Origin of the sequence: Streptomyces sp. NPDC006923, from assembly GCF_040635655.1 — a bacterium.
In the GTDB taxonomy this organism is placed as follows: Bacteria; Actinomycetota; Actinomycetes; order Streptomycetales; family Streptomycetaceae; genus Streptomyces.
Genome location: NZ_JBEYIF010000003.1, coordinates 378,115 through 581,965 on the forward strand (window position 1 = coordinate 378,115; position 203,851 = coordinate 581,965).

173 protein-coding genes and 2 pseudogenes are annotated in these 203,851 nt (G+C 71.4%); 102 read left to right on the forward strand and 73 right to left on the reverse strand.

Annotated elements, in window-relative coordinates; all coding sequences use genetic code 11:
- Window positions 1-158 precede the first annotated feature (158 nt).
- Entirely contained in the window at window positions 159-800 is a 642-nt protein-coding gene (locus tag ABZ707_RS07635) for a phospholipase (protein WP_360169378.1), read from the forward strand.
- Window positions 801-875: 75 nt separating this feature from the next.
- Entirely contained in the window at window positions 876-1,580 is a 705-nt protein-coding gene (locus ABZ707_RS07640) for a dienelactone hydrolase family protein (protein ID WP_360169381.1), read from the forward strand.
- A 114-nt stretch (window positions 1,581-1,694) separates the two neighbouring features.
- On the opposite strand, the gene ABZ707_RS07645 is transcribed toward ABZ707_RS07640, so the two are convergent.
- Both ABZ707_RS07645 and ABZ707_RS07650 read right to left on the reverse strand, forming a co-directional pair.
- Complete coding sequence (locus ABZ707_RS07645; protein WP_360169384.1) at window positions 1,695-1,871, reverse strand: hypothetical protein; 177 nt, start codon at window positions 1,869-1,871, stop codon at window positions 1,695-1,697.
- A gap of 167 nt (window positions 1,872-2,038) precedes the next feature.
- Window positions 2,039-2,833 (reverse strand): UbiA family prenyltransferase, encoded by a 795-nt coding sequence (locus ABZ707_RS07650; RefSeq protein WP_360169901.1) that lies wholly within the window; start codon window positions 2,831-2,833, stop codon window positions 2,039-2,041.
- A 254-nt stretch (window positions 2,834-3,087) separates the two neighbouring features.
- On the opposite strand from ABZ707_RS07650, the gene ABZ707_RS07655 reads away from it, so the two are divergent.
- The 3 genes from ABZ707_RS07655 to ABZ707_RS07665 are packed head-to-tail and all read left to right on the forward strand — an operon-like array spanning window position 3,088 to window position 5,697.
- Window positions 3,088-4,140, forward strand: coding sequence for a 3-oxoacyl-[acyl-carrier-protein] synthase III C-terminal domain-containing protein (locus ABZ707_RS07655; protein WP_360169387.1), 1,053 nt, complete (start codon window positions 3,088-3,090; stop codon window positions 4,138-4,140).
- Window positions 4,141-4,156: 16 nt separating this feature from the next.
- A complete protein-coding gene (locus tag ABZ707_RS07660) occupies window positions 4,157-4,684 on the forward strand; it encodes an isoprenylcysteine carboxyl methyltransferase family protein (RefSeq protein ID WP_360169390.1) in 528 nt (175 codons plus the stop codon).
- Window positions 4,681-5,697 carry an NAD(P)/FAD-dependent oxidoreductase gene (locus ABZ707_RS07665; protein WP_360169393.1) on the forward strand — a complete coding sequence of 339 codons (1,017 nt, stop codon included), beginning with the start codon at window positions 4,681-4,683 and terminating at the stop codon, window positions 5,695-5,697. The genes ABZ707_RS07660 and ABZ707_RS07665 overlap by 4 nt, the downstream gene beginning before the upstream one ends.
- A 25-nt stretch (window positions 5,698-5,722) precedes the next feature.
- Here the strand turns inward: ABZ707_RS07665 and ABZ707_RS07670 are convergent, their stop codons facing one another.
- Window positions 5,723-6,976: a DUF4032 domain-containing protein gene (locus ABZ707_RS07670; RefSeq protein ID WP_360169396.1), complete on the reverse strand. Its 1,254-nt coding sequence runs from the start codon at window positions 6,974-6,976 to the stop codon at window positions 5,723-5,725.
- A 205-nt stretch (window positions 6,977-7,181) separates the two neighbouring features.
- Here ABZ707_RS07670 and ABZ707_RS07675 point away from each other — a divergent pair, with 205 nt between their 5' ends.
- Both ABZ707_RS07675 and ABZ707_RS07680 read left to right on the forward strand, forming a co-directional pair.
- On the forward strand, window positions 7,182-8,663 hold the full coding sequence (locus tag ABZ707_RS07675) for an MFS transporter (protein ID WP_360169399.1): 1,482 nt from the start codon (window positions 7,182-7,184) through the stop codon (window positions 8,661-8,663).
- Window positions 8,660-9,259 carry a TetR family transcriptional regulator gene (locus ABZ707_RS07680; protein WP_360169402.1) on the forward strand — a complete coding sequence of 200 codons (600 nt, stop codon included), beginning with the start codon at window positions 8,660-8,662 and terminating at the stop codon, window positions 9,257-9,259. Before ABZ707_RS07675 ends, ABZ707_RS07680 begins: the two co-directional genes overlap by 4 nt.
- 31 nt (window positions 9,260-9,290) lie before the next feature.
- Here the strand turns inward: ABZ707_RS07680 and ABZ707_RS07685 are convergent, their stop codons facing one another.
- Window positions 9,291-11,033: a TIGR03767 family metallophosphoesterase gene (locus tag ABZ707_RS07685; RefSeq protein WP_360169405.1), complete on the reverse strand. Its 1,743-nt coding sequence runs from the start codon at window positions 11,031-11,033 to the stop codon at window positions 9,291-9,293.
- Between the two features lie 406 nt (window positions 11,034-11,439).
- On the opposite strand from ABZ707_RS07685, the gene ABZ707_RS07690 reads away from it, so the two are divergent.
- The 5 genes from ABZ707_RS07690 to ABZ707_RS07710 are packed head-to-tail and all read left to right on the forward strand — an operon-like array spanning window position 11,440 to window position 17,795.
- Entirely contained in the window at window positions 11,440-12,843 is a 1,404-nt protein-coding gene (locus tag ABZ707_RS07690; protein ID WP_360169408.1) for an aldehyde dehydrogenase family protein, read from the forward strand.
- The gene (locus ABZ707_RS07695; protein ID WP_360169411.1) at window positions 12,840-14,360 is read left to right on the forward strand and encodes a sugar ABC transporter ATP-binding protein; all 1,521 of its coding nucleotides are present in this window, start codon (window positions 12,840-12,842) and stop codon (window positions 14,358-14,360) included. Before ABZ707_RS07690 ends, ABZ707_RS07695 begins: the two co-directional genes overlap by 4 nt.
- A complete protein-coding gene (locus tag ABZ707_RS07700) occupies window positions 14,357-15,403 on the forward strand; it encodes an ABC transporter permease (protein ID WP_360169414.1) in 1,047 nt (348 codons plus the stop codon). Before ABZ707_RS07695 ends, ABZ707_RS07700 begins: the two co-directional genes overlap by 4 nt.
- A 2-nt stretch (window positions 15,404-15,405) precedes the next feature.
- Window positions 15,406-16,362: a substrate-binding domain-containing protein gene (locus ABZ707_RS07705; RefSeq protein WP_360169417.1), complete on the forward strand. Its 957-nt coding sequence runs from the start codon at window positions 15,406-15,408 to the stop codon at window positions 16,360-16,362.
- 14 nt (window positions 16,363-16,376) lie between these two features.
- Window positions 16,377-17,795, forward strand: coding sequence for a mucin-5B (locus tag ABZ707_RS07710; RefSeq protein ID WP_360169420.1), 1,419 nt, complete (start codon window positions 16,377-16,379; stop codon window positions 17,793-17,795).
- A 300-nt stretch (window positions 17,796-18,095) separates the two neighbouring features.
- On the opposite strand, the gene ABZ707_RS07715 is transcribed toward ABZ707_RS07710, so the two are convergent.
- Genes ABZ707_RS07715 through ABZ707_RS07725 form a run of 3 tightly spaced genes read right to left on the reverse strand, consistent with a single transcriptional unit; the run spans window position 18,096 to window position 22,371 of the window.
- Complete coding sequence (locus ABZ707_RS07715) at window positions 18,096-19,433, reverse strand: FAD-dependent oxidoreductase (protein WP_360169423.1); 1,338 nt, start codon at window positions 19,431-19,433, stop codon at window positions 18,096-18,098.
- The gene (locus tag ABZ707_RS07720; RefSeq protein WP_360169426.1) at window positions 19,430-20,863 is read right to left on the reverse strand and encodes an FAD-dependent oxidoreductase; all 1,434 of its coding nucleotides are present in this window, start codon (window positions 20,861-20,863) and stop codon (window positions 19,430-19,432) included. Before ABZ707_RS07720 ends, ABZ707_RS07715 begins: the two co-directional genes overlap by 4 nt.
- Window positions 20,860-22,371, reverse strand: a complete 1,512-nt coding sequence (locus ABZ707_RS07725; RefSeq protein WP_360169429.1) for an FGGY family carbohydrate kinase — start codon at window positions 22,369-22,371, stop codon at window positions 20,860-20,862. The genes ABZ707_RS07720 and ABZ707_RS07725 overlap by 4 nt, the downstream gene beginning before the upstream one ends.
- Window positions 22,372-22,946: 575 nt before the next feature.
- Here ABZ707_RS07725 and ABZ707_RS07730 point away from each other — a divergent pair.
- Window positions 22,947-23,954, forward strand: coding sequence for a hypothetical protein (locus ABZ707_RS07730; protein WP_360169432.1), 1,008 nt, complete (start codon window positions 22,947-22,949; stop codon window positions 23,952-23,954).
- 65 nt (window positions 23,955-24,019) lie between these two features.
- Window positions 24,020-25,549, forward strand: a complete 1,530-nt coding sequence (locus tag ABZ707_RS07735) for an amino acid permease (RefSeq protein WP_360169435.1) — start codon at window positions 24,020-24,022, stop codon at window positions 25,547-25,549.
- Window positions 25,550-25,632: 83 nt separating this feature from the next.
- On the opposite strand, the gene ABZ707_RS07740 is transcribed toward ABZ707_RS07735, so the two are convergent.
- From ABZ707_RS07740 to ABZ707_RS07750, 3 genes are all read right to left on the reverse strand, one after another.
- On the reverse strand, window positions 25,633-26,616 hold the full coding sequence (locus ABZ707_RS07740) for a glycoside hydrolase family 75 protein (RefSeq protein WP_360169438.1): 984 nt from the start codon (window positions 26,614-26,616) through the stop codon (window positions 25,633-25,635).
- A 30-nt stretch (window positions 26,617-26,646) separates the two neighbouring features.
- Window positions 26,647-27,141, reverse strand: coding sequence for an NUDIX domain-containing protein (locus ABZ707_RS07745; protein ID WP_360169441.1), 495 nt, complete (start codon window positions 27,139-27,141; stop codon window positions 26,647-26,649).
- Between the two features lie 397 nt (window positions 27,142-27,538).
- Window positions 27,539-29,731 carry a discoidin domain-containing protein gene (locus ABZ707_RS07750; RefSeq protein WP_360169444.1) on the reverse strand — a complete coding sequence of 731 codons (2,193 nt, stop codon included), beginning with the start codon at window positions 29,729-29,731 and terminating at the stop codon, window positions 27,539-27,541.
- A gap of 342 nt (window positions 29,732-30,073) precedes the next feature.
- On the opposite strand from ABZ707_RS07750, the gene ABZ707_RS07755 reads away from it, so the two are divergent.
- A complete protein-coding gene (locus ABZ707_RS07755; RefSeq protein ID WP_360169447.1) occupies window positions 30,074-30,832 on the forward strand; it encodes an SDR family oxidoreductase in 759 nt (252 codons plus the stop codon).
- Window positions 30,833-30,910: 78 nt separating this feature from the next.
- On the forward strand, window positions 30,911-31,807 hold the full coding sequence (locus ABZ707_RS07760) for an SDR family NAD(P)-dependent oxidoreductase (protein ID WP_360169450.1): 897 nt from the start codon (window positions 30,911-30,913) through the stop codon (window positions 31,805-31,807).
- A gap of 48 nt (window positions 31,808-31,855) precedes the next feature.
- Here ABZ707_RS07760 and ABZ707_RS07765 read toward each other — a convergent pair whose 3' ends face one another.
- Entirely contained in the window at window positions 31,856-32,605 is a 750-nt protein-coding gene (locus ABZ707_RS07765; RefSeq protein ID WP_360169453.1) for a TetR/AcrR family transcriptional regulator, read from the reverse strand.
- A gap of 226 nt (window positions 32,606-32,831) precedes the next feature.
- Between ABZ707_RS07765 and ABZ707_RS07770 the strand changes: the two genes are divergently transcribed.
- Together ABZ707_RS07770 and ABZ707_RS07775 are read left to right on the forward strand one after the other, a co-directional pair.
- A complete protein-coding gene (locus ABZ707_RS07770; RefSeq protein WP_360169456.1) occupies window positions 32,832-33,245 on the forward strand; it encodes an ATP-binding protein in 414 nt (137 codons plus the stop codon).
- A 122-nt stretch (window positions 33,246-33,367) separates the two neighbouring features.
- On the forward strand, window positions 33,368-36,799 hold the full coding sequence (locus ABZ707_RS07775) for a BTAD domain-containing putative transcriptional regulator (RefSeq protein WP_360169459.1): 3,432 nt from the start codon (window positions 33,368-33,370) through the stop codon (window positions 36,797-36,799).
- Between the two features lie 34 nt (window positions 36,800-36,833).
- Here the strand turns inward: ABZ707_RS07775 and ABZ707_RS07780 are convergent, their stop codons facing one another.
- Window positions 36,834-37,856 carry a siderophore-interacting protein gene (locus ABZ707_RS07780; protein WP_360169462.1) on the reverse strand — a complete coding sequence of 341 codons (1,023 nt, stop codon included), beginning with the start codon at window positions 37,854-37,856 and terminating at the stop codon, window positions 36,834-36,836.
- 68 nt (window positions 37,857-37,924) lie between these two features.
- Window positions 37,925-38,794 (reverse strand): ABC transporter substrate-binding protein, encoded by an 870-nt coding sequence (locus ABZ707_RS07785; RefSeq protein ID WP_360169465.1) that lies wholly within the window; start codon window positions 38,792-38,794, stop codon window positions 37,925-37,927.
- Window positions 38,795-39,280: 486 nt separating this feature from the next.
- Between ABZ707_RS07785 and ABZ707_RS07790 the strand changes: the two genes are divergently transcribed.
- Together ABZ707_RS07790 and ABZ707_RS07795 are read left to right on the forward strand one after the other, a co-directional pair.
- Window positions 39,281-39,766 (forward strand): TrkA C-terminal domain-containing protein, encoded by a 486-nt coding sequence (locus ABZ707_RS07790; protein ID WP_360169468.1) that lies wholly within the window; start codon window positions 39,281-39,283, stop codon window positions 39,764-39,766.
- 6 nt (window positions 39,767-39,772) lie between these two features.
- Entirely contained in the window at window positions 39,773-41,125 is a 1,353-nt protein-coding gene (locus ABZ707_RS07795) for a cation:proton antiporter (RefSeq protein ID WP_360169471.1), read from the forward strand.
- A gap of 121 nt (window positions 41,126-41,246) precedes the next feature.
- On the opposite strand, the gene ABZ707_RS07800 is transcribed toward ABZ707_RS07795, so the two are convergent.
- From ABZ707_RS07800 to dhaK, 5 genes are all read right to left on the reverse strand, one after another.
- Window positions 41,247-42,782: an SDR family oxidoreductase gene (locus tag ABZ707_RS07800; protein ID WP_360169474.1), complete on the reverse strand. Its 1,536-nt coding sequence runs from the start codon at window positions 42,780-42,782 to the stop codon at window positions 41,247-41,249.
- Between the two features lie 121 nt (window positions 42,783-42,903).
- The gene (locus ABZ707_RS07805) at window positions 42,904-44,349 is read right to left on the reverse strand and encodes an FAD-dependent monooxygenase (RefSeq protein ID WP_360169476.1); all 1,446 of its coding nucleotides are present in this window, start codon (window positions 44,347-44,349) and stop codon (window positions 42,904-42,906) included.
- Window positions 44,350-44,523: 174 nt separating this feature from the next.
- A complete protein-coding gene (locus ABZ707_RS07810; RefSeq protein WP_360169478.1) occupies window positions 44,524-44,934 on the reverse strand; it encodes a PTS fructose transporter subunit IIA in 411 nt (136 codons plus the stop codon).
- Window positions 44,931-45,569, reverse strand: coding sequence for a dihydroxyacetone kinase subunit DhaL (gene dhaL, locus ABZ707_RS07815; protein WP_360169481.1), 639 nt, complete (start codon window positions 45,567-45,569; stop codon window positions 44,931-44,933). The genes ABZ707_RS07810 and dhaL overlap by 4 nt, the downstream gene beginning before the upstream one ends.
- Window positions 45,570-45,987: 418 nt before the next feature.
- A complete protein-coding gene (dhaK, locus tag ABZ707_RS07820) occupies window positions 45,988-46,980 on the reverse strand; it encodes a dihydroxyacetone kinase subunit DhaK (RefSeq protein WP_360169484.1) in 993 nt (330 codons plus the stop codon).
- A 535-nt stretch (window positions 46,981-47,515) separates the two neighbouring features.
- Between dhaK and ABZ707_RS07825 the strand changes: the two genes are divergently transcribed.
- Entirely contained in the window at window positions 47,516-49,642 is a 2,127-nt protein-coding gene (locus ABZ707_RS07825; RefSeq protein ID WP_360169487.1) for a tetratricopeptide repeat protein, read from the forward strand.
- Here ABZ707_RS07825 and ABZ707_RS07830 read toward each other — a convergent pair.
- The 3 genes from ABZ707_RS07830 to ABZ707_RS07840 form a co-directional block, all read right to left on the reverse strand.
- A complete protein-coding gene (locus tag ABZ707_RS07830; protein ID WP_360169490.1) occupies window positions 49,535-51,316 on the reverse strand; it encodes a hypothetical protein in 1,782 nt (593 codons plus the stop codon). The two genes, ABZ707_RS07825 and ABZ707_RS07830, sit on opposite strands and share 108 nt — an antisense overlap.
- A 103-nt stretch (window positions 51,317-51,419) precedes the next feature.
- The gene (locus ABZ707_RS07835; protein WP_360169492.1) at window positions 51,420-53,204 is read right to left on the reverse strand and encodes a SpoIIE family protein phosphatase; all 1,785 of its coding nucleotides are present in this window, start codon (window positions 53,202-53,204) and stop codon (window positions 51,420-51,422) included.
- A 125-nt stretch (window positions 53,205-53,329) separates the two neighbouring features.
- Window positions 53,330-54,130, reverse strand: a complete 801-nt coding sequence (locus ABZ707_RS07840) for a glycine betaine ABC transporter substrate-binding protein (RefSeq protein ID WP_360169495.1) — start codon at window positions 54,128-54,130, stop codon at window positions 53,330-53,332.
- 165 nt (window positions 54,131-54,295) lie between these two features.
- On the opposite strand from ABZ707_RS07840, the gene ABZ707_RS07845 reads away from it, so the two are divergent.
- On the forward strand, window positions 54,296-55,249 hold the full coding sequence (locus ABZ707_RS07845; RefSeq protein WP_360169498.1) for a LysR family transcriptional regulator: 954 nt from the start codon (window positions 54,296-54,298) through the stop codon (window positions 55,247-55,249).
- Between the two features lie 97 nt (window positions 55,250-55,346).
- The gene (locus ABZ707_RS07850; protein ID WP_360169501.1) at window positions 55,347-56,213 is read left to right on the forward strand and encodes a M23 family metallopeptidase; all 867 of its coding nucleotides are present in this window, start codon (window positions 55,347-55,349) and stop codon (window positions 56,211-56,213) included.
- 20 nt (window positions 56,214-56,233) lie between these two features.
- Here the strand turns inward: ABZ707_RS07850 and ABZ707_RS07855 are convergent, their stop codons facing one another.
- Both ABZ707_RS07855 and ABZ707_RS07860 read right to left on the reverse strand, forming a co-directional pair.
- Window positions 56,234-56,821, reverse strand: coding sequence for a TetR/AcrR family transcriptional regulator (locus tag ABZ707_RS07855; RefSeq protein WP_360169504.1), 588 nt, complete (start codon window positions 56,819-56,821; stop codon window positions 56,234-56,236).
- Window positions 56,822-56,850: 29 nt separating this feature from the next.
- Window positions 56,851-58,092, reverse strand: coding sequence for an MFS transporter (locus tag ABZ707_RS07860; protein WP_360169507.1), 1,242 nt, complete (start codon window positions 58,090-58,092; stop codon window positions 56,851-56,853).
- 164 nt (window positions 58,093-58,256) lie between these two features.
- Here ABZ707_RS07860 and ABZ707_RS07865 point away from each other — a divergent pair, with 164 nt between their 5' ends.
- Window positions 58,257-58,754 carry a GNAT family N-acetyltransferase gene (locus tag ABZ707_RS07865; protein WP_360169510.1) on the forward strand — a complete coding sequence of 166 codons (498 nt, stop codon included), beginning with the start codon at window positions 58,257-58,259 and terminating at the stop codon, window positions 58,752-58,754.
- Here ABZ707_RS07865 and ABZ707_RS07870 read toward each other — a convergent pair.
- Together ABZ707_RS07870 and ABZ707_RS07875 are read right to left on the reverse strand one after the other, a co-directional pair.
- Window positions 58,751-59,281 (reverse strand): DUF4396 domain-containing protein, encoded by a 531-nt coding sequence (locus tag ABZ707_RS07870; RefSeq protein WP_360169513.1) that lies wholly within the window; start codon window positions 59,279-59,281, stop codon window positions 58,751-58,753. The genes ABZ707_RS07865 and ABZ707_RS07870 overlap by 4 nt on opposite strands.
- 213 nt (window positions 59,282-59,494) lie before the next feature.
- Complete coding sequence (locus ABZ707_RS07875; protein ID WP_360169516.1) at window positions 59,495-60,544, reverse strand: zinc-binding dehydrogenase; 1,050 nt, start codon at window positions 60,542-60,544, stop codon at window positions 59,495-59,497.
- Window positions 60,545-60,631: 87 nt separating this feature from the next.
- Between ABZ707_RS07875 and ABZ707_RS07880 the strand changes: the two genes are divergently transcribed.
- On the forward strand, window positions 60,632-61,189 hold the full coding sequence (locus tag ABZ707_RS07880; RefSeq protein WP_360169904.1) for a TetR/AcrR family transcriptional regulator: 558 nt from the start codon (window positions 60,632-60,634) through the stop codon (window positions 61,187-61,189).
- A 154-nt stretch (window positions 61,190-61,343) separates the two neighbouring features.
- Here ABZ707_RS07880 and ABZ707_RS07885 read toward each other — a convergent pair whose 3' ends face one another.
- The 3 genes from ABZ707_RS07885 to ABZ707_RS07895 all read right to left on the reverse strand — a co-directional run bounded on the left by ABZ707_RS07885 (window position 61,344) and on the right by ABZ707_RS07895 (window position 63,881).
- On the reverse strand, window positions 61,344-61,952 hold the full coding sequence (locus ABZ707_RS07885; protein WP_360169519.1) for a DUF305 domain-containing protein: 609 nt from the start codon (window positions 61,950-61,952) through the stop codon (window positions 61,344-61,346).
- Between the two features lie 351 nt (window positions 61,953-62,303).
- Window positions 62,304-63,131, reverse strand: coding sequence for a response regulator (locus tag ABZ707_RS07890; protein ID WP_360169521.1), 828 nt, complete (start codon window positions 63,129-63,131; stop codon window positions 62,304-62,306).
- A gap of 165 nt (window positions 63,132-63,296) precedes the next feature.
- The gene (locus tag ABZ707_RS07895) at window positions 63,297-63,881 is read right to left on the reverse strand and encodes a TMEM165/GDT1 family protein (RefSeq protein WP_360169524.1); all 585 of its coding nucleotides are present in this window, start codon (window positions 63,879-63,881) and stop codon (window positions 63,297-63,299) included.
- Window positions 63,882-64,289: 408 nt separating this feature from the next.
- Here ABZ707_RS07895 and ABZ707_RS07900 point away from each other — a divergent pair, with 408 nt between their 5' ends.
- Both ABZ707_RS07900 and ABZ707_RS07905 read left to right on the forward strand, forming a co-directional pair.
- The gene (locus ABZ707_RS07900) at window positions 64,290-64,910 is read left to right on the forward strand and encodes a hypothetical protein (RefSeq protein WP_360169527.1); all 621 of its coding nucleotides are present in this window, start codon (window positions 64,290-64,292) and stop codon (window positions 64,908-64,910) included.
- Between the two features lie 40 nt (window positions 64,911-64,950).
- Window positions 64,951-65,343 (forward strand): cupredoxin domain-containing protein, encoded by a 393-nt coding sequence (locus ABZ707_RS07905; protein WP_360169530.1) that lies wholly within the window; start codon window positions 64,951-64,953, stop codon window positions 65,341-65,343.
- A gap of 160 nt (window positions 65,344-65,503) precedes the next feature.
- On the opposite strand, the gene ABZ707_RS07910 is transcribed toward ABZ707_RS07905, so the two are convergent.
- Both ABZ707_RS07910 and ABZ707_RS07915 read right to left on the reverse strand, forming a co-directional pair.
- A complete protein-coding gene (locus ABZ707_RS07910; RefSeq protein ID WP_360169533.1) occupies window positions 65,504-65,821 on the reverse strand; it encodes a hypothetical protein in 318 nt (105 codons plus the stop codon).
- A gap of 179 nt (window positions 65,822-66,000) precedes the next feature.
- Window positions 66,001-66,951 (reverse strand): PRC and DUF2382 domain-containing protein, encoded by a 951-nt coding sequence (locus ABZ707_RS07915; RefSeq protein WP_360169907.1) that lies wholly within the window; start codon window positions 66,949-66,951, stop codon window positions 66,001-66,003.
- 420 nt (window positions 66,952-67,371) lie between these two features.
- Between ABZ707_RS07915 and ABZ707_RS07920 the strand changes: the two genes are divergently transcribed.
- From ABZ707_RS07920 to ABZ707_RS07930, 3 genes are all read left to right on the forward strand, one after another.
- The gene (locus ABZ707_RS07920) at window positions 67,372-68,448 is read left to right on the forward strand and encodes an NAD(+)/NADH kinase (RefSeq protein ID WP_360169536.1); all 1,077 of its coding nucleotides are present in this window, start codon (window positions 67,372-67,374) and stop codon (window positions 68,446-68,448) included.
- A 134-nt stretch (window positions 68,449-68,582) separates the two neighbouring features.
- Window positions 68,583-69,548, forward strand: coding sequence for a YihY/virulence factor BrkB family protein (locus ABZ707_RS07925; protein WP_360169539.1), 966 nt, complete (start codon window positions 68,583-68,585; stop codon window positions 69,546-69,548).
- Between the two features lie 65 nt (window positions 69,549-69,613).
- Window positions 69,614-70,150, forward strand: a complete 537-nt coding sequence (locus tag ABZ707_RS07930) for an isochorismatase family cysteine hydrolase (protein ID WP_360169542.1) — start codon at window positions 69,614-69,616, stop codon at window positions 70,148-70,150.
- A gap of 45 nt (window positions 70,151-70,195) precedes the next feature.
- On the opposite strand, the gene ABZ707_RS07935 is transcribed toward ABZ707_RS07930, so the two are convergent.
- Window positions 70,196-70,822 (reverse strand): TetR family transcriptional regulator, encoded by a 627-nt coding sequence (locus ABZ707_RS07935; protein WP_360169545.1) that lies wholly within the window; start codon window positions 70,820-70,822, stop codon window positions 70,196-70,198.
- A 149-nt stretch (window positions 70,823-70,971) separates the two neighbouring features.
- Here ABZ707_RS07935 and ABZ707_RS07940 point away from each other — a divergent pair, with 149 nt between their 5' ends.
- The 3 genes from ABZ707_RS07940 (at window position 70,972) to ABZ707_RS07950 (ending at window position 72,383) form a co-directional block, all read left to right on the forward strand.
- Window positions 70,972-71,130, forward strand: coding sequence for a hypothetical protein (locus ABZ707_RS07940; RefSeq protein ID WP_360169548.1), 159 nt, complete (start codon window positions 70,972-70,974; stop codon window positions 71,128-71,130).
- 68 nt (window positions 71,131-71,198) lie between these two features.
- Window positions 71,199-71,471: a DUF4190 domain-containing protein gene (locus ABZ707_RS07945; RefSeq protein ID WP_360169551.1), complete on the forward strand. Its 273-nt coding sequence runs from the start codon at window positions 71,199-71,201 to the stop codon at window positions 71,469-71,471.
- A 189-nt stretch (window positions 71,472-71,660) separates the two neighbouring features.
- Window positions 71,661-72,383, forward strand: coding sequence for an HAD family hydrolase (locus tag ABZ707_RS07950; protein ID WP_360169554.1), 723 nt, complete (start codon window positions 71,661-71,663; stop codon window positions 72,381-72,383).
- Window positions 72,384-72,461: 78 nt separating this feature from the next.
- Here ABZ707_RS07950 and ABZ707_RS07955 read toward each other — a convergent pair whose 3' ends face one another.
- A complete protein-coding gene (locus tag ABZ707_RS07955; RefSeq protein WP_360169557.1) occupies window positions 72,462-73,526 on the reverse strand; it encodes a PHP domain-containing protein in 1,065 nt (354 codons plus the stop codon).
- Window positions 73,527-73,698: 172 nt separating this feature from the next.
- Here ABZ707_RS07955 and ABZ707_RS07960 point away from each other — a divergent pair, with 172 nt between their 5' ends.
- Window positions 73,699-74,208: a DUF6328 family protein gene (locus ABZ707_RS07960; protein ID WP_360169560.1), complete on the forward strand. Its 510-nt coding sequence runs from the start codon at window positions 73,699-73,701 to the stop codon at window positions 74,206-74,208.
- Window positions 74,209-74,617: 409 nt separating this feature from the next.
- On the opposite strand, the gene ABZ707_RS07965 is transcribed toward ABZ707_RS07960, so the two are convergent.
- Window positions 74,618-75,241, reverse strand: a complete 624-nt coding sequence (locus tag ABZ707_RS07965; protein WP_360169563.1) for an LAETG motif-containing sortase-dependent surface protein — start codon at window positions 75,239-75,241, stop codon at window positions 74,618-74,620.
- A gap of 31 nt (window positions 75,242-75,272) precedes the next feature.
- Between ABZ707_RS07965 and ABZ707_RS07970 the strand changes: the two genes are divergently transcribed.
- Window positions 75,273-75,503 carry a hypothetical protein gene (locus ABZ707_RS07970; RefSeq protein WP_360169566.1) on the forward strand — a complete coding sequence of 77 codons (231 nt, stop codon included), beginning with the start codon at window positions 75,273-75,275 and terminating at the stop codon, window positions 75,501-75,503.
- A 207-nt stretch (window positions 75,504-75,710) separates the two neighbouring features.
- Here the strand turns inward: ABZ707_RS07970 and ABZ707_RS07975 are convergent, their stop codons facing one another.
- Window positions 75,711-76,919 carry an aromatic acid exporter family protein gene (locus tag ABZ707_RS07975; protein ID WP_360169569.1) on the reverse strand — a complete coding sequence of 403 codons (1,209 nt, stop codon included), beginning with the start codon at window positions 76,917-76,919 and terminating at the stop codon, window positions 75,711-75,713.
- Between the two features lie 254 nt (window positions 76,920-77,173).
- Here ABZ707_RS07975 and ABZ707_RS07980 point away from each other — a divergent pair, with 254 nt between their 5' ends.
- Window positions 77,174-77,911 carry a uracil-DNA glycosylase gene (locus tag ABZ707_RS07980; protein WP_360169572.1) on the forward strand — a complete coding sequence of 246 codons (738 nt, stop codon included), beginning with the start codon at window positions 77,174-77,176 and terminating at the stop codon, window positions 77,909-77,911.
- A 124-nt stretch (window positions 77,912-78,035) separates the two neighbouring features.
- Entirely contained in the window at window positions 78,036-78,581 is a 546-nt protein-coding gene (locus ABZ707_RS07985) for a ferritin-like domain-containing protein (RefSeq protein WP_360169575.1), read from the forward strand.
- 86 nt (window positions 78,582-78,667) lie between these two features.
- Here the strand turns inward: ABZ707_RS07985 and ABZ707_RS07990 are convergent, their stop codons facing one another.
- Window positions 78,668-79,633, reverse strand: coding sequence for an LLM class F420-dependent oxidoreductase (locus ABZ707_RS07990; RefSeq protein ID WP_360169578.1), 966 nt, complete (start codon window positions 79,631-79,633; stop codon window positions 78,668-78,670).
- Between the two features lie 298 nt (window positions 79,634-79,931).
- Between ABZ707_RS07990 and fdh the strand changes: the two genes are divergently transcribed.
- From fdh to ABZ707_RS08010, 4 genes are all read left to right on the forward strand, one after another.
- Window positions 79,932-83,204: a formate dehydrogenase gene (fdh, locus tag ABZ707_RS07995; RefSeq protein WP_360169581.1), complete on the forward strand. Its 3,273-nt coding sequence runs from the start codon at window positions 79,932-79,934 to the stop codon at window positions 83,202-83,204.
- Window positions 83,201-84,145 carry a 4Fe-4S dicluster domain-containing protein gene (locus ABZ707_RS08000; protein ID WP_360169584.1) on the forward strand — a complete coding sequence of 315 codons (945 nt, stop codon included), beginning with the start codon at window positions 83,201-83,203 and terminating at the stop codon, window positions 84,143-84,145. The genes fdh and ABZ707_RS08000 overlap by 4 nt, the downstream gene beginning before the upstream one ends.
- Complete coding sequence (nrfD, locus tag ABZ707_RS08005; protein WP_360169587.1) at window positions 84,142-85,149, forward strand: NrfD/PsrC family molybdoenzyme membrane anchor subunit; 1,008 nt, start codon at window positions 84,142-84,144, stop codon at window positions 85,147-85,149. The genes ABZ707_RS08000 and nrfD overlap by 4 nt, the downstream gene beginning before the upstream one ends.
- A gap of 117 nt (window positions 85,150-85,266) precedes the next feature.
- A complete protein-coding gene (locus tag ABZ707_RS08010) occupies window positions 85,267-85,755 on the forward strand; it encodes a flavin reductase family protein (protein ID WP_360169590.1) in 489 nt (162 codons plus the stop codon).
- Window positions 85,756-85,811: 56 nt separating this feature from the next.
- On the opposite strand, the gene ABZ707_RS08015 is transcribed toward ABZ707_RS08010, so the two are convergent.
- Window positions 85,812-86,165: a DUF6479 family protein gene (locus ABZ707_RS08015; RefSeq protein ID WP_360169593.1), complete on the reverse strand. Its 354-nt coding sequence runs from the start codon at window positions 86,163-86,165 to the stop codon at window positions 85,812-85,814.
- A 222-nt stretch (window positions 86,166-86,387) separates the two neighbouring features.
- Between ABZ707_RS08015 and ABZ707_RS08020 the strand changes: the two genes are divergently transcribed.
- From ABZ707_RS08020 to ppk2, 12 genes are all read left to right on the forward strand, one after another.
- Window positions 86,388-87,293, forward strand: a complete 906-nt coding sequence (locus ABZ707_RS08020; RefSeq protein ID WP_360169596.1) for a cation diffusion facilitator family transporter — start codon at window positions 86,388-86,390, stop codon at window positions 87,291-87,293.
- 95 nt (window positions 87,294-87,388) lie between these two features.
- Complete coding sequence (locus ABZ707_RS08025; RefSeq protein ID WP_360169599.1) at window positions 87,389-87,565, forward strand: hypothetical protein; 177 nt, start codon at window positions 87,389-87,391, stop codon at window positions 87,563-87,565.
- The gene (locus ABZ707_RS08030) at window positions 87,562-88,062 is read left to right on the forward strand and encodes a monovalent cation/H+ antiporter complex subunit F (protein ID WP_360169602.1); all 501 of its coding nucleotides are present in this window, start codon (window positions 87,562-87,564) and stop codon (window positions 88,060-88,062) included. The genes ABZ707_RS08025 and ABZ707_RS08030 overlap by 4 nt, the downstream gene beginning before the upstream one ends.
- Window positions 88,055-88,369, forward strand: a complete 315-nt coding sequence (locus ABZ707_RS08035; protein ID WP_360169605.1) for a DUF4040 domain-containing protein — start codon at window positions 88,055-88,057, stop codon at window positions 88,367-88,369. The genes ABZ707_RS08030 and ABZ707_RS08035 overlap by 8 nt, the downstream gene beginning before the upstream one ends.
- Window positions 88,366-89,103, forward strand: a complete 738-nt coding sequence (locus ABZ707_RS08040; protein ID WP_360169608.1) for an MnhB domain-containing protein — start codon at window positions 88,366-88,368, stop codon at window positions 89,101-89,103. Before ABZ707_RS08035 ends, ABZ707_RS08040 begins: the two co-directional genes overlap by 4 nt.
- 7 nt (window positions 89,104-89,110) lie before the next feature.
- Window positions 89,111-89,461: a sodium:proton antiporter gene (locus tag ABZ707_RS08045; RefSeq protein ID WP_360169611.1), complete on the forward strand. Its 351-nt coding sequence runs from the start codon at window positions 89,111-89,113 to the stop codon at window positions 89,459-89,461.
- Window positions 89,458-91,221 (forward strand): proton-conducting transporter membrane subunit, encoded by a 1,764-nt coding sequence (locus tag ABZ707_RS08050; protein WP_360169614.1) that lies wholly within the window; start codon window positions 89,458-89,460, stop codon window positions 91,219-91,221. Before ABZ707_RS08045 ends, ABZ707_RS08050 begins: the two co-directional genes overlap by 4 nt.
- Before the next feature lie 126 nt (window positions 91,222-91,347).
- Complete coding sequence (locus tag ABZ707_RS08055; RefSeq protein WP_360169616.1) at window positions 91,348-91,518, forward strand: hydrophobic protein; 171 nt, start codon at window positions 91,348-91,350, stop codon at window positions 91,516-91,518.
- Window positions 91,519-91,867: 349 nt separating this feature from the next.
- Complete coding sequence (locus ABZ707_RS08060) at window positions 91,868-92,218, forward strand: PRC-barrel domain-containing protein (RefSeq protein WP_360169618.1); 351 nt, start codon at window positions 91,868-91,870, stop codon at window positions 92,216-92,218.
- Between the two features lie 190 nt (window positions 92,219-92,408).
- Complete coding sequence (locus ABZ707_RS08065) at window positions 92,409-93,278, forward strand: RNA polymerase sigma factor SigF (protein WP_360169910.1); 870 nt, start codon at window positions 92,409-92,411, stop codon at window positions 93,276-93,278.
- 173 nt (window positions 93,279-93,451) lie between these two features.
- Window positions 93,452-93,670, forward strand: a complete 219-nt coding sequence (locus tag ABZ707_RS08070; protein WP_360169620.1) for a hypothetical protein — start codon at window positions 93,452-93,454, stop codon at window positions 93,668-93,670.
- Between the two features lie 12 nt (window positions 93,671-93,682).
- A complete protein-coding gene (gene ppk2 / locus ABZ707_RS08075; RefSeq protein WP_360169623.1) occupies window positions 93,683-94,639 on the forward strand; it encodes a polyphosphate kinase 2 in 957 nt (318 codons plus the stop codon).
- Between the two features lie 57 nt (window positions 94,640-94,696).
- On the opposite strand, the gene ABZ707_RS08080 is transcribed toward ppk2, so the two are convergent.
- Window positions 94,697-95,215 carry a GNAT family N-acetyltransferase gene (locus tag ABZ707_RS08080; protein ID WP_360169626.1) on the reverse strand — a complete coding sequence of 173 codons (519 nt, stop codon included), beginning with the start codon at window positions 95,213-95,215 and terminating at the stop codon, window positions 94,697-94,699.
- A gap of 313 nt (window positions 95,216-95,528) precedes the next feature.
- Here ABZ707_RS08080 and ABZ707_RS08085 point away from each other — a divergent pair, with 313 nt between their 5' ends.
- Complete coding sequence (locus tag ABZ707_RS08085; RefSeq protein WP_360169629.1) at window positions 95,529-96,275, forward strand: DUF4118 domain-containing protein; 747 nt, start codon at window positions 95,529-95,531, stop codon at window positions 96,273-96,275.
- A gap of 56 nt (window positions 96,276-96,331) precedes the next feature.
- Here the strand turns inward: ABZ707_RS08085 and ABZ707_RS08090 are convergent, their stop codons facing one another.
- Window positions 96,332-97,687 (reverse strand): DUF2252 domain-containing protein, encoded by a 1,356-nt coding sequence (locus tag ABZ707_RS08090; protein ID WP_360169632.1) that lies wholly within the window; start codon window positions 97,685-97,687, stop codon window positions 96,332-96,334.
- A gap of 392 nt (window positions 97,688-98,079) precedes the next feature.
- On the opposite strand from ABZ707_RS08090, the gene ABZ707_RS08095 reads away from it, so the two are divergent.
- The gene (locus ABZ707_RS08095) at window positions 98,080-99,258 is read left to right on the forward strand and encodes a methyltransferase (protein ID WP_360169635.1); all 1,179 of its coding nucleotides are present in this window, start codon (window positions 98,080-98,082) and stop codon (window positions 99,256-99,258) included.
- 34 nt (window positions 99,259-99,292) lie between these two features.
- Here ABZ707_RS08095 and ABZ707_RS08100 read toward each other — a convergent pair whose 3' ends face one another.
- Window positions 99,293-99,712: a TOBE domain-containing protein gene (locus ABZ707_RS08100; protein ID WP_360169638.1), complete on the reverse strand. Its 420-nt coding sequence runs from the start codon at window positions 99,710-99,712 to the stop codon at window positions 99,293-99,295.
- A 240-nt stretch (window positions 99,713-99,952) separates the two neighbouring features.
- Between ABZ707_RS08100 and ABZ707_RS08105 the strand changes: the two genes are divergently transcribed.
- The 8 genes from ABZ707_RS08105 (at window position 99,953) to ABZ707_RS08140 (ending at window position 109,407) form a co-directional block, all read left to right on the forward strand.
- Window positions 99,953-100,348, forward strand: a complete 396-nt coding sequence (locus ABZ707_RS08105) for a helix-turn-helix transcriptional regulator (RefSeq protein WP_360169641.1) — start codon at window positions 99,953-99,955, stop codon at window positions 100,346-100,348.
- 161 nt (window positions 100,349-100,509) lie between these two features.
- Window positions 100,510-101,316: a molybdate ABC transporter substrate-binding protein gene (gene modA / locus ABZ707_RS08110; RefSeq protein WP_360169644.1), complete on the forward strand. Its 807-nt coding sequence runs from the start codon at window positions 100,510-100,512 to the stop codon at window positions 101,314-101,316.
- A gap of 137 nt (window positions 101,317-101,453) precedes the next feature.
- Window positions 101,454-103,391: an ABC transporter permease gene (locus tag ABZ707_RS08115; protein ID WP_360169647.1), complete on the forward strand. Its 1,938-nt coding sequence runs from the start codon at window positions 101,454-101,456 to the stop codon at window positions 103,389-103,391.
- 66 nt (window positions 103,392-103,457) lie between these two features.
- Window positions 103,458-104,411, forward strand: coding sequence for a LysR family transcriptional regulator (locus tag ABZ707_RS08120; RefSeq protein WP_360169913.1), 954 nt, complete (start codon window positions 103,458-103,460; stop codon window positions 104,409-104,411).
- Window positions 104,412-104,513: 102 nt separating this feature from the next.
- Entirely contained in the window at window positions 104,514-105,674 is a 1,161-nt protein-coding gene (locus tag ABZ707_RS08125) for an NAD-dependent formate dehydrogenase (protein ID WP_360169650.1), read from the forward strand.
- A 195-nt stretch (window positions 105,675-105,869) separates the two neighbouring features.
- Window positions 105,870-107,804 (forward strand): NAD-binding protein, encoded by a 1,935-nt coding sequence (locus tag ABZ707_RS08130; protein WP_360169916.1) that lies wholly within the window; start codon window positions 105,870-105,872, stop codon window positions 107,802-107,804.
- A 150-nt stretch (window positions 107,805-107,954) separates the two neighbouring features.
- Window positions 107,955-108,152, forward strand: coding sequence for a hypothetical protein (locus ABZ707_RS08135; protein WP_360169653.1), 198 nt, complete (start codon window positions 107,955-107,957; stop codon window positions 108,150-108,152).
- Between the two features lie 211 nt (window positions 108,153-108,363).
- On the forward strand, window positions 108,364-109,407 hold the full coding sequence (locus tag ABZ707_RS08140; RefSeq protein WP_360169656.1) for a phosphatidylinositol-specific phospholipase C domain-containing protein: 1,044 nt from the start codon (window positions 108,364-108,366) through the stop codon (window positions 109,405-109,407).
- 74 nt (window positions 109,408-109,481) lie between these two features.
- On the opposite strand, the gene ABZ707_RS08145 is transcribed toward ABZ707_RS08140, so the two are convergent.
- Complete coding sequence (locus ABZ707_RS08145) at window positions 109,482-111,041, reverse strand: ATP-dependent DNA ligase (RefSeq protein ID WP_360169659.1); 1,560 nt, start codon at window positions 111,039-111,041, stop codon at window positions 109,482-109,484.
- Window positions 111,042-111,326: 285 nt separating this feature from the next.
- Here ABZ707_RS08145 and ABZ707_RS08150 point away from each other — a divergent pair, with 285 nt between their 5' ends.
- Window positions 111,327-113,549: a serine/threonine-protein kinase gene (locus ABZ707_RS08150; RefSeq protein ID WP_360169662.1), complete on the forward strand. Its 2,223-nt coding sequence runs from the start codon at window positions 111,327-111,329 to the stop codon at window positions 113,547-113,549.
- A 54-nt stretch (window positions 113,550-113,603) separates the two neighbouring features.
- Window positions 113,604-115,136: an NAD(P)/FAD-dependent oxidoreductase gene (locus tag ABZ707_RS08155; protein WP_360169665.1), complete on the forward strand. Its 1,533-nt coding sequence runs from the start codon at window positions 113,604-113,606 to the stop codon at window positions 115,134-115,136.
- Between the two features lie 37 nt (window positions 115,137-115,173).
- On the opposite strand, the gene ABZ707_RS08160 is transcribed toward ABZ707_RS08155, so the two are convergent.
- The gene (locus tag ABZ707_RS08160; protein WP_360169668.1) at window positions 115,174-117,009 is read right to left on the reverse strand and encodes a serine hydrolase; all 1,836 of its coding nucleotides are present in this window, start codon (window positions 117,007-117,009) and stop codon (window positions 115,174-115,176) included.
- Between the two features lie 224 nt (window positions 117,010-117,233).
- On the opposite strand from ABZ707_RS08160, the gene ABZ707_RS08165 reads away from it, so the two are divergent.
- Entirely contained in the window at window positions 117,234-118,334 is a 1,101-nt protein-coding gene (locus tag ABZ707_RS08165) for an ionic transporter y4hA (protein ID WP_360169919.1), read from the forward strand.
- 34 nt (window positions 118,335-118,368) lie between these two features.
- On the opposite strand, the gene paaK is transcribed toward ABZ707_RS08165, so the two are convergent.
- Window positions 118,369-119,655: a phenylacetate--CoA ligase PaaK gene (gene paaK, locus ABZ707_RS08170; RefSeq protein ID WP_360169671.1), complete on the reverse strand. Its 1,287-nt coding sequence runs from the start codon at window positions 119,653-119,655 to the stop codon at window positions 118,369-118,371.
- A 306-nt stretch (window positions 119,656-119,961) separates the two neighbouring features.
- Between paaK and ABZ707_RS08175 the strand changes: the two genes are divergently transcribed.
- The 4 genes from ABZ707_RS08175 to ABZ707_RS08190 all read left to right on the forward strand — a co-directional run bounded on the left by ABZ707_RS08175 (window position 119,962) and on the right by ABZ707_RS08190 (window position 124,838).
- The gene (locus tag ABZ707_RS08175) at window positions 119,962-120,204 is read left to right on the forward strand and encodes a DUF397 domain-containing protein (protein WP_360169674.1); all 243 of its coding nucleotides are present in this window, start codon (window positions 119,962-119,964) and stop codon (window positions 120,202-120,204) included.
- 265 nt (window positions 120,205-120,469) lie between these two features.
- Entirely contained in the window at window positions 120,470-120,970 is a 501-nt protein-coding gene (locus tag ABZ707_RS08180) for a hypothetical protein (protein ID WP_319683308.1), read from the forward strand.
- 222 nt (window positions 120,971-121,192) lie between these two features.
- Window positions 121,193-123,547, forward strand: coding sequence for a glycoside hydrolase family 95 protein (locus ABZ707_RS08185; protein WP_360169677.1), 2,355 nt, complete (start codon window positions 121,193-121,195; stop codon window positions 123,545-123,547).
- Window positions 123,548-123,725: 178 nt separating this feature from the next.
- Window positions 123,726-124,838, forward strand: a complete 1,113-nt coding sequence (locus ABZ707_RS08190) for a chemotaxis protein (RefSeq protein WP_360169680.1) — start codon at window positions 123,726-123,728, stop codon at window positions 124,836-124,838.
- Window positions 124,839-124,893: 55 nt separating this feature from the next.
- On the opposite strand, the gene ABZ707_RS08195 is transcribed toward ABZ707_RS08190, so the two are convergent.
- On the reverse strand, window positions 124,894-126,804 hold the full coding sequence (locus ABZ707_RS08195) for an N-acetylmuramoyl-L-alanine amidase (RefSeq protein ID WP_360169683.1): 1,911 nt from the start codon (window positions 126,802-126,804) through the stop codon (window positions 124,894-124,896).
- Between the two features lie 354 nt (window positions 126,805-127,158).
- Window positions 127,159-128,307, reverse strand: coding sequence for an aminoglycoside phosphotransferase family protein (locus tag ABZ707_RS08200; protein ID WP_360169686.1), 1,149 nt, complete (start codon window positions 128,305-128,307; stop codon window positions 127,159-127,161).
- A 233-nt stretch (window positions 128,308-128,540) separates the two neighbouring features.
- On the opposite strand from ABZ707_RS08200, the gene ABZ707_RS08205 reads away from it, so the two are divergent.
- Window positions 128,541-130,034, forward strand: coding sequence for a hypothetical protein (locus ABZ707_RS08205; RefSeq protein WP_360169689.1), 1,494 nt, complete (start codon window positions 128,541-128,543; stop codon window positions 130,032-130,034).
- Between the two features lie 45 nt (window positions 130,035-130,079).
- Here the strand turns inward: ABZ707_RS08205 and ABZ707_RS08210 are convergent, their stop codons facing one another.
- The 3 genes and pseudogenes from ABZ707_RS08210 to ABZ707_RS08220 all read right to left on the reverse strand — a co-directional run bounded on the left by ABZ707_RS08210 (window position 130,080) and on the right by ABZ707_RS08220 (window position 132,636).
- Window positions 130,080-131,519 carry a SpoIIE family protein phosphatase gene (locus ABZ707_RS08210; protein ID WP_360169692.1) on the reverse strand — a complete coding sequence of 480 codons (1,440 nt, stop codon included), beginning with the start codon at window positions 131,517-131,519 and terminating at the stop codon, window positions 130,080-130,082.
- 163 nt (window positions 131,520-131,682) lie between these two features.
- Window positions 131,683-132,277 (reverse strand): annotated as a pseudogene (locus ABZ707_RS08215) (TetR/AcrR family transcriptional regulator).
- Window positions 132,274-132,636: a DUF1304 domain-containing protein gene (locus ABZ707_RS08220; protein WP_360169695.1), complete on the reverse strand. Its 363-nt coding sequence runs from the start codon at window positions 132,634-132,636 to the stop codon at window positions 132,274-132,276. Before ABZ707_RS08220 ends, ABZ707_RS08215 begins: the two are co-directional and overlap by 4 nt.
- Window positions 132,637-133,241: 605 nt before the next feature.
- On the opposite strand from ABZ707_RS08220, the gene ABZ707_RS08225 reads away from it, so the two are divergent.
- The 3 genes and pseudogenes from ABZ707_RS08225 to ABZ707_RS08235 all read left to right on the forward strand — a co-directional run bounded on the left by ABZ707_RS08225 (window position 133,242) and on the right by ABZ707_RS08235 (window position 138,167).
- Window positions 133,242-134,501, forward strand: a complete 1,260-nt coding sequence (locus ABZ707_RS08225; RefSeq protein ID WP_360169698.1) for a family 16 glycosylhydrolase — start codon at window positions 133,242-133,244, stop codon at window positions 134,499-134,501.
- On the forward strand, window positions 134,498-135,901 hold the full coding sequence (locus ABZ707_RS08230) for a ricin-type beta-trefoil lectin domain protein (protein WP_360169701.1): 1,404 nt from the start codon (window positions 134,498-134,500) through the stop codon (window positions 135,899-135,901). The genes ABZ707_RS08225 and ABZ707_RS08230 overlap by 4 nt, the downstream gene beginning before the upstream one ends.
- 115 nt (window positions 135,902-136,016) lie before the next feature.
- Window positions 136,017-138,167, forward strand: a pseudogene (locus tag ABZ707_RS08235) (RICIN domain-containing protein).
- A 277-nt stretch (window positions 138,168-138,444) separates the two neighbouring features.
- Here the strand turns inward: ABZ707_RS08235 and ABZ707_RS08240 are convergent.
- Complete coding sequence (locus tag ABZ707_RS08240) at window positions 138,445-138,924, reverse strand: hypothetical protein (RefSeq protein WP_360169704.1); 480 nt, start codon at window positions 138,922-138,924, stop codon at window positions 138,445-138,447.
- 170 nt (window positions 138,925-139,094) lie between these two features.
- On the opposite strand from ABZ707_RS08240, the gene ABZ707_RS08245 reads away from it, so the two are divergent.
- From ABZ707_RS08245 to ABZ707_RS08270, 6 genes are all read left to right on the forward strand, one after another.
- Entirely contained in the window at window positions 139,095-140,114 is a 1,020-nt protein-coding gene (locus ABZ707_RS08245) for a LacI family DNA-binding transcriptional regulator (protein ID WP_360169707.1), read from the forward strand.
- Window positions 140,115-140,425: 311 nt separating this feature from the next.
- Window positions 140,426-141,784, forward strand: coding sequence for an extracellular solute-binding protein (locus tag ABZ707_RS08250; protein WP_360169710.1), 1,359 nt, complete (start codon window positions 140,426-140,428; stop codon window positions 141,782-141,784).
- A gap of 94 nt (window positions 141,785-141,878) precedes the next feature.
- Complete coding sequence (locus ABZ707_RS08255; protein WP_360169713.1) at window positions 141,879-142,868, forward strand: sugar ABC transporter permease; 990 nt, start codon at window positions 141,879-141,881, stop codon at window positions 142,866-142,868.
- 41 nt (window positions 142,869-142,909) lie between these two features.
- The gene (locus tag ABZ707_RS08260; RefSeq protein ID WP_360169716.1) at window positions 142,910-143,800 is read left to right on the forward strand and encodes a carbohydrate ABC transporter permease; all 891 of its coding nucleotides are present in this window, start codon (window positions 142,910-142,912) and stop codon (window positions 143,798-143,800) included.
- 90 nt (window positions 143,801-143,890) lie between these two features.
- Window positions 143,891-146,425, forward strand: a complete 2,535-nt coding sequence (locus ABZ707_RS08265; RefSeq protein WP_360169719.1) for a CBM35 domain-containing protein — start codon at window positions 143,891-143,893, stop codon at window positions 146,423-146,425.
- 88 nt (window positions 146,426-146,513) lie between these two features.
- Window positions 146,514-148,142, forward strand: a complete 1,629-nt coding sequence (locus tag ABZ707_RS08270; protein ID WP_360169722.1) for a glycoside hydrolase family 13 protein — start codon at window positions 146,514-146,516, stop codon at window positions 148,140-148,142.
- Between the two features lie 89 nt (window positions 148,143-148,231).
- Here the strand turns inward: ABZ707_RS08270 and ABZ707_RS08275 are convergent, their stop codons facing one another.
- Window positions 148,232-148,906 (reverse strand): hypothetical protein, encoded by a 675-nt coding sequence (locus tag ABZ707_RS08275; protein WP_360169725.1) that lies wholly within the window; start codon window positions 148,904-148,906, stop codon window positions 148,232-148,234.
- Window positions 148,907-149,038: 132 nt separating this feature from the next.
- Here ABZ707_RS08275 and ABZ707_RS08280 point away from each other — a divergent pair, with 132 nt between their 5' ends.
- Window positions 149,039-149,314, forward strand: a complete 276-nt coding sequence (locus tag ABZ707_RS08280; protein ID WP_360169728.1) for a hypothetical protein — start codon at window positions 149,039-149,041, stop codon at window positions 149,312-149,314.
- Window positions 149,314-149,931, forward strand: coding sequence for a hypothetical protein (locus tag ABZ707_RS08285; protein ID WP_360169731.1), 618 nt, complete (start codon window positions 149,314-149,316; stop codon window positions 149,929-149,931). Before ABZ707_RS08280 ends, ABZ707_RS08285 begins: the two co-directional genes overlap by 1 nt.
- 62 nt (window positions 149,932-149,993) lie before the next feature.
- Here ABZ707_RS08285 and ABZ707_RS08290 read toward each other — a convergent pair whose 3' ends face one another.
- The 3 genes from ABZ707_RS08290 to ABZ707_RS08300 form a co-directional block, all read right to left on the reverse strand.
- Complete coding sequence (locus ABZ707_RS08290) at window positions 149,994-154,397, reverse strand: FtsK/SpoIIIE domain-containing protein (RefSeq protein WP_360169734.1); 4,404 nt, start codon at window positions 154,395-154,397, stop codon at window positions 149,994-149,996.
- Window positions 154,398-154,461: 64 nt separating this feature from the next.
- Entirely contained in the window at window positions 154,462-154,755 is a 294-nt protein-coding gene (locus tag ABZ707_RS08295; RefSeq protein ID WP_360169737.1) for a WXG100 family type VII secretion target, read from the reverse strand.
- A gap of 68 nt (window positions 154,756-154,823) precedes the next feature.
- Window positions 154,824-156,689 (reverse strand): hypothetical protein, encoded by a 1,866-nt coding sequence (locus tag ABZ707_RS08300; protein ID WP_360169740.1) that lies wholly within the window; start codon window positions 156,687-156,689, stop codon window positions 154,824-154,826.
- A 206-nt stretch (window positions 156,690-156,895) separates the two neighbouring features.
- Here ABZ707_RS08300 and ABZ707_RS08305 point away from each other — a divergent pair, with 206 nt between their 5' ends.
- Window positions 156,896-158,347, forward strand: coding sequence for a hypothetical protein (locus tag ABZ707_RS08305; RefSeq protein ID WP_360169743.1), 1,452 nt, complete (start codon window positions 156,896-156,898; stop codon window positions 158,345-158,347).
- Between the two features lie 35 nt (window positions 158,348-158,382).
- Here the strand turns inward: ABZ707_RS08305 and ABZ707_RS08310 are convergent, their stop codons facing one another.
- From ABZ707_RS08310 to ABZ707_RS08325, 4 genes are all read right to left on the reverse strand, one after another.
- Entirely contained in the window at window positions 158,383-158,919 is a 537-nt protein-coding gene (locus ABZ707_RS08310; protein ID WP_360169746.1) for a sigma-70 family RNA polymerase sigma factor, read from the reverse strand.
- Window positions 158,920-159,333: 414 nt separating this feature from the next.
- On the reverse strand, window positions 159,334-160,239 hold the full coding sequence (locus tag ABZ707_RS08315) for an SCO0930 family lipoprotein (RefSeq protein ID WP_360169749.1): 906 nt from the start codon (window positions 160,237-160,239) through the stop codon (window positions 159,334-159,336).
- A gap of 119 nt (window positions 160,240-160,358) precedes the next feature.
- Window positions 160,359-163,289, reverse strand: coding sequence for a BTAD domain-containing putative transcriptional regulator (locus ABZ707_RS08320; RefSeq protein WP_360169752.1), 2,931 nt, complete (start codon window positions 163,287-163,289; stop codon window positions 160,359-160,361).
- Window positions 163,290-163,667: 378 nt separating this feature from the next.
- Window positions 163,668-165,365, reverse strand: coding sequence for a PHP domain-containing protein (locus ABZ707_RS08325; protein WP_360169755.1), 1,698 nt, complete (start codon window positions 165,363-165,365; stop codon window positions 163,668-163,670).
- A gap of 608 nt (window positions 165,366-165,973) precedes the next feature.
- Between ABZ707_RS08325 and ABZ707_RS08330 the strand changes: the two genes are divergently transcribed.
- Together ABZ707_RS08330 and ABZ707_RS08335 are read left to right on the forward strand one after the other, a co-directional pair.
- Window positions 165,974-166,741, forward strand: coding sequence for a polysaccharide deacetylase family protein (locus tag ABZ707_RS08330; protein WP_360169758.1), 768 nt, complete (start codon window positions 165,974-165,976; stop codon window positions 166,739-166,741).
- Window positions 166,742-166,920: 179 nt separating this feature from the next.
- A complete protein-coding gene (locus ABZ707_RS08335) occupies window positions 166,921-167,310 on the forward strand; it encodes a MerR family transcriptional regulator (RefSeq protein ID WP_360169761.1) in 390 nt (129 codons plus the stop codon).
- A gap of 79 nt (window positions 167,311-167,389) precedes the next feature.
- On the opposite strand, the gene ABZ707_RS08340 is transcribed toward ABZ707_RS08335, so the two are convergent.
- The gene (locus ABZ707_RS08340; protein ID WP_360169764.1) at window positions 167,390-168,349 is read right to left on the reverse strand and encodes a hypothetical protein; all 960 of its coding nucleotides are present in this window, start codon (window positions 168,347-168,349) and stop codon (window positions 167,390-167,392) included.
- Between the two features lie 192 nt (window positions 168,350-168,541).
- Between ABZ707_RS08340 and ABZ707_RS08345 the strand changes: the two genes are divergently transcribed.
- Entirely contained in the window at window positions 168,542-168,859 is a 318-nt protein-coding gene (locus ABZ707_RS08345) for a UBP-type zinc finger domain-containing protein (RefSeq protein ID WP_360169767.1), read from the forward strand.
- 140 nt (window positions 168,860-168,999) lie between these two features.
- Here the strand turns inward: ABZ707_RS08345 and ABZ707_RS08350 are convergent, their stop codons facing one another.
- From ABZ707_RS08350 to ABZ707_RS08370, 5 genes are all read right to left on the reverse strand, one after another.
- Complete coding sequence (locus tag ABZ707_RS08350; RefSeq protein WP_360169922.1) at window positions 169,000-169,782, reverse strand: VOC family protein; 783 nt, start codon at window positions 169,780-169,782, stop codon at window positions 169,000-169,002.
- 140 nt (window positions 169,783-169,922) lie between these two features.
- The gene (locus ABZ707_RS08355; protein ID WP_360169770.1) at window positions 169,923-170,696 is read right to left on the reverse strand and encodes a sulfite exporter TauE/SafE family protein; all 774 of its coding nucleotides are present in this window, start codon (window positions 170,694-170,696) and stop codon (window positions 169,923-169,925) included.
- Window positions 170,697-170,785: 89 nt separating this feature from the next.
- Window positions 170,786-172,048, reverse strand: a complete 1,263-nt coding sequence (locus tag ABZ707_RS08360; protein WP_360169925.1) for an MFS transporter — start codon at window positions 172,046-172,048, stop codon at window positions 170,786-170,788.
- 32 nt (window positions 172,049-172,080) lie between these two features.
- Window positions 172,081-173,232, reverse strand: coding sequence for a PLP-dependent cysteine synthase family protein (locus ABZ707_RS08365; protein WP_360169928.1), 1,152 nt, complete (start codon window positions 173,230-173,232; stop codon window positions 172,081-172,083).
- A 273-nt stretch (window positions 173,233-173,505) separates the two neighbouring features.
- On the reverse strand, window positions 173,506-173,922 hold the full coding sequence (locus ABZ707_RS08370) for a hypothetical protein (RefSeq protein ID WP_360169773.1): 417 nt from the start codon (window positions 173,920-173,922) through the stop codon (window positions 173,506-173,508).
- A 311-nt stretch (window positions 173,923-174,233) separates the two neighbouring features.
- Here ABZ707_RS08370 and ABZ707_RS08375 point away from each other — a divergent pair, with 311 nt between their 5' ends.
- The 3 genes from ABZ707_RS08375 (at window position 174,234) to ABZ707_RS08385 (ending at window position 177,379) form a co-directional block, all read left to right on the forward strand.
- The gene (locus ABZ707_RS08375) at window positions 174,234-174,803 is read left to right on the forward strand and encodes an NUDIX domain-containing protein (RefSeq protein ID WP_360169776.1); all 570 of its coding nucleotides are present in this window, start codon (window positions 174,234-174,236) and stop codon (window positions 174,801-174,803) included.
- Window positions 174,804-175,022: 219 nt separating this feature from the next.
- Complete coding sequence (locus ABZ707_RS08380; protein WP_360169931.1) at window positions 175,023-176,291, forward strand: D-arabinono-1,4-lactone oxidase; 1,269 nt, start codon at window positions 175,023-175,025, stop codon at window positions 176,289-176,291.
- 68 nt (window positions 176,292-176,359) lie between these two features.
- Window positions 176,360-177,379, forward strand: coding sequence for a serine hydrolase (locus ABZ707_RS08385; protein WP_360169779.1), 1,020 nt, complete (start codon window positions 176,360-176,362; stop codon window positions 177,377-177,379).
- 30 nt (window positions 177,380-177,409) lie between these two features.
- On the opposite strand, the gene ABZ707_RS08390 is transcribed toward ABZ707_RS08385, so the two are convergent.
- Complete coding sequence (locus tag ABZ707_RS08390; RefSeq protein ID WP_360169781.1) at window positions 177,410-178,138, reverse strand: class I SAM-dependent methyltransferase; 729 nt, start codon at window positions 178,136-178,138, stop codon at window positions 177,410-177,412.
- A 231-nt stretch (window positions 178,139-178,369) separates the two neighbouring features.
- Between ABZ707_RS08390 and ABZ707_RS08395 the strand changes: the two genes are divergently transcribed.
- The 3 genes from ABZ707_RS08395 to ABZ707_RS08405 are packed head-to-tail and all read left to right on the forward strand — an operon-like array spanning window position 178,370 to window position 180,926.
- Window positions 178,370-179,254, forward strand: coding sequence for an ABC transporter substrate-binding protein (locus ABZ707_RS08395; protein WP_360169784.1), 885 nt, complete (start codon window positions 178,370-178,372; stop codon window positions 179,252-179,254).
- Entirely contained in the window at window positions 179,251-180,147 is an 897-nt protein-coding gene (locus ABZ707_RS08400; RefSeq protein ID WP_360169787.1) for an amino acid ABC transporter permease, read from the forward strand. The genes ABZ707_RS08395 and ABZ707_RS08400 overlap by 4 nt, the downstream gene beginning before the upstream one ends.
- A complete protein-coding gene (locus ABZ707_RS08405) occupies window positions 180,144-180,926 on the forward strand; it encodes an amino acid ABC transporter ATP-binding protein (RefSeq protein WP_360169790.1) in 783 nt (260 codons plus the stop codon). Before ABZ707_RS08400 ends, ABZ707_RS08405 begins: the two co-directional genes overlap by 4 nt.
- Before the next feature lie 90 nt (window positions 180,927-181,016).
- Here the strand turns inward: ABZ707_RS08405 and ABZ707_RS08410 are convergent, their stop codons facing one another.
- On the reverse strand, window positions 181,017-181,781 hold the full coding sequence (locus ABZ707_RS08410; RefSeq protein WP_360169793.1) for an SIS domain-containing protein: 765 nt from the start codon (window positions 181,779-181,781) through the stop codon (window positions 181,017-181,019).
- A gap of 112 nt (window positions 181,782-181,893) precedes the next feature.
- Entirely contained in the window at window positions 181,894-182,835 is a 942-nt protein-coding gene (locus ABZ707_RS08415; RefSeq protein ID WP_360169796.1) for a BadF/BadG/BcrA/BcrD ATPase family protein, read from the reverse strand.
- A 122-nt stretch (window positions 182,836-182,957) separates the two neighbouring features.
- Between ABZ707_RS08415 and ABZ707_RS08420 the strand changes: the two genes are divergently transcribed.
- Together ABZ707_RS08420 and ABZ707_RS08425 are read left to right on the forward strand one after the other, a co-directional pair.
- Complete coding sequence (locus tag ABZ707_RS08420) at window positions 182,958-183,824, forward strand: MurR/RpiR family transcriptional regulator (RefSeq protein ID WP_360169799.1); 867 nt, start codon at window positions 182,958-182,960, stop codon at window positions 183,822-183,824.
- Window positions 183,825-183,953: 129 nt separating this feature from the next.
- Window positions 183,954-184,397 (forward strand): SRPBCC domain-containing protein, encoded by a 444-nt coding sequence (locus ABZ707_RS08425; RefSeq protein ID WP_360169802.1) that lies wholly within the window; start codon window positions 183,954-183,956, stop codon window positions 184,395-184,397.
- A gap of 254 nt (window positions 184,398-184,651) precedes the next feature.
- On the opposite strand, the gene ABZ707_RS08430 is transcribed toward ABZ707_RS08425, so the two are convergent.
- On the reverse strand, window positions 184,652-184,981 hold the full coding sequence (locus tag ABZ707_RS08430) for a DUF6233 domain-containing protein (RefSeq protein ID WP_360169805.1): 330 nt from the start codon (window positions 184,979-184,981) through the stop codon (window positions 184,652-184,654).
- Between the two features lie 135 nt (window positions 184,982-185,116).
- Here ABZ707_RS08430 and ABZ707_RS08435 point away from each other — a divergent pair, with 135 nt between their 5' ends.
- Window positions 185,117-185,788 carry an HAD family hydrolase gene (locus ABZ707_RS08435; protein WP_360169808.1) on the forward strand — a complete coding sequence of 224 codons (672 nt, stop codon included), beginning with the start codon at window positions 185,117-185,119 and terminating at the stop codon, window positions 185,786-185,788.
- Here ABZ707_RS08435 and ABZ707_RS08440 read toward each other — a convergent pair.
- Window positions 185,760-186,983, reverse strand: a complete 1,224-nt coding sequence (locus ABZ707_RS08440; protein ID WP_360169811.1) for a helix-turn-helix transcriptional regulator — start codon at window positions 186,981-186,983, stop codon at window positions 185,760-185,762. The genes ABZ707_RS08435 and ABZ707_RS08440 overlap by 29 nt on opposite strands.
- 194 nt (window positions 186,984-187,177) lie before the next feature.
- On the opposite strand from ABZ707_RS08440, the gene ABZ707_RS08445 reads away from it, so the two are divergent.
- Window positions 187,178-187,525, forward strand: a complete 348-nt coding sequence (locus tag ABZ707_RS08445) for a hypothetical protein (RefSeq protein WP_360169814.1) — start codon at window positions 187,178-187,180, stop codon at window positions 187,523-187,525.
- Window positions 187,526-187,791: 266 nt separating this feature from the next.
- Complete coding sequence (locus ABZ707_RS08450) at window positions 187,792-188,607, forward strand: aminoglycoside phosphotransferase (RefSeq protein ID WP_360169817.1); 816 nt, start codon at window positions 187,792-187,794, stop codon at window positions 188,605-188,607.
- Window positions 188,608-188,931: 324 nt separating this feature from the next.
- On the opposite strand, the gene sthA is transcribed toward ABZ707_RS08450, so the two are convergent.
- The gene (gene sthA / locus ABZ707_RS08455; RefSeq protein WP_360169820.1) at window positions 188,932-190,335 is read right to left on the reverse strand and encodes a Si-specific NAD(P)(+) transhydrogenase; all 1,404 of its coding nucleotides are present in this window, start codon (window positions 190,333-190,335) and stop codon (window positions 188,932-188,934) included.
- A 248-nt stretch (window positions 190,336-190,583) separates the two neighbouring features.
- Between sthA and ABZ707_RS08460 the strand changes: the two genes are divergently transcribed.
- Window positions 190,584-191,720 carry a DUF475 domain-containing protein gene (locus ABZ707_RS08460; RefSeq protein WP_360169823.1) on the forward strand — a complete coding sequence of 379 codons (1,137 nt, stop codon included), beginning with the start codon at window positions 190,584-190,586 and terminating at the stop codon, window positions 191,718-191,720.
- 30 nt (window positions 191,721-191,750) lie between these two features.
- On the opposite strand, the gene ABZ707_RS08465 is transcribed toward ABZ707_RS08460, so the two are convergent.
- From ABZ707_RS08465 to ABZ707_RS08480, 4 genes are all read right to left on the reverse strand, one after another.
- Entirely contained in the window at window positions 191,751-192,479 is a 729-nt protein-coding gene (locus tag ABZ707_RS08465) for a VOC family protein (protein WP_360169826.1), read from the reverse strand.
- A gap of 189 nt (window positions 192,480-192,668) precedes the next feature.
- The gene (locus tag ABZ707_RS08470) at window positions 192,669-193,295 is read right to left on the reverse strand and encodes a DNA polymerase ligase N-terminal domain-containing protein (protein WP_360169829.1); all 627 of its coding nucleotides are present in this window, start codon (window positions 193,293-193,295) and stop codon (window positions 192,669-192,671) included.
- A gap of 33 nt (window positions 193,296-193,328) precedes the next feature.
- The gene (locus ABZ707_RS08475) at window positions 193,329-195,236 is read right to left on the reverse strand and encodes a glycoside hydrolase family 15 protein (RefSeq protein WP_360169832.1); all 1,908 of its coding nucleotides are present in this window, start codon (window positions 195,234-195,236) and stop codon (window positions 193,329-193,331) included.
- A gap of 226 nt (window positions 195,237-195,462) precedes the next feature.
- Window positions 195,463-196,221, reverse strand: a complete 759-nt coding sequence (locus ABZ707_RS08480; RefSeq protein WP_360169835.1) for a beta-glucanase — start codon at window positions 196,219-196,221, stop codon at window positions 195,463-195,465.
- A 424-nt stretch (window positions 196,222-196,645) separates the two neighbouring features.
- Here ABZ707_RS08480 and ABZ707_RS08485 point away from each other — a divergent pair, with 424 nt between their 5' ends.
- The gene (locus ABZ707_RS08485) at window positions 196,646-200,434 is read left to right on the forward strand and encodes a S8 family peptidase (protein WP_360169838.1); all 3,789 of its coding nucleotides are present in this window, start codon (window positions 196,646-196,648) and stop codon (window positions 200,432-200,434) included.
- Between the two features lie 232 nt (window positions 200,435-200,666).
- A complete protein-coding gene (locus ABZ707_RS08490; RefSeq protein WP_360169841.1) occupies window positions 200,667-201,668 on the forward strand; it encodes a helix-turn-helix domain-containing protein in 1,002 nt (333 codons plus the stop codon).
- A 12-nt stretch (window positions 201,669-201,680) separates the two neighbouring features.
- Here the strand turns inward: ABZ707_RS08490 and ABZ707_RS08495 are convergent, their stop codons facing one another.
- Window positions 201,681-202,337 (reverse strand): DUF6629 family protein, encoded by a 657-nt coding sequence (locus tag ABZ707_RS08495; RefSeq protein WP_360169844.1) that lies wholly within the window; start codon window positions 202,335-202,337, stop codon window positions 201,681-201,683.
- Window positions 202,338-202,687: 350 nt separating this feature from the next.
- Between ABZ707_RS08495 and ABZ707_RS08500 the strand changes: the two genes are divergently transcribed.
- The gene (locus ABZ707_RS08500; RefSeq protein ID WP_030228921.1) at window positions 202,688-202,891 is read left to right on the forward strand and encodes a cold-shock protein; all 204 of its coding nucleotides are present in this window, start codon (window positions 202,688-202,690) and stop codon (window positions 202,889-202,891) included.
- Between the two features lie 274 nt (window positions 202,892-203,165).
- Window positions 203,166-203,851, forward strand: a 686-nt coding sequence (locus ABZ707_RS08505; protein ID WP_360169847.1) for a DEAD/DEAH box helicase, incomplete at its 3' end; no start/stop codon positions are given.

The window sequence follows — 203,851 nt, forward strand, 5'->3', positions numbered from 1 at the left end:
CGGCCGCGCCTTGCGAAGGCACATGATCGGCTCGGGTCGGCCGGGGTGTGCGCGAGCTCTTTCTTGAACGTTCAATGACATGGCATAGGCTGCCCTCGCGGGGGCAGCGCATCGCGTGCCCGTCACCCGCGGCCCGCACAAGGGAGAAGAACGCCGCCATGCCACACGCAGAACAGCCCTCGCTCGTCGTCCACTGGTCGCGGGCGGAGGGCGCCCGCGACGGTACGCCGCTGCTGGTGGCGCTGCACGGCCGCGGGGCCGACGAGCGCTCCCTCTCCGGGATCGCGCCCTATCTGCCCGGGGACATCACCATCGCCTTCGTGCGCGCGCCCCTCGCGGAAGGCGGCGGCTACGCCTGGTTCGCCAACCGGGGGATCGGGCGCCCCGTCACCGAATCCCTCGCGGACAGCTCAGGCCGCCTCTTCGCCTGGCTGGACACCGTCGCCGCCCGGCACAGCTCGGTCGCCCTGCTCGGCTTCTCCGGCGGTATGGCCATGGCGGGCGCGCTGCTGCTCACGCGGCCGGAACGCTTCGCCTCGGCCGTGCTGCTCTCCGGAACCCTGCCCTGGGACGCCGGGCTGCCCACCGAGCCCGGCCGGCTGGCGGGGGTCCGGGTCCTCTGGGGGCGCGACCCCGCCGATACGGTCATCCCGGCCGACCTGCTGACCCGCACCGGGCAGTGGCTGCGCGAGAAGTCCGGCGCGGAACTGTCCGAACGCACCTATCCCGCCCTCGGCCACGCGATCGGCGCCGAGGAACTCGACGACATCCGCGGGTTCCTCACCGAAGCGGGCGGCTGACCCGGGCGCCCGGAGGGACAGACCGCTCCGGGCATACGATCTTGACGTAACCGATCGACATCTGGAGAGCCTTCCATGTCCACCGAACCCAGTCCGCAGAATGTCTCGTTCCCGAGCGCCGGGGCCACGGCGTACGGCTATCTCGCCGTACCGCCCGCGGGACACGGACCCGGCGTCATCGTCATCCAGGAATGGTGGGGCCTGACCCCGCACATCAAGGACATCGCCGACCGCTTCGCGCAGGCCGGCTTTGTCGCGCTCGCCCCGGACCTCTACGGCGGCCAGGTCGCGCACGACTCCGACGAGGCGCTGCGCATGATGACGGAGCTGCCCACCGACCGGGGCACCGAGCTGCTGTCGGGCGCGGTCGGTTATCTCCTCGAACGCCCCGAGACGGACGGCGACTCGGTCGGGGCCGCCGGCTTCTGCATGGGCGGCGGCTTCGTCCTCAGCCTCGCCGCCAAGGACCAGCGGGTCTCCGCCGCGGTTCCGTTCTACGGAGTCATCAAGGACGGCATGCCGGACTTCTCGAACCTGAAGGCGGAGATCCTCGGTCACTACGGCGAACTGGACCCCTCCGTCCCGCCGGAGTCCCTTGAGGAACTCCGCACCACGATCGAGTCCCAGTCCGGCATCGTCCCGGCGTTCCACGTCTATCCGGGTGCCGGGCACGCCTTCTTCAACGACGGCCGTCCCGAGGCGTACCACGCCGAGTCGGCCGCGGAGGCGTGGGAGCGCACGCTCGACTTCCTGCGCGCCCGGCTCACCAGGGCGAGCTGACCGGCCGGGCACGCGCGGCGGGCCGGCCCTCACCGGGCGAGGCGGATGTACCGCCCTGCCGGGTGACGGCCGGCCCGTCCCGGCGGAGCCCGGTGCCGGACCGGGCGCGAGGCGTCAGCGCCTGCGGCCCCGGGGCGCCCAGCCGGCCCCTATGCCGGCCACATGCAGCGCGAGCAGGGCCAGCCCGAGAAGCATCAGACTCGTCGGCGCGAAGACGGCGTCGACCGCTGTCTCGGTGGCGTTGATGATGAATGCGATGACAAAGAGCACTGCTGCTGCGAAGCCCAACATCTTTCCACTCCTGGTGTCCGGCGGCCGACCACGGCTGAACGCGGTGGCCGTACCGCTGGGGCCTCTCTCCCGGATCGTGCCGGGCTGACCCGAAGGCCCCTGGCGGCCGGGTGCCCGCTGGAACCGGGATCAGTCGTGCCGGTACGAGCCCGGTGTGTCCCGGCCGGTCAGGAGAGCGCCGCTCCCTGCCACAGCAGCAGCGCGACATCGACCGCCGCGACCAGGATCGCCGCGACGAACGGCACCCTCGGACGGCGGCGGCCCGCCAGCGACCCGCCGGCTCCGGCGACCACTGCCACGGCCACGGCGAGAGCTCCGACCGGGCCGGGCCGGCCGGCCGCCAGCAGGACCGTGGCCGCCACCAGCGGGGCCGGCAGCAGCAGCCGTACCCTGTCCGGCCCCAGCCGCTGCGGCCACCCGCGCACCCCCGTCGCCAGATCCGCCTCGATGTCCGGCAGCACATTGCCGAGATGCGCGCCGACCCCCACCAGCGCCGCCGCGGTGACGATCCACCAGGCCGGCCACGGCCGCCCCGGCAGACCGAGCGTGACAAAGGCGGGCAGGGCCGCGAAGCCGACCGCGTAGGGCAGCCAGGAGAGCCGGGTCGACTTGAGCCGGACGTTGTACGCCCACGCCGCCGCCACGCCCACCAGATGAACGGCCCCGGCGAGCAGGCCGTACGCCAGGGACAGCGGCACACACAGGGCCAGTGCGACCAGGGCCGCCGTCCTCACCGTCCGTGCGGCCACGGCGCCGCCGACCACCGGCTTGGCGGAGCGTCCGGCCGCGACGTCCCGTGCCGCGTCCACGGCGTCGTTGCTCCAGCCGACCGACAACTGCCCCGTCAGCACGGCGGCGATCGCCGTCACACCCCCCGACAGGTCCTGCCCGGCCGCCACCAGGAGCCCGGCGACCAGCAGGGTCACCGCCACGGTCGGCCCCGGGTGACACGCTCCCAGCAGGGCGACCGCCCGTCGCGGCCACGGTTCTGACGCCGCGTCGCGCGGTGCTCCGTCGGCTCGCTCTGCCCGGTCGATGGCGTCCACGCGCACATCGTAGGCGCGGTGGAGCACGTCATGGCCGAGCCCGCCGGGCGGCGAACGCCCTGCCTCCCCCGTACAGCAGTCGGCGCGGGGCCGTACAGGCGACTTCGCGTGTGATGTGACGGTGCGGGGGCAGGGATTGCACGTCAATCGTCTCCGACCTCGGACCGTAGATGACACGCATCGCAGGAGTCCATGGAGCCCTCGCTCCGCACCGGTACAGCCAACACGACGTCACCGACATGGTCGCCAGGATCTGTCTGCCGGAAGGCGCCGACCGCCGGCTCCTCGACCGGCTGCACCGCGGCGCGCGTGTGGACACGCGTCACACGGCACTGCCGCTGGAGCGGTACGGCGACTTCAAGGACTTCGGCGCGGTCAACGACGCCTTCATCGAGGCGGCCGTCCCCCTCGGCGCGGAGACCGTCAGCGGTGCGCTGGACACGGCGGGTCTGTCCCCGCGCGACGTGGACCTGCTGATGTTCACCTCGGTGACCGGCATCGCCGCACCGTCCGTGGATGCCCGCCTGGTGGGACGGCTCGGCCTGCGCCCCGACGTCAAGAGAGTGCCGATGTTCGGCCTGGGCTGTGTCGCGGGAGCGGCGGGAATTGCCCGGATGCACGACTATCTGCTGGGACGGCCCGACGATGTGGCCGTCCTTCTCTCGGTCGAACTGTGCTCGCTCACCTTTCAGCGTGACGACGTCTCACCGGCCAACCTCGTCGCCACCGCGCTCTTCGGCGACGGCGCGGCGGCCGTGGTGGCCTGCGGTGCCCGGCGCCGCGCCGAAGGGCCCACCGTCATCGACACCCGCAGCCATCTCTACCCGGACACCGAAGAGGTGATGGGCTGGGACATCGGCGGCTCCGGCTTCCGTATCGTCCTGGACGCGAGCGTCCCGGACCTGGTGCGGAAGAATCTCGCCGCGAACGTCGACGGCTTTCTCGCCGACCACGGACTCACCCGCGGGGACATCACCGCGTGGGTGTGCCATCCCGGCGGGCCCAAGGTGCTGGAAGCCGTCGCGGAAGTCCTCGAACTGCCCGGCGGGGCGCTCGATGTCACCTGGCGCTCGCTGGCGGCGGTGGGAAACCTGTCCTCGTCGTCCATCCTGCATGTCCTGCGTGACACCCTGGCCGAGCGGCGGCCCCCGGCGGGCACGCCCGGACTGCTGCTCGCCATGGGCCCCGGCTTCTGCTCCGAGCTTGTCCTGGTCCGCTGGTAGAGGGGTACGGCGAGACATGATCTGGTACACGGTGCTGGTCCTGGCGGTCGGAGCGGAACGCGTCGCCGAACTGGTGGTCGCCCGCCGCAACACACGCTGGAGCCTGGCGCGCGGGGCCGTCGAGCGCGGCCAGGGGCACTATCCGCCGATGGTCGCCCTGCACACCGGGCTGCTCCTCGGCTGCCTCTTCGAAGTATGGCTGGCCGACCGGGCGTTCGACCCGGTGCTCGGCTGGACGATGTTCGCCGTCGCGGTGGCCTCGCAGGGGCTGCGCTGGTGGTGCGTCCGCACCCTGGGGCCGCGCTGGAACACCCGGGTACTGGTCGTGCCCGGCCTCCCGCTCGTGACGGGCGGACCGTACCGCCTGCTGCGGCATCCGAACTACGTCGCGGTGGTGGCCGAGGGCCTCGCGCTGCCCCTGGTGCACGGCGCCTGGCTGACCGCGGTGCTGTTCACCGCTCTCAACGCGGCGCTGCTGACCGTCCGCATACGGTGCGAGAACCGCGCCCTCGCCCCGGGGTTCGCCGCCGGCGCCCGCCCGTGATCGACCTGCTGGTCGTGGGCGGCGGGCCCGCGGGTCTCGCCACGGCCGTCCATGCCGCGCTGGCCGGTCTGGAGGCGGTGGTGATCGAACCGCGCAGCACCCCCGTCGACAAGGCCTGCGGCGAGGGTGTGATGCCCAGCGGGGTGCGCGCGCTGTCCGCCCTCGGCCTCGACATCCCTCCCGGCCACCCGCTGCGCGGTATCCGTTATGTGCGCGGACTCCACCGCGCGCAGGCCCCGTTCCACGACGGCCCCGGGCTCGGTCTGCGCCGTACCGAGCTGCACGCGGCCCTGGCCCGGCGAGCCCAGGAGACCGGCGTCAGGATCGTGACCGGCCGGGTCGGCGAGGTGGAGCAGGACGGAGACTCGGTGACCGCTGCCGGACTGCGGGCGCGCTGGCTGGTGGCCGCGGACGGGCTGCGTTCGCCCGTACGGCACCGGCTCGGCCTGGATCTGCCCGACCGGCGGCCCCGGCGGTACGGCCAGCGCCGGCACTACCGCGTGAAGCCCTGGACCGACTTCGTGGAAGTGCACTGGTCGACGGCGGGGGAGGCGTATGTGACCCCGGTGGCCGCCGATCTGGTGGGGGTGGCCGTGCTGAGCACGGCCAGACGCGGCTACGACGACCATCTCGCCGCCTTTCCCGAACTGCGCGCGCGGCTGGCGGGACCGCCGGCCAACGCCGTGCGCGGCGCGGGCCCGCTGCGGCAGCGGGTGCTCCGCCGCAGCGCGGGCCGCGTGCTGCTGGTGGGTGACGCCGCGGGCTATGTCGACGCGCTCACCGGTGAGGGCATCGCGCTGGCACTGGCCTCGGCGGAGGCGGCCGTGGCATGCCTGCGGGCGGGACGGCCGCAGGACTACGAGGGCCGCTGGCGGAAGCTGACCCGGCGCCACCGGCTGCTGACGGAAGGGCTGCTGCGGTTCAGCGGGCACGCGGCCGGAGCGCGCCTGGTCGTCCCGGCGGCGGCGCGGATGCCGTCGGTCTTCGCGGCGGCGGTGCGCGCCCTCCAGTGACGGCCGCGCCCTCCAGTGACGGCGGTCAGGGGGAGAGGCCGGCCGACGAGTCCGTCGCCGGTGTCATCGCGCCCGAGGTCTCCGGCAGCACATGCGCGATGTAGTCCTCGATCGTCGCCTCCAGGCCGACGTCGTGTCCCGCGCGTTCCGACAGATACCAGCGGTGCTCCAGCACCTCGTGGTAGATCTGCGCCGCGTCCATCTCCCCGCGCAGCTCCAGCGGCACGGCGCGTACGGTCGGCCGGAAGACGTCCCGGACCCAGCGGTGCGCGAGCACCTCGGGCCGGGCTCCCAGCGGGTCGCCGGGGGCGTAGTCCTCCTCACCGGCCATCCAGCTCTCCAGGTCGTTGAGCAGGCGCCGCGCCTGGTTCTCCTCGGCGTCCAGGCCGGTCAGCCGCAGAAGCTGGCGCTGGTGGTGGCCCGCGTCCACGACCTTCGGCAGAAAGGTCACGGTGTCACCCACCGGCGACCGCTCGATCTGCATCTCGGCCACGTCGAAGCCCAGATCGTTGAGCCGCCGGATCCGCCGGTCGATGTAGTGCCGCTTGTCCACCGGGTACACCGACTCGCGGGTCAGCTCGTGCCAGAGGTCCTCGTAACGCTGGACGATCGCGGCGCCGAACGGCACCGGGTCCACCGACGGATGCAGCGCGCCGGACGCCTCCAGGTCCATCAGCTCGCCCGCGATGTTCACCCGGGCCAGCTCGATGTCGTAGTCACGCTGGCCGCGGCTGAGGTTCTGCTGGATCTGGCCGGTCTCCGCGTCCACCAGATACGCGGCGTACGCCCCGGCGTCCCGCCGGAACAGCGCGTTGGACAGCGAGCAGTCGCCCCAGGCGAATCCGGCGAGATGCAGGCGGACCAGCAGCACCGCCAGCGCGTCCATCAGCCGCTTGACGGTGGTGGGCCGCATCGTCGACTCGAACATGGAGCGGTACGGCAGGGACCCCTTGAGATGACGGGTGATCAGCGCCGACTCCAGCGGATCGCCGTTCCTGTCCACGCGCCCGGTCACCACCGCCACCGGGTCGACGGCGGGTATGCCCAGCCGGTGCAGATCGCGCAGCAGCCCGAACTCCCGGACCGCGCCGCGCTCCGTTATCTCCTTGACCGCCACCACCTCGGGCCCGGCGGACGCGAAGCGCACCACATGGCGGGAGATACCGCGCGGCAGCGCCACCAGGCATTCCTGCGGCCACTGGTCGAGCGGAGTGTTCCACGGCAGGTCCAGCAGCACGGCCGGCTGCTCCGGATTGGTCGCGCTGATGTGCAGCGCCATCGTGCCTCCCACGGCGGTCGTCGGGCGGGGACCGGACCGGAACCGCCCAGAACAGTGTGCCGGGTGGCACCCGCCGCACCGCGCCGGGGGACGCCCGAGCCGGGCGGGCCCGGGACCCTTCGAGGGCCGAGGGGGTGCACAAGCGTTTACCCTCAGGGGTGAACGTCTGTACACCCCCTGTCGGACACACACCGTACGGAGAGAGATGTCCGGAGCGATAGCCAAGGCCGCAGAAGCACCGCACCCCCGTTTCCTGGTCGCCGTCCTGGCGTTCTGCGGCGTGGTGGTGGCCGTCATGCAGACGCTGGTCGTACCGCTTCTGCCGCATGTCCCGGCGCTGACCGGCGCGACTCCCACCGCCGCGAGCTGGCTGGTCACCGTGACGCTGCTCACCGGGGCCATCTGCACGCCCGTGCTCGGGCGGGTCGGCGACATGTACGGCAAACGCCGGGTGCTTCTCTGCTCCCTCGGCGTTCTGGTCGCCGGGTCCGTCCTGTGCGCCGTCAGTTCCCAGATCGCGGTGCTCATCGCCGGCCGCGCCCTGCAAGGTGCCGCGCTGGCCGTGGTGCCGCTGGGCATCAGCATCATGCGGGACGAACTGCCCCCCGAGCGCGTCCTGCCCTCCGTCGCGCTGATGAGCTCGACGCTGGGCATCGGCGCGGCCGTCGGGCTGCCCGTCGCCGCGCTTGTCGTCGAGCACTACGACTGGCACACCATGTTCTGGGCGTCGGCCGGGCTCGGCCTGCTCGACATCGTGCTGGTACTGCTCCGCGTCCCCGAGTCACCGGTGCGCACCCGAGGCCGTTTCGACGCCCTGGGCGCGCTGGGTCTCTCCGCGGCCCTGGTCTGCCTGCTGCTGGCGGTCACCCAGGGCGGTGACTGGGGCTGGACGTCCGCGCGGACCCTCGGTCTGCTTGTCCTCGCCGTGCTGATCGGACTGGTCTGGGGCGTCCACGAGCTGCGCTTCAGCACGCCCATGGTCGATCTGCGGGTGTCCGCGCGGCCCGCCGTGCTGCTGACCAATCTCGCCGCGCTGCTGATCGGCTTCGCCTTCTACGCCAACTCCCTGTCCACCGCCCAGATGGTCCAGGAGCCCAAGGACACCGGGTACGGTCTGGGCGCGTCCATCGTGGTGAGCGGGCTGTGCCTGCTGCCCGGCGGACTGTCGATGGTCGCGCTGTCACCGGTGTCCGCGCGGATCTCCGCCGCCTACGGCCCCAAGACGGCTCTGGCGCTCGCCTCCGCCGTCCTCGCCGTGGGATACGGGGTGCGCTTCTTCACCAGCCACCAGCTCTGGACGATCATCCTCGGCGCCACCGTGGTCTCCTCGGGCACCGCCATCGCCTACTCCGCGCTGCCCGCCCTGGTCATGCGCGCCGTGCCGGTCACCGAGACGGGTGCGGCCAACGGCCTCAACACCCTGATGCGCTCCGTCGGGCAGGCATTCTGCAGCGCGGCGGTCGCGGCCGTCCTCGCGAATGTCACCTTCCAGGTCGGCGGCCGTACGGCGCCCACCCTCCACGCCTATCTGCTGGTCTTCCTCATCGCCGCAGGCGCGGCGCTCCTCGCGCTGGCCGTCACCCTCTGCCTGCCGCGTCAGCGGGCCCTGCCCAGCGGTAACGTCGGGCAGGACCGTACGGGACACGACGGACGTCCGTCGACGCCACTCGCTCAGGAGGGCAGATGAACGGGCAGGCCGGCCATGGCACGGCCGGCGGCGGAACGGGCACGCCGGCCGCCGGGGCCGACACGGGCACCGGCCGGGACGCGATCCTGCGCGCGGCGCGCCGCGCGTTCGCCTTCCGCCCCTACGCCGAAGTGACCATGCGGGGCATCGCCGCCGACGCGGGCGTGAGCGCCTCCCTCATCGTCAAGCACTTCGGCACCAAGGAAGCGCTCTTCAACACCGTCGCCGACTTCGGCCCCGCCGCCGACCAGCTCCTCGCGGCGCCGCTCGACACCCTCGGCCGGCATCTTGTGCTGACCCTGGTGCGCCACCGCCGCGAGCAGCAGGGCGATCCGCTGCTGCGCGTCGTGTTCTCCCTGGGCAACGACGACGAACGCACCCTGCTGCGGGAGCGCTTCCGCGAACAGGTCACCGAACGGCTGGCCGCGCTGCTGCCCGGCCACGACCGCACCCTGCGGGCCGAGCTGATCGCCGGCCAGCTCCTCGGCCTGGGAGCCACCCTCAGCCTGCACCGCTCCGGCGCCGGGGCACGGGCCACGCCCGAGCGGCTCGCGGAGCTGTACGCTCCCGCGCTCCAGCGCCTGGTGACCGGCTGAATGCCACGCGGGTGACCCCTGCCGCCGGATGTCAGCGGCTCAGCAGCAGCTCCGTGTTGCGGTCCGTGGACACACCGGCGGGCGCGGTGGTGGAGCCGGGCGCGTTGTGCGACAGCTCCCGGTAGAGCGCGGCCAGTCCGGTCTGTGAGAGATCCTCGAAATCGGTCCGGTGCGGCGCGGCCGACTCGATCAGAGTGGTGAACAGCGACAGAGTGCCGTCCCCGTTGTCGGTGATCTCGATGACCCGGGCGAGCTGCGGGAAATCGATGTGCGACGCCGTGGAGATCTCCCAGAACGTGCCGTGCGGGAGGATCGAATTACGGTGGCTGTGGCCGTTGACCCAGGCCAGCACATTGCGGTTCCCCTTGAGCAGCGCGACCACCTCGTCGCCGTTGTGCCGGGCCTGGCCCGGGTGGGCGGGGTCGGGGTGGGTGTTGGTCATCGTCCAGCTGTTGTGGTGGCTGAACACCACGACGTAACCGTCGCGGAGCTCCTTGAGCTTCCGCTTCAGCCAGTTGAACTGAGCCGTGTCGAGGGAGCCGGTGAAGTGCCCCGCGCGGTCGGTGGTGTCGAGGCTGATTCCGGTGATGTTCTTCCCCATGGGAAAGGTGTAGTAGAGCGTGTCGCTGTCGAGATGGGCGGCGGTGTAGCCATGGCCGACCGGCCCGGCCCCCGCGCGCGCCGGGTCGAGGTGCGCCCGCACATACTCGCGCGGCCCGAAGGGCGCCCGGCTCGGGTCGGGGGTGATCGAGCGCATCCGGCGCGTCGAGTGCCGCAGCAGATCGACCAGTTCGCCGCCCGCCGGACTGCTGCCCTTGGAGAGGATCTTCACCAGGGCCTTGGCGTCCGCGTCGGGGATGCCGTACAGCTTGCGCGCGCCGACGGCGAACTCCGCCAGGAAGCCGCTCCGGTCGGCGATCGCGCCGCTGGCCAGGCTGTCGTGGTTGCCCACGGTCGAATACCACGGGATCCGCAGACCGGGGCTGTTGACCGTACTGATCGCGGCGGCCAGGAATCCGTCGATCCGGGGGTAGCCGAGCTGCTTGTCGGTGTCGCGGAGGGCGTCCTCCGGGTGCCAGAACAGCCGCTCGTCGGAGTTCTGCACCCCCTCGTACAGCCGGCTGTCACCGGTGTTGGGCGAGATACGGCCACCGCTCATCACCGTGAGGAACCAGTCCAGTTCCGACCGGGAGTTGTTGTCGGTGTTGTCGCCGGTCGTCACGGCGAAGGACAGCGGCGCGCCGGTCGCGGGCCCGGCCGTCAGCGCGTTGATCTGCTCGATCAGGGCCACCGCTCCCGGCACGGTGAGGGCCTCCTGGGGCCGCCATCCGGAGAGCTGCTGCGAGCGCAGATACTCGGTGCGGACCGGGTGCTGGACATCCACCAGATGCAGATCGGTGAGCTGGACGAAGGAGCTGAGCACCGTGCGCCGGCCGTCACGGCCCGCCCGGGGGGTGGCGAGCTGCTCGCGTACGAGCCTGCGCCAGCCGGGACCGTCGTCGAGCCGCCGGAACGCCGCCGAGGTGTCGCGCGGCGCGGCGACCGACTCCAGGGTCGTCCGCGCGGGGACGGTGCGCGGGGGAGTGGGCCTGGCCGGCGTACGGGGGCGGGGGAGCGCCGGTGCGACGGTCACCCCGGGCGCGGCCACGGCCTCCCCGGAACCGCCACCCGCACCGAGCGCCAGTCCGATTCCCGCCGAAATGCCGACCGCTCCCGTCGCGGCGAGAAACGAACGGCGGTCGACAGCGGTGACTGCGGAACGTATGCGTTTCATGGTGCGTTCTCCCGAGTGCGAGCGCATCAGCGAGCGCGCCGGGGGACGGCCCCCTGGCTACCTCCTGATGGTTGACACCCGGCGTGGCCTGCGCGTGAACGACGTTCCAACTGTCGGCGCCCATCACCACACAGGGATCACCGGCGTCGGCGAACCGTCGACCGACTCTCGTCCGCCCGACCGGGATCGGTCACTCTGTGTTCACCGAAGAGGGAAGCGGGCCCTCCCGCCCCTGTCCCGGTCCGCCGGTGCGTCTTCCGGGCGGCGGTCCCCGGCCGATGACCTTGCGCCAATGGTCGAGCCATTTTGTTAGATGTGTTGACGAATTGATGGGGGTGCGCCAGCATCGCAGCACTTTCCGCAGAGCCGACCGCATCTGCCAAGGCCCGTACAGGGAGAGCGACGCATGTCGACCCGTACCGCACCGCTGTCCGTACACAATCCGGGAACAGGCGAACGTCTCGGAGAAGTCGAGGACTTCACCTCAGAACGATTAACGGCGGCCCTCGCCGCCGCGGCGCGCGGGCAGCGCGCCATGGCCGCACTGCCCGCCCATGAACGCACCCAACTGCTCCTGCGCACCGCCGACTTGATCGAAGCCGAGGCCGATGACCTGGCCCGGCTGCTCGCCGCCGAGAACGGCAAACCCCTCTTCCAGACCGTCGAGGAGATCGGCGCGGCCGTACGGATCTTCCGGGGCTTCGCCGGCGAGGCGACCCGGCTGTTCGGACGGCAGATCCCCCTGGGCGCCGTCCCGGGTCTGGAGCGCCACCTCGCCGTCACCGTCCGGGAGCCACTCGGCCCGGTCGCCGCGCTGGTGCCCTTCAACTACCCGGTCGAGCTGTACGCCCACAAGGCCGCCGCCGCGCTCGCCGCGGGCAACGCCGTCCTCGTCCACCCGCCGGTGCGCTGCCCGCTCACCCTGGTGCGCATCGGCGAGCTGGTCGAACGGGCGGGCGCGCCCGAGGGCGCTCACCAACTGCTCACCGGCGGTGTCCAGGTCTCCCAGGAGCTTGCCGCCCGCCCCGGCGCCGCCGCCGTCAGCCTCACCGGCAGTACGTTCGCGGGACGGGAGATCGCCCGCCGCGCGGCCGACACCCTCAAGAAGGTGCACCTGGAGCTCGGCGGCAACGACGCGCTGATCGTCTGCGACGACGCCGATGTGGAAGAGGCCGCACTCGCCGTGGTCCTCGGCCGCCTCGCCCGGGGCAACGGCCAGATCTGCTGCGCGGTGAAGCGGGTGTACGTCCAGGACGGGGTGCACGACGCCTTTGTGGACGCCCTGCTCGCCGGCGCGGCCAAGCTGACCGTGGGCGACCAGCTCGCGGACGGCACCGATGTGGGCCCGCTGATCAGCGAGGAGGCCGCGCAGCGGGTCGAGGCCGCCGTCTCCGCCCTGGTCGCGGACGGCGCCCGCAAGGCGGCCGGCGGAGCCCGGCGCGGTGCCTTCAGCGATCCCGCCGTCCTGGTCGACGTACCGCCGGACAGTCCGGCGCTCGCCGAGGAGATCTTCGGCCCGGTGGCGCCCGTCGCCCGGTTCACCGATCCGCTGGACGCCGTACGGATGGCCAACGAGTCCCCCTACGGACTCCAGGCGGCCGTCTTCACCCGGGACATCCAGCGCGCCTTCGCCCTCGCCAACCGGCTCGACGTCGGCGGCGTGGTCATCAACGGCTCCACCGCGCTGCGCGCCGAGAACCTGCCCTTCGGCGGTCCCGGCGACACCGGCGGCGCCGCGGAGGGCCTGCACGACACGGCCCTGGAGTTCACCCGGCAGAAGACCATTGTGGTGATGGAGGCGTTCGGGTGAGCGTGACGACCCGGACGGCTCTGGAGATCCGCGGCGTGCGCAAGGCATACGGTCCCACCGAGGTGCTGCACGGCGTGGATCTCAGGGGCCGGGCCGGTGAGGTGCTCGCCGTGGTCGGCGCCAACGGGGCGGGCAAGTCCACGCTGATCAAGATCCTGGCGGGCGCCGAGCGGATGAGCGCCGGTGAGCTGTGGCTCGACGGCAGGCGCGTCGAGCTGCGCTCGCCCCACGACGCCCATGTCCACGGCATCCGCACCGTGCACCAGGAACTGACCCTCGTCCCCGAGCTTTCCGTCACCGAGAACCTCCTCATGGGCCACTTCCCGCGGCGCTTCGGCGGGCTCATCGACTGGCGCGCGGCCCATGCCCGCGCCCGCGACCTGCTGGAGTCCATCGGCTACGGCGCCATCGACCCGCGCACCAGGGCGGGCCGGCTCACCGTCGCCAGACAGCAGATGGTGGAGATCGCCAAGGCCCTGGTGACCGAGGGCGGCGAGCCGAGGGTGCTCGTCCTCGACGAGCCGTCCGCCGTACTCGCCGGCAGCGATCTGGAGGCGCTCTTCGCCCTGATCCGCCGACTGCGGGAGCGCGGTGTGCTCATCGTGTACGTCTCGCACCGGCTGGCTGAGGTGACCGAACTGGCCACCTCGATCGTGGTGATCAAGGACGGCCGAGTGGTCGCCGAGACGGCACCCGACCGCACCGACGAGAACGAACTCATCCGGCTGATGGCGGGCCGGGGACCGGGACAGCTCTACCCCGGCCGGCGCCGGGACACCGGCGAGCCGCTGCTCACCGTCGCCGGGCTGAACCGGCCCGGCGAGTTCCGGGACATCTCGTTCACTCTGCGGGCCGGTGAGATCACCGGCCTGTTCGGTCTGGTCGGATCGGGCCGCAGTGAGCTGGCGCGCTGCGTCTTCGGAGCCGAGCCCGCACGCTCCGGCAGTGTCAGAGCGGCCGGCAGCGAGACCGAACGCTTCCGCTCCCCGCGTGAGGCGATCGCCGCCGGACTCGCTCTGGTCACCGAGGACCGCAAGCGCACCGGGCTGGTGCTCGGGCTGACCACCGCGGAGAACATCGGCCTCGCCACGCTCCGCACCGCCACCCGGGGACCACTGCTGGACACGGGCAGACGGCGGCGTGATGTCGCGGCCATGGTCGAACGGCTGGACATCCGTCCCGCGCACTCCGCGAAGCTCCCCGTCCGCGCCCTCAGCGGTGGCAACCAGCAGAAGGCCGTGCTCGCCAAGTGGCTGCTCACCGGGGCGCGGGTGCTGCTCTTGGACGAGCCCACCCGGGGTGTGGACATGGCCACCCGCGCCGAGATCTACCGGATGCTCGACGAACTCGCCCGCGGCGGAATGGCCGTCCTGCTCATCTCCTCGGACCTCACCGAGGTGCTGGGAGCCACCGACCGGGTGCTGGTGATGCGTGAGGGCCGTATCACCGCGGACCTCCCTTCGGACCGTACGACCGAGGACACCGTCCTCGCCCACGCGATCGGACACGCCGCATGACCGAACAGCTCACCAAAGCCGCGGAGCAGGGGAATCCGGGCGAGGCCGCCACGTCGCGCCGGAGGCTGCCTAGGCTGATCGTGGCCGGGCGCGATCTCACCGTGGAGGCCGGGCTCGCCGCGCTGCTGATCGCCTTTGTCGCGGTCGCCGGGTCCACCACCGACGCCTTCCTCACCGAGGGCAACATCACCAATCTGCTCAAACAGATGGTCACCACGGGCCTGCTGGCCTTCGGGATGCTCACCGTCATCCTCACCGGAGGCATCGATCTCTCGGTCGGTTCGGTGGTCGCCTTCTCCGGCATCCTGGCCGCCGGACTGTCGGCGGGACTGCCCGTACCCCTCGCGATGCTGATCGGTCTGGCCTCCGGAATGGCCTTCGGGCTTGTCAACGGCGCGCTGGTGGCACGCTTCGGGCTGGCGCCGTTCGTGGTGACACTGGCCGCGCTCACCACCATCCGGGGCCTGGCCTTCGTCTACTCCGAGACGCCCGTCGCACCGGAGAAGGAGGGCTTCTTCGAGCTCGGCTCGGCCGCGCTCGGCCCGCTGCCCGTCTCCACACTGATCATGCTGGGGGTCTTCCTGGCGGGCGGCGTCTTCCTGAGCCGTACGCCGTCGGGCCGGTCGCTGGTGGCGATCGGCGGCAGCGCGGAAACGGTACGACTGGCGGGCATCGGCGTCCGCCGTCATATCGTGCTCGCCTATACGATCAGCGGCGCCTGCGCGGGGCTCGCCGGAGTCATCCTCGCCAGCCGGGTCGGTATCGCCCAGCCCAGCGTGGGCACCGCCTTCGAGCTCGACGCGATCGCGGCCTGCGTGATCGGCGGGGCCAGTCTGGCCGGCGGCAAGGGATCCGTACGGGCCACCTTCGCCGGGGTGCTCGTCCTGGCGCTGATCAACAACCTGCTGAACCTCTACGACGTGCAGAGCTTCTGGCAGCAGGTGCTCAAGGGCCTGATCATCGTCGCCGTCATCCTCGTCCAGCGCACCGGTCTGTCCCGTCCGGCCGGCGCACCGAACCCCGGAAAGGCACAGTTGTCATGATCATGAAAAAAGCGTCGGGTGTGCTGGTGGCCGGAGCCCTCACCGCGGTCCTCGCCGGCTGCTCCTCCGACGGCGGCAGTGAGGGCGACGGCTCGTACACCATCGGCGTCGCCAACTTCACGCTCAGCGGGCCCTACTTCAACGGTATGGACCGGGCCATCAAGGCGCGGGCGGAGAAGAAGGGCGTGGAGATCGTCAGTACGGACGCGGGCGGCGACGCGGCCAAGCTCGCCTCCAATGTCGAGGACCTGCTGAGCAAGGACGTCGACGCGGTGATCGTCTCGGGCGGCCCGCTGGAGTCCGCGCCCGCGGTCCTCAACTCGATCAGGGCGGCGGACAAGCCGGCCGTGCTGGTCGACCGTAAATTCCGCAGCGGCACCTACAGCAGCTGGATCGGACCGGACAACGAGGCGATCGGCAAGCAGAACGGCGAGTTCCTGGTGCAGCGCCTTCCCGAGGGCGGCACCGTCGCCCTCGTCAAGGGCGGCCCCGCCGACAACAGCATCGGCCAGGCCCGCACCAACGGAGTGAAGGCCGCGCTGGGGAAGGCACCCGGCATCAAGCTCGTCGAGGCCCCGGACTTCGGCAACTGGAGTTCTGACGGCGGACTCACCGTGATGGAGAGCCTGCTCGCCTCCCACGCCGACATCGACGCCGTCTTCTGCGAGAACGACGCCATGTGCCTGGGTGCCCAGCGCGCGATCAAGGACGCGGGACGCGACGACACGATCGTGCTGGCGGGCGTCGACGGACAGGCAGAAGCGCTCAAGGCGATCCTGGACGGCACCAACTACCTGGTCACAGGGCTCAACGACGCCGATGTGATCGGCAGTCTCGGCCTGGACAGGACCGTGGACATCCTCGACGGCAAGAAGACCGAGAAGGACACGGTCGTCCCCTCACCACGTGTCACCAAGGAGAACGCGGAGAAGTACTACGACCCGGAGGGCAACTTCTGATGACCCGCACCCCCATGAGCCGCCCCCGTGCGCGGCTGCGGAGAAAACACCACTACGCGCTGGCGGCCCTCGTCTGCGGCGCTCTCGTCGCACCGCTCTCGCTCGGCACCGCGTCCGCGGCGCCGGACGACCGGCCGGCGGCCAACAAGCCGAAGGCGCCGACCTGGCAGTTACTGCACTCCGAGAACTTCGCCAAGCCGCTCGACCCCGGCCGCACGCCCTGGACACGCGAGACCTACAGCCGGCCGTTCGACACGATCATGGACGACAACGGCAAGTGGTACCGCAACGACTACGGGCCCGCCTGGGACACCGCCTTCAACTCCTTCGCCACCTACCGCAAGGAGTTCAAGGTCGGTGACGGCGGCTGGCTCACCGCCTCGCTGTCGGCCCGGGACTGGAACAAGGACGGCCGGATCGAGAAGGCGCCGTCCATCACCAACGGCAGGGCGGGCGGCAAGACCGTCGCCCAGCTCAAGGTCCCCGACCACACCGGCGGCGCCATCTTCCGCCCCACCCGGCAACTCCCCGACCAGTACCGCATCGAATACCGCCTCAAGACCCTCGACTTCGGCGGAAAACGCAACGGAACCATCGACTACGACAACCGGATCAACGGCTACAGCAAGGACGGCTGCAAGACCCAGCACCCCTGGGGCGAGGGCTCCAACAGTCCGGGCTGGGAGGGTGACGCCTCGGCCCCGTACTGCGAGTGGCAGGACGTACGCGAGGGCAACTACGGGTACAACGGCTTCCACTACCTGTCGATCGTCGACTTCGCGAACCCGGCGCCGCGCAACAACCACTTCTGGCACTACCGCCGCAAGGTGCTCATGGACTCCTTCGCCCAGCACCCCGACCGCGTCGGGACGGGCACCGGCGGGCGAGTCTGCGACTCGGGCACAAACTCGTACTACAACTACCGGGACAGCAGCTTCAACACGGTCAACATGTGGATCAGCGGCCTGCCCAACTGGACCCCGGGCAAGGGCGGTCTGGCCGGCAACTCGCAATGGTTCATGACCAGTTGCTCGGGCGGCGTGGCCGAACAGCAGCTCTCATCGGCGGCCGAGCTCCAGCCGGAACTGATGCCGGGCCAGGACTATGTCTTCGCCATCGAGCGCGACGCCACCGGCTACACGCTCGAAGCCAGCGGCAACTTCGCCCGCGCCGGCCAGAAGACCCTCCGCTTCCACCGGAACTTCGTCGTCGGCAACGACCCGATCTGGCACTACAACGTCAAACCGGGCGAGTACGACGGCCGCTTCAACAACACGCTCGTCCAGAACGACAACAACGGCAGCGCGCAGTGGCCCGACCAGTGGCCGGCGGGTTCGGCGTACCCGGACTCCTTCGTGATCGGTGACCTGTACACCAACGTGTACGAGGGAAGCGCGAGCCTGACGGACATCAAGCTGTACGTACCCAAGTAACGGGACGCGGCCCGCCGTGGCGCGGGGGGCGTGGTGCGGAGGGAGGGGGGCGTGCCGGGGTGGTGTTCCCGCGGTCCGGGCCAGTACTCCGGAACGACCCCGCACCCCCCGCCGGAGGCGCCCCGCGCCGAATGGAAAACCCGCGTGCATATCTCTCCCGGACGGGGGCACACGCACTGACGACCCGAGCTCGCGGCCTTCCCCCCCCTCAGCCGCACGAGCTCACCGGCCCCACCGGCCCACCCCCCCTGCCGGTGGGGCCGCCCCTTGCCCCGGCCATGTCCGCCGGGACCTCGCCGCTCAGTCCGCCGTGATCACCACCGGGCCCCCGCCCGGATCCGCCCTGTCGATCCAGTCCGCGGACGCGTACAGCGGCCGGTTCGGCACCGCGCCCCGGCGCAGCCGCTCGCGGTGCAGCACCCGGCCGTCCTGGCTGACGACCAGGACCGACAGCCGCCCCGCCGCACGGGCCGTCCGCAGGGTGAACCGGCCCAGCGGGGGCCGTGGGCCGCGCGGGTCGATCCGGTTCGGCGAGACCCAGCGCAGAGGCGCGTCGACCTCCACCGGCACCTGGCCGCCCGGCCACTCCCCGTCCGCCAGATACCGCAGCACCGGCCCGGCGACAAGCCGGCCCTCCCGGGCGGCGGTGCCGGCGGGCTCGACGGCGTGGATCAGGTTGCCGACCGCGAAGATCCCCGGGGCGGCCGTACGGAACGCGGTGTCGACCGCCGGGCCCCGGGTGCCCCGGTCCAGCGTGATACCGCCCAGCGCGGCCAGTTCCTGGTCGGGGATCCAGTCGCCGGTGAACACGACCGTGTCACAGGCGACGGTCGTGGTCCTGCCGTCGGTGTGGGTGAGCGCGAGGCCGGTGAGCCGGCCGCGCCCGAGCAGTTCGGTCACGGTCGTCCCGGTGAGCAGCGGGACATGGTGCCGCAGCCGGGTGGCCAGCCCGGACGCCAGGGAGGACTGGTGGCGCGCCTGGTCGGTGACCATCGCCGCGACCTCGACGCCCGCGCTGCGCAGGGTGCGCGCGGCGGAGTGGCTGACGGGTTCGGCGCCCACGACGACCGCCCGCCGGCCGATCCGCTGGTGGTGCAGATGGACTGCCTGCTGCAGCTCGCCGGTGGTGAAGACTCCGGCCGGTCTGGTGCCGGGCACCAGCCGTGCGCTGCGCGGGCGTTCACGCGCGCCGGTGGCGAGGACGACGGCCCCGGCGGTGATCCGTTCCAGGCCGTGCGCGCTGGTGGTGTCCAGGGCGAGCGGGCCCGGCGGCCCCTGGGGCCACCCGCCCCGGGCGGGGGCCCGCCACGACCGCGGCCCCGTGTCGCGCTGCCCCGCCCAGCCGGTGACGGAGACACCGGTGCGCACGACGGCGCCGGCCCCGGCCGCCAGGTCGCACCAGTGGCGGGCGTAGGCGGGGCCGCTCATCGGGCGCCGCAGCTCGCGCAGCCCGAAGCCGCCGTGGTAGCAGTGGCGCGGGACGCCCCCGGCCTGTTCCTCGCGGTCGACGACCTCGACCGTACCGGCGCCCGCCGCGGCGAGCCGGGCCGCCGCGGCCAGCCCGGCCGGGCCCGCGCCGATCACCAGGACATCGACGGTGCGTTCCCGCCGTCCTGCCGCGTTCGCTGTGGCGTTCATGGTCCGACCTCCGGCCGCGGGAACGGTTCGCCGCCGGGAGTGGCGGGCGGGAACAGGGCGCGTACGGCGGCGCCGCAGTAGAAGCCCTGGCACCGGCCGCCGCGGGCGCGGGTGCGCCGCCGCAGCCCTTCGGCCGAGCTGGGCGGGAGAGGGCCGGCGAGGGCGTCGCGGATCTCGCCGCGGGTGACCCGCTCGCAGTGGCAGACGATTTTCCCGTACTCGGGGTCGGCGGCGATCAGGTCGGCGCGCTCGTACGGGCGGGGAAACGCCTCGCCCAGATTCGGCATCCGTACCGGTGCGAGAGCGCGGGGTGTTCCCAGGTCCTGGCCGGCGGCGGCCAGGAGTTCCACGACATGGGCGGCGATCGCCATGGACGCGGTCAGTCCGGTGGAGCGGATGCCGCCGACGGTCACATATCGCTGTTCCGCGTGGCAGCGGATCCGGTAGTCGTCCTTGTCCGTGGCGGCGCGCAGTCCGGCGTAGACCGCGGTGACCTCCTCGTCGAGCAGCTCCGGCATGACGCGGCGGCCCTTGTCCCGCAGATACGCGAGCCCTGCCGCCGATGATCCGGTGGCCGTCTTGTCGTCGATGTCCTCCGCGGTCGGCCCGAGCATCACATTGCCGTACACCGTCGGCGCCACCAGCACGCCCTTGCCGAGCGCGGTCGGCACCGGCAGCAGGATGTGCCGGACGAGGCCGCGTGCCTGTTTGTCGAAGACCATGAGCTGGCCTCGTCGCGGAGTCACGGTGAAGTCGTGGTGGCCGAGCAGCCGGTCGATCTCGTCGGCGTGCAGACCGGCCGCGTTGATCAGCGTGTGCGCGCGCAACGGGCCGCGTGAGGTGACGAGGTGGTGCGGCTCCCCGCTCGCGGCCTTCTCCACCCGGCAGTTGAGATGCAGATCGGCTCCGCCCAGGACGGCCTGGGTGGCGTACGCGAGCGTTGTCGTCCAGGGGCAGATGATGCTCTCGCCGGGGACTTCGAGCGCGCCGAGCGCACCGGGCCCAAGGCGCGGCTCACGGGAGTACAGCTCGTCCGCGCCCAGCAGCCGTGTGTCGTGGCAGCCGTTGCGCTCGGCCTTCTCCACCAGCCCCGGCAGCGCGGCCAGTTGGCCGTCGTCCCAGGCGACCAGCAGGGCGCCGAGCGGCTCGACGGGGATGCCGGTCTCCTCGGCGTAGGCGGCCAGCCGCCGCTGTCCCTCCCGCACCAGCCGGGACTCCAGCGAACCGGGCACCGCGTCGAAACCGGTGTGCAGAATCGCCGTGTTGGCCTTCGACGTACCGTCGCCGACATCGTCGGAGGCATCCACGAGCGCGACGCGCGAGGGGTAGCGCGTCAGCTCCCGGGCGATGGCGGCGCCGACCACTCCGGCGCCGACGACCACGATGTCGTACACCTCGTCCGGCAGCGCTCCCGCGGTCGTGACAGTCATGGTGCTCCAGGTCGGCGGGGTGCGGTGGGCGGGGGAGTACGGTCGAGCAGCGCGGTCACGGCCGAGCGGAAGACGTCCAGCCGGGTGGCCGCCTCGTCCGCGCCGATCCGCGGTTCGTAGACCGCGGCGGGCTTCCACTCGGGGATCACCCGCCGGAGCGGCAGCTCCGGGGCGAGTCCCAGACGTGCGAGGGCGCCCACGCCGAGTGCGGTGACATCGGGCAGCGCCGAGACCTCCACGGGCCGTTGCAGCAGATCGGCCTGGGTCTGCATCAGCAGCGCCGAGCGGGTCAGACCGCCGTCCACCCGCAGGCTCGTCAGCGGCTCCCCGAGATCGGTGGCCACCGCGTCGGCCAGCTCGACGACCTGGGCGGCGATGCCTTCGCACAGCGCCCGCACCAGATGCCCGGCTCCGGTGTCCAGGCCCAGGCCGGTCACCGAGCCGCGCAGATCTCCGCGCCACCAGGGAGCCGCGAGCCCGGCGAGCGCCGGTACGAAGGTGACACCGCCGCTGTCCGGCACGGAGGAGCCGACCGGGTCGAGGTCGGCGGCCCCGGAGATCACTCCGAGATCGGTGAGCCAGCGCACCGCGGAGGCCGCCGTGTAGACCTGTCCGTCGAGGCAGTAGCTGGTACGGCCGTCGAGCCGCCAGGCGACACAGCTCACCAGCCCCGACGTCCCTCGGCGCGGCCGCTCGCCGGTCTGCGCGAGCAGGAACGCACCGGTGCCGTAGGTGCACTTCGCGGTGCCCGGTTCGGTCACGTCCTGGGCGAGCAGCGCGGCCTGCTGGTCGACGAGCAGCCCGGTCAGCGGGATCTCGTAGCCGAAGGCGGTGGTGGTGCCGACCGGCCCGGCGGCGTCGACGACACGGGGCAGCGCCTCGCCGGACAGTCCGAAGATCTCCAGGGCCGCCGGCGACCAGTCGACGCGGTCGAGGTCGAGGAGCTGGGTGCGTCCCGCGGTCGCGGCGTCCGTGACGAACGCGCCCGTCAACTGGTGGATCAGCCAGGAGTCGCTGGTGGTGACGGCGCCCTCGCGGGTCAGCCGGCGCCGGATCCAGGCCATCTTGGGCGCGGCGAAGTACGGGTCGAGGGGCAGCCCGGTCAGTTGGGTCAACCGCTCGTCGTGCGGGGCGAGTTCGGCGCACAGCGCCTCGGCGCGCCGGTCCTGCCACACGATCGCGTCGGTGAGCGGCGTACCCGTTTCCGGATCCCAGGCGAGGACCGTCTCGCCCTGGTTGGCCAGGCCGACGGCCGCGACCGGTTCTGCCGCGTCGGCGAGGGCCTGGCGTCCCGCTTCGAGGACGGAGGAGAGCAGCACGGCCGGATCGACCTCGACCAGTCCGCCGGAGCCGTACCGGGGCGGCGCCGGGGCCGATCCCGCGCCGATGACGCCGCGTTCGGGACAGATGACCAGCGCCTTGGTGGACGAGGTGCCCTGGTCGACAGCGAGCACCGGCCGGGCGGCCGGGCCGGTGAGGGAGGCGGAGGAGTGGTGGGCCGGCGGCATGTCCCGTTCTTCGGTCGCAGGGGCGGTGATCGATGTGCGAAAGCGTGGTGCAGGTCAGAGCGGGCGTCAAGGGTTCTCAGGGCCGTCTGTGGGCGCTCTGCCCGGCCCGCCGGAAATCGTCCGGACAGCCCGGTCCGGAGATGCGCAACCTTCTTTGATCAACGGAGAGTTGCGAAAGATCAGCAAAGTGTTCGAGTGACGACACTCCGGCCCCTACACTGATCGCCGAGCAGCGGCAGGGCGACCCCGACCGGTTCGCCTGTGGCTGCGGGCACGGCAGGTCCGTGTCTATGCGTGAGGAAAGCCGGATCGCTTCACCCCCCACCGTGCTAGAGGATCTATGACGACCACATTTTCACCCGGGCGGCGCCTCGGCCCGGGGCGTGTCGTGGAAGCGGCGCCGTCCGGAGCCGCGCGTCGCGAGGCCGCGGATCACTCTCGTACCTGCCGGGTCCGGACGGTGGCCGCCGGGCGCCGGCCGGTGCGGCGAGGCGCGCTCGCGGCCGGCGCCGGGACTGAGGCGGCGGCCCGGTGCTAGCTTCTCCCGCCCCGCTCCCGCCGACGGATCCGCGCTGATGGCGAACGATCATTTCCGTCCCGTCTACCATCCGGCGGGCCACGACAACGAACTGCGCGCCGCGGTCCAGGATCTGCGCACGGGCCGCTGGGTCTCGATGCGCAACCTCCTCGCGGAGACACCCGATTGGGCGCTGTGGACCCAGCGGACCCAGGTGCTCGCCGCGGTGGCCGCCGGTTCCGACGCCGTACAGGCATGGCGGGCCGAAGAGCCCCGCAGTGTCGCGGCGACCGTGATGCACACCCGTGTCCTGGTGGAGCGCGCCCTGCGCGCCCACCGCGACGGCCACCCCCGGACCCAGGAGCTGTGGCAGGGGGCGTGGGAGGCCTGCGGGAACGCCGCGCGGCACGCCCCGGCGGACCCGGTGCCCTGGGTGTGTCTGCTGGCCCTGTCCCAGCTCGACAGCCGCCAGCAACTGGAGGAGCACCGGCTGGCGCCGCCCGGGCCGATGCTGTTTCACGGACCGTGGGCCCTGCTGGCCGAGGCGGACAAGCGCGATCCGTACAACCGCGAGGCGTACCACCGCATGCTCCAGTTCGTGTACGCGCGGCGGGCCGACGGCTCCCTCTCCGAAGCGGTCAACTTCGTCCAGTGGGCGGCCTCTGCGGCGCCCGAGGGGTCGGCGCTGCATGTGCTGCCGCTGTTCGTCAGGGTGGAGCGCTACCGCCGGGAGAACGGTCACGAGAAGGCCCTCGACCTGCACTGGGTCACCGAGGACGCCACCAGGGACGCCCTGCGGGCCCTGGAGCTGTGGTTCGACCGGGCGCCGCTGCCCGCGGCGTCGCTGCTCGACCTCAACCATCTCGCGCACGCGCTGTGGGGCGCGCTCCAGTTCGACCAGGCGGCCCGGGTGTTCGAGGCCCTGGGGCCGTTCTACACCTCTCTGCCGTGGGCGTACCGCACCCGCAGCCCCGGGGACTCCGCACAGGCGGAGGAAGTGTTCCTCCGTGCCCGCAGCCGCTGTCTGGGCGCGGCCCGTGATCCGCGGAACGGGCCGTCCGGCTGAGCCGGAGCCCGCCGTACCGCACGCACCACCAGGCTCCGCAATGATTCCGACCGGAGGTACCTCCCATGTCCCTGTCCCCACCGGCCTGGTCGAAGGCCGATGCCACACCGCAGAAGGATGAGGAGCAGCGCCTGCGCGAACTGGGCTATCAGCCGGTCCTCGCACGCCGCATGGGAGGCTTCGGCAACTTCGCCATCAGCTTCTCCGTCATCTCCATCCTGTCCGGCTGTATGACGCTCTACGGCTTCGGCATGGGCGCCGGCGGACCCTCGGTGATGCTCTGGGGCTGGGCGGGTGTCGGTCTGTTCGTGCTCTGTGTGGGCATGGCGCTCGCGGAGGTCACCAGCGCCTATCCCACCTCCGGCGCCCTCTACTACATGGCGGACCGGCTGGGCGGCCGCAAGTGGGGCTGGTACACCGGCTGGCTGAACCTGCTGGGACTGCTGGGCGCGATCGCCGGTATCGACTACGGTGCCGCGCTGTTCACCGGGGCCTTTCTCAATCTGCAGTGGGGCTTCGAGCCCACACCCGGCTGGACCATGGTCATATTCATGTGCATCCTGCTGCTGCACGCCGTGCTGAACCTGTTCGGCGTACGGCTGGTGAGTGTGCTCAACTCGATCAGTGTCTGGTGGCATCTCGCCGGTGTCGCCGTCATCGTCGGCGCCCTGGCGATCGTGCCCGACCGCCACCAGTCACCGTCGTTCGTCTTCACCGAGTTCGTCAATGACACCGGCTGGGACAACCCGGTCTATGTCGCGGCCATCGGGCTGCTGCTGGCGCAGTACACCTTCTCCGGCTACGACGCGTCGGCGCATCTGTCCGAGGAGACCTCCAACGCCTCGGTCTCCGCGGCGCGCGGCATCGTGCGGGCCATCTGGGTCTCCTGGGTGGCCGGTTTTGTCCTGCTGGCCGGTCTCACCTTCGCGATCCAGGACTACGCGGGCACCCAGAACAGCGCCACGGGTGTACCGCCCGCGCAGATCCTGATCGACGCCCTCGGTACGAGCGGAGCCACGGTGCTGCTGCTCCTGGTGATCGTGGCCCAGCTCTTCTGCGGCAACGCCGAGGTGGCCGCCGCCAGCCGGATGGTTTTCGCCTTCAGCCGCGACAACGCCCTGCCGGGCTCCGCGCTGTGGCGGCGCGTCAGCAGCCGCACCCAGACCCCGGTGCCCGCGGTCTGGCTGTCGGTCGTCGTCGCGTGCCTGCTCGCCGTGCCCTCCCTCAAGTCCGCGACCGCCTACGGCGCGGTGACGGCCATCAACGTCATCGGGATCACACCCGCGTACGCCATCCCGATCTATCTGAAGCTGCGCGCCGGGAACCGCTTCGAGTCCGGCCCCTGGACCCTGGGCCGCTGGAGCAAGCCGATCGGCTGGATCGCCGTCGCGTGGGTGGCCCTCGTCACCGTGCTCTTCTGTCTGCCGCAGTCGAACCCGGTGACCGTCGACTCGATGAACTACGCGGTGATCGCCCTGGCCGTCGTGCTGGTTCTGGCGACGGTGTGGTGGTACGTCGCCCGTGGCTCGTACAGCACACCCAAGGCATACGGGAACGCCCGGGAGCAGTCGGAGATCTCCGAAGGAATCGTCTGACCGGCAGGCGGTCGGCGGCGGGCCCCGTCCTGGGCCCGCCGCCGACCGGGGCGTGTCAGGTCCCGCCCTCCGGGCGGACCGTGTCAGTTCTCGTCGACGAACTTCCGCGCCAGCTCGCTGCCGAGCTGCACAGCCGCGCTCTGGTCCTCGATGGGTGAGATCCCCGAGTCCTTGAACAGGATGTACGTCACCCCGGAGCTGGTGCCGCCCCGGTTGGGGTCGCCCGGGATCCCCAGAGCACGGGCCGTGGCGTACGAGGCCTCGCCGATGATCTCGGCCGGGCCCGTGTCGCCGACGACGCCGTACTGCACGTTGTCGCCGTGGATGACGGCCGCGAGCGTGCCGCCCCGAATGCCCGACGACGTGTGGTCCCAGATCGGACTCGGGTTCGGTACGACGACATACGGCAGTTCCTCCGACTTCAGCGGTCTGCCGTCGGCCTGCATATAGGCCGTCTGGAACTGGAACGAGCGATCGGTCGAGGGTCCGCACTGCGTGGTGACCTGGCCGTCGCAGTCGATGTCCATGTCGGCCTTCCAGAACACGGCGCCGTTCGCGTCGCAGACGGGGACCGTCGCCGGACTGCTCTCGTCGAGGCGGTACAGGCCGTCCGAGATCTGGTTGCACTGGCTGACCCTCGACAGCAGTTCCGCCGCGGTGACCACGCCCTCGCCACGGGGAAGCCCGCGGCCCGGGCCGTTCGCGGCGGGTGGGCCCGGTACTCCGTCCGGGGCGGAAGGACCCGGTGCCCCCGGTGAGGGCGGCGGGCCCGGTACGCCGTCCCGGGCCGGGGGACCCGGCACGCCGTTCGCGGCGGGTGGGCCGGGGACTCCGTCCGGGGTGGGCGGATCCAGCTCGCCCGTCCCGCCCTCCGGACCCGCCGCGCCCTGCCGGGAGGGCAGCGAGCCGGGAGGCGGCACCGCGCCGGGCGTCATCGGGGACGCCTTCGCGGGATCGGGCGGGGAGGGAGAGTGCGCGGCCAGCTGGGGAAGCACGACTGTGGGGAGGACCGACGCGACGAGCAGCGCCGTGCCGACGGCGACAAGAGTGTGGGTGCGAGGTTGCACGGGGAAATGCCTTTCCTGGACAGCGAGGCCCTAGCGGGCGGACGGAGGCTGACGGCGGTCCTCGCGTATGCACCGGCCCAGCCTGTCGAGGAACACCCGCTGCCCCGTCACCAGCGGCTCCACCGCGTCCTCCAGTGGGAACCAGGCGACCCGGTCCAGCTCCGGGAACTCACGCAGGACACCCGAGCCCCTCGGCCACTCCATGGTGAACGTGCCGAGTACGGCCCGTGCGGGGTCGAGATCTCCCTCGACGGCCCAGACTGTGACCGTCTTGCCGCCCCGCTGCCGGGACGCGCCGAGCGGTGTCCAGGGTCCCTCGGGCGGCGGCACACCCAGCTCCTCCTGGAACTCCCGGCGGGCCGCGGCCTCGGGCTGCTCCTCGGGGCCGTGCTCTCCCTTGGGAATCGACCAGGCGGCGGCGTGGCGGCCCGACCAGTACGGGCCGCCCATGTGTCCGAGCAGCACGTCGGCACCGGTGTCCGTGAACCGGTACAGAAGGAGCCCCGCGCTGTGTCTGGCCGACATGTCGTCAAGTCTGTTCGGGCGCCGGAGGCGTCGCCATTCGAACGCCGGGCCGAAACCGTGGCCCGGGACGCGACGGCTCCCGGCGTCTGAGCCATGAATGAGCGGGTCAGAGGCCCGAGGGGGCCGGCGGGGCAGCCCGGAAGATATCCGGACTGATCGTATGAATATTGCGCCTTCCGGGGGAATGCCAGGTGGTGGTCCGGAGGGCGGCCTCCGGCCCGGCTGACGTCCCGTATGCCTGACGGCGTGTGGGACTGACGAGCCGTGCGTCTGACGGTCCGCCGTCCTCCGGGGTGCCCCGGACGCGACAGGACCCGGCCTCGAATCGAGGCCGGGTCCCGCGTGGTGCTGACCGGATTATCCTTCGACCGGTTTCCCGGTCATCCGTTCACCTGCTTTACGGGAACGAGGTCACCGTCGACGGGATCGTCGAGGTGCCCGAGGTGGGCGATCCGGTGTTGTTGATCACATGGTTGTACTGGCCCATGCCGCCGAGGGAGACGACCAGCAGGTCGTGGAACTTGACACCGGGCTTGACCGGCGCCTGGAACCCGTGGTCCTGCTGGATGTTCGGGTCCGAGGTGTAGTTGCAGTAACTGCCCAGACCCCATCCCTCGTGAACGTTGACCGAATCCTCGACCTTGTAGGCGGCGTAACCCTTGATGTTGCCGTTCTGGATCGACGCCTGATTCGGCGCGTCGTACGCCTTCTCGTTCTGGAAGAAGATCGTCTTGCCGTTCTCACCGGCCCAGACGACGTCGTACTTGTTGAAGTGTTCGACGAAGAGGCCGGTGGCCAGAACGTCGTCACCGTTGACCCGGACACCGTAGTCGGCCCGGTTGGTCTCCCAGCCGACTCCCGCGCCGTGGTCGGCACGCCACACCCAGGTGTGGTCGATGATCGTGTCATCGCTGTTGATCACCATGCTGGTGGTGGCCTTGCCGGGGCCCGCGCCGCCGATCCTGACGAAGACGTCCTGAACGGTGGTCGGGTTCGCGGAGTGGTCCGTGGCCGCTCCCTGCGGGCCGACCTCCAGCAGCGTCGGAGAGTTCACCGGACCGGCGTCGATCAGGAAGCCGGCGAGCTTCACTCCGTCCACATCGGCCACCTTCATGGCCGTCACACCGTTGTCCGGGATGATCGTGGCGAGGCCGAGGCCCAGGACGACGGTGTTCGCACGCGTCACATTGATCGGCTGGTCGACGTGGTAAATGCCCGGGGTGAAGAGCAGGTTGAGGCCCTGGGCGAGTGCCGCGTTGATCGTCGCCGCGGTCGCGCCCGGCTTGACCACGTAGAACTGGTCGAGCGGCAGGGACTGGCCCTGCGGCGCGCCATTGCCCCAGGTGGTGCCGCGAGCGTTGGTGCGCTTGGCGGGAACGAACACCTTGTAGGCGTTGCCGTCCAGGTACAGGAACGGCTTCTCCCGCGAGACGGGCGTGGTGTTCAGCGTGGTGTACGGCGGGTTCGGGAAGCCCTGCGCGGGCGCACCCTCCACACCGGAGAACGTCATGTTCCAGACACCGTTGGTCCAGCCGCCGACGGAGCTGTCGCGGGTGTACCACTGCTGCTGCGAGTACGGTCCCACGGTGCCGTCGATCTTGCTGTCGGCGATGTAGCCGCCACTGGCCCAGCCGTAACCGTTGGGCGCCAGGTTGAGCCCGCCCTTGACGTGCATACGGCGGAACGGAGCCGCCTGCGCGACGGCCCAGCGGTTGGTGCCGCTGACCGGGTTGAGCGCGAGGTTCTCGGCGGAGCGCCAGAAGTTCTGGGTCGCGTTGCCGTTGAACCAGCCGGCGTCCACGGTCACGTCACCGTTGAAGGTGGTGTCGTCGGGCGAGAGCCCGAGACCCGAGATCGAGGTGTAGAAGCCGAGGTTCGCGTTGATGTTGTTGTACGTGCCGGGCTTGAACAGAAGCTGGTAGCGGCCGGTGCCGAACTGGTCCGACTCCTGCTGCTGGAAGATCTGGTCCAGCCTGCCCTGGATGTTCGGGGTCGACGGGTCGAAGACCAGGACGTTGGGACCGAGGTCACCGCCGCCCTGGATCGGGCCGCCGGGGTTGCCCGACGTGCCGCCGTACACCTGGAACTCCCAGAGGGAGTAGCCGTACTGGGTGGCGCGGGCGGTGCCGTACACCCGTACGTAGCGCGCGTTGCCCGAGACGTTGAGCGTCTCCGTGCCGCCGGGGCCCGTCGTCGTGGAATACGCCGTCGTCCAGCTCGTGCCATTGGTGGAGAACTCGATCCGGTACGCCTTGGCGTACGCGGTCTCCCAGCGCAGGACGACCTGGCTGACCGCGACCGTGGAGCCGAGGTCGACCTGGATCCACTGCGGATCGGCCGCGGCACTCGACCAGCGGGTGCCGTTGTCACCGTCGACGGCGCCGGTGGCGGGGGTCCCGCCGTTCTCCGTGCTGGAGGCGGTCACCGGCTTGCCCTGGGAAAGCAGGGTCGGCGCGGCCTGTGCGGTGGTGCTCGGTATGAGAAGCAGCAGGGAAGCGATCAGCGTGGCGGCGACCGAAGCGGCCAGTCCTCGTCTGCGCGCGGGTGAGGATCTCCGGAACACCGGCGAGGCGAGTGGTGGAGCGTGCATTGGCGTGTCTCCTGGGTCGTCAGACAACGGGCAGGCACAGCGGAAAGAAGCTGGAGAGCGCTCTCTCGGTAGAGGAGATGCTTCTCCCGTGTTTCGTACACGTCAAGAGTTGTGCACGAGCCCGCCGCACTTCGTTCGGTTGTGAACAACAAATAACCGGCGTGAAGTGGCTATTGTTAGTTTTTGTACCGTTTCTCGGGTAGGTCTCGTTTCAGGACCTGATGGCGGATGTGGGGGCCGGGTAGCGGCGCTACGAACGAGAGGTAGCGACGCTAACCGATTGGTGTTAGCGTTGCTTTCGGGGGCGCGGAGAGCGTGCCCCGACCAGAACGGAGCATCGTCATGGCTGAGAGCACCACGCAGAACACGACCGCCGCGCCCCGGGTGGCCATCGTCACGGGCGGCTCGCGGGGCATCGGCCGGCAGAGCGCCGAGCGGTTGGCCGCGGACGGCTTCGCGGTTGTCATCAACTACGCGGGAAACAAGGCGGAGGCCGACACGGCGGTCGAGGCCATCACCGCCGCGGGCGGCCGGGCCATCTCCGTCCGGGCCGACGTGGCCGACGAAACGGCTGTCGCCGCCCTCTTCGACACCGCCACGGAGACCTACGGCGGAGTCGACGTCGTCGTCCACGCCGCGGGCAGCATGACCCTGGCCCCGCTGGTCGACATCGACCTGGACGCCCTCGACCGAATGCACCGCACCAACATCCGCGGCACCTTCGTCGTCGACCAGCAGGCGGCCCGTCGGCTGCGCGAGGGCGGGGCGATCATCAACTTCTCCTCGTCCGTGCTGGCGCTGGCCCTTCCCGGTTACACCGCGTACGCCGCGACCAAGGGCGCGGTCGAGGCGATGACCCTGATCCTGGCCCGCGAGCTGCGCGGCCGGGACATCACGGTGAACGCGGTGGCCCCGGGCCCGACCGCGACCGCGCTGTTCCTGGACGGCAAGGACGAGGAGACCATCGCGCGGATGGCGGCCCAGCCGCCCCTGGAGCGCCTCGGTACGCCGGAGGACATCGCCGAGGTCGTCGCCTTCCTGGCGGGCCCCGCCCGCTGGGTCAACGGCCAGGTCGTGCGCGCCAACGGCGGCATCATCTGACCAGCGGTAGCCCCTCGCGCCCTGCCGTCCCGTTCCTCCTCACCGTCCCGTTCGCTGATTCGCTTTCAGGAGTTCCTCATGGGCAAGACCGTCGTCATCACCGGTGCGGGATCCGGCTTCGGGGCCCTGACGGCCCGTGCCCTGGCGCGGGCGGGCCACACCGTTTACGCGGGCATGCGTGACACCGCGGGCCGTAACGCGGCCCGCGTCACCGAGGCCGAGGGCTACGCCGCCGAGCACGGGGTGGATCTGCGCACCGTGGAACTCGACGTGCTGTCACAGGAGTCGGCCGACGCGGCGATCGCGACCGTACTCGACGAGCGGCCGACCCTCGATGTGCTGATACACAACGCCGGCCACATGGTGACCGGCCCGAGCGAGGCGTTCACCCCCGAAGAGATCGCCGCTGTCTACGACACCAATGTCCTCGGGACCCAGCGGGTCAACCGCGCCGCCCTGCCGCGGCTCCGCGCCCAGGAGAACGGACTGGTTCTCTGGGTCGGTTCCACCAGCACCAAGGGGGGCACCCCGCCCTACCTCGCCCCCTATTTCGCGGCCAAGGCCGCCATGGACGCCTTCGCCGTCAGCTACGCGGCCGAGCTGGCGCGCTTCAATATCGAGACCTCCATCGTCGTGCCAGGTTCCTTCACCTCGGGGACCAACCACTTCGTGACCGGAGGGCACCCCGCCGACGAGACCACCGTGAAGGTGTACGAGGGGCGGTACGCGGGACTGATGGACCAGGTCTCCCAGCGCCTCGCCGCACTGGCTCCGGCCGACGCCGATGTCCGTCAGGTGGCGGACGCCATTGTCCGGATCGTAGACACACCGCACGGGCAGCGGCCGTTCCGTGTCCATGTCGACCCGGTGGGCGACGGTTCGGAGGAGGTCAGCGACGCGGCCGATCGCGTCCGCGCCGCATTCCTCGGCCGCATCGGACTCGATGACCTCCTCGCCCCGCACACCCCGGTGTGACCCGAGGCGTCCGGCGACCCAGACGTCCGGCGGAAAGCGCGGAGGGGGTTACGACGGGCCCGCGTCCCGGGGCCCGTCCGACACCCGTTCCAGCCACTCGGTCATCAGCGCGGCCTCCGCCGTGCTGAGCCCGGGCGGCAGGGACCGGCGCAGCAGCGCTCCCAGGCGCGCCGCCACCGCCGGGGTCCCGGCGGCCGGATCGGTGGAGCGCGCCGATCCCTCGACGCCGCCGCCCGGCGTCCCGCCGTACATCGCCTCCGGAGTGAAGACGGCGGCGTGCACCGAGTCGCGCACCCGGCGGGACACATCGGGGTCGGTGAAGGTGGCGGGACGGGAGACAAGCATCAGGGCCACACCGACATTGGCCGACATGACCATCTGGGCGGCGACTTCGGGGGAGATCCGCAGCTTTCCCCGGGCGGCGGCCCGTTCCAGATCGCGGCGCAGGATCCGATGGGACTCCAGGGCCGAAGCGGGCGGCTTCCGCATCGAGGGCGAGTTCATCAGCCGGTACAGATTCGGATTCTTCAGCGCGAACTCGACATGACTGTCCCAGCCCTCGCGCAGATCCTCGATCGGATCGGCTCCCGGCTCGTGCGTCTGCTTGGTCGCCAGATAGCTGTCGAAGCCATGGTCGACGACGGCGGAGAGCAGCCCCTCCTTGTCGCCGAACTGCCGGTAGAGCACCGGTGCGCCGACCTGGGCCGCGTCGCAGACCGCGCGCGTGGAGATGTCACCGTTCGGTGATTTCGCCAGCAGGTCGGCGGCCACCTCCAGGATGCGGGTTCGCGTGCTCATACAGGGATGCTACCAACCGGAGCGTAACGCTGCTATCAAGAAGCCGTGTCAATCGCTACGGCAAGCGGGCGGGCCACTTCGTCATGGACATGGAAGTCCGCCCCGGGACATCCACGATTGCCGATCACACAACCCGGGCACCAGCAGAAGGAAGGACCGAACGTGTCGCGAGGGCCTTTTGGGCTGTTCGAGCAGCCGCCGGTCCCTGACGAAGGGAGTGATCGCCATGCGTGCGCACGGGCATGCCCGACGGCGTGCCGCACGCGCCACGTACATTCTGGCGCAGTCGGAGGCATCCGCGCGCTGGGCGCGGCATCTGACAGCCGCTTACCTCAACCACGGCTGCGGCGAACAGATCTCGGCGCACCAGGTGGACGACGCGACGCTGGTGGTCTCCGAACTGGTCACCAACGCCACCCGCCACGGCAGGAGCGGCTGCCGGCTTCAACTGAGCGTGAAGCGCGGCCGGGTCACCGTCGAGGTCCAGGACAGCAGCCCCGTACGGCCGAAGCTGCGGACGGCGGACACGATGGCCGAGAGCGGCCGGGGGATCGCGATGGTGCGTGAGCTCTCGCGTCAGTTCTCCGTGCTCGGTGGACCGGGCGAGGGCAAGACCGTGCAGGCGGTCCTCGCCTGCTGAGCGGGCGGCCGGGGTCTCGGTTTCCTGAGCCGTGCGCGGCCGACACCTTCAGAGCCCGGTAACGCGGGCCCAGCCGGCCCAGCGGGCCCAGCCGGCCCAGTGAGCCCAGTGATCCGTGCGCTGTGAACAGGGCCTTGTGGGCCCGGGTCGCACCGCACCGGGTCGCACCGCACCGGGTCGTGGTGCTCCGGGGCCCGCGCGACAGCGACAATGGCCGTGTGACCTACCGCTACCGCGTTCTCGGTGCCACCCGGGCGATCCGACCGGACGGGACCGAGGCGCCGCTCAGCGGGGTGCGGCTGCGGGCGCTGCTGACGGCGCTCGCCGCGGCGGGCGGCCGGGCGGTGGACCCGGGGCGGCTGATCGCCCAGATCTGGGCCGGTGACATCGGCGCTCCGGCCGACGAGTCCGCGGCGCTCCAGGCGCTGGTGGGGCGCTTGCGGCGGGCCCTCGGCGGCGGCGCGGTGGCTTCGGCGCCCGGTGGGTACCGGCTGACGGCCCGGCGGGAGGGCATCGACCTGTTCCGCTTCGAGCGGCTCGCCGCGGAGGGCGCGGCCGCACTCGCCGCCGGCGACGCCGGACGGGCGGTGGTGCTGCTGGACGAAGCGCTGGCTCTGTGGGACGGGCCCGTGCTGGCGGATCTTCCCGGCCGGGAGACGGATCCGGGGGCCGTGCGCGCCGGGCAATGGCACATCGAGGCCCGGCGGAGCAGGCTCGCCGCCGAGGTGGCATGCGGCCGGCCCGAACGGGCCCTGGCCGGGCTCGCCGCCCTCGCCGCCGAACATCCACTGGACGAGCCTTCGCAGGCACTGCGGATCAGGGCCCTGCGCGCGGCCGGCAGGCCGGCCGAGGCCCTGCTGGCGTACGAGGAGATCCGCGCGCGTCTCGCCGAACATCTCGGCACCGGCCCGGGACGTGAACTGCGCCTCCTGCACGCGGAATTGCTGGCCGGCGACACGGGCGCGGAGCCGCTCTCCGCCCGTGCCTCCGCAGGCGGTTCCTCCGTCGGCCGCCCGGCACCGGTCCGGCCCGGCGCCGGTAATCTGCGTGCCCCCCTCACCTCCTTCGTGGGCCGGGAACCCGAGCTGACGGCGCTCGCCGCCGAGCTGCGCGCCGCGCGGCTGGTGACCCTGACCGGTCCCGGCGGGGCCGGCAAGACCCGTCTGTCCCTGGAAGCGGCCCGGGCGGCGGCCGGGGCCTGGCCCGACGGTGTCTGGACGGCCGAGCTGGCGCCGGTGCGCGACGCCGGGACCGTAGCGGAAGCGGTCCTCACCGCACTCGGCGCGCGGGAGACCGTCGTCCGGGGGCCGACCGCCACGGACGCGGCGCCCCGCGACGCCCTGACCGAGCTGGCCGAGCGCTGCGGGCAGCGCCGGATGCTGATCGTGCTGGACAACTGCGAGCATGTGATCGGCGCGGCGGCCGGACTGGCGGAGACGCTGCTCGGCCGCTGCCCCGGAGTGACCGTGCTGGCCACCAGCCGTGAACCGCTGGGCGTGCCCGGTGAGTGCGTACGGACCGTCGGGCCGCTGCCGCGGGAGGCCGCGCTCCGGCTGCTCGCCGAGCGAGGCGCCGCGGCGCGGGCCGGGTTCCGTACCGACGACGACCCGCTCGCCTGCGCCGAGATCTGCCGGGGACTCGACGGCCTTCCGCTCGCGATCGAACTGGCGGCTGCACGGCTACGGGTGCTCACGCCGCGTCAGATCGCGGATCGGCTCGACGACCGGTTCCGGCTGCTCGGCCGAGGCAGTGGCAGCCGTACGGCCCTGCCGAGACAGCGGACCCTGCGGGCCGTCGTGGACTGGTCCTGGGATCTGCTGACAGAGCCCGAACGGACCGTGCTGCGGCGGCTGTCCGTCTTCTCCGGCGGCTGCGCTCTCGCGGAGGCCGAGACCGTCTGCGCGGAGGAGGACACTCTCGGGCTTCTCGCCTCACTGGTGGAAAGTTCGCTGGTCGTCGCCGACCCCGGCAGCCCGGACGGCATGCGCTACCGGCTGCTGGAGACCGTCGGGGGGTACGCGGCCGAGCGCCTGGACGAGTCCGGGGAGCGTGCGGCCGTCGAGCGGCGCCATCTGACCGCCTACCGGGAACTGGTCCGCACCGGCGACCCCGGGCTGCGCGGGCCCGGCCAGGTCTGCGGACTGGAACAGTTCGAACGGGAACACGGCAACGTGCGCGCCGCGCTGCGTACGGCCGTCCGCCACCAGGAGGAGCAGGAGGCGCTCTGTCTCACGCTCTCGACGAGCTGGTTCTGGCAGCTTCGCGGCCACCACAGCGACGCCCGCGCCTGGTCGGCCGCGGCCTCCGCGCTCGGTCCCGATCCCTTTCTGCCGCCCGTACGCCCCGCCGTACCCCTGGCGGAGCCGTGCACGGCGCTCCCGCCGCCCTGGTCGGAAGAACAGCTCTGGGAGGCCCGGCGCGGGGTGCGGCTGCTGTCACTGGCGAGCGCCGAGGGGGACAGCGCCGACCCCGCCCGGCCCGGCACCCGGGCCCGGCTGGAGGCGATCGTGGCGGCCTACCGGCCCGGCCTGCCGCAGAACAGCAGGCAGCCGGGCTCCATGTGGTTCGCCGCCCGCCTGATGACGGGCGAACTTCCGGGGCTGCCGGAGACTCTGGGAGCGATGGTGCGCGCCTGCCGTGAGCGAGGTGAGGCCGGGAGCTGGGATCTCGGCCTGGCGCTGATGCTGCGGGCGAAGGTGCTCAGCGACTGTCCCGACGGGACGGCCGGCTCGGAGCGGGACGCGGACGAGGCCCTGGCGCTGTTCGAGCGGGCAGGTGATCTCGTGGCGATCGCCGAGTCGCTGGCGGCGCGCGGCGAGGCGTATGAACGGCAAGGCCGTCACCAGGAGGCCGCTGCCGATTTCGAACGGGCCATGGAGAGCTGTGCGCGGGTCGGCGCGCATGACCAAGTGCCGTTCTTCAAGGCCAAGTTGGCGTCCGTACGGCTGGAGTCCGCGGAGGACACGGCTGCCGGGGAGCGCGCCGAACGGCTGTTGCTGGAGGCGGTCGCGGAAGCGGGGGAGGGGATCGGCCGGAGCGCCGGTACCGCCGGTCTGCTGCTGGCCCGGCACTACGGTCGCACGGGGCGTACGGAACCGGCGCGGGCGCTGCTCCGCACCCTGGAGCGAGAGGCCGCGGACTTCTCCGCCCAGGCGCTGCTCGCCGGGACGGTCGAGGGGATGCTCGGCTGGCTGGACTGCCTCGACGGCGAGTTCGCGGGGGCGCGGGACCGGATACGGCAGGCAGTCCGGCGGCTGGACGGCCTGGCCCATCTGGTGGCCCCGGACCTGATCGCCGATCAGTTCCTCTGCGCGGCCTGGGCCAAGGCGTATCTGGGAGGGGCGGAGGACGCGGCACGGCTGCTGGGCGCCCATGACCACCACATGGAGCTGCCGGAGGGCAATGGCTTCCGGCTCTTCCCCTCGGTGCCTCCGGCGCGGACCCGGGCGCGGGCCGAGGCCGCCGTGCGCGCGGCCCTGGACGAGCGGGCCTATGCCCGCGCCCACGCCGAAGGCGGTCGCCTGACGGTGAGGCGGGCCGCGGCCCTGATCTGATCCGCGCCCGCACGGCCGCCTCCGGCGGATCGGATCAGGCCCGCCGCTCCTGTGCCCCGTCGGGCGCGCCCGTGGACCGGGCCTCGGCCAGGCGCTCCCGCGCCTCCGCGAGGTCCGCCTCCGTCGGCGCGTCGTCCTGGGTCAGGGCGAGCCGCCAGTAGCCGGTGAAGCTCACCGATCCTCTGCCGAGCCCGCGTTCGTCCACGAGATGGCGCCGCAGCGCGCGCACCACGCCTGCCTCACCACCGAGCCACGCCAGGACCGACCCCTCCGGGAACACCGCGTCCCGCACCGCGGCCACCAGCGGACTGTGTCCGGCCGGAGCCGTGCCGCGATGGAGCCAGTGCACGGTCACCTCCCCGGCCGTCTCGAACCGCTGCTCCTCCGCCGCGTCCAGCACCTCCACATACGCCACCGCGCGGGCACCCCCGGGCAGCGCCTCGACAAGAGTGCCGATGGCGGGCAGCGCCGCCTCGTCCCCGGCCAGCAGCATCCAGTCGGTCGTGCCGACCGGTACGGGGGCGGCGAAGTACGCCGACGGCCCGAACATCCCGAGCACCGCGCCGGGCGAGGCCGACCGTGCCCACCGGGTCGCCGGACCGGGACCGGCGCCGGCGCCCCCTGCCTCTCTGGTCTTTCTGGTTTCTCCGTCCGTTTCATCCTGTCCGTGCAGTACAAAATCGATGTCGATCGTGCCGCGCGAGGCGTCGTGCGAGCGGATCGTATAGCTGCGCGCCCAGGGCCGTTCCTCCTCCGGGATCGCCCGGAACGCTCGGTACCAGCGCGTCACATCGCCGTCCCGGCCGGCCCCGGGCAGTCGTGGGACGGTCTGCCCGGGGCGCGGGAAGTACAGCTTCACCTGCTGATCGGGCCCGTCGGCGGCGAAGTCGGCGAGGTCGGGCCCGCCGAAGGTGATCCGTCCCATGTGCGGGGTGATCCGTGTGACGGCGATCACCTCGACAAGCCGTACCGGCAGTGTCCGGGGCGCGGCGGGAGCGTGCCGGTCTCTGTCGGGTGTCAGACGAGAAACGTCGTGACGAGAAATGTCGTGTGTCATGCGCGACACGCTGGCAGCCGCCGCCGACACGACACCGACACGCCGGCGACAGCGCGCCCCCGTATGCCCTACGCCGGACCCACGGCGTCCGCCACCGTGGTCAGGAACCGGGCGTGTGCGCGATGGCTGCAGGGCGCCTCCGGGTTCCACGGCACGACCAGCGCCCGCTCCTCGATCGCGCGCCAGTGCGTGTTGCCCCGGAGCCGCTCGGGCGGCGCCGCGTTCGCACGCACATCGGCGAGTACCACATCCGGCTCCAGCGCGGCCGCCTCGGACCAGTCGGCCGTACGCCAGTTGGCTCCGGCACCCCCCACCGGGTCGATCAGCCCGGTGCCCAGTTCGCTGAGCGCCCGCAGATCCGGCCAGGTCTCCGGCCTGGCCAGATAGGCCGTATCCGGTCCGGCGGCCGACAGCGCCAGCACGCGGGGCCGGGCGGGCCGGGCCGTCGCCGCGCGGAGCCGGGCCTCCGCACGCTCCAGGTCCGCCACGGCGGGCTCGAACGCGGTCCGCAGCGTGCGGGCCAGCGCCGTGAACCGGTCTCTGATGCCGTCGAGCGGGCGGTCCTTGCCCACGTCCAGGACGACCAGCGGCAGCCGTTCCTCCAGACGCTTGGCCGCCTCCGGGTCGATGCCGTACACCTGCCCGCCGCCGTAGCTGACGGCGACCACCAGGTCCGGTTCCGCCGCGAACAGACCGTCCAGGTCGAACGCGCTGCCCGCGCCGAAGGAGCGCAGATCCGCGAGAGGTAACTCACCGGCTTTCGCCGGGTCGGGGGTGTCGCCGTCATGGTGGGACCCGAAGATCCCCAGGGGGTGCAGACCGTGGTCCCACAGCGTCGCGCCGGCCTGCACATAGGCCACCACCCGCGCCGGGTGCCGGCGTACCACCGTCAGATGCCCTCGGTCGTCCGTGAACTCCCAGCCGTTGCTCGGGTTCATGCCTCGCCTCGTTCCGCTTGTCTCGGTGCTGCCCCGTGCCCCGGGGCCTCTCGTTCGGATCTTGCCGGGCTCGCGTGCCCCGGCACCGCGCCTCGCGGCGTTCGGTACAGGAGGGAGTCGACGCCCCGCCTCGCGATCCACGCCACCCGACCCCGCTCCCTGTCCCAGCCAGATCCAAACGAAAGGCCCTTGGTGCTGTGCCATTCGTCCCGCGCGGTGCCCGTGTCACTCCGTGCGGCAGCCGTGCCCGGTGCGCCCGACCGCACCGCCCGTGTGTGATGTACACGCGTACGGGCTGTTCGAACGGGCGCCCCCCAACTCTCTGCCCAAACCGGGGACCGCGGACTCCCGCCGCACGACCGGGCTGAGGGTTTCCGGCGCGAATGATGGAGAATTCATGTCCGGCGGCGGGTCGGACCCTGTCCCGGCGCCTGCCAGGGGCCCCGCGCCCGAAGACCTCTCAGCACGCCCGCATGGAGCGTTCCCATGGAGCCCACCGCTCACGTCAGCAAAACCGCCCTGCCCGGGGTCGGTACCCGCTACGACCTCACCACTGAGACGGGAAAGCATCTGTCGGTCGTCGTGCACCAGGACGGGCGGCGCATTCTCGCCTTCCACGACCCCGAGGACGACGACTCCTGCAAGGACTCCACCGCCCTCGCCCCGTACGAGGCGAGCGCGCTCAGCAAGCTCCTGACGCCGGACCCCGTCGCCCACCTTCCGCAGCACCTTGAGATCGACCTGCTCACCGAACACATCCCGGTCACCAAGCGGTCGCCCTATGTCGGCCGGACCCTTGGCGCCACCCGGGCGCGGACCCGTACCGGCGCGTCCATAGTCGCCGTCCTGCGCCGCACCGACGCCTTTCCCTCGCCCGCTCCGGACTTCCGCTTCGCCCTGGGGGACACCCTCGTCGTCGTCGGCACCCGGGAGGGCGTGGACGCCGTCGCCGAACTGATCGCCGGAGGATAAGCGCCCGTGCACGAGACCACCACACTGCTCATCGAACTGGGCTCCGTTATTCTGGGCCTCGGCATACTCGGCCGGCTCGCCGGACGGGTGGGCTTCTCCGCCATACCGCTCTACCTGCTCGCCGGGCTCGCCTTCGGCCACGGCGGTCTGCTACCGCTCAACGCCAGTGAGGAGTTCATCGCCACCGGCGCGGAGATCGGCGTCATCCTGCTGCTGCTCCTGCTGGGGCTGGAGTACAGCGCCTCCGAACTCGTCTCCAACCTCAAGACCCAGTACCCCTCCGGCATCGTCGACTTCGTACTGAACGCCGTGCCCGGGGCCGCCGCCGCGCTGATCCTGGGCTGGGGCCCGGTCGCGGCGGTCGCGCTGGCCGGTGTCACCTGGATCTCCTCCTCCGGCGTCATAGCCAAGGTCCTCGGCGACCTCGGCCGTCTGGGCAATCGCGAAACGCCCGTCATCCTCGGCGTCCTGGTCATCGAAGACCTCGCCATGGCCGTCTATCTGCCGCTGCTCACGGCGCTGCTCGCCGGACTGAGCCTGGCCGGTGGCAGCGTCACGCTGCTGATCTCGCTCGGTACGGTCGGCGCGGTCCTCTATCTGGCGCTGCGCCACGGCCGGCTCATCAGCCGCGCGGTCTCCTCCGACAATCCGGAGATGCTGCTCCTGGTCGTCCTCGGGCTCACCGTCCTGGTCGCGGGGGTCGCGCAGGAACTCCAGGTCTCCGCGGCCGTCGGCGCGTTCCTGGTCGGCATCGCGCTCTCCGGTGAGGTCGCCGAGGGCGCGCACAATCTGCTGGCGCCCCTGCGTGACCTGTTCGCCGCCGTCTTCTTCGTCTTCTTCGGCCTGAACACCGATCCGGCCGCCATCCCGCCGGTGCTGGTCCCGGCGCTCATCCTGGCGCTGGTCACCACCGCGACCAAGATCGGCACCGGCTGGTACGCGGCGCGGCGGGCCGGAGTCAGGACCGCGGGCCGCTGGCGCACCGGGGGCACCCTGGTGGCGCGCGGCGAGTTCTCCATCGTGATCGCCGGGCTGGCGGTCGGAGTGGAGCCGCGTGTCGGTCCGCTGGCCACCGCCTATGTCCTCATCCTGGTGATCCTCGGCCCGTTGGCAGCCCGCTGGACGGAGCCACTGGCCAGGCGCGTCCTCCGCCGGTCCCCGGCCGCCGCCCCCGTCCCCGCGCCGCGCGCGGCGGAGACGGAGACCACGGAGGCCAAGTCGCCGGAGGCCACGCCGGAGACGGAGAGCCAGGGGACAGAGAGTCCGGGGGCAAAGAGTCCGGGGGTAAAGAGCCCGGAGACGCGGGCCCTGGACGTCACGGCGGGAGAAACGACCGACACGGCGTCCACACACGGCTGACCGGTCCGAACCGCTGTGCCGCGATCTGTCCGGGAACGGCCCTCGCAGCGCGGACCGCCCACCGGCCGTCCTTCGAGGGCCTGTCCGGGCCACCGGCGCGCACCGGCGCGCACCGGCGCGGTCAGGTCCTGGCCGGTTCCGGCCGGGCCGCCCCCGCCGCCCGGGCGATATTGCGCGCCATCCCGCCGAACACCGCCGCGTGAAAGGGCGAGACGCTCCACCAGTAGGCATGGCCCAGCAGCCCGTGCGGATGGAACAGCGCCCGCTGCCGGAACACCGTCCGGTCCTGGTCGTCATGGCCGACGCGCAACTCCAGCCAGGCCAGCCCCGGCAGCCGCATCTCGGCGCGCAGCCGCAGCAGCCTGCCCGGTTCGAGTTCCTCCACCCGCCAGAAGTCGAGCGAGTCACCGACCCGCAGCCGCTGGGCGTCCCTTCTGCCCCTGCGCAGCCCCACCCCGCCGGCCATCCGGTCGAGCCAGCCCCGCACCGCCCAGGCCAGGGGGAAGGAGTACCAGCCGTTCTCGCCGCCGATGCCCTCGATGACACGCCAGAGCGCCTCGGGCGAGGCGTCCACGGTCATCTCCCGGTGATCGGTGTAGAGACTGCCACCGGCCCAGTCGGGATCGGTGGGCAGCGGATCGCTCGGCGCGCCGGGCAGCGAGGCGGACGACCAGCGAGTGGTCACCTTCGCGTCCTGGATACGCCGGAGCGCCATTTCGACGGCGCGGTCGAAGCTGAGCAGTCCGCCCGGCGGGTCGGGCACATACCGGGCGATGTCCCTCTCGTGGCAGATGACCTCATGGCGCAGGGACTCGGCCAGCGGTCTGGCGATGGAGCGCGGGACCGGCGTCACCAGACCGATCCAGTGGCTGGACAGGCGCGGTGTCAGGACGGGCACCGCGAGGATGAGCCGCCGGGGCAGCCCAGCCACCGCCGCGTAGCGCCGCATCATGTCCCGGTACGTCAGCACCTCGGGGCCGCCGATGTCGAAGGCCCGGCTCACCTCCGCGGGCAGCCGCGCACAGCCGACAAGACAACGCAGCACATCCCGCACCGCGATGGGCTGGATGGAGGTACGCACCCAGCTCGGCGTCACCATCACCGGCAGCCGCTCCGTCAGATAGCGCAGCATCTCGAAGGAGGCGGAACCGGAACCGATGATGACCGCGGCGCGCAGCACCGCGGTCGGTACCCCGGAGCCGAGGAGGATACGGCCCACCTCGGCGCGTGAGCGCAGATGCGGTGAGAGGTCCCGCTCCGGCACCCGGGCCGGGGTGAGACCGCCCAGGTAGACGATCCGGCGTACGCCGGCGGCCTTCGCCCGCTCGGCGAAGACATGGGCCGCCCGGCGGTCCGTGGCCGCGAAGTCGCGCCCGGTGCCCAGCGCGTGCACCAGGTAGTACGCCACGTCGATGCCCTCCATGGCCGCTCCGAGCGACCCGGCGTCGGTGACATCCCCGCGTACGACCTCGGTCCGGCCGACCCAGGGATGGTCGCGCAGTTTCTCCGGGCTCCGGGCGAGACAGCGCACCGTGTGGCCCGCGTCCAGCAGTCCCGGGACCAGCCGGCCGCCGATGTATCCCGTGGCCCCGGTGACCAGACAGCGCAGCCCCGGGCCGTCGGCGCGTACCGCGCTCGGTTCCGTGTCCGACGTCATGCGCCCTCCTCGATCCCGTGATCGCCGGTGACGCCTGTCTCCGGACGCCGGCGTGCCCTACGCCGAGCCTGAGTCCGGAACGGACGATCAGCAACGCGGAACCGCAAACGGCGCCACGGCCTCAGCCGGTGGCGCGCTCCGGACGCATCGGCGGCTCGGCCGGTGCCGGCCGGACCGTACCGAACAGCACCGCTCCCATGACGCGCGGGGTGAAGAGCACGCTGACCGGAGCGGTCAGGGAGAACGCGGCGCGGAACGCCGCGCCGACGACCGGATTGCCGGGGGCGCGATCCTGCACCCGTGCGAGATACCAGGCCGCGGGCCGGTCCACCGCACGCGTCCTGGCCGCGTCGCCGGTGGCACCCGGCAGCTCCCTGTCGGCCCCGGAGGCGATGTCCCAGGCCTGCTGGGACGCCTTGAGCAGGCTCCGCTGCAGACGCCTGGTCGTCGGTGTACGGCGCCGGGCGGCGAGAGCGTCGCGCAGCGCGAGCGCGCTGAGCGCGGCGACCGCCATGCCCTGCCCGTACACCGGATTGAAGGCGCACAGCGCGTCACCGGTGGCGAGGAAGCCGGCCGGACGACGGCCCGGACGGTCGTACCGGCGGCGGACATTGGCCGTCGAGCGGAACGCGTGCACGGGCGATTCGGGCTTCGCCCTCAGCAGCCACTCGTGCAGCACCGGGTGGGGGAGCCGGGCCGCGAAATCGGTGAAGGCGGCCTCGTCCGAGGGCGGTTCACTGCCGCGCAGCCCGGAGAGGGTGACCAGATGTCGGCCGCCCTCGATGGGAAGCGCCACACCGCCGTAGACGTGGTCGCGGCCCGCCATGAAGTAGTAGCCGAGGCAGTCCGGGCCCTCGGTGTCCTCCCCGGCGCGATAGACCCGGGTCGCATAGGCGAGACCGGTGTCGAGCGTCTCCTCACGGGGCGGCTCCGCGCCGATCCCGGCCAGCCAGCCGGGGGCGCGGGAGCCGCGGCCCGAGGCGTCCACGACCAGATCGGCGTCCAGCGGCCGCGCGGTGCGGCGGGTGAGCGTGCCGCGCTCGCGCAGCAGAACGCCCCGGACCCGCGCCGAGTCGCCGAGCAGCCCCACGACCTCCTTGCCTTCCAGCGCGGTGATGCCCGGTTCGGCCAGCACCCGCCGCCGTACCAGCCACTCCAGTACGGGCCGGGAGCCGGTGAGGATATGGGCGGTGGGGCTGGTGCGCCGGTAGAAGCGGCTGGCCTGCCACTGCACAAGGTCGTTGGGCATGCCCAGCCGGGGCGCGCCGTGCTCGTGCAGCTCGCTGAGGATCCCGGGGAGCAGCGATTCCAGCGCCCGCTGCCCGCCCTCCAGCAGGACATGGGTGTGGCGGCTCTGCGGGACCCCCGGCCGTGGCTCGGGACCCTCGGGGAAACGGTCACGCTCGACGATGGTCACCCGGTCCGCGTGGGCGCCGAGCGCCCGGGCCGCCAGCAGGCCGGCGATGCTTCCGCCGATGACCACGGCGTGCCGCGCCCGGGGCCCGGGTAAGTGGAACGGACTGTTTCCTTCCGGTGTGCCGGTCTCCGGTCCTGCTGAGTTCGCCATGCTCGCCTCTCGGGGTCCTCGCTGCCGGGCGCCGAAGGCGCCCACCTTCTGTGACAGCTCAGTATCCCTATCCCTGCGTGACGAAGACCGGATCGCCACCACGGTGTGCCGTTCCGGCCGTGCCCGGCGGGTGACCCGGCCGGCGGCTCGGCGCCACCGGCCGCGCATCAGGACTCAGACCTTGCGGTACTGGTACGCCTCCACCGCCGCGGCCTCCACCGCGTCCAGGTCCCCGCCCGCCCCGGCGGTGACCGTGGCGGCCACCGCGCCCTCCACGAACGGGGCGTCGATCAGCCGGGTCCCCGCGGGCAGTTCGTCACCCTCGGCGAGGAGCGCCTTCACCGTCAACACGGCGCTGCCGAGATCCACCAGAATCGCGACGCCCGCGCCACGGTCCACCCGCGCGGCCGCCGCCGCGACCAGTTCGGAGCTGGTGCCCAGCCCGCCGTCCGGGGTGCCGCCGGCCGCCGCCACCGGAGCCGTCGTGGCGCCGCCCGCCAGCCCCGTGGCCAGCTCCACGACGGCCGCGGCGACCGCGGCGCTGTGCGACACCAGCACGATGCCGACCGGATGCTTCAGACTCATTCCGTCACTTCCCCGGTCGCGGCGGTCTCGGCGAGAGCGGCGATCAGCAGAGCGGCGGACGTGGCGCCGGGGTCCTGGTGCCCGATGCTCCGTTCCCCGAGATAACTCGCCCTGCCCTTGCGCGCCTGGAGCGGTACCGTCGCCAGCGCGCCCCGGTCGGCGGCCTCCGCCGCGGCCGCGAAGGACGCACCGAGCGCCTCGACCGCCGGCTCCAGCGCGTCCAGCATCGTCTTGTCGCCGGCCTTCGCCCCGCCCAGTTGGGCCACCGCCGCCACGCCCGTGCGCAGGGCCTCCGTCAACTCCGCGGGCGTGACCTCGGGCGAGTCGCCGAGTGCCTTGCCGGCGCGCCGCAGCAGCGTCCCGTACAGCGGCCCGGACGCGCCGCCCACCGTCGAGATGAGCTGCCGGCCGGCCAGGACCAGTACCGCTCCCGGGGCGGCCGGCGACTCCCTCTCCAGCACGGCCGTGACGGCCCGGAAGCCGCGCAGCATATTGCTGCCGTGGTCGGCGTCGCCGATGGCCGAATCCAGCGCGGTGAGCCGGTCCGCCTCCCGCTCCACCGCGGCGGCGGCGGTCGTCAGCCAGCGGCGGAAGAAGCCGGCGTCAAACGTCTTTTCGGGTTCCTGAACGGGCACGTGATCTCCTCGCGACCTGGGTCGTTCCCTGCCGTCCCTGCCAAACCTGCCAACCCAGCGGCCCCGGGACGTGCTCTCGAAACCCCCCTGGTCCGTGACGCCCGGTACGCACACGCGCTGCGCTGTCGACGTTATTTAAATACGTCCGGTACGAGAATGCTCCTCCGCCGTGCGATCACACGCACCGCGACAGCCCCGGCCACCTCGACGGCGGGTGAGGATCCTGCACTCGGGGCGGCCGGCGAGCGGGGCCGGACAGCGGATGGAGAGGCACCGGGCCCCTCGCGCGGACCGTGCCGTTCGGGGGGCGTCCTCATACGGAACGTACGTCCTCATACAGAACGTAGGGAGGCGTTCCGGCGCCGCGGCGCGGTGCCGTGGCCGTCGTCGCGAGCCCGCCGGGACGACGGGACAGCCCTCAGCGGCCCCAGCGGAGCGCCGCGGTCTCCACGGGCGCGTCCCAGAGCCGCAGCAACTCCTCGTCGACCTGGCACAGGGTCACCGAGCAGCCCGCCATGTCCAGCGAGGTCACGTAGTTGCCGACGAGCGTACGGGCCACCGGCACACCCCGCTCCCTCAGCACCCGCTGCACCTCGGCGTTGAAACCGTAGAGCTCCAGCAACGGGGTGCCGCCCATGCCGTTCACCAGCGCGAGCACCGGTCCCGACGGCCGCAGGTCCTCCAGGACGGCGTTCACGGCGAAGTCGGCGATCTCACGCGAGGTCATCATCGCCCGCCGCTCCCGCCCCGGCTCGCCATGGATGCCGATGCCCAGTTCCAGCTCGCCCTCGGGCAGGTCGAAGGTCGGGCTGCCCTTGGCCGGGGTCGTGACGGCGTTGAGAGCGACACCGAAACTGCGGGAGCTCTCATTCACCTGCCTCCCGATCGCCTCGACCCGCTCCAGCGGCGCGCCCTCCTCGGCCGCCGCGCCCGCCAGCTTCTCGACGAACAGCGTCGCGCCCGTACCGCGCCGCCCGGCTGTGTAGAGGCTGTCCGTCACCGCCACGTCATCGTTGACCAGCACCTTCGCGACCTGAATGCCCTCGTCCTCGGCCAGCTCGGCGGCCATGTCGAAGTTCAGGACGTCGCCGGTGTAGTTCTTGATGACGAACAGCACTCCGGCGCCACTGTCGACGGCCGCGGCGGCCCGCACCATCTGGTCGGGCACGGGGGACGTGAACACCTCCCCGGGGCAGGCGGCGGAGAGCATCCCGGGACCGACGAACCCGGCGTGCAGCGGCTCGTGCCCGGACCCGCCCCCGGAGACCAGCCCGACCTTCCCGGCGACGGGCGCGTCTCCCCGCACCACGACGCGGTTGTCGACATCGACGGAGAGTTCGGGGTGCGCCGCGGCCAGCCCGCGCAGGGCGTCCGCGACCACGGTCTCCGGCACATTGATCAGCATTTTCATGAGTGTCTCCCCGGTAGGCTGGCGGCTCTGTCTCTGACCATGGTCTCCGCAGGTCAGGCGGCCTGTGTCCACTCTGTGAGCCTGGCGTTCCACGGTGGCCCGAAGCGGCGTTCCGCGGTGCCGGCGCCGACCGGACACCGACTTCCCTGACGCATGGTCAGCTCCTTGGGGCGGGAGGAATGCCGGATGGCGGTTGCCCGTTCGGGTCCAGTATCGATCCAACCCCGCCACCCAGCACGGCGTGGGGACGAGGGGATTTTCGGCGGAGACCGTGCGCATCGGTTCGAGCTGAGCGACGTGCTGTTGGTTCAGCTCATGGGGGGCCACGGAAAGTCGCGGTCCTGATGCGCGTCGGGTGACCCCGCGATGCGAAATTCCTCCATGACTGGCCTCGCCGCGCGTTCGGGAGACCGGCAATCGCGCATCACTGGCGCCATCTGTCGGCGCGGGAGATCGGCGCGGGCTACGGTGGTGCGGAGTCGAGGGGGCTGGTGCCGCGCCGGCATCGGCGCGACGAGGAGCCGGGGGTTGTGGCGTGATTGATCCGCTGTCCATGTCGGCGGTAATGGCATTCCTTGGGGCGGTCAGCGCGGGGATGGCCAATGAGTCCGGTCGGCGGCTGAGCGAGGCTGTCGGGGGGATGGTGGCCAGGGTGGCGGGGCGGGAGGTACCGGCTCCGGCCGGGCAGGCGGAGCGGGAGGCCGTGGCCCGGATCCTCGTGGCGGAGGCGCGGCGTAATCCTGGCCAGGCCCAGGTGCTGGGTTCGCTGATGAGCGGTCTGCCGGACGACGGGGTGGTGGACGGTCCCGCTCCCCAGCTCCTGCGGGCACCGGTCCGGTTCTTCACCGACCGGAAAGAGGCGCTGGCGCTGTTGCGCAAGGAGGCGGCGCGGAAGGCGGACGGCCGGCCGCGGCTGGCGGTCGTGTTCGGGCCCGAGGGTTTCGGCAGCAGCGAGGTGCCCGCCTACTTCGGGGCCCAGGAGTCAGGCCGTTACCCGGACGGCACCCTGTACGCGGATCTGCGCGGGGCGTCGGCGGGCACGGCTCCGACCGCCGCGGTGCTGTTGCGGGATTTCCTGCTGAAGCTGCACGTCGCGGCGGAGCACATCCCGCCCGCCACGGAGGACCGGGCTGAACGCTTCCGTACGCTCCTGAGCGGCAGGCGGTTACTTGTGGTCCTGGATCACGCGCAGTCCGCTGCTCAGGTCCGACCGCTGATCACTGGGGCTCCCGGTGTGTTCACGATCGTGGTGGCCCGACGCCCGCTGACCGGTCTGGACGCCGTGCCGGTTCCGGTCGGGCCGTTGGCGGACCGGGACGCGCGGCGGCTGCTGAGTCAACTGGTGACCAAGCAGACCCTGGCGGCTGCCAAAGCCACGCTCCCAGGAGTGCTGGAACGGTGTGCCGGGTCGCCGCTCGCGCTGCGTGCCATGGTTCCGTATCTCGCCGTCCCGGTGCCTGGTGCGGGCGGGGGAGGGGAGCCGGTCCGGTCGGTCACGGAGGACCTGTACCGGCAGTTGTCGCCGGAGCTGGCCCGGCTGTACCGGATGGCCTCGCTGCGGCCCTGGCCCGCGCTCACCGCCGCGCCGGTCGCCGCTGCGGCGGGGGTGAGTGAGGAAGCGGCGGGGCGCATGCTGGCGGAGCTGGCCGAGCGGCAGTTGCTGGAGGAGCTTGCCGACGTGAGATTCCGCTTCCGCCCCGCGATTCGCGCGCACGCGGTCGAGGCTGCCGCCCGGGAGGACGGACTCGCGCGGTGCGCCGCCGCGGTGGCCAGGACCGTCGAGTATTACGTGCGCTTCGCCGTTCGGGCCGACTTCGCCGCGCTGCGGGAACGCCCGCACGTCGACCCGCTCTTCGACGAACTGGGTCCGGGAGACTATGAGGACGAGGGTGCCGCGATCGGTGCGCTGACCGCCGAGTTGGGCAATCTGGTGGAGAGCGTGCTGGCCGCCGAGGAGTTCGGGGACTTCAACACCGCGTGCCGGGGTACTGAGGCGTTGTGGGCCGTCCAGCTCAAGGCGGGCCGCCACGAGGCCGTGCTGCCGGCCCTGCGCGCCGGGGCGCGCGCTGCGGAACGGCACCTCCCGGGGACGGCGATGGCAGGCCGGATGCACACTCAACTGGCTTTCGCCCTGATGGAGACGCCGAGTTGCTACGGCGAGGCGGAACGTGAACTGGAGCTGGCCGCCGACGCGGAGGCACGGGCCGGCCATCTCCGGGGTCAGGCAACCGTGATCGAGTCGCTGGGCCTGCTGCGACTGCGTCAGTGGCGGTTCGCGGCCGCGCTGGAGTCGTTCGACGCCGCGGGCCGGGTGCTGGACGGCATTGCCGCCACGGACCGGGACGCGAGGCACCTGCCCCGGGCGCGTGCCTTGCTGGAACGCCATCGCGGTCGAGCCCTGCGCGGTCTCGGCCGGTTCGCGCCGGCCAGGCAGCGGCTCGATGCCGCGCTGGACTTCTTCCGGGCCCTGGATACCACCGAGCCGTACAACGAGGCCCGGGTGCTGACCGATCGGGCCGAGACCGAGCGCGATGCGGGCGACTATGCCGCCGCGCTACGGCTGGTCGATGAGGCCGCTCCGCTCCTCGGCGGACAGAAGGCCGCCATCCACCTCGACTACCTTGATGTCATCCGCCGGCAGTGCCTGGCCGGACAGGCGTGATCGGATCCGGTGTTCGCCCGTCCCCGTGCGTACGGTGAACTCCCCGGTCGCCCCGCTGGCCGCGTGGGCGAGGAAGGCCGACGCGTACAGCGCGGGGTCGGCTCCGGGATGGCCGCTGAGTTCGCCCCGCAGACCGTTGCGGTGCCGGACCGCGCAGGTACGTGGGCCGGTGACATAGGCGGCCAGTGAGCAGCCCGGGTAGTGAGCGAGGATCTCAGCCGCCCACTGCTGCGGGGGACCGAGGCGGGGGTCGTGCGCCTCGCCCTGGCGCCAGATGATGTCGGCGAGGTCCAGCATGCCGGGGTCGAGGCTGTCCTCGTGCACGGCCAGATGGCTCTCGCCCGGCCCGTCGGGTTCGGCCGGGGGCTCGGAGTACCGGCGGACCTCGACCGCGCCGTCCTCCCCGACGCGGGTGATGACGCGCAGCGGCGCGGTGTGCGGGGCGGGTTCGTAGGGAGGCAGGGGCAGCGGGTCGAGCAGTGCGGGTCCGGAGGGCTCCGGGATGCCGATCATCCCGTAGAACAGGCTCCGCAGCAGGGACGCCGACTGGCCGGGGGCCGACGTGGTCATCTCGGCCGGCCCGCGCGGTGGCCGGTGCGTGGCCAGTTGGTGCTCGAACTGCGGAAGCAGCGGCGCGTAGGGATCGAGCCGGGGAGCGGTGCGGACGAACTCCGCGACGGGCGAGGTCGGCCCGAGGCCGTCCAGGGACGCCGATCCGAGCAGCACAGGCGTGCCCAGGGCGGCGGCGTAGTAACTGACGGTACCGAAATCGCCGATCACCAGGTCGGCGGCGAGCAGTGCCTGCCGCCAGCCGGCCAGCGGATCCACGACCGCCAGACCCGCTCGTCTGGCCCGGTCCAGCCACAGCCGCACCTGCCCGGGGCCGTGCCCGGCCCAGATATTCGGATGGAGCACGGCCGCGACCCGGTATTCATCCACGGGCAGATCCGATGTCAACCGCCTCAGTATCAGGGGCAGTACGTCGTCGGATCCGCGGTCGCCGAACAGCGAATCCGGGTTCCAGGTCGAGTTCAGCAGCACCAGGCGCTGGCCCTGCCGCACACCCAGCGCCCTGCGGTACCGCTCCCGGTGGCGCCGGGCAGCCAGAATACGGTCGAAACACGGGTCGCCGCCGAGCACCGCCGTCGGGACGGCCTCGGGACAGGCAGCATTCAGCCGCTCGATCTGTTCGGGGTGCGAGAAGACCAAGGCGTCCGCGATCGGTTTGCCGTCGGCCAGCAGCCATTCCGGGGCCAGACCGAACACGGGGTTGTCGCCGGGCGCGCCGGAGACCGGGCGCAGTGTCTTGTTGTACCCGATGCCATGCGAAATAACGGCTAATTCCCCACGTATGGAGGCGAGTTGGCCTCCCAGGCTGGCTGAGATGGCGAGATCCACCGGGGTACTCACGGCTTGTTCCCAGGGCAGTACCGGTACGCCGATCGAATCGAGCAATTCCTTCACGCCGCTCTGGAAGGGCGATGAGCCCGTACAGGACGCGAGCAATTGGACGCGCAGATCATCACGGAAGAGAGGGAACACGTCGAGCAGCCGGGTCGCGGCCGTGACGTTGTGCACCACGAGCAGCACCCGTCGGCACAGACCCCGGGTGGTCCACCGGCTCGCGTCGTCACCCACCGGCACCCGCACCCATTCCCGCGGTTGTTCTGCCACTGGACTCCCCCCCTCCGCGGCCCCTCGGATCGTCGCCCCAACCTATCGGTCGGCCTCGACGGGATCTCGTCGTAGTGCCGACGGCAGGTGCGCCCCGCCGTGGTCAACGGTGGTTGGGCGGGAGGTCGAGTTCGGCCCAGATGATCTTGCCATCCGGAGTCCACCTGCTCCCCCATCGGCTGCACAGATGAGTGACGAGGAAGAGACCACGGCCGTTCTCGTCCGTGGCGTTGGCCTGTCTCTGGCGCGGCAGGCTGCCGCTGTTGTCGGAGACTTCGCAGATCAGCACCTGGTCCCGGATGAGCCGCAGCCGGACCGGCCCCGAGCCGTGCACGATGGCGTTGGTGACCAGCTCGCTCACGACCACCTCCGCCGCGACCTCGAGTTCGCTCAGGCTCCACTTCGCCAGCTGACGACGCGTCCTGGCGCGTGCCTCACCGACGAGGGACGGGTCGAGAGCGGGCAGATCCCAGGAGGATGTCCGGCTGGAACTGATCACCCGGGTGGCGGCCAGCAGCAGCGCCACATCGTCCGGCTGCCTTCTGGCCGACAGCATGCCGACGGCGCCGGCGCAGAGTTGCCCGAGGGAGTGGTCCGGCCGGCCGAGAACGGCCGCCAGGCGATCCATGCCCACATCGATGTCTTCGTCGCGGCTCTCGACGAGGCCGTCGGTGTAGAGGGCGATCAGGCTGCCCTCCCGAAGGGTCATGTCGATGGCGACGTAGGGCACGGTGTGAATGGATCCGAGTCCGAGCGGGGGACCGGCGGGGAGATCCGGGTAACTGACGTGACCGTCGGGGTCGACGACCGCCGGCGGCAGGTGGCCCGCGCGCGCCATGGCGCAGTGCCGCGTCACCGGGTCGTAGACGACATACAGACAGGTGGCCCCGGCCGCGCTCTGCGCGGTGTTCCCCGCTGTGTCGTCGGCCGCGACGAGGCGGAGGATCAAGTGGTCCAGATGAGTGAGCAGTTCGTCCGGTGGCAGGTCCATGTCCGCGAGGCTCTGTACGGCGGTACGCAGGCGCCCCATGGTCGCCGCCGCCTGGATGCCGTGGCCCACGACGTCCCCCACCACGAGCGCCACCCGCGCGCCGGACAGCGGGATGACGTCGAACCAGTCGCCGCCCACCCCGGATTCGGTGTCCGCGGGGAGGTACCGGGAGGCCAGCTCGACGGCGGAGCCCCCGGCGAGCGTGGACGGCAGCAGACTGCGCTGCAGCGCGAGCGCCACCGCCCGCTCACGCGCGTAACGGCGGGCATTGTCCAAGGACAGAGCGGCCCGGGAAATAATGTTCTCGGCCAGCATCAGGTCCGACACATCGAACGGCGACGGGTTGTCGGTCCGCAGGAAGATGGCGATTCCGAGCACCACCCCTCGTGCGTGGATGGGAACCATCATCATCGAGTGCATGCCGTTCTCGCGCATTTTCGCCGCCCGGCCGGGGTCGTGGGTCTCCCATGCCGGCACATCCAGTTCCGGCTCCAGATAGGACTTCCGTGAGAAATAAGCCCGGGTGAAGGGTGAGTCGGGCGGCACGAACACCGGCTCCTCCTTCTGCCAGATGCTCTCCGGAATGTCCTCGTGGATGGAGGCGGCGGCGGCCCGGTGGAATACCGTCTCGTCGTCCTTGTTGGTTCCCAGCTTCAACTTGGGCTCTTCGCCGAGCGGGATGGTCTCCGCCAGATCGACCGCGACATAGTCGGCGAGGAAAGGAACCGTGAAGTCCGCCAGTTCCTGCGCCGTGTGCAGGACATCAAGTGTTGTCCCGATGCGCGTGCTGGCTTCGCTCAACTGGACCAGATGGTTGCCGCTCCCCTCGCTTTCCCCTCCGTGGGCGGGTTCGGAACAGCCGCTCCGTTCGAACGGCTCGCAGGGGATGTCCTCCATCGATTCACCTTTGTGCTGTGCTGTGCTGTGCGGCCCCACTGACACCGCGAGGGGTCGCCCCCCCACGTTCTCCCGGGCGGGCAGCGGCCGTGCGGGAATTCCCGGCGGGCGGTTGCGGGATCCGGTCAGACGAAGAGCCTGAGGTGATGATCGGTGAGATAGTGATCAGCGGCCTGGAGCGGACTCAGTCCGCCGGCGCTGATCGACATGTCTATCTCCTCGACACCTTCGTTTCCCATGTGCAGGGTGTCCAGGCGGGCGACGGCCTCGGGGTGGATACGTTCCAGCGCCTCCAGACGGATGACCGGGCTGGCGTTGTCCACGGTGCCCAGCAAGCCCTTGGGCTCTTCGAGCGGCCGCAGTGCGTGGAGGCGGTTGAGGTACTGCGGGCGCCACAGGGGAATGACAAACCATTCACGTGCGGCGATGCCACGCTCCACGCGCGCGATGAAGCCGTCCTCGGTCCCGGGCGCGAACGTGTAACCGAGCCTGTCCAGACCGTACTCGCGCACCATCGTCGCGGAGAAACGACTGATACCGGCGCCGGCGTTGATTCCGCCGATGGCTGTTGTCATACGCTCGGCGACTTCGGGCCGGGACAGATCGGAAACGTTCCGCACTTCCTCGACGGGCACATAAGGCGGCACCGCCCAGACGCAATAGGGACGGTAATGCGGCGTCAGTACCTTGACCCGGTCCGAGTACCGCGACAGATACATGCCGTGGCTGGACGGCAGCCACGCGGACACCAGCACGTCAACGCCATTTTCCGCCTGGCGGCGGAACAGTTTCTCGTGGGTGGCTTCGACGCTGTTCACCCGATGGCCGTACGACTCCAGGACGCGACGGGTGACGGCAGCGGCAGCCCGGTGAAAGGAAAGAGCGATGTTGCCCACGGTGATCGTTTCAGGGGATGTGATTGCCATGATTTACTCCTCGTTCGGCGCGACCGAAGTACGTTTTCGCGGTACGTCCGACCGGATCGGTCATTGTTCGGCCCCTTGCGGACCGACAGCGCACAGAACCATGGTTTCCCTGAATCCATCCATAAGTCCAAGAACTCTTGCGCATCATCTCTATATGCTCAGGTCATGGCGACGCTGCGACAGCTGGAATACCTGGTGACGATCGTGGACGAGGGGTCGTTCACCCGGGCCGCCGAAAGGCTCAACGTCACCCAGCCCGGGCTTTCCCACCAGTTGCAGGCACTGGAACGCGAAGTCGGCGGGCCGCTGCTGGAGCGGTTGTCTCGTGGAGTGCGCGTCACCCCGGCCGGCCGGTCGATGCTGCCGCACGCCCGTGCCGCCCTGGCCGAGGCGGGGCGCGCCACCATGTACGCCAGGCGCGCCGCCAGTGTCTCCAGCGGCGAATTGCACCTGGCGGTGCTCTATTCGATCAGCGCCGGTGTCCTGCCCACGGTCCTGGGTCCGTGGCGGCTGCGGCACCCGGGGGTACGTATCCGTCTGTTCGAGCACCGCAGATGGCAGGACATGGGGCAGGCGATGACCGCCGGTCAGGCGGACGTCGCCGTGGGCCCGCTGCCCGACGGCTGGGAGGGCGCCGCACACCACATCGGCACCGAGGAGTTCCTGGTCGTCACGCACGCCGACGACCCCGCGGCGGTCGCGGCACAGACACCGAACGTCCGGTTGTCCGAACTGGCGGACCGCGAATGGGTCCACTTCACGCCCGAGAGCGGACTCTCCGACTATCTCGACCGGGCCTGCGCGGAGGCCGGCTTCCGGCCCCGGATCGCGGTGCGCACCGAACAGGCCCCTTCGGCCGTCGGTTACGCCGCGGCCGGGCTCGGCCCCACACTCGTGCCCGCCAACACCATCCCGCCGCGCTTCGCCGGCGCGTTCCTGCGCCCCGACCCGCCTGTGGTCCGGCAACTGACCGGATACACCCGCACCAGTCCGGATCCGGTCACCACCTCCTTCCTGGAGGCCCTCAGTGCCCACGCCCCCCTGATGCCCGCGCACATCGGCAGGCGGCTGCGCGGCAGCGGCCCCGCGACCCACCGAGCGCAGCGGGAACGCCCGTGACGGCAGAGGGCCGATGGAATACCGTCGCCCTGAAGGGCGCCCGCGGCCAAGGGCCCGAGGCGATTCGTCCGGCGGTGTCCGGGGGCGGGGGACGGACATGCTGATGACGCTGTGGAAGCGCTACGGCCTGGTGTCGGGCGCCGGAGCGCTGTGCATTCTGATCAACGTGGCGGGGATCGGTCCGCTCTGGTACACCGGCGTCGGACTGTGCGTCGCCGGCTGGCTCATGGGCTGGACGCTCATACGCACCCAGCGTCCGCTCCGGGAGCAGCCGCCCGTACCGGTCCTGGTGCCCCTGACCGGCCGCTGGAGGGCGCTCAACGGCCCGGGGACAAAGGTCCCCAGCCATGTGCACAGCCATGCCCAGACCTATGCCATCGACCTGACGTACGCTCCGCTCGAAGGCGTCGGCGCACCGTCCTTCAGCCGGTTCTGGCCGCTTTTCCGGCGACCCGGGTCCTTTCCCTCGTTCGGCATGCCGCTGCTGGCGCCGGCTGACGGAGTGGTCGTGGCGACCGCCACCAGGCAGCGGGACCATCTGACCCGGACGTCGCTGCCCGGTCTCGCCTTCCTGCTGCTGGAGGGCTTTGTGCGTGGCCTGGGATGGCCCTGTCATCTGCTGGGCAATCACATCGTGCTGGACCTGGGCGACGGGGTGCACGCGGTGTTCGCGCATCTGCGGCGCGGCTCGCTCCGGGTGACCGCGGGAGACCGGGTGACGGCCGGTCAACAGCTCGCCGAATGCGGGAACTCCGGCAACTCCTCGGAGCCGCACCTGCACTTCCAGCTCATGGACGGCCCCGATGTGATGACGGCCCACGGCGTGCCGTTCGAGTGGCGTTACCAGGACGACGAGGGGGTGGAGCACACCGGAGTGCCGGCGGACTTCACCCACGTCAATCCGGCTCGGTCCGCCCCCGGCCAGACGCTCCAGCCGGGCCGCCGACCGGGTGCCGCCGGCTGAAGCGATCGCCCTCCGGTGCGTTACGAAAGTGGCGTTGCGGCGTCCACCAGTGCGGACGCCGCCGTGCGGGCGGTGGCCGCCGACGAGGGATCACGGTCCATACGGGCGGCCTGGGTGGCGCCGTCGTAGAGCAGATGGAGCTGCCGGGCCAGGGTCCCGGGGTCGGCGGCGCCGGCCTGCCGCGCCAGGTCCGTGAGCAGATCGCGGATCCAGCCCCGGTAGGTGTCGCTGGCCTGCTCGACCAGGCTGCCCGGCCGGGTTTCCGCGCTGGCGCTGGCGAAGGCGCACCCGTGGAAGCCGGGCTCGGCGAAGAGTTCGCGCTGCGCGTCGAAGATGGCGAGCAGCCGCTCACGCGGCGTGTTGTGGCGTTCGACCGCGCGCGTGATCCGGCCGGTCATGCGGCTGTGACGGGATTCGAGGTAGGCGCCGATCAGTTGCTCCTTGCCGCCGAAGGTGTTGTACAGCGACGCCTTGGCCACCCCCGCGTGTTCGATGACCCGGTCGATACCGACCGTCTGCACGCCCTCCGCGTAGAACAGTTCGTTCGCGGCGGCGAGCAGCCGTTCCCGTGCCGAAGGCTTGGCCGTGCCCCTGCTGGCGGTCGTCATCTCTCTCACCTTCCTGACAGGACTGTCCATCATATGGCCGCGGGCCGGGCGGAGTTCCGGCGAAGCAGCCCGAGGAGAGCCAGCGCGGCGAGGACCATCACGGCGACGCCGTACTCCCGGGCGGTGGTGAACAGCCCGCCGGCGTGCACGACCAGGAAGCCCGCTATCACCGCCGGTCCGCCCATCCCCAGATAGGACACGACGTACAGCAGCGAGAGCACGCCCGAGCCCTCATGGGCGGTGACCAGGGGCATGACGGTACGGATGCCGCCCTGGAAGCCGCTGCCGAATCCGAGGCCGGCGATCGCCGTGCCGATGAAGAAGCCGGTCGCCGAGCCCGCCTCCATCGAGACGAGCGTGACCGCCACCCCGGCTATCAGCGCGAGGATGCCGGTGAGCATGACCGTCCGCGCCGCCGCGCCCCGCAGCGCCAGGACCGAGAGCGCCGCGACTCCGGCGAGGATGAACAGGCTCAGTCCGCCGAACACCACGGACGAGGAGTCGATCAGCCCGCGTACCAGCGCCGGGCCGAGCGATCCGTAGAGCCCGGCCAGCGACCAGACGGCGAACAGCACCGGCGCGGCCACCAGGACCGGGCGGCGTACGGCGCGCGGCAGCTTGATCTCCGGCTTGAGGGTGGCGAGGGCGCCCGGCTTACGGGTCACCGTCTCCGTCATGCGGGAGACGGCGACGGCCTGAAGGGCGAAGACCACCAGCAGGGCCAGATAGATCAGGTGTGTGGGCGCCGGCAGATACTGGACCACCAGCCCGGACACCAGCGCGCCGGTCGCCGTGCCGAGTCCCGGCGCCACGGCGTTGGCGATGGTGCCCTTGGGCCGGTTGATGTCCATCATCCCCGCGCCGATCGCGCCGAGGGCGGCCCCGGTCGACAGCCCCTGGGCGATCCGCGCGACCAGCAGCGCGGGAACGCCGTCGGCGGTGGCGAACACGGCCATCGAAGCGGCCTGCACACCGAGAGCGGCGAGCAGCACCGGGCGCCTTCCGACATGGTCGGACAGCTTGCCGAGCGTCAGAAGCCCGGCGAGCACCGCCAGCGCGTACACGCCGAAAACGACCGTGGTCGTGATGGGGGTGAAGCCCCACTCGGCCTGATAGACCGCGTAGAGCGGAGTCGGCGCGCTGGAGGCGGCCAGAAAGGACACCACGATCGAGGCCAGCACATACAGCGCGATGTTCGGCGGAAGCCGCCGCGTGCCGGCGGTCCCTTCCGTCGATGGCGCGGGCGCCGCGATGGCCGAGAGGTTCGTCATGAAATTCCTTCGTGGGCTGGGTACGGGCGGCCGGGACGGCGCACGGCGAGATATTGAGTAGACCAGTCTGTTCATTGAGCTCGCATAGATTAGACAGAGTTGTCTGCCGAGGTCAAGGCGGGGCGGGTGGGAGGCAGCCACCTCGCGTACGTAATACTCGCCGTATGACGTCGCGTGTTACGGGTGCGGGTGGCGGGGTGCGTGGCGAGGCCGTATCCATCAGACGGGCGACCGCGCGTGACGCCAAGCGGCTCACCAGGCTGATTCAGCGCTCCAGTGCCTACGAGGGGCCCTATGCGTCCATGATCGCGGGGTATCGGGTGGGTCCCGACTACATCGAGACCCATCAGGTCTTCCTGGCCGTCGACGCCGAGGGCCGGCTGCTCGGCTTCTATGCTCTGGTGCTCGTCCCGGCCGAACTCGACCTGATGTTTGTCGCCGACCACGCCCAGGGTCTCGGTATCGGGCGACGGCTCATCGAGCACATGAGGATCCAGGCGCGCGGCGCCGGACTCGACCGTGTCCGGGTGGTCTCGCACCCGCCCGCCGAGGGCTTCTACCGCAGCGTGGGTGCCCTGCGGACCGGTACCGAGCCCGCGAACCCGCCCGCCGTGCTGTGGGACCGCCCCGAACTGGTCATCCCTGTCGGGACACCGTCTTAGGCATGGACAACGGCATGGCCCCTGCCGTGCGAGATCAGCCACCGGTTCACCGGGACGGTGAGGACGAAGGCGACCGCGAGCGAGAAGGTCAGCGACCCCCAGAAGAGGACGTCGGCCAGGCCCGCGTGCAGCGCGCCGGGGACGGCCACCATGACGGCGTTGTCGATGATTTCCATGGCCGCGATGGAGACGGTGTCGGCGGCCAGTGCGATCTTCAGTGCCCGGCGAACGGGCAGACCCGCGCCGAGTACGCCCCGCATCGTGAAGGCGTAACCGAAGACGAACGCCAGGGCGACGGAGAGCGCGATGGTGGCGGCGTTGTCCAGGCCGGCCGCGGTGCCGACGACCATCCCCAGGACCTCACCGACCGCGCAGCCGGTGAGGCAGTGCAGGGTGGCCCGGACGGCGGTGCGCCAGCCGTTGCCCCCGCCCGGCCGGCCGTGGGCGGCGTGTGCGTGGCCGGCGTGCTGGTGAGCGGGCCCCCTGCGGCCGGGCTGCTCAACCGGGTGTGGTGTCTGGTGGTCCATGGCTGCCTCCGTGGAGCACGGTCTGTCGTTCTCTGGCTGGAACCATCAGAACAATATACCCCTAGGGGGTATTCCGGGAAGGGTGCCCGACCGAGGTCGAGCGGACGATCAGCCGGTTCAGTCGCTGCCTGCCACGGCGAGAGGGCCTGCGTCTTCGAAGGCACCGTCGCGGCGGACCGCTCATGGCTCCGCCCGTGATCCACCGGAGGGAACTCAGGGGTGCATGACGATCTTTCCCACGTGCTCCCTGCGGGAGAGTTCTTCCTGGGCCTGAGCGGCCTCGCGCAGGGGAAAGGCCGTGGCGATGACGGGCTGGACCTCTGCCCGGCGAGCGAGGTCCATGAGGAGGTCGAAGTGCGTGGGCGTGTGCATCGCGGAGCCGATGACCTGGGCGTTGTGCAGGTAGAGGCGGCGCACGTCGAAGGTCACGCCGTAGCCGCCGAGTGCGCCGGCGATGACCCACCGGCCTCCTTCGCGCAGCAGCGGCAGCCCCTCGCTGACCAGTTCGCCGGCCACCACGTCGAGTGCGACGTCGATGCCCTCCGGGGCGGCGGCGCGGAATTGCTCGGCGAAGTCTCCCGCGCGGTCGATGACGTCGTGCGCGCCTGCTTCGCGTACCGCGTCGATCTTGGGTCCACTGCTGATGGCGATCACCCTCGCGCCGCGTGCACGGGCGATCTGTATCAGCGCGAGGCCGACGCCGCCGGATGCTCCCGAGACCAGGGCGGTCTCCCCCTTCCGCAGCCGGCCTCGCTCGATCATGCCCAGCGCCGTGCCGAAGGCGGTCGGCAGCGTCGCGAGCTGCTCGTCCGTGAGCGGAGATTCCGTTACGTCGTGTACACGCTCTACCGGCGCCGTCACATACTCGGCGTATCCGCCGTCGCGTTCGCTCCCCATCAGACCCACCGGGTGGGCGTCCGGCCCATCGGTGTCGTAGATCGCGGGGTCGACGACCACTCGGCGTCCCACGAGGCCCCCCGTTACGCCGGTGCCGACGGCCACGACCCGGCCGGCCACGTCGGCGCCCTGGATGCGCGGAAAGTCGATCGGGCCTCGCCAGCCCGACAGTGCCCTCGGGTCGTCCGGACGGCCGTAGGCGCCCTCCCGGGTCCACAGGTCGGTGTTGTTCAGCGCCACCGCGCCGACCTGGACCAGCACCTCCCCTGCCCGAGGGGCGGGGACGGCGACCTCCACCGGCTCAAGGACCTCCGGTCCTCCGTGCCTGACGATGCGCACCGCTCGCATGAGATCGGACCCGCCCATCGCTGAACCTCCTCGTAGGTATACTGATCTGTGAACATCACCGTACACCGACCTGTGAAGGGGCCTGTCGTGCCGGAAGCGCGGCCCATGACGCCGGCCGGCCGCCGCATCGTGGCGGCTGCCGAGGAGTTGTTCTACAACCGCGGCATCACGGCGGTCGGCGTGGATCTGATCGCCGAGCACTCGGGCGTGACCAAGCGGACCCTGTACAACCAGTTCGGTTCGAAAGACCACCTCGTGGCGGCCTATCTCACGGAACGCGACCAGCGCTGGCGGTCACTCGTCCGTGCCGCCGTTGACGCCGGCGATACTCCGGCCGAGGCCGTCGTCGCCCCCTTCGAGGCCCTGCGGACCTGGAGCGAGACCAACACCCGCGGATGCGCCTTCATCAACGCACTGGCGGAACTCCCGGACCCCTCGCATCCCGCACATCGCATCGCCGCGAACCAGAAGCTCTGGCTGCTGAACCTGTTCAAGGAACTCGCCGCCTCAGCGGGCTGCTCGCACCCGGCCACCCTCGCCACCCGACTTCTTGTGCTGCACGAGGGCGCTGTCGCTACGCTGCCCCTCTCGCTCGACGCCCTTCCGGAGAGCACTGACCTGGCACGATTCCTGGTTCAAGCCGGCACATCGCCCCGCCGGTAGAGCATTTTTGACACGGTTGTTCCGTGCGGCCGGGCCGGGCGGCGCACCTTTCGAACACGCCCAGGGTCTTTCGTCCGGATCCGGCTGGGCCGGGGAGCGGGGTCTGGCGCCGGGGATCGCGCGAGCCCGCCGGGGACTACGGGACAACCCTCAGTCAGCGGCGCAGTGCCTTCATACGGGTGATCTCGGCCGTCTGGGACGCGACGATGGCGCCTGCCATGCGTTTGGCGTCCTCGTTGGCGCCCCGTGATGTCTCGGTCCTGGCCATCGCCACGGCGCCCTCGTGGTGCCTCACCATCAGGTCCAGGAAGGCGGTGTCGAAGGCCGCGCCGGTCGCCTTCTCCAGGGAGGCCATGTCGTCGTCGCTCATCATCCCGGGCATCGAGTGCGCGGAGTGGCCGGAGTGACCGGTCCCGCCCGCGGCCGGGACCGGTTCGCCCCAGGTCCGCAGCCAGCCGGACATGGCCTTGATCTCGGGGTCCTGAGCCTGTGTGATCGTGGCGGCGAGCGCCCTGACCTCCGTCGAGGAGGCGCGTCCGGCGGCGAGACCCGCCATCCGCAGCGCCTGCCGGTGATGGGGGATCATGCCTTGCGCGAAGGAGGCGTCGGTGGAGTTGTGGGCCGAGGCCGGAGCACTCGCGTCATGGCCGGTCTGCGTGGCGGGTCCCGTGCCGGCGCCGCCGCAGGCACTGAGAAGCAGCGCGGCGCAGGCCAAGGGTGCGGCGAGGGCGGGGCGACGGGCGGAGAAACGGTGTGCGGTCATGATGGGGCGACTCCTGTGCGGGGGAGGTGTGACATACCGGCGGCGGCCATCGGCCCGGTGAGGGAGCCGGTGGTGGGCACGCCTGTATGCACAGGAATCGCGGTCCGCCCGGGGACGGGACGGCCGGTACGGGAGCGGTCGCGCGGGCGCCGGCCGCGTGCTCGGGATGCCCGCCCGTCCCGGGCGGCGGGAGCGCGCTGCGCGGCGGCCGTCTCATACGGGCATCGTAAACACGGGGGAGCTTCCAACCCGGCAGGACCGGCGCCGGCCGTCCGGGGCGACCGGAATCACCGCCACCCGGCCCATGGGCGGAAAGGTCCGAGCGGCGCCGGCCGCCGCCCGGACCAGCGATCAGCGCCGGGGCAGTTTGACGGCCGTTTCGAGGAAGAACGCGTCAATGCTCCGTACGGCCTGGATGAACTCGTCCAGATTGAGCGGCTTGATGACATACGCGTTCGCGTGCTGAAGATAGGCAGAGCGCACATCGTCCGGGGCGCCCGAGGTGGTCAGGACCACGACCGGAATGGTCAGCAGATCGGCGTCGTCCTTCAGTACGGTGAGCAGCTCCCGGCCGTTCATGCGCGGCATGTTCAGATCCAGCACGATGAGATCGGGCCGGGGGTTCGCCGTGTCCCGCAGGTACTCGAGCGCCGCCACACCGTCCTCGGCCTGGTTGATCGAACGAGCCATCCCGTGCTCCAGGAGTGCCTCCTCGATCAGAAGGGCGTCGGCTGGGTCGTCCTCCACCAGCAGGACGTCGTAGGTGTGGCTCTGGCTGTTCACGGGGTCGTTCCTGTTCTCTTGCGGGGGTATCGGGCGGACGGGCGGCGTGGCGGTGAAGACGAGCCCCGGCCATCGCCGGCGGGCTCCCTGGCGGGAGATGTACCAGGCGTCACCGAGCTGCGGATAGCCGGCGCCCGCGCGTGCGGCCTGTTCGGCCTCGGCACGGGCCAGGCGTTCCACCGCGCGGTTGAGATGCATGAGTATGCGCAAACGGGCGAGGGGACCGGCGGCCGACGGATCTCCGCCGCCGGATGCCGGTGAGCCGTCCCCGGGGTCCGGTACGGTCCAGTCGAATATCTCGTCGGCGAGCCGGTGAGCGAGGTCGCCGACGGCGAGACTCGACATCCGGTCGATGTCTTCCTCGCTGAACTGGGAGGACAGGTCGTTCCGGCGCATGCCCACAATGTAGACGCATCCCCCTGGACAACAACAGTTGTCGGAAGCGTACGCGGGCGCCGCCCGGGCAGCGCAGCCGGCCACCCCCGTCCCACCGCCGACGACGCGGCCCCCGCCCGGGACGCCGGGCGGGGGCCGGAAAGAGCGGGCCGGACGGCCGTCAGGTCAGCCCACGAAGATCTCGACGACGGACCAGACGGCGAGGCCGAGCATGCACACCCCGCCGACGCGCTGGACGGTCTTGAGGGGGACACGGGTCGCTATGAAACGGCCGGCGAGCAGCGCCAGGGCCGAGACGGACATCAGCGCGGCCGCCGAGCCGATGGCGGTGGACCAGGTGCCGTTGCCGGCCGCGAGGTTCGCGGTGGTGATCTGGGTGAGGTCGCCCCACTCGCTGATGAACACGGCCATGAAGGCCGTGGAGTACACCGGCCAGAAACCGGTCACCGTCCTGACGTCGCCGCCCTCGTCCTCGTCGCCGCCTCCGTCGCGCAGCAGCATGAACGCGCCGAACGCGAAGAGCACGGCGGATACGAGCTTGACGATCCAGTCGGGCAGGAGCCCGATCAGACTGCCCGCTCCGACGGCGATGGCGACGTGCACGATGAACGCCGTCGACGTGCCGAACCAGACGTAGAGCGGGCGCATGCGCGTACCCATGGCGAGGGACGCGAACATGGTCTTGTCGGGGAGCTCCGCAAGGAAGATCAGCCCGAAGGCGGTGAGGACCGCCAGGGGGTCGAGATGCATTCCGGGTGGCTTTCTCTGAGGGCCGGGCCCGGATCTTCGTCATGCCCCGGAAGGAATGGAGGACCACTCGGCCCGGCACGACGGTGGTGTCCGCAGGGGCGCGGACGTGTCTGTGCCTGACCGAAGGTCTCGCCCGCCCGCCGGATCGGCGGGCCCGGCCACCGGGAACCCGAAGGCTCCAGTGTGTCGACGACCGGTTCGCGGGGCTACTCCCCTTCGCAGCCGCCCACATTACCCCACCCGGAGGGTCCGCCGGGGGCGGTCCCGGACGGGGCCCGCCCGGCCGCCGTACGTCGGACGGCTCTTCCGGGTGGCCCGCTGCCGGGGGGTGTCGTGTAGTGGGTTTTGCCGGCCGTGATCAGCCGGTCGGTTTGCTGCCCGTGGGGCGGCCTGATCAGAGGAGCCTTGATGAGGAGCAACACCAGGACAGCCGCCGCCGTGGCGGCCGCCGTACTGTGCGCGGCGGCGCTCGCCGGATGTTCCGACAGCGGCGGCGGATCGGCGGCCAAGCGTGACATGCCCGCCGACTTCGCGGAGGCGTCCGCGAGCCCGACCCCCTCCGCGAGCCCGTCCCCGCCCGCCAGAAACCCGAACGAGATCTCCGTGGCGTCCGGGCCACTCGGGAAGATCCTGATCGACAGCAAGGGCCATACGCTCTACCTCTTCGAGGCCGACACGAGGAACAAGTCCACCTGCTCCGGAGACTGCGCCGTGGACTGGCCGCCCCAGATCGTCACCGGACAGCCGAGGGCGGGCAAGGGCGGCGTCGACCAGAGCCTGCTCTCCACCACCACCCGCAGCGACGGCAAGAAGCAGGTCACCTACCGGGGCCACCCGCTGTACCGCTTCGAGGCCGACAAGAAGCCGGGCGAGACGCGAGGCCAGGGTCTGACCGCCTTCGGAGCCAAGTGGTTCGTCATCAACCCGGCCGGCAACAGGGTCACCAAGCCGCAGCCGAGCCCCACCACCGGATCACCGAGCCCGACCGGCAGCTCACCGAGCGGCTCGCCGACCGCCGGCAGCTACTGATCCTCCCGGCAGGACCGGGGCCCGACAGGCCGGAGAGCAGATGACGCTCGCACACCGCACGGGTCAGGCACGTCTGGCCGCAGTCCTCGCCGCCGTCTGCGTCACCGCTCTCGGTGGCTGCTCCGACACCGGTGGCAGCAGTTCATCCTCCACCGCCCCCAGCGCGACCTCGTCCGCGGGCGGGCACACCATTACCATCGACAACTTCACTTTCAAGCCCGCAGCCCTGACCGTGTCACCGGGTGCGAAGATCACTGTGATCAACAAGGACGCCGTCACCCACACGCTGACCGCCATCACGGGGAAAGCGTTCAACACCGGCGACATCCCCAGGGGGAAGACGGTCACCCTCACCGCCCCCGCCAACGCCGACACTTACCAGTACATGTGCACCATTCACCCCTTTATGAAGGGCACTCTGACCGTCCGCTGACCCCTTGGGCCGATGCCATCGAGGGGCGGCTCGGCCGTCGCGGCACCGATCGCGCGCCCCTGGGCAGCGAGCCGCAGGCGGTGCGGGCCGCCGCCGCACCGGCCGGGCGCGCGACGGAGGCGTGCCCGTCGCGCCCGCTCGCGACCTTGTCGGACAACCCTCAGCCCGCGTCGATGCCCGTGATGACCGGGTCCCCCAGGGGCGCGGTCCGGATGGTGAAGCCGGCCTTGTCGAGCGCGTCGCTCGCGATCCTCCGGGCTTCCTCCTCCGCCGCGTTCGAATCGTCGGCCTCCACTTCGAGGCGGATGGTGAGCGTCGACTGCTCGGTGTCCACGGAGAGCAGGTCCAGTTCCTCCGCCGCGCCGAATTCGGTGCCCTGCGGGTCCGCCGGCCTCAGGGCCCCGAGCAGTACGGACCGCGCCTCGCCGGTCAGCGGTTCATGAAGCGTGCCGGGGATCGTCACTACGTAGGTGGTCATACACAACACCTGTCCCGCCGTCCTCCCGGCACTCCTCGCCGGAAGAATCAGCCGCACCCGGAGTACGTACTCCCGCGCCGCGAGCGACCGAGGGCCCCGGCGCCGCTCTCGCACGCGGCGGGCGGCGCCGGGGCCGCACAACAGCCTCCGCACAGCGGGTGCCGAGCGGGCGGACCGGCTCAGTGGCGGGGGCCGCGCTTGCCTCCGAGGTCCTTGTCACTCTGGCCGGTGTCGTACTCGATCTGCTCCTTGCGGACGTCGGAGGAGACCTCGCGCTGCTCCGTCACCTTCTCCGTCTCCATGCGCACGCGCTCGACGGGAACGGCTTCCTTGCGGATGACGGGCTGTTCGGCGTGGAGCGTCACCTCGGTCTCGGCCTCGCCGATGCGGGCGCCGCCGTCGCCGGCGCGCTCGCCGGGCGCGATCGGCTCATGGATGACATGCACCTCTTCATGGCTCAGCGGCACGGAGGTGGTGACGCTCTCGGTCACCACGACCTTGCGCAGCCGGGCCCTGCCGACCTCGTGTTCCTCGGTGCTGATGTGCAACTGCTCCTCGGAGAGGATGAGTTCCTCGCTCTGCCCGGGGTCCGGGGCCGGGTGGCTGCCACGGGTCGCGGCGGCGCCGGCCCTCCCGGCCATCGCCGGTCCCGGGCTCCCGCCGGCGGTCATGTCCGAGCCGGCCGGCATTCCCGTCGCCATGTCCCGGCCCATGCCCGTGCCCCTCCCGGTGCCGGCCGCGGCCGCGCCGGTGCCCGCCGTGCCGGTCGCCAGGGGCTTGCCCATCGCGCTCCTGCCGCCCTGAGGCCCGGTGATGCCGTAATGCTGGTAAAGCTGCTTCTCCTGGCTGGGCTCCAGGTGCTCGTCGGCATCCAGACGCGGCGCGTCCTTGACGGTCTCCTTGGTGTACGGGACATGCAGGTCCTCGCCGAGGCGGCGGGCGCCGGCCAGCGGTACGAGGCTCTCCTTCATACCGAAAAGACCGGTTTTCACGGTCACCCATTCCGGGCGGCTCGTGCGGTCGTCGACATAGACATGGCCGACGTTGCCGATCTTTTCGCCGTCCCGGTCGTACACGGCCAGACCGTTCAGCTCATTGGGGTTGTCGAAGACGCCGTCGGCTGACATCAGAGATCACTCCTCGCGTGGGGGAAGCGCGTCTGCGGGGCCGGACCCTCACGGCCTGGCCCTTTACGGTCAGTCGCGCACCCATCCATCGCGCCTCCACGCGGGGCCGACGGCAACCGGGGAAGCCCTCCGGGCACGGCTCCGGCAGCTCAACCACGCGCCGCTCACTGCACAATGTGCCCCATCACCGCTATCCGCCATTCGGGTGAATCGGTTGTGCGTGACCGTTCACGCCGGGGCGCCAGGCGGGGCCGCCCCGCGATCCGGCACCGGCCCCGTGCCCCGATCCCGGCGAAAGAGCCCGAGCACGACCCTCTCCGGCGCGCCGGGCCGCCGCGCACCGCGCTCACTCCGTTCTCTTCGGTCATCCTTGACCGCTGAAGCAGACGGAACCCGAGGACCGGACATACGGAGAGCGCGATCATGCCTGTGAAACGTATCGGTGTCGTGGTCCATCAGGGCCGTCCCGCGGCCGTCGCGGCGGCGGAGGTCGTCCGCGGCTGGTGCGAGACGAACGGCATCCCGTGCCGGGAGATCGACGTGTGGAAGGACCGTGAACCGCGCCACGGAGGGCAGGAGGAGTCCTCGGCGGCGGGCAATCCCGACCTGGTCGTGACACTCGGCGGGGACGGCACCTTCCTGCGCGGCGCGCGGATCGCCGCCAAGAACAACGCCGCGGTGCTGGGCGTCGATCTGGGACGGGTCGGTTTCCTCACCGAGGTCCCGGTCGAGCAGGTGTCGCGGGCACTGACCTCGGTCCATGAGGGCCGGGCCACGATCGAGGAACGTATGACGCTCACCATGCGGGCCTCACGCCCCCTGGAGATGCCGTCCGGCATCGAGGCCCTGCTGCGCTACGGGCGCGGGCCGACGCTGCCGCCGCCGCATGTCCGGGCCGGCACCACCGGGGGCGAGGACTGGGGCGTGGCCCTGGACGTCATGGCTCTCAACGACATCGTCCTGGAGAAGCTCGCCAGGGACCGGCAGGCGAGTCTGGGGGTGTATCTCGCCGGCCGGCTCCTCGCCGCGTACTCGGCGGACGCCGTCATCGTCGCCACTCCGACCGGCTCCACCGCCTACAGCTTCGCGGCCGGAGGCCCGGTGCTCTCTCCGCACATGGACGCCGTGGTCTTCACGCCGGTGGCGCCGCACATGACGTTCAACCGCACGGTGGTGACCGCCCCCGACGAGCCGGTCGGACTACGGGTGCTGCCGCACTCCGGGGATGTGGCGATCAGTATCGACGGGCAGCTCCGCGGGGTGCTGGAGCCGGGCGACTGGGTCGGCGTGTACGGGGCCAAGTACCGGCTGCGCCTGGTGCGGATGGGGCCCACCGACTTCTACAGCAGGCTGCGCGAGCGCTTCCGGCTGACCGACGCGCCCGCCTCGACGGCGGCCGACGGCCAGGCCGCTCCGCTGTTCCGCCCCAACAGTCCGGTACCGGCCGACCTGAGCCATCTGCGGCTGCCGCCGGCCCAGCCGCCGGCGCCGCGCGACTGATCCCGCCCGGCCGGCGACGCCCACGGGCGTCGCTCATGTCGCGTCGCGCCCCGGGGACCAGATGGGACGCCGTCCGCTGGGTAGATGTCCGCCAGGCGCTCCCGGTACCGGCCGGGACACGCGGGAGGATGGCCATGGGGACTGTTGTGCATGTTCCGCAGACGCGGGACATGATCGGTGAGGAGCTTTCGGGGGACGAGGCGCTGACGGCGCTGCGTCACTACGGCGGGCGCAAGCTGCTCCTCGACGCCTTTTCCCGGTTCCGGTACGCGGACGGCTTCAGCCAGGCGCGGTCCCTGGGCTTCCAGGTGGTACTGGGCATGGTGCCCTTCACCATCGCTCTCGTCGGGGTGGCCGCCACGGTCCACACCGAAAGCCTGGGCCGGATCATCGAGCTGACGCTCGGCCGGATCGTGCCGGGCGACAGCGCGGAGCTGGTCCAGGGTGCCCTGAACGACACTCGGCGCAGCGCGGGCGCGGATGTGGCGGGCGCCGTGGCGATGTGGCTCGGGCTCGGTTTCGCCGCGCTCAACCTCGCCTCGGCGATGGGCCAGATCGAGCGGGGCTGCAATCGCATCTACGGCATCGAGCGGGACCGCCCCTTCCTCGCCAAGTACGCGCGGGGCCTGGTGCTCGCGTTCGCCGCCGGAGTGCCGATGGCGCTCGGCTTCCTGGTGCTGGTCGCGGGGGAGGCGGTGGGCGACTCCGTCGTGCGGGCGCTGGGCTGGTCCCGGAGCTGGCTCGATGTGTGGGGGCCGCTGGAGATACCCCTCGGAGTGGTCCTCGCGGGGGTCGCCTCGGCCGTGATCTTCCGCTGGTCTCCCCGGCGTGACCAGCCCGGCTACACGTGGCTCGCGTTCGGTTCCGCCGTACATCTGCTGCTGTGGGTGGTGGCCACCTGGCTGCTGGCGTTCTACGTCGGACGCAGCGGCTCGTTCGGCGCGGTGTACGGGCCCCTGACGGCTTTTGTGGCTCTCCTGCTGTGGGCCAATCTGACCGGTATCGCGCTTTTCCTGGGGGTGGCCTTCGCGGCGCAACTGGAGGCGGCACGCGCGGGCATCACCGAGCCGGTGCGCCCCGATCCCGGGCCGGGCCGCTGAGGACGGGCCGCCGAGGCTCGGGTGCCCAGCGGTCATACCGGGGCCGCGGTGACACCATGGAGGTCATGAGGAAAAGCGCTGTCGTCGTCATCGACATGATCAATACGTATGAACACGCCGACGCGGACCTCCTCCTTCCGTCCGTGACGAAAGTGGTGCCGTCCGTCGTCCGGCTGCTGGAGCGGGCCAGGGAGCGAGACGTTCCGGTCATCTACGTCAACGACAACTTCGGCGAATGGCGGTCCCACCACGGCGAGATCGTCGAGACCGCGCTCTCCGGCCCGCACGCCGATCTGGTCGAGCCCCTCCGGCCGGACGACGCGTCGCTGTTCGTGGTGAAGGCCCGGCACTCGATCTTCTACGAGACGCCTCTCGCCTATCTGCTCTCCCAGCTCGGCATCGGACATGTGATCCTCTGCGGGCAGGTGACCGAGCAGTGTGTGCTGTACTCGGCCCTGGACGCGCACATCCGCCATCTTGAGGTGACGGTTCCCGATGACGCCGTCGCCCATATCCACGCGGATCTCGCCGACGCGGCGCTGCGGATGATGCGGCGCAATATGAAGGCGGACGTCCGGAACACCGACTCGATCGAGTTCTGAGGGACGTCACCGGGAGCGCTCCACGGGAGGTGTGGCGGGCGGGCGTCAGTCGAGCCAGTGTCGGCGTCCGAGCGTGATCAGCCGTAGTTGGCGGCGGGCGACGGCGGCCACCCGCTCTTCCGCCGCCCTGCCCTCCTCGGTGGCGTCGAGGAACGCGGACGCCGTCATCACCATGTGGTCGACATAGACACCGGCCAGCATCCGCAGGTCGTCCTCGCTCCAGCCCGCCGACACCGGCTGCGCGGCGAGCTGGTGCGCGACCTCGTCCGAGAAGCGGCGCAACTGGGCGGCTATCGCGTCCCGCACCGGCCGTACCCCGCCGTGCCGCTCCCGCGCGACAAAGCGGACATGGGCGGGATACGCCCTGACATGCCGCGCGATCACATCGACGGTCCTGTCGATCCGCTCGTCGCTGCCGCCCGTACCGGCGAGCGTGCCGCGGACCATCGCGTGCAGGCTGTCGAGAGCCTGCCCGACCAGAGCCACACCGAGACCGGCCATGTCCGGGAAGTGCCGGTAGAAGGCGGTCGGCGCCACCCCCACGGCCCGGGTCACCTCGCGCAGCCCGAGGCTGCTGAGGCCCTGCTCCGCAAGGAGCGCCAGAGCCGCGTCCATCAGGGCCTGCCGGGTTTTCTGTTTCTGCGCCTGACGGCTGCCGATGGTGTGACTCATGCCATTCAGTAAACAACCGTTCTCCGGCGAGGCGAAAGCTAGACTGATGAGTCAGTGAACAACTGTACTCGTGAACGGGTGTCCGGTTCGGGATCGCTGTCCGGCGGACGGTCCGGCCGGACCCGGCGCCCGTCCGCAGGGAGACATTCATGATCTTTCTTGTCGCGGCTCTCCTCCTGGTGGGAGTGCTGCTGGGATCGGTGGCCCATCTGCCACTCCCGGTCACCCTGATCGCCGCCGCCTGCATCGGCGGCTGGCTGCTTCTGTTCGCCGCCCGCGAGCACCGGGCCCGGGTCCGGCGGCGCTGAGCCCGGCCGGCCACGCGCCCCGGCGACCTACGGTCCCGACCGGCCAACCCTCGGAAGGAGTCCGCTCCATGACCCTCACCACGCCCGCCCGCGGGCGGACGGGCACCCGCGACGCCGACGGCATGGCCGTCGCCTCCTTCGTCCTCGGGCTGCTCGGCCTGCTGGTGATGAATCTTCTCCTCGGCCCCATCGCCCTGGTGCTGTCGGGCCTCGCGCTGTGGCGTGGCACCGCCCGGAGAGGGCGCGCCCTCCTCGGGGCCTTCCTCGGGGCGGCCGACCTGGTGGTGCTCGCCGTACTGGTGGGCGTGGACCACACGGTGTCCTGGAGCTTCGGCGGCTGACGGGCGCCGTGACCTCACCCGTACGGCCCGCCCAGCGCGTCGGGCCTTACGGGAAGGGCACAGGCTGAGTGGACGACAACGCGGCGGAAAGCGACGAACCGAGGCGTACGGGCGTTCCGGCCGGGACGGCACGACCAAGGCGTCGCCCGGGTCCGGAGCCGGGCCCTCGCGGGAACGGGAGTGGGACATATGGCGGCGCGCGCGGCACTGTTCGACGTCGACGGGACCCTTGTCGACACCAATTACCTCCATGTGACGACGTGGTGGGAGGCGTTCCGCGAGGCCGGGCACAAGGTGCCGATGCCGACGATCCACCGGGCGATCGGCCTCGCGGGCGCCGACCTCGTCGCGCATGTGCTCGGCGACGACCGGGACCGCGACCGGGACGCGGAGATCAGCGCCGCGCACGCCACCCTCTACGGGACCTATTTCGACCGGCTGCCCGCGATCGAGGGGGCGGCCGACGTCCTCAGGTCGCTGGCGGACCGGGGCTGGCGGATCGTGCTCGTCACCTCCGCGGGAGGGGCCGAACTCGCCGCGCTGCGGCGCGCGATCGACGCCGACGAGGTCATCGACGGCACCACCAGCGCCGACGACGTGGCCGCGGGCAAGCCCGCCCCCGACCCGGTGCGGCAGGCTCTGGAGCTGGCCGGGGTGGGGCCGGAGCAGGCGGTGTTCGTCGGTGACACCGTCTGGGACATGGAGGCGGCGGCGAGTGCGGGCGTCCGGGGTGTCGCCCTGCTCTCGGGTGGAGTCCCGCGCGACGCGCTGGAGTCCGGCGGAGCGAAGGAGGTCTACGAGGACCCCACCGATCTGCTGGCCCGCCTCGACACCAGTCTCTTCGTGGACCTGGAAGGCGCCGGCGCGGCCACCGGTTCGGACTCGCGGACGCGGGCCAGGACGGAGCGGTGACCCGTGCGGCCGCGCCGGCAACGGAGGGCCCGCGGGCCCGCCGTACGACATGAGCCGGCCCTCGGCGCGAGCCGGCGCTCACACCGGTGACGGGGCCCGCCGGGACCGCGTCCACTCCCGCAACTGCCCGGCGTCCCAGGTGTTGATGACGCGGTCGGCCGGCACACCGCACTCCTCCGCCCGCGCGCAGCCGAGGATCTGCCAGTCGAGCTGTCCCGGAGCGTGGGCGTCCGTGTCGACGGCGAAGAAGACACCGGCGGCGACCGCCTCGCGAAGCAGCCGGCGGGGCGGGTCCAGCCGTTCGGGCCGGCTGTTGATCTCCACGGCAGTGCCGGACTCGGCGCAGGCGGCGAACACGGCCTCGGCATCGAACGCCGACTCCGGCCTGCCGCCGCCCGTCCCGTCGTCTCTCCGGCCGCGCCGGGACCGTCCCGTGAGGAGGCGTCCGGTGCAGTGCCCCAGGACATCGGTCAGCGGATCGCGTACGGCGGTGATCATGCGCCTGGTCATCGGGGCGGACTCCATGCGCAGCTTCGAGTGCACGGACGCCACCACCAGATCCAGCCGGTCGAGCAGCTCGGGCTCCTGATCCAGCGAGCCGTCCGGCAGGATGTCGCACTCGATCCCGGTGAGCAGCCGGAAGGGAGCCCACCGTGCGTTCAGCTCGGCGACCACGTCGAGTTGCTCGCGCAGCCGGTCGGCCGAGAGGCCCCGGGCGACGGTGAGCCGGGGGGAGTGGTCTGTGAGCACGGCCCATTCGTGCCCGATCGCCGCGGCCGTCCGCCCCATCAGCTCGATGGGACTCCCGCCGTCCGACCAGTCCGAGTGCAGATGGCAGTCTCCGCGCAGCGCGGCGCGCAGCCCGTTGCCCGTCTCCGCGAGGGGCGCGGCGGCCTCCCGCTCCAGCCGTTCCAGATACGCCGGGACCTGGCCCGCCACAGCCGCCTCCACCACCTCGGCGGTCTTCGGACCGATGCCCGGAAGACGGGTGAGCGTCCTGGCCTCGGCGCGCCGCGCGACCTCGTCGGGCGGCAGGCCCGCGACGGCCGAGGACGCGGTACGGAACGCCTTGGTCCGATAGGTCTCGGCCCGCGAACGCTCCAGCAGAAAGGCGATCCTGTCGAGAGCCACCACCGGATCCATGGGCGCCCCCAGGCGTGTCGGTCGGTTTCCGTTCATTCTCCGTGCGCTCGCCGCGGAGTGCATCCCGCGGACGCGCCGGCGCTGCTTCCGGCGAAGGCGCCGGTCCCGGTCTGTCCCGCCGCCCAGCGGGTACGCGCAGTCCACCACATCACCTATGGCCATGGAGGGCTCCGTGTCTTCGACGACACAGCAGACCGACGACATCGACGACATCGCGGACGGCCGTGAGGAGACGGAGAACGAACGCGCCGACCGTCAGTGGTCGGAGCTGATCCAGGAGGTGCGCGTCGCGCAGACCGGCGTCCAGATCATGTTCGGCTTTCTCCTCACCGTGGTCTTCACGCCCCGCTTCACCACACTCCCGGACGTCGACCGGACGATCTACCTGGTCACCGTTGTGCTGGGCGCGGCGGCCACCGGGGCGCTGATCGGCCCCGTCGCCTTCCACCGCTTTGTCTCCGGCCGCCGTATGAAGCCGCGCGCGGTGATATGGGCCTCCAGACTGACCGTCACCGGCCTGTGCCTGCTGCTCGCGACGCTGATCTCCGCACTCCTGCTCATCATGCGGGTGGCCACGCACAACCATGTGGTGCCGTGGATCGTCGCGGGGGTCGTCGCCTGGTACGTGCTGTGCTGGTTCGTCCTGCCCCTGTGGGCGGGCCACCGTCACACCCGCACCTGAGGCGGCTTCCTGAGCCGTGCGCACGGGTCGGCACGGCGAAGCTGATGAGGCCCCGCAGCAAGGAACGCTGCGGGGCCTCACACTGCTCGGGGAGTACGCCGGGTGATGTCCTTCCCTCGGGTCGGACGGCCCGTCGCGTACGTTCCCCGGGGCCGGCCTCGGCCGGATCGTCGTTCACCGTGGGTCGGCGCGACGACACGCACGACTCCTGTCGTATGGAATCCGAGCAACACGCCCCGTGGGGCGAGCTGTCATTCGGTCCATGCCTCTCGGTCGGGTGACCGTCGGCCAGGCCGCCGAGTGTTGGCGGTGGAAGTTCTGGACGACGTCCGACATGGCGACAGAGGAAGGGCGAGCCGGGTTACGGCTGTTCCTGCCGTGGCGGCGGGGTGGTGCGTGAAACGGTTGTTCAGTGCTGCGCGGTGCGACGCTTGCGCGAGGCCCACATGATGCCCGCTCCGGCCACCAGCACGACAGCGGCCGCACCGGCGATCATCGGCGTGGCGCTGGAGGAACCCGTCTCGGCGAGGTCGTCCCCGGCAGGGGACGGCTTCGAGGTGGGGACCACGGCCGAAGAGCTGCTGGGCTCCTCGGTGGGCGTGGGCGCCTCAGTGGTGGCGGTCTCCGACGGCTTCGGAGTCGGGGTGTCCGACGCCGGCGGCGGGGTGCCGGGGGTGTCGCAGACCGGAGCGGTCTTGGTCTCGTCCTTCGAGTACTGGTCGCCGTCGGCGGCCTTCACGACGAGACGGACGGACAGCTCGCTGCTGTGCTCGGGAAGGTCGAGCTTCTTGTGGAACTCGTTCCTGAACGACTCGGTCGGCAGCAGGTCCTTGCCGTCCACGGTGATGTTCACCGTGTTCTTGTCGCTGTTGCCGTAGCTGGTCAGGTCGACGCTCACCTCGGAGCAGCTCACCGTCCAGACCGGCGTGTGCGCCATGGCGGGGGTGGCCGACAGGCCGACCCCGAGCGCACCAGCAGTCGCGATCGTTATGAGGGCGCCTCTGCGCCGCCACGATCCGCTGAATACAGTCACAGAATCCTCCGCGATAACCGCGCCGCCCACGATGACGGCGCGCGCGCACAGTACCGCCATCGGCCATGACCTCATCAACCGCCCCACCCAACTCACCGTCTCCATGGCCCTCATATCGCTGGTGAGAGGGCCAATGGCGGTCTTCGCGGCGAACGGGCGGGGCCTGATCAGGTGCCCCGCCGACCTCGTGCCCGCCCTCCCCGCGCCGGGCGTCATCGCTGATGACGCCCATGACCACTGGGCCCCGGCCGGGTTCGCCTGAGCGCGTTCCCCGCTCAATACACGTCGGCTCGCGCGTCTTTGGGCAAAAATTGCGTCAATACTTCAGCGCGTCTTTTCCGTTGCGCTCAGAACGAGCGATTCACGCCAGTCGTTGGCCGGGACAAGTCCACGGTTGTTTCCCGGCCTTTGTGTCCGCATCCGGTAAAGGAGCCACCGCCCCGGAGCGCTTGTCCCGGCCCCCGGAGCGTCAGGATGTCCGTGTCCGGCGCGGCAGCGCCTCCCGTACCCATTGGCGGGCCGCGGACAGTCGCGGATGGCGTTCACGCTGCTCACGCGCGGCGCGGTCCAGCTCCTCCAGCAGACGCCGGGAACGGTGTTCCATGTCCAGTTCGTCCAGGATCCGGTCGATCTCCGTCAACAGCGCGCCCTGGAGCTGCCAGTGGCGGGGATCCCGTTGGATCTCGTCGAGCAGGAGCCGGGCCAGCCGCTCCCGGCTTGTGCTCGCCGTCGCGAGGACCTCGGCCAGCCGTGTCTCCGCCGTCTCGGCGCTCTCACTCACCTGCGTGGTGACCAGGACGGAGAAGCTCACGACCGCGTCGGCGACATGGGCGAGCAACTCCTGCAGAGTCGTTCCCACCTCCGCCGGGAACAACGGCTCGCCCCTGCGGCCCTTGGCGAGATCGGTGAGTGTCCTGGCCAGCACCCGCAGGATCACCGTGCAGATCTCCAGCGTGTCCAGACCGGTCCGCAGCACCACACGGTGGAGCAGGCCCTCCTTGACCCGGGGATTGAACCGGAGACTGTCCTCCGCCTGCCGGAGCGCCGCGTCCACCTCACTGATGTCATGGTCGAGCCGGCGTGCCTCGTGCAGTCGCTCCGCGGCGCGTTCGACCGGAATGGGGTCGGTGATCCCTTCCCCGACGCGCAGCAGTAGCTGGCGCATCCGGCGGGCCAGTCCGTCGATGGACTGCCCGGCATTGCTCACCCACACGGGCGGTACGAAGAGGAAGTTGAACAGCAGCCCCACCACGGCGCCGATCAGAGTCTCCAGCACCCGGTCCCAGGCCGTCGACGCCACCTGCGTCACACCGAGGACCAGCATGGCGCTGATCGCGACCTCCGGCACGAACTCGCTGACGCGGACCAGCCGCCCGACGACGAGAGAGGCCAGGATGATCAGCCCCAGACTCCACCAGGACAGACCGACCAGCACACTGAAGGCGATGGCGACCAGCACCCCGGCGACGACGGAGTTCACCCTGCGCACTCCGGTGACGAAGGTGGAGTAGAGGGTGACCTGGACGACGAGCAGGGCGGTGAGGGGAGCGGTGAGCGGCGCGGCCTCCGAACTGAGCTGCAGCGCCACCACATACGCGATGGTGGCGGCGGCGGTCGAGCGGAGCGTCTGCACGACGTCCGGCTCCCGGCGCCGCTTCACGAACTCGACGAGCGGCACGCTCACTGTCTTCCGGACACCACGCACGACCCTTCTCTTCCCCCGCTTGAGCCACCCGGACCGAAACACTGCACCGATGGTCCTATCCTTCCCGGGACCGGCGTGCGGCCGGTCCTGGCCGTGTTCGACTCCGTACGGGGTGTTCTCCGTGCCTGACAGAATGTGCCTCCCTCGCGCGTCCGGCGCTCGATCCCGGCGGGTACCCCGAGTCCCTGCCGCTATCCCGGACCACGGAGACCCAGGTGAGAGGTGTGATGTCCACGGATTACCCGGAACGTCAGGCGCCCCGCGCCCGCGATCTCGCCGATCTTGACGAGCGGCTGATCCGGTGCCGGGCCTGCCCCCGTCTGGTGGCCTGGCGTGAACAGACCGCCAGGGAGGGCCGTAAGGCGTACGCGGGCTGGGACTACTGGGGGCGTCCGGTGCCCGGATTCGGTCCCGCCGACGCCGCGATGCTGATCGTCGGCCTCGCACCGGCCGCGCACGGCGGGAACCGCACGGGGCGGATGTTCACCGGCGACAGATCGGGGGACGTGCTCGTCGCCGCGCTCCACGACGTCGGGCTGGCCAGCCGGCCGACCGCGACGGACCGCCACGACGGCCTCCGTCTGCTCGGCGTACGGATGACCGCGCCGGTGCACTGCGCCCCGCCCGCCAACAAACCGACGCCGCTGGAGCGCGACACCTGCCGTACCTGGCTGGTACGGGAACTCACCCTGCTGCGGCCCACCGTCCGCTCGCTCGTGGTGCTGGGCGGCTTCGGCTGGCAGGCCGTGCTTCCCGCGCTGGCCGGGGCCGGCTGGTCCGTGCCACGGCCGCGGCCGGCCTTCGGCCACGGCGTACGCGTCGCCCTGCCGGCCGCCGACGGCGGCCCCGGCCTGGACCTCTTCGGCTGCTACCACGTGAGCCCGCACAACACGTTCACCGGCCGGCTCACCCCGGCCATGCTGCGTGAGGTGCTCTCCTCGGCCGCCCGCGCGGCCGGGCTCTGAGCCATCGGCCCGCGCGTGCGGCCGCGCGGAGTGCGGCCGCCGCCGAGGCGTACGGCGGAGGGAGGCGGGCAGGCGGAAGCTCACGCAGGTAAAGCCCGTTGGGTACGAAAGGAAGTGCACGGCCATGGCTGAGTTCCTCACCGACATCGAGACGATCCGCGCGCGGGCGCGCAAGGAGATCGAGAAGGGCCCGGTGACGGACGCGTACGGGGCCGATCTCGGGCGTGTGCTCCAGGTGCTCAATGAGGCGCTGGCCACGGAAATCGTCTGCACCCTGCGGTACAAGCGGCACTACTACACGGCGACGGGACTGTACTCCGAGCCGGTCGCCGCGGAATTCCTGGAGCACGCCGGGGAGGAGCAGGAGCACGCGGACAAGCTGGCCAAGCGCATCGTGCAGCTCGGCGGAGAGCCCGACTTCAACCCGGACACGCTGACCCAGCGCTCCCACGCGCAGTACGACGCGAGCGCGGACCTGATTCAGATGATCAAGGAGGATCTGGTCGCGGAGCGCGTGGCCATCGCGTCCTACACCGAGATCGCCAAGTGGCTGGGGGAGGGCGACCCCACCACCCGCCGGGTGTTCGAGGAGCTGCTCGCGCAGGAGGAGGAGCACGCCGACGATCTGCGCGGGCTGCTGGAGCGGCTGCCGGACAGCAGGGTCCAGTGATCTGAGAGCGCCGCCGGTCTTCGAGTCCGCCGGTCGTCGCGGGCCGAGTGCGGATGCCCCGTGCGGGGGCATCCGCGCTTCCGTGCTCAGAGCCGGCGCAGCGCCGGCAGCAGTGTCTTCTCCGACCAGTCGAGGAAGGACTCCTGGTGGTCGCCGCCGATCTGTACCAGGGCGACCTCCGTGAAACCGGCCTCGGCGTACGGCCTCACCGCCTCGACGAACGCGTCCACGTCGTCACCGCACGCGATCGCCTCCGCGACATCCTCGGGGCGTACATGCCGCGTGGCCCCGTCGAACCCCGCCGGACCGGGCAGCTCCGCATTCACCGGCCAGGGTCCGACGGACCACCGGAACTGCTCATGCGCCCTGGCGACGGCCGCGTCCCGGTCCGTGTCGTAACAGACCGGCACCTGGCCGACCTTCGGCTTTCCCGCCCCGCCGTGCTGCTCGAAGGCGTCCAGCAGCCCGGCCTCCGGCTCGGTGGCGATGACAAGATCGGCCACCTGGCCCGCGAGCTCGCAGGACCGCTCGCCGGAGACCGCGATCCCGATCGGCGGCGGCTGATCGGGGAGATCCCAGAGCCTGGCGCTCTCCACGTCGAAATGGGCGCCGTGATGATTCACATAACCCCCGGCGAACAGCGCGCGGATGATCTCGACGGCCTCTTCGAGCATCTCCAGCCGGACATGGGCCGCGGGCCACCCGCCGCCCACCACATGCTCGTTGAGATTCTCACCGGAACCGAGCCCGAGCCGGAAACGCCCCTCGGACAACAGCTGCATGGTCGCCGCCTTCTGCGCGACGACGGCGGGGTGATAGCGCGTCGTCGGGCAGGTCACATACGTCATGAGAGGGATACGGGAGGTGGCCTGGGCGGCGGCGCCCAGCACGCTCCAGGCGTACGGCGCGTGGCCCTGCGACTCCAGCCAGGGGAAATAGTGGTCCGAGGTCACGGAGAAGTCGAAGCCGGCTCGCTCCGCGCCCACCACATGCCGGACCAGCTCCCGGGGTCCCGCCTGCTCGGTCATCATCGTGTATCCGATTTGCACCATGATCAGCGCTTAGCCGGTCGCCCCGCGCGCGAAACCTCACCGTCCGGCGAATGATCTCCCGGCGCCGGTCCGGCGCCGGACCGGCATCGCCCGCCGCCGGCCGGGTGCACGCTGCCCCGCGAGCGGCACAGCCGGACCGCGGTCCGGCTGCCCCGCGAGCGGCACAGCCGGACCGCGGTCCGTCCGGTCGCACACCGCGGCACACCGAGGGAGGCTGAGGAGCAGCACCTCCTCAGATGCCCCGGTAAGCCGTCGAGGCCGCCGGGCCCCAGGGACCGCACACGCGCTGGAGGAAGCGATGGGTGTCCGCAAACTGATCCGTGACTGGCCCGCCTACCGGCAGCTCACCGGATCGGATCCACTCGGACGCGGCCGGGCGGCCATGTCGTCGTACACCGAGGCACTGCGGCCTCGCACGGACACCGCCGACCGGGTCGCGCACTCGATCTGTCCGTACTGCGCCGTCGGCTGCGGTCAGCAGGTGTACGTCAAGAATGACCGTGTCGTCCAGATCGAGGGGGATCCCGACTCCCCGATCAGCCGGGGCCGGCTCTGCCCCAAAGGCTCGGCGACACTCCAGCTCACCACCGGTCCGGCCCGCCGCCACCAGGTGCTCTACCGGGCTCCATACGCCAAGGAGTGGGAGCCGCTCGACCTGGAGACGGCCATGGACATGGTCGCGGACCGGGTCGTGGAGACGCGCCGCCGCACCTGGGAGTGGGAGTACGAGGGCCTGCGCACCGCACGCACGCTGGGCATCGCCAGCCTCGGCGGAGCCACCCTCGACAACGAGGAGAACTACCTCATCAAGAAGCTGCTGACCGGGCTCGGTGTGATCCAGGTGGAGAACCAGGCCCGGGTCTGTCACAGCTCCACCGTCTCCGGCCTCGGTACCTCGTTCGGACGCGGCGGCGCGACCACCTTTATGCAGGACCTCCAGCACGCGGACTGCATCGTCATCCAGGGCTCCAACTACGCCGAGGCGCACCCCGTCGGCTTCCAGTGGGTCATGGAGGCGAAGGCGCGCGGCGCCCGCATCATCCATGTCGACCCGCGCTTCACCCGCACGAGCGCCGTGGCCGATCAGTATGTACCGATCCGCGCGGGCAGCGACATCGCCTTCCTCGGCGCGATCATCAATCACGTGCTCACCGAGGAGAAGGACTTCCGGGAGTACGTGCTCGCCTACACCAACGCGTCCACGCTGGTCAGCGAGGACTTCCGGGACACCGAGGACCTCGACGGGGTCTTCTCCGGCCTGGACGAGGAGCGGCACCACTACGACCCCAGGAGCTGGCAGTACGAGGGAGCCGAGGTCCAGTCCCCGTCCGGGGACGTCGACGAACAGTACGAAGCCCGTGCGGAGGACGCCGACGCGCAGACCAGGATCGGAATGGCCGGCGGCTCCGAGACCCATGGCTCGGGCGGCGCCCAGGCCGCCGGGCGGCCCAGGCGGGACGAGACCCTCCAGAATCCGCGCTGTGTCTACCAGATCCTCAAGCGGCACTACGCGCGCTACACGCCCGAGCTCGTGGAGGAGACCTGCGGCATCCCCCGGGAGGACTTCCTGAAGGTGTGCGACGCCCTGACCTCCAACTCGGGACGCGACCGCACCAGCGCCTTCGTCTACGCGGTGGGCTGGACCCAGCATTCGGTGGGCTCCCAGTACATCCGCGCGGCCAGCGTGCTCCAGCTTCTGCTCGGCAACATCGGTCGCCCCGGCGGCGGCATCCAGGCCCTGCGCGGGCATGTCTCCATCCAGGGGTCCAGCGACATCCCCACTCTCTTCAACCTGCTGCCCGGCTATCTGCCGATGCCGCACGCGCACGCCCACGAGAACCTCGACGCGTTCATCGACGCCAGCCGCACGGAAAAGGGCTTCTGGGGCAATATGCGGGCCTACTTCGTCAGCCTGCTGAAGGCGTACTACGGCGACGCGGCCACCGCGGACAACGACTTCTGCTTCGCCCATCTGCCACGCCTGACGGGCTCGCACTCCACGTACGACACGGTCCTCGCCCAGCTCGAAGGCGTCTGCAAGGGCTACTTCCTGATGGGGGAGAACCCCGCTGTCGGCTCCGCCAACACCCGCCTCCAACGGCTGGGCATGGCCAAGCTGGAGTGGCTGGTCGTACGGGACTTCTCGCTGATCGAGTCGGCCACCTGGTGGCAGGACGGGCCGGAGATCGAGACCGGCGAGATGCGCACCGAGGACATCGGCACCGAGGTGTTCTTCTTCCCGGCCGCCGCCCACACCGAGAAGTCGGGCTCCTTCACCAACACCAACCGCTGGCTCCAGTGGCATCACGCCGCCGTGGAGCCCGAGGGCGACACCCGCAGCGACCTGTGGTTCATGTACCACCTCGGGCGCCGCATCAAGGAGAAGCTGGCCGCCTCCACCGACCCGATGGACCGGCCCGTCCAGGACCTGGCCTGGGACTACCCGGTGGACGGCCCGCTGAGGGAGCCGATCGCCGCGGCCGTGCTCGCCGAGATCAACGGAAACGCGGCCGACGGCTCCCCGCTCAGCGCGTACACCGAGCTGAAGGACGACGGGTCCACCCGGTGCGGCTGCTGGATCTACTGCGGAGTGTTCGCGGACGGCGTCAACCAGGCCGCCCGCCGCAAGCCGCACACCGAACAGGACTGGGTGGCCTCCGAATGGGCCTGGGCCTGGCCCGCCAACCGGCGCATCCTCTACAACCGGGCCTCCGCCGCGCCGGACGGCACGCCCTGGAGCGAACGCAAGGCGTATGTCTGGTGGGACCAGGAGACGGGCAGATGGACCGGACGTGACGTCCCCGACTTCATCGTCGACCGCGCACCCGACTACGTACCGCCGGACGACGCGACGGGGCCCGACGCGCTGCGCGGCGACGACCCCTTCATCATGCAGGCCGACGGCAAGGGGTGGCTGTACGCGCCCGCCGGGCTGGAGGACGGCCCGCTGCCCACGCACTACGAGCCGCAGGACTCGCCGTTCACCAACGCCCTCTACCCGCGCGCCTCGCGCTCGCCCGTACGTCAGCTCATGCGGCACGAGGGCAACCGCTACCACCCCAGCGGTGACGAACCGGGCGCCGACGTCTACCCCTATGTGGTCACCACCCACCGGCTGACCGAGCATTTCACCGCCGGCGGGATGAGCCGCTGGTCGCCGTATCTCTCCGAACTCCAGCCGGAGTTCTTCTGCGAGATCTCCCCGCGGCTCGCCGCGGAACGCGGCCTGGAGCACGGCGGCTGGGCGACGATCGTGACGGCGCGCAACGCCATCGAGGCCCGGGTGATGGTGACCGACCGGATCAGGACACTGACGGTGCACGGCCGCACCGTCCACCAGATCGGACTGCCGTTCCACTGGGGCCCCAACGGAGTCAGCACCGGCGACGCGGCCAATGAACTCGTCGCCATGGCGCTCGACCCCAACTCGCACATCCAGGAGGACAAGGCGCTGACGGCGGACATCTTCTCCGGTCGCCGCCCGCGCGGTCCCGACCTGCCGAAGCTCGTCGCCGAATACCGCCGGAGGGCGGGTATCACCGCGCAGACCGGAACGGAGACCAGGAAGTGACGCAGAATCTGCTCAGCGGCCCCGAGTCGGACCCGGCCCGCGACGCGGGCCATGAGGACGCCCCGCCCCGCGTGGGCTTCTTCACCGACACGTCCGTCTGCATCGGCTGCAAGGCGTGCGAAGTCGCCTGCAAGGAGTGGAACGCCATCCCGGAGGACGGGATGTCGCTCACCGGTATGTCCTACGACAACACTCAGGCGCTCGGGGCGTCCACCTGGCGGCATGTGGCCTTCATCGAGCAGTCCGTCGCGCCCTCGGCCGCGCTGTCGGTCCCGGCGCCCGACGGACGGACCGAGCTCCCGCTCACGGTCGCCGGAAGGGACGGGGATCCCGCGGCGGCGGGCGGCGGTGGCGACATCCGCTGGCTCATGTCGTCGGACGTCTGCAAGCACTGCACACACGCCGCGTGTCTGGACGTCTGCCCGACCGGCTCCCTCTTCCGTACGGAGTTCGGGACGGTCGTCGTGCAGGAGGACATCTGCAACGGCTGCGGCTACTGCGTCCCGGCCTGTCCCTACGGGGTCATCGAGCAACGGCCCTCCGACGGCCGGGTCTTCAAGTGCACCATGTGCTACGACCGGCTCGGCGCCGGCCAGGAGCCCGCCTGCGCCAAGGCGTGTCCGACGGAGTCCATCCAGTTCGGCCCGCTCGACGAACTGCGCGAACGGGCCGCCCTGCGGGTCGAGCAGCTCCATGCGGCGGGTGTCCCGGAAGCCCGGCTCTACGGGCACGATCCGGACGACGGCGTCGGCGGCGACGGGGCGTTCTTCCTGCTGCTCGACGAGCCGGAGATCTACGGCCTGCCACCGCACCCGGTGGTCACGACCCGCGACCTGCCCACGATGTGGAAGCACGCGGCCACGGCCGCGCTGTCCCTGGCGGGCGGCGTCGCGCTGTCGTTCGCGCTCCCCGCACTGACCGGAAAGAACGGACGGCGATGACCAACTCCGACATCAGCAGGGGCGGGCTCCGGGGCGGGCGGCGCCGTAAGCGGCGCGGCGAGGAACTGATGGTGCCCCGGGCCGAGTTCGACTCGTACTACGGGCGGCCCGTCATCAAGCCGCCGTCCTGGTCGGCCCGTGACATCGCCGGGTATTTCTTCCTCGGCGGACTCGCGGGAGCGGGCTCCGCGGTGGCGGCGGGCGCGCACGCGACCGGCCGGCCGACAACGGCGACCGCGATGAAGATCTCCTCGCTCGCCGCGGTCTCCCTCTCCGCCGCGGCGCTCGTCAACGACCTGGGCCGGCCCAGCCGGTTCGTCAATATGCTGCGTGTGTTCAAGCCGACCTCGCCGATGAGCGTCGGCTCCTGGCTGCTCTCCCTGTACGGGCCCTGTGCCGGGGCGGCGGCGTTCTGCGCCGTCACCGGCCGGCTGCCCCGGACCGGTGCGGCCGCCACCGCGGCGGCGGCCGTGTCCGGGCCCGCCGTGGCCGCCTACACGGCGGTCCTCGCCGCGAACACCGCCGTGCCCGCCTGGCACGGCGCCCACCGCGAAATGCCGTATGTCTTCTGCGCGTCGGCGACCGCGGCAGCCGCCGGAATGGCGCTGGCGGTCGCTCCGCAGCGGGAGAGCGCCCCGGCGCGATTCGCCGCGATGCTGGCGGCGGCGGGAGAGGTGTCCGCGATGGCCGCCGCCGAGCGGCGGCTCGGTGTGGTCGCCGAGACCTACCGGACGGGCCGGGCGGGGAGCCTGCTGCGTGCCTCCCGGGTGCTCACGGTGGCCGGCGCGGCGGGTGCGGCGGGATCGGTGTTTCTCGGCCGGCACGCCCGCCTGACAGCGATGGGCAGTGGTGTCATGCTGCTCGCGGGCTCGGCCTGCACCCGGTTCGGGATCTTCGCGGCGGGCGTCGCCTCCGCCAAGGACCCGGCGTACACCGTGGGCCCCCAGCGCGCCGCGAAGGCCGCGGAGGAGCGCGCCGCGGGTGAACAGCGGCCCTCGGCGTGAGGGCCGGTCACTGACCTACCCGCCGGCGGTGCGGAGGACCGGCCCCTGAGGGCGACGGCCGGTGGCCTCCGGTCCGTTCCGAGACCGGCGGCGGGCGACGAGGCGGAGGAGTGCGTGGTGGCCCAGGCGGAGGACTTCGCCGATCTGCTGGACTACCCGATGTACATCGTGACGGCCGCGTCGGGCGGGAACCGGTCGGGCTGTCTGGTCGGGTTCGCCTCGCAGTGCTCGATCAGCCCGGAGCGGTACATGGTGTGGCTGTCCAAGGCCAACCGCACCTACCGGGTGGCGCGTTCCGCCTCATTCCTCGGTGTGCATCTGCTGACGCCCGACCAGCACGGGCTGGCCAGGCTGTTCGGCGAGAAGACCGGCGACACCACCGACAAGTTCGACGGTGTCCCGTGGCACGGCGGCATCGGGGGCACGCCGGTACTGGCCGGCGTCCCCGCCTGGTTCGTCGGCCGGGTCGAACGGCGCACCGACGGCGGTGACCATGTCGGCTTTCTGCTCAGCCCGGTGGACGGGGACGCCCGCGCCGCCCGGCGGGGCGCGCTGCTCCGCCTGAGCGACGTACTCGATCTGTCACCGGGGCATCCCGCCGACTGACCCCGGCCGGGACAACCGGCCGGGGTGGCGGGAGGGCCAACTGCGCGGACAGGGCCTCAGGTTCCCTCGGGGCGCCCGCCGCGCCCGGTCTCCGCGCCGCCCGACGGCCGCGGAGCCTCGTCGCCATGGCCGCCGAGCTGATGCGGACTCAGCCGCTCGCCGTTGTCCGGGAAGGAGTCGGCGGGCTTCACGTCCTCCTCGACATGGGTGGGGCCGGCCGGCCGACGCGGCTGCTCGGACGGGCGCGGCGGAGCCGCCTGCCTGGAGCGCAGCCGCGCGCCCCACCAGAAGGCGCCGATCAGGAGGGCCACCACGACGAGCCCCGCCACGATCACCAGGGCTCCGAGCCCGGCACCGCTCGCTGCGAGATCGACGGCCTTGCTCTCATGCAAAGTGTTCGGTGCGTTCATGGCCGTCCGCGTACCCGCTGGCACAGACGTCACTCGGTGGCCCGGCCGGCCGGTTTCCCCATCGGCGGGGGACGGTGACGGCGGCGCGGGGCGCGCGTTTGGTGCGGCGGGCGCCGGGCAGTCGGATCCCGTGCTCCGGACAGGAGGCACGTCGGGGGACCGGCGCCCCCGCCGCCGGAGCCGCGCGGGCTCACGGCACGTTCTTACGCAAGGTGAAACGCAGTGAACCGTAAACAGTCCGACGACAAGACCAGGGTGACGGTCCTGATCGCACTCGCGGCCAACCTCGTGATCGCCGCGGCCAAGGCCGCCGGCGGTCTGCTCACAGGTTCACCGGCGCTCCTCTCCGAGGCCGCGCACTCCGTCGCCGACAGCATGAACGAGGTGTTCCTGCTCGCCTCCCTGCGACGCAGCCGACGCCCGGCCGATGAGCGGCATCCCTTCGGCTACGGCAAGGAACGCTACTTCTGGGCGCTGCTCGCGGCCGTCGGAATCTTTGTCATGGGCGGCTGCTTCTCCTTCTTCCAGGGCGTCGAGGCGCTCAACTCGACGGAACGGGAGGCGCCCGGAGGGTACGCGATCGGCCTGGCCGTCCTCGGCGTCGCGCTGATCGCCGAAGGGAGCTCCCTGGGCCGTGCCCTGATACAGGTACGCGGCACCCAGGGCAAGACCAAGGACCCCGCACTGCGTACGGTCATCGCGGAGGACGCGACCGCCGTCCTCGGTGTGCTCTTCGCCATGGCGGGCATGGTGCTCCATCTCATCACCGGGAACATCGTCTGGGAGGCGTGCGCCTCCTTCGCGATCGGACTGCTCCTCGTCTACATCGCCTACCGCCTGGGCGCCGAGGCCCGCGGCCAGTTGGTCGGTGAGGCGATCGACCCCGAACTGCGCCGGGGGATCCGCTCGATGCTCGACTCCCAGCCCGAGATCGACAATGTGGACACGCTGCTCACGATGAAGCTGGGCCTCGACTCCACCCTGGTGGCCGCCCGGATCGATCTGGTGCCCGGACTCGACAGCGAGTCCGTCGAACTGGTCTCGGTGCGCATCAAGGAGTCGGTGTCGCGGACCTGGCCGGAGGCCGACCATGTCTTTCTCGACATCACGGAGGCACCTCCCGGCTGACCGGAGCGGCCGTGAGCGCGTCGCCGGACCAGGGGCGCCGCCGCAGTGCTTTCATTGCCGAATGCCCGGATGGCGGCGTTTGTGGAGGTGAGCCGGTGGCACACAGGATCGTACTCGCCGCCGAGCTGGCGGTGTGGTGGCTGGCCCTGCTCGTCCTCTGGCTGATGCTGATCAGCACCGTCTACCCGCTGGAGGTGCTGGTGGGCGCCGCGGCCGCGCTGCTGGGGGCCGTCGCCGCCACCGGCGCCCGACGAGCCGTGGCGCGGCGGTGAACGGCTGGCTCGTGGCAGCCGCGGCGCTGCTGGTGGCCGGAGCGGGCCCGGCCGTCGTGTGTGTGGCCACCGGCCCGGTCCGCCGCCGTGTGGTGGCGCAGAACACGGCCACGCTGACGGTCTGCCTCGTGCTGCTGCTTCTGGCGCAGGGCTACGGACGGTCCGCGTACACCGACTCCGCCCTGGTCCTGGCGCTGCTCGGGCCGGCGGGCACGCTGATCTACGCCCGGCTGTTCGCCGGGGAACTCCGGGACGATCCGCCGCGCGGGAGAGCGGTCGACGCGCTGTCGGTCCTGTCGGCGGGCGCGGCGGCGGCCGTCGTACTGCCGCTGTGCGTGGTTACGGGACCCGGCAGGGCGCTGGTGAAACTCCTGGTGATCGGGGTGCTTCTGGTGGCCGGCAACCAGGTCTCCGAACGGGCGCTGCGCGGCCTGCCGTCTCCGGAGCCCCCGGACCCGCCCGCGCCGGACGCGCCAGGGGCGGTGCGCCGTGGATGACGTACTGATCGCCGTCTCGCTGCTGCTGGTGGCCGCCGCGGCCACCGCCGCCGTCCTGGTCCGGGACCCGGCCCGGCAGGCGCTGGTGCTCTCGATGCTGGGACTCGCGCTCGCGGTGCTGTTCACCGTGCTCCAGGCGCCCGACGTGGCGCTGTCGCAGCTCGCCGTCGGCTCGGCGCTGACGCCGCTGTTGCTGCTGCTCTCCGTACGCAAGGTCCGGCGGCGCGGTCGCACCGGCACCGGGGATCCGGGACAAGGTCCCGCGAAGAGTCCGGCGGGGGATTCCGCGAAGGGGAAGAGGGAATGAGCGGGCGGCTGCGCCTGTGGGTGCTGGCCGTGGGCGGGGCCGGAGTCGCGGCCCTGTTTCTCGCCGCCTGTTTCGGGCTGCCGCGCTTCGGCGGGGACTCCCATCCGTACGGCGACCGCGCGGTACGCGCCTCCCTGGCCCACCACACGGCGAATGTGATCTCCTCCGTCAACTTCGACCAGCGCGCCCTCGACACGCTGGGGGAGGAGAGCATCCTCTTCGGCGCGGTGCTGGGCACCGTCGTCCTGCTGCGCCAGACCCGCGACGAGCGGCAGGTCGAACCCGCCCCGGCGCCCGTGACGCCGCTGGTCAGCCAGTACGCGCGCTATCTGCTGCCCGTCACGCTCCTGGTCGGGCTGTATGTCGTCGCCCATGGCCAGCTCAGTCCCGGCGGCGGCTTCCAGGGCGGCGTGGTGGCGGCCACGGCCCTGCACCTTCTCTACATCGCCGTGGACTACCGCGCGCTGGAGCGGATCAGACCACTGCGCCTGTACGAAGTGGGCGACGCGGTCGGCGAGGGCGCCTATCTCGTGCTGGGACTCGCGGGACTGCTCGGCGGGGCCGCGTTTCTCGCCAACTTCCTGCCGTACGGGACGTTCAACAACCTCGCCTCCGGCGGGACCGTACCGCTGCTCAACGCCGCCATCGGCATGGAAGTGGCCTGCGCGGTGATCGTGCTGCTCGCGCGGTTCCTGGACCAGGCCGTCGAGATCGAGGAGGAGAACGGAACGTGAGAGCGCGATGATCTCCGTGCTGCCCTACGCGGTGGCCGCCTGGATCTTCCTCGTGGGCTGCTACGGGCTTGCCACCAGCCGCAATCTCATCCACGCGGTGGGCTGTCTCGCAGTCTGCCAGTCCTCCACCTATGTGCTCCTGCTCGCCGTCGGCTACCGCGACCACGGCACGGCCCCGGTCTTCTCGGACATCGCGCCGGGTTCCAGGCCGCTGGTCGACCCGGTCGTCCAGGCCCTGACCCTCACCGATGTCGTGGTGGGAGCGACGATCACCGCGCTGCTGCTCGCCCTGGTCATCCAGGTCGCCAAGCGTCATGGCACGGTCAATCCGGACGAACTCTCCGAGCTGCGCGGATGAATCAGCTCCTGCCGCTGATCGTGGCGGTGCCGCTGCTGGGAGCGGCCGTACTCGTCGCCATCGGGCGCCGGGTGCGCCGTCCCGTCGCCGAGGCCACCGGCTGCGCCGTCGCCGCGGCCACCGCGGCCCTCACGCTGTGGCTCCTGGTGTCCTCGTCCTCCGGGCCGCTGATCGAGTGGGTCGGAGGCTGGCGGCCCCGGCACGGCCGGAGCGTGGGGATCGTATTGGTCGGCGACCGGGTGGCGCTGGGCCTGGCGACGCTTGTCTCGCTGCTGGTCGTGGCCGTACTGGCCTACTCCTGGCGCTACTTCGACCAGCCGCCGCGCGGGCAGGCCGGGTCGTTTCCCGCGCTCGTACTGCTCTTCCAGGCGGGCATGTGCGGCTTCGTGCTCACCGGAGACCTGTTCAACGCCTTTGTCTTCTTCGAGCTGATGAGCGTCGTCGCCTACGCCCTGACCGGCTACCGGGTGGAGGAGGCGAAGGCGGTGCAGGGCGCCCTCACCTTCGGCGTCGTCAATTCGCTCGGCGCCTATGTCACCTTGACCGGCATCGTGCTGCTCTACGCGCGCACGGGTGAGCTGGGCATGCGGGAGATCGGGGAGCGCCTCGACGCGCGGGGCGGCCCCGACGCGCTGGTGCTCGCGGCCTTTGTCCTCGTCCTGACCGGGCTGCTGGTCAAGGCGGCGGCCGTGCCGTTCCACTTCTGGCTGCCGGACGCCCATGCCGTGGCGCCCACACCGGTCTGCATGCTGCTGTCGGGCGTGATGGTCGAGCTGGGCGTGTACGGGGCGTGGCGGGTGTACTGGACCGTCTTCGGCGGGTCCGGCGGTGTGCCGGCGGCCGACGCGGAACGCGCCCTGGTGACGCTCGGCGTGGCCTCCTCGGTGGTCGGAGCCGTCATGTGCTGGCAGCAGCGGCACATCAAGCGGCTGCTGGCGTACTCCACGGTCGCGCACACCGGGCTCTTCCTCGTCGGGCTCGGACTGCTCACCCCGGACGCGACGGGCGGCATCGCGGTCTACGTCCTCGCGCACGCGGGCGTGAAGGCGGCCCTGTTCGCCTGCGCCGGCATCCTCCTGGACCGCTACGGAAGCGTCGACGAACACGACCTGTACGGCCGGGCCGGCCGGCTGCCACTGGTGGCCGGGGTGTTCACGGCCGGCGGGCTGGCCCTCGCCGGCCTGCCGCCGTTCGGTACGGGCCTGGGCAAGGCGCTCACGGAGGAGGCGGCGGGCGGCCCGCTGACCGCGCTCTTCGTCGCCGTGTCCGCGGTGACCGGCGGCGCGGTGCTGAGAGTGACGGCACGCGTCTTCGCGGGATGGGGGCCGCCGCCGCTGGAGGACTCGGCGTACGAGACGAGCGGGGAGCGGGAAGAGCCGGAGACCGCCGGGAGACTGGGACGGGTCCCGGACACCATGCTGGCGGTCCCGGTGGTCCTGCTCGCGGGCAGTCTGGCGACGGGCCTGGTACCGGGCTTCGCCACCGGGGTGGGGCACGCCGTGGACGAAGCGCTGCCGGGCACGCTGACCGTCCCGCCGCACTGGTCGGTGACCGGGGTGGCCCTGGGCCTGCTCTCGTCCCTTCTGGCCGCCGGCGCCGCCCTGTACGCCGTACGCCGCCCGGCGCGTCATCCGGCCCGCGACTGGACGGCGCCGCTGCGCCGACTCCATTCGGGTCATATCGGGGACTACGTCGCGTGGCTGCTGGGAGGCATGACACTCCTGGGAGCACTGGCGCTGCCGGGGTTCCTCACAGGCTGATCCATGAATGCGCCGGCCGTCCGGAAGAGCGCATCCGAATGCCCCGTGCTTAGAATGCGAAACGCGCAACCTTGCACGCATGACCGCGCTGACTCGGGGAAAACGGCTGCTTGGAGGTTGATAACCATGGTTCCCCTGCTTCTCGTTCTCCTGCTCGCGCTGATTCTTTTCGGTGCGGGTTTCGCACTCAAGGCCCTGTGGTGGATCGCGATCATTGTGCTGGTCGTGTGGCTGCTCGGCTTCCTTATCAGGCCCGCCGCCGGCGGCGGCCGTAGGGGGCGCTGGTACCGCTGGTAGAGAGCGCCACTGAGCAGCATCGATGCGGGTGCCCGGACGACATCGTCCGGGCACCCGCATTTTTTGTGCGGCGCCGGAAGGGATTCGGCACGGCTCGCGTGATTCCGCTGTGCGGGATGATCCTCGGGGTACACGGGAAATGTGGCCGGGGCGACCGCCGTACAGCGCAGGGGACCGCGCCTCCAACACGGCATCGCCCCGGCCCGCCTGACGGGAAGGAAATTCCCGCCCCGACATCTTTCCGATGTGTAGGAAAAGAGCGCCGGGGCACCCGGAAGACCGAGGGGCGGTCGCCGGTAATACGGCGACCGAATTCCCCGGTCACCATCGTCGATGAAGGAGCCGTGTTATGAGCGAGAACATCTGGGGCTACCAGCCGACGAGCGGTCACACCGCGGGCACCAGCCTGGTCGGGTACAAGGTCGAGGCGACCGACGGAACCATCGGCAAGGTCGACAAGCACTCCGAAGACGTGGGCGCGGCCTATCTCGTCGTCGACACCGGTGTCTGGATCTTCGGCAAGCATGTCCTGCTGCCGGCCGGCACGGTGAGCCGTATCGACACGGCCGACGAGAAGATCTACGTCGACCGGACGAAGGCTCAGATCAAGGACGCGCCGGAGTTCGACAAGGACAAGCACCTCGGCGACGAGGGCTACCACGAGCAGCTCGGCGGTTACTACGGCGGACGCCACGCCTGAGGACCCCTTGAGCGACCGGTACATACCGGGCGATAGGGGCTGATTCCGCCCCTGCGGTCAGACAATTCTCAACTTCTCTGACCGCGGGGGCGTAGCCCTGCGCTTCGGGGGCAGGTGAGCCGACAGCAGAGTCCCCGACCCCGAAGGTGCTGACGACGTGACCATATCGACGCAGTCCGCAGTGACGTCCGTGCAGCGGACCGCCGCCGGTCACCCGGCGTCGGCCGATGTCCTCGTGGGTGAACTGCCCTGGATCGAGGACGCGGGGAAGATCGCCCCGAAGGACGCGAGGGAGTTGTCGAGGCTCTTCTTCGATCAGCTCCAGGTCCTCGAAGAAGGCACGCGTGAACACCAGTACGCGCGCAACACGCTGATCGAGATGAACCAGTCGCTGGTGCGGTTCGCCGCGGGCCGCTTCCGCAACCGAGGCGCCGACGAGATGGAGGACATCCTCCAGGTCGGCACGATCGGCCTGATCAAGGCGATCGACCGGTTCGATCTGTCCCGCGAGGTCGAGTTCACCTCCTTCGCGGTCCCTTACATCGTCGGCGAGATCAAGCGTTTCTTCCGTGACACCACCTGGGCCGTCCATGTCCCGCGCCGGCTCCAGGAGCTGCGGGTCGAGCTGGCCAAGGCCAAGGAGCGGCTGGCCCTCGCCCTCGACCGCGAGCCGACCGTGGCGGAGCTCGCGAAGGATCTGGAGCTGAGCGAGGAAGAGGTCATCGAAGGTCTCGTCGCCGCCAACGGCTACAGCGCCGGTTCCCTCGACGCGCCCAGCGACAGCGGCGACGACGGCCAGGTCAACAAGAGCGGGCGCACCTACGCCGACACGCTCGGCGGCTGCGACCCCGCCATGGAGCTCGTCGAGGACTTCCAGGCCCTGGCGCCCCTCCTGGTCGAACTCGACGACCGCGAGCGCCACATCATCGAAATGCGCTTCGGCCAGGAGCTGACCCAGTCCGAGATCGGCGAGCGCCTCGGCATCTCGCAGATGCACGTCTCCCGCCTGCTCTCGCGCACCCTGACCCGGCTCCGCGCGGGCATGCTCACCGACCGGTGAGAGGCGCGCGGCCGGCCCCTCCGGCCTGCCGGACGGGGCGGGCCGGGTGGCCGGTCGCGCCGCGCTCCGGCTACCGCGGTTGTGCATGACGGGGAATGATGAGGTAGACACCTTTCCAGCGGGTCGATCGGCATACGGGCCGCGCGGCCGCTCGACTCTCCGAACGGTTGTGCATGCCTTCTTCACCGTCCCGCCAGGATCCACTGCGGGGACCGAGCGTGGCGGCCGCGCCGAACGCGCGTCCGCAGCACCGCGACATCTTCCTGGAGCCGCGCTACACCGTTGAACTGCCGCCATTGCACGACGGCGAGGGGGACGACGACGTCGACGCCGACAGCGTGTTCGACCGGCCCCCGACACGACGCCGTACGTCCCCATCGCGCCGAGGGTAGGAGCTCGACCGGATGAGTCGTGAGGAAAAGGACCGCCATCTGCTGCGCGGACTGACGGTCGACGACCGCCGCCCCGAACAGCCGGTGCTGCTGGACGAGGCGGGGCGGCCCATCCGGACGTGGCGTGAGAACTACCCGTACGACCGCCGGGTCGGGCGGCGCGAGTACGAGCAGCGCAAACGGGTGCTGCAGATCGAACTGCTCAAGCTCCAGCGCTGGGTCAAGGACACCGGACAGCGGTTGGTGGTGGTGTGCGAGGGGCGTGACGCGGCGGGCAAGGGCGGCACGATCCAGCGGTTCACCGAGCGGCTCAACCCGCGTGGAGCCCGCGTCGTCGCACTGGAGAAACCGACGGAACGCGAAGCCGGCCAGTGGTACTTCCAGCGGTATGTCGCCCATCTTCCGTCCGCCGGGGAGATCGTCTTCTTCGACCGCTCCTGGTACAACCGTGCCGGTGTGGAGCGGGTGATGGGATTCTGCACCCCGGACGAACACGAACTGTTTCTCCAGCAGACCCCGCTGTTCGAGCGCATGCTCGCCGAGGACGGCATCCTGCTGGTGAAGTTCTGGTTCTCCGTCTCGCGTGCCGAGCAGCGCACGCGGTTCGCGATCCGGCAGGTCGACCCGGTACGGCAGTGGAAACTCTCGCCCACCGACTTGGCCTCGCTGGACCGGTGGGACGCGTACACGGCCGCCAAGGTCGACATGTTCCGGGCCACCGACACCAAGTACGCGCCCTGGACCGTGGTGAAGACCAATGACAAAAAGCGCGGCCGGCTGGAGGCGATGCGCAGCCTGCTGTGGCGCTTCGCGTACGACAACAAGGACGGCGAGGCCATCGGCGAGCCGGACCCGCTGATCGTGGGTCCGGCGGACACGCTCCTGGAACCGGGCGAGGAGAGCTCGGACCTGTCTCCCACACCGCTGGCGGACCGGCTGTCCGGCCCGGGTGACCATCCGGACCGCTGACCCGCCCGGAGGTCCGTGGAGTGTCCCGGAAGCGGCGCCGTCGCTTCCGGGACCCGGTCAGGGGGCGGGGGTCGCCGCGCCGTCGTCGTCCCAGGTGATGTCGTAGTACCGGAGCTGCCCGTCCTCCCCGACGAACCGCATACCGGCCGCGGTCATCACGCGCTGGGACGCGATGTTGTCGAGATCGGCGTCTCCTCTGACGCGGACGATGCCGCGCTCGCGTGCGAACCGCAGCAGCCCGCGCAGGGCCTCGGAGGCATAGCCCCTGCCCCGCACGGAGGGGATCAGGCCGTATCCGATCGTCACGACGCGATTCTCGTCGGGCGCGCCGTGGAAGCCGAGCCCGCCGATGGCCCGGCCGTCCTCGCGGGTCCGTATCTCGTACGCGCCGAAGGGCCCCGGATCGCCGGTTATCGCAAAGGTCGTCAGAAAACGCCTGGCGCCCACCATGTCACCGTCGGCCGGATATCCGGGCGCCCAGTGGTCTCCGTCGTCAGGCTCTCCCGATGCCACCCGCTCCGCCTCCACGACGGTCAGCGGATGAAGCACGAGCCGCTCTGTCACAAGATCATCCATAACAGGGAGACGTATCACGCGGCACGGGTGGCGACGGCCGTTTTCTGCCGAACGCGATCACCCGTCCGCCCGTGTGCCACCGGCCCGGCGTCGCCGTCCAGGAGGGTGGAGCACCGGACGGCCCGGCCGATCCACGAAGACCGGCCGGAGAGGACCACGGCCCGTGCCGGTCGGGCGCTCGGCAGGGACTCATCAAGACTGCGGGCGTCCCGGGCCGGCTGCCACGCCCGGTGGGACCATGGAAGGGACGGGGGAGCCGGCCCGCGGCGCCGGCTCCCGGCTGTCCGACGCATGGAAAACGGCGAGGTGGACCATGAGATTCGCGCTTCGTGACCGCATCGCCCTGGGGCTCTCGCTGGTCGCGCCCCTTGTGGTCGCGCTGCTCCTGGTTCCGTTCCGTACGGGCCTGGCGAGCACCAACCTCGCGCTGATCCTGGTGGTGGTCGTGGTGGCCGTCTCCGCCCTGGGAAACCGCCTCGCCGGGGCGGTGGCCGCGCTCTCGTCGGCCGTATGGTTCGACTTCTTCCTCGCCCGGCCGTTCCAGCGGTTCACCATCAACGACACGAACGACGCCGTGACGGCGGTCCTGCTGCTGGCGGTGGGGCTCATTGTCTCGCAACTGGCCGCTCATGCCCGGCGGCTGCGTGTCACCACGGTGATCGACGCCGGGCTGCTCGCCCGGGTCCATGACACCGCCCGGCTGGTCCAGTCGGCCGGATCCCCCGATGCCGTAGTGGCGCAGGTCAGGGGACAGCTCATCGAGATACTCGGGCTGCGCGGCTGCCGCTTCGAGTACGGCAGTCTCCTCGGGCACCCGGCACGGCTGGAACAGGACGGCACAGTCGTCGTGGACCGGGAGCCCTGGGATCTCGAACGGCTCGGCTGGCCGCCGGGAGAGATCGAGCTCCGGGCCGCGGGCAATGGTCACTACCGCGGGAGATACATGCTGCGGCCCTCTCCCGACGTCGTCCCGTCCCGCCAGGCCCGATTGGTCGCCGTGACGCTCGCGGACGACACGGGTGCGGCGCTGGACACCGCGGGCCCGGTCTCCGACGGGTGAGACGCCCCTGCGCCCCCCGGGAGACGCGGCTGCGGCCGACGTACTGAGACGGCGTCCTACGGCCGCTTGACCGGCCCCGGCCCGGCGGCGGGCAGCCGTCCCGCCGCGAGCGCCGCGGTGAGCGCCGCGTGGTCGGCCGCGTTCCGGTCGCTGTAGCGCAGCGCGAAGTCGGCGATCGCGCGGGCGAAGGCGTCGGTGCCGCCGAGGTAGTGCGCGATGGCCACGCGGTCGCCGGAGCGGGCGTGCGCGCGGGCCAGGGCGGTACCGCACAGCTTCGCGTAGGCGTACAGCGAGTCGGGCGGCATGCCCTCGACGGCCGTGGAGCCCTCGGTGTCGCGCAGCCGCCGCCAGTAGAAGTGACGGCCCTCGGGCCCGGTGACCCAGCCCAGGAAGATGTCGCCGGCCGCCTGGAGCAGCCGCTGTCCCGCCACCACCCGCTCACCCTGCTGGGCGTACGCGCTTCTTCGCAGATGGGGTTCGAGCACGGATCTCTCCGCCTCCTTGATCTGGAGGAAGAGGGGTTCACCGGTGTTACGGCCCTCCAGCAGCACGACATAGCAGCGCGTGCCGACGCTCCCGATCCCGGTGACCTTGCGCGCCGCCTCGACGAAGGCGAAGCGGTCGAGGAGCGTACGCCGTGCCTCGGGAAGCGTGCTCCGGTAGCCGGTGAAGATCGTACGCAGAGCGGCCGTGTCGAGCCTGCCGAGCGGTTCGAGCAGGGGCGGGTCGGGGGTGAGGCGGCGCCGTCCGTCCGGCGCGTCGGTCAGTCTCTCCAGCGCCCGCAGCGCGGTGCGCTGCCGTGGCGGCGCCGGCTCCGTCTCCGCCCGTTTGTGCTGCCCCGGCCGTACGGGGAGCGGGACGCCGTCCGCCGGGCCGGTCTGCTCGTACCAGACGTCGAGTTCACCGAGGGCGGCCGAGCGGCGCATCGACTTCCGGTACGCCTCCGCCGCGGCCCGTACGGCGCGCCGGGCCTGGGCACCGGAGTGGCCGTTGTCGAGGGCGGCGACCGCGATGCTCGCACCGAGACGCTTCACATCCCATTCGAACGGTCCCGGCAGGGTCTCGTCGAAGTCACCGATGTCGAAGAGCGAGCTGCCGTCGGGGGCGGTGGAGACGCCGAAGTTCAACAGGTGCGCGTCGCCGCAGAGCTGGACGGTCAGCCCGGTGCGGGGCTGGCCGGCCAGATCGGCGGCCATCACGGCGGCGGCGCCGCGCAGAAAGGCGACCGGCGACGCGGCCATCCGTTCGTAGCGCAGCGGCAGAAGTTCCGGGGCCCGGGTCGCGGCCTGCCGCGCCAGTACGGTCAGCGGATCGAGGCGGTCCGCGCCCGGTATCCACAGTCCGTGCGAAGAGCGGGACGCCTGCCTGCGCGCGGCACGGCCGAGGTCCGCTCGTCCGGCGGGCGTGGTCATGGGTCCCCTCTCGCTCCAACGGCCGGTGATCTGTCACGGCTCCTCAACCTGAGCATCCCGTCCCGGCGGACCGCCAGCCCGGTGTGAAAGGCATTCGGGTGGGCGCGGGAGAGCGCAATGAGCCGACATGGTCCGGGAATTGCGGAGGCGGGCGGCGCGACGCCCATCCCCGGTCACCGCCGCCATCGGCTCCGCCGGCTCCTCGCCCCGGCGCCGGTGACACCCGGGGATCGAAGGACCGTCCCGGGCATCCGCGCTTCCGGCCATGAGCCCGCGGGCCCTCCGGCGGCGGGCCGGCGCCGTGAGCGGCACACCCCGACGCGGGGACGCACCCGACGCGCTGACCAGGCACGGCGCGTACACCCCGGCCGGCGGGCTAGCCTGAGGACACGATGAACCGTTTGACGACACCCTGGGGCGAGTTCGGCCTCACCCGATTCCCCGACCACCCCCGCGAGACGCTGCGGGCGTGGGACACCGCCGACGAATATCTGCTGCGCCACCTCGGAGGGGCCGAGGCCGGGCCGGCGGACCTGACGGGCAGCGTGGTCGTCGTCGGAGATCGCTGGGGCGCGCTGACCACGGCGCTCGCCGCGCTCCGGCTCGAACAGCTCGTCGACGGCCCCCTCGTACAGATCACCGACTCGTATCTCACCCAGCAGGCCACCCGCGCCAATCTGCGGCGCGGCGGCGCGGACGCGGACTCCGTACGGCTCCTGTCCGCGCGGGACACACCACCGGAGCGCATCGACGTCCTGCTGATCCGGGTCCCCAAGAGCCTCGCGCTGCTGGAGGACCAGCTCCACCGCCTCGCTCCCGGCATCCACCCGGGCACCGTCGTCATCGGTACGGGACGGGTCACCGAGATCCACACCTCGACGCTGAAGCTGTTCGAGCACATCCTCGGTCCCACCAAGACCTCACTCGCGGTGAGGAAGGCCCGGCTGATCTTCTGCACGCCGGGGGCCGGCCGTGTCAGGACGCCCAGTCCGTGGCCGCACAGCTACGCGCTGCCGGACGACCTGGGAGCCGTCTCGGGCCGTACGGTCATCAACCACGCGGGGATCTTCTGCGCGGAGCGGCTCGACATCGGCACGCGCTTCCTGCTGCGCAACCTCCCGGAGCGCAAGGGGCCCGAGCATGTGGTCGACCTCGGCTGCGGGAACGGCGTGGTCGGGACGGCCGCCGTCCTGAACAACCCGGCGGCGCGGGTGACCTTCATCGACGAGTCCTTCTCCGCGGTGGCCTCCGCCGAGGCCACCTTCCGCAAGAACGTCGACGCCGGGGTCCCCGCGGACTTCGTGCTCGGTGACGGCCTGTCGGGCGTCCCGGCGGGCACCGTCGACCTCGTACTGAACAACCCGCCGTTCCACACCCATCAGGCGACGACCGACGCGACGGCCTGGCGCATGTTCACCGGCTCACGCGCCGCGCTGCGCCCCGGCGGTGAGCTGTGGGTGATCGGCAACCGGCACCTCGGCTATCACATCAAGCTGCGGCGGCTCTTCGGCAACTGCGAGATCGTCACCAGCGATCCGAAGTTTGTGATCCTGCGGGCCGTCAAGGGCTGAGCCGCACCGGAGCCGCTCCGGCGCCTTACCGGGTTCAGACGGTGGCGAGCGAGACCTCCGTCGCCTTGATGAGCGCGGTGACGGCGGTGCCGACGGTCAGGCGGAGGTCGGTGACGGCGTCCATGGTGATCGCGGCGGTCAGCTCGCCGCCCTCGACGCCGACCGACACCGCCGCCATGGCGGTGCCGGTGACAAGGCCGGTGACCGTACCGGGGAGGCGGTTGCGGATGCTCAGGCCCTGGACAGGGCCGGTCGCCAGCGAGACCTCGGTGGACTTGACCAGCGTCCGCACGGCCGTGCCCGCGGTGATGTCCAGCTCCTGAACCGCTTCCAGGGTGATGGCGGAGGTGATCTGCCGGCCGCCGGCCAGCCGCACCTTGACGGTGGCCATGACCTCTCCGGGGGTCACCTCGGTGACGGTGCCCGGCAGTTGGTTGCGGATGGACAACTCCATGGAGACGCACCTCAAAAGATGAACGGAATGTCAGTTTTACAGCTCATCCGTTCCTCGCACTCCGGCCGTACTCCACCCGGTCGAGCGGCGCGCGGCGCCGCCGACGGCGCGGGAGACCGCCGCCCGGTCCCGCGCGGCTCCCCGGCAGATGCGCCCGTCCCGCCGTCAAAGCTCGCACCTGCCGTGGATCTCCGTACCGCGTGTTGTAAATGCGAGTTGATTCGGCCTACCTTGTCGCACATGCAGTCCTATACGATCGGCCAGGCGGCCCGGCTCCTCGGGGTGAGTCCGGACACCGCGCGCCGCTGGGCAGACGCCGGGCGCATGGTGACCCACCGCGACGAGGGCGGGCGCCGTCTCATCGACGGCCGCGCGCTGGCGGCCTTCTCCGTCGAGATCGCGCAGAACGGCACGGGCGAGGATGACATCTCGTACACCTCGGCCCGCAACGCCTTCCCCGGCATCGTCACCGCCGTCAAGCTCGGCGATGTCGCGGCCCAGGTGGAGATCCAGGCCGGCCCGCACCGGCTGGTCTCCCTGCTGACCCGGGAGGCGGTCGAGGAGTTGGGCCTGGAGGTCGGTATGCGGGCCACCGCCCGCGTGAAGTCCACCAGCGTGCACATCGACCGCACCTGACGTCCGCGTCCGCCGGACGCCCGCGATCCGGACCGCCGCGATGTCCGGTCCGGCGCGGTCTCCGGCTCTCCGGTACGACCCCGGGGCCGTCGCCCGCGCCCCGGGTCCCGTCACCATCCGCTCGCGGGCCCTCCGCCCGCACCGCGAAGGAGTTCACCCTCATGGCATCCGCCCTCACCTGCCGCCGTGCCGCCGCCGCGCTCGTCACCGCCGCGTTCCTCATGCCGCTGACCGCCTGCGGCGGCGACGACGGCGGGAAGGAGACGTCCGGCGCGCGGACCGGCGCATCGAGCGCCGCCCCCGAGGCGAACCTCACCGTGCTGGCCGCCTCGTCGCTGACCGATGTGTTCAAGACGGCGGGCGCCGCCTACGAGAAGGAGCACCCGGGCACAAAGGTGTCGTTCTCCTTCGCCGGTTCCCAGGAACTGGCCGCGCAGGTCAAGCAGGGAGCGCCGGCCGACGCGCTGGTCACCGCCGACACCAGGACCATGGACGGGCTGAAGGCCGACGCGGGCACCCCGGTGATCATCGCCAGGAACCGCCTGGTGATCGCCACCGAAGAGGGCAACCCCGACCGGATCGAGAGCCTCAAGGACCTCGCCGACCCCGGGCTGAAGGTCGTCCTGGCCGCCCCCGAGGTGCCGGTGGGCCGCTACAGCAGGCAGGTGCTCGACGCCCAGAAGATCACCGTGAAGCCGGTCTCCGAGGAGCCGAACGTCCGCGCCGTGCTGAGCAAGGTCGAGCTGGGCGAGGCCGACGCGGGCATCGTCTACAAGACCGACGCCGCGTCCGCGGCCGGCAAGGTTGACGCCGTCGAGATCCCCGACGCGCAGAACGCCGTCGCCCAGTACCCGGCCGCCACGCTCAAGACGTCCAAGAACACCGACGCGGCGACGGCGTTCGTCACCTGGCTCAGCGGCCCCGAGGCGCAGAAGATCCTCCAGGACGCCGGATTCCAGAAGCCGTGACCACCGCCGAGTGACGGCAGGGGCCGCCCGGGGCCGGGGCCGGCCGGCCCCGGGCACCGCATCCCTCACCCCGGCCGCCGAATTCACGGCACCGGCCGCGGCCGCCGGGCCGGAATTCCCGAGCCCAGGAATCGCCGATGAGACGCATCCGCATCCACAGGACCGGCGCTCCCGCCGCCCTGGTCCTGCCCGCACTGCTGGCGGTCGCGTTTCTGCTGCTGCCCCTCGTCGGCATTCTCGCCCGCACCTCCTGGAACGCGCTCGGCACGGACCTCACCAGCCCCGATGTCGTCGAGGCGCTGCGACTGTCGCTGCTGGTCTCCTTCTGGGCCGTCGGCCTCTCCCTGCTGGTCGGCGTACCGCTGGCCTGGCTGCTGGCCCGGGTGCGATTCCCCGGCAAGACACTGGTGCGCTCGCTGGTGCTGCTGCCGATGGTGCTGCCGCCCACCGTGGGCGGAGTCGCGCTGCTGCTCGGCTTCGGCCGCCGCGGGCTGCTCGGCCCCTGGCTGGAGAACACCTTCGGTATCACGCTGCCCTTCCACACCTCGGGCGCCGTGGTCGCCGCGACCTTTGTCGCGATGCCGTTCCTCATCATCAGTCTCGAAGGCACCCTCGCCGGACTGAGGCCCGCGTACGAGGAGACCGCCGCCTCGCTGGGCGCCTCGCCGCTCCGGGTGTTCCTCACCGTCACCCTGCCCATGGTCGCCCCGGGCCTGGCCGCCGGCGCCGCGCTGACCTGGGCGCGTGCGCTCGGTGAGTTCGGCGCCACCATCACCTTCGCGGGCAATCTCCCCGGCACCACCCAGACCCTTCCGCTCCAGGTCTATCTGCTGCTCCAGGACTCGCCGGAGGCCGCGACCTCCGTCTCCCTGCTGCTTCTCGTCATCGCGATGGCCGTACTGATCGCCCTGCGCGGCCGCTGGACGGGCACCACCGCCGACCGCTCCGCCCGGCCCGGCCGTCCGCCGGACGACCCCGAGGTGCCACGGACCGGACCGGCAGGACCGGACGGGCCCGCCGCACCGCCGGCTCCGCAGGAGCGCCGGCGGCTGCACGCGGACGTCACGGGCTTCAACCAGCTCACGCTGGACGCGGAACCGGGCACCACCATCGCGGTCGTCGGCCCCAACGGCGCCGGCAAGACGACCCTCCTGCGCGCGCTGCTCGGGCTGACCCCACGGGCCCACGCCGAACTCCGCCTCGGCGACCTGGACGTCACCTCGCTGCCGCCGCACCGCCGCGGTGTCGCCTGGGTCCCGCAGAACGGCGCGCTCTTCCCGCACCTCGGCGCGCTCGCCAACACCGCCTACGGACTGCGCGCCCACGGCCTGCGCCGGGGCGAGGCCCGGCGCGCCGCACAGCAGTGGCTCGACCGGCTCGGCGTCGGCCATCTCGCCCACCGCAAGCCGCATCAGCTCTCCGGCGGCCAGGCGCAGCGTGTCGCGCTGGCCCGCGCGCTCGCCGCCCGGCCCCGGCTGCTGCTCCTGGACGAGCCCCTGGCCGCCCTCGACCAGACCACTCGCGCCCAGGTGAGGCACACCCTCCGCACTCATCTCGACGGCTTCGGCGGTGTCTGTCTGATCGTCACCCACGATCCGGTCGAGGCCCTCTCCCTCGCCGACCGGGTGCTCGTGCTGGACGAGGGCCGCGTCCTTCAGGACGCCCCGCCCGCCGAAGTGACCCGCCATCCGCGTTCCCCGTGGGTGGCCCGGATGCTCGGCCGCAACGCCTGGCCCGGCACCTTCGGCCCCGACGGGCTCCGTCTCACCGCCGGCGGACGGCTGGTCGTCGCGGAGCCGTCGGCCGACGGTACGAAGGCCCTGGCGGTCATCGCGCCGGAAGCGGTCTCCGTACACCGCGACCGGCCGGGCGGCAGCCCCCGTAATGTCTGGCCGGGGACGATCCGGGAGATCACCGCGCTCGGCAGCCGGCTGCGCGTACTGGTCACCTCGGACGAGGCGCCCGACCTGGTCGCCGAGATCACGCCGGGAGCCGCCGCCGAACTCGGCCTGGCCGAGGGCGTGTCCGTGTGGACCAGTGTCAAGGCAACCGAGGTCACCCTCGTCGCCCTGTGAGGCCCGCCCGCCCGGCGGCGCGGGCCCGGACGCGGCGAGCGGGCGGCCTGAGCAGGGGAGCGAATGATGTTACTGCGCCAGCTTGAGTACCTGGTCGCGCTCGCCAGGGAGCGGCACTTCGCCCGGGCGGCGGCGGCCTGCTATGTGTCACAGCCGTCGCTGTCCGCAGCGATACGCAAACTGGAACACGAACTCGACGTGCCCCTCGTGCGGCGGGGGCGCCGCTTCGAGGGACTCACCCCCGAGGGCGAACGGGTGCTGCTGTGGGCGCACCGTATCCTCGCCGAACGCGACGCGCTGCGCCATGAACTGTCCGCCATGCGCGACGGTCTCGCGGGCACCCTGCGGCTGGGTGCCATCCCGACCGCCCTCACCGCCGCCTCGCTGCTCACCACGCCGTTCGTCGAACGCCATCCACGGGCCCGGGTCTCGCTCGACTCCCTCTCCTCGCGCGAGATCACCCAGCGGCTGGCCGAGTTCGAACTCGACATCGCGCTCACCTATCTGGACGACGAGAGCCTGGGCCAGGTGCGCAAGACACCGCTGTACGAGGAACGTTATCTGCTGCTCACCCCGCACGACGGGCCCATGGCCGGCTGCCCGGTGGCCGGCTGGGCGGCCGTCGCGACGCTGCCGCTGTGCCTGCTCTCCCCGCAGATGCGCAACCGCCGGATCATGGACGAGTACTTCGCCGCCGACGGTGTGGCCGCCGTGACCCCGGCCATCGAGACCGACTCCGTCGCCGGCCTCTACGCACATCTGACGGCGGGACGGTGGTCGAGCGTGATCTCCCACGCCTGGCTGCACATGTTCGGCGTCCCGGACGGCATGCGGGTGGTCCCGCTGGCGAACCCGGCGCACGGCCCGCGCGTCGGCCTGGTGATCGCCGACCGCAGCCCCGAACCCGTGCTGGCCAGGGCCCTGTTGGAGGTCGCCAGGGAAGCCGGTGTCCGGGAGGCCCTCGACCGGTTGCTGGACGCCCATCTGCGTCCGGCCGTCCCCCCGGGCGAGAGCGGATAGCCGGGCCCTATCCCGACATAGAGAAGTTCGCTTTGACCGGGGCCACCGCCTCCGAGGACCGTGGAGGCATCTTCCCGCAGCAACGGATGAGGAGCCGCAGTCATGGCAAAGGTGCTGTGCGTGCTGTACGACGACCCGGTCGACGGATATCCGAAGTCCTATGCCCGCGACGGCCTTCCGCGCATCGATCACTACCCGGGCGGCCAGACCACGCCCACGCCCGAGGGGACCGACTTCACCCCCGGGCATCTCCTCGGCAGCGTCTCCGGCGAACTGGGCCTGCGCCGTTTCCTGGAGTCGCGGGGACACACCCTGGTGGTCACCTCCGACAAGGACCGGGACGGTTCGGTCTTCGACCAGGAGCTGACCGACGCCGACGTGGTCATCTCCCAGCCGTTCTGGCCGGCCTATCTGACGGCCGAGCGCATCGCGAAGGCCCAGAACCTGAAGCTCGCCATCACGGCCGGCATCGGATCCGACCATGTCGACCTGGACGCCGCCATCGCCAAGGGCGTGACCGTCGCCGAGGTCACGTACTGCAACAGCATCAGCGTCGCCGAGCATGTCGTGATGATGACGCTGTCGCTGGTACGGAACTACCTGCCGTCGCACCAGTGGGTCCTCGACGGCGGCTGGAACATCGCCGACTGCGTCGCCCGCTCGTACGACCTGGAGGGCATGCAGGTCGGCACGGTCGCGGCGGGCCGGATCGGACTGGCGGTGCTGCGCCGCCTCGCGCCCTTCGACGTCGGCCTGCACTACACCGACCGGCACCGCCTCCCGGAGGCCGTCGAGCGGGAACTCAACCTGACCTGGCACGAGAGCGCGGCCGACATGGTCCCGCACTGCGACGTGGTCACCATCAACGCGCCCCTGCACCCCGAGACGGAGGGGCTCTTCGGCGACGAGCTGCTCTCGACCATGAAGCGCGGCGCGTATCTCATCAACACCGCTCGCGCGAAGATCACCGATCCCGACGCCATCGAGCGGGCGCTGCGCAGCGGACAGCTCGCCGGTTACGCGGGCGACGTGTGGTATCCGCAGCCCGCGCCCGCCGACCATCCGTGGCGGACCATGCCGAACCACGGCATGACCCCGCACATCTCGGGTTCCTCGCTCTCCGCGCAGGCCCGCTACGCCGCGGGGACGCGCGAGATCCTGGAGTCCTTCTTCGCGGGAACTCCGCTGCGCGACGAATATCTGATCGTCCAGGGCGGCGCCCTCGCCGGAGTGGGAGCGCACTCCTACTCCGTGAACAAGTGACCGTTCCGCTGCGCACAGCACATAAGTGACGAAGCGTCAGAAAGGTGTCCCGAGCGCCCGACCGACGTCGCATCAGCCGTCCCGCGCCCACGCCCATGGCCGGGGCGGCTGTGTCATGTCCGCGCATCCGTTCGGCACACTGGTGTCGTGTCTTCACTTCCTCATCAGCCGCAACACCGACCGCCGGCCGGCCATATGGTCGTCTGCGGCGACGACACGCTGGCCCACCGGCTGGCCGGCGAGCTGCGCGACGTCTACGGCGAACAGGTCGTGCTGGTCGTCCCGCCCGTACGCGCCGCCCGCCGGCCGCCCGCTCCGCTCGCCGGCCGGGGCAGAGGCCCCTCCCTGATCGGACGGATGTCCGCCGCCATGGCCCGTACGCAGGTGGTGGTGGCGGCCGACAGCGGCCCGGCGCGAGCCGACGCCCAGCCCGTCCTGGAGGCGGTGGAACTCGACGAGGGCGCGCTCGTGGACGCGGGGGTGGGGGAAGCGGCAGCGCTCGCCCTCGTCCATGACGACGACGAGATCAATATCCGGGCAGCGCTCGCCGCCCGCCGTCTCAATCCCCAACTGCGCCTGGTCATCAGGCTCTACAACCGGAAACTCGGCCAGCATCTGGAGGAGCTGCTCGACCAGGCCGCCGCCGTCGCCGTACCCGGCCTGGACGCGGCGGCCCTGGACGCCTCCACCACCGTCCTCTCGGACGCCGACACCGCGGCCCCCGCGCTGGCCGCCACCGCCGTCGCCGGCACCAGCAAGGTGATCAGGGCCGACGGGCTGCTGCTGCGGGCGGTGGAACGCAACCCGCCGGGGCCCGGCGAGGTGGCCGACCCGGGCCTGTGCACCCTCGCGCTGCTCTCGGCCACCACCAACGACCCCGCCGGCGCCGAGGGTTCGGACAACAGCGGACAGGAGGGCCCGCGGCTGCTGCCCGACGACGCCAGCGCGGCAGCCGCCACCGGCCGGGGCACCGTGGTCCTCGAAGCCGTCTCCCACGCGGGCCCCGATCTGCCGGGCAGCCGGCTCGCGGGCCGCGGCGCTCCGCTGGCCTCGCTGTTCTCCCGCCGGGTGCGCTGGTCGTTCGCCGGAATCGCCCTCGCGGTGGCGGCCCTGGCGGTCACCTCCATGCTCGTCACCGGCGAACATCCGCTGCGCGCCACCTATCTCACCCTGCTCGACCTCTTCGGGATCGGTGACCCGGCTGTCGGCGAGCCCGCCGACCGGCAGATCCTGCAACTCCTCTCCGGGGTCGCGGGGCTCCTGCTGCTGCCCGTGGTGCTCGCGGCGGTCCTGGAAGCCCTCGGCACCTTCCGTACGGCGTCGGCGCTGCGCAGACCGCCGCGCGGGCTGTCCGGCCATGTCGTGCTGCTGGGACTCGGCAAGATCGGCAGCCGGGTGCTGGTGCGCCTGCGCGAGCTGGGCATCCCCGTGGTGTGCGTGGAGGAGGACCCCGAGGCACGTGGCATCGCGCTCGCCCGCAGCCTGCGGGTGCCGACCGTACTGGGCGACGTCACGCAGGAGGGCGTCCTGGAGGCCGCCAAGATCGAGCGGGCCCACGCGCTGCTGGCCCTCACCAGTGTCGACATCACCAATCTGGAAGCCGCGCTGTACGCGCGCTCCGTCGCGCCGGATCTGCGGGTGGCGCTACGGGTGTACGACGACGATTTCGCCACCGCCGTCTACCGCACCCTGCGTGCCGCTCATCCCGGGGCGCTCACCCGGAGCCGCAGCGTCTCCACCCTGGCCGCTCCCGCCTTCGCCATCGCCATGATGGGCCGTCAGATCCTCGGGGCCATTCCGGTGGAACGCAAGGTGCTGCTGGTCGCCGCCATCGATGTGGCCGGCCATCCGCGGCTCGAAGGACGCACGGTCGCGGAGGTCTTCCGTCCCGGTGCCTGGCGGGTCATCGCGCTCGACACCGCGGGCCCCGGGGAGCGGGTGCCCGATCTGGCGGACACCCGGCTGGACCGTCAGGGGCGGCGGCCGGCGGGGCTCGTCTGGGATCTCCACCCCGGCTATGTGCTGCACGCCCGGGACCGGGTGGTGCTGGCGGCCACCCGGCGGGGGCTGGCGGAACTGCTCGGCCGGCAGTCCGTCCCCCGGGTCCGTCCCGGCCCGGGACAGGTGTAGGCACCACTCGCCTATCCGGTGCCGGATCCGGGCCGCCGCGGCGTGCGGGCCGCCCCGGGGTACGCCCGCCCGGCGGCCTCGGGACACCGGGGATGCGGCCGGGATGAGCGGGCACGAGAATGGCGAACACCGGACGAACGAGGAGGCGGCATGAACGCACAGTCCGATGGGCGGCCGGAGCGCGAGGGCGTGACCCCGGACCGGCTGCTGCACACCGCGGGTGACGAGGTGACGGCCGAGGACCTGACGCTGGCCTCGGGCCGCGATCTCACACCGGAGAACATCGAGTGGGCCCGGCGCCGGCTCGCCGAGAAGGGCCGCGCGGCCGTCGAGGAACAGCTCCCGTAGCGCGCTCCGCGCTCCGCTCACCGAGGTCACCGGCGCGCCCCACCGCGAGAAGCGGTCGGGGCGCGCCCCGCTGTGCGCGGCGGCCTCCCGCGCCCGCCCAGGGCCAGTGATCGGTTCCGTAAGCTCGCGTCCTCCCGCGCTTCACCGAACTCCCCTACGCTCCTGCTCTGTTGACATGCCCAAGACATGCGCAGCAGGAGGAACAAGGGATATGGCAAAGCTTCTTCGCGCCACGCTGGCGGCAGGCGCCGCCGCGGCGCTCGCCCTCGTCGCCACCCCGGCCCGGGCCGCCGACACCGACTCGCTGCCGTACTCCGCCACCACGGGGGTCGGCGTCCACAACTCGTACGACAAGGCCGCCTTCCCGTACTTCGCGGACGCGCTGGACTCCGGTGCCGGAATGCTCGAACTCGACGTGTGGACCAATGTGTTCGGCGCCTCCTGGCGCGTGTCGCACGAGAACCCGCTCGGCAACAACAACAACTGCGCGAACGCGGCCGATGTGAGCCAGCTCCGCAGCAACGGCCAGAACCGCGACCTCGGCGGCTGCCTCTCGGACATCAGGGTCTGGCACGACGCCAACCCGGGCCACCGGCCGGTCGTGCTCAAGATCGAGATGAAGGACGGATTCCAGGGACAGGCCGGACGCGGCCCCGCCGCTCTGGACGCCCTGCTCTCCGCCAAGCTGGGCGACGCGCTCTTCCGTCCGGCGGATCTGGCGGGCGACCGCGCCGACCTCGACCAGGCGTCCCAGGCCGGCGCCTGGCCGACCCGCGCGCAACTGGCCGGCAAGTTCATCGTCGAGCTCATCCCCGGCACGGTGGAGGAGCAGAACCCGTTCGACTCCCTGTGGACCGACCGCGAGTACGCCACCCATCTCCGTGATCTCAAGGCGGCCGGCCGGCTGCGGGAGGCCGCCGCCTTCCCCGCCGTCCACGGTGTCGCGGCCGGTGACCCGCGCACCCGCTACACGGACGCGTCGATCAGACCCTGGTTCGTCTTCTTCGACGGCGACGCCTCCGCCTTCGTCGCCAACGGCATCGACACGGCCTGGTACGGCCAGCGGCACTACTTCGTGCTGATGACGGACGCACACAACGTCGCCCCCGCCATCGACGGCACCAACCCGACCGAGCAGCAGGCGCGCGACCGGCTGACGCTGCTGGCCCGCCGCGACGCCAGCCTGATCTCGGCGGACTGGCGCTCCCTGCCGTCGGTCCTGTCGTCCGTCGTCCCGCGCGGCACCGCGGGCTAGCGTGTCCGGGGGCCCGGTTCCAGAACTCCGGCCCGGCTCCGAAGCCACGGAGCCGGGCCGGAGGGCGCGGCGGCTCAGCCCCGCGGCCCCGGGGCCCGGCCGTGGGCCGCCAGCACCGTGCCCACGGTGTCCGCCTCCGAGGCCCGTTTGTCCTCACGGAACCGGACCACCCGGGCGAAGCGCAGGGTCACTCCCGCCGGATAGCGGGACGACCGCTGGAGACCGTCGTACGCGACCTCCACCACCAGCTCAGGACGGACGGTCACGGTGAAACCGTCGTCATGGACGGCCAGTTCGCCGAGGCGCTCGGTCTGCCACTCCAGCATCGCGTCCGTCAGCCCCTTGAAGGTCTTGCCGAGCATCACGAACGAGCCGTCCTCCCGGCGGGCGCCCAGATGCAGATTGGAGAGCCGGCCGGTGCGCCGGCCGTGCCCCCGCTCGGCGGCCAGCACCACGAGATCCAGGGTGTGCACCGGTTTGACCTTGAGCCAGCCCGCGCCGCGCCGGCCCGCGCTGTACGGGGTGTCCAGCGCCTTGACCACGACCCCCTCGTGACCCCGGAGCAGGGTCTCGCGCAGAAACTCCTCGGCGGCGGCGGCGGTGGCGTCGTCGCCCGCCGGCCCGGTGGTGACCATCCGCCGTACCCGCATCGGCTCCGGCACCAGCCGCGCCAGTGCCTCGTGCCGCTCCTCGAAGGACAGATCCAGCAGGTCCTCCCCGTCGGCCGCGAGGAGGTCGAAGAAGACGGGGGACAGCGGCACCGCCGCGGCGGCGGTGGGCACATCGATCCGGGAGCCCACCCGGCCCGCGATCTCCTGGAACGGCAGCGGTCTGCCCTCGCCGTCCAGGGCGATGACCTCGCCGTCCAGCACAAAGCGGTCGCCGTCGAGACCGAGCGCCACCGCCGTCACCTCGGGCAGCCGGTCCGTGATGTCGTCCAGCGTGCGGGTGAAGATCCGTACCGTGGCCCCCTCCCGGTGCACCTGCACCCGGATGCCGTCCAGTTTCTCCTCGACCGCCGACGCGCCGAGCCGGGCCAGTGCCTCCGGCACGCTCCCGGCGCTCTGCGCGAGCATCGGCAGGACCGGCCTGCCCACCGTGAGCAGGAACTCCTCCAGCACCCGGGGGCCGTCGGCCAGCAGCCGCTCCGCCACCGGCCGCAGCGACCCGGCCAGCATCACCGCCCGCCGGACCCCGGCGGCACTGGCGCCTGCCGTCTCCGCGAGGGCCTCCACGGCGACGGCGTCCAGCGCGCCCTGGCGCACCTCGCCCGAGATCAGGCCGACGAGGAAGCGCTGTTCGTCCTCGGTGGCCGCGCCCAGCAGCTCCCGCACCAGCCGTCTGCGCTCACCCTGCGCGCCGGGGCCGGCGACGGCCGCCAGGACGGTGAAGGTCTCGTCGACGCGGTGCACCGTCAGCGTGGCCCGGTCCGCAGGCGGCGGCGGGTCCTTCAGGGCGTTCCAGCCCACCCCGATCCGGCCCTGGGGCAGCCGTCCGGCCAGATAGGTGATGACGACGGGCACGTCCTCGGGACCGGCCGTACGGAAGAGTCCGGCCAGCAGAGAGATCTTCCGGGACCGCGCCGAGGTCTCGGCGACCTCCCGGGAGACACGGGCGAGCGGTGCCAGCAGCATGCAGCCATCCTGCAACGGAGGGCACGGCTCCGCCCGTCCGGGAGAGCGCCGGGGCACGGGAGCCCGGCAGGATCCGGACGGGCGGAGCCCTCACCTCGCCCTACGCCGCGTCTCCGCGACGCGGCCCGAGAGGGCCGGGAGGGCGGTGCCGCCCGCCCACATCCTCCGGGCGCCGGCCGGGCCCGGCCCCGACACCCGTCCCGACCCGTACACACTCCCCAGCCGGGCAGCCATACTGGACGGTCCGGGGAGGACGCGGCCAGACAACGGGGGCGACAGCACGCGATGGCGGACACCAGGCTGATCCATGGCCGCTACCGGCTGCTCGACGTGATCGGGCGCGGGGGAATGGGCGAGGTGTGGCGGTCCCGCGACGAATCGCTCGGCCGGCTCGTCGCGGTCAAGTGCCTCAAGCCGCTGGGACCTCAGCAGGACCACTCCTTCACCCGGATCATGCGGGAACGGTTCCGCCGGGAGGCACGGGTCGCGGCGGCGCTCCAGCACCGGGGCGTCACCGTGGTCCATGACTTCGGAGAGTACGAGGGCGTCCTCTACCTCGTGATGGAGCTTCTCGAAGGGCGTAACCTCAGCCAGCTCCTGGAGGACAACAAGCAGCGGCCGCTGCCGGTTCCCGATGTCGTCGACATCGCCGAGCAGGTGGCGGACGCGCTCGCGTACACACATGAACAGGGCATCGTCCACCGCGACTTGAAGCCCGCCAACATCATGCGGCTCACCGACGGCACGGTGAAGATCTGCGACTTCGGCATCGCGCGCCTCGGCCATGACATCGGCTTCACCGCGCGGCTCACCGGCACGGGCATCGCGATGGGCACCCCGCACTACATGTCGCCCGAGCAGATCGGCGCCGACCATGTCGACCACCGCAGCGATCTCTACTCGCTGGGGTGCGTGCTGTACGAGATCGCCACCGGCGCGCCCCCGTTCGACCTGGACGACGCCTGGGCGGTGCTGGTCGGCCACCGCGACACCGTGCCCGAGCCGCCGCGCACGCGCCGGCCCGAGCTGCCCGTGTTCTTCGAGCGGGTGGTCCTCGATCTGCTGGGCAAGACGCCCGAGGAGCGGCCCGCCGACGCCGCCGACCTCCGGCGCCGGCTCGGCGCCGCGCGTCCGGCCACCGGCCCGTACGGCTTCGCGACGGTGCGCGGTCCGGACAGTGGTCCGGCGCCGTATCTCTCCGGCCCGGCAGCCCGGCTGGCCTCGCACGGATCCGGGCTGCCGTCCTGGACCCGGGGCATGACCACCGGACACAAGGCGGCCGGCGCGGACGTCCCGCGGCCCGTCCCGCCCGATCCCGCCGCGGGCCTGACCGGTACGTGGACCGGCCCGGCCGGCCCGCCCGCGGAGCGGCTCGCCGCACTCACCGGCAGACACAACGCCGGTCTGAGCCTGGGCCGGCTGGGCCGCTGGGAGGAGGCGGGCGAGGTGCACCGGGCGGTCGCCGCGGAACGCGAGCGCACCCTCGGTCCCGACCATCCGGACACCCTCGGCAGCCGGTACGAGGTCGGAATCAGCCTCGCCAGGACCGGCCGTCCTGCCGACGCGCTGCGCGAGTTCACCCGGGTCGCGGAGGGGCGCGAACGCACCCTGGGCCCGGACCATCCCGAGACGCTCGCCGCCCGCCAGGAGAGCGCCTACGCCCTGGCAGAGCTGGGCCGGCACTTCGAGGCCCACCAGGTGTTCGCGGCCGTGCTGGCCTCCCGCGAGCGCACGGTGGGGCCGGAACACCCGGACACCCTGCGCTGCCGCCACGACCTGGCGTGCAACCTCGGGGGACTGGGACGGCTGGAGGACGCGTACGGGCTGGCTCACGAGGTCGCCGAGGCCCGTGCGCGGGTGCTCGGGCCCCTCCATCCCGACACGCTGGTCACCCGGTACGAAGTGGCCCACGCGCTCAGCCGGCTGGGCCGCTGGCCGGAGGCGTCGCACACCTACCAGGACGTCGCGGCGGCGCGCGCCCAGGCCCTCGGTCCCGATCATCCGGACACCCTCGCCGCGCGCTACGAGGCCGGTGTCGGCCTGGGCAGGCTCGGCCGCAGCGCGGAGGCCCTCGACCTCTACCGCGGGCTCGTCGGCGACCGCACCCGTGTCCAGGGACCGCTCCACCCGGAGACCCTGCGGGCCCGGCACGGGCTGGGCGTCAACCTCGGCCGGCTGGCGCGCTGGGAGGAGGCGCTCGCCGAGTCCCGGAACGTCTGCGCGCTCCGCGAACGCGTGCTCGGCCCCGACCATCCCGACACACTCGTCAGCCGCCGGGAGATCGCCGTTGCCCTGGGCTGGCTGGGCCGCTGGCGCGACGCCCTGTCCGTCTACGGCCAGGTCGCCGAGAGCCGTGACCGGGTCCTGGGCCCCGCCCACCCGGACGCCCTGGCCAGCCGCAATGACGAGGCGCACTGCCTGGAACAGCTCGGCAGACGGGCCGAGGCGATGGAGCTCTACCGACGGGTGGCGGCGCTGCGCGGGCAGCGCGGCGCCCCCGGCGGCTGACAGCGCGCGGCGGGCCCCTGGCCCCGCGATCATCCGCGTGTTACCAAGGGGGCCATGCCGTCACATGTCTCGTACGACGCCGTCATCGTCGGCGGTGGCCACAACGGTCTGGTCGCCGCCGCCTACCTCGCCCGCGCCGGACGTACCGTCCTGGTGCTGGAGCGCCTCGGGAACACCGGCGGCGCCGCCGTCTCCAGCAGACCCTTCGCGGGGATGGACGCCCGGCTCTCGCGGTACTCCTATCTGGTGTCCCTGCTGCCCGGGAAGATTGTCCGGGAGCTGGGGCTGCGCTTCGCCGTACGCGCGCGGACCGTGTCCTCCTACACTCCCCGGGGCGACGGCGGACTCCTGGTCGGCGGGGGCCGCACCCGTGCGTCCTTCGCCGCGCTGACCGGCGGCGAACGGGAGTACGCCGCCTGGCGGGACTTCTACGCGACCACGGGACGGGTCGCCCGGCGGGTCTTCCCGACCCTCACCGAGCCGCTGCCCACACGCGAGGCCCTGCGGGCGCTGATCGACGACGAAGCCGCCTGGCGGATGCTCTTCGAGGAGCCCATCGGCGTCGCGATTGAAGAGCGGTTCACCGACGACCTCGTACGCGGAGTGGTCCTCACCGACGCGCTGATCGGCACCTTCGCCGACGCCCACGATCCGTCCCTCGTGCAGAACCGCTGCTTCCTCTACCACGTGATCGGCGGCGGCACCGGGGACTGGAACGTGCCCGTCGGCGGGATGGGCGCCCTCACCGACGCGCTGGCGGACGCCGCCAGGTCCGCGGGCGCCGAGATCGCCACCCGGCACGAGGCGACCCGGATCGACCCGGACGGCGCGGGCGCCGAGGTCTCCTTCCGTACGGACGACGGAGAAGGGACGGTGACCGCCCGTCATGTCCTGGTGAACGCGTCGCCGGGGGCGCTCGCCGCGCTCCTCGGCGAGGAGCCGCCCGCCGCCGCCGAGGGCGCCCAGCTCAAGGTCAATATGCTGCTGCGCCGCCTGCCGCGGCTGCGGGACCGGTCGGTCGATCCCCGTGAGGCGTTCGGCGGCACCTTCCACATCGCCGAGGGCTACCGCCAGTTGGCCACCGCCTACCAGGAGGCCGCCGCCGGCCGGCTGCCCGGCGCCCCGCCGTCCGAGATCTACTGCCATTCCCTCACCGACCCCTCGATCCTCGGCCCGGACCTCGCGGCCCGGGGCTACCAGACCCTGACGCTGTTCGGGCTGCACACCCCGGCGAGGCTGTTCGCGCGGGACAACGAGGCCGTACGCGAGACGCTGCTCGCCGCGACCCTCGCCCAGCTCGACGGCCATCTCGCGGAACCGATCGCCGACTGTCTCGCGCCGGACGCCGACGGCCGCCCCTGTATCGAGGCGAAGACGCCGCTCGACCTCGAACGCGAACTGCGGCTGCCGGGCGGCCACATCTTCCACCGCGATCTCTCCTTCCCGTACGCCACCGCCGGAGCCGGCCGCTGGGGCGTCGAGACGGCGCACGCGAAGGTGCTGCTGTGCGGGGCGGGCGCGGTACGCGGCGGCGGGGTCAGCGGGGTGCCGGGCCACAACGCGGCGATGGCGGTGCTGGAACGGTGAGCGCGGGCCGCGACGCCCCGGCCCCGGGCCGGTGGCGTCAGTCCCCGGACGCCACCCAGCCCGCCGCCTCGATACGCGCCGCGTCCGCGCCCCGTGCCTCGTCGAAGACAAGGCGGTCGCCGTCCTCGACCCGCAGTGCGTCCACATAGGCGCCGCGCCCGACGTACAGCCGGTCCGTGGTGTACCGCCAGCGCAGCCGCACCTGGTCGCCGCGTCCGGCGGCGAGGTCCGCGGAGAGCCGGTGCCAGACCCGGCCCGACCAGCCCGTGGCCGAGCCCGCCGGATGGGCCTGTGGCTCCTGGCCGCCCCGTACGGTGGTGAAGGGCACCGGCCGCCAGCTCGCCCCGGCGTCGGCCGACACCTCCAGGAACAGCGCGTCGGACCCGGGCTCGGTGTCCCACCACAGCGCACAGCTCAGCCTGCCCCGCCCCGAGCCCAGGGTGAGAGCCGGCAGTGAGAGCGTGGCCGTCGTGCCGCCGGCCATTCCGGAGAACCAGGCGCGACGGCCGCCGCGCTCCGGCCGGACCGCGACGGCCCGGGCCATCCGGTCTGCGGTCGCGACACGCGGGGCGCTGCCCGAGCGCCATCCGCGCACGGGATGGACGGAGTTGCCCAGCACGATCAGGAACGAGTCGGTCGTCGGATCGAGGACGAGGCTGGTGCCGGTGAACCCGGTGTGGCCCGCCGTGCTCGGGGTGGCCATGGCGCCCATGTACCAGTGCTGGTAGAGCTCGAAGCCGAGGCCGTGGGCGTCGCCGGGGAAGTCCGTGTTGAAATCGGTGAACATCAGCTCCACGGACTCCGGGCGCAGGATCCGCGCCCGGCCGTAGGCGCCGCCGTTCAGCAGGGTGCGGGCGAGGATCGCGAGGTCCCAGGCGCGGGAGAAGACTCCGGCGTGGCCCGCGACCCCGCCGAGGCTGTAGGCGTTCTCGTCGTGCACCTCGCCCCACACCAGTCCCCGGTCGAGCCCGGACCACGGTGGCCGCGCGTCCTCGGTGGCGGCGGTCTTCGGCTTCCAGGAGGCGGGCGGGTTGTACCGCGTACGGCGCATCCCGAGCGGAGCGGTGATCTCGCTCCGGAGCAGCGCGTCCAGCGGGCGACCGGTGATCTTCTCCAGGACCAGCTGGAGCGTGATGAGATTGAGGTCCGAGTACAGATACGCCGTGCCGGGCGGGTGCGCCGGAGTCTCGTCCCACAGGAGCTGGAGTCTGGCCTCGTGGGTCGGCGCCGCGTAGAGCGGAATCCAGGCGCGCAGGCCGGAGGTGTGGGTGAGGAGCCGGCGCACCGTGATGTCCTGCTTGCCGCCGCCCCCGAACTCCGGGAGATAGCGGGTGACCGGCGCCTCCAGCTCCAGAGTGCCCCGCTCGATCTGCTGGACGGCGAGGATCGAGGTGAACAGCTTGGAGACGGAGGCGAGGTCGAAGACCGTGTCCTCGGCCATCGCGATCTGCCGCTCGGCCGGGAGCTCCACGCCGGTGTCGGTCTTCTCGTCGTAGGCCGCGTAGCGCACCGCCCGGCCGATCGGCCGGTGCAGCGCGACTGTCCCGCCGCGCCCGGCGAGCAGCACGGCGCCCGCGTACCAGGGATGTGTGGGGGAGGGGCCGAGGAAGGACTCCGCGTCGGCGACCAACTGGTCCAGCGCGCCGGGGAGCAGCCCGGCCCGCTCCGGTGAGCCGCGTCGCAGGGTCGTCCGCCCGGAGCCGGTGCCGCGGACGGCGGGCCCGTCCGCGCCGCCGCCCGATCCGGCCGCCGCGGCCCGGGCCGGGCCCTCGGCGAAGGACATCGGTGCCACCGCGAGCGCGCCGCCCAGCGCCAGCACGCCGCCGCTCAGCCTGCGCCGGCTGATCCCGCCGCGCGCGGAGTCCTCCGTCATCGGGAACCTCCCCTGAAAGTATCTTTCGGGATCTCGTACGACTGCTGAAACTTTCTTGCGGGAGCGGGGTGCTGTCAACCCTCCCGCCTCATACGGCCCGGCGATCCCACGGGATCTGACACCCCGTCAAACGGCCCTCGTCCCGGACCCGGAACCGGCCCCGCCGTCTGGCGCAGCCCACCGGGCGTGGCACCCCGGGCTCTGGCAGCGTGTGGCGCATGAGTATGCGTACCGGCATCAGGTCACTGGCATCCCAGTGGACCGTGCTGGTGCCGGTGCTCGCGGTGGTCGCGCTGGTGCTGAGCTGGGGGCGCGAGCTGTCGGGCTCCGCCGTCGTCCTGGTCGCCCTGTGCCTGGCGGGCGCCGTGCTCGCCGCCGTGCACCACGCCGAGGTGGTCGCCCATCGCGTGGGCGAGCCCTTCGGCTCGCTCGTCCTCGCCGTCGCGGTCACCGTCATCGAGGTGGCGCTCATCGTCACCCTGATGATCGACGGCGGAGGCAAGACCGCCTCGCTCGCCCGGGACACCGTCTTCGCCGCCGTCATGATCACCTGCAATGGGATCCTCGGACTGTGCCTGCTGGTCGGGGCGCTCCGCAGCAGGGTCGCCGTCTTCAACGCCGAGGGGACGGGCACCGCGCTGGCCACCGTCGCGACGCTGGCCACCCTCACCCTGGTCATTCCGACCTTCACCACCAGCAAACCCGGGCCGGAGTTCTCCCCGGCGCAGCTCGGCTTCGCCGCCGCGGCCTCCCTCGTGCTGTACGCGCTGTTCGTCACCGTGCAGACCGTGCGCCACCGGGACTACTTCCTGCCCGTCACCCAGGAGGGGGGCGTACGGCAGGAGGAGACACACGCTCCGCGGCCGACCCGGCGGGCGACGCTGCTGAGTCTGCTGATGCTGCTGGTGGCACTGGTCGCGGTCGTCGGTGACGCCAAGGCGGTCTCGCCGACCATCGAGTCGGGTGTGGCGTCGGCCGGGCTGCCCCAGGCCGTCGTCGGTGTTGTCATCGCGCTGCTGGTGCTGCTTCCGGAGACCCTCGCGGCGGTCCGCGCCGCCCGGCGCGAGCGGGTGCAGACGAGCCTCAATCTGGCGCTCGGCTCCGCCATAGCGAGCATCGGGCTGACCATCCCGGCCATCGCGCTCGCCAGTATCTGGCTGAGCGGACCGCTGGTGCTCGGCCTGAACTCCGTCCATATGGTCCTGCTCGCCCTGACCGTCGTGGTGGGCGCGCTGACGGTCGCTCCCGGACGGGCCACGCTGCTCCAGGGCGGGGTCCATCTCGGGATCTTCGCCGCGTTCGTCTTCCTCGCCATCAGCCCGTGACCGGGGGGCGTCGGTCGTCCGCCCCGGCCGGACGTCAGCGCGGCCTGAGGTCCACGATCCGCTTGATCTTGCCCACCGAGCGCTCCAGGGTGTCCGGGTCGACGATCTCCACGGACACCGACACTCCCACGCTCTCCTTCACCGCCGCCGCGATCGCGGGCGCCGCCGCCGCACGCTCACCGGCCGTCGCCCCGGCGCGGGCCTCGGCCCGCACGGTCAGGGAGTCCAGCCGGCCCTCCCGGGTCAGCCGGAGCTGGAAATGCGGGGCGACGCCCGCCGTACGGAGCACGATCTCCTCGATCTGGGTGGGGAAGAGATTCACCCCGCGCAGGATCACCATGTCGTCGGTCCGCCCCGTGACCTTCTCCATCCGCCGGAACACCCGGGCGGTGCCGGGGAGCAGCCGGGTGAGGTCCCGGGTCCGGTAACGGATCACCGGCATCGCCTCCTTGGTGAGCGAGGTGAAGACCAGCTCGCCCTCCTCGCCGTCCGGCAGCACCTCACCGGTGAACGGGTCGACGACCTCCGGATAGAAGTGGTCCTCCCAGATGTGGAGTCCGTCCTTGGCTTCCACGCATTCCTGGGCCATTCCCGGGCCCATCACCTCGGAAAGCCCGTAGATGTCCACCGCGTCGATCGCGCATCTCTCCTCGATCTCCCGGCGCATCGCCTCCGTCCACGGTTCGGCGCCGAAGATCCCGATCCTGAGGGAGGTGTCGCGCGGATCGACGCCCTGGCGCTCGAACTCGTCGAGCAGCGTCAGCATGTAGGAGGGCGTCACCATGATGATCTCGGGGCGGAAGTCCTGGATGAGCCGGACCTGGCGGGAGGTCATGCCGCCGGAGGCCGGGATCACGGTGCAGCCCAGCCGCTCGGCGCCGTAGTGCGCGCCCAGTCCGCCGGTGAAGAGTCCATAGCCGTAGGCCACATGCACCGTGTGCCCGGGGCGCCCGCCGGCCGCCCGGATCGAGCGGGCCACCACATCGGCCCAGGTGTCCAGATCCCGCTGGGTGTAGCCGACGACGGTCGGCCGGCCCGTGGTGCCGCTGGACGCGTGGATACGCCGCACCTCGGACTGGTCCACGGCGAACATCCCGAACGGATAGTTGTCGCGCAGATCGGCCTTCGCGGTGAACGGGAAGCGGGCCAGGTCGGCGAGCGAGCGGCAGTTCTCCGGACGCAGCCCCGCGTCGTCGAAGGACCGCCGGTAGAAGCCGACGTTCTCGTAGGCGTGCCGCAGCGTGGACCGCAGCCGTTCGAGCTGCAGTACGGCCAGCTCCTCGCGGCTGAGTTGCTCCGCGGCGTCCAGCACGGGTGTCATGGCCGCTCTCCCGGTCCCTCGGGCAATGCCGTCCGAATGATCGGTCGACCGATCATTCGGTCGACCGCCTCGGATCAGTAATTCAGGAGTGCCGACGAGCGTCAAGGGATCCGGCGCGGCCTCACCCCGCGCACCGGGCGTTGCCACGATCCCCGCGAGTGGTGCGGCCCGGCAGGACCCGCGCGGCGCGGCGGCCGGCGTCAACGCCGCGCCGTCCGGCGGCCCGGTGTCCTGCCGCCGCGGCCTGTCCGGGACCGGTGGCGGTGGATAGTCTGGCCCGGGACGACGCAGCGGGAGGAGCAGGACGTGGCAGACAGCACCACCACCCAGAAGCCGCTTTCGGGCTGGGACAAACCGGAACTCGACCTGAGCGGAGCGGACTGGCAGTCGAGCAGCCGGGGCACGGGTGACGTCCAGATCGCCTTCGTCGAGGGCTTTATCGCCATGCGCAACAGCGGCCGGCCGGAAAGCCCGTCGCTGATCTTCAGCCCGGCGGAGTGGCGAGCCTTCGTGATCAACGCGCGCGACGGCGAGTTCGACCTCACCTGACGCGGCCCGGACCGGCGCCGCACGGCCGGTGCGCCGGGCTTCCCCGCGGCTCCCGCCTCCGACTCTTCTGCGCGCGGCGGCAGTTGAGCCGGGTGCGGTGGCGCCCCGAGCCGTCATCACCGGGAGGACCCACCAGGCACCGTTCCTTCTTGTCCGCACCGCCGGTACCGGAGGGTTCGGAGCGGCGTTCCGGGCCCCGCTCGCGCCCCTTCACGAGGGCCCCACCCCGCTCGGGTGTAGTCGCGCGAACACGTACCATGGTGGGATGTCCTTCCTCCGCCGCCGCAGCGCCGCCACACCCGCGGGTCCGGACTTCGATGTCCTGGCCATGGACCCGGGTGACTGGCCCGGAAACCTGGGCGCCGGGCTGCTGCCCGCTCCCGACGGGAGCTGTCAGGGTGTCTTCCTCCGGTACGACCTGTTCGGCGGCCGCGGCCCCGCGATGATCATCGGCAACCTGCCGGAGGGCTCCCAGGCCCGTGATCTCGACGAGGGACAGATCCCGTTCGAGGTGGCCCAGCTACTGCTGGCCCTGGAGAACGAAGAGCCCGTCCAGGTCATCGGCGTCGAGGACATCCCGGTGATGCAGGGCGACAATCTGCTGATCGTCCGGCGTCTCAAGCTCTCCGAGAGCCGTATCTCCTGTGTGCAGTTCGACCGCAGCGACAATGTCCTGGTCACCATCGCGAGCTGGGACCGGCCGATCACCGATGATCTGTACGCGCTGCTGAAGCCGCTGCCCGCCGAGCTGTTCCAGCAGGGCTGAGGCCGGGAGCCGGGCCGGAGGCCGCCGCACGGCGGGGAGCGGCGGCGCCGGTTCTCGTGCGGGGGTGCCCGGCCTTTGTATACGGCCCCGGACCCACACGTGCCCCGCGGCGGCCACCGGACTGCCGGCGGTTTGACGCCGTTGCGCCGGGACACCGAGCCGGACAACGAATTTGTCATGTCCCTTGCCAATTCAGTCATCGGACTTTTAACGTGTCTGGCCATGACTTCTGGTATCAGCCGCAGAACCACGCTCAAGTCCGCGCTCGGGGTAACAGGCGCTCTGGCGCTGGGAGTTCCGGCGTTGTCCGGGACCGCCATCGCCGCCGATCCATCCGATGAATTAACACTGTGGTATCGAACACCCGCCGCCGACTGGGAGCGCGAGTCGCTGCCCATCGGCAGCGGCGCACTGGGTGCGAGCGTCTTCGGCACGCTCGGCACCGAGCGGCTCACCCTCAACGAGAAGAGCCTGTGGACCGGTGGCCCGGGCGCCGGAGGCGGTTATGACCACGGCGACTGGACCCAGCCCAGGCCGGGTGTCCTCGCCTCCGTCCAGCAACGCCTCGACACCGAGGGAAAGCTGACCCCGGAAGCCGTTGCGGCCGAGCTCGGCCAGCCGAAGCACGGCTTCGGTGCCTATCAGGTCTTCGGAGACCTGGAACTGGCCGTCCCCGGCGCGCCGACGGCTCCCGACGGCTCGTACCGGCGGGCGCTCGACCTCGGCCAGGCCGTGGCCGGTGTCTCGTACACCCATCAAGGGGTCGCGTACACCAGGGAGTTCTTCGCCTCGTACCCGGGCGACGTCATCGCGGGCCGGTTCGCCGCCGACCAGCCGGGCAAGGTCGGCTTCACCCTGCGCTACACCTCACCGCGCGACGACTTCTCCGCCACGGCGAGCGGCGACCGGCTCACCGTACGGGGGGCCCTCCAGGACAACGGCCTGCGGTTCGAGGCCCAGATCCGGGTCCGCACCAGCGGCGGGAGCGTCAGCGCGGGCGCGGACGGCACCCTCACCGTCAGCGGCGCCGACAGTGCCTGGTTCGTCCTGGCCGCCGGCACGGACTACGCCGACACCTTCCCGGACTACCGCGGCGACGACCCGCACGCGGCGGTCACCGCCGCGGTCGACGCGGCCGCCGCCCACTCGTACGAGGAGCTGCGCGCCGAGCATGTGAGCGACCACCGCGCGCTCTTCGACCGGGTCTCGCTCGACATCGGCCAGCAGACGCCGGACCTGTCCACGGACCAGCTCCTCGCGGGGTACACGGGCGGGACCAGCGCCGCCGACCGCGCGCTGGAAGCGCTGTTCTTCCAGTACGGACGCTATCTGCTCATCGCCTCGTCACGGGCCGGCTCACTGCCCGCGAACCTCCAGGGCGTCTGGAACAACGTCACCAACCCGCCCTGGTCGGCGGACTACCACGTCAACATCAACCTCCAGATGAACTACTGGCTCGCCGAGGTCACCAACCTCGCCGAGACCACCGCCCCCTACGACCGCTATGTCGAGTCGATGCGCGAACCGGGCCGCCGCAGCGCGCAGAAGATCTTCGGTTCGGCCGGCTGGGTCGTGAACAACGAGACCAATCCGTACGGCTTCACCGGCGTCCACGACTGGGCGACCTCCTTCTGGTTCCCGGAGGCCGCGGCCTGGCTGACCCAGCAGATGTACGACCACTACCGCTTCAACGGCTCCACCGACTATCTGCGCTCCACCGCCTACCCGGTGATGAAGGAGGCCGCCGAATTCTGGCTCGCCAACCTCAGGACGGACCCGCGCGACGGCACACTCGTCGTGACGCCCAGCTACTCGCCGGAACACGGTGACTTCACGGCCGGCGCCGCCATGTCCCAGCAGATCGTCCACGATCTGTTCACCAGCACGCTGGAGGCGGCCAGGACGCTCGGCGACGCCCCCGACTTCCGCACCCGGCTGGAGAACGCCCTCGGCGCGCTCGACCCCGGGCTCCGCATCGGCTCCTGGGGCCAGTTGCAGGAGTGGAAGACCGACGTGGACAGCCGGACCGACGACCACCGCCATGTCTCCCATCTCTTCGGGCTGCACCCGGGCCGGCAGATCGAGGCGGGCAGCGAATGGGCGGAGGCGGCGAAGGTCTCCCTCACCGCGCGCGGTGACGGCGGGACCGGCTGGAGCAAGGCATGGAAGATCAACTTCTGGGCCCGGCTGCGGGACGGCGACCACTCCCACAAGATGCTCTCCGAGCAGCTCAAGAGCTCCACCCTGCCGAACCTCTGGGACACGCATCCGCCGTTCCAGATCGACGGCAACTTCGGCGCCACGTCCGGTGTCGCGGAGATGCTGGTGCAGAGCCAGCACGGTCCGATCGAGATCCTGCCGGCCCTGCCCGGCTCCTGGCCCGACGGCCGGGTGACGGGGCTGCGGGCGCGCGGCGGTGTCACCCTCGACATCGTCTGGTCCGGCGGCAGCGCGAGCCGGATCACTCTCCGGGCGAGCCGTACCACCGACCTGACCCTGCGCAGCACCCTCTTCCCGGGAGGCGAGCACACCTTCAGGGCGAGCGCGGGCCAGACATACGTGTTTCCTCAGCCCTGAGCGGGCCGGCCGGGCCTGCCCGCCCCTGAGCCCGGCCGGTCCCCCCGACCGGCCGGGCCCCGGCCTCCCCTCCTGCGGAACCCGGCGGTATCCCGCAAAATGGATCCACGACCGGGGGCCGGCCCGGACGCACTGGCTGTCCGCCCGCCGCCGGGCCTTCACGGAGCGAAGGGGCAGCATGGACAGCAACGGTCTGACGCCCGACGTCCTGCGGGAGCTGCGCACACCACGCCCGTATCCCGCCGTGTCCCTGACGATGCCCACCCACCGGCGTGAGCCACGCAGCGAGGAGGACGTGGTGCGGCTGCGCAACCTCCTCGCCGAGGCCGGGCGGCGCCTGGAGGCCGAGCCGGAGCTGACCCGACGGGCGAGGCTCGCGGTCAGGGAACAGCTCGGCCGGGCGGTCTCCGAGGTCGATCTGCGCCATCCCCTCGACGGGCTGCTGCTCCTCGCGGACGCCGACGAACACAGCGTGTGGTATCTGCCGCGCGAGGTGCCCGAGCAGGTCGTCCTCGGCGACACGTATCTCACCAGGAATCTGGTGGCCGCCAGCGAGCAGTCGCGGCCCTACTGGGTGCTCGGGGTCGCCGCCGACCGCGCCACCCTGTGGAGTGGCCGCGGCGAGTCCCTGTACGAGCACCGCGAGGACGGTTTCCCCATGGCGCCGGAGCCGGAGACCTGGGACACCGAACGCGTGGAACGCATCGGCGACACACCGAGCACCTTCACCGACGAGGAGACCCGCCGCTTTCTCCGGTCCGTCGACGAGGCCGTGCGTACGGTGCTGGCACAGCAGCCGCGGCTGCTCCATCTGGTCGGCCTCGCGCCCGCCCTCGCGCTCCTGGAGGACGCGGGCAACGCCGCCACCCACACGGCCGCCGGCCGGCTGGTGAAGGGCGGACTGACGGACGGACCCGCCCCCGTCCTGCTCAGGGAACTCCAGCCCGTCTTCGAGGAGTGCGCCCGCCGTGAGCAGGACGAGACACTCGTCCGGCTCGACGAGGCCCGGAGCCGGCGCGCTTTCGCCGCGGGCCTCGACGAGGTCTGGGAATCGGTACGCGAGCGGCGGGCCGAAGTGGTCGCGCTCGAAGAGCACTACCGGGTCGCGGTCCGGGTCACCGACGGCCATCTGCTCCCCGTCGGCGACACCGCGCCCCACCGCCCCGGCATCTGCGACGACATCGTCGACGAACTGGTGGAGGCCGCCCTGGACGGCGGCGCCGAGGTGGTCTTCCTCCCGGACGACATGCTCGCCGGGCACGACCGGATCGCCGGCGTTCTGCGCTACTGACGGTGCCGGGCGCCACCGGACCCGCGGGTGACGCCCGGCGTGCCGGGGACGGCGGTCAGCGGCCCGGCCGGACCTCCACGTCGGACGCCTTCACATAGGCGACCCGGTGCCCGTACTGGATCTCGTAGTACATCTCCTTGCCCCGCACCACCCGGTGCCCGGCGGTGTCGAAGACCGGCGAGTAGTAGTACTCACCGGGCGCCACATCGCCCACCACATAGCGCTGGCCCGCGAGCAGCTTGTACGGCAGCGCGGACACCGTCTGCACCGGCACGTCCGTCGGATACGCCGATGCCTCCGGGTAGGCCCGCCCGTACACCGGCACCTCCGCCAGGCCGGCCTTCGGCGTCAGCAGCGTCGCCCTGGCACCCACCGCCGTCGGCTGGGTGCGCGGGTTGTGGAACCACGCCCGCTGGCCGAGATACCAGATCGCCGTCCAGTCGCCCCTGCGGCCGGCCACCGCGTACTGCTGGCCGGTCGAGGCCCGGGCCCCGAGGTCGTTGACGCCGGTCGTGGAGTCCGCGCCGTCCGGACGCAGACCGATGTCCTCGACGAGCGGCGCCTTCTCGTCCGGGGCGGTGTGCAGACGTACCGCGCCGGAGCCGTGCGGCGCGCACGCCTCACCGGCCTTCACACACCCGGTGTAGGACGGCTTGTTGGCCGCGTAGTCGGGCCGGATCGTCACCGCCTCAGCCGTCGCTCCTGTGCTGCCCCCGAACGGCCTGCCCAGCAGTTCGAAGTAGTGCGCCCAGTCCCAGTACGGACCGGGATCGGTGTGCATGTCGGGGATCAGCGCGGTGGTCGTGCCCGGCACATTGTCATGGCCCAGGATGTGCTGGCGGTCCAGCGGGACATCGTGCTTCCGGGCCAGATACCTCACCAGGCGGGCGGACGAGCGGTACATCGCCTCGGTGAACCAGGCGTCGGGCGCGGCGAGGAAACCCTCGTGCTCCAGACCCACCGACTTGCTGTTGACGTACCAGTTGCCGGCGTGCCAGGCGACGTCCTTGGCCGCCACATGCTGGGCGACATGCCCGTCGGACGAGCGCAGTGTGTAGTTCCACGACACATAGGCCGGGTCCTGGATCATGGTGATCGTGCCGGCCCACGACGCCTCGGTGTCATGGATGACGATGTAGTCGATCGCCTGGGAGACCGGCCGGTCGGCCTTGTCGTGGTTGCCGTAGTCGTCCTCGCCGAACTCCGCGTACGGCGCGGGAATCCACTCGCAGGCGACCGTCCTCGGGCACTCCGTGTTCGCCGCCGAGACCTTGCGCAGGCCGAGCCGGGAGAGCGGGGAGGTGTCGGGCGAGAGCCGCGGCGCCGCGGGCAGGGCCACCTGCTGGCCGGTGTCCGTCGTACGCCGCTCACCCGCCCGGATCACCGCGTACACATCGTTGGCGTACATCGCCGCGGTCGCCGAGTCGTCCGCCCCGGAGAACCGGGCGACCGCCCCGTACCAGGCGGCGGGATCATTGCTCAGCGGCCGGCCCAGCTCCCGCTGCGCCGCGGCCAGCAGCGCCGCACCGCCCCGGACATTGGCGGCGGGACTGTCGCGCAGCTTCTCGGCCGGCAGCCCGGTCAGCTCGGCGGCCCGGTCCAGCGTACGCAGCCGGGCCGGCAGCGCGGACGCCCTGGGCAGCGCCGCCGCGCCGGGCCGCTTCGCCGCACGCGAGCTGTCGCCGCGCGCGTCCTCCGTCGCGTCGGAGTGGTGGGGCGCCTCGGCGAGCGCGGTCCTGGCGTCGGTGAGATGCATGGGGCCGTAGCCGCCGGTGACACTGGGCGCTCCGCTGTGCGTGTCCCAGCGGGACTGCAGATAGGAGACACCGAGAAGCACGCTTCCCGGCACCCGGTACTGCGCGGCGGCGGCGGCGAACTCGCGTTGCAGGGAGCCGGATCCGGGCTGTTCCGCGGTGGCGGAGGGAGCGGCCGAGACCAGCGGCAGCAGCAGGGCGGCGGACGCCACGACGCCGCTCGCTCTCAGCGCGCGCCGGCGCGGGGCCTGGGGACGTGGGGGGACGGAACCTTGCAATGCAGCCTCCAGTGACGGGTGTACGGGAAGAGCCCGCGGAGCCGGGCCGCACCCAGGCGTATCGGCTCCCAGACGATCCGTCAATGATGCGCCAAGGCAGGGATTTCGCACGTCAGCGCCGGTATCGCGGAGTTTCGCGGCGGCGGCTCCCGGGCCTGCGGCGCGTCAGTGGAGTGAACCAATGAACGTATACGAAGACCCCGGCGCGGCGCGGCAGCCGAACGCGCCGCGTGCCCCGTGTGTCGGCACGGGGCACGCGGCGCGGGTCCTCCCTCCGGCGGAGCCGGATCAGCGGGTGCCGACGGCGGCCCGCACGGCCCGCCGCGCCATGGCGCAGTCCTCGTGCAGACGCCTCAGCAGCAGCCGCTGTTCCTCGCCTGTCGGCGCGCCCGCCTGCCGGTCCGGGGAAGGGGACACGGCGGCGGACACGGTCCGGGACGGCGAAGGCCCGGATGACGGCGCCTCGCGCATCGCGCGCTGCACCGCCGTCTCGTACATCCGGATCTCCCGGGTCAGTACGAGCATCAGATTGACCAGGAAGGCGTCCCGTGCCGCCGGACCGGCGGCCTGGGCGCGCTTGCTGATCTCCCGCCGCGCCAGCGGAGCGTCTCCGAGCACCGCCCAGAGAGTCGCCAGGTCGTACCCGGGCAGATACCAGCCCGCGTGCTCCCAGTCGACCAGCACCGGACCCGCCGGCGACAGCAGTATGTTCGAGAGCAGAGCGTCGCCGTGACAGAACTGGCCCATGCTCTGCCTGCCGCCCGCCAGTCCGTGCAGCAGCTTCTGCAGATCGTCCAGATCCCGGTCGGTGAACAGTCCGAGCTCGTGGTAGCGGGCGATCCGCGCCGCGTAGTCGAGCGGCGCGTCGAACAGTCCGGCCGGCGGTCGCCAGGCATTGAGCCGTGCGACCGCGCCGAGCGCGGTCCGCAGATCGGCCCGGGGCGGAGCCTCCACGGGATGGCGGGCCAGCGCCGCCGCCCGGCCCGGCATCCGCTCGACCACCAGCGCGCAGTTCTCGGGGTCCGCGGCGATGAGCCGGGGCACCCGCACCGGTGGGCGGTGCCGGACGAACGAGCGGTAAGCGGCTATCTCGTGACGGAACCGTTCGGTCCATACCGGTGAGTGGTCCAGCAGGCACTTGGCGACCGCGGTGGTGCGCCCGGTGGATCCGACGAGAAGGACGGAACGGCCGCTGCGGCGCAGCACCTGCACCGGATTGAACTCCGGACAGATCCGGTGTACCGAAGCGATCGCCATCCGAAGCTGCGCGCCCTGAGGGCCGGACAAGTCGATTCTCCCGCTGAGCGGTTGGGTGACCACCCCTGCCCGGAGCCGGGTCCGACCGGCGTGGGCGGGGTCGAGATACGGTCCGCTGCCGGGCGCGACCGTACGCTGCGACCGGGGCGGGGCAGACACGGAGGACGATGCTGTGTACATGGGTGGTACAGATCCCTTCGTGCGCCGACGAGTTGCGTGCGCCTCCCGTCCCGGCGGCAGTTCCGCACCCTGGGGAGTGCCGAACGCCGCCGGGACGAGGTGGCGCTTTCCTACCTGACACCGGCGAACGGGTGGCACACCACATGGCGCACCCTGGCGAAAGCGTGGCGAATAGTCGCCACGCATCTGACAGAGGGTTACTGTCAACTCAGCCGAGAACCTGGGGGCTTGACGTGAGCGCGGAACCCAACACGCGTCTGTCGGATCTGTTCGGCCTGGCCGGCTGGTCCAAGGGCGAACTCGCACGGCTGGTGAACCGGCAGGCGGCGGCCATGGGCCACCCCCAACTGGCCACCGACACCTCGCGGGTGCGGCGCTGGATCGACCGGGGCGAGATCCCCCGCGATCCTGTCCCGAGAGTGCTGGCGACCCTGTTCACCGAGCGGCTCGGTCGTGTCGTGACCATCGAGGACCTCGGGTTCGTCCGGAACGGGCGCGCGGGGAAACGGCGGGACGCCCGGAACGCGGACAACCCCGACGCTCTCCCGTGGGCGCCCGACCGTACGGCGGCGGTCCTCACCGAATTCACGGGAATGGACCTCATGCTCAACCGTCGCGACTTGATGGGCGCGGGCGCCGCGCTCACCGTGGGCTCCGTGCTCAGCAGCGCCATGCATGACTGGCTGCACTCCGATCCAGCACTGTCGTCCGACGCCCCCCGGCTCGGCGATCCCCTGCACGCCGACTCCGCCGGGTTCGACCGCTACGAGGCCGCCCCCATCGGGTCGCAGGAGATCGACGCGCTGGAGCATTCCGTCGAGGTGTTCCGCGCCTGGGACGCCGCCCGGGGCGGTGGGCTCCAGCGCAAGGCGGTGGTGGGCCAGCTCAACGAAGTGGGCGGCCTGCTCGCCTACCGTCACCCCGAGGCACTTCAGCGGCGTCTGTGGGGCGTCGCCGCGAATCTCGCCGTACTCGCCGGGTGGATGTCCCACGACGTCGGCCTCGAACCCACCGCCCAGAAGTACTTCGTCATCGCCGCCCACGCGGCACGCGAGGGCGGCGACCGTCCCCGCGCGGGCGAGGCACTCTCCAGAGCGGCCCGTCAGATGGTCCATCTGGGCCGGCCCGACGAGGCCCTCGATCTGATGAAGCTCGCCAAGTCCGGCTCCGGCGAGGAGACACTGCCGCGCACCAGGGCCATGCTGCGCACGATCGAGGCCTGGGCCCAGGCGTCCATGGGCCACGGTCAGGCCATGCGCCGCACCCTGGGCGAGGCGGAGGATCTCTTCGGCTCGGACAAGGGCGACGTCCCGCCGCCCTGCTGGATGCAGATGTTCGACGAGGCGGACCTGCACGGAATGGAGGCCCTGGCCTTCCGTACCCTCGCCGAGCACGAGCCCTCGGCGGCCGGTGTCGCGCAGAGCCACGCCAAACGGGCGCTGGAGTTGCGGGGCAACGGCCGACAGCGGTCCAAGATCTTCGACTACATCTCGCTGGCCTCGGCCTGCTTCATCGGCGACGACCCGGAGCAGGCCGACCGCTACGCCCGGCTGGCGCTGATGTCGATGGGGGAGACCTCCTCGCACCGCACCTGGGACCGGCTGCGGGAGATGTACCGGCTCACCGGCCAGTACGCGGGGTATCCGAGGATCGAGGACCTGCGCGAGGAGATCCAGCTCGTCCTGCCGAAGGATTCCGTCAAGCGGGTGAGGAGCGCCGGCATCTGACATCCGTCGCACCGGCCCCGCCGGACGGGGCGTTCGACCGAGCCCTCAGCCGCTGACCCTGGCGACCATCACACAGGCGTCGTCGGCCCGCCCGGTCTCGCCGAACTCCTCGACGACCGTCGTGGCGCACTGCCGCGCGGTACGGGCCCCGGTCAGCCGGGGCGCCAGCGCCAGGAGCCGGTCCTGTTCGGTCGTGGCGCCGTCGGCGGTGAGTCCGTCGGTGTGCAGCACCAGCAGGTCTCCGGGCCGAAGCCGGACACCGGCCTGCTCGTACGCGGCCCCCGGGGTCGCGCCGAGCAGCACGCCGTCCGGCGTTGTCAGCGTGCGCCCCGCCCCGTCGCGGAACAGCAGCGGGGCGGGGTGTCCCGCCTGCGCCCAGGTGAAGGTGCGTGTCGCCGGGGTGTAGCGGGAGCACAGGACGCCGCCCAGCGCGGGCTGCTCCGAGGCGTCGAGCAGTTGATTGAGGTGCCCCAGCAGCGCGCCGGGCTGGACCCCCGCGACGGCCATCCCGCGCAGGGCGCCCAGCAGCATCGCCATGGAGGAGGCGGCGGCCATGCCGTGGCCGGTGAGATCGCCGACCGTCAACAGAGTCTCGCCGCCGGGCAGTTCGAAGACGTCGTACCAGTCACCGCCGGTCGGCGGGCTGGACACGGACGGCAGATAGCGGGCGGCCAGATCCAGTGCCGCGGGACCGCTTCCCGACATCTGCAACGACCCGCGCCACGACGGGAGGAGGGCCTCCTGGAGCTCGGTCACGAGCCGCCGCTCGGTCCTCGCGACATGCTGTGCGCGCCGGAGCGAGTCACCGGATTCGCGCACCGCGCGCTCACTGCGGCGCAGTTCGCTGATGTCCCGCAGGACCGCCCACATGGAGGCGGTGCAGCCGCCCGCGTCGACGACGGGCTCACCCAGCATGTGCAGCGTACGGATGCGACCGTCCGGCATGAGGACACGGAACTCGCCGTCGATGGGCCTTCCGTCGATCAGACAGCCCGTCACCATCGATGTGAGCACCGGCTGGTCGTCGGGGAAGACCAGGGAGGGCAGTTCGTCCAGTGACATCGGGCCGCTCTCGGCCGGCCGCCCCAAGATCTCGTACAGCTCGTCCGACCAGCTCACCTCGTCGGTGAGGAGATCCCACTCCGCGCTGCCCACCCGGCCGAGTGCCGGAGCCGCGAGCGCCGTCGGTTCGTACCGGCGGTGAGCCCGAGCGGACGGAGGCTCCTGTCCCTCGTCGGCGGGGGTGTCCGGCCGTCCCGCCCTGAGCTGGTCCAAATGGGCGCCGAGGTGGTCCAGTTGCCGTACGGCCAGGTCGCAGAGCGCCCGCTGCCAGCGCCACAGGGTGTCGTCGTCGTCGACCGAGGTGTCCCGGCGTACGGCGTCCATGTCTCCGCGCAGCCGGCGGGCCTGGCTGATGAGCGCGTCCACCGTCTCCCGCTCGGGAGTCTGGGGCGCTGGACGGTCCGCGAACAGGGGGGACGGCATCTCGTACTCCGATACGGGCGCGGCACTGCGTGGTCTGAATGATGGACCGCTATGACTGTGGCACAGGGGCCCGGGGCCTGTAAGGCATTCGGCGACACTCGATCCGGTGGTGCTTCTGGCATATGCCGCAGGCTCTGCGGACCGTGCTCCGACGGGCTGTGTCTCAGGCGGCCGGCAGGCGGTGCAGCGCGACGAGCAGCCCCCAGATCCGGGTCGCGATGCCCTCCGGCGAGTCCTCGATCAGTCCGTGTGTCCGCCAGCACACCGGTGAAGGCGGCGGAGACCGCCGAGGCGATCAGCTCGGGAGCGGGCGCTCCGGCCAGGGCGCGCTCGGCGCGGCTGCGCTCACGCAGTTCACGGTGGAGCAGCTCGCCCAGCGGGCCGCCGCCACCCGGGCGCAGCAGTGTCCTGTAGAGCGCCGCGTGCGTGGGCAGGCCGGTGAAGAACGAGGTGAGCGCGGGCGGCGGCCGGTGCGGATCGGGTGCGCCACGCCAGGCGTGCACGGCGGCCACCGCGTCCCGTACCACCTCCGCGCAGGCGTCCGCGGCCAGAGCCCGGAGATCCGGGTAGTGCAGATAGAACGTGGCCCGGCCCATCCCGGCCCGGCGGACCAGAGCGGCCACCCCGATCTCTTCGAGCGGGCGCTCCGCACAGGCGTCGAGGAGCGCCCGGCGGAGTCTGGCCCGGGTCCTGGCGGCCCGGGGATCGGCCTCGGACCCGCGGCCGGCCGGTGGATCGCCCGCCGGTGCGCCGGTCACCCGGCCGCCAGGACGGTGGCCAGCGCTATCGCTCCCGGCAGGGCCTGGACATACAGAATGCGCCTGTTCGCGGTGGCTCCGCCGTAGAGACCAGCGACGACCACGCAGCTCAGGAAGAAGATCTGGACCCGGTGGCCGGTGGGGTCGGCGGCGAACAGCCCCCAGATCAGCCCGGCCGCCAGAAAACCGTTGTAGAGGCCCTGGTTGGCGGCGAGGGTCGCCGTCGCTCGGGCCATGTCGGCGTCGAATCCGGAGAGTTCGCGTCCCGGCTTCCGTTCCCAGAGGAACATCTCCAGCACCAGGACGTAGATGTGGAAGGCCGCCACCAGGGCGGTCAGGACATTCGCGGCTGTCTGCATGATCGGGACCCTCAACGTTCCTGGCTGCTTCTGGACAAGTGTCCATGAACTTATCGGCAGCCGTTCGGAAGCCGGGACGCCGGGTGGGCGGGGCCCCGACGGGCCCGCGCCCGGTCCCGCACCCGCGTGCGCCGTGGGGCGGGGCAAGAAAAATGCCTCCCGGCCCGCCCCGGCGCCGTATGCCGTTGGAAGCGCCCGTGGCCGTGGCGGCGGCCACGGGCAGTGTGGTGGCGGCGCCACGAGTCAACAGCACGCGCGGGCAGGGGCGTTGGCGTGGTGGTGGGGCGACCGTTCAGCGGAGCCTCCCACAGGTGCCGGGGCCCTCGGTGAACAGCAGGCGTCAGTCATGTGCGGGTCAAGTCGAGGACGGCTGGGCGGCGGGCCGCCCGGTTGTGCCGGGTCTGCGTTCATATGTATGTGCGGCAGACATGAATCTGCTCAACTTTGGTCCATACCAGCTCCTTGACGACCCCTCCCGCCCTCCCTTAAATCAAGTATTGAAATAAGCGTCGGCGGTGGCCTTCCTGGAAGTTCCGCCTTGTCGGCGCAAAATGTCATGCGCATGCCCCCCACTTGAAGTGATGTGATGACCTGTGCGAATCCCCATGGGACGCCGACTGGCGCTGTACGCGCTCGCTCTTGTGTGCTCCGCCGGAGCGGTGGCCGCGGCGGCCCCCGCAGGAGCGGCCGCCGCACCCGAGCCGCGTCCGGCAGCGGCCGCCGCGGCGGCGGCGGTCACCTTCTCCGACGACTTCAACGGCCCGGCCGGTTCGGGAGTCGACGGCAGCAAGTGGCAGTTGGAGACCGGTGACAACGTCAACAACCACGAGCGGCAGTACTACACCTCGGGCAACCAGAACGCGGTGCTCGACGGCCAGGGCAACCTGGTCATCACCGCGCGCAGGGAGAACCCGGGCAACTACCAGTGCTGGTACGGCCGGTGCGAGTACACCTCCGCGCGGCTGAACACCGCGGGCAAGTTCACCTCCACCTACGGACGTGTGGAGACCCGGCTGAAGGTCCCGCGCGGCCAGGGCATGTGGCCCGCCTTCTGGATGCTCGGCACCGAGGGCGGCGGCTGGCCCAACAACGGTGAGATCGACATCATGGAGAACGTCGGCTTCGAGCCCGGCACCGTCCACGGCACCCTGCACGGCCCCGGCTACTCCGGCTCGGGCGGTATCGGCGCCGGCTACACCCTGCCCGGCGGCCAGGCGTTCGCCGACGGGTTCCACACCTTCGCGATCGACTGGGCGCCCGACTCCATCACCTGGTCGGTCGACGGCAACGTCTACCAGCGCCGCACCCCCGCCGATCTGGGCGGCCGGAGCTGGGTCTTCAACAAGCCCTTCTTCATGATCCTCAACCTCGCGGTGGGCGGCTACTGGCCCGGCGACCCCAACGGCAGCACCCCCTTCCCGGGCCAGCTCGTCGTCGACTACGTACGCGTCACCACCGGTGACAGCGGCAGCGGTGGCACGGGTGGCGCGATCACCGGGCTGGGCGGCAAGTGTGTCGACGTCGCCGCCGCCAGCTCGGCCAACGGCACCCCCGTCCAGCTCTACGACTGCAACGGCTCCGCCGCGCAGAAGTGGACCGTGGGCGCCAACGAATCGCTGCGCGCGCTCGGCAAGTGCCTGGACGTGAAGGACAACAGCACGGCGGACGGCGGACAGCTCCAGCTGTGGGACTGCACCGGCGGACCCAACCAGCGCTGGGCCCTGCCGGCCGCGCAGGACATCGTGAACATCCAGGCGAACAAGTGCCTGGACGCCACCGGCAACAGCTCCGCCAACGGCACCCGGCTGCAGATCTGGACCTGCACGGGAACCGCGAACCAGAAGTGGACGGTGAACCGCGCATGACCCTCGCGCGCAGGCCCTGGAAACACCTCAGATCCCTCGCCCTGCTGGCCGCGCTGCCCCTCGCGGTCGGCGCGTCCGTCGTCACCACGCCGACCCCGGCCACCGCGGCCGTCGCCGCGGTCGGCTCGATCACCGGGCTGGGCGGCAAGTGTGTCGATGTGGCGGCGGCCAGTTCGGCCAACGGCACCCCGGTGCAGCTCTACGACTGCAACGGCTCCACCGCCCAGCAGTGGGACGTCCGGTCAGACGGCTCCGTCCGGGCGCTCGGCAAGTGTCTGGACGTGAAGGACAACAGCACCGCCAACGGCGCGCAGCTCCAGCTCTGGGACTGCACCGGCTCCGCCAACCAGCGCTGGAGCGTCTCGGCGGCGCGCGACATCGTCAACGTCCAGGCGGACAAGTGCCTGGACGTCACGGGCAACACCTCCGCGAACGGTACCCGGCTGCAGATCTGGACCTGCACCGGCGCGGCCAACCAGAAGTGGACCGCGCCCACGGGCGGCGGCACCCCGCCCGCGCCGAGCGGCTCCATGGCCGTCGCGCCGTACCTCTACAACGGCTGGGGCAACACGCCCAACCCGACCACCGTCATGAACGCCACCGGCGTCAAGTGGTTCACGCTGGCGTTCGTGCTCAGCAACGGCTACTGCAACCCGCAGTGGGACGGCGGCCGGCCGCTCGTCGGCGGTGTGGACCAGCAGACGGTCAACACCGTGCGCGCCAATGGCGGCGACATCATCCCGTCCTTCGGCGGCTACAGCGGCAACAAGCTGGAGAGCTCCTGCTCCAGCGCCGGTGAGCTGGCGGCGGCGTACCAGAAGGTCATCAACGCGTACGGCCTCAAGGCGATCGACATCGACCTGGAAGCCGCCGCGTATGACAACCCGACGGTGCAGCAGCGGACCGTGGACGCGCTCAAGACCATCAAGGCGAACAACCCCGGCATCAAGGTCATCATCACGATCGGCACCAGCACGAACGGCCCCGACACGGGGCTGATCAACCGCGCGGCCTCCTCCGGGCTGGCCGTCGACAGCTGGACGATCATGCCCTTCGACTTCGGCGGCGCCGGCCAGAACATGGGCACGCTCACCGTCCGCGCGGCCGAGGGCCTCAAGAACGCGCTCAAGAACGCGTACGGGTACAGCGACGACACGGCCTACCGGACCATGGGCATCTCGTCCATGAACGGCATCACCGATGTCCAGGAGACGGTGACCGTCGCGGACTTCCGCACGATCCTCGCCTACGCCCAGCAGCACCACCTGGCCCGGCTGACCTTCTGGTCGGCCAACCGCGACCGGCCGTGCCCCGGGGCCTACCCGAACGACGACACCTGCTCCGGCGTGAGCCAGCAGGCGTGGGACTTCACCCGCACCTTCGCCCAGTACGCCGGCTGACCGGGCGAGGAGAAAACCCGTGAACACACTCTCGTACGGCGGCGGAACACCTCGCCGCCACCACAACCCGTCGGTACGCACACTCCTGCTGCTCGTGGTGGCGCTCTGCGCCTCGCTGGTCGCCCTGCCGCAGCAAGAGGCCACGGCCGGCACGGTGGGCACGACGGCCGCGGCCGCCCTGCCCACCGGGTGGGTCACCGTCACCAACAAGGGCAGCGGCAAGTGCGTCGACGCCCGCGCCGCGGCGACCGGCAACGGCACCGCGGTGCAGCAGTACGCCTGCAACGGCAGCCTCGCCCAGAACTGGACCCTCACCGCCACCAGCGGCGGCCATGTGCGGGTCGGCAACCGCAACGCCGAGGCTCAGGTCTGGGACGTGAAGGACGTGTCGGCCGCCGACGCCGCGGCGATCCAGCTCTAGACATACAGCGACGGTGTCAACCAGCAGTGGCTGCCGGTGGCGGAGACCGACGGCGCGTACCACTTCGTCAACCGCAACAGCGGCAAGTGCCTCGATGTGCCGAGCGCGTCGACCGCGGACAGCGTGCAGCTCCAGCAGTACGCGTGCAACGGATCCGCGGCGCAGTCCTTCCGCGTGGAGGCCGCCGATCCGCCGCCGCCCGCCGGTACACCGGATCTCGGCCCCAATGTCGTCGTCTTCGACCCGTCGATGTCGGCCGCCTCGATCCAGAGCCGGGTGGACGCCACCTTCCGCCAGCAGGAGACCAACCAGTTCGGCACCCAGCGGGCGGCCTTCCTGTTCAGGCCGGGCACCTACGACGCCAATGTGAATGTCGGCTTCTACACGCAGGTCGCCGGACTGGGCCTGTCCCCGGACGATGTCAACATCCGTGGCTCCGTCCATGTCGAGGCCGACTGGTTCCCGCCGCAGAACGCCACGCAGAACTTCTGGCGCAGCGCCGAGAACCTCTCGGTGACCCCGACCACGGGCACCGACCGGTGGGCGGTCTCCCAGGCCGCTCCGTACCGCCGTATGCATGTCCGCGGCGATCTCGCGCTGGACGACGGCGGCTGGGCGAGCGGCGGCTTCATGGCCGACACCAAGATCGACGGCCAGGTCAGGTCGGGCTCGCAGCAGCAGTGGCTGTCCCGCAACACCGAATGGGGGAGCTGGAACGGCTCCAACTGGAACATGGTGTTCGTCGGCGCGCGGAACGCGCCCGCCAACAGCTTCCCCAACCCGCCCTACACCACGGTCGACCAGACCCCGCAGGTGCGCGAGAAGCCCTTCCTGTACGTCGACGCGGCCGGCGCCTACAAGGTGTTCGTCCCGGCGCTGCGCGCCAACTCGCAGGGAACGACCTGGTCGGGCGGCGCTCCGGCGGGCACGTCGCTCCCGCTCGACCAGTTCTACATCGTCAAGCCCGGTGCGACGGCCGCGGACCTCAACGCCGCGCTCGCGCAGGGCAAGAACCTGCTGGTCACCCCCGGGGTCTACCACCTCAACCAGAGCCTGAGGATCACCCGCGCCGACACCGTCGTCCTCGGGCTCGGCCTCGCCACACTCATCCCGGACAACGGCATCACGGCGGTCTCGGTCGCCGATGTCGACGGGGTGAAGGTGGCGGGCCTGCTCATCGACGCGGGGACGGTCAACTCCCAGCGCCTGATGGAGGTGGGTGCCGACGGCTCGAACGCGAGCCACGCGGCCAACCCCACCTCGCTGCACGATGTGTTCTTCCGCATCGGCGGCGCGGGCGTCGGCAAGGCGACCACCAGCCTGGTTGTCAACAGCCGCAATGTCATCGGTGACCACATGTGGCTCTGGCGGGCCGACCACGGCAGCGGGGTCGGCTGGACCTCGAACACGGCTGACACCGGACTGGTTGTGAACGGCGCCGATGTCACCATGTACGGCCTGTTCGTGGAGCATTACCAGAAGCATCAGACGATCTGGAACGCCAACGGCGGCAAGACGTACTTCTACCAGAACGAGATGCCGTACGACCCGCCGAACCAGGCGGCCTGGATGAACGGCGCGACGCAGGGATACGCCGCCTACAAGGTGGCCGACTCCGTGACCAGCCATCAGGCGTTCGGGCTGGGCAGCTACTGCTTCTTCAACGTCAACAACAGCGTGACCGCCGAGCACGCGTTCGAAGTGCCCAACAATCCCAATGTCCGCTTCCGCAACATGGTGTCGGTGTCCCTCGGCGGCACCGGAACCATCCGGCATGTCATCAACGACAGGGGAGGCCCGTCGAACTCGGCCACGAACGTGGCCAATCTCGTCAGCTACCCCTGACACCGGCCGTCCCGGGCACCCGCGCCACACCGGGTGCCCGGGACGGGCCGTCCCGGCCCCGACACGTGTCGCCGGCCGTTCCTGAGCGGTTCCGGCAGCCAGGAGGCTCCCGGTCCGGCCGCCCGACACCTCGGCGCGTTTCTCCGGGATTCGTGGTCGGAGACCGGTAAGCGTCATTGACCGCCCAGTGGGTGTTCCGTTGTCCGTTGCCATGAGCAGACGGCGCCGGTGGCCCGCAGCATCGGCAGGCTCGCGCTCGCCTCGGGAACTCACCGGCTCAGGACGCAGGTTCGGCCTCCAGGAACCGGCGTCGCCGCGGCCCCCGGTACAGAAGTGCCTCCCACCCCAGGCGCTCCAGTACGGCGGCGCACTCGGTCAGCGCGCGTTCCTCCTCCTGCGCGGCGCCGCCGCCCGGCGGGCCGAGCCACTCCACCCGTACGGCGCCGGTCCGCTCACCGGGGCTCACCCGGTACCCCGTCGCCACCCGGCGGCCGGAGCCGTCCACGGCCGAGGCCGCGAGGCCGGCCGCCTCCAGGGCGAGCGCCACGGCCCGCACCGGCCGCCGGCGTTCCCACTCCGCCGGCACGGCCGCGGGATCGCCCGGGCCGGTGTTCGTCAGTCGCCGGATCTGCAGCAACCCGTCGAACGCGACCCGGACTTCGGCCGTCCGTGTCCCGGGGTCCTTCGTCGGCGCGGGCCCGTCGCCGGTGTCCGCCTCGAAGCCGCTGGGCCGTTCCGTCTCGTCTTCCGCTGCCATCGTCGGTGCCGTCGCCGTCTCTCATTTCGCCCGCCCTGTCCCGAGAGTCTCTCTCAGGAGGCGGAGTCCGCCGGACAGCAGGACGCGTCGCCCCGAGGAGCTCCACTGGATGTCAGTGATTTGCGTAATCGATCTTCATTTTTTGCGTAGATGCTTGGTAGGTTGATGGGGTGAAGAAAAGACTCTCTCAGGTGGCCGAGTTTGCCGGTGTCAGCGAGACCACGGCGCGGCGCGTGCTCAACGGCGCGACGGACGTGGCGCCGGCGACCCGCGACGCGGTGCTGACCGCGATGGATGTCTGCGGCTTCGAACGACCCCGCGACTTGCGGCGCGAGCGCGCCGCACTGGTCGGGCTTGTGGTGCCTGACCTGCAAAATCCCATCTTCCCCGCGTTCACGGAGGCGCTGGCGGGGCTGCTGAACAAGCGGGGTCTGATCCCGGTGCTCTGCACCCGTACGGCCGACGGGGTGTCGGAGGCGCACTACATCGACATGATCCTCAAACAGAACATCGGCGGGATCATCTTCGTCGGTGCCAGTTACGCCGACGCCGGGCCGGAACAGGGCCGGGCCCTGCGCGAGCGCCAGGTGCCGATCGTGCTGCTCAACGCGGCGGACGAGAATCTGGGCGTCGCCCAGGTCTCCATCGACGACGCGGCCTCGTCCCAACAGGTGCTGGGACATCTGGCGGCGCTCGGGCATGAGCGGATCGGGATGATCCTGGGCCCGGTCGGCCATGTCCCCTCGGCCCGCAAACTAGCCGGCTACCAGGCGTTTTACGGCAGCAGGGGCGGCGTCGAGGGGGACTGGCGCAAGCGTGTCGCACATGGGCTGTTCTCGATGGAAGGCGGCGCGACGGCGCTGCCGCGCCTCCTGGCCGAGGGTGTCACGGCGGTGGTCTGCGCAAGCGACGCGCTGGCTCTTGGCGCGATCCGGGCCGCGCGGCGGCAGGGCTTGCGGGTGCCGGAGGACCTCTCCGTCGTGGGATTCGACGACTCCCTGTACATGGTGGCGACAGACCCGCCGCTGACCACGGCCCGCCAGCCGGTCCAGGCGATGGCGGCCGCCGCGGTCGCCTCGCTGGCCTCCCAGATGAAGGGACACGCGACGGTGGGGGAGTCGATGATGTTCGACACCGAGCTGATTGTGCGCAGCTCAACGGCGCCTCCGGCCCGAACGGCGGGCCGCTGACAGCATCGTGGGCGGCGTTCGCCGCCAGGGAGGGGCCCGGCCGTGTGCCGGGCCCCTTCTCGTTGTCCCGGTGTGGGCGCGCGCTGCCGTCCGGGGGTGGGCCGTGGTGACGGTGTGTTACAAAGACAAGCGTCCCTGATTAAGTTCTTGCGCATACTCATTGACTTCTTGCGGCTCGCGCTTTTACTGTCAGCGCCGTTGAGACGTAGCAGGGGCCAGGCCACTGCAAGTCACGCAAATCCTTTGCAGACCCCACTGCCCTGCCCTGGGACAGATGTCTGCTGTCGTTGTCAGGAAGGCACGGGATCCCCATGGATGGCACAACACGACGTCGAGTACTGGGCCTGGCCGTGGCCACCTCGCTGTCCCTCGGTCTCGCCGCCTGCGGCGGTCCTCCGGAGACCTCGGGCGTGAGCGAGGACGGTGTGGTGACCATCAGCGTCAACGGCATGCCCGCCAAGACCCAGCCGGTGGACCGCAAGGACTTCGAGGAACTCGTCAAGGAGTTCGAGGCGAGCCATCCGAAAATCAGGATCGACGCCCGTGAGGGCCAGATGGATCCGAAGACCTTCGCGGCGAAGCTGGCGGGCGGTCAGCTTGAGGACGTGTACTACGTCTACTTCACCGACCCGGCCGGTCTGATCCAGCGTCGTCAGGCCGCCGACATCACGCCGTACCTGAAGGACGTGCCGTATCTCCAGGACGTACGGCCCGAGTTGCAGGACGTCTTCAAGGGCGCCGACGGGAAGATCTACGGTCTGCCGACCGGCAACTACTCGCTGGGACTGCTCTACAACCGCGACCTGTTCAAGAAGGCCGGGCTCGACCCGGACCGGCCGCCGGCCACCTGGGGCGAGGTGCGTACGGCCGCCAAGAAGATCAGCGGACTCGGCGACGGCACCGTCGGCTACGCCGACTACAGCAAGAACAACCAGGGCGGCTGGCACCTCACCTCGTGGATCTACTCCATGGGCGGTGAGGTCGCGGCCAGGAAGGACGGCCGCTGGAAGGCCGCGTTCAACAGCGACGCCGGACGCCGGGCGCTCCAGGCGCTGCACGACATGCGCTGGACCGACAACAGCATGGGCACCCGCCAGCTCCTGGAGATCGGCGACGTCCAGAAGATGATGGGCGCGGGCAAGCTCGGGATGTACATGGCGGGCCCGGACAACATCCCCACCGTGGTCAAGCAGTTCGAGCGCGAGTACGACGAGTACGGCCTGGCCGCGCTGCCCGGGACGGCGACCCTCGGCGGCGGCGACGGCTTCATGTTCAACCCGAAGGCCTCGCCCGAGAAGATCAAGGCCGGTCTCCAGTGGATCCAGTGGAAGTACCTCAACCCGGACCGCGAGGAGGAGAACGTCAAGAAGTTCTCCGAGCTGGGCGTCCCGATCGGGCTGCCGCAGCCGAACCTCTTCGCCGGCGAGGCCCAGGCGAAGAACGACGCCATCCACGCCAAGTACGCCAATGTGCCGCAGCGGAACTACCAGCCGTTCGTCGACCGGAGCCCCGACGTCGCGGTGAAGGTCGAGCCGCCCAACGCCCAGCAGCTCTACACCGTGCTGGACGGGGTGATGCAGTCCGTGCTGACAAAGAAGGACGCGGACCTGGACCGGCTTCTCGCGGACGCCGAGAAGAAGGCCGACGCCATCCTCGCCACGGTCAGGTGAGCTGACCGACCCGGCCGGGGCCGGCGGAGCACAGCCCCGCCCGCCGGCCTCCCCACCGGACACCCGCACCGGCACCGCACGAATCGAGTCCACCATGACGGCCCACCCGCTCACCTCAGCACGCGACACGTCCGCCCGCGCGGACGCGGAGAACACCACGCTCACCCGGAAGACCCCCGAGGCCGGCCACCCCGCCAAGAAGGCGGCGCCCGGCCGCCGGCGGCGCCGCGTCCGCGAGAACCTCACCGCGTATTCCTTCCTGGCCGCCGGCATCGTCTGCTTCGCGCTGTTCTCCTGGTACCCCGTCGTGCGGGGCGTGCTGCTCGGGTTCCAGCAGGTCACCTTCGCCGAACCCGCCCAGTGGGTGGGCCTGGAGAACTTCCGGCGGCTCTTCGACGACCCGCTGTTCCTCACCGCCTGGCGCAACACCGGCTGGTTCACACTGCTGGCGCTGGTCTTCGGATTCGCCGCGCCCTTCGCCACCGCCGTGGTCCTCAACGAACTGCGGCACGGCAAGGCGTATCTGCGCATGACGGTCTATCTGCCGGTGATGCTGCCGCCGATCGTCACCATGCTGCTGTGGCGCTGGTTCTACGATCCCGGGCCGGGGCTCTTCAACAGTGTGCTGGACATCTTCCACCTCCCCGCCCAGCAGTGGCTGGAGTCGGAGAACCTGGCCATGGTGTCCCTGGTCCTCGTCTCGACCTGGGCCAACATGGGCACCACCACACTGATCTATCTCGCCGCGCTCGGCGGAATCCCCGGCGAGCTGTACGAGGCCGCCGAGCTCGACGGCGCCTCGATCCGCCGGCGCCTGTGGCATGTCACCGTCCCGCAGATGCGCTTCATTCTGATGATCACGCTGCTGCTCCAGATCATCGGCACGATGCAGGTGTTCGTCGAGCCGTTCGTGCTCACCGGCGGCGGCCCCGACGACGCCACCGTCACCGTACTGCTGCTGCTCTACCGCTACGCGTTCGTCTACAACGACTTCGGCCTGGCCAGCGCCATGAGCACGCTGCTCTTCGTGGTGCTGGGTCTCTTCGCGGGTGCCTATCTGCGCCTGACCCGGACCAAGGGCTGAGACCCGGACCCGCGCCCGAAGCGCCGAGAGGAAGATCCGCCATGGCCGCCGAGACCGCCGCCGTACGCACCCTGATAGCCCCCACCGAGATGAACCGCCGCACCGGCAGACTCATCCACCGCTTCGTCCTCACCGTCACACTGACGGGATTCACCCTCGCCTTCGTCTTCCCTCTCTACTGGATGGCGACGGGCGCGCTGAAGTCCTCCGCCGAACTGGCCGACCCCACCCCGAGCCTGCTGCCGGGCACCTGGCAGCCGGAGAGCTACACCGAGGCATGGACCAACGTCGGACTCGGCCAGTACTTCCTCAACACCTTCCTCCTCGCGGCCGGCGCCTGGCTGTTCCAGCTCGTGGTGGATGTCGCCGCGGCCTACGCGCTCTCCACACTGCGCCCCGCCCTCGGCAATGTGGTCCTCGGCATGATGCTCGCCACCCTTATGCTGCCGGTCTCCGCGCTGCTGGTGCCGACCTATCTCACCGTCGTCGACGTCCCGCTGATCCATCTCAACCTGATCAACACACCCTGGGCGGTGTGGCTGCCCGCCTGCGCGAACGCCTTCAACATCTTCATCCTGAAGAGGTTCTTCGACCAGATCCCCACCGAACTGCTCGACTCCGCGAGCATCGACGGCGCCGGAACACTGCGGGTCCTGGTCTCCGTCGTGATGCCGCTCTCCCGCCCGGTGCTCGCCGTGGTCTCCATCTTCGCCGTCGTCGGAGTGTGGAAGGACTTCCTCTGGCCGATGCTCGTCCTGCCCGACCCGGCGCGGCAGCCCATCACCGTGGCGCTCAACCGGCTCTCCCTCGACATGCCGGCCAACCAGCTCCTCGCCGGCATGGTCATGGCCAGCATCCCGCTGCTCGTCCTCTTCCTGATCTTCCAGCGCAGCATCATCGCGGGCCTCACCGCCGGCAGCCTCAAGGGCTGAGCGACGACCGCCGCGCGTATCTCCCGCCCCCTGCCCGCACCCCCCGCACCGCTGCCCGGCAACGGCGCTCTCACGGAAGGACACACTGACGTGTCACCCGCACCCACCACACGGCCCCGGCCGCGGCAGAGCTCCCGGCACACCGCCGCACGGCTGATACCCGCCCTGCTGCTGGCGCTCCTGTGCGCCCTGCTGTACGGCCCACTGGCGCCGTCCGCACACGCCGCGGACCCCACCCTCGAAGCCGAGTCGGCCGCACTCTCCGGCGGCGCCGCCACCTCCACCGAACATCCCGGCTACACCGGGACCGGCTTCGTCGGCGGCTACACCGACGGCAACAAGGGCCGCGCCTCGACAACGTTCACCGTGCAGTCCGCGGCGGCCGGCGAGGGGTCGGTCAGGATCCGGTACGCGAACGGCACCACCGCCACCATGACGCTCAGCCTGTACGCCAACGGTGCCAAGGTCCGTCAGATCAGTCTCCCGGCCACCGCGAACTGGGACACCTGGACCACCCGTGACGAGCCGCTCAGCTACGCGAAGGGCGCCAACACCGTCGCCCTGACCTTCACCACCGCCGACAGCGGCAACATCAACCTCGACAACATCACGCCCGCCACACCCGCCGGCGGCCCCACCGAACCACCGCCCACCCTCACCCACCAGGCCGAGGACGGCTACTTCTCCGGCGGCCCCTCCGTCGCGACCAGCGCCGCCGGTTACGCGGGCAGCGGGTATCTCACCGGCTTCACCGCCGCCGGAGCCCGCTCCGTGCTGGCCGTCAACGCACCGTCCGCCGCGACCTATCCGGTCGTCGTGCGCTACCGCACCCCCGACAGTGCCGCCGCCACCATCAGCCTCACCGCCAATGGCACCAAGGTCCGCCAGCTCTCGCTGCCCGGCACCGCGGGCGCCTGGAAAACCGTCTCCACCGACGCGCCACTGCGCGCCCAGCTCAACACACTGACCCTGCGCACCGAGCCCGGCGACAACGGCAACCTCCAGCTCGACGGTGTGACGGTCACCGGCTCGTCCGCCAACAGCACGCGCGGCGCCACCGTCCCGTACACCACCTACGAGGCGGAGAGCGGCACCACCAACGCCTCCACCATCGGTCCGGACCGCACCTATCTGACCGTGCCCTCCGAGGCGTCGGGCCGCAGGGCGGTCGTACTCGACAGGACCGGCGAGTACGTCCAGTTCACGCTGACCAGGCCCGCCAACGCGCTGACCCTGCGCTACTCGGTGCCCGACAACACCCCCGCCGCCACCCTCAGCGTCTACGCGGGCGCCACGCATGTGCGTGACCTCGACCTGACCTCGGCGTACAGCTGGGTGTACGGCGCCTATCCGTACAACAACGACCCCTCGCAGGGCTCGGGCCACCACTTCTTCGACGAGACGCGCGCGCTGATCGGCAGCTTCCCGGCCGGGACCGTACTGAAGTTCCAGAAGGACGCGGGCGACAGCGCCGCCTCGTACACCCTCGACCTCGTCGAGACGGAGACCGCGCCCGACGGCCGGGCCATGCCGGCCTCCGGCTTTGTCTCCGCCACCACGCTCGGCGTCACCGCCGACGACGGCGGCGACGACACCGCGGCCCTCAACTCCGCCGTCTCCACGGTGAAGTCCCAGGGCAAGGGGCTGTGGCTGCCCGCGGGCACCTACAACATCTCCGGCCATGTGAACCTCACCGGGATCGCGCTGCGCGGCGCCGGCGAGTGGTCCACGGTCCTGCGCGGCAGAAACGGCAAGGGCGGACTCTTCGGCCGGGGCGGCACCAGCACCGTCCAGGACCTGACCATCGCGGGTGATGTCACCTACCGCGACGACGCCAACTTCGACGCGGCCGTCGAGGGCGACTTCGGCAACGGTTCGACGTTCCAGAACATCTGGATCGAGCACACCAAGGTGGGCCTCTGGATCGACTCGCCCACCAACGGCCTGTACGCGACCGGCCTGCGCATCCGCGACACCTTCGCCGACGGCGTCAACCTCCACAAGGGCACCGCCAACACCGAGCTGTGGAACTCCAGCATCCGCAACACCGGCGACGACGGACTGGCGATGTTCTCCGAGGGACAGGCGGTCTCCCACAGCGCCTTCCGCTTCAACACCGTCCAGTCACCGCTGCTCGCCAACACCGTCGGCATCTACGGCGGCAACGCCAACCGTGTGGAGGACAATGTCCTCGCCGACACCGTCACCGGATCCGCCGGCATCGCGATCAGCAGCCGCTTCGCGCCCGTGCCGTTCAGCGGCACCACCTCCGTCCAGCGCAACACACTCCAGCGCACCGGCGGCTTCGAGCCCAACTGGCAGAGCAGGTTCGGCGCGCTCTGGATCTACGCCGACTCCTCCGACATCATCGCCCCCGTCCTGGTCCAGGACATCGACATCGTCGACAGCACCTACAGCGGCGTCCTGCTCTCGTACCAGAAGACCATCAGCAATCTGACACTGCGGAACATCAGGATCCAGAACACCGGCGCCTACGGCATCGAGGTCATTTCCGCGGGTGCCGGCACCTTCTCCGGTGTCACGGTCACCGGCGCGGCCTCCGGCGGGCTCAGCAGCACCGGCGGTTTCACCATCACACGCGGCGCGGGCAACAGCGGCTGGTAGGGCGCTGCACCGCCCGCCACACCCACGCACGCCCCGGTGCGGGCCCGCACGGACGGGCCCGCACCACCTCATCGAGCAAGGAGCTCCTGTGACCCACTGGTGGCGGCATGCCGCGATCTACCAGATCTACGTACGCAGCTTCGCGGACGGCGACGGCGACGGCACGGGTGACCTGGCCGGCGTCCGTGACCGGCTGCCCTATCTGCGGGAACTGGGCGTCGACGCCCTGTGGTTCACCCCCTGGAACACCTCCCCGATGGCCGACGGCGGCTACGACGTCGCCGACTACCGGGACATCGACCCGCTCTTCGGCACACTCACGGACGCGGAGCGCCTGATCGGCGAGGCACACGACCACGGACTGCGCGTCCTGGTCGACCTGGTCCCGAACCACTGCTCCGACCAGCATGTCTGGTTCCAGGAAGCGCTGGCCGCCGGACCCGGGTCGAGTGCCCGCGAGCGCTTCTGGTTCCTCCCCGGCCGCGGTGAGGACGGGAACGAGCCGCCGAACGACTGGCAGTCGTACTTCGGCGGCAGCGCCTGGACCCGGGTCACCGAGGCGGACGGCACACCGGGACCCTGGTACCTGCACATGTTCGCCCCCCAGCAGCCCGACCTCAACTGGGAACACGCGGAGGTCCGGGCGGAGTTCGAGGACATCCTGCACTTCTGGCTGCGCCGGGGCGTCGACGGCTTCCGTATCGACGTCGCCCATGGCCTCGCCAAGACACCGGGTCTGCCCGATGTCGGCCCGCACCCCGACCCCACCGATCTGCCCTACCAGGACTGCGACGACGTCCACGACATCTACCGGAGCTGGCGCAAGATCCTCGACGGCTACGACGGTGACCGCGTCTTCGTCGGCGAGGTCTGGCTGCCCACGGCCGAACAGTTCGCCCGCTATCTGCGCCCCGACGAACTGCACTCGGCCTTCAACTTCGAGTTCCTGTGCTGCCCGTGGGACGCCACCGCGCTGCGCGGGGTCGTCGACTCGACGCTCGCCGCCCACGGTCCGGTCGGCGCGCCGCCCACCTGGGTGCTCTCCAACCACGACACCATCCGCCATGTCACCCGCTACGGCCGCGAGGACACGTCCTTCGACATGGGGGACAAGCGTCTCGCCGACCCGAGCGACCACGTCCTGGGCCGCCGCCGGGCACGGGCGGCGGCGATGCTGACCATGGCACTGCCCGGCGGGGTGTACGTGTACCAGGGCGACGAACTCGGCCTGCCCGAGGTACAGGACCTGCCGGACCATCTCCTCCAGGACCCGACATTCGTACGGTCCGGGGGAGTGGACCGGGGCCGTGACGGCTGCCGCGTCCCGCTCCCGTGGCGGAGCGGCGACTCACTCGGTTTCTCGCCGGACGGCGCTCCGGCAGCACCCTGGCTGCCACAGCCCGATGACTGGGCCGGCCTGACGGCCGAGGCGCAGGAGACCGGTCCCGGATCGTTCCTCACCCTCTACCGCGAGGCCCTTGCCCTGCGCCGGGCGCGACTGACCGGCCTTCCCGAGACGCTCTCCTGGGTGGAGAGCGGACCGGGCACACTGTGCTTCGACCGGCCCGGCGGCTTCCGCTGCCTGGTCAACGCGGGCGAGGAGCCGCTCCCGCTGCCCGCAGGCGCGACCGTCCTTCTGAGCAGCGCGCCACTGGAGCACACGGACGCCGGTGTGCTGCTGCCGGTGGACGGCTGCGCCTGGCTGAGCACGGGCTGAGCAGGACGGGGCTCGAACGCCGGGCCCGACGGCCGGTGCGGGGCAGACGCCGCCCACCGGCCGTCCGGTCCGGACGTGCTCCGGAGGGCCTACGGCGCCGACTTCTCGCCGGTCGGCCCCACGGCGAACCAGGTGCCGCCGACCCCCTGGCCGTTGGTGTCACCCGGCTTCACATCGCCGGAGAACCGGTAGACGGGCCAGCCGCCCACGGTCACCTGCACCTGGCCGTCCGCCCGGCGGATCGCGCCGACCTGCTTCGGGTCGACCCCCGCCAGATAGACGTTGCCGCCCTCCACGATGGTCACCGGCGGCCAGGTGGTGGCACAGTCGCCGGCGCAGTTGGACTGCGACGGCTGGGCGGTGTCCTTGTCGAACCGGTACAGCGTCGCCTGATTCACATTGATCAGGTGCGTGCCCAGTCGCGGCGACTGGACCGCCGAGAGCTGCACCCACTTCGGCGGGGTCTCCTGCACGGCGGCGCCGACCACCGTACCGCCCGTGCCCGTCAGTCCGTTCTGTGCCGCCGTGCTGTCGACGACCTGGAGGGCCGAGTTGCTCGTCGGCTGTCCGGACTGGCCGGCGGGCGGCTGCGTGGGCGGCTGCGTGGCGGCGGCGGACGCGGCGGCGGGCGGCGTGTCGGACGCGTCGGTGACGGAGATCGTCTTACCGCACGCGGTGGCACCGGCCAGGCCGCAGACAAGAAGGACGGTGAGCGCGGCCCGGGTGACGGGCCCGCGTGCGGTGCTGTTGCTGTCAGAAGTCACACGCCGTACACGAAGTGCGCGGCGAAAAGGTTCAGCCCTTCTCCGCGCCGGACCCCCGGTGAACTCCCGGGCCGCCCGTTCCGTGTTTCCCGTGGGGCAGGACCTGTGACAACGGCACGTACGAGGACACTGATGGCTGACATTTTCATACCCGGCAGCGAGATGGACGAGGTGAGGCAATCCCTCGGATTCGTCCTCGACAACATCGACATCGGCAACGCCAAGATCGATTTCGGCCGGGCGCTCGACTATCCGCTGGAAGGCGCCGCGAGCCATTTCGAGAAGAAGTGGAGCGACGGCCGGACCCAGCTCAAGAAGCAGGCGTCAGGCATCAAGGAAGCCATCGACAACATCATGGACAGCTTCAACAAGACGGACAACGACGCCGTGTCCAACCTGGAGGTCTGATGAAGACAGCCGAGCGTTTCCTGCTGAACGTCCCGGACTCCTGGACCGACATCGAGCTGAGCGGCGCGGCGCTGGCCGAGGCACGCGCGGCGGCCCTGGCCCAGACGGACAACCCCCGCGAACGGGCGGCGATCAACGACATGTTCCGGCAGGGCCGCGAGATCAGCAGGGCGGCCCGCGACCACGGCGCGCTGTTCGCCTCCGGCACCGCCGCCCTCTACGACGACGGTCTGTTCATGGCCTACGCCATGGTCTTCGCGGTCAGCACACCGGAGGGCCAGGAGATGACCCTGCCGGTCCTCTCCGCGCAGCTCGGAGTGTCCGCGGCCAACGGCAGGGCGCCCGCCGACCGTGTCATCTCCTCCGTGGTCGTCCCGGAGGTCGGCCGGGTGGCCAGGATCACCGGCACCGAGGAGACCCCGCTCACCGCCGATGTGTCGGTCAAGCTGCTCACCATGCACACGATGATGCCGGTGCCCGGTACGACGCGGGAGTACCTGGTGGTGACCTGCGCCAGCCCCAACCTGCCGCTCAAGGACGAGGCGTACGAGCTGTTCGACGCGATCTGCGGCACATTCCGCTTCCTGTCCTCCGACGGCGAGGTGCTCGGCCTCTGACAGCGGTGGACGGGCCGGTGTCCCCGGGACACCGGCCCGTTTCCGTTCCGCGCGTCAGCCCGTCATACGGCCGACTCGGTCGCCGGTACCTGGACGGAGAGAAGCGAACCGTCTCCCAGATGCAGCAGGCCGCGTCCGGGCTGAGGCGCCTGGCCGATCAGACCGCGGCTCAGCCGGATGCCGATGACATCGCCGTCGGAGAGGCTCTGCGGTGAGAGCAGCATGCCGCTCCGGTTCCGCTTCACCTGGCCCATCCAGCCGGCCAGGCTCAGCGAGAGCGATTCGGCGTTGCCCGCGACGACCAGCCCCCAGCCGTTGCCGGCGCCGCCCCGCGCGAGCAGCGCCAGATCGGGATCGATCTCCGCGCCCATGAACAGCTCCGCGTCGTCCACGAGGATCACCGCGTTGTCCTCCGGGACATTGCTCAGCACCTCACGGAACGCCTCCGTCGACACCTCGGCGTCGGTGATCACCGCGGCCACCCCGGGCAGCCCCGCCAGATCACGCAGCGGCGAACGGCGCGGCGCCAGCACGATCAGCCCGGCCCCGGAGTCCAGCAACGAACGGGCCGCGGTGAGCAGCGCCGTACTGCGGCCGGTACGCGGCGGGCCGGCGACGACGAACGTCGGCACATCCGCCAGGTCGGGACCGAGCGCGGACAGGGTGTCCCCGCCGATCGCCAGCAGCGGACGCATCGGGCCGCCCGCCGTACGCAGGGCGACGGCCTCCTGGTACGAGATCCGGTCGGGCAGCACGTCGAGACGTATCGCCCGGCGCGACGGCGGCACGTCCGCCTCCCGTACGGTCAGTTCCCGGCCCAGGTCGACCAGGATCTGCGCCTGCGCCGTACCGGACAGATCGGTACCGAGGACCGCGATCTGCGCCTCGCTCAGATCCTGGGTCCGCAGCCCGCGCCCGGGCACCGGGTCGGTGGGAGCCGACCGGGTCGGGATGCCGATGGACCCGTAGTCCGCGCGGTCGTTGAGCCGCAGGACGATCTTGTCCTCGGTGGTCCCGCCGAAACGGCTGTTGCCCAGCACCCGGTCGCCCGCGAGGACGAGATGGATGCCCACGCCCGCGCCGTCCCGCAGCAGCCGGATCATCCGCTCCAGATAGCTGCCGTTGTCGAAGCTCGCGTACTCCCGCTCGAAGACCTCGAACCGGTCGACCATCAGGACGATGTGCGGCAGCCGCTCACCGGCCGGTGTCATCCGGCGCAGCTCCGCCAGGTCGGCGGTGCCGCGCGTGCCCAGCACGGACTGACGGGACGTCAGCTCCGTCGAGAGGCGGTCCAGCAGCCTGCCCAGCCGCTCCGTCTGGTTCCGGTCGACCACCGCGCCGCAGTGCGGCAGCGACGTCAGCGCGTTGAGCGCGCCGTTGCCGCAGTCGATGCCGTACAGATGCACGTCCTCGGCGCCGTGGGCCTGGGCGAGCGCCGCGGCCAGGGTGCGCAGTGTCTGCGAACGTCCGCTGCGCGGCGAGCCGATGATGTGCAGATGACCGGCGCGGTCGAGGTCGAACGACAGCGCCGTACGGCTCTGCTGGGCCGGCAGGTCGACAAGCCCGTACTCCACGGCGGGCAGCTCCGCGCCCCGGTCCGCGAACGGCTTGGGCCCGTCGGGCCGGGTCCATTCGAGGACGTCCGGCAGCGCGGGCAGCCATGGGCTCGGCTGCCTGGGCACCTCGGCGAGCCGCGCCGCCTGGGCGACCGCCGCCGTGAGGACGGCGAGGTCCGTGACGGCCTCCGTCGTGGGACCCGGGCCGCTGCCGCCGCGGCCGCCGCCCCGGACGGGGCCGCCCAGCTCCTGCCAGGTCACCGCGTGGGCGCGTACCGGCACCTCCGCGTCGACGGCGACGGCGCCGCCGGGCCTGCGCCCGCCGACCCGGCCCGCCTGGAACGGGAGCAGCGCCGAGGGGCCGAGGCGCGCGTAGGCGCGTCCGGGGTTGGCGGGTGAGATCTCGCCCGCCTCCGTCGCGTCGATGATGTCGCGGCTCTCGCTGGTGTCCGTGGTGCGCAGCGCGATCCGCAGATTGGTGTTGGCGCGGATGTCGGAGGTGACGGCGCCGCTCGGCCGCTGGGTGGCCAGCACCAGATGGATGCCGAGCGAGCGGCCCCGCTGGGCGATGTTGACCAGGCCCGAGATGAAGTCGGGCAGTTCGCGGGCCATCGACGCGAACTCGTCGATGACCAGCAGGAGCCGTGGCAGCGGCGGCAGGACGTCGCCGCCGCGTGCGCGCTTGTCGAGGTAGTCCTCGATGTCCTTGGCGCTCGCCTTCGCGAGCAGCGTCTCGCGGCGGCGCAGCTCGGCACCGAGCGACACCAGGGCGCGCTCCACGAGATGCGTGTCGAGGTCGGTGACCAGACCGACGGTGTGCGGCAGGTCCGCGCACTCGGCGAAGGCGCTGCCGCCCTTGTAGTCGACGAGGACGAAGGTCATCTCGTCCGGCCTGTTCACCACCGCGAGCGTGGCGACCAGCGTCTGGAGCAGCTCCGACTTCCCGGACCCCGTCGTGCCCGCGATCAGCGCGTGCGGCCCGTCGCGCACCAGGTCGACGGAGAAGTCGCCGTCGTAGCCGGTGCCAAGGACGGCGCGGGTGCTGCGGCCGGACAGTGCCCAGCCCGCGACGACCGCCTCCGCCGTCGGCGGCTCGATGTTCAGCAGGTCCAGCAGCCGTACCGCGCCGGGCAGGACACTCTCGTCGGAATCACCGACACCGCGCAGCGGAGCCAGCGCCCGGGCGAGCCGCTCGTACCAGTCCGGCTCCGGCGAGTCGGTCCTTACGTCGTCCAGCGGGGCGCCCACTCCGGTGCGGACCCGTGAGCCGCCCCGCTCGTCCGCGTCCAGCACGACGACCGCGCCGCACTCCTCGGGCAGCAGCCGTTCCTCGCGGTCCAGGCAGATGGTGTAGACGCCCACCGAGGGGCCGTCCCGCAGCAGGGCGACCACACCGGGCAGCGACCGCGCACGACGGGCCTGGTCCAGCACGACCAGGATGTCCGGCAGACCGGTGACACCGCCGCGGGTCTGGTCGGGACCGGCCGCGACACGCGAGGCGACGAGCTGGCCCAGCTCACCGATCCGGCGGGCCAGCGAGTCGGCCGTACTGCCCACCAGCGCGTACGCGTCCTCGTTGTCGGGCCGGCAGTGCGGAAGCCACCGGGTCCACGACCAGTCGCGCTCACCGTCGGGTCCCGCGAGCACGACGATCCGCAGGTCGGCGGGGCTGTGCAGGGAGGCGGCCTGGGCCGTCATCCAGCCGGCCAGCCGGCCCGCGCCCCGGCCCGCGATGCCGGCGACGCCCGCCCGGCGCATCGGGACGGACACCGGCACCTGGTTCAGCCAGGGTGTGGTGGAACGCCGGTGTTCGTCGAGGGCGGGGTCCTCGACGGTCAGCGACGACGGGACATCGGCCGTGCCGACCCGCACATCGAGGAAGTCGGGGTCGCGCCAGCGGCGTTCCCACAGCCGCTCCGACGGCTGCGCGGCCATCTGGAGCAGCGAGGCGGGATCGGGGTGGGCCAGCCGCAGATTGTGCTGTTCCTCCAGCACGGCTGCGTCGATGTCGGCGCGCAGCCGGGTCAGGGTCTCCTCGTGCTTCTCGGCCTGCTCCTGGTACTTGAGCATGGCCTGCTTGCGGCCGCCGAACTGGGTGACCAGCGCGGCGATGGGGGAGAGCAGGGCGATGAAGACAAAGGTCCAGCGGCCCGTCACAAAGATGGCGATCACGGCGCTGCCGGCGGGCAGCAGCAGGATCGGCAGCAGCGGGATGGGCCGCTTGTCCGGCTTGACCGGGGCGCTCGGCAGCCGGAAGCGGGCGTTGCTCCGGGCCGGCAGGAAGCGCGGCGGCCGGTTGAACTCCAGACCGAGGCCGTCGGCCGCCGGTGTCAGCGGGGCCTTCGCGGACGTCCGCGAGGTCAGTTCGAGCAGCAGATCACCGACGGCGAGCTGACTGCCCTCCAGCCACGGGACCGTACCGGCCGCGGCCTTGCCGTCGAGGAGAGCGTGCTCGGCCGCGGTCACCTCGGCGGTGCCGTCGAGTCTGACGCGTACCCGGGCCGCGAAGGACGGCGCCCCGGCCGCCAGCCGGATCCGGCTGGTCTCCGCGCTGCCGATGTCGTAGTCGCCGGGCAGCAGGCGGAAGACCGTCCCGGCGCCGGTGCCGGAGACCACTCGCAGCTCGGTCCTGCCCTCGGGCTCGGGCTCCCGTGGGACGGGAGTGCCGAGCCCGAGGTCCATGCCGTCCCGCACGCCCGCGACCTGGAGGGTGACCTCCGGGTCGACGGGGTCGGAGCCGATATAGAGAGTGGGGTCGGTGTCCCACCCTCCTGCGGTCCCGGCGTGATCGACGGCGCGTGCCAGTTCCGCCGCGAACCGGCCCGCCTGGGCGGAGGGTTCGGTGTCGACGACGACAGTGGTGGACACCCCCTCGTCCTGCGGGTCGCGAACGCTGACGTTCAAACGCACGGCTATCGATGTCCTCATGCGTGAGTGGGTGGACGGAACGGGCCGCCCCGGAGGGCGTGATGTGTTACGAGAGGTTGGAACCGAGCTGCTCGTCGGTCTGCGAGAAGGCGTCACCGACGGCCTTCACGTACTGGCCGATGCCCTGGAGACCCTGGTTCACCTGGTCGAAGCCCTTGGCGAACTCGTCGAAGAAGGGCTGGAACTTCTGCTGCGCGGCGGGGGTGCTGTAGCCCTGGGCGAGCAGGTTGGTGATCTTCCCGCGGACCTCGGTGAGCTTGTCCTGCAGCGAGGCGAAGTCGTTGAGCAGCGAAGCGGAGGTGGAGGACGTCTCGTCCGAGTTGACTGCGAAGTTGGGCATGTTGGTGCTCCTAGGGTGTTGTTTGTGCGATCCGCCCCGGTGAGGCGGAGGTCTGGGGGCCCGCGCGCTCAGGACGAGGGCGGGAGCGGTGTCTCCTGGCCGGCGGCGTCAGCGTCGGTGGCCGGCCGGACCGGGGACTGGGGCCGGTCCGTCACGGGGGAGGACGGGGCGGTCACGAAACCGTCGTCCGACGCGGGGCCGGCCGGCGGGCTCGCGGGCGACGAAGGGCCCTGCCCCGCGGGCGGGTTGCCGGAGACCGGTGACGACGGGGCGGTGGTGAAACCGCTGTCACCGGAGGTGGGGCTCGCCGGCGGGCTCGGTACCGGACTCTGCGGGGGAGAGACGGACGGTGGCCGCGTCGTCGGAGAGCTCGGTGTGGTGTTCACCTCGGGTGAGGCGGATATGGTGGGCGAGTTGGGCGCGGTGGGCGTCGTCGGCGACGGCGGCAGCGGCACGTCCTGAGGTTCGGGACGTACGGGACTGAGCGGCGCGGGCGAGTCCGGGCGGGGCGGGGCGACCGGCGGGGCCGGGTCGGGCGTCGAGGTCTTGGTGGGGATGAAGCCGTCGATGCGGTCGCCCAGTCCGGTCTTGCCCACGGACCCCGCGGCCTTCGGAATGAGGTTGGCGCCTTCCTGGTTCAGCGCCTCACCGAACGACGACCCCTCCGAGACCGCCACACCGATCTTGGCGGCGATCGCCGCGGCCTCCGGCGTCAGTTCACCGAGTTGTTCCAGGGCCGGATCCTTCGCCGCCCGGAGCCGGTCGCCAAGAGAGGTACCGGCACCCGCGGGCGCGGGCTTCGGCGTGGGCGGAGTGACGGGCGCGGGAGAGGCAGCCGCGTCCCCGGCCCCGGCGGCCCCCGCCGTGCCACGTTTGCGGAACGCGTCCACTCCCTTGATCGCGCCGCCGGCCAGGGCGCCCGCGGCGGCCCCGGCCAGGATGTTCCCGGCGGTGATCTTTTCCTTGTTGAGGGCCTTGACGGCGGCCTCTTCCGCCGTGCCGGTGGCGAACTTCCCGACGACCTCCGTCCCGATCTTGCCCGCCTGGGTGTTCAGGACCGCTCCGCCGACCCTGGTCTTTCCGAAGGTGTCACTCACCTTGGCGATGGTCCCGCTGAAGCTCTTGACGAAGCCGCTGCCTGCCTTGAACAGACCCGGCGCGACCTTGGTGACCAGCGCGCTGCCCGCCTTGAGCAGGGAGCCGCCGGGGATCAGCGCGACCAGGCCGACAAGGAGGTCGCCGAGTTTCAGATTGCCGGTCTGACCGGCCACGACTTGGTTGAAGATGAAGAGCGCGCCTCCGAGGAGGGCGCCCACCACCGGGAAGAACACGGCGGTGATGGCGACCAGCGCGGCCAGGATGATCTGGATGAAGGGGAAGTCCTTGAAGAAGTCCGCGATCTTCTGAAAGATGTTCCGCTCGGGAATGGCCTGTCCCGCCGCGTCGTCCAGCGTGTCCCCGGCGGCCCGGGACGCCGACTCCCGCAGACTCCTGGCGTCCTCCGCCAGCCGCCTGGCCGAGCTCAGCTTCTCCTGAGCGGCCGAGACGCCGTCCTGCTGCTGCTTCGCCGCGCTCTTCTGCTCGTCGGTCGCGTCGGGCGGCAGCTCGCCCACCGTACGGCCCGCCTCGTCCGCCACCGGGATCGCCTGGTCCATGGCCTGGTCGATCATGCCCTGAGCCTCGGTCAGCCGCGAGACATACGTGCGGTAGGCATCGGCCGCGGTGGTGAACGAGTCCTCGGTCTTCTTCAGCTTCTCCGGCAGATCGCTGAGCTGTTTGCGCAGCGCGTCCATCGCGTCACCGCGGCCGGTCTCCACCGCGCCGCCCTGGCCCAGGATCCCGGCGGCGGTCCTGGCCTTGTCACCGATCTCGCGGTAGCGGGACTCCAGACGCCGGATCTCCTCGGGATCACCCGGAGTGGGGTCCTGAGACATGCCGAGTATGTCGAAGCCTGACGTGTGCCGTCGCGCCACTTGCGTCCCCCGAACAGGTGTGAATGCTTGCCGGTCTGTACACGGGAGGTCCCGCCCATTGGGTTCAGATCGCCTCGGGACGGATCCGGCGCCTGCCCTTCGAACCTTTTCCCCGGCGCCCCCGTGTACTGGGTGACATGGACCGGGACACCAGAACCCGGAGAGACATGGGTGGGAAGAACATGAGGAACGGCGCCCGCGCCACGCGTCGCCAGCAGGCCAACACTCCGGGGCGGGGCGGACACGCGCGTCTGCGGGCCGTCGTCGTGGCCGTGCTGCTGGCTCTCTGCGCGGCCCTCGGAGCGGCCGGGCCCGCCGCGGCGGCCGACGGCGACGACCTCATCAAGGTGTACGTGGTGAAGTCGCCGGACCAGACCGGCGGCGCCGCCGACACCCTGGAGTCCGTCGCCACCGGCACACTCGGCGATCCGGCGCGGGGCGACGAGATCTTCGCGCTCAACCGGGGGCTCGCACAGCCGGACGGCGCCGCGCTCACCAACCGGACCGACGCGCTGCGGCCCGGCTGGATCCTGCGGCTCCCTCAGGACGCGGACGGCCCCGACGTCCAGTTGGCCAGGGAGTCCGGGAACCAGAACGCCTCGCCCCCGCCCGGCGGTGCCACGGAGAGCGCGGGGACGGATTCCGGCTCCTTCGAGATTCCGCTGCCCGCCGTACTGGCCGCGCTGGGCGCGATAGTGCTGGCGCTGGTCACGGCGGGAATCGTGGCCAGGCGCCGGCTGCGCCGCGCGTTCACGGCGCTCGCCCGCGCCTTCCGCGCACTGGGCGAACCGGCGCGGCGCAGGCGCAGGCTCCAGCACCGCCGCTCCCTCGCGTCCCGCTTCGCCGGTGACGCCGAGTCGGTACGCCGGGCCTACGGCGCGGTGGAGGAGTTCGCGGGCCGCGGCGGCCGGAACGAGACCGCCGTGCACGCGCTCCGGGTGGACGACGGGGGAGTGACGGCGTGGCTGGCCGCCTCGGACAGCGCCGCCGCGCCCTGGCAGCGGATCGACAGCACCCGCTGGCGGCGTCCCGCCGCGGCCACCGCCTGGCTGAACCGCGGGACCGAGGAAGGCAGCGGATCCCGGGCTCCCCTGCCGGCGGTGCCCGCGTGCCTGGTGCGGGTGGGCACCGATGGCGAGGGCGAGCCGGTCTTTGTCGACCTCACCGGGCTGGACGGGATCCTCAGCGTCACCGGCGACCACGGAGTCGCCCGTGACGTGGTGCGGAGCCTGCTCGCGGAGGTCGCGCGCAGCAGGCCGGACGTCCCCGTGACGGTACTGCGCGGTACGGACGGGGCGCCCCCGATTCCCGTACCACGGGCACTGAGCGAACTGCCCTCCGCCGACGGAGGCCGGCGGCCGTCGCCCGGGACGGCGCCGCGTCCCGGCACCGTCCGCGCCGCCGCGTCCCGCCGCCCGGTCAAGGGCCTGGTCGTGCTGTCCGGTGTGCCGGGCGAACGGGAGGCCGCGGAACTCCTCGCGCTGTGCGGGCCCGGCGGCGCCGGCTGGACCGGTCTGGTCTGCGGCGAAGTGGGCGGGGCGCACTGGCGCTGGCACACCGGCTCCGAGGGAACGGTCGAACTCCCCGTCCTCGGAGTGACCCTGACGGTGCCCGCCTGACGGGGCGTGACGGACCGGCCGTCCGGGGGACCGTCTCAGTCTCCCCGGACACCGGCGAGGACGCGCAGGCGCAGTTTGCTCAGCGCGTAGTGCTGCCGGGACTTGACCGTGCCCGCGGGTATGCCCAGGATCCCGGCCGTCTCCTGCACGGTACGGCCGCAGAGATAGGTGTGCACCAGTACTTCGCGGTGTTCGACGGACAACTGCCGCAGCAGGCCGGTGGCGTCGACGGACGCGAGGACGGCGTCCACATGGTCCCGCTGGGCCATGTCCTGGCCCTCGGCGCCCACCGTCTCGTACCGGCTGGGCGCGCTGCGGAGGCGGTCGATCACCAGATTGCGGGTGACGGTGAGCAGCCAGCCGCGCACCGATCCCTCGGTGCTGTAGAGCCGGTCGGTGTGGCGCCAGGCACGGATGAGCGTCTCCTGGACGATGTCCTCCGCGAGATGGCGATCGCTCAGCAGCTTCTCCGCGTAGGCCAGTAGCGCCTTGCCGTGGTCCGCCACCAGACGGTGGAGGAGATGTTCCTGGGCGGCGGTCGGCGGGGCCGTGGGTGCCGCGAGTGTCTTCATGTCCTGTGGTTCCTGAGGGGGAATCGTGCCGGCGGCGCTCCGCGAGTCACCGCTGTCACAGGAGGCTCGGGGTCCGGGGCGCGCGAGGAGGGACGTGTCTCCCGCCGAGGTGAGGTGCCCGGGGCGGACGACGGGCACGGCGACACGCACCGCCGTACCGGGACGCGGCTCCGGTGGGAGCGACGTGTAGGAGAGCCTAGGGAGACCCCAGTGCCGAAACAGTGCCGGAATTCTGTGCTCCGGCGGCACTTCAGCGGCACCTCCTCCGGGCGGCCGTGCCGCGGCCCGCGCAACGGCGGGTGGAACGAGGCCGTCGGACGCGCGGGCCCGCCGGGACCGATACGTTCCCTGCGGGCCCGGAGCCCGGTCCTCCCCGGTCCGGGCGCCCCCTCGGCGCCCGGACCGGCCGGTCCGTTATCCCTTGGCCGCGGGGACGGTCTTGCCCCGGTCGACACTGATGTCCTGCTTGATGGCGAACCACACGCCGCCGACACCCTGGCCGTTGGTCTGGCCGGGCTGCTCGTCACCGTTGAAGGTGTACGCGGGCCAGCAGTTGAAGGACTCCTGCTTTGTGCCGTCCGGCGTCGTGAAGGTGAAGAGCGCCTTGGGGTCGAGCCCCGCCGCCTTGGCCTGCTCCGCGGTGACGGGCGCGCTGGGCGTCCACTTCCGCAGACAGGCCGCGTCGCACGCCGTCTTCATGGGCCAGGGCTGGTCCTTGGTGAAGAGGTAGAGCGTCTTGCCGTCCTTGTCCGTGAGGATCTTGCCGAGCTTGGGGCTGTCGAGCACACCGAGCGCGGGCCGCGGTACGCCGGCCTTCCCGCCGTCGGGCGCCGACGCGTACCAGACACCGCCGACACCCTGGCCGTTGATGTCGCCGGGCTTGGTGTCCTTGGCGTAGCGGTAGAGCGGCTTGCCCGCGAGCGCGAGCTGCTTGGAACCGTCGGAGCGGGTGACCGAGCCGAGCAGATCCTGGTTGAGCCCGGCCGACACCGTCGCGTCCGCGGGGACCGGCGGCCAGGTCGTGGCGCAGTCGCCGTCACAGGCCGACGTGCCCGGCTTGGCCGCGTCCTTGTCGAAGACGTACAGCGTGTTGCCCCCGCCGTCGGTCACCACGGACTTCAGCTTGCTGTCCACCCGTACCGCGAGCTGGCCGGCGGCCGCGGCGGACGGAGCCGCGGAGGTCTCCGGCAGGACCGACACGGCCGGCGGCTTCACCTTCGCCGCCTTGGGCTCGGTCGAGTCCTGCCCGCACGCCGTGACGCTCAGCAGCATCGTGGCGGCGGCCCCCATGAGAAGGACGTTCCGAGAAATCTTGTTCATCACATTCCTTGCGTGTGCCGTGCTTCCGCTCTCCGGAGCGGAGCCTCGCCCTATACACGGCACGACGCGTCTTCGGCGTTCACCCGGGGGACCGTCGTTTCGGGACAGGGGCCGCGGTGTCAGAACCGGCGGTTCAGGGCCGCCCGGCGAGTGGCGCCGTCGAGACGTCCGAGCTTCTCGCGGACCGGCTCCGCGTCCGGGTGTCCGAAGCCGTCGAGGATGTCCAGCGCGTGCTGCCAGGCGAAAGCGGCGCGGTGGTCGGCGCCGAGAGCCTCATGGGTGTCGCCGATGTGCACGAGGGTGTCGGCTTCCAGATAACGGTCGCTGACCTCCCGGTAGAGGTCCAGCGCGTGCCCGTAGCAGGACAGGGCCTCCTGGTGGCGGCCGAGATGATGGTGGGCGTAGCCCAGGCTGTCCCAGGCGGCCGCCGCGCCGTTGCTGTCGCCGATCTCCTGTCCCAGGGCGAGGGCCTGCCGGCACTGGACCAGGGCCTCCTCGTACTCGCCGAGCAGGATGTGGGTCCAGCCCACCTCGTTGAAGATGCCGGCCTGCCCGCTGCGGTGGCCGGCCGCCCGGTAGAACCGGGAGGCCCGCTGGTAGTGGTCGAGCGCGTCGGCGTGGCGGCCCACGGTGTTGCACTGGAACGCGAGATAGCGGTGGACTCGTCCCTGGCCGACCAGGTCACCGATCTCGGCGAACAGCTCCAGCGCCCTGAGCAGGTGCTCACGGGCGTCGTTGTGGCGGTGCAGCCGCCCGCTCACAAAACCCAGCGCGCGATGCGCGTGCGCCTGCCCCGGCACATCACCCTGTGCCTGGGCCGCCGTCAGCGCCATGCCCTGGACGGCCAGTTGGTCCTGCCGCCGCCCGTGCCGGTCCAGGAAGAGCTCCAGGGTCGCGGCCAGCCTCCAGCAGTGCGTCCCGGTGCCGCTTCTGGCGTCCTGGGCCACGGCCGCCAGCAGTACGGGGCGTTCCGAGGTCAGCCAGTCCGCGGCGTCCTCCCGGCTGGCGAACCGCCGGGGGTTCGCGCCCGGACACGGCGCCGTCAGGGCCGGGCGCTCCCGGTACGGGGCGAGCCGGGTGTCGGCGGTGTGCGCGCTGTGCAGATAGTGGTCGAACAACCGACGGCGGGCGTCCTCGCGGACCTCCTCGGGGTCCTGGCTCCGGGTCAGTTCGGCCGCGTAGGCGCGCAGCAGCTCATGCGAGACGAACCGGCCGGGTGCGTGCTCGGTGAGCAGATGCGCGCGGACCAGTTCCATCAGCAGCGGCCGCACCTCGGGCACCCGCAGACCGGCCAGGCTCGCCGTGGCGGTGGTCGAGCAGTCGGGTCCCGGATGCAGCGCGAGCAGGCGGAACAGCCGTGCGGCGCCGCAACTGAGCGTGCGGTACGACCAGGAGAAGACGCTGCGGGCGTCGGTGACGGGCTCGCCCCCGGCGAAGGCGTCGAGGCTGCCGTGGCTCTCCCGCAGCTCCGCCGCGATGGAGGAGAGCGAGAACGACGGATGGACGGCGGCCCGGGCGCTCACCACGGCCAGCGCGAGCGGCAGGCGTCCGCACAGCTCGATGATCTGGTCGACGGCCCGTGCTTCGGTGGCCACCCGGGCAGAGCCGAGCCGGCGCGTCAGGAATTCCCTCGCCTCGGGCACGGTGAGCAGATCGAGCACCAGGGGGCGGGCCCCTTCGGCGGCGATCAGCCCGTGGAGCTGGTTGCGGCTGGTGACGATGGCCAGACAGCCGGGGGCTCCCGGCAGCAGGGGGCGCACCTGTTCGGTGTCGCGGGCGTTGTCCAGCAGGACGAGCACACGCCGGCCGGCCAGCAGACTGCGGTAGAGCGCCGCCTGGGCGTCGAGGCCGGCGGGGATACGGGACGCGGGGACCCCGAAGGCGTCGAGGAAGCCACGGATCGCCTCGGCCGGCGTCATGACCGGCCCGGTGGGATCGAAGCCGCGCAGATTCACATAGAGCTGACCGTCGGGGAAGCGATCGGCCACCTCATGGGCCCAGTGCACGGCGAGCGCGGTCTTGCCGACCCCGGCCATACCGCCGATCGCGCTGATCACCACGGCGGAGGCTTCGTCCCCTTCGGGAAGCAGCGCCTGGACTCCGGCCAGCTCGGCACGCCGGCCGGTGAAGGCCGAGAGGTCGGCGGGCAACTGGGCCGGCCGCTCCCTGGGCGTGTACGGCTCGGCACCCGGCTCCGGGACGGCCGGTCCCTCGGCGGTCCCGGTGGCCGGAGGGGCACCGGCGCCCGGTAGATCGGCGTCCTCGGCGGCGGCGCGCGGGCCGCCCTGGTCCGCGGCCCCACTCAGCACCTGCCGCTGCGCCTCACGCAGCTCGGGACCGGGGTCCAGACCCAGCTCGTCGGCGAGCCGGGAGCGTACCGACTGGTAGACGCTGAGCGCCTCCGCCTGATGACCGGTCGCCGCGAGCACCACGATCAGCCTCGCCTGGAGCACCTCGTCCAGCGGGTGGTGGGCGGCGGCCTGCCTGAGTGTGATCAGCACCCGGTCGGGGAGCCCGGACCCGGCCGCCAGCGCCGTTTCTGCGGCCTCCTTGACCACGGAGAGATGCTCCCGGTCGATGGCCTCGAAGACGGGATGCGCACGTACCTGGGGGGCGATCCCCGCCGCCGTGGGGCCGCGCCACAGGTTCAGCGCCTCGACAAGCAGTTCCGTGGCCCTGGCCGGCTGTCCCTCGTCGGCGGCCCGGCGGCCCTCCTCCCGCTTCGCGCGGAAACGCAGCAGGTCGACGGCGTTCGCATCGATGTCCAGCCGGTATCCGCCGGAGCCGCGCACCACGGTCCGGGAGGCCGCGCCCACCGGCAGATCGGGCTCCAGCAGTCGGCGGAGCGCCCCCACATGTCGGTGCACCACATTGACCGCGCTGCTCGGTGGATCCTGACCCCACAGCACATCGACGATCTCGTGCATCGCCACGGGCCGTCCAGGCTGCGTCAGCAGCAGGGCGAGCAGGGCCCGCCGTTTGGGCGGACCCAGATCCAGCTCGGTGCCCTGGCGCCATGCTCTGACCGGCCCCAAAACTGTGAAACGCACAATAGGAAATTTTACGGCGCCCCCCGCGAACCGTGCGGTGACGCCGTCCCGGAATCGCAACAGCTCTGTCCCGGAGCTCCGGATCGGGACACGAAGAGACCCCGACCGGACGGGGGGACGCCGGTCGGGGCCGATGAGGGAGAGTGCGGATGGCGGTCGCCTCGCGGCGGCAGGCTCCATGGGGCTTCAGCCGAACGATCTTCCCCATGGGCGATTCTCATATGGGGCCCGGGGACACAGTTCCATCCACACCCTCAATGGGTTCAACGGGTGGACGGCCCCGGATGTTCCCGCCCCGCCCCCCCGGCCGCGCCGGGACATCGGCGGGCGCCGGTGACCGCCGCGCGGCGGTCACCCGGCCGGGTGGTCAGGACCTGGTCAGGAAGGCAGCACCCAGATCGGGTTCGAGTAGAACCACAGGTCCTTCCACGGGTCGGCGTCACCGATCACATCGACGGCCGGGCCCGCGGGGTCGACCTTGGCGCCGCCCAGCCCGACGGAGCTGCGGTTTCCGTCGGTGCCGCGCAGCCGGACATACAGCGGGCCGGAGACCCGGCCGAGCCGGTACGTCAGCTTGACGGTGCCCTTCGACTTGTTGACCTCGAAGGACTTGGCGACCCTGGCGGTCGGCGCGGCGAAGGTGTCCTTGTCCCGGACCGCGCCGGTGACCTGGCCCTGGATGACATCGACGCGGGCCAGCGTCGGTATGAACTGCGCCCAGTTCGCACCGTTGGCCAGCGCGATGTCGATGCTCAGCTCGACCTCCGTACCGCGCTTGACGTGCAGCGCGCCACCGAGCGTCGCCCAGCGTCCGCCGCCCTTCAGCCGCGCGTCGAGACCGCTGATCAGGCCGCCGTGGTCGACCCAGATCCGGCCGGCCCGCATGGCGTCCATGACGGCCGCGTACGAGAAGCGCTCGGCGCCGACATGCGTACGGCTGTAGTGGCCCGGCCAGAAGTCGCCCTGGGTGAGGTCCAGCCCCTTGCCGTACACCGGGTCGGCGTGCCGGCCGTCGCGGGTGAAGTTGGTGTCGGGCCCGTGGACGGAGGGCTCGGCGTAGACGCTGTGCGAATCGGAGTTCGCCGTGATCCACCAGGGCTTGCCCTCGGCCAGCAGGCTGTCCCAGAGACCCCCGACGGTGGCGGTCATCCAGTCGAAACCGCCCCAGGTGCGGTAGCTCTCCGGGGGGTAGCCGGGGAAGGAGTTGGCACTGGGGGCGTTCTCGTAGTAGCCGCGGCCACGTCCGCTGCCACCGGGGCTGGGCAGGCTGGCGGCCTGGTGTCCCGGAGCGCCCTCCATGCCGATGGCGATCGGGTGGTCGGCGGAGGTGGCGTCGCGCCAGCCGCGGATCTCGTGGGGCGAGTCGATGCCGTTGCGCGCCGGGTGGTTGGCGAGCATCAGGATGTCGTCGACCTTGCGGCGGTGCACCTGGTCGGCGAGGAAGCGCAGACCGGAGACGGCCAGCGCCTCATTGACGGTGGCGGACGTGTTCGGGTGCAGGCTCCCGTCGTAGTCGTTCTCGAACTTCTTCAGCACCTCCACCTCGTTGCGGCCCGGGTGCACGAAGACGGTGGCGTGCTCGGCGCCCGGGATGTTCCACTCCAGGCCCTGGAAGACGAGCGAGTCCTGATAGGTGTCGCGCGCTTCCTTGATGTCGGGGTTGACCTTGTCCACCCCGATCTTCGCGTGCGTGGCGCTGCCGTGGTCGGTGATGACCATCCAGTCCAGCCCGTGGCGCGCGCCCTGCCGCACCTGGTCCAGGACGCGGTACTTGCCGTCGTCGCTGTACTGGGTGTGGATGTGGTGGTCGCCGGCCAGCCAGAGGAAACCGTTGTTCTTGCCGTTGCCGCCGGAACCGCGCGAGGTGGCGGCGGCGGAGGTGGCACCGCCCAGCACGCCCGCTCCGGCGAGACCCGCGCCGAGGAGACCGGCGCGACGCAGCATCGAACGCCGCGAGAGCTGACTGGGGGAGAGCTCGCTGTCGGGGACGCTCACATCGAGCGCCTTGGGCAGCGGGTCCGTGCCGGCCGGGGTGTGGTGCGTGTGATCGTGCGGATGGTGATGGCCGTGGCCCATTTCTGCTCCTCGCCGATACCTCTGACCCGAGCTGTGATGCGCGGCAGCTCGGATGTTCGAGTGGCCGGATGACGGCAGGGTGACGGGAGCCCGTACGCGCTGTGTTGAATGCCGTACGGAACATCTGAGTGCATGTCACATCGATCCGTTCGGGCCGGTAGTGCCCGACCCCTCCCCAGCTCCCGAACGCTCCTGCTCATCCACTATGCGCGGCAGGTATACACCGCATGTATACGTGCCGTGTATAGTGCTCCGCATGGTCCTTGCCGCGCCCTGCCCGGGCTCCTGAAATCACCTCGCCCCCGCCTGCTCACCCCTGAAGGAGTTTCCGACCGACCGGCGGTCCGTGCCCGAGACCGGATCGCTGAGGCCCGTTCTCCGGTGATCCGCTCTTCGCCGATCGCCACGGCGTAGCGGCCGCCCCGCCCGCCGACTCGTCACGCACTCGCTTCGCCGCGCCCGCGCGTCAGCTCACTCGCGCGGTCCGTCCGCGTTGACCCGCGGTCGGTCGGCCGTGGGTGCCGGCCCCCGTCCGCGCCCGGCGCCGCTTCGCGCTGCCCACATCCGGCCCCGTCGCCGGTCACTCACCCAAGGAAGAGGGATGCGTCATGCCAGGGAAGAAACCGGCGTCCGGGCCGGGGATCACCGCCGCGCTGGCCGCGGTCGCGTCATTGAGCCTGGTGCTGAGCGGTTGCTCGGCCGCCACCACCTCGCCCGGCGACGCCCGGAGCCACCCTGCCGCCGGAGCGCTCGTGAAGACCGGAGTGGACTGCCGCCAGGCCCGCTGTATAGCCCTCACCTTTGACGCGGGACCCTCCGAGGACACACCCCGGCTGCTCGACATACTCAAGGAGAAGAAGGTGCACGCGACCTTCTTCCTGCTCGGCAAGAACCATGTCGTCCCCCACCCGGACCTGGTGCGCAGAATGGCTCGGGAGGGGCACGAAGTGGGCAACCACACCTGGACCCACCAGCGGCTGACCGATCTGGACGCCGACGGCATACGCGAGGAGCTCTCCCGTACACAGGACGCCATCGCGGCGCTGACCGGCCGCACACCCACGCTGATGCGTCCGCCGCAGGGCCGTACCGACCGGGAGGTCTCCGACGTGTGCCGGGATCTCGGCCTCGCCCAGGTCCTCTGGAGCGCCACCGCCAAGGACTACGCGACGACGGACTCCCAGCTCATCGAGGACCGGATCCTGGACGCGGCGGGCCCGGACGGCATCATCCTGCTGCACGACATCTACCGGGGCACCGTGCCCGCCGTGCCCGCGATCATCGACGAGCTGAAGAGGCGCGGCTACACCTTCGTCACGGTCCCCGAACTGCTGGCGCCCGGCGTCCCCGAGCCGGGAAAGGTGTACAAGCCCTGACGGCGGACCGGCCGGGTGCGCCGTGGTGATCCGGCACCGCGGCACCCGTACGGCGCGGCGCGGCTGCCCCGGGTCCCGGCCGACTCCGATCTAACGTCGGAGGGCGGATCGGCGCGGCCCGCAGCGACGCCGCGGGCACCCGAGCGGAAAGGTCAGGACCACACGTGTACCCCAGAAACATGCGGATCGGTGAGGTGGCCGTGCGTACCGGGCTGTCCCTGCGCACCATCCGGTATTACGAGGAGTCCGGGCTCGTCGCCCCCTCGGCCCTCTCCCAGGGCGGACTGCGTCTCTACACCGAGGCGGACGCGGCCCGGCTGATGATCATCCGTCGGATGACCCCCCTCGGATTCACACTGGACGAGATGCGCGTCCTGCTCGCGATCACCGACCGGCTCGACGGCGAAGAGCCGCCGACGGCGGACGAACGGGACCAACTGCTGCGGCGCGTCGCCGAATTCGAGCGCGCCACCGCGGAACGGGTGGCGGACCTGAGGTCGCAGCTCGTCGGTGCCGAGGAGTTCGCCGCGATGCTGCGCGAGCGGATCGCGCGGTTCGTCCACGTGTGACCCTCCGCCGCGACGCGTAATCACCACGGGTGCGCGTCGCGCGGGCCGGCCCGGCAGCGGCCGGCCCGGACGGGCCGGTTCAGGACGGGAACTCGTCCTCCGGCACCTCGCTGGTGGTCGCGTTGCCGCCGATCGTCCTGGCCAGCGAGAAGGTCAGCACGGTGTACTGGGTGCCACCGGACACCTGGACGGTCCTGAAGTCGGCCTTGTCGTCGAACTTCTCGAAGCTGCAATCACGGGTGAACGACCTCTTCGAGGAGTTCCAGTCCGCTCCGGCCGTGAAATACACGCTGTACGAGCCGTCCCGGACGCGTCGCACCGTGATGCTGGAGCCCTTGCGGACATAGACCGTGAAGGCGGTCCGCTTGCCACGGGTGAGGGAGACCACGGTGTCGGAGCCGGTGCTGTTCCTGATGGTGAGCCGGCCCAGCCCGCTGCTTCGGCTGTCCTTCACGAAGGAGCCGTTGCCGAGCCGCCGATTGCCCGGCTTCTCGGTGCGCGGCAGCTTCAGCCGCACGGTGTAACCGAGACCGGTGAGCGCGCCGGCGGCGTCCCGGACGGTCCCGAGACTGTCGGCCGAGTGCAGCTCGACACGCGGAGAGGTGGCACAGCGGCCCTCGTCGGCGCGCGCGTCGTCAAGGCTCTGGCTCAGATCGCGCAGCGAGTCGGCGAGACTCGCGTTGCCGCTGACGGCGTCGTCGGGTGTCTCCGCCGTGTCCAGTTCGGCGGCGGCGGTGGTGGCCGCCGTGGAAGCGGTGTCGAGGGCCTGGTTCAGCGCACTGCCCTCGCGCGCGCTGTCGACCGCGCGCAGTGCCTTGTCGAGCGGGCCGAGTGTGGTGTCCAGCGTGGTGCGGTAGGCAGCGGGTTCGACCGGCGGAGACGGGCTGGGCGCCGGGGCGGAGACGGTCGCCGGAGTATCGGGACCCGCGTCGTCGTCGCTGCCACCGCTGCCACCGCAGCCGGCCAGGGGGAACGTGAGCGCGACCACGGCGCCCAGCGCGGTGGCCCTTCCCGGTATACGCGTACACGACTTTCTCACCGTGCTGCCCCCCATTCCCCCGATCGGCCCCGGTCAGAGGCCGAATGTCCAAGCTTCTCCGTTGTCGGACAGGTGTCAAGACGTGCGGAGCGGCCTCGCGGTTCCGCCTCTGCTGGCGGCGGCCGGGGTCCGGCCGTACGGTGTGAGGGCCACTGACTGAAGTGACCCGTGCGGTCGGAGGGCGGCATCGACATGGCGAACAGCGAAGAACGGTTCGGCGGGCTGATCTGCAGTCATCTTGCGGATGTCGAGCCCGTGAGCCCCGACAGCAAGGACAGTTGCCCGGAGTGTGTCGCCATGGGCGACGGCTGGGTGCATCTGCGGGAGTGCCAGAGCTGCGGGCACATCGGCTGCTGCGACTCGTCCAAGAACAAGCACGCGACCGCGCACAACCAGGCGTCCGGCCATCCGCTCATCCGCTCGTACGAGCCGGGCGAGGGCTGGTGGTGGTGTTACGAGGACCAGGTCGTCTTTGAGGTGGAGGGGGTTCCTCCGGTGCGTACGGCCTGACCGGGCCCCCGGAATCGTGGCCCGCGGGCGACGCCGCCCCCGATGCGGGCCGTGTGTCTGCTTTATCACGCTCCGCGTTCTTCCGCCGGGTGCCCGGGTTGCGCCCGGGCCGTCCCGCCGACCGTCCCGGGCGGTGCGGGTCAGCCCGATGTGACGGTGAACAGGGCACCGTCCGGATCGCGCAGGGTGGCCTCCCGCTGGGTGCTCCCGTCCGGCGAGGCGGCGCCGTCCGGCGTGGAGGCCAGTGCGCCCCCGCCGTTCAGAGCGGCCTTGAGCGAGCCCGACACCTCCGGGACGCGGAAATAGACGTGCCACCGAGGCCGCTTCTGCGGGTCGGCCACGGCCTGTTCCGCGCCGCCGCGGATCTTGGCGACCACATGCTCGTTCTGCCGCAGTACGGCGTGATCGTCCTTGTGCGTCAGGGTGAGACCGCCGTCGGCCTCGGGCGCCCAGCCGAGGACCTGGCTGTAGAACCGGGCGGCGTCGGCGGTGTCACGTGTCCGCAGCTCCAGCCAGGCGGGCGCGCTGCCGCGCCCCACCGTCCAGTCGGATCTCACGGAGCCCTCCCAGATGCCGAAGGCCGCGCCGTCCGGGTCGGCGGCCAGCGCGGCCCGGCCCGAGTGGAAGGCGAGCGGCCCCACCGCCACGGTGGCACCGCGCTCCCGGATCCGTGCCGCGGCCTCGTCCACGTCGGCGACGGCGAAATACGGCGTCCAGGCGACGGCGACCTGGAGTGAGGTGGCCAGCGCCCCGATGCCCGCGACGGGCAGACCGTCCGAGAGGGCGACACAGAAGTCGTCCCCCAGCCCCGCCGGCCGATAGGTCCAGCCCAGGACATTCCCGTAGAAAGCCTGCGAGGCGGACATGTCACGCGAGAGCAGGGTCACCCAGCAAGGAGCGCCGGCAACCGTTTGAGAGTCCATCTTGTCCCGCTCCACACCGCACACTCCGACCTCGTCCGACCTGTATTGCCAGTACACCTGTCCACAGTTGCCGGACCTACTCTGCCAGGACGTACCTCACATAAGTGCCGGGGCCCCGCACCAGACCCCGGTTCAACGGGTCAGCGCAGCAGGAGCTGAAGGCCGCCGAGCACGGTCGCCGCGATCACCAGCCGCTCGAACAGCCGCTGGTCGATGCGGTTCACACAGATTTTGCCGATGAAGGCGCCCGGTATGACGAAGAGCACCAGGACGGCGTCGAGCAGCAGGGACTGCCGGTCGATCAGACCGAGCCCCACACTGAATGGCACCTTCGACGTGTTGACGATGAGGAAGAACCACGCGGAGGTGCCCAGAAAGCCCAGTTTCTGAAAGCCCGCGGAAAGCAGATAAAGCGACATAACGGGCCCACCGGCATTGGCGACCATGGTGGTGAACCCGCCGAGCACACCGTACGAACGGGCCGTGAGCCGGCCACGGGACGCCTCAGGACTGCCGCCCTCCGCCGCGCGGTCCTGCCTGGCGCCGCCCGTTCCGGCCCTCCGCCGCGCTGTCGTGACTCCCGCCATCAGCAGCAGAATCGCGCCGATCGAGGTGCGCACGGCGGTGTCGTCGGCCCAGACCAGGAACACCGTCCCCACCACGACACCCGCGGCGACCGCCGGGAACAGCCGCCACAGGGTGGGCCAGTGCGCGTGTCGACGATAGGTCAGCACGGCGAGCACATCGCCGGCGATCAGCACGGGCAGCAGCACGCCGGTCGACTCCCGGGCCGGCAGCACGGCCGCGAACACGGCCAGACTGACCGTATTCGCGCCGCTCACCGCCGTCTTCGAGAAGCCGACCAGCGTCGCCGCCGCGGCGAGCGCGGCGAAACCCCACCAGGTGATGTCCATGTCAGCAGGCGATGCTATGCCCGCCGGCCTCCACCGCTCCCGGTGGGCTCCGCTCCGGGTCCCCGGGGACGGAGCCTTGTGGGCGTGCGTCAGGCGGACACCGGCCTGGGTACGGAAGCCTCCAGCCGGCCACCGCGCGCCAGCGCGGACACCGCCCCGGCGCAGGCCAGGCCGGTGCCGGTGAGCGCGATCCAGGTGAGCCACAGGACGTGATGGCGCTCCGCCACGTCCCACAGTGCGCCGGTGGCCAGATTGCCGAGCGTGACACCGATCCCGGAGACGGTGTTGTAGAGGCCGTAGTGCGTGGCGACCAGCCGGTCGCGGGACAGCGCGACGACCGTGTCCATCTCGAACGGATAGACCACCGCGCTTCCGAGGGCCAGCGCCACCACCGCCGCCGTCAGCGCGGCGAGCACGCCCAGTCGCGCGGTGCCTCCGTCCCCGGCGGGCACCAGCGCCAGCGGGACGAACGCCAGGCCCATGACGGTGAGACCCGCCACCAGCGCGCCGTGCGGACTCCAGCGGCGCGTCACCCATCCCGTCAGCCGTAGCTGCCCGGCCACCGTCACGGCGGCCGAGACCACGAACAGGGCGCCGGTGGCCTTCGCGCCGTCCGCCCCGAGCGCCCCGGCGGCGGCCAGCGGCAGGGCCAGATAGACCTGGAAGGTCAGGACGTACGAGCCGGTCATCGCCAGCGAGAACAACAGGAACGGCCGGTTCGCCAGCACCGTGCGCCACTGCGCGGTCAGCCCCGTGAGCCCTCCCGCCGCCTTTCCGCCACCGCGCGCGGGCAGCGCGCGCCACTGCAACAGGGTCAGCGCGGCGAAGACCAGCGCCGCCACCGTGCACACCAGCCGGAAGTCGGAGGCGAGCAGCACCAGACCGACCGGCGGGCCCAGCACCATCCCGGCCTGGTAGTACACATGGAACGTCGCGAACGCCGCCACCCGCCGTTCCCCCGCCTCCGCCGCCAGATAGGCGCGCACCGCCGGGTTGAACAGCGCTCCGGCGAAGCCGGTCGCGGCCGACGCCACGATCAGCGCGGGGAGTTGGTCCACCCAGCCGAGCAGCGCGAATCCGCCCGTGCGCAGCAGGCAGCCGGCCATGATCGGCGCCTTGTATCCGAAGCGGTCGGCGAGGCTGCCACCGATGAGGAACATGCCCTGCTGGGAGAGGTTGCGTACGCCGAGGACCAGGCCGACGGCCCAGGCGGCGAGCCCGAGGCCACCGGCGAGATGCGCGGCGAGATACGGCATGAGCATGTAGAAGGCGAGATTGATGGCGAACTGGTTCACCATCAGCAGCCGCGCCGCGGGCGGAAAGGACCGGGTGCTCGCCCACAGGCCCGTGATCGGAGAGCCCGCCGCGGTCTTCGCCGGAGCGTTCACCGGGCCGCTCCCGCCAGGCCGCGGTGACCCGTGTCCGTGCCATCGGCGAGCGGATCCACCACGGTGGTGCACCGCGTCCACCGGGTGACGGCGCGTTCGCCGGGATGCGCGATCTCCTGCGGATGGTCGGCCGGCCGGTGGTCCAGCAGGTGGTGCTCACGGCAGTACGCGTCGTCGAACACCGTCCCGACATAGCGCTGCGGGCCATCGGGGAACACCGCCACGATCCGTTCCTCCGCGGGCCGGACGGCGGCCAGCCAGCGGGCGACCAGCGCGACCGCCCCCACACTCCAGCCACCGGTGGCGTAGCGCGCCCGCGCCAGCGAACGCGCCGCCCAGACCGCTTCCGGCGCGGCGACCCAGTGCACCTCGTCGAAGAGGCCGTACGCGACATTGCGCGGATAGATGCTGCTGCCAAGCCCACGCATCAGCCGGGGCGCGACGGGCTGTCCGAAGATGGTGGAGCCCGTGGTGTCGACTCCCACGACCCGCAGCGAGGGGAAGAAGCCACGCAGGACCGAGGCGATCCCGGCCGAGTGCCCGCCCGTACCGACGCTGGCGACCAGCGTGTCGACGCGTCCGAGCTGAGCCACCAGCTCATGTGCCAGTGGACGGTACGCGGCCACATTGTCCGGGTTGTGGTACTGGTCCGGACACCATGAGCCCTCCCGCGTGGCGAGAAGCTCGGCCACCCGCTGCCGCCGGGCCTCCTGCCAGCCGCCGACCGGATGCGGGGTCCGCACCAGCTCGACATCCGCGCCGTACGCGGTCAGCAGACCGGTCATCAGCGGCTCCATGCCCGGATCGGTGACCACCGTGACCGGATGTCCGAAGGCCACTCCGGCCAGGGCGAGCCCCAGCCCCAGGGTGCCGGAGCTGGATTCCACGATCCGCGCGCCCGGCAGCAGTTGGCCGCGCTCCCGGGCGCGGGCCACCATGTAGAGGGCCGTGCGGTCCTTGATGCCGCCGGGGTTGCCGCCCTCCAGCTTGGCCCAGAAGCCGCGGCCGGACTCGGTGAACGGTTCGCCGATCCACAGGGTCGGGGTGTCGCCGACGAGCGCCGCCGGGCTGTGCGCCGGCTGGAGGGACGACGTCAGCAACTGGGCGGGCGAGTCGGGCACCGATACCTGGGCGGGCCCACAGCACATGTGGCCCGAAGACGAGTGGGCCGAGGACAGGGGAGCGGCGGACGTATGGGTTGCGGACGTATGGGTTGCGGACGTGTGGATGGCGGACGTATGGGTGACGGACGTGTGGGCGGCGACCATACCGAAGGGGTTCATTGCACAGATCTCCTGTGGCCGGGCGTACGGGAGCACGCCTCGGCGGCGGTGGCGGGAAGAACGGTCAGCGAGCCGGCCGGGCCGTCGACGGCGCGCGGCCACAACGGCTCGCGCGCGGGCTGCGGCCCGTGGCCGTCATCAGTTCCGCCAGACACCCAGGGCCGCGCGCCGTCGCCGGTCCGCGCCGCTTCCCGCGCTCTCACCGGCCGGTCTCGCGCGTGCCGGGCGCCGCACGGCGTCCCGTACGGCGGCGTCGGCAGCGCTCACGGCGTCCACCGAGGGCGGCACGGCGGACTCGTCCGTGCGCTGTGACAGAACGCTCGGCTCGTCCGCGTCCGTACACGACGCCGCGCCATGGGCGGCTCGCCCCGCGCAGGCGACCGGCGCCGGGGTGTGCCCGGAGGGCATGGTCCCGGGCGTGGCCACCGCGGCCATCGGCGCGTTCCGGAGCGGCGCGGCGGAGACGGGGCCGTGGGCACATCCCAGCACATGGAGCAGCGCGGCCAGCACGGCGAACAGCGCGACGCACGGCCGCGCCCCGCGTCCGCCGGTCACGCTCCCGCCGCCTTGTCCATATCGCGCAGCGTAGGCGATCGGGCACGCAAAGTTCTCATCGGGTGGACCGATCCGCACGCGAAAGCATGGACACCGAGCGCCTGACGGCGGGTCGACGCCGACCGGGCCCGGCCGGGGAAACGCCATCCAGGACGTATGTCCGAACCGCCCGCACAACTCCCGGACGGGCGCGTGCATCCGGGGCCGGAATCAAACCGGGGGACAGCGTCCGGCGGTGGCCGTAATCTCCTCGGTGCCGTACGACGGCCGGACAGGGACCGGCCGCCCCGACGAGCTGACAGGTGGAGCACATGGAATCCGTCCGCCGGCCGATCCTCGATCTGCTGTCCCGGTACCGTCCGCACGACCCGGCCGAGGCCGCTGATGTGGGCCGCGTACGCGAACTCACCCGGACCGCCGACGACCCGTGGTCGCGCTCGATCCCGCTGCACACGACGGCGTCGGCGCTGATCGTGCATCCCGGCAGCGGACGCGTGCTGATGCGCTGGCACGAGCGGCAGCGGTCCTGGCTGCATGTGGGCGGTCACGGCGACCCGGGAGAGACCGAGCCGCTCGCCGTCGCGCTGCGGGAGGCCGCCGAAGAGACCGGTCTCGGCGACCTCGTGCCCTTCCCGGACGACTCCCTGGTGCAGTTGGTCATCGTCCCCGTGCCCGCCAGGGGAGATGAGCCCGCGCACGCCCACGCCGACCTGCGGTTCGTGCTCGCGACCGCCGAACCGGACGCGATCCGCCCCGAGAGCCCCGAGGCCCCCTTGCGCTGGCTGTCCCTTCCCGAGGCGCGGGAGGCCACCGCCGAGGCCAATGTCCGCGAGGGGCTGCGCCGTGTGGAGGAGCTGCTGGCCGGAGCACCGCGCGGCTGAGTCTCGGCAGCCAGTGCGGTGGCCGCCGCGACGGGTCCCTCTCCTCGCATGTCAGAGTGCCGCATAACGAAACGTGGGCGCGCGGCACGGCTGCCGCCCACGAACGCAGCGAAGGAGAACACCGTGTCCCGCACGCCTGGACCCACCGACGGACCCAGCGGTGAAGCCGCACCTCAGGAGGGCGCCCAGGACGGCGAGGCCCGTTCGGCCGCGCCGGCCGTGACGAACTGGGCACGCAACATCACCTTCAGCGCGGCACGCGTCCACCGGCCCTCGTCGGTGGAGCGGTTGCGCGAGATCGTGGCCGGCAGCCGTTCGGTGCGCGTGCTGGGCAGCGGCCACTCGTTCAACCGGATCGCGGACACCGACGGCGATCTGGTCTCGGTGGCGGGACTGCCCAGGACCGTGGAGGTCGACAGAGCCGCCGCCACGGTCACGGTGAGCGGCGGCCTGCGGTTCGCCGAGTTCACCGGGGCCGTGCACGACGCGGGTCTCGCACTGCACAACCTCGGCTCGCTTCCGCACATCTCGGTCGCCGGAGCCTGCGCCACCGGAACCCATGGATCGGGGGCCGGCAACGGCGCGCTCGCCTCGGCGGTGCGCGCACTCGACATCGTCACCGCCGACGGTGGGACCGTGTCTCTCGCCCGGGGTGACAAGGACTTCGCGGGAGCGGTGGTCGCGCTGGGCGCTCTCGGCGTCGTCACCCGGATGACACTTGATCTGGTGCCGGCCTACGACATCCGGCAATGGGTCTACGAGGGGCTTCCCTACGCGCGCCTGCGCGAGTCGTTCGACGACATACTCTCGGCCGCCTACAGCGTCAGCCTCTTCACCCGCTGGCGGACCGACGTGGTGGAGCAGGTCTGGCTGAAGCACCGGGTCGGTGACGACGAGCGCGCGACCGCGCCCGCGAGCCTGCTCGGTGCCGAGCCCGCGGACGGCCCCCGGCACCCGGTGCCCGGCATGGACCCGGTCACCTGTACGGAACAGTCCGGAGTCGCCGGGCCCTGGTACGAACGGCTGCCGCACTTCCGGCCGGAGTTCACGCCCAGCAATGGCGAGGAACTGCAGAGCGAGTACTTCGTCGCGCGCGAGGACGGGCTCGCGGCCTTCGACGCGCTCGCGCGTGTCAGGGACCGCATCGCGCCGGTCCTCCAGATCGGTGAGATCCGTACCGTCGCGGCGGACGAGTACTGGCTGAGCCCGGCGTACGGACGTGACTCCGTGGCGTTCCACTTCACCTGGATCGCGGACACGGCGGCGGTGACACCTGTGCTGGGCGTCATCGAGGAGGCGCTGGCGCCCTACGGCGTCAGGCCGCACTGGGGCAAGCTGTTCACCATGGCTCCGGAGCGTGTCCGCGCGCTGTACGAGCGCTCCGCCGACTTCGAAACGCTGATCGAGAAGCTCGATCCCCAGGGCACCTTTCGTAACGATTTCATCACACGGTATTTTCCTGGCAACCAAGCACAGCGCGGGGCATAGCGCAATTTGTCACATAACGTTTACCTGGGGCGCGGTTGCCTCTCAGAATGCCTCCTTAACCTCTCGCCATGTCCCGCCACCGTTTGACTCCGCACGCGCGCGTGTCCGTACGCCGCCGTCCCGCGCTCCACACCTCCGCGGCTCTCACCCTGCTGGTGGCGGGATGGGCGGTGACGGCCGGTCTCCAGGGGGCCGCGCACAGTGACTCGCGGGCCGTACCGCCCATGAGCGTTCTCCCCGCCCGGAGCGGCGAGCCGTCCGGGATCGCGCCGCTGGCGTCGATCGTCTCGCTGCCGGCGGCGCCGACCGCGTCCCCCTCGCCCTCGGAATCGGTGCGCGCGCTGCCCGCCCCGAAGCCCGAGCGGGCTCCGGACGAGGTCCTGTCCGAGCGGCTCAAGCCGCTCCTGGGCGCCACCTCGGCCTCAGTGTCGGTCGCGATCCTCGATCTGAAGGACGGCCGCGCCGCGCGGTACGGCGTGGGCTCGGGGAAGACGTACGACACGGCGAGCATCGTCAAGGTCGACATCCTGGCGGCGCTGCTGCTGAAGGCGCAGGACGCGGACCGCCGGCTGACGGCGCGGGAGAAGACCTACGCGACGGCGATGATCAAGGTCAGCGACAACGCGTCGGCGGACGCGCTGTGGGACGCGATCGGGGGATCAGGGGGACTGGACGCGGCGAACCGCCGGCTGGGGCTGACCGGGACGACCGCGGGAACCAACGGCCTGTGGGGGCTGACGCAGACCACCGCGGCCGATCAGCTCGTGCTGTTGTCCGCCGTGTTCGGTGAGGACTCCGAACTGAGCACGGCGTCGAAGACCTACGCACGGGGCCTGATGGGCGGGATAGCGGCGGACCAGGACTGGGGTGTGTCGGCGGCGGGCTCGGTCACGGGGCTGAAGAACGGCTGGCTGCAACGGAGCGCCACCGGCCTGTGGGACATCAACAGCATCGGGCGGATATCCGTGGACGGACGTCCCTGCCTGGTGGCGGTGCTGTCGAGGGGCAGCGCCACCATGGACGCCGGGGTCGCGCTGGTGGAGAAGGCGGCGAAGGCCGCGGCGTCCGCCGTGAGCGGTCAGGCGTAGAAGACATCGCCGTCATGGGGCCCGACGCGTTCAGCCCCGGTGGGCGACCACCAGGACGCAGCGCGGGCCGCCGTCGGGCAGCCGGCCGAGGTCGGTCAGGGGCAGCAGCTCCGCCGTGAACCCGGCGTCCCTCAGCTCCGCCAGCACATCCGGAAGCCGGAAGGTGCGGTAGTACATGACGAATCGCGGATGCCACAGCAGATTGCGCAGACGCATCACGGCGTCGAACCCCCAGAGCGCCCAGTAGAGCGCCGAGCCGACCCGCGGCGGCGCCGGGACGGGAAAGACGAACCGGCCGCCGGGCCTGAGGGACGCGTACGCCTGGGCGAAGACCAACGGCCGTTCGCCCGGCAGGAAATGGCCGAACGCGCCGAAACTCACCGCCAGGTCGAAGGCGGCTCTGAACGGGAGAGCGCGCGCGTCGGCCCGGACCCAGCTCACCGCCGGCGCGTCCGCGGCCCGCGGAAAGGCTGATGTGGCGCCCGCGAGCATGCCCGTACTGAAGTCGACACCGGTGACCCGGTCCCTGCACAGCCGCCGCAGGGCACCCACCCCGGCCCCCGTCCCGCAGCAGATGTCGAGTCCCGCGCCGAAAGGTCCGAACGGCCGGAGGGCACGCACCACCGCCTCCAGCAGTGGGGCGGGCGTCCGGAACGGGGTGCGGTCGAACTTCGGAGCCAGCAGGTCGTAGCCGTGCTCGATGGAGGAGAGCGCCTGCACGGCGAGTTCGCGGAGGGTCGGGCCCTGAGGGGTGAACATCAACGATCAGCGTAACGACAATCCCCCGGGGGGCGGCTGCGCCGCACAGGACACCGGCCGGCCCGAGCGGTGGTGACACGGCTCACCGCGTCCCGGGGGTGCCCGGGGGCCGGCCGGCCGGTGCGGGTGCGGGTGTGCTCAAACCTCGCGGGTACACCTACAAGCGGAATTTCATGAGATCGCAATGCTGTGATCTCGACAGACACCCCCCGGTGGTGTCAGTCTCCCGCCATGCACCTCACCGCCCGAAGCCTTCTCCCCGCCCTGTTCGTCGTAGCACTCGCCGCCGCCACGGGGTGTGCCCCCCAGGAGACGTCGTCGCCCGCCGACGCGTCCTCCACCGGGGCCACCGCCTCCGCGAAGTCCTGCGACAAGGCCGCTCTGCCCACCCGGGCGAAGGGGAAGCTGACGATCGGGACGGACAAACCGGCCTACGCCCCCTGGTTCCAGGACGACGATCCGGCCAGTGGCAAGGGCTTCGAGTCGGCCGTCGCGTACTCCGTCGCCAAGGCCCTCGGCTACGGGAAGGACCAGGTCGTCTGGCAGACCGTGCCGTTCAACAACTCCTTCGCGCCCGGTGAGAAGAACTTCGACTTCGACATCAACCAGGTCTCCATCAGCGACGAGCGCAAGCGGGCCGTCGACTTCTCCTCGGGCTACTACGAGCTCCGCCAGGCCGTCATCGCGCTGAAGAACTCTCCGTACGCCAAGGCCCGCACCGGCGCCGACCTCAAGGGAGCCAAACTCGGCGCCCAGGTCGGCACCACCAGCCTCGACACGATCAACGAGATCATCAAGCCGGCGCAGAAGCCCGCCGTCTTCCAGAAGAACGACTTCGCCAAGTCCGCGCTGCGCAACGGCCAGGTCGACGCGATCGTCGTCGATCTGCCCACCGCCTTCTACATCACCTCGGCCGAGGTGCCGGACGCGAAGGTCGTCGGCCAGTTCGCCAACTCCGCGGGGACCGCGGAGCAGTTCGGACTCGTCCTCGACAAGGGCAGCGCGCTCACCTCGTGCGTCACCCGGGCCGTCGACGGGCTGCGGAAGGACGGCACCCTCGCCGCCCTGGAGAAGCAGTGGCTGTCGGACGCCGTGAACGCCCCGGTGCTCAAGTGACCTCTGACACCGTCCGCACGGAGAAGGACGGAGGCGGCGACGAGGACACCTACACCCCGTCGGCACGGCGGATCGAGCGCGAACGCTACAAACGCGCCCGCGCCCGCCGCGCCACCGGGATCGCCGCGCTCTCCACCCTGGTGACGGCGGCTGTCCTCTATCTCCTCATCACCGGCTCACCGGGCTGGCAGCGCACCCGTGAGACATTCTTCAGCGCCGAGTACGCCCGGATGGCACTGCCCCAGGTCCTCGACGGTCTGCTGCTCAACCTCCGGCTGCTGGCCGTCTGCGGGGCATGCGTCCTTGTGCTCGGACTGCTGCTGGCCGTCGCCCGTACCCTGCGCGGCCCGGTCTTCTTCCCGGTGCGCGCGCTGGCCACCGCGTACACCGACTTCTTCCGCGGCCTGCCGCTCATCATCTGCCTGCTGATGGTCGTCTTCGGCGTCCCGGCGCTGCGGCTGCAGGGCGTCACCACCGATCCCGTGCTGCTCGGCGGCACGGCGCTGGTCCTGACCTACTCGGCCTATGTCGCCGAGGTGTTCCGGGCCGGGATCGAGTCCGTACACCCGTCCCAGCGGGCGGCGGCCCGGTCCCTGGGACTGTCCAGCGCCAGGACACTGCGGTACGTCGTCCTCCCGCAGGCGGTACGGCGCGTCGTACCGCCGCTCCTCAACGATCTCGTGTCACTCCAGAAGGACACCGGTCTGGTCTCCATCGCGGGCGCGGTCGACGCCGTCTACGCGGCCCAGATCATCGCCGGGAAGTACTTCAACTACACGCCGTATGTCGTCGCGGGCCTTGTCTTCGTCGCGCTGACGATCCCGATGACCCGCTTCACCGACTGGGTCACGGCCCGGATGGACCGGCGCCGCGCGCAAGGAGGAACCGTATGACGGCCGTCGAGGTGCCGGGGACCGCCGAGGGCGCTCCGGTACTGCGCCTGGAGTCCGTACGCAAGACCTTCGGCCGGGACCGGGTCGTGCTGCGCGACGTCTCCCTCGATGTGGCGCCGCACACCGTGACCGCGCTGATCGGGGCATCGGGCTCCGGCAAGTCGACCCTGCTCCGCTGCGCCAACCTGCTGGAGGAGATCGACGACGGAGCGATCTTCCTCGACGGCGAGGAGATCACTGATCCCCGGACCGACCCGGACGCCGTGCGCCGGCGTATCGGCGTGGTGTTCCAGTCGTACAACCTCTTCCCGCACATGACGGTGCTCCAGAACATCACACTCGCCCCGCGCCGGGTCCTCGGTGTCCCGCGCGCGGAGGCGGAGGAGCGGGCCCGCGAACTGCTGACCCGCCTTGGCCTCGGGGACAAGGCGGGCGAGTACCCGGACCGGCTCAGCGGCGGCCAGCAGCAGCGCGCCGCGATCGTACGGGCCCTCGCCGTGCGTCCCCGGCTGCTGCTCCTCGACGAGATCACCGCGGCGCTCGACCCCGAACTGGTCGGCGAGGTGCTGTCGGTCGTACGGGACCTCAAGGGCGACGGCATGACGATGGTGCTGGCCACCCATGAGATGGGCTTCGCCCGTGAGGTCGCGGACCAGGTGTGTTTCCTCGACGGGGGAGTGGTGCTGGAGCGGGGCACACCGCAGCGGATCTTCGGCGATCCGGCCCACGAACGTACGAGGCGGTTCCTGCGGCGGATCGTGGAGGCGGGACGGCTCTGAGGGCCCGTTCCCAGAGGTCCGCGCCGGTGGTGCTCGTGTCCTTCGTGTGCCCCGGCGCCGGTCCGCCGCCCGGCCCGGGTCAGTGTCCGTTCAGTGTCCGCCGCGGTGCAGCCGGCCCTCGTAGCGGGCCTCCAGCGCGGCGTTGCGCTCGAAACCGCCGGGCAGATTCGCGGACACGTACACCGGTGCCTCATGGCCTTCGGCGATGAGCAGCGCGACGCTCTCGGCGACCACCATCTGCACCAGCAGGGCGGAGGTGATGGTGGAGACACCGCACAGCGCGCCGCCGCCGGGCAGCGGCAGCAGCGCGTCCCCGGCGGGCGCGCAGTTGTCCAGCACCGCGTCGGCCAGATCGGCGAGCCGCTTGCCGCTGGGGTGCAGGGCCGGGACGGACCGCGTGTGCTCCAGCGAGGTCAGGGCCACCAGGCGGTGTCCCTTCTCGCGCGCTGTGAGGGCCATGTCGACGACGGAGTTGTTCACGCCCGAGTTGGAGATGATCACAAAGAGGTCCTGGGGCCGGGGAGCCGCCAGCTCGTAGAGGCGCCCGGCCAGTCCCGGCCGGCGCTCCAGCAGGGGATCGGCGAGCACCGAGCGGTCCTCGCCGCCGCGCAGCACCAGATCGCTGAGGCCGATCCGGCTGGTGGGGATCAGCCCGCCGGCCCGCCCGGCGATCTCCAGCGCCGTCGCCTGCGAGTGCCCGGTGCCGAACGCGTGGATCACACCGTCGGCGGCGACGCAGTCCGCGAACAGCCGGGCCGCCGCCGCGACTCCGTCCTTGTTGCCGTCGACCGCCCGGTCCGTCGCGGAGCGTACGCGGACGGCCAACTCGGCGGCGCTGAGCTCTGGTTCAGCCATCGGTGATCCCCTTTTCCAGGGCTCGGTCGATCCAGCCGGATCGGTTGGTTCAGCCAGTTTTGCTTGCGCGGTCTGAAACAATGAACCAGCCGTGGGAGTTCAGGTCAAGGGTTCAGATCAGCAGCCGGGCCAGCGCCACCGCCCCGGCGCCGCCGTCGCGTACGGCCGTGATCCGCAGTCCCGTCCCGCGGGTGCGCTCCGTCAGGCGGTCCAGCAGCGGCCCCTCCGGGCCGACCAGCCCACCGGTCACCACCAGCGGCTCACCGCGGCGCGGCGCCAGCGCCGCGACCGTGGCCGCCAGCTCCGCCGCCGCCTCGTCCAGCAGGGACCGCGCCACTCCGTCACCCGCCTCCGCCGCCGTCACCACCAGCGGGCTCAGCAGGGCGAGCGCGACCGGTGGCCCGGAGTGCGCCCATCCGACCAACTGCTCCTTGAGCCGGCCCCGTTCGGGCCAGGGCGCGCGCGGGCTCATATGACCCGGCACGCAGTGCGCGGGCACCGTATCCGCCAGCGAGGTCCACGGGCCGCGCTCGTCCAGCGCGCGCAGCACCGCGCGCAGGGCCATGTGTCCCAGCCAGAAACCGCTGCCGGAGTCGCCCAGCAGCCAGCCGCCGCCGTCCGAGGTCCGCACGCAGCGGCGGTCCACCACCCGGCCGGCGGCGGCACCCGTCCCCGCGACCAGCACCAGTCCGTCGGCCGGTGCCCCGGGGGCCGAGGCGAAGGCGACATCGACATCGCCGTACACCACGCTCGCCACACCCGGCATACCGGTCAGCGCCAGGGCCTCGGCCAGGCAGAGCGCGGCGAGCCGCCGGCCCCACCCGGGTCCCGCGTCCTCGGCGGCGCCCGCGAAGCCGCCGGCCGCGGCCACCACCAAGCCGCGCAGGTCCGCCGGTACAGCCGCGTCCAGGGCGTGCGCCAGATGCCGCGTCAGGTCGGCACGCCCGACACTCAGCGCGTTACCGGGACCACCGGTTCCCGAGCCGAGCACCCGGCCCGTGCCATCGGCGAGATAGGCGCGCAGCCGGGTGCCACCCGCGTCGACACCGATCACCAGGGGGTGGTGGACAGAGTGGCCGGTATGCCCGACGGAATGTTGGACGGATTCATTCATCGCATCGCATGGTGATTGATAGATTCATCTCCGGACAAGACCCCGGCCGAGACGAGTTCGTCATGATCACTGACCTGATCCGCTCCGAACTGCCCCGGCTGACCGGATCGTTGCGCAAGGTCGGCGAGCTGGTGCTGGCGGACCCCTTGGCGATCTCCCGTGTGTCCGCCGCCGAACTCGGCCGTCGCACAGGCACCTCACAGGCCACCGTCACCCGTTTCTGCCGGGCGCTCGGCCTCGACTCCTACCAGCGGCTTCTGCTGGAACTCGCCAAGGAGCAGGGCCGTCGCCCGGACGGCCAGGACGACCATCCGCTCGGCCCCGACATCGGCCCCGACGACGACCTCGACCACGTGATCGCCGTGGTCGCCCACGCGGACTTCCAGGCGCTGCGGGGGACCGTGGAACGCCTGGACCGCGAGGCCCTCGAACGCGCCGCACAGGCCCTGGCGAAGGCGCGCCGTATCGACGTCTACGGCGTCGGCGGCTCCGGCATCGTGGCGCGCGAGACGGAAGCACGGCTGTTCGGCATCGGCTGCCCGGCCCGCGCCTGGACCGAGGTGCACGCCGCCGAGACCTCGGCCGCGCTGCTCACACCGGCGGACACCGTGGTGGCGCTCTCCCATTCGGGCAACACCCGCGAGGTCCTCAGCCCGCTGCTGCTGGCGGTGGAACGCGGCGCCACCACCATCGCCGTCACCGGCGACCCGCGCTCCCCGGTGGCCCGGGCCGCGGCGGTCCACCTCACCTCGACCTCGGCGGAGACCAGCTTCCGGCGCGGCAGCTTCGGCACCCGCCATTCGGTCCTGCTGATCCTCGACTGTCTCTACGCGCGTCTCGCGCAGCTCACCTATGAGCGCGCCACCGCGTCGGTGGCGCTCACCGCTCACATCTCCGACGCCCACGCGGCACGCCCCCGCCGCCGCTGAGCGGCGCCGGGGCATGCGTGCCGTACTCGCGGTGCCCGCTCAGAAAAGGCGCGGGAGACCGATGACTTTTGAGGCCGGCCCCCGTCTACCGTGCGACAACCTCATCAAGAGCGAGACAGGGAGCGCGAGATGACCACGGAACAGAGCACGGCCGAGGGTTTCTCCTACGCGTTGGAGCGGACACTGGAGGCTCCTGCGGCGGCGGTGTGGAGCGCCTGGACCACCGCGGAGTCCTACGCGCACTGGGCCTACGCCGCCCCCGGGTCCGTCGAGATGGACGTGCGGCCGGGTGGGACGTGGAAGGCGACGATGGTCACCCCGGACGGCGGGCAGTTCCCGTTGACCGGCTCCTACTTCGAGGTCGATCAGAACCGGCGTCTGGTGATCGGCATGGACGTACCCGGGAAGAACGAGCCGGCGGTCATGACCGTCGAACTCACCGAGGAGAGTGCTCACCAGACCCGCATCGTGGTCGCCCAGACCTGCGACACCGCCGACGAGCGCGACCTTGCCGAGCAGGGCACCACCATGCTGCTGGGAAGCCTGACGGACTTCCTCAAGACGGCGCACTGACACCGCGACTCCCCGCAACCGAGCGGGTACCTGACCGTGGACAGGTACGGCACGTGGTCGCCGGGGCCGTACCGCTCTTTCCTGAGTGAAGCAGCGGTACGGCCCCGACGCGGCACAACCGGTCTTCGCGGGCGGCGGTTCTCGTGGGTTCCGGGGCGCGGGCAGTTCCGGGGCGCGGGCAAGAGAGCGTGCGATCCGGGTCGGCTGCCAGGTCGCGCACAGGCTTGGTTGCCTGTGACGGACGGGCAGCCCGGTCAGTCCAAGCGGAGCGCGGTGTCCGGTCGGCACAGCGGGCACGGCCGGACCCCGCCGACCGTCAGCGCCTCGACCGCCTGCTGCCGGGTGAGCGCCGTGATCACCCCGCCGTGCATCCGGCAGTTCCCCAGGTGGACGGCGATCGGTGTGCGGCCCGCGCTGATGCCGCGCTCCAGCAGCCAGTTCGGCGGCGGGGGCGGCGGCCGGCGCGCGGCGACCTCGGCGCTGCGCCCCTCCTCGGCGGCTATCCAGCGGCGGGTGCGTTCGACGTCCTGCTCCTGGACGCGAAGCAGGAAGAGGAGGGCCTCCAGCCGAGACGAGTCGTTCACATGTTCGATTCTATAAGGACACCCGGCAGAGCGGCGCCGCATCTCGTGAGAGCACCGTGCCCCCTGCCTGCCCCTCACGGGGGCCGGCAGCGGCCTTTCGTGCGTCCGGGCTATGCCCGTGGCTACGATGCGGCCATGATTCGCGCAGTGGTCTTCGACGTCGGTGAGTGCCTGGTGGACGAGACGCGGGAGTACGGCACCTGGGCCGACTGGCTCGGTGTACCGCGGCACACCTTCGCCTCGATGTTCGGCGCCGTGATCGCCCAAGGGCGCGACTACCGGGACGTCTTCCAGGAGTTCCAGCCCGGCTTCAACCTCTACGAGCAGCGCGAGAAGCGCGCTTCCGCCGGCCAGCCGGAGCACTTCGGCGAGGACGACCTCTACCCCGACGTCCGCCCCGCGCTCGCGGAGCTGCGCGCGGCCGGCCTGTGGCTGGGCATCGCCGGCAACCAGACGGTCCGAGCCGGCCGCATCCTCCGCGAGCTATTCACGAAGGACGTAGACCTGATCGGCACCTCGGACGACTGGGGCGCGTCGAAGCCCGACCCGGCCTTCTTCGTCCGCGTCGCCGAGGTCGTACCGCACGAGCCGGGCGAGATCCTGTACGTCGGGGACCGCGTCGACAACGACCTCCGCCCGGCAGTCGCTGCGGGCATGCCGACCGCACTGGTCCGCCGCGGCCCGTGGGCCACCATCCAGTGGAACAACGAGGAAGCAAAGAGGCTCCCGACGTTCCGCGTCGAGAGCCTCCTCGAACTGCCGGCGCTGATCACTGCCTTCAACGAGCGAGAGCACTCACCGTCGTAGCCCAGCCGTACAGTCGCTCGTCCAGGTCGCGCACGCATTGCTCGTGCTGGTGCGGGGCCAGGGCCCGCCGTACGTCACGCACGCGGTCCATCCCTGTGGCGTACCAGGTGCGCTCCAGTTGATCGAGCGCCCGCACGGCGTACTCGCACGCTTCTTCCGGGCTGCCGGCCGCGGCTCCCACTGCGGCCAGGTCGCCGAGGATCACGCTGGTCTGCTTCTCTGCCGGGTCCAGATCGGCGAGGACTGCGAGGAGCGTTTCCCTGGCCTGGGGCAGGTGGCCCGCCTTGAGTTGGGTGTTGCCCTTGAACGCGGCGAGGCGAGTCGCGCTGAACCAGTCCATCCACTCCGTGTCCGGGTGCTCGCCGCAGCGCGCGAGCACGTCCTCGGCGTGGCCAATTAGGTGGAGCGCCGTACGTGTATGCCCGCAGCGGGTCTCGCACTCGGCCTCCACCGCGTCCAACCACGCCAGGAACCCGAGGCTCGCCGGTCCACGACGGGCGTACGTACGGGCTGCGACCATCCGCTCGACGGCCGCGTCTCGGTCTCCTGCCCAGCCGGGGATGAACGCGGTGTGGGCCAGGATTGCCGCGCCGAGGAGCTGGTCGTCGGCTTCACCCGCGGCTTGTAGTGCGCGAAGCCAAGTCCCGGAGGCTCGGTCCGGTTCGCGGAGATCGAAGAACTCGATCCGGCCAACGAGCAGCAGCGACTCGGAGAGGGCTGCCGCGACCGACGCGCGTGTCTGCCCAGCGGTCTCCGTGAGGAGCATGCGTCCCAGCTCGGCATGCGCGAGGGCCGAAGGATGGAGCACGGCGGGGGCCAGCGACCAGTACAGGCGCCGGTGCGAGCGAGTCACCGCCTGGAAATCGGTGGCGACCGAGGCGGGCTGCATGACGGCCGCTGCCCGTGTCGGTACAGCGGCCAGGCCGGCCGCTGCGATGGTGCCGGTGACCAGGGTGCGGCGTACGGGGTCTGGGCCGTGGCCGCTGGAGGTGAAGCCGAGTGCGGTGAGGTCTTGTCCGAGGATCCGGGTCAGGGCCTGCTGAATCTCGGCCTGGGGCCAGGGCGGGGTGTCGGACTCCCAGCGCCGCACCTGCCGGACGCCGACGCCGAGGGCGTCCGCCAGGGCCTGCTGTGAGGCGTATCCGGCCGCGACACGGGCGGCCTTGAGTCGGGTGTTTCCTGCGGGCCGCGGCACGCTGCACCTCCCTGAGATGGGGTCGTAGGCCAGTGTCACAGCGAGGCCCTGCGGATGGGTAGTGGCAACCCTCACGGACCAATGGGAGTCCTCTTTTAGGCGCGATAAAGGCCGCTGGAAGTCCTCGTGATGATCCGTCAGCAGGGCCAGTCTTGGTGCACCCCGATCGGCACACGGCGCGCCAAGGAGACCAGATGGCAAGCACCCTGTCGGACTGGACAGCCATTCGCGTGCCTCGAATCCTGGGCCTCACCGTCATGGACATCCTTGGGACACGCTGCGGTGCCGCATTGGAGAACGGCCGGTCCCTTTACCGGTTCGTGCCCACGGGCGTCGGATCCGAGTGGGATGTCACCAACACCATCACCCTCGATCCGGTCGCCGACCCGCTGACAATTCCGCCGCCCCGGCGGATACAGGGGCCGGGCCGCACTGGCGTATGTGTCCGGGTGAGCGTGACGACCGGCGGTTCACGAGCGGTAGCGCTGCTGCGGGCCGCCATCGAGGACGCCCTGGGGCCGACGCCTGGCGGTCAGTCATGAGTGGTGAGCGCACTGAGATGCGGCATCCGCGCCCCTGCCCACGCTCCCGCAGCAGCGGGACCACTGATCCCGCCCGACCGACCGGCCGGGACGGGAAACCAACCGAAAGGCATCCCATGTGGCACACACTGAGTGACTGCGACCATGAGTGGACGCAGTGGAGCGGTAAGCAGCGATGCCGTAAGTGCGGCGAGACGCAGGGCTGACCTACGCCATCATCGGAGGGGCGCCGGACGCCGGCGCCCCTCCCCGCACGAGGAGACATCGTGATCGAGCAACACCTACCGTGGGACGACCTGCCCGCCCCGCTCCGGGCCGCGATCCAGCAGCACACGGGCATCGTGACGTCCACCGAGTCCATCGAGCAGGGGCTGAACTGCTCGGCTGCTGTTCGTCTGTCGGCAGCTCGCGGCTCCTTCTTCGCCAAGGTCGTGCGCGAGGACACCGAGGCCCTGGCCGGCCTCGCGCAGGAGCAGCTCGTCGCACCCGCCGTCGTCGCCGTCAGCCCAGTCCTTCACCTGGCCGTGCACGAGGGAGGGTGGCACGCGCTGGTCTTCGACCTGGCGCCGGGCCGGACCGCGGACCTCAAACCGGGCTCCCCGGACATCGAGGCCGTGGCCGCCCTGGTGCAGCGCCTCGCCCACTTGCCCGCCCCGCCCCCCGGGCTGCCGCAGTTCGCTGACCGCTACGCGAACCACCTGCTGCCCGGCGACGCCGAGTTGCTGCACGGTGAGCACCTGCTCCACACGGACACGAACCCGCACAATCTCCTTGTCGACGTCAACGCCAACGGGGCCGCCGCGCTGCTCGTCGACTGGGCGATGCCCGCGGTCGGCCCCGCGTGGATCGATGCCGCACTCACCGCAGTCCGACTGATGGAGGGCGGGCAGCAGCCCGCGGCCGCGCTGGCGTGGCTCGACCGCATCCCATCATGGCGCAGCGCGCCGGCCGCAGCGGTGGCCGCGTTCGTCGGCGTGATCTGCCGGGACTGGGCGGCCCGGATCGGGGAGCGCGCGGCCGAGCCGAGCAACGCCAGATATCTGGCGTTGCTCGGCCGCTCGCTCGCGCCGGCCGGCCGCTGACGCGCTACCTGACAGACCCCGCGTTGCTGCACGACGCGCTCACCGCGGAGCTTTCCGCGGCGCGCAGCGGTCCCTGAGTTCCGTACCGGTCGCCCCCGTATCGGCGGGGACGGTCGGCCGGTACGGAATACCGCCCTGGCCGTCAGCGGGTGTCCCCGTCGGCGGCCAGGGCAGCCACGACACGTCGTGTCCGACGCCTGCGACCCTTCGAACAGCGCCTGAGACCCCACCGGCTGACCGCCGTGGTGCCTGCCTTCGGCCGGCCCGGATCCGTCGGCGGGCCGGCAGCCCGGCGGGCCGGAAACGACGCGCGTCGGACGCGGCTCAGCGTTCCATACGGGCCGTCTGGCGGATCTTGTTTGTCACATCGAGGGCCGCGACCTTGTAGGACTCGGCGAGGGTCGGATAGTTGAAGACCGCGTCCACCAGGTAGTCGACCGTGCCTCCGCAACCCATCACGGCCTGGCCGATATGGATCAGCTCGGTCGCGCCCGAGCCGAAGCAGTGCACGCCGAGGAGGCGGCGGTCCTCCGGTGACACCAGCAGTTTCAGCATGCCGTGCGCGTCGCCGACGATCTGGCCGCGGGCCAGCTCGCGGTAGCGCGAGACGCCGACCTCGAACGGCACCCTCTCGTCGGTGAGCTGGTCCTCGGTCCGTCCTATGAAGCTGATCTCGGGGATGGTGTAGATACCGATGGGCTGGAGGTGGTGCATCGGGTTCACGGGCTCGTCGCAGGCGTGATAGGCCGCCGCGCGGCCCTGTTCCATCGAGGTCGCCGCCAGGGCGGGGAAACCGATGACATCACCGACGGCGTAGATGTGCGGAACGGCGGTGCGGTAGTGCTCGTCGACGGTGATCCGGCCGCGCCGGTCGGCGGACAGACCCGCCTTGTCGAGGTCGAGCTCGTCGGTCAGCCCCTGCCGGCCCGCGGAGTACATCACCGCGTCGGCCGCGATCTTCTTCCCGCTCTCCAGAACGGTGAGCGTGCCCTGCTCGTGCCGCTCGACCGCCGACACGGTCTCCCCGAACCGGAAGGTCACCGCCAGGTCGCGCAGCCGGTACTTGAGCGCCTCCACCACTTCGACATCGCAGAAGTCCAGCATGCCGTCGCGCTGTTCGACCACGGTGATCTTGCTGCCGAGGGCCGCGAACATCGACGCGTATTCCATGCCGATGACACCGGCACCCACGATCACCATGGACCGGGGGACCTTCTCCATATTGAGGACGCTGTCGGAGTCCATGACGGTACGGTCGTCGAATTCGACGCTGGCCGGGCGCGCCGGGCGGGTGCCGGTGGCGATGACGATGTGATCCGCGGTGACCAGGCGGTCCGGGCCGGAGGCGTCCCGTACGGCGACCGTGTGCGCGTCCACGAACCGTCCGGTGCCCGTGAGCAGCGTGACCTGGTTCCTGGCGAGCTGGCTGCGGACAACGTCCACCTCCAGGCCCACGACATGCTGGGTACGCGCCGTCAGATCGGCGACGGTGATCTCTTCCTTGAGCCGGTAGCTCTGGCCGTACAGATCGCGCTGGCTCAGCCCGGTGAGATAGAGCACCGCCTCGCGGAGTGTTTTGGAGGGGACGGTGCCGGTGTGGAGGGAGACGCCGCCCAGCATGTGCGGGCGGTCGACCACGGCGACCCGGCGACCGAGTTTGGCCGCTGCGATGGCGGCCTTCTGGCCACCCGGTCCTGATCCGATGACAAGCATGTCGAAGTCGGGCACGGGAGGAGTCTGGCAGTCGTCCGTGATTCACGGAAGGCCCGGCCCGGCGCGAGAGCCGCGCGGTGTCCGCTCGGGTGCGGTCGCCGTCGGAAGGCCGGGCCCCCTGGGGAGAGGGAGGGGGGTGATGCGTGGTGGGGAGCCCCGATCACCTACCGTGAGAGTCTGTTCGGGTCTCTGGTCGAGAGGGCCCCAGGGCACCCGCTCGGGGTGGGGAGCGGGGCCTCCGTACACAGGAGAATGGGCAGCACGTGCTTCTGAAAACCTTCAGGTGGGCGTTTGTCGTCACCGCGCTGGGCCTCGCCGCCGGCGGCCTCTACGACGGGTGGGCCGCCCTGGGGATCGTCGCGATCCTGGCCGTCCTGGAAGTGTCGCTGTCCTTCGACAACGCGGTGATCAACGCCGGAATCCTCAAGAAGATGAGCGCCTTCTGGCAGACGATCTTCCTTACGGTCGGTGTGCTGATCGCGGTCTTCGGGATGCGGCTCGCGTTCCCCGTCGTGATCGTCGCGGTCACCGCCAAGATCGGCCCCATTGAGGCCGTGAACCTGGCGGTGAACGAAAAGGACCGGTATCAGCAGCTGGTGACCGACGCGCACCCGTCAATCGCGGCGTTCGGCGGCATCTTCCTGCTGATGATCTTCCTCAACTTCATCTTCGAGGAGCGGGAGATCACGTGGCAGACCTGGCTGGAGCGGCCGCTGGCCAGGATCGGCAAGGTCGAGATGCTCCCGGTCTGTATCTCGCTGATCGTCCTGCTCATCGCGTCCATGACGGTCGCCACCCACGCACATCAGCACGGCGGTGAACACGCCGACAAGGCTCAGACGGTGCTGACCGCCGGTGTCGCGGGGCTCATCACGTATCTGATCGTCGGCGGGCTCTCCAGCTACTTCGAGAACCGCCTCGAAGACGAGGAGGAACGCGAGGAGGAGCGGGAGCGCGAGGTGCGCGCGGCGAAGCAGAGCCGCGGCGGGAACGGCGCGGCGATCGCCGTCACCGGCAAGGCCGCCTTCTTCATGTTCCTCTACCTGGAGGTCATCGACGCGTCGTTCTCGTTCGACGGTGTCATCGGCGCCTTCGCCATCACCAATGACATCGTGCTGATGGCTCTCGGCCTCGGGATCGGCGCGATGTATGTCCGCTCGCTCACGGTCTACCTGGTCCGCCAGGGCACCCTCGACGACTACGTCTATCTGGAGCACGGAGCGCACTACGCCATCGGGGCGCTCGCCGTGATCCTGCTCGTCACCATCCAGTACGAGGTCAGCGAGATCATCACCGGCCTGGTCGGGGTGGTGCTGATCGTCTGGTCGTTCTGGTCCTCACTCCGCCGCAACGCGCGCGCCGCCGCAGGACAGTCCCGGGGCCGGGCACCCGTGTCGTAAGACGCCGGTGCCCCGAGGCGCCGGTGTCCGTCACGAGGTGACGGTGAAGATCCCGCCGTCGGGGTCACGCAGCGTCGCTTCACGCTCGGAGTCCGAGCGGCGCGATGTGGCCGGCGGAGCGACGACGACACCTCCGGCCCGCATGGCGGCCTCGACGGCGTCATCGACGTCCGCGACCCGGAAGGACACATGCCAGCGGGGCCTGATCTGCGGATCGGGCGCGCTCTCGACCGCGCCGCCGCGCAGCGCGGCGACCGTGTGCGTACCGTCGTCGACCAGCACCTGACCGTCCTCGTAGCGGACCTCGCAGCTCGCCTTCGCCTCCGAGCCCCAGGTGAGGACCCCCGCGTAGAAGATCGCGGCGGCGAACGCGTCCCTGGTACGGAGCTCCAGCCAGGCGGGCCCACTGCCGCGCCCCACGGACCACCCGGGGATGATGAGCCCCTCCCACATCCCGAACACGGCACCGTCCGGATCGGCGCTCAGGATGGCGCGGCCCGTCTTCATGGCGAGAGGCCCCACGGCGACGGTGGCGCCCCGCTCCCGGACCCGCGCGGCCGCCGCGTCGGCGTCGTCGACCAGGAAGTACGGGGTCCACGCGACAGCGGCCTGGAGGCTGGGCGCGAGGGCTCCCATGCCCGCGACCGGCGTACCGTCGGAGAGCGCGGCCGTGAACTCGTCGCCCAGGGAGGTGTGCCGGTAGGTCCAGCCGAGGACCGCGCTGTAGAAGTCCTGGGCCGCCTGAAGATCGCGTGCCATCAGACTCACCCAGCAGGGGGCCCCGAGTACGGCATGAGATGACTCCGGCATATCTCTGTTTCACTCCGTTCTGCCAGGTGGGGGCGATCCCGGCCCCCGTAGCGATGCTTCATCTCACCTTGCCGCCCCGCGCGCCGGTACGCATCCGGCGCGCCGGAAGATCAACGACGGTCCGGAGCCGGGCGGCGCTCAGCCACCGCTCGCCGCCTCGTCCTCGGCCACCTGGTGAAGTGTGCGCCCGGAACGCGCGGACCGCGCCCGGTGCGGGTCCGGCGTGGCGGGACCGCCGGTTCTGGCGGCGGAGTCCTTCTCCTTCACCAGCAGCCAGGCCTCCTCGTCGCCGTCTTCGCCGTTCCGGATACGGGTGAGGGCATAGCCGCCGCGCAGTTTCGTACCGTCGAGCCAGAAGGAGGCGTGGCCGTGCGCCAGCGCCTCGCCGAAGGACCCGGCGGGGCCCGGCCGGTGACCCGCGAGCGGACGGTAGGTCCCCTGGTCCCAGACGATGACGGTGCCGCCGCCGTATTCGCCGCTGGGAATGACCCCTTCGTACTCCCGGTACTCCAGCGGATGGTCCTCGGTGGGCACGGCCAGACGTTTGTCACCGGGATGGACGGAGGGTCCTTTCGGCACGGCCCAGGACTTGAGCACGCCGTCCACCTCCAGCCGGAAATCGAAGTGCGTCCGGCTCGCGTCATGGATCTGCACCACGAAGGACGGCTCGGCGCCGGGCCGCTCACCGCCGCCACTGGGCTCGGCCGTGGTGTCGAAACGCCGTTTGTCCCGATACCGCTCCAACGGGTCCCTGTCACTCGCCATGGCCGCCACCTTCCCGGGCACCGCCCGCGATACTCAGCCCATCGCGCGGTCCAGATTGATCGCCGAGCTGATCAGGGCGAGATGGGTGAACGCCTGCGGGAAGTTCCCCAGGTGCTCACCGGTCAGCCCGATCTGTTCGGCGTACAGACCGACATGGTTCGCGTAGGTGAACATCTTCTCCAGCGCCAGCCGCGCCTGCTCCACGTCGCCGGTGCGGGCGAGCGCCTCCACCCACCAGAAGGAGCAGATGGAGAAGGTGCCCTCGGTGCCGTCCAGGCCGTCCGGGGCCTGCTCGGGGTCATAGCGGAAGACCAGGCTGTCCATCACCAGCCGGTTCGCGATCGCGTCGACGGTGGACTGGAACCGCGGGTCGACCGGCGAAAGGAACTTGACCATGGGCATCAGCAGCAGCGAGGCGTCCAGGATGTCCTCCGGCGGACGGTCGGCATCCGCGGAGAGCCGCTGTACGAAGGTACGGGCCCGCGGGTCCCAGCCACGCGCCATGATCTGGTGGTAGATCTCGTCGCGCGCGACGGCCCAGCGGTTGAGATCACCGGGCAGACCGCGCTGGTGCGCCATCCGGATCATGCGCTCGACGGCGACCCAGCACATGAGCCGCGAATACGTGTGGTGCTGTTCCCCCGCCCTGGTCTCCCAGATGCTCTCGTCGGCGCTGTCCCAGTTCTTCAGCAGCCAGTCGATGATGCCGCACAGATCCATCCAGCTGTCGTGCGAGATGCCCGCGCCGTACTTGTTGAACAGATAGATCGAGTCGATGAGTTCGCCGTAGATGTCGAGCTGGCGCTGTCCGCTGGCGTTGTTGCCGATCCGCACCGGATGGGAGCCCCGGTAGCCCTCCAGATGCCCGAGCGTCTCCTCCGGGAGACAGGCGAGCCCGTCGATGGAGTACACCACGCTGAGCGGGCCCGCCTCCCCGTCTGTCGCCGAGCGCAGGCGCTCGGTGAGCCACTCCATGAACGCCTGCGCCTCCTGGGTGAAGCCCAGCCTGAGCAGCGCGTACAGCGAGAACGCGGCATCCCGGATCCACACGTACCGGTAGTCCCAGTTGCGCCCGCCGCCCACCTGTTCCGGCAGACCGAGGGTCGGCGCGGCGACGATGGCGCCGGTCGGTTCATGCGTCAGCAGTTTGAGGGTCAGCGCCGACCGGTGGACCGTCTCCCGCCAGCGGCCGGTGTATGTCGACTGGCTCAGCCAGCGGCGCCAGAAGGACACGGTTCCCTCGAAGAGCTCTTCCGCGGCCTGCGCGGCGTCGGCGCCGGCGGCCGTCCCCGTGGCCGCGCCCGTGTCCGCGTCGGTGGCCGTGGTGCAGGCTTCGTGTTCGCCGGTCGTCTCCAGCACGAACAGCGCCGTTTCGCCTTCGGTGAGGTCGAACTCCGCGTGCGCGTCGGTCTCGTCGAGCTCCAGGAAGACGGAGGACCGTACCGAGAGCATCAGCGTCTCGCCGGTGAAACACACGCCCTCCGGCATCCGCCGCAGCCGGTGCTGGTCCCGGCCGTAGTTCATCCGGGGCGCGATCCGCACGCCCAGGCGCATCTCACCACGCACACTCACCACCCGGCGCACCAGCCGTTGCCGGTGTGCCGTGTCCCGCTCCCGCAGGACGGGCATGAAGTCCTGGATCTCCACGATGCCGTCGTCCGTGAGCATGCGGGTGATCAGGATGTTCGTGTCCGGGAAGTAGAACTGGTTCCTGGTGGCGGTCTGGCACACCGGCGCGATCTCCCAGTAGCCGCCGCGCCGCACGTCGAGCAGGGAACCGAAGACGCTGGGCGAGTCGAAACGGGGAGCGCAGAACCAGTCGACGCGGCCGTCCGTACCCACCAGCGCGGCGGTACGCATGTCTCCGATCAGCCCGTGCTCGGCGATCGGCAGATAGTCCTCGCCCCGCTCGCCCCGGAGCGGAGGCTGCGCCCCGTTCATGGCGCGGACACCTCCCGGTCACGGCAGCCGCCCGGAGGCCCGCCCGGCCGTTCCGGACCGCGCGCCCGTACGGGGCGTCCGGCCGGATCCGGTCCCGGAAACGGTGTCCGGTCGCCGGTCGGAGCCATGTGCCGCTCGTCGTTGTCCATCGAGTCGAGTCTCGCGCACCGGCCGCCGCGCCGCACGTCGATCTGCGGCGGCCGGTGCCCCGGCGGCCCGGGGCGGCTCAGGGACGGTAGACGCACAGCCGCTCGACCTCGTACGACATCTCCGTCGTGGCCGGCTCGGGGGCGGGGTGGTACTCACCGGCGCAGACGGAGAGATTCACGATGAGATAGGCGTACCAGTCGCGGCCCACACCCGTGTTGTCCGCGAAGACGCGTACGCCGTTGACCCACCAGACAACGGATCTCGCCAGGAATTCCACCTTCAGGTCCAGCCACGCACCCGGCTGGATCGCGGGATCGGTGTAGTAGTGCCCGCCGCCCCGTACGTGGTTCGAGAGTTCCAGCAGATCCGGGTTGTCCGGGTGGTATTCGAAGATGTCGATCTCGTTCCGGCCGTCCCGCCAGGTCCAGATCGCGGGCCAGGCGCCCAGCTCGGTGGGCAGCCGCACGCGGGCCTCCAGGATGTCGCCGGTGCGGACGGTGAACCGTTCGGGGCTCCCCTCGGTCGTCAACAGACCGGTGTTCCACTTGCCGTCGGGGCGGCGGGTCGCGCGGAAGACGCCGCTCCGGCTGTACTCCGCGTCCGGGACGAGGTAATCGAGCTTGTTGTCGCCGGGGTTGGTCGGCCCGCCACCCGGATACGCCCATGAGCGGCCCGCGACCCACTGCCTGGCGGAGGAGAAGTCGGCCGTGAACCAGGCAGCCCCGGGGACCGGTGGATCGGCGGGCGCCGGGACGGAGGGCGGGCGCGGCCCGGCCGTCCTGGGCCTGAGCTTCTGGGCGAGCCACTCCAGCAGCGTGGATCCGTGGTGACTCATGCTGTTCCTCTTCCCGGAGTCGCGGCATGCCGTGGCGGGTTCCCCGGGGCCGCCGGAAGAGCGCGGGCTCGTGGCTGTCCGACATGTTTCGGTTGCCCGACATGGTAGGGAGATGTGGAAGACGTCCGCGCGTGACGCGCCGTACCGCGCCCGGCGGTTCGGGGTACAGCCGGTCGACGCGCCGCCGCGCGCCGCGTCAACTCCCCACGGCACGGCGGCTTTACGCGGTGCTCATGCCGGGCCGGCCGGGCGGTACGCGGGTGGCACATGCGTGCCGGGACGCGTCCCCGGCGCCCCGGCACGGCGTTGTCGCTGTTGAGACATGTCGCAACAGCGACACCGGGAAGCAGTGACAGCCCTTCGGCGACTACCGGATTCTGTCGAACAGCGCGTAACCGCGGTGTTGAACGAAGGGGTTGGAAAGATGAGATGGACCCGCCTTTCGGCGGCAGTGTCAACGGCTTTGCTACTGACCGCAGGTGCGATGGCGCCAGTCTCGGCCCAGTCCCCGGCGCGAGGCACCTCCGCCGCCGGCTCCGCCCAGGCGGGTCCCGCCACCACGGTGCGGCTGATCACGGGCGACCGAGTGACCGTCGGCACCGGACCGGACGGCAGGCGGACCGCCTCCGTGGAGCCCGCCCCCGGCCGCGAGGGCATCATCTTCAAGACCGCGGAAGAGGACGGCGACCTGAGCGTCCTGCCCTCCGACGCCATCGGCCCGGTCTCGACCGGAAAGCTGGACCGGCGGCTGTTCGACGTCACCGAGCTTCTCGCCCAGGGCTACGACGAGGCGCACACCGACGCCCTGCCGCTGATCGTCTCCCAGCCGGCCGGTGAACCGGCCTCCGCCCTCGACAGGTTGTCCGCGCTGAACGAGGACTCGGCTCCCTCGCACAGGCTGGACAGCATTCACGCACGTTCGCTGCGGATCGACGGCGACGACCTCAACAGCTTCTGGAAGCAGCTCGTCCCCGGCCCCGACTCGTCCACCGCCCGCGCCGCCGCCACCCCGAAGGTCTGGCTGGACGGCCGGGTGAGCCCGACCCTCGACCGCAGTACGGCCCAGATCAACGCGCCCGCCGCATGGAACGCGGGCTACGAGGGGCAGGGCGTCAAGGTCGCCATCCTGGACACCGGAGCGGACCTGACCCACCCGGACCTGGCCGGCCGGGCCGCGACCACCAAGGACTTCTCCGGCAGCGCCGGAACGAACGACGCCTTCGGCCACGGCACACATGTCGCCTCCACGGTCGGCGGCTCGGGTGCCGCCTCGGACGGCAGGCGCAGAGGTGTGGCGCCGCGCGCCGAACTGCTGATCGGCAAGGTCCTCGGGGACGACGGCTACGGCAGCGAGTCCGCCGTGATCCAGGGCATGGAGTGGGCCGCGGCCGAGGGAGCCCGGGTCATCAACATGAGCCTGGGATCGGACACACCCACCGACGGCACCGACCCGATGAGCCTCGCGGTGAACGGGCTCTCGAAGAGCAGCGGCGCGCTGTTCGTGGTCGCCGCCGGCAACAGCGGTGAGCAGGGCGGGGAGACCATCGGTTCGCCCGGCGCGGCCGACGCCGCGCTCACCGTGGGCGCGGTCGACCGCGACGACTCACTGGCCCCGTTCTCCAGCCGTGGACCGCGCCTCGGCGACGGAGCGGTGAAGCCGGACGTCACCGCGCCCGGTGTCGGCATCGTGGCCGCCCGCGCCACCGGGACGACCATGGGCGACCCCGTCGACCCGTACTACGTCGCGGCCTCGGGCACCTCGATGGCCACGCCGCATGTGGCCGGCGCCGCGGCGCTGCTGGCCCAGGAGCATCCCGACTGGGATGCCGTACGGCTCAAGGACGCCCTGGTCAGCACCGCGCACACGGTGCCGGGCCAGCAGGTGACCGAGCAGGGCGGCGGCCGCGTCGACCTGGCGGCGGCAGCCCTCGGACCGGTCACCGCGACCGGCACCGTCTCCCTGGGCTCCTATGTGTCCGGCGATACCGGAGGAAAGGGCCAGGACGCCACGATCCGCTACACCAACACCTCCTCGTCCGAGGTCACCCTGCGCCTGGCGGCACGGCTCGCCACCACCGGCGGACAGGAGATCGCCGACGGGGGAGTGCGGCTCGGCGCCGACTCCGTACGTGTCGCCGCCGGCGCCACCGCCGAGGTGCCGCTGCACGCCGATCCGTCCGTCGTCGCGCGCGGCAAGTACTACGGCTACGTCAGCGCCACCACCGCCGACGGCAAGGTGGCCGTGCACACCACGGCGAGTCTCACAGTGCACGGCCCCACCCACCGGCTCACCGTCAACACCGTGGACCACAACGGAAAGCGCCTCCAGGGCCTGCCGACCATCTGGGGTCCCGACGGCTTTGTGAACTACGTCAGCGAGACCCCGGCCGTCGCCGAGGTCGAGGAAGGCACGTACCAGCTCAGCTACTCCTCGCTCGACAACGCCGCGGACGGCCAGGAGCTGCGCGAGGTCGTCCTGCCCGAGGTGAAGGTCACCAAGGACATGGCCGTCACGCTGGACGCCCGCAAGACCACCCAGGTGGAGATCCGCACCCCCAAGCCGGCGGAACAGCGCGGCGTGCTCAGCTACCAGACCTACCGTCAACTGGACGGCCACGGCCTGATCCAGGGCACGATGTTCTTCGACGTCGCCAAGCGTCTCTACATCAGCCCCACCGCCAAGGTCACCGAGGGCCAGTTCGAGTTCGCCTCACGCTGGCAGCTCGTCGCCCCGCTGCTGGAGGCGAAGGTCCCCGGGACGAAGATCTCGCTCAGCCCCTACTACACACACGTCTCCCCGCTGTTCGGCGACAAGGGCGCCCGGCTGTCCCCCGTCGACGCGGGAACCAGCGCCGCCCCCGACTTCCGCGGCAGCCGGGTCCGCGGCAAACTCGCGGTCGTCAGGGACGAAGGTTCGGACGAGACGGACCTGGCCAGGGCGGCGGCCAGGGCCGGCGCGGCCGGACTCGTGCTCATCTTCCCGTCGGACATGTATTCCTGGACCCGCTGGTCACCCCTCGGAGACCGGCTCGCCCTGCCCACCATGCGGGTGACCGCGGCCGAGGGCACCGCTCTGCTGGAGCGGGCCGAGCGGCACAAGACCACGGTGGAGTTCTCCGGCACCGCCGAGAGCCCCTATCTGTACGACGTGATGCAGGTCTCCGCCGGACAGGTGCCCCAGCATGTCGTCCACACCGTCTCGGACCGCAACAGCGCCGTGGTCCCGACCACGTACGCCGCGAGCGGTGACACCGGATGGGGGAGCGAGCAGCGTTTCGCCCGGCGTCCCTACCAGGACTTCGTCTGGAACCAGTACAGCCGCTATGTGCCCACCGGCACCCGGCGCACCGAGTACGTCAGCGCCGACGACACCCTGTGGCAGCACTTCGTGAGCGACCAGCCCGCCTTCGACGTCGACGTCCCGCTGACGCAAGGCATGCGGGACGGCGAACGGACCTACCGTCCCGGCAAGCAGCCCGGTGACCACTGGTTCGGCGCCGTCGTGCGGCCCGCGATCCCGCGCGGCTCCACGACACCGTCCGTCCGTACCGGTGATGTCCTCGCGCTGCGGATTCCCGAGCTCACCGACTCCGGCAGCGGCCACTGGGGGCGGGCGCTCTCCGGAGGCGGCGGTATCGGAACCTCCGCGACCCCGGCCGCCGAGCAGGGCAACGCCGTCTCCGCCCGGCTCTACCGGAACGGCAAGAAGACCGCCGACGCCCCGGACGCCTGGGCCGACTTCGAGGTGGCGCCAGGAAAGGCCGACTACCGGCTCGACCTGTCGACCTCCCGCGACGCCGCCGACTGGACGTTCGGCACCCGGACGGAGACCTCGTGGTCCTTCCGCTCGGACACCGCCGCCGGGGAGACGATCCTCCCGCTGCTCCAGCTCGACTACGACGTACCGGCCGACGAGCACAACACGGTGACCGCGCGACGGGGCCACGAGCTCGGCCTGACCGTCCGCGGCCAGGACGGCCTGTCCGCGCCGCGCGGCGTCACCGTCCAGGTCGAGACCTCGTACGACAACGGCAAGACCTGGACGAAGGAGGTCCGGGCCAAGGACCGCGGCCAGAACCGCTTCACCACCACCGTCGAGCGGCCCGGCCGGACCAGGGGTGACATCTACGTCACCCTGCGGGTCACGGCCGCCGACAGCGCCGGAAACAAGATCCGGCAGACCGTGGAGCGCGCGTACCTGCTGAGCGAGTAGGGCGGGGAACGGACCCGGCGGGCGGTACGGCCGGGACCGGGAGCGGCGGGTACAGAGGTGTGTCGGAGCCTCCGTGCCCGCCGCTTCGCGTGCCTCAGGTCCGACATGACCAGGGCGTATAGTGCGGTTGCCCGTCGCCGGTCCGGTTCCGGCGGGGCCCTGGTGCCGGGTGCTCTCCACGTGCCCGGCCCGTCGCTCCCGCACACCGTCGGCAGGGGCGGAAAGGAGCACGATGCTGGAGGCAGCGGGCCTCACCCCGGCCGAGGAAACCGTCTACAGGCTTCTCGTGACGCTGCCCACCGCGTCGGCGGACGAGATCGTGGAGCGGTCCGGGCTGATGCCCGGCGAGATAGACCGGATACTGACGGCGCTCACGGACAAGGGACTCGCCAGCGGGACGGACCGGGCGCCGCACAACTTCGCCGCGACCCCGCCCGATGTCGCCCTGCTGCCGCACCTGCAGAGACAGTCCGACGCCCTGGACCAGGCCCGCGCCGAGGTCACCGATCTGCTGGAGACCTATCGGCGCACCAGGCGCCGCCGCGACCCCGACCAGCTCATCGAAGTGATCACCGGCGCCGAGGCGCTGCGCCAGCACCTGCGGCAGATCCAGGACAACACGCGCCACGAGATGCTCTGGTTCTGCAAGGCGCAGTATGTCGCCATGCCCTCGGGAAGCAACCGCGCCGAGTACGACGCCCTGGCCCGCGGGGTGCGCTACCGCGTCCTGTACGAGCGGGCGTTCTTCGACGACTCCGGCGCCGTCGACAATGTGGTGGAGGGGGTGCGCGCCGGTGAGATGGCCCGCGCGGTCCCGCATCTGCCGCTACGGCTGGCCGTCGCCGACCGCGAGATCGCGATCTGCCCCCTGGTGCCCGGCGGACCGAGCGGCAGTTCCGAGGAGCCCACCACGGCGCTGGTCCGCGGCAGCAGCCTGCTGGAGGCACTGGTCGCGCTGTTCGAGCGCTACTGGGAGGACGCCGTACCGCTGCATGTGAGCGACTCAGGAACGGTCAGCGGCACGGACGGATCCCCGCACGGTCACGAGCTGTCGGCGACGGACCGCAAGCTGCTCTCGCTCCTGGTCGCGGGCGTCGCCGACAAGGCGATCGCCAGCCAGACGGGGCTCAGCAGACGTACCGTGCAGCGCCGCGTCCAGGCGATGATGGCCCTCGCGGGAGCGACCACACGCATGCAACTGGCGTGGCAGGCGGCCCGGCGCGGCTGGATGTAGCGGCGTCCCGGATCACCGGCCCGCCGAGGGCCGCCCGCCGGACAGGGCCGGGGGCGGTCCCTCCGGCCGGCGCCGCACCCAGGCGAGCATGAGGACCGAGGCGACCGCGGCCAGCGCGCACCAGGTCGAGACGAACTCCAGCCGCCACAGCAGCAGACAGAGCACCGCCCCGCAGCCGACGACCGCGCCCAGCAGCCGCACCACCGGATCGCCGCCGAGAAGCAGGGAACCGACGGTCGCCACGACATAGCCCGTCACGATCAGCGGCACATACGGCAGCTCGACGACATAACCGAGGGTGTGGCCCCGGACTTCGGCCGTCACCGTCCGGGTGGCGAGACAGTACGCCAGCGCCGTGGCGGTGGCGAGCCCGACGAGGGCCGGTGCGATCAGCCGGCGCCGCGCACGGGCGGGCGCCGCGAGCAGCACCCCGGCGGGTACCCACACCGCGAGCACGGGCAGGGCGATCACGGCCCAGGCCACGGTCGCCGGCCCCGCGCCGCCACCCGAAGCCCACACGGCGGCCTCGATGATCTGATGGGCTCCCAGGAGCAGCGGCAGCGCGGCGAGCGGCAGATCGCGGGCCCGGCGCAGCCGTGCCACACAGACCACACCGATGGTGGTGACGGCGGTCCCCGCCACCAGGTCGGCCGTCGCACTCCAGCACATGACCGCCGCTCCCAGCACCCGTTGAGCCGCCGAATCGCCGCCCCGGGCGCCTCGCCCGGCGGCAGCACATATCTATTGCCGCTGGTGCAGAAATCAACCCGATGTCTGGAGAGAATTTATGCCCTGACGGGCGGAGCGATAACACTTGCCGTGCCTGTCCGCTTGCACCGTGCTACTGTTGATCTCAGTTGCAGTTGTGGTTCCCAAAGACTTCAAGTGCTCTTGTCCGGCTTTCTTGGCCGACAGGCGCACTTATGTATTTCCGGTGTTTTCCGGACGGGGTAATCATCGCGGCGACGTGGGGCTCGCAGAATGCGGGTCTCCGGTGAATGCCCCGAAGGAGATCAGACATGGCCAGTGGCACCGTGAAGTGGTTCAACGCGGAAAAGGGTTTCGGCTTCATCGAGCAGGACGGCGGCGGCGCCGACGTCTTCGCGCACTACTCGAACATCGCCACCCAGGGCTTCCGTGAGCTGCAGGAAGGCCAGAAGGTGAACTTCGATGTCACGCAGGGCCAGAAGGGCCCGCAGGCCGAGAACATCGTTCCCGCCTGACGCTGACGCGCACGGCACAGCTGGGGCCCGCACCTTGGGATGCGGGCCCCAGCTCTGTTGCGTTTCCGGTGGAAGAAAGCATCCGGTGTGCCGTGATGACGTGCGTATGACGGGACACCGGGGCGTACGACCGCCTGCCGGCGGCGGACGAGCCGATTGTCCAGGCGCACCGCCCGGCACCGTTTTTATATGTACCCGGCTCGTTCTTGCGATTCTTTGTGCTGTTCATCCCGCCGAGAATTCTCGATACGTGCCGCATCGAGAGAGGTTCTGAATGAACCGCACACCGCGCACGAACGACCGTTACCCCCGCACGCGTACGGCCGGCTCCGGCAGAGGCGGCCGCGTCGGCTCCGCCGGCCGGGGCAGGCGTACCGGGCCGCCGCGAGGGGAGTTCGCTCTTCCGGTCACCCTCACTCCGGCGCTGCCCGCCGTCGCGTCCTTCGCCGAACTGGAGCTGCCTTTCGACCTGGTGAGGATGCTCACCAGCCTGGGTGTGAACGAACCCTTCCCGATCCAGGCGGCGACGCTGCCGAACTCGCTGGCCGGGCGGGACGTGCTGGGCCGGGGCCGTACCGGCTCGGGCAAGACCCTCGCGTTCGGCCTGGCCCTCCTCGCCCGTACGGCGGGGCAGCGGGCGCAGCCGCGGCAGCCGCTGGCGCTGGTCCTGGTCCCGACCCGGGAGCTGGCGCAGCAGGTGACCGACGCGCTCACGCCGTACGCACGGGCCCTGAAGCTGCGGCTGGCGACGGTGGTCGGCGGGATGTCGATCGGCCGGCAGGCCGGTGCGCTGCGGGGCGGCGCCGAGATCGTGGTGGCGACGCCGGGCCGGCTCAAGGACCTCATCGAGCGCGGCGACTGCCGCCTGGACCGGGTCGCGGTCACCGTCCTGGACGAGGCCGACCAGATGACCGACATGGGCTTCATGCCCCAGGTCACCGAACTCCTCGACCAGGTACG

Coding starts and splice junctions, on each gene's coding strand:
- ABZ707_RS07635 (WP_360169378.1), top strand. CDS start 159: ATGCCACACGCAGAACAGCCCTCGCTCGTCGTCCACTGGTCGCGGGCG.
- ABZ707_RS07640 (WP_360169381.1), top strand. CDS start 876: ATGTCCACCGAACCCAGTCCGCAGAATGTCTCGTTCCCGAGCGCCGGG.
- ABZ707_RS07645 (WP_360169384.1), bottom strand. CDS start 1,871: ATGTTGGGCTTCGCAGCAGCAGTGCTCTTTGTCATCGCATTCATCATC.
- ABZ707_RS07655 (WP_360169387.1), top strand. CDS start 3,088: ATGACACGCATCGCAGGAGTCCATGGAGCCCTCGCTCCGCACCGGTAC.
- ABZ707_RS07660 (WP_360169390.1), top strand. CDS start 4,157: ATGATCTGGTACACGGTGCTGGTCCTGGCGGTCGGAGCGGAACGCGTC.
- ABZ707_RS07670 (WP_360169396.1), bottom strand. CDS start 6,976: ATGGCGCTGCACATCAGCGCGACCAATCCGGAGCAGCCGGCCGTGCTG.
- ABZ707_RS07675 (WP_360169399.1), top strand. CDS start 7,182: ATGTCCGGAGCGATAGCCAAGGCCGCAGAAGCACCGCACCCCCGTTTC.
- ABZ707_RS07680 (WP_360169402.1), top strand. CDS start 8,660: ATGAACGGGCAGGCCGGCCATGGCACGGCCGGCGGCGGAACGGGCACG.
- ABZ707_RS07685 (WP_360169405.1), bottom strand. CDS start 11,033: ATGAAACGCATACGTTCCGCAGTCACCGCTGTCGACCGCCGTTCGTTT.
- ABZ707_RS07690 (WP_360169408.1), top strand. CDS start 11,440: ATGTCGACCCGTACCGCACCGCTGTCCGTACACAATCCGGGAACAGGC.
- ABZ707_RS07700 (WP_360169414.1), top strand. CDS start 14,357: ATGACCGAACAGCTCACCAAAGCCGCGGAGCAGGGGAATCCGGGCGAG.
- ABZ707_RS07705 (WP_360169417.1), top strand. CDS start 15,406: ATGAAAAAAGCGTCGGGTGTGCTGGTGGCCGGAGCCCTCACCGCGGTC.
- ABZ707_RS07710 (WP_360169420.1), top strand. CDS start 16,377: ATGAGCCGCCCCCGTGCGCGGCTGCGGAGAAAACACCACTACGCGCTG.
- ABZ707_RS07715 (WP_360169423.1), bottom strand. CDS start 19,433: ATGAACGCCACAGCGAACGCGGCAGGACGGCGGGAACGCACCGTCGAT.
- ABZ707_RS07720 (WP_360169426.1), bottom strand. CDS start 20,863: ATGACTGTCACGACCGCGGGAGCGCTGCCGGACGAGGTGTACGACATC.
- ABZ707_RS07725 (WP_360169429.1), bottom strand. CDS start 22,371: ATGCCGCCGGCCCACCACTCCTCCGCCTCCCTCACCGGCCCGGCCGCC.
- ABZ707_RS07730 (WP_360169432.1), top strand. CDS start 22,947: ATGGCGAACGATCATTTCCGTCCCGTCTACCATCCGGCGGGCCACGAC.
- ABZ707_RS07735 (WP_360169435.1), top strand. CDS start 24,020: ATGTCCCTGTCCCCACCGGCCTGGTCGAAGGCCGATGCCACACCGCAG.
- ABZ707_RS07745 (WP_360169441.1), bottom strand. CDS start 27,141: ATGTCGGCCAGACACAGCGCGGGGCTCCTTCTGTACCGGTTCACGGAC.
- ABZ707_RS07750 (WP_360169444.1), bottom strand. CDS start 29,731: ATGCACGCTCCACCACTCGCCTCGCCGGTGTTCCGGAGATCCTCACCC.
- ABZ707_RS07755 (WP_360169447.1), top strand. CDS start 30,074: ATGGCTGAGAGCACCACGCAGAACACGACCGCCGCGCCCCGGGTGGCC.
- ABZ707_RS07760 (WP_360169450.1), top strand. CDS start 30,911: ATGGGCAAGACCGTCGTCATCACCGGTGCGGGATCCGGCTTCGGGGCC.
- ABZ707_RS07765 (WP_360169453.1), bottom strand. CDS start 32,605: ATGAGCACGCGAACCCGCATCCTGGAGGTGGCCGCCGACCTGCTGGCG.
- ABZ707_RS07770 (WP_360169456.1), top strand. CDS start 32,832: ATGCGTGCGCACGGGCATGCCCGACGGCGTGCCGCACGCGCCACGTAC.
- ABZ707_RS07780 (WP_360169462.1), bottom strand. CDS start 37,856: ATGACACACGACATTTCTCGTCACGACGTTTCTCGTCTGACACCCGAC.
- ABZ707_RS07785 (WP_360169465.1), bottom strand. CDS start 38,794: ATGAACCCGAGCAACGGCTGGGAGTTCACGGACGACCGAGGGCATCTG.
- ABZ707_RS07790 (WP_360169468.1), top strand. CDS start 39,281: ATGGAGCCCACCGCTCACGTCAGCAAAACCGCCCTGCCCGGGGTCGGT.
- ABZ707_RS07800 (WP_360169474.1), bottom strand. CDS start 42,782: ATGACGTCGGACACGGAACCGAGCGCGGTACGCGCCGACGGCCCGGGG.
- ABZ707_RS07805 (WP_360169476.1), bottom strand. CDS start 44,349: ATGGCGAACTCAGCAGGACCGGAGACCGGCACACCGGAAGGAAACAGT.
- ABZ707_RS07810 (WP_360169478.1), bottom strand. CDS start 44,934: ATGAGTCTGAAGCATCCGGTCGGCATCGTGCTGGTGTCGCACAGCGCC.
- dhaK (WP_360169484.1), bottom strand. CDS start 46,980: ATGAAAATGCTGATCAATGTGCCGGAGACCGTGGTCGCGGACGCCCTG.
- ABZ707_RS07835 (WP_360169492.1), bottom strand. CDS start 53,204: ATGGAGGACATCCCCTGCGAGCCGTTCGAACGGAGCGGCTGTTCCGAA.
- ABZ707_RS07840 (WP_360169495.1), bottom strand. CDS start 54,130: ATGGCAATCACATCCCCTGAAACGATCACCGTGGGCAACATCGCTCTT.
- ABZ707_RS07845 (WP_360169498.1), top strand. CDS start 54,296: ATGGCGACGCTGCGACAGCTGGAATACCTGGTGACGATCGTGGACGAG.
- ABZ707_RS07850 (WP_360169501.1), top strand. CDS start 55,347: ATGCTGATGACGCTGTGGAAGCGCTACGGCCTGGTGTCGGGCGCCGGA.
- ABZ707_RS07855 (WP_360169504.1), bottom strand. CDS start 56,821: ATGACGACCGCCAGCAGGGGCACGGCCAAGCCTTCGGCACGGGAACGG.
- ABZ707_RS07860 (WP_360169507.1), bottom strand. CDS start 58,092: ATGACGAACCTCTCGGCCATCGCGGCGCCCGCGCCATCGACGGAAGGG.
- ABZ707_RS07865 (WP_360169510.1), top strand. CDS start 58,257: ATGACGTCGCGTGTTACGGGTGCGGGTGGCGGGGTGCGTGGCGAGGCC.
- ABZ707_RS07870 (WP_360169513.1), bottom strand. CDS start 59,281: ATGGACCACCAGACACCACACCCGGTTGAGCAGCCCGGCCGCAGGGGG.
- ABZ707_RS07875 (WP_360169516.1), bottom strand. CDS start 60,544: ATGGGCGGGTCCGATCTCATGCGAGCGGTGCGCATCGTCAGGCACGGA.
- ABZ707_RS07880 (WP_360169904.1), top strand. CDS start 60,632: ATGACGCCGGCCGGCCGCCGCATCGTGGCGGCTGCCGAGGAGTTGTTC.
- ABZ707_RS07885 (WP_360169519.1), bottom strand. CDS start 61,952: ATGACCGCACACCGTTTCTCCGCCCGTCGCCCCGCCCTCGCCGCACCC.
- ABZ707_RS07890 (WP_360169521.1), bottom strand. CDS start 63,131: ATGCGCCGGAACGACCTGTCCTCCCAGTTCAGCGAGGAAGACATCGAC.
- ABZ707_RS07895 (WP_360169524.1), bottom strand. CDS start 63,881: ATGCATCTCGACCCCCTGGCGGTCCTCACCGCCTTCGGGCTGATCTTC.
- ABZ707_RS07900 (WP_360169527.1), top strand. CDS start 64,290: ATGAGGAGCAACACCAGGACAGCCGCCGCCGTGGCGGCCGCCGTACTG.
- ABZ707_RS07905 (WP_360169530.1), top strand. CDS start 64,951: ATGACGCTCGCACACCGCACGGGTCAGGCACGTCTGGCCGCAGTCCTC.
- ABZ707_RS07910 (WP_360169533.1), bottom strand. CDS start 65,821: ATGACCACCTACGTAGTGACGATCCCCGGCACGCTTCATGAACCGCTG.
- ABZ707_RS07920 (WP_360169536.1), top strand. CDS start 67,372: ATGCCTGTGAAACGTATCGGTGTCGTGGTCCATCAGGGCCGTCCCGCG.
- ABZ707_RS07925 (WP_360169539.1), top strand. CDS start 68,583: ATGGGGACTGTTGTGCATGTTCCGCAGACGCGGGACATGATCGGTGAG.
- ABZ707_RS07930 (WP_360169542.1), top strand. CDS start 69,614: ATGAGGAAAAGCGCTGTCGTCGTCATCGACATGATCAATACGTATGAA.
- ABZ707_RS07935 (WP_360169545.1), bottom strand. CDS start 70,822: ATGAGTCACACCATCGGCAGCCGTCAGGCGCAGAAACAGAAAACCCGG.
- ABZ707_RS07940 (WP_360169548.1), top strand. CDS start 70,972: ATGATCTTTCTTGTCGCGGCTCTCCTCCTGGTGGGAGTGCTGCTGGGA.
- ABZ707_RS07945 (WP_360169551.1), top strand. CDS start 71,199: ATGACCCTCACCACGCCCGCCCGCGGGCGGACGGGCACCCGCGACGCC.
- ABZ707_RS07950 (WP_360169554.1), top strand. CDS start 71,661: ATGGCGGCGCGCGCGGCACTGTTCGACGTCGACGGGACCCTTGTCGAC.
- ABZ707_RS07955 (WP_360169557.1), bottom strand. CDS start 73,526: ATGGATCCGGTGGTGGCTCTCGACAGGATCGCCTTTCTGCTGGAGCGT.
- ABZ707_RS07970 (WP_360169566.1), top strand. CDS start 75,273: ATGACGGCGCGCGCGCACAGTACCGCCATCGGCCATGACCTCATCAAC.
- ABZ707_RS07980 (WP_360169572.1), top strand. CDS start 77,174: ATGTCCACGGATTACCCGGAACGTCAGGCGCCCCGCGCCCGCGATCTC.
- ABZ707_RS07985 (WP_360169575.1), top strand. CDS start 78,036: ATGGCTGAGTTCCTCACCGACATCGAGACGATCCGCGCGCGGGCGCGC.
- ABZ707_RS07990 (WP_360169578.1), bottom strand. CDS start 79,633: ATGGTGCAAATCGGATACACGATGATGACCGAGCAGGCGGGACCCCGG.
- fdh (WP_360169581.1), top strand. CDS start 79,932: ATGGGTGTCCGCAAACTGATCCGTGACTGGCCCGCCTACCGGCAGCTC.
- nrfD (WP_360169587.1), top strand. CDS start 84,142: ATGACCAACTCCGACATCAGCAGGGGCGGGCTCCGGGGCGGGCGGCGC.
- ABZ707_RS08015 (WP_360169593.1), bottom strand. CDS start 86,165: ATGAACGCACCGAACACTTTGCATGAGAGCAAGGCCGTCGATCTCGCA.
- ABZ707_RS08040 (WP_360169608.1), top strand. CDS start 88,366: ATGAGCGGGCGGCTGCGCCTGTGGGTGCTGGCCGTGGGCGGGGCCGGA.
- ABZ707_RS08045 (WP_360169611.1), top strand. CDS start 89,111: ATGATCTCCGTGCTGCCCTACGCGGTGGCCGCCTGGATCTTCCTCGTG.
- ABZ707_RS08050 (WP_360169614.1), top strand. CDS start 89,458: ATGAATCAGCTCCTGCCGCTGATCGTGGCGGTGCCGCTGCTGGGAGCG.
- ABZ707_RS08055 (WP_360169616.1), top strand. CDS start 91,348: ATGGTTCCCCTGCTTCTCGTTCTCCTGCTCGCGCTGATTCTTTTCGGT.
- ABZ707_RS08060 (WP_360169618.1), top strand. CDS start 91,868: ATGAGCGAGAACATCTGGGGCTACCAGCCGACGAGCGGTCACACCGCG.
- ABZ707_RS08070 (WP_360169620.1), top strand. CDS start 93,452: ATGCCTTCTTCACCGTCCCGCCAGGATCCACTGCGGGGACCGAGCGTG.
- ppk2 (WP_360169623.1), top strand. CDS start 93,683: ATGAGTCGTGAGGAAAAGGACCGCCATCTGCTGCGCGGACTGACGGTC.
- ABZ707_RS08080 (WP_360169626.1), bottom strand. CDS start 95,215: ATGGATGATCTTGTGACAGAGCGGCTCGTGCTTCATCCGCTGACCGTC.
- ABZ707_RS08085 (WP_360169629.1), top strand. CDS start 95,529: ATGAGATTCGCGCTTCGTGACCGCATCGCCCTGGGGCTCTCGCTGGTC.
- ABZ707_RS08090 (WP_360169632.1), bottom strand. CDS start 97,687: ATGACCACGCCCGCCGGACGAGCGGACCTCGGCCGTGCCGCGCGCAGG.
- ABZ707_RS08095 (WP_360169635.1), top strand. CDS start 98,080: ATGAACCGTTTGACGACACCCTGGGGCGAGTTCGGCCTCACCCGATTC.
- ABZ707_RS08100 (WP_360169638.1), bottom strand. CDS start 99,712: ATGGAGTTGTCCATCCGCAACCAACTGCCGGGCACCGTCACCGAGGTG.
- ABZ707_RS08105 (WP_360169641.1), top strand. CDS start 99,953: ATGCAGTCCTATACGATCGGCCAGGCGGCCCGGCTCCTCGGGGTGAGT.
- modA (WP_360169644.1), top strand. CDS start 100,510: ATGGCATCCGCCCTCACCTGCCGCCGTGCCGCCGCCGCGCTCGTCACC.
- ABZ707_RS08115 (WP_360169647.1), top strand. CDS start 101,454: ATGAGACGCATCCGCATCCACAGGACCGGCGCTCCCGCCGCCCTGGTC.
- ABZ707_RS08120 (WP_360169913.1), top strand. CDS start 103,458: ATGTTACTGCGCCAGCTTGAGTACCTGGTCGCGCTCGCCAGGGAGCGG.
- ABZ707_RS08125 (WP_360169650.1), top strand. CDS start 104,514: ATGGCAAAGGTGCTGTGCGTGCTGTACGACGACCCGGTCGACGGATAT.
- ABZ707_RS08130 (WP_360169916.1), top strand. CDS start 105,870: ATGGTCGTCTGCGGCGACGACACGCTGGCCCACCGGCTGGCCGGCGAG.
- ABZ707_RS08135 (WP_360169653.1), top strand. CDS start 107,955: ATGAACGCACAGTCCGATGGGCGGCCGGAGCGCGAGGGCGTGACCCCG.
- ABZ707_RS08140 (WP_360169656.1), top strand. CDS start 108,364: ATGGCAAAGCTTCTTCGCGCCACGCTGGCGGCAGGCGCCGCCGCGGCG.
- ABZ707_RS08145 (WP_360169659.1), bottom strand. CDS start 111,041: ATGCTGCTGGCACCGCTCGCCCGTGTCTCCCGGGAGGTCGCCGAGACC.
- ABZ707_RS08150 (WP_360169662.1), top strand. CDS start 111,327: ATGGCGGACACCAGGCTGATCCATGGCCGCTACCGGCTGCTCGACGTG.
- ABZ707_RS08155 (WP_360169665.1), top strand. CDS start 113,604: ATGCCGTCACATGTCTCGTACGACGCCGTCATCGTCGGCGGTGGCCAC.
- ABZ707_RS08160 (WP_360169668.1), bottom strand. CDS start 117,009: ATGACGGAGGACTCCGCGCGCGGCGGGATCAGCCGGCGCAGGCTGAGC.
- ABZ707_RS08165 (WP_360169919.1), top strand. CDS start 117,234: ATGCGTACCGGCATCAGGTCACTGGCATCCCAGTGGACCGTGCTGGTG.
- paaK (WP_360169671.1), bottom strand. CDS start 119,655: ATGACACCCGTGCTGGACGCCGCGGAGCAACTCAGCCGCGAGGAGCTG.
- ABZ707_RS08180 (WP_319683308.1), top strand. CDS start 120,470: ATGTCCTTCCTCCGCCGCCGCAGCGCCGCCACACCCGCGGGTCCGGAC.
- ABZ707_RS08185 (WP_360169677.1), top strand. CDS start 121,193: ATGACTTCTGGTATCAGCCGCAGAACCACGCTCAAGTCCGCGCTCGGG.
- ABZ707_RS08190 (WP_360169680.1), top strand. CDS start 123,726: ATGGACAGCAACGGTCTGACGCCCGACGTCCTGCGGGAGCTGCGCACA.
- ABZ707_RS08200 (WP_360169686.1), bottom strand. CDS start 128,307: ATGTACACAGCATCGTCCTCCGTGTCTGCCCCGCCCCGGTCGCAGCGT.
- ABZ707_RS08210 (WP_360169692.1), bottom strand. CDS start 131,519: ATGCCGTCCCCCCTGTTCGCGGACCGTCCAGCGCCCCAGACTCCCGAG.
- ABZ707_RS08220 (WP_360169695.1), bottom strand. CDS start 132,636: ATGCAGACAGCCGCGAATGTCCTGACCGCCCTGGTGGCGGCCTTCCAC.
- ABZ707_RS08225 (WP_360169698.1), top strand. CDS start 133,242: ATGGGACGCCGACTGGCGCTGTACGCGCTCGCTCTTGTGTGCTCCGCC.
- ABZ707_RS08230 (WP_360169701.1), top strand. CDS start 134,498: ATGACCCTCGCGCGCAGGCCCTGGAAACACCTCAGATCCCTCGCCCTG.
- ABZ707_RS08240 (WP_360169704.1), bottom strand. CDS start 138,924: ATGGCAGCGGAAGACGAGACGGAACGGCCCAGCGGCTTCGAGGCGGAC.
- ABZ707_RS08250 (WP_360169710.1), top strand. CDS start 140,426: ATGGATGGCACAACACGACGTCGAGTACTGGGCCTGGCCGTGGCCACC.
- ABZ707_RS08255 (WP_360169713.1), top strand. CDS start 141,879: ATGACGGCCCACCCGCTCACCTCAGCACGCGACACGTCCGCCCGCGCG.
- ABZ707_RS08260 (WP_360169716.1), top strand. CDS start 142,910: ATGGCCGCCGAGACCGCCGCCGTACGCACCCTGATAGCCCCCACCGAG.
- ABZ707_RS08280 (WP_360169728.1), top strand. CDS start 149,039: ATGGCTGACATTTTCATACCCGGCAGCGAGATGGACGAGGTGAGGCAA.
- ABZ707_RS08285 (WP_360169731.1), top strand. CDS start 149,314: ATGAAGACAGCCGAGCGTTTCCTGCTGAACGTCCCGGACTCCTGGACC.
- ABZ707_RS08295 (WP_360169737.1), bottom strand. CDS start 154,755: ATGCCCAACTTCGCAGTCAACTCGGACGAGACGTCCTCCACCTCCGCT.
- ABZ707_RS08300 (WP_360169740.1), bottom strand. CDS start 156,689: ATGTCTCAGGACCCCACTCCGGGTGATCCCGAGGAGATCCGGCGTCTG.
- ABZ707_RS08305 (WP_360169743.1), top strand. CDS start 156,896: ATGGGTGGGAAGAACATGAGGAACGGCGCCCGCGCCACGCGTCGCCAG.
- ABZ707_RS08310 (WP_360169746.1), bottom strand. CDS start 158,919: ATGAAGACACTCGCGGCACCCACGGCCCCGCCGACCGCCGCCCAGGAA.
- ABZ707_RS08315 (WP_360169749.1), bottom strand. CDS start 160,239: ATGAACAAGATTTCTCGGAACGTCCTTCTCATGGGGGCCGCCGCCACG.
- ABZ707_RS08325 (WP_360169755.1), bottom strand. CDS start 165,365: ATGGGCCACGGCCATCACCATCCGCACGATCACACGCACCACACCCCG.
- ABZ707_RS08330 (WP_360169758.1), top strand. CDS start 165,974: ATGCCAGGGAAGAAACCGGCGTCCGGGCCGGGGATCACCGCCGCGCTG.
- ABZ707_RS08335 (WP_360169761.1), top strand. CDS start 166,921: ATGCGGATCGGTGAGGTGGCCGTGCGTACCGGGCTGTCCCTGCGCACC.
- ABZ707_RS08345 (WP_360169767.1), top strand. CDS start 168,542: ATGGCGAACAGCGAAGAACGGTTCGGCGGGCTGATCTGCAGTCATCTT.
- ABZ707_RS08350 (WP_360169922.1), bottom strand. CDS start 169,782: ATGGACTCTCAAACGGTTGCCGGCGCTCCTTGCTGGGTGACCCTGCTC.
- ABZ707_RS08355 (WP_360169770.1), bottom strand. CDS start 170,696: ATGGACATCACCTGGTGGGGTTTCGCCGCGCTCGCCGCGGCGGCGACG.
- ABZ707_RS08365 (WP_360169928.1), bottom strand. CDS start 173,232: ATGTGCTGTGGGCCCGCCCAGGTATCGGTGCCCGACTCGCCCGCCCAG.
- ABZ707_RS08375 (WP_360169776.1), top strand. CDS start 174,234: ATGGAATCCGTCCGCCGGCCGATCCTCGATCTGCTGTCCCGGTACCGT.
- ABZ707_RS08385 (WP_360169779.1), top strand. CDS start 176,360: ATGTCCCGCCACCGTTTGACTCCGCACGCGCGCGTGTCCGTACGCCGC.
- ABZ707_RS08390 (WP_360169781.1), bottom strand. CDS start 178,138: ATGTTCACCCCTCAGGGCCCGACCCTCCGCGAACTCGCCGTGCAGGCG.
- ABZ707_RS08395 (WP_360169784.1), top strand. CDS start 178,370: ATGCACCTCACCGCCCGAAGCCTTCTCCCCGCCCTGTTCGTCGTAGCA.
- ABZ707_RS08405 (WP_360169790.1), top strand. CDS start 180,144: ATGACGGCCGTCGAGGTGCCGGGGACCGCCGAGGGCGCTCCGGTACTG.
- ABZ707_RS08410 (WP_360169793.1), bottom strand. CDS start 181,781: ATGGCTGAACCAGAGCTCAGCGCCGCCGAGTTGGCCGTCCGCGTACGC.
- ABZ707_RS08420 (WP_360169799.1), top strand. CDS start 182,958: ATGATCACTGACCTGATCCGCTCCGAACTGCCCCGGCTGACCGGATCG.
- ABZ707_RS08425 (WP_360169802.1), top strand. CDS start 183,954: ATGACCACGGAACAGAGCACGGCCGAGGGTTTCTCCTACGCGTTGGAG.
- ABZ707_RS08435 (WP_360169808.1), top strand. CDS start 185,117: ATGATTCGCGCAGTGGTCTTCGACGTCGGTGAGTGCCTGGTGGACGAG.
- ABZ707_RS08445 (WP_360169814.1), top strand. CDS start 187,178: ATGGCAAGCACCCTGTCGGACTGGACAGCCATTCGCGTGCCTCGAATC.
- ABZ707_RS08465 (WP_360169826.1), bottom strand. CDS start 192,479: ATGGCACGCGATCTTCAGGCGGCCCAGGACTTCTACAGCGCGGTCCTC.
- ABZ707_RS08470 (WP_360169829.1), bottom strand. CDS start 193,295: ATGGCGAGTGACAGGGACCCGTTGGAGCGGTATCGGGACAAACGGCGT.
- ABZ707_RS08475 (WP_360169832.1), bottom strand. CDS start 195,236: ATGAACGGGGCGCAGCCTCCGCTCCGGGGCGAGCGGGGCGAGGACTAT.
- ABZ707_RS08480 (WP_360169835.1), bottom strand. CDS start 196,221: ATGAGTCACCACGGATCCACGCTGCTGGAGTGGCTCGCCCAGAAGCTC.
- ABZ707_RS08485 (WP_360169838.1), top strand. CDS start 196,646: ATGAGATGGACCCGCCTTTCGGCGGCAGTGTCAACGGCTTTGCTACTG.
- ABZ707_RS08490 (WP_360169841.1), top strand. CDS start 200,667: ATGCTGGAGGCAGCGGGCCTCACCCCGGCCGAGGAAACCGTCTACAGG.
- ABZ707_RS08495 (WP_360169844.1), bottom strand. CDS start 202,337: ATGTGCTGGAGTGCGACGGCCGACCTGGTGGCGGGGACCGCCGTCACC.
- ABZ707_RS08500 (WP_030228921.1), top strand. CDS start 202,688: ATGGCCAGTGGCACCGTGAAGTGGTTCAACGCGGAAAAGGGTTTCGGC.